Raw genomic sequence first — 230686 nt, 5'->3', positions numbered from 1 at the left:
CGCCCTTCGGCGTGCCGCTGGTGCCGGAGGTGTAGATCAGGTACGCGGCCTGTTCAGGGGGCAGCGGCAGGTTCAGCGCGGTGGCCGATTGGCTACGCCATTCGGCAGTCACCTTGACGCCGATGACCTCGCCACTGAAATCGGCAGGCGCAGGCCCATCGCTGATCAGCCAGCGAGCGCCGCTGTCGGCCAGCACGAACGCCTGACGCTCGGCCGGCCATTTCGGGTCCAGCGGCACGTAGGCGGCGCCGGTCTTGAGGATCGCCAGCACACCGACGACGAACTCCACCGAGCGTTCCAGCAGCAGGCCGACGCGGCTTTCCGCGCCCACACCGGAAGCGCGCAGGTGCTGGGCGAGTCGATTGGCGTCGGCGTCTGCAGCGGCGAAATCGATGCCATGATCCTCACCCTGCAATGCCAGCGTTTGAGGCTGTGCGCTGACACTGGCATTCCACAGCGTCAGCACGTTGGTGGCAGGGAATGACACGGACTCCGCGATCAGCCGCGACGGCACAGCAGACACTTTCAGGTCCACCAGTCGCGCGCTGGGGTCTGCCACCACTTGCGCGCAGAGGCGCACCAAGTCAGCCGCGAAACCGGCGATGCGCGGTTCGTCGAACAGGTCGCAGGCGTAGGTGAAAACGGCCTGAATACCGTCGGCACTGTCGGTGATGTCCAACCCCAGGTCGAAGTGCGCGGAGAAGTCATCCAACTGGTTGACGTCCATGCGCATGCTGCCCATTTCCAGGTTCTGCGGCAGCGGAAATTGCTGGGTGAACTTCACTTGGCACAGCGGGTTGTGGCTGAGGTTGCGGGACACGCCCAGCGCTTCCACCAGTTGTTCAAACGGCAGGTCCTGATGGGTCTGCGCGCCCAGCGCCGTGAGTTTCACCGCGTCGATCAACGTGCTGAAGGATTGCAGCGGCGAGACTTCGGTGCGCAGCACCAGCGTGTTGACGAACAGCCCGATCAGGCCCTCGGCTTCGATGCAGGTCCGCCCCGCCACCGGCACGCCAACGCACAGGTCGGTCTGGCTGCTGTAGCGCTGCAACAGGCTTTTGTAGGCCGCGAGCATGACCATGAACAGCGTCGCGCCGTGAGCGCTGGCAAGGTCGCGCAAGCCCTGGCTCAGCGCACTGTCAAACGCGAGGGCGTAACGGGCGCCACGGTGGCTTTGTTGCGCAGGACGTGGGCGGTCCGCTGGCAAGGTGAGCACCGGTTGGGTGTCCCCCAGACGTTCTCGCCAGTAGGCCAGTTGCCGCTCACCTTCGCCCCCGGCCAGACGCTGGCGTTGCCAGGCGGCGAAGTCGGCGTACTGAATCGGCAGCGGCCCCAGCGCTGGAATCTGCCCTGACGCATGGGCGCTGTAGAGCGCTGCGAAATCCTTCAGGATGACCTGCACCGACCAGCCGTCAGCGATGATGTGATGCAGCACCAGCACCAGTTGCTGCTGACCGGGGGCCAGCCGCACGTTGAGCACGCGCCACAACGGTCCGGTCTGCAAGTCCATGGGTTGTTCGACGGCGGCCTTGGCCAGTTCGCCCAAGGCTTCGAGGGGTTGTGCGTGCAGGCTCAGATCGTGCGGCTCGATGACCACCGGCTGGGCGCCGTGGATGCGCTGCACCAGCACTTCGTTGGCGTCGATGGCGAAGGTGGTGCGCAGGCTTTCATGGCGGGCGGCCAGGTCGTCGAAACTGCGTTGCAAGGCGACGTCGTCAATGGCGCCGCTCAGGCTCAGTTGACCGCACAGGTGATAGGCGCTGCTGTCCGGCTCCAATTGCGCGAGGAACCACAAACGTTGCTGGGCGAACGACTGCTCAGGCGCGGTATCGCGGGAGATGCGCGCCACGGCGGGCGCGCATTCGGCGCTGCGAGTCTGGCGGGCGACATGGGCGCTGAACGCGCCGAGGGTCGGGTGTTCGAACAGGTGCGCGGGCTCCAGCTTCAGGCCCAGCTCGCCGTTGAGGCGCGACAGCACCTGCACCACGCCCACTGAATCGCCGCCACGGGCGAAGAAATGGTCGGCCGCTTTCAGGTCATCCTTGCCCAGCACTTCCTGCCATGCGGTGACCACTTCGGGCAACAGCGAGACGTCATCGCGCTGCTCGCTCTCGGCGTCCAGCAGACGACCGTCCTGCCAGACCGCGAAGCTGTCGAGGCTGCCGTTCTGCCAGCCGACGCGGCAGGCGGAGCGTTGCAACTTGCCGCTGGTGGTGCGCGGCAAGGCGCCGGGTTCCAGCAGCACGATGACTTTCGGTGCCACGAGAAACAGCTCCGACACGGCATCGCGGACGGCGTCGCAGATCATCTGCGGCTTCATCAGGCGGCGCACGTTGCGGCTGATTTCCAGCGCCAGGCCGACGCCTTCCGCGCCCTGTTCATCGGTCACCGGGAATGCGGCGATACGCCCGCGACGCAGCAGCTCGACGGTTTTTTCCAGCGACTGTTCGATGTCCTGCGGATAAAGGTTCTGGCCGTTGAGGATGATCAGGTCTTTCAGCCGACCGGTGATGAACAGCTCGCCGCCACTGGCGATGCCAAGGTCGCCGCTGCGAAGCCAGCGCTGACCGTCTTCCTGCACAAAGGTCTGCGCGGTGGCCTCAGGGTTCTGCCAATAGCCTTCGGCGACGCTGGGGCCGCCGATCCAGATTTCACCGACCTGCCCTTCCGGCAAAACGGCCTGGCTGACCGGATCGACGATGCGCAGCCCATGGTTGCCGCGACACCAGCCGCAACCGGGCAACCGACTCGTGGCGTTCTGATTGGCGAACAGCGCTTCGTCGGCATCACCGGCGGCAAGCTGGCTGCCGTCGAATCGTTTGATGCCGAAGGGCACGGCACGGTGGGCGGCACTGACGAACAACGTCGCTTCGGCGAGGCCATAACTCGGGGTCAGGGCGCGGCGGTCGAAACCGGCGGCCGCGAAGTGCTTGCTGAAGGCGTCCAGCGTGGCGATGCGAATCGGTTCGGAGCCGGAAAACGCCAGGCTCCAGTTATCCAGCTTGAGGCCCTTCACCGCGCTCGGTTTGATCCGCTCGACGCACAAGCGATAGGCGAAATCCGGCCCGCCGGAGAAGGTGCCGTTGTATTCGCTCATCACTTCCAGCCAGCGCGCCGGACGCCCAAGGAAATAATTCGGCGACATCAGCGTCAGGGTGCCGCCGTAGTACAGCGGCAGCAGCAGCCCGCACATCAGGCCCATGTCGTGGTAGAGCGGCAGCCAGCTCACCCAGCTTTCGGTGGAGGCGTCGGTGACGAAGTGCCGGGCCATGGCGACTTCGTTGGCCATGAGGTTTTTGTGAGAGACCATCACGCCTTTTGGCGCGCTGGTGGACCCCGAGGTGTATTGCAAAAAGGCGAGCGACGAAGTGTCGATCAACGAGGGCTGGAACGTGCCTTGCCCACCGTCGATGTCTTCAATGGCGATGAAGCGTCCGCCCGCGGGCATGAACGGTTGCAACAGGTGTTGGAATTTATCCAGGTCTTCGCGACGGCCCAGCACCACGCCTGGCGCCGCGTCCTGAAGGATGCCGGTCAGCCGATCCAGGTGAGTCTGGCGGTTGTACTCGGGGGCGAACGCGGGCACGGCGATAACCTTGGCGTACAGACAGCCGAGAAAGGCCGCCGCGTAATCGGCACCAGTGGGCAGGATCAGCACGCAGCGTTCGCCGCCTTGCGCACCCAGCTGATGCTGCAACACATCGGCCACGGCCCGGGCCTGGCGGTCCAGCTCGGCGTAGGTGGTCAGCAGCGGGGCCTGATCTTCATGGACGATGTGTCGAAGGGCAATCCGGTCCGGCTGGCGCTGCGCATACAAGCCCACCAGTTCGGGAAAATGCGCGGCCTGATCTCGTATGGATGTCATGCTTTCACCTGTTTGTTTCGGCAAGGCTCAACCCACGGAAGGCCCGGTCAGGCCTCCCGCAACGTTGTGAAAAAGGATGAGGTGGCCGCGAACGGCCACCGTTTGGCGACGGGCGCTACATCAGCGCGCCAGCTTCAGCGCCACACGCTCGTGGGGGTGCGCCGGTCGGGCTGAGCAGGGCTGCTCGTAGTCGGCGAAGATCGACTCCACCACTTCCTGGGAACGCACGGCCAGCACCGACAGCAGCGTGTCGCTCAGGCCATGACTGTCTTCGCAGCAGCCTTGCAGGAAGATCCCTGCTTCGCTGCCCGCGCTCAGTGGCAGGCGATAATGGCGGTCAACGTTCGAGCCCTGGATGTACGCCTGCACACCGGCCAGCAACTCAAGGTGATAGTCGCGACGGTACCCGGTGGCCAGCACCACGACGTCGAAGGACTCGCTGTGCATCTGGTCATGGGGCGCGTCGCGCAGGAACAGGTCGATGCCTGCCGCGCTGACTTCGGCGTGGGCCACTTCGCGGTTGGTCAGCAAGCGATGACGCTGCTCGCCACGCACTTTCTGCTGGTACATGCGCTGAAAGATGGTCTCGATCAGGTCGGTGTCGACCACCGAATAATTGGTGTTGCGGAACTCGGTGAACAGCGCGTCGCGACGCTCTTCGCTGTGATTGAAGATCGTGTCGGTGAACGACGGGTTGAATATCTGGTTGACGAAGGGACTGTCATCGGAGGGCTTCAAGGCGCTGCCGCGAATCACCAGGCTGGCCTCGACATTGTCGAAGCGGCTGGCCAGATCCTCGAAGATTTCCGCTGCACTCTGACCGCCGCCGACCACGGCCACGCGCACCGGGCCAGGGCGGTTGGTCAGCAGCTTCTCGATGCCGCCACGATAGCTCGCCGAGTGCAAGATGCGCGGGTCGCTCAGGCCGTCGAACGCGGCCGGGGCTTGGGGAATGCCGCCGATGCCGAACACCAGATTGCGTGCGCGACGGCGGGAAACGCCACCGCCCGGCCCTCGGGACAGCACGTCCACGGCGACGAAGCGGCCGTCCAGAAAATGCGGCTCGACCGAGATCACTTCTTCGCCGTAATGGGCCTGTTCATTGAAGTGCGAGGCCGCCCAGCTCAGGTAATCGGTGTACTCCTCGCGGGTCGGAAAGAACGTCTTGAGGTTGATGAAATCCTGCAGCCGCCCCCGCTCCTTGAGGTAGTTGACGAAGGTGAAACGGCTGGCGGGGTTGCGCAGCGTCACCAGGTCTTTGAGGAAGGAAATCTGCATCGTCGAGCCGTCGATCAGCATGCCTTCGTGCCAGTTGAACGCGGGCTTCTTTTCGAGGAAACACACCTGGGGCGCCAGACCGCTGCGCAGTGCATGCTCCTGGGTGGCGATCGCCAAAGCCAGGTTCGACGGGCCGAAACCAATGCCGATGTAGTCGTAGACGAGTTCCATGCTTTCCTCTCGTAAGGCGCGATGTGCGATGAGATCCAGCCGCAGGCGGGCATTCCCACAAGCGACCGGGGGCAGTTCACGCACACCAGTGATGAATAGGACTGATTATCATTAAAGACGCCTGAGCCTTTCGGCTGTTTAGTCTTCGGGGGTGAAAAACTTACAAAGCCTTGACGGTTTTCAGCGAATACGCGCCGCCGATTTCTTCCACGGCGTCACGGCTGGCGTTGTCGCGGCGATCACCCTGCAATTCGCTGAGCTGGCCGGACTCCATCTTCACCAGACGGTCTGCCAGATCGAAATACTGATCGTCGTGGCTGATGGCAAACACGGTGATCCCGGCCTGCTTGAACATCGGCAACAACTCGCGGTAGAAGAAGCGGCGGAACAACGGGTCCTGGTCGGCGGCCCACTCGTCGAGCAAGAGAATGTCGCGCTTCTCCAGCACCGCCAGCAGCAGCGCCAGACGTTTGCGCTGCCCCTGGGAGAAGCGCGTGTCGAGCAGATGGCCGTCGCCGATCTGCACCTTGTGCTTCATGTGCAGGTGGTCGAGCCAGTGATCGATGTGCTCGACAGCGGCGTTTTCGCCGTCGGCACCGAGCAGTTGCGAGAACAGGTGAAAGTCGGTGAACACGCTGGCGAACAGGTGCCGGTAGGCGAGCCAGTCGTTCGCGCCGATGACTTGGCCGTCGATCAGAATCGCGCCTGCCGAGGGGCGATACAGGCCGCTGAGCAAGCGCGCCAGGCTGGATTTTCCGCTGCCGTTGCCGCCCATCAGGAACACCGTTTCGCCACGGCGCAATGTCAGGTTCACCGGCCCCACATCGAAGCCAGGCTCATCACCCTGCGCCGGATAGTGGTACTCGACGTCTCGCAGTTCGAGGGTCTGCCAGTGGCCGACGATATGGCTCGGCGCGACCTCAAAGCTGTCGTGGTGCTCGGCCAGCGCCAGGGATTCGACCTTGTCCAGCGCCACACGACCGGAGATTTGCGCCGGGATCGCGGCCACGGCGAGCACCAGCGGCGTGCGCATGAACAGCACGGTCAGCGCATAGGTCGCGGCCACTTCAGTCGGCGCCCAGCCCAGGCCGTTGGCCAGATAAAACGCCAGGCCGATGGTGCCGAGAACCATGATGTTTGCCCAGTTGCTGGCCAGGCCGTGGTAGCGGTCCGCGAGGGTGAAATGCTCGCGATAGCGCAAGGCGGCGACGTCGAAGGTTTCTTCGTACAGACGACGCGCGCGGTCGCGGTTCAGGGTCAGTTCCTTGCGCCCGTCAATCACGCCTTGGTAGCTCTGATAGAGCTTGTCTTCGGATTCACGCAACGCGCGAATGTGGGCGTTGAGTTTGCCCACCAGCAGCCAGCCGACGCCCAGGGTAAACGCCATCCAGCACAGCGTGGTGATGAACAGCGACGGCGACAGCCAGGCCAGGTAACTGAAGGCGGCAACGCTCAACACGGTGCCGTAGATCAGGTCCGGCAGTTGCACGAACGCCATGGTCACGGCACGAATGTCGCTGGACAGGCTGGCAAAGATTTTCGCTCCGCCGATGGCTTCGATGCGTTCGATGTTGGTGTCCAGCAGGCGCTTGACCATCACCCGACGCAGGCCGTAGACGAAGCGATGGCCGAGCGCGGTCAGCGACAGCGACGCCCCGGAGGCCAACGCCAAAAGCAGGACCAGCATCAGGCCGAACTGCCACAACGCGGTGCCCAGACCGTCGTGGGTGCTGATCATGCGCTGGTTGACGAAGGCGATCACGCCCACGCTCAACAGGCCGCTGCTGATGCTTAACAGCAACACCATCGCGAGTGGCCAACGGTATTGCTGGAAGACCAGACGAACTAATTTCATGGATGACTCCGGGCAGTGGAAGCAAAAACAAAGGGCGAAGCGTCAGCGGCTAAAGCTCGCCCAGCCGGGCGCGGCAATGGCTCAGGGTGTCGCGCAGCAGGAAGTTGACCATCGTCGGCGAGGTGCCGATCACCTTGGCCACATCGCGCTGGGTGTAGCCTTGAATCTGGCTGAGGTTGAAGACGATGCGCATGCGCTTGGGCAGTTCGTTAAGGGCGCCGACCAGTTGGTTCAGCGACTCGCGCCCCGCCAGCACACGCTCGGGCGAAACCTCGAAACGCGGCGGCTCGTCCAGCTCGGTTGCGGCGCCATGGTTGCGTTCAAGCCGCTGACGACGCAGGCGGTCGATGGCCAGGTTGCGCACCACGCGGAACATGTAGCGGGCAGGCTCGATGGAGGACAGGTCGCTTTCGAGCATTTTCACGAAGGCGTCCTGCACGACGTCTTCGGCGCGGGCGCGGCAACCGAGGAATTTGGCGGCCAGTCGCAACAACCCTTCGCGGTGGGTGTTGTAGGTGCCCATCAGCGCGTCGAGACGAGGATCGATCGGAACACAAGACCCGCCCACACAGGAGGAGCGAAGCCTTGTGGGCTGGCTCATTGCAGGTTGAAAACCCATCTTGTTCGACATCCCTGGTGACAAAGAGACGCGAAGGATAACGCAAACGATTCTCATTGCAACGTAAGAAATTTTACCGATTGGTGAAACTTTCGTTATAAGAACGTGGTCGTTTTGTTGTCTGACAAATGGCGGCGAAATGCTGGCAAACACTCCGTAACCCTCTGATTCAAAGGGTTTTAACAGGACGCAGCAGCTTGTTGATCACCGACGATCGGGTGCATGAGCGTGTTTCGTAGGGTCCAGTAAATGTGTCAATGGCGACACATTTACAGTGGACTTGCGACGTGTGTCGCAATAGCGACCGGACCGTCGATACATCACAGACTCTTCCTCCGCTGAACCTTTACCACCCCACGACGCTCACTAGTCCTGACACCGACCACAGGACGTTCCATGGGCCAATACGCCACGACGCCCCCTTCTGCCCTCCGCATCGAGCGCGAGCTGAGCCCGCGTGCCGTGCTGACCGGCGCTGTATTGGGCATCCTGCTGACGCCCTCCAACGTCTACGCCGGACTTAAAATCGGCTGGTCGTTCAACATGTCGATCATCGCGTTGCTGGTGGGTTTCGGGATCTGGCAAAGCCTCGCCCGTCGCAATCACCGGCAGCCGCCGTGGACCCTCCATGAGAGCAACATCAACCAGACGGTTGCCTCGGCCGCTGCCTCGATCATCTCGGGCGGACTGGTGGCGCCGATCCCCGCCTACACGCTGCTGACGGGCCAGCAACTGGACCCCGTGCCGATGATCGCGTGGGTGTTTTCCGTGAGTTTTCTCGGCATCTGGATCGCGTGGTATTTGCGCCCTACCCTGCTCAACGACAACGGCCTGAAGTTTCCCGAAGGCATGGCGACGCTGGAAACCCTGCAGCACATTTATCGCCACGGGCAAGAAGCGGTGATCCGCATCAAAGTGCTGTTCAGCGCGGCGTTACTGTCGGGGCTGGTGAAGTGGATCGACGGCTTCATTTGGGCAATTCCGCGCTGGGCGCCCACGGCGCAACTGGAACGGTTGACCTTCACCCTCGACCCTTCACTGCTGCTGATTGGCTTCGGCGGGATCATTGGCATCCGCGTCGGTGTGAGCCTGCTGATTGGCGCGTTGCTGGCGTGGGGCGGGTTGTCGCCATGGCTGATCGATCACGGCTGGGTGATGCTGGCGCCCGACGCCACAGGTCCGCAGTTTGCCAAGCTCGTCGAATGGCTGCTGTGGCCGGGGGTCAGCCTGATGGTGTGCTCGACGCTGACGGCGTTGGGCATCCGCCTTTTCATTGCCCCCAAGACGGACCAAAGCCCCAAAGAAAAACGCGCCCGTGCGCCCTTCTCTCCCGGCCCCGCCGTTGGCCTGGTGCTGTCGATTGCGCTGGTCGTCGGTCTGCAAGCCGCGCTGTTTGGCATCGACCTGTGGATGGCGTTATTGAGCATTCCGCTGGCGATCTGTCTGGCCGTCGTGGCCGCGCGGGTGGTCGGCGCCACGGGTATCGCGCCCATCGGCGCCATTGGCAAGCTGTCGCAATTGACGTTCGGGCTGATCGCGCCGGGCCAGGTGCCCATCAACCTGATGAGCGCCAACACGGCGGGCGGCGCGGCCGGGCAATCGACGGACTTGATGAACGACTTCAAGGTCGGCTTGGCCATCGGCGCGACCCCGAAAAAACAGGTCGTCGCCCAATGCATCGGCATCTTCATCGGCAGTGTGGTCGGCGTGCTGGTGTACCTCGCGCTGATTCCCGACCCCCAGCACATGCTGCTCACCGAGCAATGGCCCGCGCCTGCTGTCGCCACCTGGAAAGCCGTGGCCGAAACCCTGACCCATGGCCTGGGCTCGCTGACGCCGCAGATTCGCTGGGCGATTGTCGTCGGTGGGCTCTTCGGCGTGCTGCTGGGCGCGTTTGACACCCTGCTGCCTCAGCGCCTGGCGCGCTGGTTGCCCAGTTCGGCAGCTCTGGGCCTGGCGTTCGTCCTGCCAGCTTCGACGTCTCTTATGATGGGGCTGGGCGCGGTGCTGACCTGGGCCGTGAGCCGTCGCTGGCCGAGCCTCACCGAACGGTTTGCGATCACCGCGGCCGCCGGGTTGATCGCGGGCGAGAGCATGACCGGCGTCGGGGCGTCGTTCTGGGAGATGTTCAAAAACCTGTAGCACCCGGGCATGTATCGGACCTGACACACCCGCAAGCCGCGTTTCTAAGCCCCGGAGTATTGATTGTATCGATAGCGAACATCCACACGAACGCCGTTCATTTTTTGCGCGCAGATCGGGATCATGGCGGCATTGACCAAACTGAACAAGGATTTCACCCATGTCCATCAACATGTCCATTCTGCTGATGCTGATCGTTTCCTTCTCCATCGCGCTCGCGGGCGTCGGTCATTTCTGACCCTTCACGCGGTGCCCCTCCTGCACCCGTGATGCCCGCTGCCCGTCGTCCTGCCTGATCGGGTTGGACAAGTCGTCTATCCAACGCTACACCTCTTGGGTTGTCGAGCACTCGCCGATCCGCATTACCGCGCCCTGAACCCAGGCCTGCGCCGCTCGTGCGGGCGCGCCTCGGTCGCTGCTCAGAATGGTCAATCCGTCAATCGGATCGCTCCGTCAATCGGACAGCAAGGACTCTTCTCCATGGACAGCTTCATTCTGAGTACCCGCAGCAAAGCCAACGGTGCTTTCGGCACAGACGTGGGCCCAGGCACCTATTTGAAAGTGCCGCCCGATGCGGCCGAGCCGTCGCCCATCCACAGCATCAATTCGGCCAAGCAATGGATGACCGCGATTCTCGAACAGGCCGCCCCGGCAAAAGGCACGGCGCTGGACGTGGTGTTTTTCGTGCACGGCTACAACACCCCCTCAAAAGAAGCACTGACCCGACAACGGCTGATCGAACGCGAGCTGCGCGCCCGCAACTACCCGTGCATGGTGGTGGGGTTTGATTGGCCATCAGAAAGCAAAACCCTGCTGTACCTGGCGGATCGCGGCAAGGCGCAAGACTCCGCCGCGCTGCTGGTCAAGCGCGGCATCGTGCCGTTCATGACCTTCTCGCTGCCCGAGTGCCCGATCAACGTCCACGTGATGGCCCACTCCATGGGTGCGTTTGTGGTGCGCGAAGCCTTTCGGTCGGTGGACAAAATGCGTGATTCGGGGCTGGCCAACGACTGGCGCATCGGCCAGATGGTGCTGTTTGGCGCCGACATTTCTTCATCGTGCTTCGCGCTGGGCAACTCGGACATGATCCCGACGTTCAGCCATTGCGGGCGGCTGACGAACTATTTCAGCGGTTATGACGAAGCGCTGGCCGTTTCGAATGCCAAAAACATCGACACCAGTTCGCGGGTCGGCCGGGTCGGCATGCCCGAAGACACCCCCGCCGACGACAAGGCGCTGGACGTCGATTGCGGTCCCCGCTATCTCGCTGTGAAAAAACGCAAGTTCGAAGTGATCGACGGCCTGGTGTCACATTCGTGGTACTTGGAAGACGCGAACTGGTACGACGATCTGGCCTACACGCTTCAGGGCGGGATTGACCGCAACTTCATCCCGAGCCGGACGCTGCGGATGAAGAATGATTTTGTGTTGAATTGAGGCCGTGCAGCGTTGCCCTCCCTGTGGGAGTGAATTCATTCGCGAAGCGTGCGTAGAGGCGATACATCTCGACCGCCTGAACCCTTTTTCGCGAATACCTTCGCTCCCACAGAGGTGATCCGTGCCATCAAGGCCTGCGGGTTTTATTCATAAAACGCCGCCACCGTCTCCTTGCTGCCCACAAAGAAACTGTCGGCCACGATCCGCAACGGCTGCAGGTCGAGGTCACTGCGCCCGTCGGCAATCAATTGCGCGAAGTGCCGGTACATTGCGGGGTACTCGCCCTCTTCCGACACGGCCTGCGCCACGCCATCGAGGCTGACCTCAGCCCCGCCCGAATCCAGACGCAACACGCCGTCATCACTGTGCAACTCGATGCGCCACAGCTCATTCACGCTGTGGTCGAAATCGAACGCCGCCTTCACCGGCACGTGCCCGTCGCGGATATTCAACGACGCGGCGATGGGCGACTGACAGTTGCTCGGCACGCTCAGCGCGGCGGACTCGACGAACAGCGCACCCGGCAGTAGATCGGTGACGATGGACAGCGCATTGATCCCCGGATCGAAGACGCCCAGCCCGCCCGCCTGCCAGATCCACGCCTGACCGGGGTGCCATTTGCGTACCTGCTCTTTCCACTCGATGCGCACCTCGTTCAGCGTCGTGCCTGCAAGCCACGCCTTTGCAGTCGCCACGCCTGGCGCAAACCGTGAGTGCCAGGCGAACAAACCGCTCACCCCGGCCCGTTCGACGTGGTCGATCAACGCAAACGCCTCGCCCAACGTCGAGCACGGCGGCTTTTCCACCAGCACATGCTTGCCCGCTTTCAGCGCTTCGTCGACCAGCGCGAAACGCCCCTGGGGCGGCGTGCAAAAGGCAATCGCGTCCACCTGAACGTCGCTGTCTAGCAGTTCGGACAGCGACCCGAAGTTCTCGACACCCGGACAGTGCGGCCCCAACGTCGCCACCGCTACCAGTTCGAATTGCGGGTTGGCGCGGATCGCCGGCACGTGCTGGTCCTGTGCGATCTTGCCGTAACCCACCAGCCCTAAACGAATCGGATGCATCGATGACTCCTGTGATCGTGACGTGGTCATGTAAAGACGCGCTCCGCAGAACGCGCCTGAGAATTGAATGAATGAACGGCGCTTTGCTGGTATTCCCGAGGCGTGCAGCCGAACTCGCGGCGAAACACCGTGTGCAGGTATTGCGCGGATTTGAAGCCGCAGTGCTGGGCAATGTCGGCAATGGCCGAATCACTGTTCTGTAGCCGTGAAGCCGCCGCCGCGAGCTTGAACCCGAGAATCTCGTCGTGCACGGTGCAGCTGCGTTCCTTGCGGAAATGCGCTTCCAGTGACGACCGGGAGATACCGACATAGCCCGCGACCTGGGCCGTCTTGATGCCTTGGCAGGCGTACTGCCGGATGAAATGCAGCGCCTGCATCACATACGGATTGCCCAGCGGCTGATGAAGGCTCGATGCCTGGACGTTGATCGCCTCGGGCGGCACGAGAATCTGATGGGTTGTGGACGGCATGCCGTGGAGCATCTGGTGCAGCATGTGCGCCGCCATCCGCCCCATGCTTTGCGTGCCCTGAATCACCGAGCTCAACGGCACGCGGGTCAGGGTGCGGGTCAGTGGGTCGTTGTCGATGCCGATCAGCGCCACTTGCTCCGGCACCGCGATGCCTGCGGTCAGGCACGCCTGAAGCAACTGCCGGGCACGGGCGTCGCTCACGGCAATGATGCCGATGGGCTTGGGCAGGCGTTGCAGCCAGGCGATCTGCTGCTCCACCGCGCTGTCCCACAACGGCGCACTGGTGCTCAAGCCGCGATAGACCTCGCCGCGCAGGCCGTCGCGCTTGAGCAGGCTGCGAAAGGCGTTTTCCCGCTCCTGGGCCCAGCGATTGCTCTGCGCCTCGGGCAGGCTGAAGCAGGCGAATCGGGTCAGCCCCGCTTCGATCAGGTGCTCGTACGCCATTTTGATCAGGCCGACGTTGTCGGTGGCCACGTAAGGAATGTTTTTCGGGTAGGCGTCGGGGTCCGCGTAGGAGCCACCCACCGCCACCACCGGCAGCGTGCTGTGCGCCAGCGCTTCGCCAATCAGCGGGTCGTCGAAATCGGCAATGATCCCGTCACCTTGCCAGCGCTCGATGCCTTTCAAACGGCAGAGGAAATCCTCCTCAAGGAACAGGTCCCAGGACGCGCGCGTGCTGCTGAGGTAATCGCCAATGCCGGTGATGATGCCGCGATCATAGATTTTGCCGCCGTTGAACAACAGCGCGATACGGTGCACGGGCGGGACGGTTTTCATTGTTTTTCTCCCGGGCCTGCCAAACAGGTGGGCACAGACTAGGCCTGCCGAGAGGGAATCTCAATACTCAAAATCGAACACCGAGTTGGTGATTTTCGTAATCGGAAGGCCCAAGGCCGTTGCTAGTATCGGGGCAACGCCAAGAACAATAAGGAAATACTTCGATGCCCTGCTTCCCCGAAATCGACACCATTCGCTACGAAGGCCCGCACAGCGAATCCCCCCTTGCCTTTCGCCATTACGACGCCAACAAGCTGGTCCTCGGCAAGCCGATGCGCGAGCACCTGCGCATGGCGGCCTGTTACTGGCACACCTTCGTCTGGCCGGGAGCCGACATGTTCGGCGTCGGCACGTTCAAGCGCCCCTGGATCAAGACGGGGGATGCCATGGAGGTGGCGCGCTTCAAGGCCGACGCGGCGTTCGAGTTCTTCTCCAAGCTGGGCATCGACTACTACAGTTTCCACGACACCGATGTCGCCCCCGAAGGCGCGAGTCTCAAGGAATACACCCGCAACTTCGCCCAGATGGTCGATGAGCTCGAACGCCATCAGGCCCGTACCGGCCTGAAACTGCTGTGGGGCACCGCGAACTGCTTCAGCAATCCGCGCTTCGCCGCAGGCGCTGCGAGCAACCCGGACCCTGAGGTGTTCGCCTTCGCTGCCGCCCAGGTGTTCAACGCGATGAACGCCACGCAGCGCCTCAACGGTTCGAACTACGTGCTCTGGGGCGGTCGCGAAGGCTATGAAACCCTGCTCAACACCGACCTCAAGCGCGAGCGCGAACAGCTCGGACGTTTCATGGCCATGGTGGTCGAGCACAAGCACGCCATCGGCTTCAAGGGCGACTTGCTGATCGAGCCCAAACCCCAGGAGCCGACCAAGCACCAGTACGATTACGACAGCGCCACGGTCTTCGGTTTTCTGCAGCAGTTCGGCCTGGAAAAGGAGATCAAGGTCAACATCGAAGCCAACCACGCGACCCTCGCCGGGCACAGCTTCCACCACGAAATCGCCACGGCGGCGTCCCTCGGTATTTTCGGCAGCATCGACGCCAATCGTGGCGACCCCCAGAACGGCTGGGACACCGACCAGTTCCCCAACAGCGTCGAAGAGCTGACCCTCGCCACCTACGAGATCCTCAAGGCCGGCGGCTTCCAGAATGGCGGCTTCAATTTCGATTCGAAGGTGCGTCGCCAGAGCCTCGATGAAGTTGACCTGTTCTACGGCCATGTGGCCGCGATGGATGTGCTCGCCCTGTCCCTCGAACGTGCCGCCGCGATGGTGGAGAACGATGTCCTGCAGCAGTTCAAGACCCAACGTTATGCCGGGTGGGACCAGCCGTTCGGTCGCGCCGTGCAGACAGGCGAATTCAGCCTCGAATCCCTCGCCCGACATGCGCTGGAACATGACCTGAACCCCCAAGCCGTCAGCGGCCGACAGGAGATGCTCGAAGGCGTTGTGAACCGGTTTATCTACCGCTGACGGCATTCACCGGGAATTGAATCGGTGGGAGTTGCCGGCGAGTTCCAACCAAAACGTGGTGACAAACTCGCGACAATTCTCTGCATCACGTCGCCACTGAAGTCTCTACAGTTTCCTCCGCGACACGCTCATGAAGTGCCTCTAAACAACAATAAAAGGACGCACCACAATGAAGAACCTGAAACGCACCTTGCTCGCCTCTGCCCTCGCCTTGCTCAGTCTGCCGGTCATGGCGGATGCGGCTCATCCGAAAATCGGCTTTTCCATCGACGACCTGCGCCTCGAACGCTGGTCCCGGGACCGTGACTACTTCGTCGCGGCGGCCGAAAAAATGGACGCCAAGGTGTTCGTGCAATCGGCGGACGCCAACGAGCAGAAGCAGATTTCCCAGATCGAAAACCTGATCTCTCGTGGCGTCGACGTGATCGTCATCGTGCCGTTCAATGCCACCGTGCTGACCAATGCCGTGGCCGAAGCGAAGAAGGCGGGGATCAAGGTCGTGTCGTATGACCGGCTGATTCTCAACGCCGACATCGACGCCTACATCTCCTTCGATAACGAAAAAGTCGGCGAAATGCAGGCTTCAGGGGTTTTGAAGGCGCAGCCCAAAGGCAATTATTTCCTGCTCGGCGGCGCGCCCACCGACAACAACGCCAAAGTGCTGCGCGAAGGCCAGATGAAAGTGCTGCAACCGGCCATCGACAAGGGCGACATCAAGATTGTCGGCCAGCAGTGGGTCAAGGAATGGAACCCGACCGAAGCCCTGAGCATCGTCGAAAACGCCCTGACCAAGAACAGCAACAGGATCGACGGCATCGTCGCCTCCAACGACGCCACGGCCGGTGGCGCGATCCAGGCCCTGGCGGCGCAGAAACTCGCCGGCAAGGTGCCGATCTCAGGCCAGGACGCCGACCTGGCGGCCGTCAAACGGGTAATCGACGGCACCCAGACCATGACCGTGTACAAGCCGCTCAAACTCATCGCTTCGGAAGCCGCCAAGCTCTCCGTGCAACTGGCGCGCAACGAAAAACCGGCCTTCAGCTCGCAATATGACAACGGCACCAAAAAGGTCGACACCATCCTGCTGACGCCGACGCCATTGACCAAGGACAACATCGACGTGCTGGAGAAGGACGGGTTCTACACGAAGGATCAGATAGCGGGGAAATAACGGATCGCGTTGAACAGACCCGATCGGCTGCCGTGACGCGCAACCTGTGGGACCGAATTCATTCGGGAGGGGCCGGTACATTCGGCATGGATGTATCGCCTGATACGACGCTTCCCGAATGAATTCGGTCCCACAAGGTATTGCGCAAACCGGCAGCGTTGCACCCGCCTCTGGCTTTTGTGTGAGACCCCGCAATGTCCGACTACCTGCTGCAAATGAACGGCATCGTCAAAACCTTTGGCGGTGTCAAAGCCCTCAATGGCATCGACATCAAGGTGCGCCCCGGTGAATGCGTCGGCCTGTGTGGTGAAAACGGCGCGGGCAAATCGACGCTGATGAAAGTGCTGTCAGCGGTCTACCCCTACGGCACCTGGGAGGGGGAAATCGTCTGGGACGGCGAGCCCTTGGAAGCGCACTCCATCGCCGAAACCGAGGCCGCCGGGATCGTCATCATCCATCAGGAACTGACCCTCGTCCCCGACCTTTCGGTGGCGGAAAACATTTTCATGGGCCACGAGCTGACCCTGCCCGGCGGGCGCATGAACTATCCCGCCATGATCCACCGTGCCGAGGCACTGATGCGTGACCTCAAGGTGCCGGACATGAACGTCTCGCTGCCGGTGTCGCAATACGGCGGCGGGCATCAGCAACTGGTGGAAATCGCCAAGGCGCTGAACAAGCAGGCCCGCTTGCTGATCCTCGACGAGCCCTCTTCTGCCCTGACCCGCTCGGAAATCGAGGTGCTGCTGGACATCATTCGTGACCTCAAGGCCAAGGGCGTGGCCTGCGTCTATATCTCTCACAAGCTCGATGAGGTGGCGGCGGTCTGTGACACCATTTCGGTGATTCGCGACGGCAAACACATCGCGACCACGGCCATGGCCGACATGGACATCGCCAGGATCATCACTCAGATGGTTGGCCGCGAAATGAGCAACCTCTACCCCACCGAGCCCCACGACGTCGGCGAAGTGGTTTTCGAAGCACGCCATGTCACCTGTTACGACGTCGACAATCCGAAACGCAAACGCGTCGACAACGTCTCGTTCTCCCTTCGGCGTGGAGAAATCCTCGGCATCGCCGGGTTGGTGGGCGCGGGCAGGACCGAGCTCGTGTCAGCGTTGTTCGGTGCCTACCCCGGTCGCTACGAAGCAGAGGTCTGGCTGGAGGGCAAACCCGTCGACACCCGCACGCCGCTGAAATCCATTCGCGCCGGGCTGTGCATGGTCCCTGAAGACCGCAAACGCCAGGGCATCATTCCCGACCTGGGGGTCGGCCAGAACATCACCCTTGCCGTACTCGACAGTTTTTCGCGCCTGACCCGCATCGACGCCGAAGCCGAGCTGGGCAGCATCGACAAAGAAATCGCGCGCATGCACCTCAAGACCGCAAGCCCGTTCCTGTCGATCACCAGCCTCTCCGGTGGCAATCAGCAAAAGGCGGTGCTGGCGAAAATGCTGCTGACCCAGCCCCGCGTGCTGATCCTCGACGAGCCCACCCGGGGCGTCGATGTGGGTGCGAAATACGAGATCTACAAGCTGATGGGCGCCCTGGCCGCCCGTGGCGTTTCAATCATCATGGTGTCGTCGGAGCTGGCTGAAGTCCTGGGCGTGTCTGACCGCGTGCTGGTGATCGGCGAAGGCCAGTTGCGTGGCGACTTCATCAATCAGGGCCTGACCCAAGAGCAGGTGCTGGCGGCGGCCCTGCAACCCGCTGGCGCCAATCACAATAACGATCAGCCCCGTGATGCGAGGGAAACGCGTACATGAATCAGCTCAAACACCTGTTCACCCGCTACAAGATGCTCGCGCTGGTCATTGCCATCGCGGTGATCTGGCTGTTCTTCAGTTGGCAAACCGAAGGCGGCTTCATAACCCCGCGCAACCTCTCCAATCTGCTGCGGCAAATGTCCATCACCGGCATTCTTGCCTGCGGCATGGTGCTGGTGATCATCAGCGGGGAAATCGACCTCTCGGTCGGTTCGTTGCTGGGTTTGCTGGGGGGCGTTGCGGCGATTCTCGACGTGGTCTATCACGTGCCGCTGATCCTGAACCTGGGCGTCGTCGCATTGTGCGGCCTGGCCATCGGGCTGGCGAACGGCTGCATGACCGCTTACCTGCGCATCCCGTCCTTTATTGTCGGTCTGGGCGGCATGCTGGCGTTTCGCGGGATTTTGCTGGGGATCACAGGCGGGACCACCATTGCGCCGGTGTCCCCACAGCTGGTGTATGTCGGCCAAGGTTATCTGCCGCCGTTGGTGGGCGTCGTACTGGGCGTTTTGCTGTTTGCCCTGACGCTGTTCCTCACCTGGCGCCAGCGTCGCAACCGCGCGCTGCACGGCCTCGCAGCTCACGCGTTGGTGCGAGACATTCTGCGCGTACTCGCCATTGGCGCGGTCCTCGCCGGTTTCGTCTACACCCTCAACAGCTACGACGGTATTCCGGTCCCGGTCCTGCTGCTGTTGGTATTGCTCGGCGTGTTCAGCTACATCACCAGCCAGACCGTGTTCGGTCGCCGCATTTATTCCGTGGGCAGCAACATGGAAGCCACGCGCCTGTCCGGCATCAACGTGCAGGCGGTGAAGCTGTGGATCTTCGGCATCATGGGGGTGATGTGCGCGCTGGCCGGGCTGGTCAACACGGCGCGACTGGCCGCAGGCTCACCGTCGGCAGGCAACATGGGCGAACTGGACGCCATCGCCGCCTGCTTCATCGGCGGCACCTCCATGCGCGGCGGATCGGGCACGGTGTATGGCGCGCTGCTGGGGGCTCTGGTGATCACCAGCCTGGACAACGGCATGTCGATGCTCGACGTGGACAGCTACTGGCAGATGATCGTCAAGGGCAGCATTCTGGTACTGGCGGTGTGGGTCGATGTCAGCACGCGCACCGGGAGGCGCTAGCGGCGGGCGCGAATACCGGCTTCACGCATCGCTCAAGCACCTGAAAACTTGTAGGATGCGTGTCGCAAGACGCCTCACAGGCCCCCACTGATGTGCGCCTCGGACACCTCGGGCGCAGACCATTCCAGACAGGAAGTACGGAGCAAATGGCATGACACAGCCGTTCGTCATGATTGTGGCAAAACGCATCACCCTCACCCTGCTCGCCGCCGCGGCCTTGCAGGGGTGCGCATCCAACCCGACAGGCCGTCAGTGCCTCGACAACTTCCGCACCGATGGCAACATCCTCGTCGGCAAAAGCTTCAGCACCTACGCCTACCTGCCCGACACGCCTTACAAAAAGGCCTTCAAGAACGTCAATAACATCCTGACCACCGAAGGCTTTCAGATGAAAGTCTCTAACCCTGAAAGCGGCATCATCAATGTCTACCAGCAGGTCGGGGCCAGCAAGGTCGCGCCGCTGAATGCACTGGTGGAGAAGTCAGGCAGCGGCTCGAAAGTGACCATGACCTTTGTCACACAGGCAGGGCTGTACACCCCCGAGGATGAGGCGAAGAAGCATTTTTGCGATTATCTGGACCGGGCGGCGAAATAGCCCTCAGCGCAATGCCGGTCGGAAAAGTCGGTCCGATGATGGACAGGCCTGACCGGCATTCTCGGCGTGAGTGACTAGCGCCCTTCCAGCAACGCCCCGGCCTTGTCCAGCAAGCCCAGCGGGTCGTCGGTCTTGTGAATGTCCACTGACAACAGTTGACGGAATTTGCGCGCGCCGGGGAAGCCGGTGCCCAGGCCCAGCACGTGACGGGTGATGTGATGCATCGAGCCGCCGTCGCGCAAATGGGCTTCGACGTAAGGCCGTAGTTGCGCGAGCGCTTCCGCGCGGGTGATCGGCGGCGCGTCACCGCCAAACAGCTCGCGGTCCACTTCGGCCAGCAGGTAGGGGTTGTGATAAGCCTCGCGGCCCAGCATCACGCCGTCGAAGGTTTTGAGGTGTTCCCGGCAGTCTTCCAGGGTTTTGATGCCGCCGTTGAGAATGATCTCAAGGTCGGGGAAATCCTGTTTCAGCTGAGCCACCACGTCGTAGCGCAACGGCGGGATGTCGCGGTTTTCCTTGGGCGACAGGCCTTCGAGAATCGCGATGCGGGCGTGGACAGTAAAACTGGTGCACCCGGCGTCGCGCACAGTGCCCACGAACTCACAAAGTTGCTCGTAGCTGTCCCGCCCATTGATGCCGATGCGGTGCTTGACCGTCACTGGTATCGAGACCGCGTCGCGCATGGCCTTCACGCAATCTGCGACCCGTTGCGGATGGCCCATCAACACCGCACCGATCATGTTGTTCTGCACCCGGTCGCTCGGGCAACCGACGTTGAGGTTCACCTCGTCGTAACCGGCCGCCTGAGCCAGATGCGCACTGGCCGCGAGGTCCGCCGGGGTGCTGCCGCCCAATTGCAGGGCCAACGGATGCTCGCTCTGATCGTGGCGCAGGAAACGTTCGCTGTCGCCATGCAGCAGCGCGCCGGTGGTGACCATCTCGGTGTAGAGCAGCGCGTTTTTGGAGAGCAGACGCAGGAAGAACCGGCAATGGCGATCCGTCCAGTCCATCATCGGGGCCACGGAGAAACGGCGAGAAGGTTCGTCTGGCTGGGGGGCGGTGCGCGGGGCGGTCATTGGCAACATGTGAGCGATCAGGCGGGTCGGGCGTAATGGGCGCACAGTTTACCAGTTCGCGCGGGGGGAAGTGTCCGGGCAAGAAAAAACCCGCCGAAGCGGGTTGTTTTCAGGTCATGGCCATTCCAACATCCTGTCGGTAGCGCTCCGCGCAATGGCTGATCATCCGTGATCTCCGAAGCGGTTCCTTTGCTCCAGTTGATGGATCCAATGTAATCCTCGGCGTGTGGCTTTGGAAGGGCGTTTTCGCCGGATAGCGTGTAAGCCTTTCGCTATGGCATCAGGACGAAAAACGCCTGATGCCCCATTCCACTGAGGCCGGCGCAAGGAACGACTGCCGCCCTTCGTGCTCCAACCAGTCTGGATCGAGTCTCCGCCCTCCTCGTGAACCGATGAACATGAACCCTACAGACCCAAAAACGTTTGCGAGTACCCGGTTCGTGGCTGGTGTACAGGCCTGCTGTTTGCGCAAACGCGGGCCTCTAGATCAGCGTGTTTGTTGCGGTTTACGCCCTTGAGTGACCGGCGGCGCTCGGGTAATGTCATCAAACCCACAGGACAGAGCACGCTCATGACTTCCAAGCTGGAACAACTCAAAAAAATCACCACCGTCGTTGCCGATACCGGCGATTTCGCTGCGATTGAAAAGCTCAAGCCGGTGGACGCCACCACCAATCCCTCCCTGCTGCTGAAAGCTGGCTCGAGCGACAGTAACGCCGACCGCCTGAAAGAAGCGTTCAGCGGCAGCAACGATGACATCAATCTGGCCAGCGACCGTTTTGCCGTCGCCATTGGCCGTGAAATTCTTAAAGTCGTGCCGGGCCGCGTGTCGACCGAAGTCGATGCCCGAATCTCGTTCGACACTCAAGCCTGTATCGCACGTGCTGAACGTCTGGTGGGCTTGTATGAAGAATTTGGCATTGGCCGCGACCGCATTCTGATCAAGCTGGCCTCAACCTGGGAAGGTATCAAGGCTGCTGAGCAGCTGGAAAAGAAAGGCATTCAGTGCAACCTGACCCTGCTGTTCTCCTTCGCCCAGGCTCAAGCCTGCGCTGACGCCGGTGTGTTCCTGATTTCACCGTTCGTGGGCCGCATCTACGATTGGTACAAGAAGGCAGAAGGCAAGGACTACGTCGGTGCAGAAGACCCGGGCGTGAAGTCCGTGACCCGCATTTACAACTACTACAAAGCCAATGACTACAAGACCGTGGTCATGGGCGCCAGCTTCCGCAACCTGAGCCAGATCGAAGAACTGGCCGGCTGCGACCGCTTGACCATCAGCCCGGACCTGCTGCAAAAGCTGTCGGAAGACAACGGCACGCTGACGCAGAAGCTCAAGCCAGGCAACGGCGGCGAACCGCGTCAGACCCTGAACGAAAGCCAATTCCGCTGGGCGTCCAACGAAGACGCCATGGCCACCGAAAAACTGGCCGAAGGCATTCGTCAGTTCGCCCGTGACCAGGAAAAGCTGGAAGCACTGCTGCGCGCCAAGGCGTAAGGCACCGGCCACTCGTAAAAAAGGCGGCGCCCATTGGGTGCCGCCTTTTTTTGTGCCTGGGGTTTGGAATGGTTTTTTTAGCAGCAAGCCGGACTGCTCACCGCAGCCCCCCCTGTAGGAGCGAATTCATTCGCGAAAAATGGGTCAGGCGGTGGGGATGTGTTGGCTGCACCGGCCCTTCGCGAATGAATTCGCTCCTACAGGGAGATCGGATGCTTGGGTCGATGTAGGTGCAACCCTGTAGCAGCACGGCGACAGAGGTGAGGCCGCTCGTGCCTCAGCGGGGATTCGAAAACGTCTACTGATGCTCGAGCGCGTTCACCAGATCACGAAAGGCTTCGCGATTAGAGTCATTCAAACCCATCAGAATCTTATGCGCTTCCAGCACCTTGGCTTTCACCACGTCCTCGCACTGATCCTGCGACGGCAAGTCGCTCAGCGCTTCGGGACGGGGAATCGGACGACCGACGATGTTGAACACCTGATCGAAGCCCATTGACTGCAACAGGCGCGTGATGTCCTCGTGAGTGGTCACGACGGTGGGCAACAGGCCCGCTTTCTGACGGGACAGGATCGACAGCTTGGCCAACAGGCCGAGGGTCGTGCTGTCAATGCTGCGCGTTTCGGTCAGATCAATCACCACGGTCGAAAAATTCATCGAGGTGAAGATCCGCTCAATCGTCGCATCCAACGCCGAACAGAGGGTCAGGCGCACTTCTCCCACGAACTTCAGGACGAAGGTGCCATCTTGCTCGGCAAACTGGATTCTACCGGTACTCATTAAAGGTTCCTGCTCAACACTAACAAGGCGATATCATCCGGCATCTCCCCGAGCGTGGCCAATCCAAACTTACGACGCAGACCATCCAGGCTGCCGCCCGCCGACTTCACCAATTCAGGCAAGTTGGCCTCTTTCTCTTTGAGTGTATCACCTGGCAACAGGTCCAGAATGCCATCAGACAGCAGGGTCAGACTAAAGGACTCCGGCAGGTCCAGCACATGGTCCGAATACGTTGCTTCGTTGAACAACCCCACCGGCAGGCCGCGCCCTTCAAGGTAGCGGGTTTCTGTCGGCGTATACAGCACCGGCAACGGCAAATGTCCGCCGACGCTGTAAGTCAATTTACCGCTTTGCTCGTCGATCACGCCGCCCACCATCGTCACGTGCTTGCCCAGCTTGCAGCTGATCAGACCCCGGTTGATGTGGCCCAACACCTCGGAAGGCTTGAACTCGGGCAGCGTGCCGCCGCGCTTGGACTCGAACAACAGACGCGTGGTCATGAACTTCAACAACACGGTGATGAAAGCCGATGACGCACCATGGCCCGACACGTCGGCGAGATAGAACGCGACGCGGCGCTCATCGACGCGGAAATAATCGACGAAGTCACCGGACAGGTACAGCGACGGGATGATTTCGTGTTCGAATTCGAACGAGTCAATCGCCCACGGGTTGGTCGGCAGCATGTTCATCTGAACCTGGCGACCGGCATCCTGGTCTTCCTGTAGCAGATGCAGGCTGGCTTCGAGTTCGCGGTTGGCGGTCTCAAGCTTCTGACGGTAGAGCTGGTTTTCCTGAAGGAGGCGCGCGCGATCCAGTGCCCGCTTGACCGAGTGCTCAAGCACTGCAAGGTCTTCCAGCGGTTTAATCAGGTAGTCGGCCGCGCCAAGACGCAACGCTTCGACAGCATCGCTCATGACACCCGCGCCGGAGACCACGATCACCGGAGTGTCCGGCGACAGGCTGGTGACCTGACGAATCAGCTCCAGGCCTCCAACTTGAGGCATGCGCAGATCGCAGATCACGAGATCAGGCGTGTTTTTCTCGAAGGATTCCAGACCTTGCTTGCCATTGCTGGCCTGCAAGACGCTGAACCCACTGTCTTCCAAGTAGGCCGCGAGGCTCGCGCGCACCACTTCGTCGTCATCGATAATCAGCAGCGTGGCACTGGTTTTTTGCATGTGGGCAAACGGCGCCAGATCAGGTTGGCGTAAGCGGTCGGATTCTGTCAGGCCGCTTACTGGATTCGCTTCTAGCCTCTCTGTACGGTGGCAGCGGACTTTTGGTCAAACGCTTCAGTCGCCAGAGGTGCCCTTCAAGGCGCAGACGGTACTCCCATCCGCCGGGTGTTTCAAGCTCGCTCCAGCGGTCGGTCGGCGTCTTTACATCTCAAATCGCCCGGAGTTATAAGAACCCCTAAATCAGCAACAAAAATGAAGGATGCACCATGGGTCAGATTGATCGCGACTATGCAGAGAAACGAGACTACATCCGCATGCGTGTCGACGCGGACATCAGCCTGATCTACGCAGGCCAGATCATCCCCGCCGTGTGCGTGGATTTATCCAGCTCCGGCATGCAGATACAGGCGCCTCGGTCGTTCAAGGTCGGTGACCGGATCAGCGTCCGAATCGAGTCCGAACACGCCGCGCTCAAAGGCCTGGAAGCCGACACCGAGGTGGTCTGGATCGCCGACGTCGAAGGTGACGAGCAGAAATTGGGGCTGACCATTTTGACCATGAAGTGATATCAAAACGGAACCACTTCACAGATTCGGCAAAAAGAATTACGAAAAAATACGAAAAAAAAAAGGCGACTCGGAAGTCGCCTTTTTTGCATCTGCGCAACAGTCAGTCGCGATTAAAAATCGTCGACGACCTTGCCATCCTTGACCTTGAACTCGCGGTTTTGCAAGTAGGCGTTACGGATGAAGATGTATTTGTCGCCGTTGACCAGTTTTTCAGCCGACAGCAGGCTCGCACGGGTGTCCACCACGCTCACGCCAAACGCCGTGTTGCGGGTCGGCACGTGATCGATGTAGCGGTACGGCATGGTGTAGGTGTCAGGGTATTTGGCGAAGGCATCACGCACGGTGCTCGGACCGAAGAACGGCAGCATCACGAAAGGCCCGCTGCCCACACCCCAGTGACCCAGGGTCTGGCCGAAGTCTTCATCGTTGCGTTGCAGGCCCATCTTGGTGCCAACGTCGAAGAAGCCCAGCAGACCGAAGGTGGTGTTGATGATCAAGCGCGCTGTATCCACGCCTGCCGCGTGCGGTTTGGCCTGCAGCACATCGTTGGCGAAGTTGGTGACCTCGCCGACGTTCTTGAACATGTTATGGATGCCGTCTTCGAGAAACTGCGGTGTGATGAAGTCATAGCCTTGGGCGATGGGCTTCAGCGCGTAAGTGTCGACAGTGTCGTTGAAACGGAAGATCGCACGGTTGACGCCTTCCCACGGATCATCTTCAGCGGCCTGAGCGGCCATCGGCACCAGGGCCAGACTGGCCCAGAAACACGTTCGAGCCAGACGATTGATAAAGCCTGCACCGGTCACGGGCATAGCAAAGACTCCCAGTCAAAAGTGATGAAGCGGGCGCTACGCCCCCCAATCAAAGGCGAGAGTATAAAGCGTTCTGTGACTATTTACGTCGCCGAACACTGACGGAATGTGCTGTTCTTTAAACATCCGCTCACAATGTCACCCGTTGGTCATCGCACTGTCATGAAACTCCCTTAGCGTCTTGGGCATTTGAGAGGGAATTTCATGCTTGCCCCGGTCGCCGTCCCCGCCCCTTCGTTCACCGCCGTGCTCTTTGGTCTGAGCGGCTGCCTGGTCGATTTTGGCGCTCAGGTGCGGACCCTGCGCAGCCGCGATGGCCAGTCGTTCGACTCACACGACGCCACGCCCTTCTCCCACCCCACGCCCGGCGCGATGGTGGCTTTGCGAAACCTCAAGCAGCAAGCCATCCCGTGCGCGTGGATCGATGAATACCCCGCCGCGATCACCGAGCAGTTGGCGTCTCCACTCGCCGGTCTGGTGCACCCCACCCCAAGCCCGAACAACCACTGGCCTGCGCCGGACGCCTGCTGGCAGGCCCTGATGAGCCTGAATGTCGCCCAACTCGACGGCTGCGTGCTGGTCAGCGGCGACCCCCGCCTGCTCACGGCCGGGCTCAACGCGGGCTTATGGACCGTGGGCCTCGCGTCCTGTGGACCGTTGTGCGGGCTGTCACCGGCGCACTGGGACGCCTTGAGCGACCTGGAGCGTGAGCGCCTGCGAGGCCGCGCCACCCTGGAGCTGTACGCGACGGGCGCGCACTCGGTGATCGATCATCTGGCCGATCTGGAATCTTGCCTGGCGGACATCACGCTGCGCCGCATGAAGGCCGAAAAGCCCTGATTGATCAGGGTCATGCAGAAAGGCCCAGTGTGGATTAGTCTTAGCGACAAAGGACCTTTGCCGAGGCGCTGAGGTCCATGCAGAGACTATTCACAAAGGGAGCACCCTATGCCCGCCCGCGAACTGCAAGAACAACTCGATACCTTGCGCGAGCAACTGGAACAGAACCCGCCGCTGACCCAAGAAGAACGCGAAGACCTGCATGCACTGATGGCGCAGATCGAGGCCGAGATCGCCGTCGAAAACGCCACCCCCGACAACAATCTGGCCGATGGTGTGAACCTGGCAGTCGAACGCTTCGAAGTCGAACACCCCACCATCGCCGGCACGTTGCGCAACATTGTGCTGACGTTGGGGAATATCGGGATTTAAGTCGAATCGACTGATGCACGAACACCTGTAAGTGAATTCATTGGCGAAGGGGCGCTACGGCTGATACATCTTCATCGCCTGAACCCCTTTTCGCGAATGAATTCGCTCCCACAGGGACATTGGTCAGCGCCCCATCATCGGGCTATTGCCGCGCCAACCGCCCGTTCTCCAGCGTCAGCGTCTCAGTGCTGCGGTACGGGTTGATGTCCAGCCCGCCACGACGCACGTAACGCGCGGAGACCGTCAGCTTTTCCGGTTTTAGCAGTCGTTGCAGGTCCATGAAGATGCGTTCGACGCACTGCTCGTGGAAGTCCGAGTGCTGGCGGAAGCTGACGATGTAGGCCAGGAAGCTGGCGTGATCCAGCGCTGCACCGCGATAGGCCACGGCAACGCTGCCCCAGTCCGGCTGGCTGGTGACCGGGCAGTTGGATTTCAGCAGGTGGCTGTGCAGCGATTCTTCGACCAACCGCGACTCGTCGCAACGCAGCAATTCAGGCTGCGGGCGGTCGTAACTGTTGATGCTCACGTCCAGATCGTCGACGCAGACGCCCGGCACCGCCACGATGCCCTCGGCTTCGATGTCCTTCAGGGAACGGATGCGCACGCCCACCGGCTTGCCAGCGGCGGCCGACAGGTCTTTCTCCAGCACACTGACCAGCTCGGCCTGAGACGCGAACGGCGTCTGGTTCAGCGAGTTAAGGTACAGCTTGAAGGATTTGGATTCGATGATGTTCGCCGAATCGGCGGGAATGCTGAACTCGCCAATCGCCACCACCGGTTTGCCCGACGGCAGCAGCCACGACAGTTCGTAGCAATTCCAGAAATCGACACCCTGATACGGCAGCGTCTCGGCGGTCAGCCCCAGCTCGGCCCACTTGGCGGTGCGCGGAATGGGAAACAGCAGGGACGGCGTGTAGGTGGCGATGTATTCACTGGACTTGCCCAGGGGCGAGTGTTCGGCTGCGGGATGCATGGCGGGACCTGAAAACGTATAAAAAGAAGGCGGAAGTGAAATCCTGACCGTCGAGTTTATAGGTTTTGTCCCGCTTTTTCAGCGATTACTCGGCGATCGATACCTTGCCGACCATGCCCGCCTGATAGTGACCCGGCAGATTGCAGGCGAATTCCAGGTTGGTGGCCTTGGCGAACGTCCACGTCAACTCGGCGGTCTTGCCCGGCTCCACCAGCACGCTGTTGGCGTCGTCGTGCTTCATCGCACTGTGATCCATCCCGGCCATGTCATGCTTCATGCCGGTCGACGTCAACATGCCGCTGGCGACCATCTTGAGCATTTCCTGCTGATGGGCCGCGTGCATGGCGGCGTCTCCCAGATTGAACTCGTGCAGCAGTTGGCCCTTGTTCACCAGCACGAAGTGCACGGTCTCGCCCTCTTTGACGTCGAGGGCCTTGGGTTCGAAATACATGTCGCCCAGCGTCAGCTCGACAGTGCGGGTTGCCTGATCGGCCTTGGCCGGGTGACCAAAATCAAAATGCTCGCTAGGGGAAGCCTGAGACGAAAGGCTCACACCCAGCAATACGGCGGCAGCGACAAAACGAGCGAACATGGGAATCTCCAGTCAACGACAATCGATGACCTTAAGGTAGGCTCCTGCCACTGGCAATCAGCTGACCGCAAGATTACAACTTTGTAAGCTTGGCCCCTGCTCGCCCCGCTCACGTTATAAAGCGCGACGAATGAGCGTCACTGGAAGCGACCGATCACCCATGAAATTACTGATCATCGAAGATCAAGCGAAAACCGGCCACTACCTGCGCCAAGGCCTGTCCGAAGCCGGGTTCACCACGGAACTGGTCGCCGACGGCACCAGCGGTCAGCATCTGGCGTTGACCGGGGACTACGCGCTGCTGATTCTGGACGTCATGCTGCCGGGGCGGGATGGCTGGCAAATCCTGCAGGCCGTGCGCCGCGCGGGCCTCGACACGCCGGTACTGTTCCTGACCGCCCGCGACGCCGTCGAGGACCGGGTGCGCGGCCTGGAATTGGGCGCGGATGATTATCTGGTCAAGCCTTTCGCCTTCTCCGAACTGCTGGCCCGAGTGCGCAGCCTGTTGCGTCGGGGCGGCAGCGCCAGCCCGGAAACCCACCTGCAGCTGGCCGACCTGCGACTGGACCTCTTACGCCGTCGCGTCGAGCGCAATGGCCAACGCATCGACCTGACTGCCAAGGAGTTCGCCCTGCTAGAGCTGATGCTGCGACGCCAGGGCGAGGTGCTGCCCAAATCGCTGATCGCCTCCCAGGTCTGGGACATGAACTTCGACAGCGACACCAACGTGATCGAGGTCGCCGTCCGCCGCCTGCGCCTCAAAGTCGATGACGATTACCCGAACAAGCTCATCCACACCGTGCGCGGCATGGGTTACGTCCTCGAAGAGCGCAGCCTGTGATGTTCGGGCGGATTGCTCTGGGCAGCCGACTGGCCCTGCTGTTCGCCGCCTGCACGGCGGCGGTGTCGTTGACGGCGGGCGTCCTGTTCAACCAAGCCAGTGAAAGCCATTTCATGGAGCTGGATCAGCAACTGCTGGACAGCAAACTGCCAACCGTGCGCGATGCCCTGAAGGATGTAACCAGCGCGGAGCAACTGAACCAGCGCCGTCCGACGTTGATGAGGGAGCTGGCCCACTCGCCGGACCTGGCCTTGCAGGTTCGCGGCCCTGATGGCGCGCTGTGGTTCGACAGCCTTTCCCCTTCAATCCCGACACCTGCAGCCCATGAAGGTCTGCACACCCTGACCGACAACGGCACGGCTTACCGCGCTTACACCGTGCCCCTGCAACCCGATCAGCCAGGCACGCCGCAACTGACCCTGCTGCTGGACATCACCCATCACCAGCACTTTCTGGAACGCATGCAACACCTGATCTGGCTGACCGTCGGCCTGTCAGCACTGGCCACTGCCGTGCTGGGCGCCTGGGCGGCACGCAGCGGTTTGCGGCCCTTGCGTCGAATGAGTGAGGTCGCGGCCAGCGTTTCCGCCAGCTCGCTGACGACACGCCTGCCGCACGCCGAGATGCCCAGCGAGCTGGCCGAGCTGAGTCAGGCTTTCAACGCCATGTTGGGTCGTCTCGATGATGCGTTTCAGCGCCTGTCTGCGTTTTCCGCCGACATCGCCCATGAACTGCGCACGCCTCTGTCGAATCTGCTGACCCACACCCAGGTCACCCTCACCCGCCCCCGCGATGTGGCGGAGTACCGCGAAGCGTTGCTGGGCAATCTGGAGGAGCTGCAAGGGATGGCGCAGATGGTCAACGACATGCTGTTTCTCGCCAAGGCCGAGCATGGGTTATTGAACCCCAACCGAGAGCGTCTGGCGCTGGGTGAAGACGTCGATGCCTTGCTGGAGTTTTTCCTGCCCGTCGCCGAGGACGCGCACGTGGCGCTGAGCCGTGAGGGCGAGGCTGTTGTGGAAGGCGATCGCCACATGCTGCGCCGCGCCCTGTCCAACCTGCTGGACAATGCACTGCGCTTCACCCCTGTTCAGGGTCGGGTGTCAGTGAAACTGGAATCGTCCGTCCAGCGCGTGCGAATTGGCATTGAAAACACGGGCCCGACCATTCCGGCCGAGGTGCTGCCACGGCTCTTTGACCGGTTTTATCGAGCCGACCCGGCACGTCATGAGGGCAGCAGTGAACATGCGGGCCTGGGGCTGGCGATAACCCAGTCGATCATCAAGGCCCATGGCGGGACGATCCGCTGTGAATCGCGGGAAGGCGTGACGCGGTTTTTAGTTGAGTTGCCCATCTGAGTACTGTCACCAGCCCCAGACACACCACGGTGTAACCGGGTGAAAACAGATCTCCTGTGGGAGCGAATTCATTCGCGAGGGGGCCTCCCGACCGATACCTCTCTGTAGGCAGAAAGACTTTCGCGAATGAATCCGCTCCCACAGATTATGCGTACGCCCAAGCCAACGAGGCAGACCTATTCATACCGCAACGCATGGGCCGGCTGAATCTGCGAGGCGCGGTACGCCGGGTAGATGGTCGCCAAAAAGCTCAGGATCAGCCCCGCCGCACAGATCATCACCACGTCACTGCCTTCCAGTTGCGATGGCAGGTTGCTGATGAAGTACACGTCCGAGGTGAAAATGTGCTGGCCGGTGACGCGCTCGACCCAGCCCACCAACTGACTGACGTTGATGGCGGCGATCACGCCCAATACGCCGCCGATGATCGTGCCGATCACGCCGATCACCGAGCCTTGCACCATGAAGATGGTCATGATCTGACGAGGCGTCGCGCCGAGGGTGCGCAGGATTGCGATGTCGGCGCCCTTGTCGTTCACCACCATGATCAGCGTGGCGATGATGTTGAAGGCCGCGACGGCGACGATCATCAGCAACAGCAGACCGATCATGGTCTTTTCCATTTTCATCGCGCTGAACAGACTGCCCTGTGTGTGGGTCCAGTCATCGGCCTTGTAGTCCGCGCCCAAACTGCCCGCGATGGCGGTCGAAACCTGCGGCGCCGCGTACAGATCGGTCAGCGCCAGACGTACGCCCTGCACCTGATTCGGCTGCCAGCGCTGGATCGTCGCGGCATCGGCCACGTTGACCAGCGCCATGGAGCCGTCAAGCTCGGCGCCGACCTTGAACACGCCGACCACGGTCAGGCGTTGCAGGCGCGGGGTGATGCCGCCCGGATCGCTGCTGATTTCCGGGACGATCAGGGTGATTTTGTCGCCCACGTTCAGGCGGAAGCGCCGTGCCGTGATTTCACCGATGACCACGCCAAACTCGCCGGCTTTCAAATCCTGCAGGCGGCCCTGAACGATGTGCTGAGTGACGATGGACACTTGGGATTCCAGCGCGGGATCGACACCGTTGATCTCGATCGGCTGCATCGACCCCTTGTATGAGAGCATGCCGTCCATTTGCGTGAACGGCACAGCGGCCGTGACTTGCGGGTTCTTCAACGCGGCGTCGGCAGCGGCTTTCCAGTCGTCCAGCGGCTTGACCCCGTCGATGACCGCGTGGGGCACCATGCCGAGAATCCGCGAGCTCATTTCCTTCTGAAAGCCGTTCATCACGGACAGCACGACGATCATCGCCAGCACGCCCAGCGCCAGCCCGATCATCGAGGTCATCGAAATGAATGAGATGAAGTGGTTGCGCCGCTTGGCCCGCGTGTATCGCGTGCCGATGAAGATGGATAACGGTCTGAACATTCGTGGAGCACCGTAGCTAAATAGGAACACCCCGACGCCATGAAGCGGGCGTCGGGTTCAATGCATCACGCCTCGACGAGACGGCCTTCTTCCAGACGCCACACGCGGTCCATCTGGCGAGCCAGCGACAGGTCGTGGGTCACCACCAGAAACGCGGTGCGCGACGAGGTGCTGAGCTCCAGCATCAGGTCCTGAATGCCTTGGGCCGTGTGGGAATCGAGGTTGCCGGTCGGTTCGTCGAGCATCACCAGACCCGGCTGGTTGACCAGCGCCCGGGCAATGGCCACCCGCTGGCGTTCGCCACCGGACAGCTCGGACGGTTTGTGCGCCAGGCGGTGCTTGAGCCCTACCCGCTCCAGCAACGCGGTGGCGCGCTGACGGGCTTCCGGGATCGGGGTCTTGCCGATCAGGAGCGGCATGCAGACGTTCTCCAGCGCGGTGAACTCTGGCAGCAGATGGTGGAACTGGTACACGAAACCCAGCGCCCGGTTGCGCAACAGACCACGGGCCTTTTCGTTCAGCGCGGACAACTCTTCGCCGGCCAGCCATACGCTGCCCTCGGTCGGCGTGTCCAGACCGCCCAACAGGTTGAGCAAGGTACTTTTGCCGGAGCCGGAACTGCCGACAATCGCCACGCGTTCGCCAGGGTGCAACTCCAGCTGCAGGCCCGACAGCACGACCACGGACTCCGGGCCTTCCTCGTAGGATTTGCCCAGGTTGCGGCAACTCAGTACAGCTTTATCACTCATGCGCGACTCACTCATAACGTAGCGCCTCCGCCGGCTGGGTGCGCGCGGCACGCCAGGCGGGATACAAGGTGGCGAGGAAACTCAGGACCAAAGCCGCGCCGCATACCATCAGCACGTCACTGGTCATCAATTGCGAAGGCAGATAGTCGATGAAATAGACATCCGCGTTGAGAAACTTGTGCCCGATCAGGCCTTCCAGCGCCGAGATCGCGGCACTGACGTTCAGTGCAGCAAGAATGCCGACGGCCGCGCCAATCGCCGTGCCGACCACACCGATCACCGTGCCCTGCACCATGAAGATCGCCATGATCTGCCCCGGTGTCGCCCCCAGCGTGCGCAGGATCGCGATGTCGCCGCGCTTGTCGTTGACCACCATCACCAGCGTCGAAATGATGTTGAACGCCGCCACCGCCACGATCAGCAGCAAGAGCAGGCCGATGATGGATTTCTCCATGCCGATGGCCTGGTACAGGTTGCCGTGGGTGCGGGTCCAGTCGCGGGAGTAATACTGATGATCGCCGAGGCTCTGGGCGATGTCGTAAGCCGTGCGCGGCGCCTTGAACAGGTCGGTGAATTTCAGGCGCAGCCCCTGCACCTGATCAGGCTTCCAGCGGTGCAGACGGGCCAGGTCCTGAAGGTTGGTCACGCCGAGGTAGCCGTCGAGTTCGCCCGCGCCGACGTGGAAGATGCCGACCACGGTGAAGCGCTTCATCCGCGGGAACATCCCGGCGGGCGTGACCGTGACTTCAGGGGAAACGAAGGTGACCTTGTCGCCGATGCCGACGCCCAGCTTGGTCGCGGCCTTGTCGCCGATGACTACGCCGAAGCCGCCTGACACCAGGTCGTCAAGCCGACCCTGTTTCATGAAGCCATCGATAATCGAAACTTTGCGTTCCTGAACCGGGTCGATGGCATTGAGCAGGATTTTCTGCACATTGCCGTTGTTCGTCAGCAGACCCTGCATCTGGGTGAACGGCGCAATGGCTTCGACCTGAGGGTTCTGCTTGACCTTGGCCGCGAGGCTTTGCCAGTCGTTGATCGGGTCGCCGGATTCGATGGTCGCGTGGGGCACCATGCCGAGGACGCGGGTGCGCATCTCATGATCGAAACCGTTCATGACCGATAACACGACTATCATCACCACTACGCCGAGGGCGAGACCGATCATCGACGTCAGGGAAATGAAGGAGACAAAATGATTACGGCGTTTTGCACGGGTGTAACGCGTGCCGATAAATACAAAAAGAGGTCTGAACATGTAGGGGCTTGTTCGGAGGAATGGGAACGTCCTTGTGGCGGGCCTGGGCCTGCGGCTTTACACTCGAATCGCTGAGTCGCAAACGAGAGCAATCACTCTGACAACCGCCGCTACCATGGGTTCGCCATGTCGACATTAGATGAAGAAGAACGCCGCGAATACTACCGTATCGAGGACAGCGTCGCACTGGAAATTCAACGCATTCCAGCGTCCGGCTCGGTCGATGAGCTCGCTCATCGGGACACCTCGACCCTCTTCGATCTGCTGAGCGAGTTGCACGTCGCCGAGTTCGAATCGCAGCACCTGCTGCGCCAGCTCGACGACCGCGACCGTACCACCAACAGCTTCCTGCGGGCCATGAGCAAACGCATCGATTTGCTCGGTCAAGTGGTGGCTCAGACGGTTCTAGGCAAGCTCGGCGCTCCGCAAAAAGTGATCATGTCCGAGGGCGGCCTGCAATTTAACGCTCACCAGCCCTTCCCCGTCGGCAGCCTGTTGTCGGTCAAAATGGTGCTCATGCCCCAGGCGTCCGGGATGATGCTGCGGGCCAGGGTCACGCAATCCCAGTCCCTCACCCTTGGCGATTTCGAGATCGGCACCGAGTGGGTCGAGCTGAGCGATGCCCAGCGACAGCTCCTGGCCAGACACATCCTGCAACGACAAGCCGCGCAACGACGCCTGGCCCGAGAGCAAAACACCCCTGATCCATCCTGATTTTGAGCCTGTAGGCGCCTTCGTAATTCAAGGAGTATTTGTGACCCTTATCTATGGCCACCGCGGCGCTAAAGGCGAAGCACCGGAGAACACCCTCACCAGCTTTCAGGAATGCCTGAAGCACGGGGTCAAGCGTTGTGAACTGGACCTGCACCTGTCCCGTGACGGCGAACTGATGGTCATCCACGACCCGACCCTGAAGCGCACCACCGACCGGCGCGGCAAAGTGGTCGAGCATGATGCGAAGGACCTGGTGACCTACGACGCGCGCAAGGGCGGCCCGGGCTGGGTCAATCCGTGCCCGATTCCGCGCCTGGAAGAGCTGTTCGAGAAATGCGATTTCGACCACTGGCAACTGGAAGTCAAGAGCGCGTCACGCACCCGAGCGGCCACGACCGTATTGGCGATCCGCGAGATGGCGCAACGTCACGGTCTGCTGGACAGGGTCACCATTACGTCGAGTTCGCGGGAAGTGCTCAAGGCGGCGCTGGAGCTGACCCCGGACCTGTCGCGAGGGCTGGTGGCGGAATACGCGTGGCTCGACCCGTTGAAGGTCGCCACGAGTTATGGCTGCGAGATTCTGGCGCTGAACTGGACGCACTGCACGCCCGAGCGCCTGAAGAAAGCACAGACCCTGGGCCTGCATGTGTCCGTCTGGACCGTCAACGAGCCCGCGCTCATGCGCAGACTCGCCGACTTCGGCGTTGACAGCCTGATTACAGACTTTCCCGGTTTGGCCAGCGCCACCCTCGGGAATTACTGAAATCGGTCTCCCCGGCCGGCTCAGGCCACCGGCCGGAGCCGCTCAAAAAAGCCGGTTGAGGCCGTCGTACGCCGCGACCCGATAGGCTTCGGCCATGGTCGGGTAGTTGAACGTGGTATTGACGAAATACTTGAGGGTATTCGCCTCGCCGGGCTGGCTCATGATCGCCTGACCGATGTGCACGATCTCCGACGCCTGGTCGCCGAAGCAATGCACGCCGAGAATCTGCAAGGTTTCGCGGTGGAACAGGATCTTCAACATGCCCACCGGCTCGTTGGAGATCTGCGCGCGAGCCATGCTTTTGAAGAACGCCTTGCCCACTTCATACGGCACTTTGGCCTGGGTCAGGTCGTGTTCGTTCTGACCGATCGAGCTGATTTCCGGGATGGTGTAAATGCCGGTCGGCACGTCGTTGACGAAGCGCCAGGTGCCGTTGTCCACCGCCTTGCCCGACGCCGAACGCCCCTGGTCGTACGCCGCACTGGCCAGACTCGGCCAGCCAATCACGTCGCCAGCGCCAAAAATGTTCGGCTTGCTGGTGCGGTATTCCTCATCCACTTCGATCTGGCCACGGCCATTGGCCTTGATGCCGACGTTTTCCAGACCCAGTTTGTCGGTGTTGCCGGTCCGACCGTTGCACCACAGCAAGGCGTCGGCCTTCACTTTCTTGCCGGACTTGAGGTGCAGGATCACGCCGTTTTCGAGGCCTTCGACGCGCTCGTATTCTTCGTTGTGGCGCACCATCACGTTGTTGTTGCTGAAGTGATAGCTCAAGCCTTGGGAGATTTCGGCGTCGAGGAAACTCAGCAACTGGTCACGGTTGTCGATCAGCTCGACGTCCACGCCCAGACCGCTGAAGATCGACGCGTATTCGCAACCGATCACGCCAGCCCCGTAAATGATCAGCTTGCGCGGGGTGTGGCTGATGCTGAGGATGGTGTCGCTGTCGTAGATACGCTTGTGGGAAAAGTCGATATCCGCTGGGCGATAAGGCCGTGAGCCGGTGGCGATGATGATCTGGTTGGCGACCAACTTTTCCACGACGCCGGTGTCGCAGACCACGTCAACGGTGCGCTCGTCGGCAAAGCTGCCGGTGCCGAAGAACACGTCGACGCGGTTACGGGCGTAGTAGCCGGTGCGGGACGCGACCTGTTTGTTGATGACTTTTTCAGCGCTTTTCAGCACGTCCGGGAACGAAAACCAGCGCGGCTCGCCAATGGCCCGGAACATCGGGTTGGTGTTGAACTGGATGATCTGCTTGACCGAGTGACGCAACGCCTTGGACGGGATCGTGCCCAGGTGGGTGCAGTTGCCGCCGACCTGCCGACGGCTGTCGACCATGGCTACCTTGCGCCCAGCCTTGGCGGCGTTCATTGCCGCGCCTTCTCCAGCTGGGCCGGAACCCAGTACCACTACGTCGTAGTTGTAGACAGCCATGCGTACTCCTTAGAACGGGCCGAGGCGCCACTCTGGCGTCTCTGGCTAACCCATGCCGCGCCCGGCGGCATGAAGAATCGAAACTCGCGGCGCAGTCTAATCGTCCGGCGTCGCGGGGAACATTAACCCTTGGTCGCGTCGCAGGCCAATTTTGTCTGCGTTACGTGACACTCGTCACCCTCGTGAGGCGCGGAAAATGCCCAATGGGTGCGGATGATAAATGTGTTGGTGGGGGGAATCCCAATAAAAGCTGCATTTTTTGTGGGGTTGAGGCGTGGAGGGCGTTTTTTGCCGTACAACGACAGGGATTCGACGGCGCGACTCGGCATCAGGCAGGACGCGTTCTTCACTGTGGGAGCGAATTTATTCGCGAAAAATCTATCGGTCGCTGGAGATGCTCCGCCATGTCTGTGCGAATAGCGTAGGCCGTTTGCATACCCCGCCGCACCGCGCACCGCTAAAAATGTCATACCCTTACCTTACCCCCCTCGCCACAGAAGACACCCTCATGCGCTACCGCCTCATTCACTGGATGCTCCTGCTTGCCGCGTTCGCCAGCCCGATGGCCATGGCGTCTCAGGCGGACTTGCTCAAGCAGGCCAACTTCCCTGCCCGGCTCGACGGCCATTCCCCGGCGCTGGAGCGCAAGAACCAGGCGATACTCACCTACCTCTGGACCGACGTTTACGCCGCCGCCTTTTATGCCGAGCCTTCAATCAGCGCCAAACAGGCTGCCTTCACCCAGTCACCCCAGAAACTTGAGCTGTATTATTTTCGGGACATCGACCGCCAGGACGTGATCAAGGCCGCCAACGCGGCCCTCGAAAAACAACAGCCGCAAGACACCCTCGTTCGTTTGAAACCCGAACTCGACCGCCTGCACCAAAGCTTCCAGAACATCGTCAAAGGCGACCGTTACGACCTGACCTGGGACCGCACCGATGGCTTGAACCTGACGCGCAATGGCAAGGTGATCTTTGCCAGCCCCGACCCTGAGCTGGCAAAGGTGTATTTCGCGATCTGGCTGGCGCCGGACGGTCTGTCGACTGACCTGCGCGACGCCCTGCTTAAATAAGCTAGCCCGCGAGGCTCAGAAACAACCGCTGCGCGATCTCCTTGCCGATGGCGCTGCGGTACACGCGAATCACGTCCTTGCTCTCCTTCGCCGCCTTGACCTGCGCCTTGTACCCCACAAACCGCTGCTCCGGGCGTTTCAGGTGAGCAGCGGTGAACGCCTCGGCTGCCGCGTTTTCACTGGCGTAATGAAAATGCGCCCACCACAGCACCCGCTGATCCGCGTCACGAATCACGTATTCCTGCAGGAAATCGTTTCGTTTGGCGCCTGACATATTCTTGCGTCCCTCGAACCGGGCGATGTCCACCTCACGTTCCTGAGCCAACCAGGCGAGACGTCCCGCCGTCGGCGGTTGCGCCTTGATCATCGCGATGCGCAAGGTCCGTCCCTCCTCCACCAGCCGGGAGGCAGACGCCCGCAACGCGCTCACCTGAATCTGAGCCGCTTCGTCACCGGCCCCCGCGCTCGTGAGCTTTTCCGCGAGCGCCGTCAGCCGGTCGGCCTTGTGGGTCAGGATGTCCTGCATGTCCGCAGGCTCATCCGCTTTTTTCGACTGACGCCGGGCGTTGGCAATGTCTGCCTCGACGCGCTCCAACAACGAGGTCGCCTGACGTTTGAGTTCCGCCAGTGCCACCACAGGCACGGGCTTTTCAGGTTGAGCAGGCGCGACCGTATTAACCTCGACCCACTCCCCGTTCTCATGCAGGTGGTACGTCTCGATCACGGTGTTGCCCATGGATTGCGTGACATCGACCACCGCACCCGGCATGTCGGGTTCGCCTTCGCGCAACTGCCCCACCAACGTGCGGTGGGCGCGGGTCTTGAACACCCGTTTGCGCGGCTGCCGAACGCGTGGCGCGTAATCCACAGGACGCGCCACAGGCTCGGTGCTTTCACGGATCAGATCCGACAAGCGTTTTTCCGCCCGGTCGGCGATCCAGCCGAATTCGTCCAGAAACCGGGTGAATCGCACGGGTTCGAACGCTTCGGGCACGCTTTGCTGGGCGCACACAGCGATAAGGATGCCCCGATCGTATTCCCGCAACGAGCTCTCCAACACGTCGATCTGCTCGGCGAGGGTGTAATCGTTGGGTTTTTCCAGCTCGATCTGCGAACTGACGGCCGCGTGGAGGCGGTCGTCCGTGCGCAATGATTTAAGCTCCAGGCTGCCCTGTTTGGACAGAATCACATCCTTGCTGAAGCTCAGTTCCAACAGCGACCACAAACGCGTCGCCCGCCAGTCCAACTGGGTGAACACATTGCTGCGGACCAGATCCAGCACCTCGTCATGCCAGATCTTTTCGCCCACCTTGGGCACGTCCCGCAGTTGCTGCCACAGGCTTTCCCTGAGTCCGGACCACTGGGTCCCCCGCTCTTCGATCTGCAACATGTCTTCGAACAGCGCCACGTAGCCGTCCACGTTCTCTTGCGTCACCGCCGACAATGAAACCGCTTCAAGCCGGTCCATTTGGTTGCGCGCCAGCTTGACGAGGTTTTGCAGCAACACGCCCTCGTAAAACGCGATACGCCGGACCAGCGCCTGAAGGTCTTTGGCCACGGTCGTCTCGGGTGCTCGGTCGGCGGGTCGCAAGGAAGCCTGTAAGCGCTGGCGTTCCTCAACGATGGCTTTCAGTTCGTTCAGGTCGGTTTCGATCAGGTCGTACAAGGTGCCGGGCAGCTGCGCTTTCGCACCTCGACACGTTTTGTTCCAGCCGACGAACCGTCGAAACAGCACGACTTGGTGCTGATCCAGCACCGCTTCACGCTCCGTCACCGCCTTGAGCTTCGCCGCGTTTTCCAGGGCAACCTGTCGGGCGTTACGTTTCGGACCTCCGCCCCGCAGGCCGAGAGACAGATCAAGTGTCCACCGCCCGCCTGTACGCCGTAGCCTGGGACCCACGATCGCCGACGACCGAGGGTCGATCACTCGCACGTCTTCATCCTTGAATGCCACGCGATACACGCCACTGTCCAGCCGGGCGTGCCACTGTCCGTCGTGCAGATACAGGCCTTCGCTGTCCCGTTCCGCAGACGGCGCACCCAAGTCCGGCTCAGGCGTGACTTTCAGACGCTCCAAGTCTCGGGCCTGTGCCGGGGTCAGCCGATGCCGCACGCTGGACCAGGAAAAATCCAGCAAGGGTGTCAGGGCAGTCGCCTGCGACTCGCCGTCCACCGTCTCCGGCGCTTCGGTGGGCCCATGCCCTGCCCGCGTCGCCTCCCCCTCCGCGACTTCGGCTCGCGGCGTTCGCAGGCGGGGCACGAATCCTTCGTGCATAAGCATCATGGACACCGTCAGTAACAGCGCCGTCCACGCTTGCCGCTCCGGGTGACCGACCGCACGCTTGCGCGCCACCAGCACTTGATCCACGGCACTCATCAGCTGCACCAGCCACAACGCGTTGCCGACCGCGCCGGACAGAAAGGGCATCACCAGGTCCAGCCCGAGCCAGCCTGCCCGCTGAATCATGGCCCAGCGGCTTTCGGCATTGGAGACTGACTCACGATCCGCGAGCTCCACCAGCGCCCGGGCGTTCGCATTGAACAGCGCAACGAGCACGTCACCGTCCACGTTGGCGACAGCCAGTTGCGCCGGTGCGGGGTTCTCGATCGGTGCAAAATCGGAGCCCAGCCCGAAACGGACGATGTGAGGTTGATCGAAGCCGCCGTTGGCGTAGCGCTGTCGCCCATGATCGGTCATCCAGACGAGCGCGTCGCCTTGCAGTTCGCCTGTCGTAGCAATGGCTGCGCGCAGTTCCGGCCACGCGGCGAACTCCATCAGCGGCATCGGCGCCAAGGGTCGATACAACACGAACGGACCCACAGCGGTATCTGACGTACCGATCACGAACTGGTTGCAGACGTCATCCGCCACGGCGCCTGGCTGCGCCACCCACGCCAGCGGGCGCAACACCGTGTCGCTGCCAGCGTGTGCAGCAGAACGCTCAAACAGCGAACAGACCCGCCGATAGCCCGCGTCCGTCAGCCCACCTTCGCCACGGAGTTTCTGCTCCAGCGCCTTCAGCGGCAGTTGCACACGCAGTTGGTCGCCGAACAGCCGTTGCCGTCGCGACACCTCTACAGGGTTAGTCATCAAATACTGACGCACCAACGTCGGATACGCGCGGCCGATGTCAGCCCGCACCACCAACTGCTTGAGGTAGTCGATCGTCAGCCATCGCGGCAGCGGTCCGCCATCGCGCAACGACAATACGATCGTGCCGCTGGGAACACTGCACAGGTTGCCCAACGCAAAGTGGGCCACGCTCATGCGCTGATGTTCGATGCTGCCAATGGGAATGAACTGCCCCGCCGACGGGACGGGGACGGCCACCACCTTGTCGATGTGCACCGTGACGTCGTCCAGTGTCAGCCAAGTGACGTCCGGGTGATCGCCACGCATCAGGTCTTGCAGGGTCTTGCGCGCGTAATCGAGCAGCGGCGGCACGTCATCGTCCCAGCAGCGTCCCGCCGCTCGCGCGTTCACGACCGCCAAAGCCGCGAGTCGGCGGCTGAAATCGAGACGGTCGGCGGACGAGGCACGGCTCAACCAGTCGGGCACCTGCTCGAACCGTGACAGGTGCCGGGTAATCGCGGCGTCTTGTGCGTCGCTCAGCCACGGCAGGATGTCCGTGGTCTTGGCCACGTAGCGCTCGATCTCGTCGAAGTCATTCAGGCCAAGCGAGGGAATGGCCTGAAGATCGGCGAGTTGCGCATCAAGTATCGCCAGCGCCTGCTGTTCGAAAACGCTCGCGTCAGTGTTTTCCGGGCGCCGCTGAGCCAAGGCATTCGCCAAGCGGGTACAGGGCGTCGCGCCGTCTGCACCCGCACGATCCCAAAAAGCGATCAAGGACCCGGTGAAATCATCGAGCAGACCCAGAGAGACCGTGTCGACGAGGATGGCCAGCGCCTCCATGTCGCCGCTGGGGGCGGGGGCAAGTGACGCGGCCGGATCGACGACCAGCGCATCGGCCCCGCTCTTCCAGCGGGGTGTCTGGCCGCTGGCAAAAAACCGCTGCAAACAGGCCGTCAGCGTCGCAGTCCTCGCTTCTCCGTTTTCGGCCTGTCCGGTGACAACGGCCACGTCGGGGTCGAGGTGAACGTCAGGGAAGTAAGACGTCAGGGCAGCCCTCAGCGAATCGCGGGCCTGCTCAGACAGGGAGGGGCGTCGGGAAAACAGATCGATCAGGTCAAATTTGTCAGTCATTGTGCACTCAACTCGCAAGAATGGGCCGTGACCTGCGAGGTAAATAGCGGGCACGGCCGAACAGATCAGGCGAGTTAAAGGCACACGGGCCAACGAGGTGACATAAACAAATAGTGCGATGGCCCGCTCAGGGCACTGATGCGAGAAGGCCGATGCGAGGCTTCTGATTGCCATCCGCCACTTTTACACATATCGTTACAAATCTGTGCAGTGCGAGGCCAAGCTCGTACCGTGCGGCAGAGGACGTACAAATACAACGGATTCCCCCCAGCTAGACAGCCTAAGTGAGTAATTCCAAATGGCCTCGACCACAGGCAAAGGCAAAGCGATTTTTCGCGTTGTCAGCGGCAACTTCCTTGAAATGTTTGACTTTATGGTCTATGGCTTCTACGCCACAGCTATCGCCAAAACCTTCTTCCCGGCCGACAGCGAATTCGCATCCCTGATGCTGTCGCTGGCCACCTTCGGCGCAGGTTTTCTCATGCGCCCGCTGGGTGCCATCTTCCTCGGCGCCTATATCGACCATCATGGCCGTAAGAAAGGTCTGATCATCACCCTGGCCATGATGGCGATGGGTACGATCCTGATCGCTTGCGTACCGGGTTACGCCACGCTGGGCGTTGCCGCGCCGCTGCTGGTGTTGATCGGCCGTCTGCTGCAAGGCTTCTCTGCCGGTGTGGAACTGGGCGGTGTGTCGGTGTACCTGGCTGAGATCTCGACGCCGGGCCGCAAAGGCTTCTTCGTCAGCTGGCAGTCCGCAAGCCAGCAGGCAGCGGTGGTGTTCGCAGGGCTCTTGGGTGTTGGCCTCAACCACTGGCTGAGCCCGGAAGAAATGGGCCAATGGGGCTGGCGTGTGCCGTTCCTCGTGGGCTGTGCGATCGTTCCGGCGATCTTCATCATCCGTCGTTCGCTGGAAGAAACCCCTGAGTTCGAAGCCCGTGCACGCAAACACCGTCCAACCATGGGCGAAGTGATGAAGTCCATCGGCTCGAACTTCGGCATCGTCATCGCCGGCATGGCGCTGGTGGTCATGACCACCGTGTCGTTCTACCTGATCACCGCGTACACGCCGACCTTCGGCAAAAACGAACTGCACCTGTCCGACCTGGACAGCCTGTTGGTGACCGTCTGCGTGGGTATCTCGAACTTCATCTGGCTGCCGGTGATGGGCGCGGTGTCTGACAAGATCGGTCGCAAACCCCTGCTGCTGGCGGCGACCATTCTGGCCATCGTCACGGCGTACCCTGCCCTGTCCTGGCTGACCGCCAACCCGAGCTTCGGTAACCTGCTGATGGTCGAGTTGTGGTTGTCCTTCCTGTACGGCTCCTACAACGGCGCGATGGTGGTCTCCCTGACCGAAATCATGCCCGTCGAAGTGCGCACCACCGGTTTCTCCCTGGCCTACAGCCTGGCGACCGCAACCTTCGGTGGCTTCACTCCAGCGGCCTGTACCTACCTGATCCATGAGCTGAACAACAAGGCGGCTCCCGGCATCTGGTTGAGCGGCGCTGCCGTGCTGGGCCTGATCGCCACGCTGGTGCTGTTCCGCAAAGGCGGTCATGCGCACGTGGAAGCGGTCACGAGCTAAAGGCTGCAAGCTGCAAGTGGAAACGCAAACGCCCCGACTGGTTCGGGGCGTTTTTTTGGACGGTCGATTTTTCTGCAACGCCGACGACATCTGTTTTGACACCACTCCCCTGTGGGAGCGAATTCATTCGCGATGGACGCTACAGCCCACGCATCTCTGGCGTCTGACGCGCTTTTCGCGAATAAATTCGCTCCCACAGGGAAATCCGGCGAGTCTCGGAATTTGGCCGGACTCAAACCCCCCACACAAAAACGCCACGACCGGATGTTTCGGTCGTGGCGTTTTATGTTTGGCCTGCGGCTTGCAGCTCGCGACTCGTCGCTGCTCTATCAGCTTGCAGCTTTCAACTCGCCGCTCGCAGCTGCCTTACTTCGGGAAAGCAGGCGGGTTGACCCCGGCCATGTCTTCCATCACGCGAACCACTTGGCAGCTGTAACCGAACTCGTTGTCGTACCAGACGTAAAGCACGACGCGGTTGTCGTTGACGATGGTGGCTTCGGCGTCGACCACACCAGCGTGGCGCGAGCCGACGAAGTCGGTGGAGACCACTTCCTGCGAGGCCACGAAATCGATCTGCTTGTGCAGGTCCGAGTACAGCGCGGTGTGGCGCAGGTATTCGTTGACTTCTTCACGGGTCGTTTCAGTGCCCAGGTTCAGGTTCAGGATCGCCATCGACACGTTCGGCGTCGGAACACGGATCGCGTTGCCGGTCAGCTTGCCGGCCAGCTCAGGCAACGCCTTCGCGGCCGCGGTGGCAGCGCCGGTTTCGGTGATGACCATGTTCAACGCGGCGCTACGGCCTCGGCGATCGCCTTTGTGGAAGTTGTCGATCAGGTTCTGGTCGTTGGTGTACGAGTGCACCGTTTCAACGTGACCGTTGACGATACCGAACTTGTCGTTGATGGCCTTGAGGACCGGCACGATGGCGTTGGTGGTGCAGGACGCAGCCGAGATGATCTTGTCATCGGCGGTGATCTGCTGGTGGTTGATGCCGTGAACGATGTTCTTCAGCTTGCCTTTGCCCGGTGCGGTCAGCACGACGCGGTCGATGCCAGGGCATTGCAGATGCTGGCCCAGGCCGTCGGCATCACGCCATACGCCGGTGTTATCGACCAGCAGTGCGTCCTTGATACCGTACTGGGTGTAGTCCACCTCGGTCGGGCTCTTGGCGTAGATCACCTGAATCAGGTTGCCGTTGGCGCTGATGGTGTTGTTCGCTTCGTCGATGGTGATGGTGCCGTCGAACGGGCCGTGAACCGAATCACGGCGCAGTAGGCTGGCGCGCTTGACCAGATCGTTCTCGGCGCCTTTGCGCACGACGATGGCACGCAGACGCAGGCCGTCGCCGCCACCGGTTTTTTCGATCAGGATGCGTGCCAGCAGACGACCAATACGGCCGAAACCGTACAGCACGACGTCGGTGCCCTTACGGTCGCCGGAATTCTGTTGACCAACGATTTCAGCCATTTCTTCGCGGACGAACTGCTCGGCCGTGCGGCCGTTGGCTTCGGCCTTGTATTTGACGGCCAGCTTGCCCAGGTCCACCGAAGCGGCACCCAGTTTGAGCTCGCTCATCGCTTTGATGAGCGGGAAAGTTTCGTGTACGGACAACTCGGTCGCGTCGGCTTGACGATGACGCGCAAAGCGGTGTGCTTTGAGAATCGCAATCACTGAACGATTGATCAGGGTGCGGCCATAGATCGAACTCACCACATTATTATTGCGGTAGAGCTGACCGATAAGCGGGATCATCGCCTCGGCGAGCGCTTCACGATCGATCCATTCACCAAGACACTGGTCGGGCTTCTGAGTCACGGGAACCTTCCACATGTAGGGGCTGAAAAAAGGGACTACATTATGCCCAAGCCTTTGTTTATGAGCAATCCAGTCTTTTTCGATCGTGGAGCACTACATAATTCGGCGAGCACAAAACTGACAGCGGATTCCCGATTTAGTTACAATCCCCGGCTTTGCCGCAACGCCTGGAGCTTTATCTTCCGTGCCCGTTCTGCGCCTACCGATTCTTCCTGCTGCCGCAGGCAAACAACATTGGGGCAACCTGCCCGGTGCCGCTCAAAGCCTGGCCATCGCCGAGGCTGCAAGCGCCGCGAAACGCTTCACCCTGCTTTTGACCGCTGACAGCCAAAGTGCCGAGCGACTGGAACAGGAACTGAAGTTTTTCGCCCCCCATCTCCCGGTGCTGCATTTCCCTGACTGGGAAACCCTGCCCTACGATCTGTTCTCGCCCCATCAGGACATCATCTCCCAGCGCATCGCCAGCCTGTACCGGCTGCCGGAACTGGTGCATGGCGTGCTGGTGGTGCCGATCACCACGGCCCTGCACCGCCTGGCGCCGACCAAGTTCCTGCTGGGCAGCAGCCTGGTGCTGGACGTCGGCCAGAAGCTCGACGTCGAAGCCATGCGCACCCGGCTCGAAGCGACCGGTTACCGCTACGTCGACACCGTCTACGAGCACGGCGAGTTCACGGTGCGCGGCGCGCTGATCGACCTGTTCCCCATGGGCAGCAAACTGCCCTACCGGATCGACCTGTTCGACGATGAAATCGAAACCCTGCGCACCTTCGAGCCGGAAACCCAGCGTTCCATCGACAAGGTCGATTCGGTGCGTCTGCTGCCCGCCAAGGAATTCCCGCTGCAGAAAGAAGCGGTCACCCGTTTCAAGGCGCGTTTCCGCGAGCGCTTCGACGTCGATTTCCGCCGCAGCCCGATCTTTCAGGACCTGAACAGCGGCATCACCCCGGCAGGCATCGAGTACTACATCCCGCTGTTCTTCGAAGAAACTTCCACGCTGTTCGACTACCTGCCCCAGGACACGCAGGTGTTCTCGCTGCCGGGCATCGAAGCGGCGGCGGAAACCTTCTGGAAGGACGTGCGTAACCGCTATGAAGAGCGCCGCGTCGACCCCGACCGTCCGCTGCTGCCGCCCGCTGAATTGTTTTTGCCGGTCGAAGACTGTTTTGCCCGCCTCAAAAGCTGGCCCCGCGTGGTCGCCAGCCAGGACGACGTTGAAACAGGCATCGGTCGCGAACGCTTTCCGGCGCTGGCACTGCCGAATCTGGCCATCGAAGCCAAGGCCAGCCAGCCGCTTGCGGCACTCTCGACCTTCCTCGACGAATTCCCCGGCCGCGTGCTGTTCACTGCCGAGTCCGCCGGTCGTCGCGAGGTGCTGCTGGAGTTGCTGGAGCGCCTGAAACTGCGGCCGAAAAACCTCGACAGCTGGCAGGAGTTCGTCGACAGCAAAGAGCGGCTGGCGATCACCATCGCGCCGCTGGACGAGGGTCTGGTGCTTGAACAGCCAGCCTTGGCGCTGGTCGCCGAAAGCCCGCTGTTCGGTCAGCGGGTCATGCAACGCCGCCGTCGCGAAAAGCGCATGGACGGCCACTCCAGCGACGCGGTGATCAAAAACCTCGCTGAGCTGCGCGAAGGTGCGCCGGTGGTGCACATCGACCACGGCGTGGGCCGCTACCTTGGGCTGGCGACGCTGGAAGTGGAAAATCAGGTCGCCGAATTCCTGATGCTGGCCTACGCCGAGGACGCCAAGCTGTACGTCCCGGTGGCCAACCTGCACCTGATCGCCCGCTACACCGGCAGCGATGACGAACTCGCGCCGTTGCACCGCCTCGGTTCCGAGGCCTGGCAGAAAGCCAAGCGCAAAGCCGCCGAACAGGTGCGCGACGTCGCCGCCGAACTGCTCGACATCTATGCTCGCCGCGCCGCCCGCGAAGGTTACGCGTTTGCCGATCCGAAGCTGGATTACGAAACGTTCAGCGCCGGGTTCCCGTTCGAAGAGACCCCGGACCAGCAGACCACCATCGAAGCCGTGCGCCACGACATGCTCGCGCCGAAACCGATGGACCGGCTGGTCTGTGGCGACGTGGGCTTCGGCAAGACCGAAGTGGCCATGCGCGCGGCGTTCATCGCCGTGCACGGCGGCAAGCAAGTAGCGATTCTGGTGCCGACCACCCTGCTCGCCCAGCAGCACTACAACAGTTTCCGCGACCGCTTCGCCGACTGGCCGGTGACGGTCGAGGTGATGAGCCGCTTCAAATCTGCCAAGGAAATCAACGCCGCCGTGGCCGACCTGGCCGAGGGCAAGATCGACATCGTCATCGGCACCCACAAGCTGTTGCAGGATGACGTCAAGATCAAGAACCTGGGCCTGGTGATCATCGACGAAGAACACCGTTTCGGTGTGCGCCAGAAAGAACAGCTCAAGGCCCTGCGCAGCGAAGTCGACATTCTGACCCTGACCGCCACGCCGATCCCGCGCACCCTGAACATGGCCGTGGCCGGCATGCGCGACCTGTCGATCATCGCCACCCCGCCTGCCCGACGCCTGTCGGTACGGACTTTCGTCATGGAGCAGAACAAGCCCACGGTGAAAGAAGCGCTGTTGCGTGAACTGCTGCGCGGCGGTCAGGTGTACTACCTGCACAACGACGTGAAGACCATCGAGAAATGCGCCGCCGACCTCGCCGAACTGGTGCCGGAAGCGCGGATCGGCATCGGTCACGGGCAGATGCACGAACGCGATCTTGAACAGGTGATGAGCGACTTCTATCACAAGCGCTTCAACGTACTGATCGCCTCGACCATCATCGAAACCGGCATCGACGTGCCGAGCGCCAACACCATCATCATCGAACGGGCTGACAAGTTCGGTCTGGCCCAGTTGCACCAGTTGCGCGGTCGGGTCGGTCGCAGTCACCACCAGGCCTACGCTTACCTGTTGACGCCGCCGCGCAAGCAGATCACGCCGGACGCCGAGAAGCGTCTGGAAGCCATCGCCAACACCCAGGACCTCGGCGCGGGCTTTGTGCTCGCCACCAATGACCTGGAAATCCGTGGTGCGGGCGAGCTGCTGGGCGAAGGCCAGAGCGGGCAGATTCAGGCGGTCGGTTTCACCCTCTATATGGAAATGCTCGAACGCGCAGTGAAGTCGATCCGCAAGGGCGAGCAGCCGAACCTAGACCAGCCGCTGGGTGGCGGTCCGGAGGTCAACCTGCGGGTGCCGGGGCTGATTCCCGAGGATTACCTGCCGGACGTCCACGCGCGGCTTATTCTCTATAAGCGCATCGCCAACGCCGCCGACGAAGAAGGCCTGAAGGACCTGCAAGTGGAGATGATCGACCGCTTCGGCCTGCTGCCGGAGCCGACCAAAAACCTGGTGCGCATGACGTCGCTCAAGCTCAAGGCCGAGCAGTTGGGCATCAAGAAGGTCGACGCCGGCCCTCAGGGTGGACGAATCGAATTTGCCGCCGATACGCCGGTAGAACCCTTGACGCTGATCAAGCTGATTCAGGGCCAACCGAAACGCTACAAATTCGAAGGTGCCACGCTGTTCAAGTTCACGGTGCCGATGGAACGTCCCGAGGAGCGTTTCAATACGATCGAAGCGCTGTTCGAGCGCCTGACCCCGACATCTGCCTAAGGATTCACCATGCGTGTGCTTCGCTCGCTCACCCTGCTGCTGGTGCTGATCGCTCCGGCAGCTTTCGCCGATGGCATCTATCAGGTGGAGCTGATCCTGTTCCGCCAGAACGGCGAGCCTGCGGCCACCAATCAGGCGGCTCCGGAAGATTGGGCTGCGGGTGCGCAACCCTTGGGCGCCGACAACCAGACCTCCACCGGGCTGGACGCGTTGGCGAGCAAGCTTGAGTCCAGCGACACCTATAAAGTGCTGCTGCACCGCGCCTGGCAACAACCCCTGAGCGCGACGCCAAGCAAGGTGGCGATCAGCAGCGGCCAGGAACAGTTTGGCCATTACCCCATCGAGGGCACGGTGAGCCTTGGCCTGGCGCGCTTCACGGACATCGACGCCAACTTCTGGGTCAATCAGCTCGACGAGCATGGCGTGCTGGTCACCAGCGAACGCATGCGTCAGGCAACCCGGGTCAGGAACGGAGAACTGACCTACATGGATAACGGGAGTCTGGCCATGTTGATCAAGGTCACTCCTCTTCAAGCACCGCGTTGACGTAGGAAAAGACGTGTCATCCCTATTGGAAAAAGTCCTGGCCCTGCCATGGGAACCCCTGTTCAAAGCACAAAGCGTGGAGCGCGGGCTTGAGTATGCCCAGCAGAAACGTGTGGCCGTCGAACACCTCAGCGGCGACCTTGTGCGCACGGTTTGCCGGGGTTCGGGCCTGGAAATGTACACCCAGACCTTGATGTTCAAGGACCCTGAGCGCACGCGCACGTTCGTGATCGGCAAATGCACCTGCCCGGTCCGCACCAACTGCAAGCATTGTGCGGCAGCGCTGTTCTACCTGCAGGCGCCGGAAAACCAGCCGGACATACTCGCCGTCGTCAACCGCCAGTCCACCGAGCGTGCCACCGTCGTCCAACCGAAGCCCAACCTGCCTGAAAAGCTGGAAAAAAACATCAAGCCCAAGCCTCGGCTGATCCTCGCGAGCTTCGAATTCAGCGCCTACGAACCGCGCAACGGCAAGATGCAGCGGCACATCCAGCACCGCGCCGCGCTGGCCTTCCGTTATCGCGAACTGTACGCCTCGGGCACCCCAAGCCCTGGCCGTTCCAGCGATCTGCTCTGGCACCTGAAAACCGAAACCCTGCGCATCCGGCGGCATCTGGAGGTCGAAGCGCAGTTCCGCAGGCAGTTGCAGGACCTCGGCTTTCGCATCGCCACCCGCCAGAGCAAAGCCTTGCCGGACAGTGCCGGGGAAATGTTCGAACTGCCCACCGACAAGGCTTGGCTGAGCTTCATCCTCGAAGAACTGCCCAAGCTGCGGGACAAAGGCTGGCAGGTCGAAATGAACGACGATTTCGGGTTTGACGTCACGGCCGTGGACGACTGGTACGCGGTGGTCGACGACGAGCCGGAGCGCGACTGGTTCGACCTGGAACTGGGGATCATCGTCAACGGCGAACGTCTGAGCCTGCTGCCGATTCTGATCAACCTGCTGCGTACCCACCCGGAATTGATGACCGCGGCGGGCATCGCCAAACGTCGGGACGACGAGCAACTGCTGGTGCAGCTCAACCACTTCACCCAGCGCGGCGGCGTGCCGATTCAAGTGGCGCTGCCCTATGGCCGCCTGAAAACCGTGCTGGCGACCCTCGGCGATTTCTACTGGCGTGAAGACGGCAATAACGCCATCCGCCTGAGCACCGCCGACGCCGCCCGCCTCAAGCACCTCGACGACCTGCCGCTGGTGTGGCAAGGCGGCGACCGGCTGCGGGAGTTTTCCGAACGGCTGGTCAACATCAAGGACGCACCGGTCACTGCACCGGAAGGGCTGAACGCCACACTCCGGCCTTACCAGCTGGAAGGTCTGAGCTGGATGCAGGCCCTGCGCGAGCTGGAAGTTGGCGGTGTGCTGGCCGACGACATGGGCCTGGGCAAGACCCTGCAAACCTTGGCGCACTTGCTGATGGAGAAACAGGCCGGACGCCTGGATCGCCCGGCGCTGGTGGTGATGCCCACCAGCCTGATCCCCAACTGGGTAGACGAGGCAAAACACTTCACCCCGCAGCTCAACGTACTGGCGTTGTACGGCGCGAATCGGCATCAGGACTACGATCGCCTTGAGGATTACGACCTGATCCTCACCACCTACGCCCTGCTGCCCCGCGACGTCGAGTTGCTGAGTAAGCAACTCCTGCACGTGCTGGTGCTGGACGAAGCGCAGTACATCAAGAACCCCAACAGCAAGGCGGCGCAGGCCGCGCGTCAACTGAACGCCCGCCAGCGTCTGTGCCTGAGTGGCACGCCGCTGGAAAACCACTTGGGCGAGTTGTGGTCGTTGTTCCACTTCCTGATGCCCGGCTGGCTGGGGGATGCCAAACAGTTCGGCAGCAACTACCGCACGCCCATCGAAAAGCTCGGTGACGGCGCCCGGTTGCAGCACCTGAATGCGCGGATCAAGCCGTTTCTGTTGCGCCGTACCAAGGAGGAAGTCGCCACCGAGCTGCCGCCGAAAACCGAGATTGTGCACTGGGTCGAACTTAATGACGCCCAACGCGACGTGTACGAGACCATGCGGCTGGCGATGGACAAAAAGGTCCGTGATGAAATCACGCGCAAGGGCGCGGCGCGCAGTCAGATCATCATTCTCGAAGCCTTGCTCAAATTGCGGCAGGTCTGTTGCGACTTGCGTCTGGTCAAAACCGCGCCCCTCAGCGCCCGTCAATCCAGTTCGGCCAAGCTGGAAAGCCTGATGGACATGCTGGAAGAGCTCCTGGCGGAGAATCGCAAGATCCTGCTGTTCTCGCAGTTCACGTCGATGTTGGGGCTGATCGAAGCGGAATTGACCCAGCGCGGCATCGAATACGCCCTGCTGACCGGCCAGACCAAGGATCGCCGCACGCCGGTGCAGGAGTTCCAGAGCGGCAAGCGTTCGATCTTCCTCATCAGCCTCAAGGCCGGGGGCACGGGTTTGAACCTGACGGCGGCGGACACGGTGATTCACTACGACCCTTGGTGGAACCCAGCGGCGGAAAACCAGGCGACGGACCGGGCGTATCGCATCGGTCAGGAGAAGCCGGTGTTCGTCTACAAGATGATCGCCCGGGGCACCGTGGAAGAGAAAATCCAGCAGTTGCAGCACGAGAAATCAGCGCTGGCGGCGGGTGTGCTGGATGGCCGAATGTCGGGAGACTGGCGACTGCAGGACGACGACATCGAAGCGCTGTTCGCGCCATTGCCCCTGCCGCCGAAGCGGGTGAAGCGGTAACCCCGGAAAGTACGCCGCCGTCCTGCGGGAGCGAATTCATTCTGGGCGGCATTCCGACGAAGAATGGAACAGGCGATAGAAGGTGTCGACGATACGATCCCTTCGCGAATGAATTCGCTCCCACAGGTCAGCACAGGATTCCCGGCAACCGAACGGTTGCTACAGGGAACTGACTTCCGTCATAGGGCTGTGCGCCCACTGCACATAACACACCACCACTGGCATCTCATGTTGGGCGCAGAAGTCCAGCCAGCGCAGTTGGTTGTCCTGCAAGCGGTCGCCCGGCCCTTTCACCTCGATCATCCGGTAGCGGCGCTGTTCGGGGTAGAACTGGATCAGGTCGGGCATACCGGTGCGGTTGGCCTTGATGTCTTGCAGCAGACGCCGGAACCAGCGTTTGAGGTGGCTGGAAGGCAGACAATGCAGCGCTTGTTCCAACAGCTCCGGCGTGAGCGTGCCCCAGAACACGAACGGCGATTGCAGGCCGAATTTGTTCACGTAGGTGTCGCGGATGACCGTCAGATAACGCTCATCGTCCAGTTGCGACAGGCATTCCTCGAACAACGCCGCCCGCCGCTGATAAAAGTCGGGGCTGTACAGGTCGCTCGGCGCGCTGTGGAACGGGTGGAAGAACGCCCCCGGCAGCGGCGCGAAAATCGCCGGCCAGCACAGCAACCCGAACAGCGAATTGACCAGCGCATTCTCGACGTAGTGCACCTCGCTGCCCTCTTCGGCCAAGTGCTGCTGGATCAGCCGCTCGACACTGTGGTCGGGCAGCGGCGTCACACTCAGGTCCAGCCGCGTGACTGTCCGCGCCTTGCGTTTCACACCTCCGCCCTGCCCCAGCTTCCTTAATAGCCGTGGTTGAATCCGCAGCAGGTGCTGGGTTTCTTCGTCGTTTTCAGGCGTGGCCTGAGCCTCTTGCAACAGCGCCATGGCCTCGGCGTACTGCTCGCCACGTTCCAGCACCCGAACCCTGCGCACCCGTGCGCCGGGGTAGCTGGACTGGGCATAAACGCTCAGCGCCAGCGGCCATGCCTGTTGGCGCTCGGCTTGCTGGCCAATCTGGAACAGCAGCTTGGCCCGGCGCATCGACAGCCACGGATTGAGGGTCTGGATCGCCAAGGCCTGAGTCGCCAGCTCTTCCAGTTGCTCCGCTTCGTCCAGCGCCTGCCGACAGCTGTGCAGGTTCAGGCAGGTGTCGATGTCTTCGCGCTGACTGATGCCTCGCGATTCAAGGGAAAACTCGACCTTTTCGTAACGATAAATGCCCAAGTCCGCGAGCACGAATTCGGACCATTCCTGATAAAGATTGCCGAAGTACAACAAGCGCAACCGGTCGCACAGCGGCATGACCTGCAAGGCAAAAATCACTTCATCGACGCCTGAAAACCAGTGATCCAGCGGCTGAATGTGTTCGAAATCCGGCAGCAGACGCGCCAGCAGATCGGCTTTTTTCTCGGTGGCTTTGACGCCATGAGCCTTGAAGCACTGACTCAGTTCGTCCTTGCGCAACAGGGCGAACAGCGCTGGAAGGTCGAGGTGTGGCTGATCGTCAACCCAGCCACACGCCAGCAACGGCGCAACGGCCTGGCGGGCGTCACCGATTTCCGCGTAGGTCAGCTTGCTGGCGCGAAACAGCACGCCCTTGCGCATGACCATCCGCACCAACAAGGCCTGCGCAGGCTGTGGCAGTTGGGCGAAGTCGTCGATGAACGTGCGTTCTTCCTCGTTCAGCAGGTCGTCGTAACGCTGGCCGATCCAGCCCAGCACCTGGCGAAAGTTCTCCAGGTAATAGAACGGATTGTCGAGGGGGGAATTGCTCACGGCGCGGTCACGTTACGGCTGGCGGAAAGGCGTCAGGATACTGGTTATCCGTACAGATTCCAGCCCCCACTGATGAGGATTTTGCGTTGGACTGATCAACGGCAACCGAGCGAGGGGCTACAATCGGGCCACTGTTTTTGCGAGGGGCCTGTGATGCCTTCCCTTTCCACACCGCGCATCTATCTGGCCGGTTTCGATGTCTTTCGCGCCGATGCCATTGAACACGGGCGCTACCTCAAAACGCTGTGCGAGGCCCACGGGCTGGAAGGCCTGTACCCGTTCGACAATGAGGTCGAACAGGGCCTGTCGCCCCACGACACCGCCAGACGGATCTGCCACGCCAACATCGACATGATCAAACGCTGCGACGCCGTGCTGGCGAATCTCAACCCTTTCCGGGGAATCGAGCCGGACTCCGGAACGGCATTCGAAGTGGGCATGGCCGTGGCGCTGGGCAAGCCGGTCTGGACCTACTTCGAAGACACGCGGCCCCTGCGCGAACAGATTGAGCACGATGCCGACGGTTCCGATGCGCAGGGGTATCAGGTGGAGGATTTTCAGCTGCCGAAGAACCTGATGCTGGCGTGTACGTGGGTGGGGTTCAGCGGGACGGTGGAAGCGGCCGTTGAGGCATTGGCCGGGCATTTGAAACAATCACCCGGCAACGCGATATAGCTGTCGGCGCGGTGTTACCCCAACGTCGAAGACCCGATGTCCAGCTTGTCCGCATCCTCGAACTCATCCAGCCGCAAATCCCCCAGGTCCAGATCGCCTTCCGGGTCGCTGTCTTCGTCCGCGTCGGCGTCGTTGAGGGGCGATTGATCGCCGCCAAAATGCTGGTCTTCGTGGTTCATGAAATACGGAATCCGGGTGTATTCGTGTGGCTGTGCCTGCATGCTTCTAGCCTCCAGATGGCTGTTCACTGTTGTTGCTGTCTGTTTCAAGGCTACTCCCGAACGCCTCGGGATTACACCCAACTGAAAAACGAGCCCCCGTCGTCGCGCAGCATTTGCACCATCGCGTGGGCCGCGGGCGAGAGGTAGCCCTCGCGGCGCAGAATGACGCAGATAGTCCGCGTCATGGTCGTAGCTTCCAGCGGCACCTCCCGCAGATATTGCATGTTCTTGCCATATTCGAGGGTTTCCCGGGCGATGAAGCTCAACAGGCTCGTCTGGGCGATCAGCCTCGGCAACAGCGAAATGGAATTGGCCTCGATCTGCACCACGGGCAGCGGGAGGTGGTGACGGGTGAACGCTTCATCGACCCAGATCCGCGACGACACTCCCAACGGCGGCAACACCCAGCGGTAGTTGCACAGGTCGCTCATCTGGTAGGGGGCGTTGAAGATCGGGTGATTGCGGCTGGCGATGACCACCGCTTCGTCGGTGAGGATCGGGTAGGCGGTGAATTCGTCTTCGATGCCGCGTTGGGAACAGATGATCATGTCCAGATGCCCTGAGCGCAGTTGCTCGCGCAGCATGTCGTCCTGACCGATGACCAGCTTCAGGGTGATGTCCGGCGCCCGTTTGAGCAGCGCATTGGTCAGCTCGGGCAACAGGTATTCCGCCATCGTCGCCGCACAGCCCAGTCGGATTTCCCCGACCGCGCCACTGGCAAAGTCCCGCACCTCGCGCTGGGTCTGGGCGATGCTTTGCTGCAACATCTTGCCCCGTGCCTGCAGCAGCTCGCCCACCGGGGTCAACTTGATCCGGCGCCCGTCGCGCTGAAACAGCTTGGTGCCAAACGACTCTTCCAGGCGTTGAATGCTTTTGGTCAATGCCGGCTGGCTGCGATTGAGCTTTTCAGCGGCCCGACCGAGGTGACCGAGTTCGGCGATGGTTTCGAAATAGGTGAGGTCCCGCAGGTCCATATATCAACCAAAGTTATCGATTCATGATTATTAGAAAATAGACTTGATCAATTGAAGTGTCGATAATTTTGCGCATTGGACAGAACTCCATCAGGAAACCGCCCATGCTTTGGAGATCCTCGTTGTCGCGCCCCACCCCGTTTTCCCTCGACACCCTGCACCCGCTTTTGCAATGGCTGCTGCTCATCGTTCTCGCCGGCAGCGCCGGTCAACTGTTCCGCTACTTCCACGTTCCTGCTGCGCTGTTTCTCGGCCCAATGCTGGTGGCGATCGGCTTTGGCGTGTCCGGTGCGTCGATCCGGATCAACAAACACGTGTTCCGTCTCGGCCAAGGCTCGGTGGGGGTACTGGTGGCGCACTCGATGACCATGGGTGTGTTGCTCACGGCCATGCATTCCTGGCACGTGATGGTGTTCGCCACCGTGCTGACCATCGCGCTGAGCGCCGTGGTGGGCATCGGGCTGGCACGCTGGGGCGGGATTCAGGGCAGCACGGCGGCATGGGGCACTTCGCCGGGGGCGGCGTCGGCGATGGTCGCGATGTCCGAAGACTACGGCGCCGACTCGCGGGTCGTGGCGACCATGCAATATGTGCGGGTGGTGTGTGTGGTGATGGTCGGCGCACTGGTGAGCCGGGTGATTGGCGCCGATGTCGGTGGCACCGATGCGCACAGCACCAACGCGATGCTGCAAGGGGTGAACCTCCTGAGCCTGGGCCTGACCGTGCTGACCATCGTGGTCGGCGTGACCCTCGGCGCCAAAGTACCGGCTGGTGCACTGCTGGTCCCGCTCTTGTTGGGTGGCGCGCTGCAATTGAGCGGGATTTTGCAGATCACCATGCCGACCTGGCTGCTGGCGATTGCCTATGGCGCCATCGGCAGCTACATCGGCCTGCGGTTTGACCGGGTGACGATCAACTACGTCTGGCGTCGCCTCCCCGCGATGATCCTCGGGGCGCTGCTGTTGATCCTGCTGTGCGCCCTCTCGGCCTGGGTGATCGCCGAAATGATGGGCAAGGACTTTCTCTCGGTGTACCTCGCTACCAGCCCCGGCGGCCTCGACGCCATGGCGATCATCGCCATCGACACCCACTCGGACGTCGGCTTCGTGCTGGCCATGCAGACCCTGCGCCTGTTCGGCGTAATCGTCACCGGCGCCTACATCGCGCGGCAAGTGATTCGCGTGACCCAACGGTTGGCGTGAGGGATCGCAGCGTGCTGCGCACCGCACCGCTGTCCACTTGCAGCTTGCAGCTCACCACTCACCGCTGCTTTTCACCGCTGCTGTTCACTGTCAAACACTTCCCCGCGCCGGATGATCGTGGCCTTCGCCAATAATGCCCCCGGCGCGAGCACAGCGTTGGCGCCGAGGCGGGAGCGGTCGCCGATCAGCGCGCCGAATTTGTCGCAGCCCGTGGCACGCAGACGGCCGTCGACGCGCACGCGAACTTCCTTGTCGTCGCGCTCGTTGCGGTAATTGCAGACGATGCTGCCCGCCTCCAGATTCACCCCCGCGCCCAGCACCGAATCCCCCACAAAATTGAAGTGCGCGAGCTTGGTGCCATCGAAGACGAACGAGGTTTTCAGCTCCGCGCCTGGACCGAAGATGCAGCGCTCACCCACCCAGCAACCACCCCGCAGGTACGCGCCGCTGGCCACGAAGCACTCAGGCCCAATGATCAATGGCCCTTTGAGCACCGCCCCCTCCTCGACCACCACCGTTTTGTGAACGGCAATGTCGCCACGGATTTCGTAGTCGTCGCCCAGCGTCACCAACAGTTCGCGAATGATTTCAGGGGCACGGCTGACCAGTTCCCACGGCGTGAGCGAGGCCCAGCGCGACAGGGCTGAGGTGTCCAGCGATTCGATAAAGTCGCCGATGCGGATCATTGCAAACGCTCCAGCGCCGTCGCGAGGCTTTGCGCCAGCGGCAAGACGGGCAACAACGTCGCCTGGTACGCGTGATACAGGTCAGGCTTGCCCGGCCAGATATCAGCGCTCGGCTGATTTTGCGGATTCAGCTCATGGCGCCAGCTGCCGTGTTCGCGGTCGATGAACAGGGTTTCGTTGAATTCCCAGAAGGTCCGATACCAGGTTTCGTATTGCTGCTCGCCGGTGCGCTGAAGCAAGGCGGCCGACGCGGCGGCGGCTTCGGCGTGGGTCCAGTGCAGACGATGACGCACCACCGGGCGATTATCCCAGTCCAGCGTATACACGATGCCCGGCGCGCCATCGATGTCCCAGCCAAAGCGGCACGCGTTTTCGAACAGCAGACGTGCGTCCTCCAGCAGCCAGGCCGGGGAGTCCAGTTTCGCCGCCTGACGCGCCGCTTCCAGGTGGAGCACCAGCCGCGCCCATTCGAAGGCATGGCCCGGCGTCGTGCCATAGGGGCGGAAGCCGTCGTCCGGCTTGTCGGCGTTGTACTCCGGCACCGGCTGCCATTGCAGGGTGAAATGCTCGATGACTTGATGATGATTGGCGGCGGCGTGCTGATGAATCACCCGCTCGACAATGCTCAGCGCCCGGTCCAGCCAGCGCGCATCGCCGGTGACATCGGCCAGGGCCAGAAACGCCTCCGTGCTGTGCATGTTGCTGTTGGCGCCGCGGTAGGCTTCTTCGTCGCTCCAGTCCCGGGCGAAGGACTCGCGCATGGCGCCTTCTTCTTCGCTCCAGAAGTGCTGGCTGATGACCTGAATCGCCTGATCGAGCAAAGCCTTGGCGCCGGGGCGCTGGGCAACGACCGCAGAAGAAGCGGCCAGCGCAACGAAAGCATGCAGATAGGCAGCTTTACCCGTGCTGCCGCCTTTATCGAGGGGCTTGTCGAACCAGCCGCCATGCTCGGCATCCCGCAGCGGTCCCGCCAGCGCCGCAACGCCGTGGTCGACCAGCTCGGCGCAACCAGGAATGCCATTGATGTGAGCGAGGGCAAAGCTATGGGTCATGCGGGCGGTGTTCATGGTTTCCGCGACGGCGTCGGCGGGCAACCGTCCCTGCTCGTCCAGATTGCCGAAGCCCTGAGGCAGCCTGGCCGCCTTGGCGAACGCCAACAGGCGATTGCCCTCCTGTGCCAACCACGCCTTGTGTCCAGGGGCGCGCAACCAACTGCTGAAACCGCGATTCACATCATCCATTGCCTTGTCACCTATCTGCTCGGCAGGTTCAGCCCGCCAGGAATTATTAGTCGGGGAGAATCATGCAAGCCAACGCCGGGTCAGGCAAGTGAATGAGGTGAATCCTTTAAGCAGCGCTTGCCAGAGGGAGCGCTGACATGCGCCAAACCGCAGAGGCGACATCAGCAACACGATCACACGCGAAACCGCGTCACCACTTGGTTCAACTCCCCCGCCAGGCGCGACAGCTCGGTGCTCGACGCGCTGATCTGGTTGGCACCGGAGGACGACTGTTGCGACAGGTCGCGGATGTTGACGATGTTGCGGTCCACTTCCCGCGCCACTTGCGCCTGTTCTTCGGCGGCGCTGGCGATGACCAGGTTGCGTTCGGAAATCTGGTTGATCGACGAGGTGATGCGGGTCAGCGACTCCCCCGCGCCTTGCGCCAGTTCCAGCGTTTCCGTCGCCCGCGTGCGGCTGACCAACATGGACGCCAGCGCGTCGCTGGAGCCGCTGCGCATGGTCGAGACCATCTTGTCGATTTCCAGCGTCGATTGTTGGGTGCGATGGGCCAGTGCGCGCACCTCATCGGCGACTACCGCAAAGCCGCGTCCCGACTCCCCGGCGCGTGCGGCCTCGATGGCGGCGTTCAGCGCCAGCAGATTGGTTTGCTCAGCGATGGAGCGAATCACGTCCAGCACCTTGCCGATGTCCTGGGACTGATCGGCCAGGGTCTGCACCAGTACCGAGGTGTGTTGCACGTTGCTGGAGAGGTTCTGGATCGAGGTCACGGTTTCAATCACCCGCGCTTGCCCGTCTTGCGCCGCGTCGTTGGATTCGCTGGACGCCTGGGACGTGGACACCGCGTTGCGCGCCACTTCTTCCACGGCAGAGGTCATTTCGTTGACCGCCGTCGCGGCCTGTTCGATTTCCGCGTTCTGTCGATTGAGCCCGCGATGGCTGTCTTCGGTGACCGTATTGAGTGCGGTGGCGGCCGAGGCCAATTGGCTGGCAGAACTGGCGATCAGGCTCAAGGTGCCGCGCAGATTGGTTTGCATCAGACGCAGCGCGGTCAGCAGACGCGTGACCTCATCCTTGCCTTCGACGCGAATGTCGTGGGTCAGATCGCCTTTGGCGACGAATTCCGCTGCCGTGACCGCTTCTTCCAGCGGCTGGATGATGCTGCGGGTCAGCCACAGGGCCAGGATGACGGTCGCCAGCGCCGCGATCAGCACGAACACCAACACCACATTGCGCGAGGCGCGGTACTGAGACTCTGCAGCCTTGCCTTCCTGTTCGACCTGCTGCGAATAGAAGTCCGTCAGGTCGCCGAGCTGCGCGCCCGAATTATCGACGGCGGTTTTCATGTCCACCAGCAGCAACGTGTTCATGGCTTTCGTATCGCCACTTTCCGCCAACACGAACGACTGGCTCAGGCCACGCTGGTAATCGGCCAGCGTACTGCGGAATTTGTCGTACAACACTTTCTCTTCAGGGGTGTCGATGAACGTGTCGAGGGTCCCCAGTTTGTCAGTCAGCACCTTGACCCGTGCGTCCATCTGGCCCTTATACGTGCCGACGCTCTTGGGGTCGGTGTCCAGCGCCATGCGCAGCGAAATCGTGCGGATGCGCAACATGGCTTCGCGAATCTCGCTGACCAGCCGCATGCTCGGCATCCAGTTGCTCTCGACCGCCACCTCGCTCTGACGGATGGTGGACATCTGGCTTAATGCAAACCAGCCCAGCAACGCGACGAGCAGGGAAATCAGGGTAAAACCGAGGCCCGCACGTCGGGCGATGGTGAGGTTGCGTAGGTTCATGACCGTAGGCTCATTATTGTGGGGGGCAGTGATCGCAGTTGTCGTACGACCTCTGCTTATCGACGTGTAGCGGGGCTTCTTTAGCGAACACTTCATGAAACATCCGATCGAACGTTCGGGAAATCTTGGGCCAGTGCGAGGTCTAGACCTATGAGTCGACCCGAGTGAGAACGGAGGCCCATCATGCATCTGGAAGGTTCCTGCCATTGCGGCGCGGTGGAGTTCAGCCTGAACAGCGCCCACCCCTACCCCTATCAACGCTGCTATTGCTCGATCTGCCGCAAGACTCAAGGCGGAGGCGGCTATGCCATCAATCTCGGTGGCGACGCCAAAAGCCTGAAGGTCAAAGGCAAAAGCAGCATCGCCATCTACCACGCAAAAATGCGCGACGATGAACACAAACACGTGCACACCAGCAGCGCCGAGCGGCATTTCTGTAAGCAGTGCGGCAGTGCATTATGGCTGTTCAGCCCGGAATGGCCGGAGCTGATTCACCCGTTCGCCTCCGCCATCGACACGCCCCTGCCCACCCCGCCCGAGCACACGCACCTGCTGCTCGACTCCAAGGCGTCGTGGGTCGAAGTCCAGGCCGGGCCGAAGGATCAGCAGTTCGAACAGTATCCGGAAGAGTCGATTGCCGACTGGCATCAACGCCTGGGTTTAGAGCGGTGAGTGACGAGCTGCAAGCGGCAAGCTAAAAGCAGCGCTCAAGATGCTCACGATTGCGTTTTTGCTTGCAGCTTGTAGCTTGCTGCTCGTAGCTGGCACCTTGCCACTCGAAGCTTGCAGCTGAAAAATCGGTGAACCTCTATCGAGCCCGCCGACTCCCAACAGAAAGCCTGGGAGGAATTGAACATGGCAATGCATCGAGTCGCGAGCCTGGCCGATCTTCGTCGAGATCGCGGGATTCAGGTTGAAGCAGGCGAGAAAACAGTCGTACTGGTGCGCCATGGCGATGAGTTTCGCGCTTATCAGGCGGAGTGCCCCCACGCGGGCGCCCCGCTGGCCGACGGTGCGGTGTGCAACGGCCATTTGATCTGTCCGTGGCACAAAGCGGAATTTGCGATTTCTGACGGGCATCTGTGCGAACCGCCTGCGCTGGACGCCCTGACCCGCTACCCGCTGCAAGTGATCGACGATCAGATTCACGTCGACGATCAGGCGCTATCTGTCGAGCACGACACCCGCCCCGACGACGACCGCTGCTTTGTCATCATCGGCGCCGGTGCCGCCGGAACGGCCGCCGCGTGTGCGCTGCGGGAAAAAGGCTTCAATGGCCGCTTGTTGCTGGTGGACCGGGAGGTCGCGCCGGGTTACGACCGGACGGCGCTGAGCAAATTCGTACTCGCGGCCGACATGCGCCCCGACGAAACCCCGCCCCTTCGCGACGACACGTTTTACGATGAAAACCACATCGAGCGTATCGAAGGCGAGGTCATGAAGCTGGACGTCGTCAACAAGCGTCTGATCCTGTCAGACGGCCGCCGCTTTGCCTACGACGCCGTACTGATTACCACCGGCGGCGAACCTCGCGCCCTGCCGTTGATTGGCGCGGACCTGCCGCAAGTCCTGACCCTGCGTTCCCGTGACGATGCAAAGAAAATCCTCGCCGCTGCCAAGCCGGGCAAACAGGCACTGATCGTCGGCGACAGCTTCATCGGCCTGGAAGCCGCGTCTGCGCTGCGCAAGCACGGGGTTAACGTGACCGTGCTCGCCCACCATGAAGTGCCGTTCGCCGATCAATTGGGCGAGCGAATCGGCAAGGCGTTGCGCGCCCTTCATGAACAAAACGGTGTGCTGTTCCGCACCCATGTGGACATCAGCCGCTTTGAAGGCGAAGGCCATGGCGGCAAAAAACGTCTGGAAACTGCCGTGCTGAACAGCGGTGAGCGGCTGCCGGTTGACCTCGCACTGATCGGCATTGGCGTCTCTCCATCCACGCAATTTGTCGACGGCCTGCAACTGGAAGAAGATGGTTCGCTGAGCGTGGACTCAGGCATGAAAGCAGGCAAGGACGTGTGGGCGGCGGGCGACATCGCCACCTTCCCGATCAATGGCCGGCCGCTGCGGATCGAACACTGGCGGTTGGCGCAACAGCAGGCGCGGATCGCCGCAAGCAACATGCTGGGCGCTGAAAAACATTACAGCGACGTGCCGTATTTCTGGACCTTCCATTTCGGTAAGCGGCTGGACTATCTGGGTCACGCGGACGAGTGGGACGACATCGTTTACCTCGGCGAACCGGAGACCTTCGAGTTTCTGGCGCTGATCTGCAAGCAAGGGGCCGTTGCTGCCGTGGTCGGTTGCAAGCGCGAACGGGAAGTCGCCCTGCTGGCCGAACGCATGAAACAGCCCTTGTTCAAGGACGAGGCGCTGATGCTGATCAAGCAAATGAGCGAAGGTGCGTGACAACACGCACGACGATCGACTCGAAGGAGACATAGCCATGACGAAAGCCTCAGACCGGGAAGACCTGAAACACGCGCCGGAGAACGCCGGCAAGGTCGGAGAGCAGCACAAACAGGCGAACCAGCAAGGTGAGCAGCCTCGTCATCCTGAGCATCCGAAAGGCCAGGATCAGGACACAGACCGTAACCGCAACAAGCCCTGAGTGCTGACTGAGGTGCGTTGAAGCCTGAGGTCGCGACGATAGGTGGCGCCTGACCCGGACCTGACTGTGGGAGTGAATTTATTCACGAAGCGATATAACAGCCGATCTTTCTCTGTCGCCTGATCCATCGTTCGCGAATGAATTCGCTCCTACAGAAGATCTTCACCGGGCTATCTGGCTGACTTACCCGCGGCTCGCGGCCTGCTGTCGGTTGCATCGCCGACTGTGGCGACGCTTCGCCGGGGTCTCCGACGCTTTTTCGACTTTCATCCACCACGCCTCGCCTCGGCTCGGGTAATCGATGTAGAACGGCTGGCCCATTTCCGGTGTGGTGATCGAAATACTACGATCCCAGGCCAGTGCCAGAATCCGGTCGAACGGTTCGTGCCAGGCATGCATCGCCAGGTCGAACGTACCGTTGTGGATCGGCAACAGCCATTTGCCGCGCACATCGATGTGGGCTTGCAGGGTTTCTTCCGGCTGCATGTGCACGTCTGGCCAGTCGACGTTGTAGGCGCCGGTTTCCATGAGCGTCAGGTCGAACGGGCCGTACTCCTCGCCGATCAGCTTGAAGCCCGCGTGGTAGCCGGTGTCACCGCTGAAGAAAATCCGTTGCTCGCCATCGAGCATCACCCACGAACACCACAGCGTCTGGTTGCCGTCGCGCAGGCTGCGCCCGGAGAAATGCTGGGCGGGCGTGGCGACGAAGCGAATGCCGTGAATCTCCGTCGATTGCCACCAGTTCAGTTGCTGGACCTTCTCGGCCGGCACGCCCCATTCGATCAGCGTGTCGCCCACGCCCAGCGGCGCGATGAAGTGCTCAGCCTTGTCCTTGAGCACCTGGATGCTCATGTGGTCGAGGTGATCGTAGTGGTTGTGCGACAGAATCACCGCCTTCAGTGGCGGCAGGTCTTCGAGGCTGATCGGCGGCTGGTGGAAGCGCTGAGGACCCGCCCACTGAATCGGCGACGCACGCTCGGCGAACACCGGGTCGGTCAGGAAATATTGGTTGCGCAGCTTGAGCAGCACCGTCGAATGGCCCAGGCGGTACACCGTGTTGTTCGGCGCGGCCAACAATTGCTGACGGGACAGCGGCTGAACCGGAATCTCACCCACCGGGCGGGTGTGGCGAGGCTTGTTGACCATGGCGTTCCAGAAAATGCGCAGCGTCTTCAGGAACCCGGAGCGCTGCATCGGCTTCTGGTTGCAGTAGCGGCCCTCCTCGCGAGAAAGAACGGGCAACGGGGAAGCGTTATCGAGGTTTTTTTCGATCGAGGCCATGAGGTGCTGACTCCATGAAACGGGTGGAGGTTTCTGCAACGGCGGACGCGTTGCAGAATGTTGCATACGACGGAAAGAAGTAAGCGAGAAGTTGTAACAGGCTTTTACACTACACAGTGTAGTTTCAAGCTTGCACGAATGGCAAAGAGAAGTAAACTGCTCGGTGTAATTTTCTCGCTGGCGATCATTCCCAGCCTCACCTTTCCAGAAGCGATGCCATGACTGCGCCCCAACGACTGACTGACCGAAAACGTGAATCCATCGTGCAGGCAGCGATTGCCGAATTTCGCGACAACGGTTTCGAGGTCACCAGCATGGACCGCATCGCCGCTCGGGCTGAGGTGTCCAAGCGCACTGTCTACAACCATTTCCCGAGCAAGGAAGAGTTATTCTCGGAAATGCTCCATCGCTTATGGGCACGGGCCACGGCACAGCCTGAAGCCATTTATCGGCCTGGCGTGGCCTTGCGCGATCAACTGCGCGACTTGCTCGACGCCAAGATGAAAACCCTGGCCGACAGCAATTTCCTCGACCTCGCACGGGTCGCCATCAGTGCCACCATCCACTCCCCCGAACGCGCCCAGGCGTGGGTCAACCGCCTCAACGAACGCGAAGAGACGTTCACTGTCTGGGTGCGAGGCGCCCAGCAGGACGGCCGTTTGAAAGCCGTCGAGCCAGGGTTCGCTGCGTCGCAGATTCACGCGTTGCTCAAGGCGTTCGCGTTCTGGCCGCAGGTCACCCTCAACGAACCGATCCTGACGCCCGAAAAACAGGCGTCCGTGGTGGAGTCGGCGCTGGACCTCTTCCTCTGTTGGTACGAAATACCGTTGCAGGCCCCAACCGTTTAGCGGTTGGCCGCCACGCGCTCTACGATCTGCCGACGCGCTTCCAGCCCAGCGGCCGCACGCTGCTGGGCGAGGGCAAGGATGTGAGCGGGCGCGGTGTCCGGACGACCTGAATCGAACGGCTGCGCGGGTGCGTATTCGATTTGCAGCTGAACGGCCTGCGCGGTGTCTGCATCGAAGAGTTCGCTGATCAGGGTCAGGGCGAAATCGATCCCCGCCGTTACGCCGCCACCGGTCATCAGGTTGCCATCCCGAACGACACGTTCATGAACCGGAATCGCCCCGAATTTCTCCAAGAGGCTGTGAGACGCCCAGTGCGTGGTCGCGCGCTTGCCTTCCAGCAACCCTGCCGCGCCCAGCACCAATGCACCGGTGCAGACCGAGGTCACGTATTGCGAGTTTTTTGCCTGGTGCTGGATGAACGCGAGGGACTCGGCATCATCCAGCAACGCGTCGATGCCCACGCCGCCAGGCACGCAGATGACGTCAAGGTCCGGGCAGCTTTCATAGGTTTGGGTCGGAATCAGGCTGAGACCGGTGCTCGACAGCAAGGGATCGAGGTTTTTCCAGACCAGGTGCACCGTGACGCCCGGCAGGCTGGCGAACACGTCATAAGGACCGGTGAGGTCGAGTTGTTGAACCTTGGGAAAGACCAGCAGGCCGATGTGCAGGGTCATGAGGGTGGCTCCTGATTGAGTGAAGTGGACGAATTCACTGTAGCGAGATAGGCTCTGGCGGATACGCCATTCAGCCCACATTTTCCGCCAACCCTGTAGTTGAGTCCGGCCATGACCCACGCCCTCAGAGCCATCCATATTCTGGCCTTCCCCAATGTGCAGTTGCTTGATGTGACCGGGCCGTTGCAGGTCTTCGCGTCGGCCAACGAACACGCAGTGGAACAAGGCTTCGAAACCCCGTACGCCCCTGCCGTCATCGCCAGACAAGAAGGCAGCGTCGTGTCTTGGGCGGGCCTGGGTCTGCACACGCAACCCCTGCCCGAAACGCCCTCTGACACCTTGATCATTGCGGGTGGTCGCGGGGTTCACACCGCGTTGAAGGATCAGACGCTGGTGCAATGGGCGCGTGATCAGGCGGCAGGTGCGCGGCGGGTAGCGTCGGTCTGCACTGGCGCCTTTTTGCTGGCGGAAGCGGGGTTGCTGGACGGGCATCGCGTGGTGACCCATTGGGACAGTTGCGACCAACTGGCTCAGCGCTACCCGGCCTTGCAGGTCGACCCCGACCCGATCTTCATCAACGAAGACGCGCTGTGGACCTCGGCAGGCGTGACGGCGGGCATCGACCTGGCACTGGCGATGGTCGAAGCCGATCTTGGACGCCCGGTGGCACTGGCCGTGGCGCGGGACCTGGTGGTGTTCCTCAAACGGCCAGGGGGACAATCGCAGTTCAGCACCGCGCTGTCGATGCAGCACGCCACGCGCAGTCAGGACAGCCGCTTTGGCGATTTGCACGCCTGGATGCTCGACAACCTCGCGAGCGACCTTTCCGTCGCCACCCTCGCCGCCCAAGTGGGCATGAGTGAACGCAGCTTCGTCCGCCATTACCGCGCCCACACCGGCAACACCCCGGCCCGCGCCATCGAACAGCTGCGGGTCGAAGCGGCGCGCCGGTTGTTGGGAGACAGCGCCTTGCCGATCAAACGCATCGCCGACCGTTGCGGTTTCGGCACCGAAGAAACCCTGCGCCGCAGCTTCATGCGCGCGGTGGCGGTCACGCCGCAGGCGTATCGGGAGCGGTTTAGTGCGGGGTGAATGTCGCCAATCCCAAGGACGAGCGTAATCCTCCTGTAGGAGCGAATTCATTCGCGAGGCAATGGTGCATCCGAAGAAGACGTGTTGGATGCACCACCGATCGCGAATGAATTCGCTCCTACAGAAAATTGACCATGCGACGTCGAAAAGAAATTAATTTTCATAAATTGATATTTTTATCAGTTTTCGTGTAGTTTAATTTTCATCACGAACTCAGAGATAAAAATAATGCCTGCCTGTGATCGTCGTTTTTCGACCCCTGCTGCACCCCGCTCCCCTTTTGCGACACCCACTGCCGAGACTGTTTTCATCGCTGAACCCCGTTCGGACTGACCTCCGCCGTGCTTCCGCCTGACTGACCCTTTTCTCTGCAAGGAACCGTTGCATGCCTCCGTCTACCGGCCTGTCCCTGTTGATCTACGCCGCGATCGCGATCATTGCCCTGATCGTGCTGATCGCCCGTTTTCGTCTCAATCCGTTCGTCGTCATCACCTTGGTGTCGGTGGGCCTGGCGCTGGTCGCCGGGATGCCCGCCACATCGGTGGTCGCCTCCTATGAGGGCGGGGTCGGCAAGACCTTGGGCCACATCGCATTGGTGGTGGCGCTGGGCACCATGCTTGGCAAGATGATGGCCGAGTCCGGGGGCGCCGAGCGGGTGGCGCGGACGCTGATCGACCGCTTTGGCGAGCGCAATGCCCATTGGGCCATGGTCTGCATCGCCTTTCTGGTGGGGCTGCCGCTGTTCTTCGAAGTGGGCTTTGTGCTGTTGGTGCCGATTGCCTTCACCGTGGCGCGCCGGGTCGGGGTGTCGATTCTGATGGTCGGCCTGCCGATGGTCGCGGGCCTCTCGGTGGTCCATGCACTGGTGCCGCCTCACCCCGCCGCGATGCTGGCGGTCCAGGCCTATCAGGCGTCGGTGGGCCAGACCCTGTTCTACGCGATCCTGGTCGGCATCCCGACGGCAATCATTGCCGGGCCGGTGTACGCAAAATTCATCGCACCGCGCATTCACCTGCCGGACGAAAACCCGCTGGCCAAACAGTTCCTCGACCGCGAACCGCGCAAACAATTGCCCGGTTTCGCGATCACCATGGCGACCATTCTGCTGCCGGTACTGCTGATGTTGCTGGGGGGCTGGGCCAACCTGCTGTCGACGCCGGGCAGCGCCTTCAACAGCTTTCTCTTGTTCGTCGGCAACTCGGTGATCGCCCTGCTGCTGGCGACCTTGCTGAGTTTCTGGACCTTGGGGATTGCTCAGGGCTTCGGCCGTGATTCGATCCTCAAGTTCACTCAGGAATGTCTGGCGCCGACGGCGAGCATTACACTGTTGGTCGGCGCCGGTGGCGGCCTGAACCGGATTCTGGTGGACAGCGGCGTGACCAACGAAATCGTCGGGCTGGCCCAGGATTTTCACCTCTCGCCGCTGCTCATGGGCTGGCTGTTCGCCGCATTGATGCGCATCGCGACCGGCTCGGCCACCGTGGCCATGACCACCGCGTCGGGCATCGTCGCGCCGGTGGCCATGGGCCTGGGTTATCCGCACCCGGAGTTGCTGGTGCTGGCGACGGGCGCGGGCTCGGTGATCTTTTCCCACGTCAACGACGGCGGGTTCTGGCTGATCAAGGAGTATTTCAACATGACCGTGGCACAGACCTTCAAGACCTGGACGGTACTGGAAACGCTGATTTCGGTGATCGCGTTCCTCCTCACCCTCGGCTTGGCACAGGTGCTCTGAGTGGACATTCTTTACCAAATTCGCGCCCGGCAGGATTCGTTCAGCGCCGGTGAAGGCCGCATTGCCAGGCTGATTCTGAGCGATGTCGCTTTCTCGGCCAGCGCCAGCCTCGACGAGTTGGCCGCCCGTGCCGAAGTCAGCAGCGCCACGCTGTCGCGCTTCGCCCGCTCGGTGGGCTGCAAGGACCTGCGCGATCTGCGCTTGCAACTGGCCCAGGCCAGCGGCGTCGGCAGCCGTTTTCTCAAGCCGGAACAGGCGCCCGAGCAGTCGGCGTTTTTCAGCCAGATCGTCGGCGACATCGAATCGACCCTGCGCCAGCACCTCGCCGGATTCGACGACGCGCGCTTCAAGGCTGCCGTCGCCCTGCTCACCCCCGCGCGCATGATTCACAGCTTCGGCATGGGCGGTTGTTCGAGCCTGTGCAGCGAGGAATTGCAGACCCGTCTCGTCCGTCTTGGCTACCCCATCGCCGCGTGCCGCGACCCGGTGATGATGCGCCTGATCGCCGCCACCCTGGGTCCCGACCACAGCCTCATCGTCTGCTCCTTGAGTGGGCTGACCCCGGAGCTATTGGACGCCGTGACCCTGGCCCGCAGCTACGGCGCGAAGATTCTGGCAATCACCCTCCCCAGCTCGCCACTGGCGCCGTTGGCAGACGTGCTGCTGCCGCTGCAAATCGCCGAAACCAATTTCATCTACAAACCCACGGCGGCGCGCTACGGCATGCTGCTGACCCTCGACGTGCTCGCCACCGAGCTGGCGCTGATCGCCCCTGACGAGAATCAGGAACGCCTGCGCCGCATCAAGCTGGCCCTCGATGATTACCGCGGCGGCGACGACGGCCTGCCGCTTGGAGACTGACCCATGCTTTACGACCTGATCATTCGCGACGCGCTGGTGATCGACGGCAGCGACACGCCGGGCTACCGCGCCGATGTGGCGGTGCATGACGGGCGCATTCAGCGCATCGGAGATTTGAGCGGCGTCTCGGCCCGAGAAAACATCGACGCGGCCGGTCGGGTGCTGGCGCCAGGCTTCATCGATGTGCACACCCACGACGACACGGTGGTGATTCGTCAGCCAGACATGTTGCCGAAAATCACCCAGGGCGTGACCACGGTGATCGTCGGCAACTGCGGGATCAGCGCCTCGCCCGTGACGCTGGCGGGCGACCCTCCTGACCCGATGAACCTGCTGGGCCCGGCGAAGGCATTTGCCTATCCGCGCTTTCGCGATTACCGCGATGCCGTGAACAAGGCCCGTCCGGCGGTCAATGTCGCTGCGCTGATCGGCCATACCGCGCTGCGCAGCAATCATCTGGACGACCTGTTCCGCACCGCCCGCCCGGCAGAAATCCGTGCCATGCGCGAGCAGTTGCGTCAGAGCCTGGAAGACGGCGCGCTGGGGATGTCCACCGGCCTGGCTTACGCCACCGCGTATTCGGCGGAAACCGATGAAGTGAAGCAACTGGCGGAAGAGCTGACGGCGTTTGGCGCGGTTTACACCACCCATCTGCGCAGCGAGTTCGAGTCGGTGCTGGAGGCGATGGACGAGGCATTCGACATTGGCCGCCACACCAAATCGCCGGTGGTGATTTCGCACCTGAAATGCGCAGGCGCGGGGAATTGGGGGCGCAGTCCTCAGTTGTTGGCGTCGCTGGAAAACGCCGCGCTGACCCACCCGGTCGGCTGCGATTGCTACCCCTACGCCGCGAGTTCATCGACGCTGGACTTGAAGCAAGTGACCGACGCGTTTCGTATCACCATCACTTGGTCTACACCGCATTCGGATCAGAGTGGACGCGATTTGAAAGACATCGCGGCCGACTGGGGCCTGTCGCTGCTCGATGCCGCCCGTCAGCTGCAACCGGCGGGCGCGGTGTATTACGGGATGGACGAGAACGATGTGCAGAACATCCTGAAACATCCCCTTTCCATGATCGGCTCCGACGGCCTGCCGGAAGACCCGTTCCCGCACCCGCGTCTCTGGGGCGCGTTTCCACGGGTGTTGGGGCATTTCAGTCGCGACCTTGGGGTGTTCCCGCTCCACCGGGCGCTCCACAAGATGACCGGACTGACCGCCACCCGCTTCGGGCTGCATGAGCGTGGGTTCGTGCGCGAAGGCTATTGGGCGGACCTGGTGCTGTTCAACCCCAAAACGGTGCGAGACGTCGCGGACTTCAAGGAGCCGAAACGCGCCGCAGAGGGCATTGACGGCGTGTGGGTGAATGGACGATTGAGCTATGCCGAGGGCAAACCGCAGGGTGAGCGGCAAGGCCGGTTTTTGCCCCGGAGCGGGTCGCTGGTGGCAGGCTTTACCCAAACCTGAGACTCACTGCGCCGGTCACGGCCTTTCGCGAATACATTCGCTCCCACAGAAGAATGCGGTCAACCTGTGGGAGCGAATTCATTCGCGAAGGCGTTGGGTCATCCGGCGACTATTTTCGACCTATCCAAGAATGAGACCTCGGCACTCACCAAACCCGATACTCACCTCGCCATCCTTGCGGCAGCGGCCCTTGAGGATCACTTCATCCCCTGCTTCCAGAAACTTCCGCGTCTCGCCGCTGGGCAACTCGACCGCGTGCTTGCCGCCTTCGGTCATCTCAAGCAGGCTGCCGAACTGCCCCGTCTTTGGCCCCGACAGCGTGCCGGTGCCGAACAGGTCGCCCGGCTGCAACTGACAACCGTTGACGCTGTGGTGGGTGACCATTTGGGCGAAGGTCCAGTACATGTTCAGGGTGTTGCTCACCGCCAGACGATGAGGCGGCAAACTCTGTGCCTTCATCTGCGCAGTCAGCAGGAGCACTTCCAGTTCCATATCGAGCGCGCCCTGCTGCTGGTCCTGTTCATCGAACAGGTAATCCAGCGGCTTGGGGTCATCTTCCGGCCGCTTGGGCTGCGCGGTGCGGAACGGTGCCAAGGCCTCGGCCGTCACCACCCACGGGGAGATCGTGGTGCTGAAGCTCTTGGAAAGAAACGGCCCGAGTGGCTGGTATTCCCAGGCTTGCAAGTCCCGAGCGGACCAGTCGTTGAGCAGGCAGAAACCGGCAATGTGATCACCGGCGTCGGCAATGCCAATCGGCTCACCGGCCTCATTGCCCGGCCCCATCCACACGCCCAGCTCCAGTTCGTAGTCCAGGCGTTTGCTCGGCCCGAAGGTCGGCACTTCTGCGCCCGGCGCAAGGGTCTGGCCGTTAGGGCGTTTGACCGGCGTGCCCGACACACGGAGCGTCGAGGCGCGACCATGGTAGGCAATCGGCACGTACTTGTAGTTCGGTAGCAGCGGGTTGTCCGGACGGAACAGCTTGCCGACGTTCATCGCGTGATGAATGCCGACATAGAAATCGGTGTAATCCCCGACCTGTGCAGGCACGTGCAACTGGCAGTCGCTCATCGGCACCAGCAACGCCTCACCCAGCGCCTGCAAGCGTTCCCGGTGCGGGCAGTTTTCATCCAGCAGTTCCAGCAGTTCGCGACGTAGCGCCTGACGCGGCGCAGCCCCCAGTGCAAAAAAGGCATTTAATTGACCGCGACTGGCGGCTTCGGCGGCTTCCCGCGAGCCCTCACCGAACACGCCCGCATCAAGGGCGGTGCGCAAGTCCAGGATACGGTCGCCGATGGCCACGCCACCGCGCCGGTTGCCGTCCGCACGACTGAACACGCCAAACGGCAGGTTCTGCAATGGGAAATCAGGGTGGTCGTTGGCAGAGGTCACCCAACTACGCGAAAGATGGGAAGTGCTCATCGTTGGCCGTCCGTATCGAAAGGTTTGAAGGTTCTGGCGATGCCGCTCCAGCAGGCATCGTAGTCGCTTTGCAATTGCGGGCACTCCAGCGCGTGGTGGCTGGGGCGCAAAGGTTTGCCGGTCTCGAACATGAAGGCCATGGTCTGCTCGATCTTGTGCGGTTTGAGGTCGGCGGCCATGGCTTTTTCAGCGGTGGCGTTGTCCGGACCGTGGGCGCTCATGCAGTTGTGCAGCGACACACCGCCGGGCATGAAGCCTTCGGCTTTGGCGTCGTAGGCGCCGTCGATCAGGCCCATGAATTCGTTCATCAGGTTGCGATGGAACCACGGCGGCCGGAAGGTGTTCTCCGCCACCATCCAGCGTGGCGGGAAGATCACGAAATCGACGTTGGCCTGCCCGTGGGTCGGACTGGGCGAGGTCAGTACCGTGAAGATCGACGGGTCCGGGTGGTCGTAGCTGACGGTGCCGATGGTATTGAACAGCCGCAGGTCGTACTTGTACGGCACATTGTTGCCATGCCACGCCACCACGTCGAACGGCGTGTGCTCAAGGGTGGTTTCCCACAGTTCGCCGAGGAACTTCTGCACCAGCACGGTGGGTTGCGCACTGTTTTCAAAATGCGCGACAGGCGCCAGGAAATCCCGAGGGTTCGCCAGGCCATTGCTGCCAATCGGCCCCAGGTCCGGCAAACGCAGCGGGCTGCCGTGGTTCTCGCACAGGTAGCCCCTCGCCTGCCCGTCGAGCAAGTGCACACTGAATTTCAGCCCGCGCGGGATGACGGCGATTTCCTGCGGCGCGATGTCCAGCAGCCCCAGCTCGGTGATCAGGCGCAAACGGCCCAGTTGCGGAACGATCAGCCACTCGCCGTCAGCGTTGAAGAACGCCCGCTCCATGGACTGATTGGCGGTGTAGATGTAAACGCTGACGCCTTCGGCGTGGTCCGCCGCCGAGGTGCTGGCCAACGCAACCAGGCCGTCGATGAAATCGGTCGACGCGATGGGCATGTCGAAGGCGTTCCAGCGCAGGCGATTCGGGGTGATCGGGCCTTGCTGCCCGCCACCGGTGATCTGCCGTTCAAGACGCTCAAAACGCGGGTGCGCGGCGGACGGCGCAATGCGGTACAGCCAAGTGCGACGGGCCTCGGCGCGGGAAACGGTGAAGGCCGTGCCCGAGAATTGCTCGGCGTAGAGCCCGAGAGGATGGCGCTGCGGGGAATTCTGGCCCACCGGCAATCCGCCAGGCACCGCCTCGCTGCTGAATTGATTGCCGAATCCGGACTGGTAGCTCAACGCCTCGAATGCAGGTGGGGTGAACATCTCGACCTCATATTTTTATTTTACGTAACCAGATTACGCATAACGTAATTTGAGTTTGCGGAACGGTCAAGCTATAAGACAGCACTTTCAGACCGGCGCCTTGACCCATGACAGACGATTCCGCATCCCCTGCAATCCCGCGCCAACAGAAGGTGCAGTCCGCCGAAGTGGGCGTTGGCATTCTCAAGGCACTCGCCGAACTGGCTCCCGCCACGTCGCTGTCGAAGCTCGCGGAACACGTCGCCATGCCCGCCAGCAAGGTCCATCGCTATTTACAGGCCCTGGTGGACAGTGGGTTCGCCGAGCAGGACCCGGTCACCAACCATTACCGCCTCGGACGCTCTGCGTTGCAGGTGGGGCTGGCGGCGCTAAGCCAGCTGGACGTGCTGAAAACCAGCGCCTCGGCGTTGATCGAATTGCGCGACGAGCTCAACGAGACCTGCTTTCTGGCGGTGTGGGGCAACAAGGGGCCGACCGTGGTGTACGTCGAGCAATCCTTGGGCGCGGTGACGCTGGTGACCCAGATCGGCTCGGTGCTGCCCCTGCTCAGTTCGTCCACGGGGTTGGTGTTCGATGCGTTTCTCTCGACTGCCGAAACCGCTGCCCTGCGTGAAGCCGAATCGGCCAGCCTCAACGCGAAGCAGCTCAAGGAGATCGACCGCCACCTCAAGGAAATCCGCAGCACCGGCGTGCACCAGATCCACGGGCTGTTGATGGAAGGGGTCAATGCGGTGTCGTCCCCCGTGTTCAGCATGGGGAACAAACTGGCGGGCGTGATCACGGTGGTGGGCTCGGCGTCGGTGTTCACGGATCAACGCCAGACGGCGGCTGCGGGGAAATTGCGGCAGACGGCGCAGATCATCAGCGAGCGGATGGGCGGGGAAATGCCGAAAGGCTAAGCCCCCGGGATTCACGCCGGACACAGATCCTGTGGGAGCGAATTCATTCGCGAAGCGGTGTTCCTGACGACACATTTTCAGGGTCCGCACGGGCTATTCGCGAATGAATTCGCTCCCACAGTAAAACCCCGTCAGGCCTGGATTTTGCGGGCTTCCCGAACACCTGTGGGAGCGAATTTATTCGCGAAGCGGCATTCCAGACGACACATCTTTAGCGTCTGCACGGGCTATTCGCGAATGAATTCGCTCCCACAGTTGATGCCGCGTCTGGCACTGAATGTTGCGGCGCCTCCGACAGTTGAAATGGCATCAACAATCAATTTCAACCGCTGACTCTCAATCCGCCGTCAGCACCCCACGGCGCAGTTGATCGCGCTCGATGGATTCGAACAGCGCCTTGAAGTTGCCCTCGCCGAAGCCGTCATCACCCTTGCGCTGGATGAATTCAAAGAACACCGGCCCCATCAGGGTTTCCGAGAAGATTTGCAACAAAAGACGCTGATTGCCACCTTCCGACGTGCCGTCGAGCAAAATCCCACGTGCCTTCAACTCATGTTCCGGCTCGCCATGACCCGGCAGGCGCCCTTCTAGCATTTCGTAATACGTCTCCGGTGGCGCGGTCATGAAGCGCATGCCCAAGGCTTTCAAGCGGTCCCAGGTGTCGATCAGGTCTTCGGTGAAGAACGCGACGTGCTGAATCCCTTCGCCGTTGAACTGCATCAGGAACTCTTCGATCTGCCCCGCGCCCTTCGACGACTCCTCGTTGAGGGGGATGCGGATCATGCCGTCGGGCGCCGTCATCGCTTTCGAAGTCAGGCCGGTGTATTCGCCCTTGATGTCGAAGTAACGGATTTCACGGAAGTTGAACAGCTTTTCATAGAAGTTCGCCCAGTACGCCATTCGGCCGCGATAGACGTTGTGCGTCAGGTGATCGATGAATTGCAGCCCTGCCCCTTCAGGGTGACGCTCGACACCTTCGATAAACACGAAGTCGATGTCGTAGATCGACGTGCCCTCGCCAAAACGGTCGATCAGGTACAGCGGCGCACCGCCAATCCCTTTGATCGCGGGCAGGCGCAGCTCCATCGGCCCGGTGCCGATTTCAATCGGTTGAGCGCCGAGTTCCAGTGCGCGTTTGTAGGCCTGTTGCGAATCCTTCACCCGGAACGCCATGCCGCACACGGAAGGACCGTGCTCGGCAGCGAAGTAGGACGCTTCGCTATGAGGCTCGTTGTTGAGGATGATGTTGATCGCGCCCTGGCGGTAAAGCGCCACGTTCTTGGAACGGTGGTTGGCGACTTTGGTGAAGCCCATCATCTGGAACACGGGTTCGAGGGTGTTGGGGGTTGGCGAGGCGAATTCAATGAATTCGAAGCCCATCAGGCCCATCGGGTTTTCGTAGAGATCAGTCACGGTCTTGCTCCTGCTAAAAAGTGAAATGCACGGCGGCGAGGATCACTGTTCAGCGGGTGGCGCGCAGGGAATGCCCCGAACGCTGCGGGCGAGGAAGTCGCCGAAGATCAATTGCAGACCGAAGATTTTCATGTAGGAAAGGTTACTCCGGCTTATCGGATTGCGCATCAGGATGCGCTGTTTGGAAGGCGGGGTGAGGCAGCGCCAGCGCTTCGACCCGGCAAATACGCGGGAACGCCGCCAGATCGACGTTGAACCGGCGCGCGGCATACAGCTGCGGCAGCAAATAGACATCAGCCAGACCGACGGCCCCGAAGCAGAACCCCTCGTCGCCGATCAGCGCCTCGACGGCCTTGAAGCCTTCAGTGATCCAGTGGCCGATCCAGGCGTTCACATCGCCTTCGTCATGGCCCAGGCCACGCAGACGATTCAGGACGGCAACGTTGTGCAGCGGATGAATGTCGCAACCGATCAGCGCCGCGACTTCACGATGTCGGGCACGCTGGAATAAATCGTCAGGCAACAGTGACGGTTGCGGGTAGCGCTCTTGAAGGTATTCGATGATGGCGGGCGACTGAATGATCACCTCGCCCTCTTCCAGACGCAGCGCCGGCACGCGGCCCTGAGGATTGACCGCCAGATAATCAGCCTTGCGATGCTCGCCGCCGTCGCGGATCAGATTGACGGGAATGGCGTTGACCTCAAGCCCTTTCAACGCCAGCGCAATGCGCACGCGGTAGCTGGAGGTCGAGCGGTAGTAGGTGTAGAGATCCACGGGCAGGCCCTGCTTTTTTGTTATTTTCGTAAACGGTTTACGCTGTGCGTAAGTTGCGACATATCCCCGTGAGAGTCAAGGTCAGGCCCACCCCTCCAACCGCAACGTCGCTCTTACCAACCGCTGCTCCTCGTTTTCAATCTCCCGCAGGTTCTCGCAAATGCTCTGAATGTGCGCGACGGCGGCCTTGCGCGCCTGCTCCGGCAGCCTTCCTGTCACCGCGTTGTAAAGCCTGGCGTGATGCCGGTCGATCTGGCGTTTCTGCTCATGCCGGTGATACAGGTTGTTGACCGAGGCAAACACGGTATTGAGCAGCAAATCCGTCAGCGAACGGAGGGTCTGCACCAGCACCGGGTTGTGGGAAGCTTCGCAGATGGCCAGGTGAAACGCGTGATCGAGCCGAGCGTGTTCGGGCGCAGGCAGTTCGTGATCGTGAGCGGCAACAAGGGCATCGTAGGCGCGGGTGATGAGGACAAAATCGGCGTCCGTCCCTCGCAGCGCCGCCAGCCGTGCGGACTCCCCTTCCAGCAGGCTGCGCACTTCGAAGAGGTCGTACAGGGTGCGCGGTTGCGAGGCGAACAGGTGCATCATTGGGGAAGCCGCGGTGACGCCCAGGCCGCCCATTTGCGCAACGAACGAGCCTTGGCCGTGGCGGGTGTCGATGATGCCCCGGGCACGCAAGAGTTTGAGCCCTTCGCGTAGCGCCGTGCGGGACACGCCGAGTTTTTCAGTCAGACGACGTTCGGAGGGCAGCAATTGCCCGACCTTGAGCACACCGTCGACGATCAGCCGCTCGATGCGTTCGCTGACCACGTCGGCGACCTGTTGCGGACGTTCTGGTTTGAGGGTGTCCATGGTTTATGACGCCTTGCAAGAGGGTGAATACCGCGCATCTCCCGGCCTTCGACGCTCGCCGACAGTGGTATGACCAGCACTCATTGAGAGAGGCTTAAAACATGCGACGCTTAACAACCCATTGATTTGATGATGTTTTGTTCAATCACATTGTGCAAACGCCAAAAAAAACTGGTTCGACCAGTGCGTTCAGACATGGACAGTAAATCCCGCGCAGCCAATGATGCAAGTCAGCCCTAGAACGTTCCCACCGTGAACGGGCCTTAATCAATAAGAACAAAACAGGGTTGCGAACCCCACCATGAATATTCTGTACGACGAACGCGTCGACGGCGCGCTGCCTGCCATCGACAAGGCCCAGCTGCTACAGGCCCTGCAGACCCGCCTCCCGGATCTGGACATCCTCCACCGCGAGGAAGAACTGCGCCCCTACGAATGCGACGGCCTCTCCGCCTACCGCACCACGCCGATGCTGGTGGTGTTGCCCGAGCGGGTCGAGCAGGTGCAGACGCTGCTCAAGGTCTGCCACGAACGCGGCGTACCGGTGGTGGCACGCGGGGCGGGCACCGGACTGTCCGGCGGCGCGCTGCCGCTGGAAAAAGGCGTGCTGCTGGTGATGGCACGCTTCAACAAGATTCTGCACATCGACCCCGCCGGACGTTTCGCCCGCGTGCAACCCGGCGTGCGCAACCTGGCGATTTCCCAGGCCGCAGCGCCGTATGACCTTTATTACGCCCCCGACCCGTCCTCGCAAATTGCCTGCTCCATTGGCGGCAATGTCGCGGAAAACGCCGGTGGCGTGCACTGCCTCAAATACGGCCTGACCGTGCACAACCTGCTCAAGGTCGACATCCTGACGGTCGAGGGCGAGCGCATGGTATTGGGCTCCGATGCGCTGGACACCCCCGGTTTCGACCTGCTGGCGCTGTTCACTGGTTCCGAAGGCATGCTTGGCATCATCACCGAGGTCACGGTCAAACTCCTGCCCAAGCCGCAAGTGGCGCGGGTGCTGCTGGCAGCCTTCGATTCGGTGGAAAAAGCCGGGCGCGCCGTGGGCGACATCATTGCCGAGGGCATCATTCCTGGCGGGCTGGAAATGATGGACAATCTGGCGATTCGCGCCGCTGAAGACTTCATTCACGCCGGTTACCCGGTGGACGCCGAAGCGATTCTGCTGTGCGAACTCGACGGCGTTGAGGCCGATGTGCACGCCGATTGCGATCGCGTGCGGGCCGTACTGGAAAAGGCCGGGGCCACGGAGGTGCGTCAGGCCAAAGACGAGGCTGAGCGCGTGCGCTTCTGGGCCGGTCGCAAGAACGCCTTCCCTGCCGTGGGTCGGTTGTCGCCGGATTACTACTGCATGGACGGCACCATCCCGCGTCGGGAATTGCCGGGCGTGTTGAAGGGCATTTCCGCGCTGTCCGAGGAATACGGACTGCGCGTGGCCAACGTTTTCCACGCGGGCGACGGCAACATGCACCCGTTGATTCTGTTCGATGCCAACCAACCCGGCGAACTGGACCGTGCCGAAGCCTTGGGCGGCAAGATCCTCGAACTGTGCGTGAAGGTCGGCGGCAGCATCACCGGCGAACACGGCGTGGGTCGCGAGAAAATCAATCAGATGTGTGCGCAGTTCAACAGCGACGAACTGACCCTGTTTCATTCGGTAAAAGCGGCATTCGACCCCGGCGGCATGCTCAACCCCGGCAAGAACATTCCGACCCTGCATCGCTGTGCGGAATTCGGCTCGATGCATGTGCACATGGGCAAGCTGCCCTTCCCTGAACTGGAGCGTTTCTGATGGGTGCCGAACGTCAATTGAACCTCAGCGCGTCGGACCGCGACGCCAGCGACGTGCTGCTGGAACAGGTCAATCAGGCCATTCAAGTGGGGCTGCCGCTGCGCATTCAGGGCGCCAACAGCAAAGCGTTTCTCGGTCGCGAAGTGGCGGGTGAAGTGCTCGACACTCGCATGCATCGTGGGATTGTGACGTACGACCCGACTGAACTCGTGATCACCGCCCGCGCCGGAACCCCGCTCAGTGAGTTGAATGCCGCGCTTGAGGCGGCGGGCCAGATGCTGCCGTGTGAGCCACCGACCTACAGCGACGGTGGCGTGACCGACGCGACGGTAGGCGGGATGATTGCAGCCGGGCTGTCGGGGCCGCGTCGGCCCTGGTCCGGTTCGGTGCGGGATTTCGTTCTCGGGACTCGCGTCATCACTGGCCTGGGCAAGCATCTGAAATTCGGCGGCGAAGTGATGAAAAACGTCGCAGGTTATGACCTGTCGCGCCTGATGGCGGGCAGTTTCGGCTGCCTCGGCGTGATCACCGAGGTCTCGCTGAAAGTCCTGCCCAGGCCTCGGCTGTGCACCAGCCTCGCGCTGGAAATGGACAGCGTTCACGCCCTCGCCCGCCTGGCAGAATGGGGCCAGCAACCGCTGCCGATCAGCGCGGCGAGCCATGACGGGCGCGTGCTGCGATTGCGTCTGGAAGGTGGCGAAGGCTCGGTGGCCGCCGCTCACGATCGTCTCGGTGGCGAGTCCATCGACCCGATTTACTGGAGCGCACTGAACGAACATCGGCTGGATTTCTTCACCGACGGCCGCCCGCTGTGGCGCCTGTCGTTGCCGACCAACACCGGGGTGCTGGACCTGCCGGGGGATCAACTGATCGACTGGGGCGGCGCGCAACGCTGGCTGAAAACCGACGCGCCGGGCAGCGATATTCGCGCCCTCGTCAGCGCGGTCGGCGGCCATGCGATCTGTTACAGCCATGGTCTGGACGACAGCCCGTTTCAGCCATTGGCGGAGCCACTCTTGCGCTATCACCGCCAGCTCAAGGCGCAACTCGATCCGCACGGAATCTTCAATCCGGGCCGAATGTACGCGGAGATCTGACCATGCAGACCACCCTGAGCGAACACGCGAAAAACCTGCCCCGCGCCGTAGAAGCGGAAAGCATTCTGCGCAGTTGCGTGCATTGCGGTTTCTGCAACGCCACGTGCCCGACCTATCAATTGCTGGGCGACGAGCTGGACGGCCCGCGCGGCCGGATCTACCTGATCAAGCAGGTGCTGGAAGGCAAGGAAGTCACCGAGAAAACCCAGCTGCACCTCGACCGCTGCCTGTCCTGCCGCAACTGCGAAACCACCTGCCCCTCCGGGGTGAATTACCACAACCTGCTGGACATTGGCCGGGCGGTGGTCGATGCCGCCGTGCCGCGGCCGATGAGTCAGCGCGTGATGCGGGAAAGCCTGCGTGCCGTGGTGCCGAACGCCGGGCTGTTCAAATCCTTGACCCAGATGGGCAACGCGTTTCGGCCACTGCTGCCCGGCGCGTTGAAGGACAAGCTTCCGGGCCAGATTCGTCCGGCCAAGGCGCGTCCCACCCAGCAGCACGCCCGTCAGGTGTTGATCCTCGAAGGCTGCGTGCAGCCAGGCCTGTCGCCCAACACCAATGCGGCGACAGCGCGGGTGCTGGATCGACTGGGCATCAGCGTCAAATCCATCGCTCAGGCCGGATGCTGCGGCGCGGTGGATTATCACTTGAACGCGCAGGCGCAAGGCCTGGAACGCGCCCGTCGCAACATCGACGCGTGGTGGCCGAGCGTGCAGGCCGGGGCCGAAGCCATCGTGCAAACGGCCAGCGGCTGCGGGGCGTTCGTCAAGGATTACGGGCACATGCTGCGGGACGACCCCGCCTATGCCGACAAGGCGGCGAAGATCAGCGCGCTGACCAAGGACCTGGTGGAAGTGATGCGCGCCGAGCCGCTGGAAAAACTCGGCGCCTGCACCAGTGCCAAGCTGGCGTTCCACTGCCCTTGCACGCTGCAACACGCGCAGAAATTGGGGGGCGCGGTGGAGTCGGTCCTGACGCGGCTGGGCTTCAACCTGACCGCCGTGCCTGACAGTCACCTATGCTGTGGCTCGGCGGGCACCTATTCGATCACCCAGCCGGTGCTCTCGAAGCAACTGCGCGACAACAAAATGAACGCGCTGGAAAGCGGCAACCCGGAGGTCATCGCGACCGCCAACATCGGTTGTCAGACCCATTTGGCCAGTGCCGGGCGCACCCCGGTCAAACACTGGATCGAACTTATCGAAGACGCCTTGCATCCCAGTTGATCACGGGCCGTCTTGCACACTGACCACACCCCTAAGGAGCGCTGCATGAAAACCAAAGCCGTATTGACCCAGACCGAAGTCACCCAGATCCTCGCTGCTGCCCGTGCCGAGGCGCAGGCCAATGGATGGGCGGTGTCGATTGCCGTGACCGATGACGGCGGCCACCTGCTGGGCTTCGAACGCCTGGACGGCTGCGCGCCGATCGGCGGCTACATCGCCATCGAAAAAGCCCGCACCTCGGCGCTGGGTCGTCGCGAATCCAAGGGCTATGAAGAAATGGTCAACGGCGGGCGCACCGCGTTCGTGACGGCGCCTTTGCTGACGTCGCTGGAAGGTGGCGTGCCGGTGATTGTCGGTGGCGAGACCATCGGCGCGGTGGGCGTGTCAGGGGTAAAGGCCGATCAGGACGCGCAGGTGGCCAAGGCTGGCGTGGCGGCCGTGAACGCAGGTTAAGTAGCTGCCACGCTTTTGATTTTGCCCGGAGGGCGTAGGAGCTGGCTTGCCTGCGATCTGCCAGGAACTGGCAGTAAAACCGGTGTATGCGGTGTGCCTGGCACAACCGAGTTCGCAGGATTTGCTGCCGCTTCGCGCCAGATCGTAGGCAAGCCAACTCCCACGGTCTTCGGCCAGAATCACGTCCGTCGGGCAGAGACAAAACTGCGTAGTTTCATTCAGTATTTTTTAACGAGGACCCCGAGATGACCGAATTCGTCAACAGCCACAACCTCAAGGTGGCCGCCAATCTGAAACGCTTTGTCGACGAGGACGTGCTTCCCGGAACCGGGTTGAGCCCGGAGGTGTTCTGGGCCGATTTCGATTCGCTGGTCCACGACCTGGCGCCGATCAACCGCGAGCTGCTGGCCGAGCGTGATCGCTTGCAGACCCAGCTCGACAAGTGGCACAAATCCAACCCGGGCCCCGTCACCGACATGCCCGCGTACATCGCCTTTCTCGATTCCATTGGCTACCTGCAACCGGTGCCCGATACCGTCCAGGCGACCACCAGCAAGGTCGATATCGAAGTCAGCGAACAAGCCGGTCCGCAACTGGTAGTACCTGCGGCCAACGCGCGCTACGCCCTTAACGCCGCCAACGCCCGCTGGGGTTCGCTGTACGACGCGCTGTACGGCACCGACGCCATTTCCAGCGCCAATGGCGCCGAGATCAAGGCCGGTTACAACCCGTTGCGGGGCGCCAAGGTGATCGCGTTCGCCCGCGCGCTGCTCGACGAGGCCGCCCCGCTCGCCTCCGGTTCCCACGTCGACGCCAAAGCCTACGCCGTGGACAGCGGCGCGCTGATTGTGACCCTCACCGACGGCAGCCAGTCGCCGCTCGCTCAGCCTGAAAAATACGTTGGTTATCAGGGTGATCTCGCACAGCCCACGGCGATTCTGCTGAAGAACCACGGCCTGCACATCGAAATCCAGCTCGACCCCACCAGCCCTATCGGCAGCTCCGATCCGGCAGGCATCAAAGACCTGCTGCTGGAAGCCGCGCTGTCGACCATCATCGATTGCGAAGACTCGGTGGCCGCCGTCGATGCCGACGACAAGCTGGTGATCTACCGCAACTGGCTGGGCCTGATGAAAGGCGACCTGACCGAGGAACTGGTCAAGGGCGGCAAGACGATCATTCGCCGCCTGAACCCTGACCGCGAATACGTGGGCGCGGACGGCGGTCGGCTGACCTTGCACGGTCGCTCGCTGCTGTTCATTCGCAACGTCGGCCACCTGATGACCAACCCCGCGATCCTGTACGACGGCAACAAGGAAATTCCCGAAGGCATTCTCGACGGCGTGATCACCAGCCTGATCGCCCTGCACGACCTCCACGACCGCACCAACTCGCGGACCGGCAGTGTGTACATCGTCAAACCGAAGATGCACGGCCCGGCGGAAGTGGCGTTCGCCGATCAGTTGTTCGGTCGCATCGAAGACGTGCTGAAGGTCCCGCGCAACACCCTGAAAATGGGGATCATGGACGAGGAACGGCGCACCAGCGTCAACCTCAAGGCCTGCATCAACGCGGCCTCGGCGCGGGTCGCGTTCATCAACACCGGTTTTCTGGACCGCACCGGCGATGAGATGCACACCTCGATGGAAGCCGGGCCGATGCTGCGCAAGGGCGACATGAAAGCCACCCCGTGGATCAAGGCCTACGAGCGCAACAACGTGCTGGTCGGACTGGCCTGCGGTTTGCGCGGTCGGGCGCAGATCGGCAAGGGCATGTGGGCGATGCCGGACCTGATGGCCGACATGCTGGAACAGAAAATCGGCCATCCGCAAGCTGGTGCGACGACTGCGTGGGTGCCTTCGCCGACGGCGGCGACGCTGCATGCGCTGCATTATCACAAGATCGATGTGAAGGCCGTGCAGCAGACGCTGGAGAACATCGATCTGGACAGCGAGAGCGAACAGATCCTCCTGGACTTGCTGAGCATCCCGGTCGCTGCCGATCGGAAATGGACACCCGAGCAGATTCAGCAAGAAGTCGAAAACAACGCCCAAGGCCTGCTAGGCTACGTGGTGCGTTGGGTCGAGCAAGGGGTGGGCTGTTCGAAGGTGCCGGACATTCACAACGTCGGCCTGATGGAAGACCGCGCCACGTTGCGCATTTCCAGCCAGCACATTGCCAACTGGCTGCGCCATGGCGTGATTCATGAGCATGAGGCGATGGAAACCCTCAAGCGCATGGCCAAGGTCGTGGACAAACAGAACGCCGGGGACCGGGCCTATAAACCGATGACCGAGAATTTCGAAAAATCAGTCGCGTTCCAGGCGGCGTGCGCACTGGTGTTCAAAGGCTGCGCGCAACCGAGCGGGTACACCGAACCGCTGTTGCACGAATTCCGATTGGCGTTCAAGAAGGAAGAGTGATTCTCAACGGCTGAAACGCGGTTCTACTGTAGGACGAATTTATTCGTGAAAGGCCAGTACATTCGATGCACATGTGTCGTCTGCAACGCCGTTTCGCGAATGAATTCGCTTCTCCAGATCGTTCAGTGACCGGCTGCGATCAGGTACTTTCCCGCACCACCAGCTCAAATCCCAGGTCCACCTGTTCCTCCTGCACATTGCCGTCCAGCAACCCGAGCAGCAATTGCGCGGCGCGCTGGCCGACCTGTTCGCGGGGGGTGCGGATCGAGGTCAGGCGCGGGACCATGTGCGCCGAACCCGGCAAATCGTTGAAGCCGATCAGCGACACTTGCTCAGGAATTTTAATGCCCCGACGCAGCGCTTCCAGCGTCGCGCCCTGAGCCAAATCGTCGTTACAGAAGAAAATCCCGTCAACGTCCGGGTGCGCCTCCATCAACTGCGCGAACATCTCCCCGCCCAACCCGATCGATGACGGCATCGGCGTGGAAAACTGCAACGCCTCGTCATACAGCCCTTCCGCTTCCAGCGCCCCGCGAAACCCGGTGCCACGCTGGATCACTCGCGGGTCCAGTTGCGCCGACACATAAGCCAGCCGCCGACGCCCGCGACTCAACAGATGCCGCGCCGCTTCGGCCCCCGCCTGCTGCTGCGAAAACCCCACGCAGGGCTCGCCACGCTCAGGGTCGAGTTCCATCATGTGCACGCACGGCACGCCGCTGGTGGCCAACAAAGTCTGCGCCGCCTGGCTGCGGTCAAAACCGGTCAGCAAAATGCCTCTTGGGCGATTCGCCAAATGACTGCGCAGCAGGTTCTCTTCTTCGACCGGCGAGTAGTGATAGTTGCCGATCACCACCTCAAGCCCGCGAGGGCGCAATACGGTCTGAATCGCTTCGAGAGTTTCGATGAACAGCTGGTTGGACAGCGACGGCACCAGCACCACCACCGACTGACTCTGCGAGGACGCCAGAGCCCGGGCGGCAGGGTTGGCGACATAGCCTAGACTCAGCGCAGCCGCCCGCACCTTCTCCACCAGTTCTGGCGCGACCGTGGCCACGCCGCGCAGGGCTCGGGACGCCGTAATGGGCGAGACAGCGGCCAGTTTTGCGACTTCATTCAAGGTAGGACGACCGGTGGAGCGGGAACCAATGCGTGTCATGCGTTGCCAACTGATTGGAAGTGAAAGCGAAGGGGTTGCGATTGTGTCGGATGGGCTCTAAGGTAGCGCTATCTCACGGAGGCCCGCAACTTCTTCGACCCATGCGTCGAATGGAGCCTATGCATCTCATGGATAAGCGAGATACCCATAACAATGACTACACCCGGAAACAGTCTTGCCGGACTTGCACACCATCCGACAAAGACAGCGCTGTCTTCGGGAAGAGGTTTTTATGACGACTGCTCCACACGCTATCTCCGCCCTCGTGATCATGGGCGTTTCAGGCTGCGGCAAAAGTGCCGTGGGTGCTGAAATCGCCAAACACAGCGGTGGCCGCCTCATCGAAGGCGACGCCTTTCACCCCAAAGCGAACATCGAGAAGATGAGCGCTGGCCATCCCCTCAATGACGAAGACCGCGCAGGCTGGCTCACACGTCTGGGTGAAGAAGTCGCCGCCGCGCTGCGCAACGGCGAAAAGCCGATTCTCACCTGCTCCTCCCTCAAGCTGATTTACCGAGACCGCCTGCGCGCTGCCGTGCCGGGCCTGGGCTTCGTGTTTCTTGAGCTGACCAAAGAACTCGCCACCGAGCGTTGCGCCCACCGTCCGGGCCATTTCATGCCTGCCAGTCTGGTGGACAGCCAGTTCGCTACTCTCGAACCGCCGTACGGTGAAGACCGCACGTTGGTGGTGGACGCGACGAAATCGATCGAAACCATTGGCGTGGAAGCCGCCGACTGGTGGAAAGCCTCGCAAACCCCATCTGCCAACGCTCTCACCGGCTCCTGATTCAGGATCAGGCGTGAGCGACAAAGATAGCGCTGTCTTTTCAAGTACACACGGCAGTGAACAACAGCGTTGAGCAGTAGCTCCAAAAAAACAAAATACAACGGAGAGACACCCCATGTTCGGTATGACTCAAGAGACGTATCTACTCGTCGATGCGTTGGTGACCATCATTGGCCTCGTGCTATTGATCACCAAGTTTAAAGTCCACCCTTTTATTGCACTGACCATTGCAGCCGGTTTCCTCGGTCTGACCTCCGGGATGCCGGTCGACAAAGTCATGAAATCGTTCCAGGACGGTTTTGGCGGCGTGCTGGGCTTCGTCGGTATCATCCTCGGCCTGGGCACCATGCTCGGCAAGCTGATGGCCGATTCCGGCGGTGCCGACCAGATCGCCCAGACGCTGATCCGCCGCTTCGGCAAGGATCGCGTGCATTGGGCCATGATGTTTTCGGCGTTCCTCGTCGGCATCCCGCTGTTCTTCGAAATCGGTTTCGTGCTGTTGATCCCGTTGGTGTTCATCGTTGCCCGTCGCAGCGGCGTGTCCATCGTCAAGATCGGCATCCCGCTGCTGGCCGGTCTGTCCGCCGTTCACGGCCTGGTGCCCCCGCACCCGGGTCCGTTGCTAGCCATCGGCATCTTCAACGCTGACATCGGCAAGACCATTTTCTACGGCCTGATCGTGGCGTTCCCGACGGCAATCATTGCCGGTCCGATTTTCGGCAAGTGGATCGCCAACCGCATCCCCGGCAACCCCAACAAGGAGCTGATGGACCAGATCGCCAAGGAATCCACCAGCGAGAATCTGCCAAGCTTCGGCATTACGCTGGTGACCATTCTGCTGCCCGTGTTCCTGATGCTGCTGAAGACCTTCGCGGACGTGGCGCTGCCGAACGGCCACATCTTCCGCATCTGGATGGACTTCATCGGTCACCCGATCGCCGCCCTGCTCTTCGCCCTGCTGCTGGCGTTCTACACCTTCGGTTCGGCCCGTGGCTTCAGCCGCGAGCAGATCATCAAGCTGCTGGACCAGAGCCTCGCCCCGGTCGCGGCCATCGTGCTGATCGTCGGTGCGGGCGGTGGCTTCAAGCAAATGCTGGTGGACAGCGGCGTCGGCAACCTGATCGGTCACATGGCCGTTCAGGCGCAGATCTCGCCGATCCTGCTGGCGTGGCTGGTAGCCGCGGTGATTCGTGTGGCCACCGGTTCCGCGACCGTGGCGACCATCACCGGTGCCGGTATCGTTGCGCCGGTCGTGGCGCTGGTGCCAGGCGTCAACCGTGAGCTGCTGGTGCTGGCCACCGGCGCGGGCTCGCTGATCCTGTCCCACGTGAACGACGCCGGTTTCTGGCTGGTGAAGCAGTACTTCAACATGACCGTGGTCGAGACCCTGAAAACCTGGACCGTGATGGAAACCATCCTGTCCGTGGTCGGCATCATCCTGATCATGCTGTTGTCGTTGGTGGTCTGATCCGCTGATCCGCTGACCGCTGCACACGCTTCGCAACACCCCATGCCCACCCTCGCGGTGGGCATGTCAGTTCTGAATCCCTCCCGATGCTTGAGCGCCCTCCATAGGCCGTCCTATACGTGCTATTCCCCCAAATGGTGGACATAACACTATTTCTTTCCTCGCGTTCTCACTTTGCCGTCACACAATTCGGAAGTCTCCTACACTGCTCTAGGAGATCGCGCACAGGCAATTCCGCGAAAAATTTCATCGCCGCCCGGCACGAGTTCTTTGCAATAAATGCGAAAGGAGTGTGCAATAGGCGCCGCTCCGGATTTGGCTATGGAAGTCATAGCCAATCTGTAGGGGACTTACTGCACCAAAGCAGGCAAAAATTCGTGTGCCAGTTGGCCTCAGGGAAACCCCGCCAATGACAAGAAGATGAACCTGGGGAATTAAAAACGTACCAACGGCGTCATACTGATGAACGCATTTGGATGCACTCGGCAATAACCACCACCCAAAGGCTAACGCCAGCCTCCTGGTAGAGGCGCTTCAAGAGGCCATCAAGGAAAAGATTATGTTGATACTCACCCGCAAAGTCGGCGAAAGCATAAACATTGGTGACGAAATCACTGTCACCATTCTGGGCGTTCAGGGCCTTCAGGTCAGACTCGGCATCAACGCGCCGAAGAACGTTTCAGTGCACCGTGAAGAAATCTACAAACGTATCCAAGCCGAGATCGCGCCAAACCAAGAGCCACAACAGTAAGCCAACCCGGTTCATCTTCTTAAGTACGTCGTCTGCCACTGCCCGGTGACAGACAAAAAAGAAACGGCGCATGCCCCGGCGCCGTTTTTTTTCGCGTAAGTTTTGGATCCATGAGACGTTCACGCTCAAGACGCGAAGCTCAGACTAAAACGGCGACCACTCCAGAGAGTGCCCGCCGTATTGATCACCGGAACCCAAGCCAATCAGTGAAGTGACGTGACCTGCTGGACGATCTTGTCCTTGGCCAGCAAACGTTTTTCCTTGAGTTTCTTTAGCTGGTCGTCCGAGACATCCCCCGCAGACCCCGCCTCTGCCTTGACGATATCGGCATCCAGCGTTTCATAGTCATCCACCAACTGATTGAGCTTGGCATCTTTGCTCCGATGCTTGCCCAGTTCGTCCCGGGTGATGTTCAAATCGGCGTACAAATCGTGCTTGACGGGCATGGTGCGCTGCTCCTCTGACTGCGGATGTTGAAGTATTGAGGGTAGCTCACGGCAAAGGTTCGACGTTTTTTGCCGAGCCGCCGGACCGCTCGCCATGTCGCATTTCGACATGCACAATCCTGTACAAGCCGCTAGGGTATGAACCGAAACCTTCCATAACAACATCAAGGATCGACCCATGACGCTGCCTTTCGCCCGCTCCTTTCTCGCCAGTACCCTCGCGCTGAGCCTCGCCTTTCTGGCCGTTCCCGCTGCCCTCGCAGAACCCCATAAACAAGTGCAAGCCGATGCCGAGCAGTACAAGGACGAAGCGCTGAAACTGCTGGAACGTCTCGTCAATATCGACACGGGCTCCGGCTATGAGCCCGGTCTGACGCAGGTACGGGAAATCACTGTCGAGGAACTGAAAAAACTCGGCGCCACCATCGAGACCATTCCCAATACCGCGCCTGACAAAAGCAGCCATGTAGTCGCCACCCTCAAAGGCACCGGCAAGGCGAAAATCCTGCTGATGGCGCACATGGACACTGTGTTCAAGGAAGGCTCGGCCGCCGCCCGCCCTTTCCACATCAAAGACGGCCGCGCGTATGGGCCGGGGGTGATGGACGACAAGGGCGGGATCGTCGCCGGACTTTATGCGCTGAAGATTCTGAAGAACCTGGACTTCAAGGACTACGCGCAGATCACCTTCCTGCTCGACGCCAGTGAGGAAACAGGCTCCAAGGGCGCGACCGAGCTGATCCAGAAAGTGGCGAAGCAGCACGATGTGACGCTGAACCTTGAACCGGGTCGTCCTGCCGATGGTTTGGTGGTGTGGCGCAAAGGCAGCGCGACGGCGGTGGTCGAAGTGAAAGGCAAGGCCTCCCATGCCGGGGTCGCGCCGGAATTGGGCCGTAATGCGGCGATGGAGGCTGCGCACCAGATCCTGCAACTGGGTCAGTTGGGCGACGCCGAGAAGAAAACCACCATCAACTTCACCGTGCTCAATGCCGGGGATCGGGTGAACGTGATCCCGGATCAGGCAACGGCCAAGGCGGACGTACGCGCAGCGGTGCCGGAGGAATTCGACCGCATCGAAAAAGACCTGGCGCGGGTCTCGGCCAACAAGCTGATTCCGGAAACCGAAGTGACCACCCACCTGGACCGTGGCCTGCCACCGATGCCGCAGACCGCGGAGTCGGACAGACTGGTGGACATGGCGCAAGGCATTTACGGCGAAATCGGCCGCAAATTGACCATCGAAGGCAGCGGCGGCGCGGCGGACGCCAGCCTGTCGGCAGGGGTTGGCGTGCCGACGCTGGACGGCTTCGGCATCGTCGGCGGCAATATCCACACGCCGGAGGAATACGCCGAAGTGGACAGCGTCTCGCCACGGATCTACCTGCTGACGCGGATGATCATGGAACTGGCGAAGGCGAAGTGACTGATCGCCACGCTGGATACGCATGACCAAGGGTGAGAGCGGACCGTTCGTGAACAGGCGCAGACGATGGATATGCGTCGGATGTGCCGCCGTCTCGCGAATGAATGTGCTCCCACCGTAGAGACCGTGCGCGCCTCAACGCGCGCGGTGAGGCACGGACACGCTCAGGCGGTCCACAGAGTGCCGGTCAACCCTGTTCACGCACTCGACGGGCTTCGTAGGACTTGAGGTTCAGGTAGACGACATCAAGGGGCGAAAGGCCGTCCTGTTTCCGGCTACCCCGCCGGGCAACCATGTCACCAATCAGATGCTCGACTTCGATGGTCGCGCCCCGCTCCACATCTCGCAGCATCGACGCCGTCATTTTGGAGCCTTGCGCGGTCAGCATGGTCTGGAAACGTTGGCGGACTTCCTCCCGAACGCCGTGACTGGCTTGCGCGGCGACGGCTGCGCATTCTGCAAGGAGCTCAAGAACAAACGACTCCCCTCCGCTGGCGATCACATCCCCGATGCTTGCGCGCAGCGATCCCGTCACGCCGGCGAGCGTGGCAATGAAACACCACTTTTCCCACATTTCCTGAACGATCTGCTCACTCAGCGTGGCGACGAATCCTGCATCGGAGAGGGCTTCTTCCACCTTGAGAATTCTCGGCGTCCGCGCACCCTCCAACTCGCCGAAGGTGATCTGATGAAGCTCGTTCAAGTGCAGAATCTTGCCCGACGCGTCGCGGTCCACCGAGATGAACGCCAGACCGCCGAGCACGTTGTCCGGGCTGAAGCGCTTGCTCAGTCGATCCAGATGAGACATGCCGTTGAGCATCGGCAGAATCAGCGTGTCAGGCCCCACCGCAGCCGCGAAAGACTCCATGGCCGCATCGAGGTCGTAGGCCTTGCAACTGAGCAGGATCAGGTCGAACGTCGTGTTCAACATGGACGTCATGACATGAGGGGGCGATGGGTAATCGATATCACCCGCCGGACTGCGAACAATCAGACCGTTCTGGTCCAGCTCTTCTGCTCGTCCCTGTCGTACCAGAAAGGTCACGTCACGCCCGGCTTCCAGCAACCGGCCACCGAAGTAGCCCCCAATCGCACCTGCACCCACGATCAAAATACGCATGTTCTGTCGATTCCTCGTCGAGACGGTCAGAGTGTTCGGACACTCCAGAATAGATGCCCGGAACAGATGATGGCGCCGACTCTACCCAAAAGTTTCATGATGACCAACATATTGCAGGCAAAAAAAATCCCGGCCCGCGCAGGCGGTCCGGGATGTCGATGCAGCAAGGCCGGGTCAGGATTGAGCGTTGGCCAAGACTGGCCAGAGGAACGGATGGCGCTGCTCTTCGCGGCTGACGACCTGTTTGCGGCTGAGGCTGACCGGTTGCAGCACAGGCTGCTGCAAGCGCTGAATGACAGCGTCGATGACGGCTCCGCTGGCATCGTGGTGGAACTGCCAGACGCCATAAATGCGCCCGTCAAATGAGGCTTCGCTGCCCAGTCGAGGGTCTACGCCCAGCCCTGCACCCAAGCCGAACAAGTGAAGACCGTAGAGCCGCTGTCCATGGCTGTCGAGCGGGCAACCCGACGGGTCGGAATCCACGCCGCCTTTGACGGCCATCAGGTTGATAGCACCACCGCCCGCGTAACTCAGCGCAGGCAGCAAGGGCTGATAACCGGTGCACTGGACCACCACGTCGGACTCCAGCAACGCCTGGCGCGCACCTTCGTATTGGCCTTGCGGACCGTTCTGAGTTTGCAGCAGTTGCACCCGCACGCCCGTCTTGCCGATGTGCCCGTTGGCCAGCGCCTCGCGTCCGACGTCCAGCGCTCGATAGCGCAAGCCGCCCGAACGATTGACGCGACCGGACACCGGGCACACGTCTCTCAGCGGGTCGAAGGCATAACCGGCATCGGTTGCCGCCTGCGCGGTCTCGTAGAACAGCCGGATGGGAGAACGGTGCACCAGCGTCACTTCGGCCAGGCCTGCGAACTCCAGCGCGTCCGCCAGATTTTCCAGCACTGAAAACGCGCTGTGCGAACCGCCGACTACGCTTATCCGGCCCTTGCCCGCCAAGGTGGGCGCAAAATAATCCCGCAGTTGCACGCCATTCATGCGCAACAGCAGATCAGCGCTCAGCACCCGCGATGACGGCGGAACGGCGAGGCCTTGATCCGCGAGGCTGTCAAGCAAATGCTGGGGGTCTTGACGCCCACCGAGGTTCAGCACGACAGCGCGGCAGCGAATACGCCGGGAACGCCCCTCGGACTCGACCCACACCTGATACTCGTCGTCGTGGCTCACCACTTCGGTGATCGTCGTACTGGTCCACAGCTTGACGCCGTAATGTTCGACGATGAAATTCAGCACCAGGGTCGAGGCTTCCGCCAGCAGTTCGGCGACATCTGCCAGTTGCGGGGCGCTCTGCGCCTGTCGGCGGATACGCCAGTAGGCAGGCGAATGCTCAAGCGGCTCGAATACGTCACGCAGCGCAGGATCGCGAAGACAGTCGAGGAACACGTCACCCACGGAGTTCGCGGTAATCCGGTAATCCCCAAGGCGACCCGTACCCGGTGTGGGGCTCGCGTCGACAATGATCAGGCCTTCCTTGGCAAGCTCCGGCATTGCACCGCTTTTCAATGCATTGAAAAGCAATCCCATGCCTGCAGGCCCGGCACCCCCTACAACACAACCGCAAACGGTTTCCAGATGATCTCCATACATAATCTTGACTCCGAACTTAGTCGATGCTTTGAGTGCAGCCCGAAGACTGAACCCTGAAGGACAGGCACAACCCGCTGCCCGCGCTGACGTGACTTCCATTTATGTCAAACTGGATACTGACAACTAATAAGTTGATAACAAACTCGGGGTGCGACTACTGTCACAAGTGGCCGTGTGCGCCAATGCTTGAAACAAACGTATCTCACCCGGCCCGGGCAGTACTCCGTGGTACTTTTAGGCGTTTACAGACACTTACTCAAATGTCGGATACCACTGATCGGCACACCATAAATGGCATGTTTGTCAATGAGTTGAAAAAACGAGCGATGAATTTTCAGAGACGCTACCGCCCTGTCGCCGGACGTCCTTGGTGCAGCATCTGAGGTGCCAAGTTCAATAGGTAGTTGGCTATCCAGAGGCCCGTTACTATCAAAACTGTAAAGCGATAGTTTCAAAAAACCTGAGAAGTGTCAAATTTTCGAGAAAATGAAGAAATCGGTGTTTACACGTTTCAACATGCTGATTTAAATAGGTTTTATATTTTGACGACAAAATACTGGCAACCCACGGCGGACCCATCGATTTTTAAAATAGAAAAACAGTATGTTGCTCCTCAATGCCAGAGGCTGTGCTTTAAAAGTTGGACGCTTATTTCCCACTAAACAGTCGACTTTCTGCCGCCAATAACAAGTAATGATGCGGCCGATGCAAAAGACACGCATTAAATGATCAGCAGCCAATGCCAGGCAATTTAATGACGCCGGTTTTACTGAGGTGTGACATCGCGCTCAACCCCGACGCCAAATTTGACAGCCGATGAATGGCGCCCTTTCCAGTCAAAAAAACAGAACTATTTCAAGCAGATCCTGCTCCATTGTCAGGCTTACGCTCACTTTTGAATGGATATAGAGGTCGCCGCCATGAATGCTGAGAAAAACCTTCGGTCCAGCATTGCCGAAATCGATTACTCACGGGACACCTTGTTCGGCCCGATCCCCATGCAGGCGACGTGCAGAGTCCGATTGGCGACGATCGAACACGACGGCCACACCTTGCGCGAGCTGACCATCATCGGCGACGTTCCGGACTACCTGTCCAAATCAGCGATCATTCGGGTCGCGATGGACGGCCGGATAGAGGCAGGTCCTGTGCGTGACCATTACGCGACGCAAGACAGCGGTGAGGCGCAATTCAGGCTGCTGTTCGAGAATGAGCATCGGCGACGCACGCACTGAGGGCGTCAGCCTGAGATCGGAGGCGAGATTCTTTTGGACGATCAATGTCGAGGGCGTTGGGCCGAGGCACGCACGCCGGTCTCAGCGTGTAATTCGTCAGTGCGCTGCATCAAGGCGCGGGTCAGCGCCCCACCCTCTTGAGACGTATCGTTTTCCACCGGCGAATATCCGCCGGCTCCTGCGCCCGAACCGGGCTCGTCTTGCCGGCCATAGCGCAAGCCATCGAGCTTGGGCGCGGCGTCGAGAATCGGGTCGGGCGGCAACAGGCGCTGACGCTCAAGCTCCGTCATCGGAGGTTGAAACGAGGCATTTCTGGCTTCCAGGCGTTGCAGCATGATCAGAATCGCCGCCACACACACCAGCACAATGCCCAGCAACGCACCAACGCCTATCATCACCTTGCGTCGGCGAAGCATCTTTGTGAAGGATTCACCCTCTGCAAACGCTTGGGTGGTTCCGGGCCGAGACTCCGCCATGCATTCCCCTTGGCCTCAATTCAGATCGTGATCGGCATGCCGCCGCCGATGGCGACCTAAGATAAAAGGTAAATCAACGCTTTGCCACTGGCTTTTGCAATGCCACTCCTCGGCGGGCGCGGCACGTCGCACCACCAGCGGTCATGGCTGAGGCAGGGCCAAAGATTCAACACGATAAACGCTCATATTTTCTCTTCATTCGAATGCGCCAGCGTGAATATAACGTTCATTTGCGCACGTATGAAAACATCCCGTTATTGATGCCGAAGACATAGATAGAAAGTAGTAAAGATTGGAGAAGCTTTACGTCGAACGCCGAGCAACCCTGAACAGCAAAACGCCCAAGACTATGAACTCGTCATGGGCGTCCTATCAATAAAAACCGGAGATCGTTCAACTGGCCAAGGCGTGCCTTTGCAGGTGTTGCGTATTGATCAAGTCGGCCCGCAATTCAGAAATCAGCTCGCAGAGCGCACGACTCGTATCCAGCTTGTCCAGCTTGATACCGCTGGCCAGCAGCTCAACCCGCTCTGTGAGGGGGTCAATGACTTCAACGGTCATGGTGTCGTCCAGGACGGTGCAATTGCAACGCTTGGGCAGAAACGCACTTTCTATGATGCTACGCAATTCAAGATTCGAGAGGGTGCATGCAATCATTGGCGATATCCTCCAGAGGCGCTCCCTGTTACCACATGAACAGTGGTCCGCCTAACTAACGGTCGAAAGTCTGCCGAGGCTTACTTCCTCCAATTCGTCATTTAAACCTCAGGGTTTTTGGCGAACAACCCAGTTATACGCCTCGCCCAAAAGTGAAGCAACCGGCCGAAAAAGTGCACGCTATTGGGGAACTGCATAGGGCGGAAAAAGAAAAAACGTTTCACCCGTGCGAACAAGCGGAATACTGACGAGGTTTACATCGAACACGCGCGGCGTGCGATCGAAGTGAGTGCTGTCATGGTGGATTTTTGGACCGGCCATTCGTCGGTCGCCCGAAAGCGTACCGACGAATGACGCTGATCGCGATCACGCGTGAGGCAGGCGCAGATGAATCAGCGCCACGCGATTGCCGCGCTTGTCCAACCGTTCTTCGATGGCGAATGGCTTGAAACCGAGCTTGGGGTAAAACAGCAGGCCAGGCACGTTATGGTTGAAACAGGACGCAGTCAGCTCTTTGGCTTCGTGTTTGCCGAACGCCAGCTCCATCATGCAGCCGATCATGTAGCGGCCCACGCCCTTCGAGCGAGCGTGAGGCGCGATGATGACGTTGCCCATGGAGCAGCGGCCACGAAAATCGTATTTGGAGAAATTGGCAAACCCGACCACCTCGCCGTTGAGCTCGATGACGGTGTTGTCCGAACGCTGCTCGATGGCGTCGCTCAGTTGTGCAGGGGTCAGCGGAAACACCGCCTTGGGAAACATGTAGAAGAGCTCGTCGACACTCTGGGGCATGTCACAGATAGCCGGGATGTCTTTTTCTTCCAGGGGGCGATGTATGAACATGACGGTTAACCTCTTGAAGAAACAGGAGCTGAGCGGAAACTATAGGCCAAACACTGGCATCAAGACATCACCGAAAGGTCGTAAGCGCACATATAGATGTCATTCCGATGATGCCGACCCGCGCAAGCCTGACTCCATAGGACACTTTTTCCGGAAAAATGTGCCCGAGTGTTTCGATGAATTGCCCGAACACGCGAACAACCCGCTGCAACCCCCTGATCCGACTGAACTTATTGCAACCGGGCAGAACGCCCGCGCTGTACCGCCCTTTCATGCAATTTGCATGAACGTCGGATACTTAAACATTTTCAAACCATTGATAAATAAGGAATTATTCATACAAGGCCGACTGGCACAACCGCTGCAATGATCCCCAGCGAAGTACCACATTATTCGCATGGAGCAGCACAACATGAACGTCACGCCTGATTCTTATCCTGCCGCCGTAGAAGAACCCTCCTCCGTCTCAGGTGTGTCCTGGGGCGCCATCCTTGCCGGTGCCGCTGGCGCCGCTGCGTTATCACTGATTCTCGTCTTGCTGGGCTCGGGCCTGGGCTTCTCGGCCATGTCGCCGTGGGCCAACGAAGGCGCCAGCGCCAAGACCCTCGGTATTTCCACCGTGGTCTGGCTGGCCTTCACCCAGATCGTCGCCTCGGGCCTCGGCGGCTACATCGCGGGCCGTTTGCGCGTGAAGTGGTCGAACATGCACGGCGACGAAGTGTATTTCCGCGACACCGCTCATGGTTTCCTGTCTTGGGCCATTGCGACCCTGGTGGCGGCGGTATTGATTGTCGGTTCCGTCAGCGGTCTGGTCGGCAGCGGTGTAAAGGCTGGTGCCAGCGCGGTAGCCGGTGTGGCCGGTACTGCAGCGGTTGCAGCGGGTAACACCAGCAGCGACCAGTACGGCTACTTTGTCGACAGCCTGTTCCGTGATGACCGCCCTGCCGCCGTCAGCGACGACGCAGCCCGTGGCGTCGTGGTGCGCATCTTCACTAAGACCCTGGCCAACGACGGCCAGCTGGCACCCGAAGACCGTACCTACCTCGCGCAACTGGTCGCTCAGCGCACCAACCTGAGCCAGGCCGATGCCCAGGCTCGCGTTGACCAAGTGTACGGTCAGGCCAAACAGGCCGTTGCCGATGCCAAGCTGAAAACCCAGCAGGCTGCTGAAACCGCTGCGAAAGTCGCGGCTGCCAGCGCCCTGTGGACCTTCGTCGCGCTGCTGTGCGGTGCCTTCGTTGCGAGCCTCGCCGCGATCTGGGGTGGCCGTCGTCGTGACGCCGTGACCTACGTTGAAACCCGTGCCTATACCAACACTGCCAACATTCGCTGATCAAGGAGATCCATCATGCGCTCATTACTTCTGTGGTTCCTGGGTGTGCCTATTCCGGTGATCATTCTGATCGCACTGTTCATGCACTGACACTGATGCACTGACAGAGTCGTAGACAATCCGCGCGGCGCCCTTCGCAACACAGGGCCTGCGCGGATTTTTTTCGTCTGGCGAAAAGCGATCCCGTGTCAGTTGCCGGACATCTGCGCCTTCATGTAATCCACCAGCGTTCGCTGCACACTGGTCAACAACCGGTTGCCACTCACCAGCGCCAGCTCGCTCGGTGGCACGGGCGCAAACCCCTCCTCCACGCTCAACAGCCGATGATCGTCGAGCATGGCCGACGATGGCAGCAGGCTGATGCCTAAGCCCGCCGACACGGCCGCCTGAATACCCACCAGACTCTGACTGGCGAACGCCACTCGCCAACGCCGCCCGGACGACTCCAGCGCGTGCACGATGCGGTTGCGGTAGATGCAGCCCTGCGGATAGACCACCAACGGCACCGGGTCCTCGATGACCTGCACACCACGCCCCGCCACCCAATTCACCTGCTCCGGCCAACTCGCCAATGCGGGCTCCTGTTTCGGCGAGCGATCACGCTTGACCAGCGCCAGATCGATGTCCCTGCTCTCCAGCCGGGCGTGCAGATCGACGCTCAGGCCGTTGACGGTGTCGAGACGAACGCGCGGAAAAGCCCGCGCGAAGCCGGACAGCAACGTCATCAGCCGTTGCACGTCAAAATCCTCCGGCACCCCAAGCTTGACCACCCCGGAGTCGTCGCCGCCGCACAGCACGCTATGGGCTTCGAGCGCCAGCGACACCAGACGCCGCGCATAGCCAATCAGGCGCTCGCCGTCTTCGGTGAGTTCGATGTGCTTACTGGCGCGCTGGCGCAGCAGCAACGGCCGCCCCAGATGCTCTTCGAGTTTGCGAATCTGCTGGCTGACCGTGGACTGCGTGCGATTGACCCGCTCGCCTGCTTTGGTGAAGCCGCCGGAATCGACCACTGAGACAAAGGTGCGCAGCAATTCGAGGTCGAACATGGCAGGCCTCTAACATTTGATTAGCGAATTAATCTGACAATTTAATTTAATTTTACGATGAGCACCATGGCTTTTAAGGTGGACGTACACACCCGTTCACGGAGCCGACCATGATCCTTTCCACTTACACTCGCCCGCGCTGGATCACCTTCGACTGCTACGGCACGTTGATTCAATGGGACGAAGGCTTGCTGAGCTACGTCCGCGAACTGCTGGAACGCAAAGGCAGCGCGACGCTGGACACCGACGCGTTTATCACGATTTATGACCGTCACGAACACCGTCTGGAGCAGCCCCCACCGCACCAATCGTTCGCCGACATCTCGCGGCAGTCGATGGCGCTCACGCTGGATGAGCTGGGCCTGCCGTGTGAGCCCGAAGACGCCGAGGGGCTGATCCGTCGCATCGGCCAGATGCCGCCGTTCCCGGAAGTGCTGGCCGCGCTGAAATGGCTGAAGGATCAGGGCTTTCAGCTGTGCATTGTCTCCAACACCGACGACGACATCATCGCGGGCAACGTTGCGCAACTGGACGGCCACATCGACCGGGTTATCACCGCACAACAGGCGCAGGCCTATAAACCGAACCATCAGTTGTTCCTGCACGCGCATCAGCAATTGGGCGTCGGCATCGACGAGGTGTTGCACATCTGCGCCAGCCCTCACCTGGACCTCGAAGCGGCCAAGAGCATGGGCTTTCGTTGCGTGTGGATCGACCGCGGGACGAAACGCAAACCGTTGACGGACTACACTCCAGACGCGACGCTGCCGGACCTGTCCCGTGTGCCGGACTATCTGCGCGGCAAGGGCTGGGCCAACGAATAAGGAGACGAGGCATGGCGCACGACTTGCGTATCAGTCAGTTCAACGAACAGCACTACCACGACCTCGATGCCCCTGCCGTCAAGGCAGCCCGCGTCGATCTGGCCGCAAGCCTGCGCATGGCGGCGCGTCTGGGGTTGAGCGAGGGCATTTGCAATCATTTCTCGGCGTTGGTGCCGGGGCATCCGGAGCTGTTTCTGGTCAACGCGTATGGCCTGTCATTCGAGGAGATCACGGCGTCGAATCTGTTGATCTGCGACTTCGACGGCAACGTGGTCATGGGCGACGGCAAACCCGAAGCGACGGCGTTCTACATCCACGCCCGCCTGCACCTGCACAAGCCCCGTGCGATGGCGGCCTTTCACACGCACATGCCCAACGCGACGGCGCTGGCAATGCTTGAAGGCGAACCGTTGGCGTGGGCCGGGCAGACCGCGCTGAAGTTCTACGGGCGAGTGGCGGTGGACGAGGATTACAACGGTCTGGCGCTGGACAACCGGGAAGGCGACCGGATCGCAGCGTCGATGGGCCAGGCCGACATCGTGTTTCTGAAGAATCACGGGGTGATGGTCACCGCGCCGAGCATCGCCCAGGCGTGGGACGACCTGTACTACCTGGAACGCGCGGCGGAGGTGCAGCTCAAGGCGATGAGCAGCGGGCGACCGCTCAAGCCGATCGAGCCCGAAGTGTTGCTGCGCACGGCCCGGCAGATGAGCGAGGAAGACCCCGAAAGCGCGCGGGCGCATCTGGAGAGCGTGAAGCGCGTACTGGCGCGGCATGAGCCGGATTTTTCGGATTGAGCGACGAAAAAGGCCCCCGAAGATTCAAGGAATCGACGAGGGCCAAGGCACTGCGCTCACAGTTCGGTTACAGGGTCAGCACGTCGTTACGGCATCCCCAGCCAGTTCGGCAACGCCAGCGAAATGAACGGCACGTACGTCACCAGAATCAGGAACAACAACAGGATAGACAACCACGGCAAGGCTGCGCGGATCGTTTGTCCCAAAGTCAGGCCCGTCACCGCCGAGGTCACGAACAGGTTCAGACCCACCGGTGGATGCACCAGACCGATCTCCATGTTCACCACCATCACGATGCCGAGGTGAATCGGATCGATCCCAAGCTTCGTGGCGATCGGGAAGAAGATCGGCGCCAGGATCAGCACGATCGCCGAAGGCTCCATGAAGCTCCCGGCCACCAACAACACCACGTTGACCATGATCAGGAAACCAATCGGCGTCAGCCCTTCGGAGATCACCCAGTTGGTGATCTGCTGCGGGATCTGCTCGGTGGTCAGCACGTGGGCGAACAGCATCGCGTTGGCGATGATGAACATCAGCATGATCGACAACCGACCTGACTCCAGCAGCACTTTCGGGCAATCGCTGATGCGCATGTCCTTGTAGACGAACAGCGCGATGAAGGCTGAGTACACCGCCGCCACGGCCGCGGCTTCGGTCGGGGTGAACATGCCGCTGTAGATCCCGCCGAGGATGATCACCAGCAACAACAGCCCCCAGAACGCCCGGCGTGCCGTGGCCAGCCACTGACGGAACGACACGCGCGGTTGCGCAGGCAGTTTCTTGACCCGGGCGACGATGTAAATCACCACCATCAGGATCACGCCCAGCAGAATCCCCGGCACGACACCGGCGATGAACAGTTTGCCCACCGAGGTTTCGGTCGCCGCCGAGTACACCACCATCACGATGGACGGCGGAATCAGAATCCCCAGCGTACCGGCGTTACAGATGATCCCGGCGCCAAACTCCTTCGGATAGCCCGAGCGCACCATCCCCGCCACGGCAATCGACCCCACCGCTGCCACCGTCGCGGGCGAAGAGCCCGACAGCGCGGCGAACAGCATGCACGCCAGCACCGCCGCAATCGCCAGACCGCCGCGAATGTGGCCGACGCAGGCGTTGGCGAAGTCGATCAGACGTTGCGCCACACCGCCGGTGGTCATGAACGCGCCGGACAGCAGGAAGAACGGAATCGCCAGAAAGGTGTAGCTGTCGGACGTCTCGAACAGCTTGATCGCCAACGAGCTCAATGAGTCCGGGCTGAACAGCAGGATCGAGGTGGCACCGGCGAGCCCCAGGGAGATCGCGATCGGCACGCCCAGGAACATGAACACGAACAGCAACAGGAACAAACAGATAACCGTCATCAGTGTTGCTCCTCGTTAGGGTTGGCCAGTTTGCTGGCTTCTGCCGCTTCATCGGCCAGGCCCAGGCCGGTCTGACGATGGGTCCAGATGCGGTAGAGGATTTCCAGATACCGGGCGATCACGAGCGCGAAGCCGATGGGCACGATGACCGTGATGTAGGCGACCTTGACGCCGTAGCGGTCGAGGTCTTCGGCCCCGATGCCCGCCACGAACAGCGCCGACACCCATTTGTAGCTGGCAATGAGGAACAGGCCGGCATAGGCCAGGCAGCAGGCGCACGCGAGCATCGCAAGAAGGCGCTGCACCGGTTTGCTGGTTTTTTTCACCAGCGCGTCGACGCCCAGGTGACCCGCCGTGCGCACGCCGTAGGACACGCCGAAGAAGATCAGCCAGCCGAACAGGGCTTTGGTCAGCGCCACGCTCCAGGTCATTTCCTGGGCATACCCCATGGTGTGGTCGCCAAGGAACGAGAAGAAATCGCTGGTGACGGTCCATTTGTCACTCAGCGTGTAAAACAAGGTGTAGATGTTGTTGAGCGCCACGTAGACGAACGTCACGAGCGTCATGGCAGCCAGCAGAAAGGCAATCATGCCCTCCTCCAGATGCTCCCAGAGTCGCGTCAGCGATTGCATAAGAAATCTCCGCACATAGAGAGAGCGGCCACCCCCCTCTTCAAAGAAGCGGGTGGCCACGCAGGTCTCGGGGACCTGTATCGATCAAACCGTCATGCGGGCGATCAAGGCGCCTTGTTCGAGTCGTCAGCGGCCTTGATCAGGTCCGGACCTATTTCTTCGGCGAACTTGTCCCAGACCGGCTTCATGACTTCGCGCCATTTGGCCCGCTGTTCAGGGGTCAGGGTCACGATTTCGCTGGTCTTGGAATCGATGATTTTCTGCTTGGCGGTCTGGTTCAGGGCTTCAGCCTGTTTGTTCACCTCGACGGTGACCTGATCCATGATCTTCTGCAGCTCGTCACGCACGTCAGGCTGCAGGCCGTTCCAGAACTTGGAGTTGGTGATGACCATGTAGTCGATCAGGCCGTGGTTGGACTCGGTGAAGAACGGCTGCACCTCGTTCACCTTCTGGCTTTCATAGTTCGACCAGGTGTTCTCGGTGCCGTTGACGGTACCGGTCTGCAGGCCCTGGTAGACCTCGGCGAAACTCATCTTGCGCGGGTTTGCTTTGAGCGCGACGAACTGCGCTTCCAGCACGCTCGACGCCTGAACGCGGAATTTCAGGCCACGAGCGTCTTTCGGCTCAACCATCTTCTTGTTCGCCGACAGCTGCTTCAGGCCGTTGTGCCAATAGGCCAGGCCGTGAATGCCTTTGTCGTCCATGGAGGTCAGCAGCGCCTTGCCCTGCGGGCCTTGCTGGAACCGATCGACAGCGGCCAGGTCGTTGAACAGGAACGGCAGGTCGTAGATTTGGGTTTTCTTGGTGTATTGCTCGAACTTGGCGAGGGACGGCGCCAGCATCTGCACGTCACCAAGCAACAGCGCTTCCATTTCCTTGCCGTCGCCGAACAGCGACGAGTTCGGGTAGACCTCGACCTTGACCTTGTCTTTCAAGGCGGGATCGGCCGCTACCATTTTCTGGAACATCAAGGCGCCCTGGCCTTTCGGGGTGTTTTCCGCCACCACGTGAGCGAACTTGATGACGACGGGGTCAGCGTGGGCCATACCGGCCACGGACACTGCAGCGGCGCAGAACAGCGCCTTGGTCAGCTTCAACATCGATATCACCTTTTTATTTTTGTAGGAGCTTTATAGTTTTTGGAGCAGTCGGTGGATCATGAGCGTTGTGCCATCTAACGATGCCCAACCCTGCGTGTTTCGAGAATCAGCTTTTATGTAAGCCAGCGTTCGGTGGAGCTGAACGCCAACCTGTTACGGTGATTCATCCCCAAGCGCTAGCCAGACGCCGCGCAGCTAGAAAGTTAGCAGGCTAATGAAAAAGTGCCACTATTCGGCGCGGCTGAATGCAGGACACTCTGCGAGAACTATGTGAGGCGCCAGAGGTTACGACGGCAGCGAAGGCGGTGTGCTTGGCAGACTCGCCCCCCTGTGGGAGCGAATTCATTCGCGAGCGGCCAGCACATCCGACATATCTCTGTTGCCTGGAACATTTTCGCGAATGAATTCGCTCCTACAGAGGTCTTGCGTGTCAGCCAGCGGCCAACGCCAACAACCGTTGCGCCCGTTGCAGCACCGGCGCATCGACCATCTGCCCGTCCAGCTGAAACGCCCCTGCCCCACCCGCCGCTGTGCTGGCTTCCACCACGCGCCCGGCCCAGGCCAGGTCATCGGCACTGGGCGCGAGGGCGGCGTGGATCACCGGCACTTGTTTGGGGTGAATGCACAGGGCGCCGCCATAGCCCATGTCATAGGCGTGACGAATCACACGGTGCAGACCGTCGGGGTCGCCGATGGCGGGGTGCACGCCGTCCAGCGGAGGCAGCAGATCAGCACCTCGGGAATGCAATTGCACCGACATGCGCGCCTGATCGAGAAACAGCTGGGCGGCCTCGGTGCCGGTGTTGAGATTCAGGTCTAGCGCCAGGTCCAGCCCGCCGAACGAGAGGCGCTCGACCCCCGGCGCACGGGCGATTTCCGCGAGGGCCAACAGCCCCTTGGCGCTTTCGATGATCGGCAGCACCGGCTTGCCTATAGCGTGAACAGCGGCCACGTGGGCGGCGCTTTCCACCTTCGGCAACAGCACGCCAGCGACGCCAGCGTGCTGTTTGCAGAACGTCAGGTCCGCACTGTGTTCGGCATGATCCGGCGCATTGACCCGGACCCAGACTGCCGCTTCTGGATTAACCCGAAGAAACGCGCCGAGGTTGTCCCGGGCCTCACGCTTGAGCGGCTCTTCCACGGCGTCTTCGAAATCGACGATCACCGCGTCGGCCCCGGCGGCCAACGCCTTGGCGAAGCGCTCGGGTCGGCTGCCGGGCACGAACAGCGCGGAGCGGATGATGGATGGGGGCATGGTCTATATCCTTGTGAAATGTGTTCTGTGAGAGCGAATTCATTCGCGAGACGTCGTTGAGACCGATGGAAATGCGTCGGATGTACCGGCCAATCGCGAATGAATTCGCTCCCACAGTGAAACCGGGTCCGCCATAAAATCGCGGCCAGACGGCGACCTAAACCACCCCGGCCTTCGCCATCCGCGCTTGGTCGTCGGCGCTGAAACCCAGCTCGCCCAGAATGCTCGCCGTGTGCTGCCCCAGCCCCGGCACGCCGTCCATGCGCGGGGTGAAGGCGCCGTTGCGACCCGGTGGCAGCAACGAGGGCAACGGGCCGGACGGGCTGTCCACTTCGCGCCAGCTGTCGCGGGCCTTGAGTTGCGGGTGATCCCACACGCCTTGCATGTCGTTGACTCGGGCGTTGGCGATCTGCGCGTCTTCAAGCCGCGCGACCACTTCATCCACACTCAGCGTGGCAAAGCCTTCGACGATGATCTGCCGCAGCACCTCGCGGTTTTCCGAACGCTTGAAGTTGGCCGAGAAACGCTCGTCGGTGGCCAGCGCCTTGTCCAGCAGCACCTTCTCGCAGAACAGCGCCCACTCCCGCTCGTTTTGCAGCCCGAGCATGATCGTGCCACCGCCCCCGGTCGGGAACGGGCCATACGGGTAGATCGTCGAGTGCGATGCTCCGGCCCGAGGCGGTTGCGGCGCGCCGTTGTAGGCGTAGTACATCGGGTAGCCCATCCACTCCACCAGGCTTTCCAGCATGCTGACGTCGATGCGGCTGCCTTCGCCCGTCTTGTCCCGCAGCATCAGTGCCGAGAGGATGCCGGTGTAGGCGTACATGCCCGCAGCGATGTCGGCGATGGAGCAACCGGCCTTGGCCATGTCGTTTTCACCGGGGCCGCCGGTCACCGACAGGAAGCCACCTTCGCTCTGGATCAGCAGGTCGTAGGCCTTCTTCTTTTCATACGGGCCGCCTTCGCCGTAGCCGGAAATGTCGCAGACGATCAGGCGGGGAAAGCGTTCGTGCAACGCCTCGAACGACAGGCCCATGCGTGCGGCGGCGCCGGGCGCAAGGTTCTGCACCAGCACATCGGCCTGGCCCAGCAGCGATTCGAGAATGTCGCCCGCCTCGCCCTGTTTCAGGTCGAGGGTCAGGCTTTCCTTGGAGCGGTTGGTCCAGACGAAGTGCGAGGCCAGGCCGTCGACGCGCTGGTCATAGCCACGGGCAAAGTCGCCGACGCCAGGGCGCTCGACCTTGATCACGCGGGCACCGAGATCAGCGAGCTGGCGCGTGCAGAACGGCGCCGCGATGGCGTGCTCCAGGCTGACGACGGTGATGCCGTCCAGAGGACGGGGGTTGTTTTGAGTCATGTTTTCCACCTCTCACGCATCCCTGTAGGAGTGAGCTTGCTCGCGATTGCGATCTGCCTGTGCCGAATACTCAAACTGACACACCGCTATCGCGAGCAAGCTCACTCCTACAGGTTCGGCGCATGCCTTAAATCAGATCGCTCAACGACTGCGCATCGCGCAGCTGCCAGACCCGCTCGATCAACGCCTTGCCCTGCTCCACCGAGCGGGCGCCGGAGAACGCCAGCAGACGCTGCACCTTGTCTTCCAGCTCAGGCCGCGACAGGGTGTTGCCCGGGTCGCCCTTCGGTTCGTCGATGGCGGCGGTCAGGGTGCGGCCGTCGGTGGTGGTGACGATCACGCGCCCCAGCCAGCGTGCCGGGTAAGCGCCGTCGACTTCAGGGTCCAGCTCCATCGTCACCTTCTCGCGGAAGGCCGCGACGTCGGCATCCACCAGCGCCAGATCGCGGAATTCGATCAACTGCGCGCTTCCATGCACGGCAATCAGCCCCAACACCGCGCCCATGGAAAACTTCGCCTGGTGCACGGTCTGCGGCACATCGACCCGGCCCAGCACGTCAATCGCGCCTTGGTGAACCCGGGTCACGACCTTGGCGATCTGGTCATGGCGCAGGCCTTCGCGCTGCATCAGGTGCAACAGCGCATCGGCGGCCGGATGGGTATGGCGGCAAGAGGCGTGGAACTTGAACGAAGTCTCGACCAGCGCCCAACGGGAGCCCAGACGATCCGACAACTTCGACGGATCGCTGTCCGTGGACATCCCCGCCGCCATGCCTTGATCACCTTCCAGAATATTGCGCGCGCCGGTCAGGCCGTCTTCGGTCAGGTATGCCGACAGCACACCGTCAGCCGCTGCCTTGGCGGTGTGCAGCTGTTTCGAATCCGCCGCGTCACGCAGGAATTCCCACAGGCCCGCCGCTTGTGTGCCTGCGGTGCCGAGCAGGTTGATGAACTGCTCCTGATTGAAGTTCAGCAGCTTGCCCACCGCCACGGCGGCGGCGAGGGTGCCGACAGTGGCCGTGGTGTGGAAGATGCGGTAGTGCGAACGGCCCATGAACTCGCCGATGCGAATCCCCGCCTCGTAACCCGCCACCGACGCCAGCAGCAGGTCTTGCCCGGATTTGTCCAGGTCCTGCGCCACCGCCAACACCGCCGAAAACACCACGGTCGCCGGGTGCAATACCGAGCTGTTGTGCAGGTCATCCTGTTCGACCAGGTGCGACGCCGCGCCATTGACCAGCGCCGCGAAATACGCCGACGTACCGCGACCGTTCACCAGAATTTTCGCCTTGCCGCTCGCCGGGCCGACCCGTTCGGCGTAACGCTCGAAAACGGGAATCGGGCGGGCGCCTTTGCTGGCCAGCGCCGAACCGATCCAGTCGAGGAACAGGTCTTCGGTGCGATCCAGCACGTGGCCAGGGATCTGCTCGTATTTCAGCTCGGCGAGGAAGCCCGCCAGTACCTGAGTGTGGCTTGCCTGGGTATGACTCATCTCGGTGTCCTCAGAAGCTGCGTGGCAGTTCGAGCAGGTGCTCGGCAACGTAGGAAAGAATCAGGTTGGTTGAGATCGGCGCGACCTGGTACAGACGGGTCTCGCGGAATTTGCGTTCGACGTCGTATTCGTTGGCGAAACCGAAGCCGCCGTGGGTTTGCAGGCAGGCGTTGGCCGCTTCCCACGACGCCTTGGCCGCAAGGTACTTGGCCATGTTCGCCGCTGCGCCCGCGTTCTTGCCGCTGTCGTATTCTTCGCAAGCGCGCCAGCGCATCAGGTCGGCGGCTTCGATTTCGATGTGGGCTTCGGCAATCGGGAATTGCACGCCCTGGTTCTGTCCGATCGGGCGGCCAAACACTACGCGGTCGCGGGCATAGGCGGCGGACTTTTCGGTGAACCAGCGGCCGTCGCCAATGCACTCGGCGGCGATCAGGGTGCGCTCGGCGTTGAGGCCGTCGAGGATGTATTTGAAGCCCTTGCCCTCTTCGCCGATCAGGCTGTCAGCGGGCAGTTCGAGGTTGTCGAAGAACAGCTCGTTGGTTTCGTGATTGACCATGTTGGCAATCGGCTGGACGGTCAGGCCGTTGCCGATGGCTTCGCGCAGGTCGACGAGGAAGATCGACATGCCTTCGGATTTCTTTTTCACCTCGGCCAGCGGCGTGGTGCGGGCGAGCAGGATCATCAGGTCCGAATGCTGAATGCGCGAGATCCAGACCTTCTGGCCGTTGATCACGTATTTGTCGCCCTGCTTCACGGCGGTGGTCTTGATCTTGGTGGTGTCGGTGCCGGTGGTCGGCTCGGTCACGCCCATCGATTGCAGGCGCAGTTCGCCGCTGGCAAGTTTTGGCAGGTAGTAGCTTTTCTGCGCGTCGCTGCCGTGACGCAGCAGGGTGAACATGTTGTACATCTGGCCATGCACGGTGCCGGAGTTGCCGCCGCAGGCGTTCACTTCTTCGAGAATCACCGAGGCTTCCGCCAGACCGAGGCCCGAACCGCCGTATTCGGTCGGGATCATCGCCGACAGCCAGCCCGCGTCGGTCAACGCCTTGACGAAGGCTTCCGGGAAGCCCTTCTCCTCGTCGATCTTGCGCCAGTATTCAGCCGGGAACTCGGCGCACAGGGCGCGCACACCTTCACGGATGGCATTGAGGTCTTCGTTATCGTATGGACTCATGGTCTGTGCTCACATCTGGCGGCGGCGCGACGGCCCGCTCTATAAAGGAAGAGATTCAATCGAAGGCGGCTCAGTCAAACACCACTTCGGCGCTCTGGGCCACGCCCGATTCGTTACCGGCCCACAGCTGCGCCTTGCCCGGCTCACTGATGCGGCCACCCACGCGGAACGGCGTCGGCACGTTCAGCGGGCGCACACCGCGATAAGCGAAATGGCGCACGCGCGCCTCGGGGTTGGCGCGGATGAACGCCCGCAGGTTGAAGGTGGCGATCATCGGACCGTGCACCACCAGCCCCGGATAGCCCTCGGTTTCGGTGACGTACGGGTAGTCGTAATGGATGCGGTGGCCGTTGAAGGTCACAGCGGAATAGCGGAACAAGAGGGTCGGCGTCGGCTCGATGGTCTCGCTCCAGTGGCCCTGCTCCGGCGCTTCACCGCTGTTGAGCTTCGGCGGATTGGGCTCGCGGTAAACGATGTCCTGCTCTTCGCGCACGCACAGTTCGCCGTTTTGCGAATAGTCATGACGCAGGGTGACGAACAGCAGCGAGCCGGTGCGGCCATGCTTTTCTTCGATGTGCAGGATGGTCGAGAGACGATGGGCATCGGCGCCGACGGTCAGCGGCCGGATGAACTCGACCCGGCCACCGGCCCACATGCGGTTGCGATTGTCAGCGGGAGGCAGAAACCCGCCGCGAGCGGGATGGCCGTCTGCGCCGAGTTGCGATTCGAACACCGGGTCCTGAAAGAAACACCATTGCCACAGCGGCGGCAACGCGTCGCCATCGGCAGGCACCGGCTCACCGAACGTGGCGGCGATGCGCTTGATCAGGTTGTGGCTCAGGTGATCCCGAGCCTCTTCGGTCCGACCGATCCAGGCGCTGAAATCCACCGGCGACTCTGACGCACTCATGTGAGAGAACCCTCTGCAATTTGTTGTTATGAGCGGATCATGAGAGCCTATCGGCATTCTGTGAATTTGCATTTGCGTATACCGGCGTTCATCTATGCTGAACGCCTTCACTTGTCCGGACATCCCCATGCACTTCGACCTGGCTGACCTGCGCCTCTTCATCCACATTGGCGAATCCCCAAGCCTGACCCAGGGCGCCCGCCGCGCCTTCCTCTCCCCAGCCGCCGCCAGCGCCCGGATCAAGGCACTGGAAAGCCAGCTCGACACGCGCCTGCTGTACCGCGACAGCCGTGGCGTCGAACTGACCCCCGCCGGTCAGCGCCTGCTCAAACACGCACGCCTGATCATGAGTCAGGTCGATTACCTGAAAAGCGAATTCACCACCTACGGCACCGATTCCGCCGGGCACATCCGCATCTTCGCCAACACCACGGCGGTGACCGAATTTCTGCCCGAAGTTCTGGCAGGCTTTCTCGCCCAGCGTCCCGGCGTGACGGTGGACCTGCAAGAGCGTTTGTCGCGGGACATCGTGCGCGGCGTGCTGGACGGCAGCTCGGACATGGGCATCATTGCCGGGCCTGTGGAAGCAGCCGGATTGCAGGTGATCCACTTCAGCACCGACCGCCTCGTCCTGACCGTTCCGGAAGGTCACGAACTGGCGACGCAGAAAACAGTCACGTTGAAGCAAACCCTGGCGTTTCAGCACATAGGCCTGCACGAAGGCAGCACGTTGTTGAGTTTTCTGCGCGATCACGTGGAGCGACTGGGGTTGAACCTGTCATTGCGGATTCAGGTGTCGAGCTTCGAAGCGATCTGCCGGATGGTCGAAGCGGGGGTCGGGATCGGCGTCATTCCCGAGTCCGCCGCGTTGCGGCATAGCCGGACAATGAAGCTGGTCACTGTTCAACTGGACGAGCCGTGGGCGGTGCGCGAGCGCAGCATTCTCGTGAGGGAACTGGACGCCCTGCCAGGGGTGGTCAGGGCGTTGATTGCGGTGTTGATGCCGGGTGGGCAGACTGCCGTCTAATCGCGATTCACCCGTCGACCCAGACACGATCTGCAGGAATACGATCTGTGGGAGCCGGCTTGCTGGCGAATGCGTCAGTTCTGAGAACATCGGAGTGAATGCCACACCGCTTTCGCCAGCAAGCCGGCTCCTACAGGGGTCGTGTACACGCGAACCGTCTATCGGCGGACGTCCAGCATTTTCAGCCACTTCCCCGGCGGATACCCAAACGTCTTCACGAAATGTCGGGTCATGTGGCTCTGATCGGCAAACCCCGCCATCAACGATGCATCGCTCAACGACACGCCGCACGAAATCGAATGGCGCACGAGATCGAGGCGTCTCAGGGTCAAATAGCGGTGGGGGCTGGTGCCGAACAGCGCGCGAAAATCCCGGGACAGGCGCCAGCGGTCGGTGTCGCTGGCCTGTTCCAGCGCTTCCAGGCTTACGCCCTGTTCAAGGCTGGCCATCAGCAGTTCGCGGGCACGCTCGGCGGCGGCGTAGTCGCTGGATTGCCGCCCTCTTCTCACGCCTGCAGCGTCTTGCAAGGCGACGGTCAAATCAAACACTGCGTCGTCCAGTTCCAGCGGTTCGAACGGGTTGTGCAGGTCTTTCAACAATGTCTGGCTCGCCCTGAACAACCGAGGGTCACGGGACACCCCGCCCTTGATGAAGGGCAGCGGCTTGCCGCCCAACACCTGCTGGATCATCGCCGGTTCCAGGTAAAACATCCGGTAGCGAAAACCGTCTTCGGTGCCTGCGTGGCCGTCGTGGGGTTCATCGGGGTGCAGCACGATGGTCTGCCCCGGCAGGTTATTCACCTTGTCCTTGCCGTACTGAAAACTCTGCACCCCCGACAGCGTATGGCCAATGGCGTAGGTGTCGTGGCGGTGCATCTCGAAACCGTGGCCGTGGAAATACGCTTCGATGCGCTCCAGGTTCGGCAACGGCTGGGCGCGCACGACCCAATCCCGCTCGGAATGCGCGAGGTGGGCTTCTCCGTTTGAATACTTGTCCATGGCGCGGCTCGTGATCGACAACTGACACAGGCGAACACAGATACCACTTGGCGAGGTGCTTGGGAATGGCAGGCAGCCCGACTGTCGATGAAGGGCGAGATATGCGACTATTCCCGACTTTCCTACACCAGTCTTTCTCAAAAAGAGCCGCGCATCGGTAACGCAGCCTCGCCAATGATCTGCAAAAGCGCCCCTCTCATTGCCTTCAAACGGACGTGCCTTTCATGAATTTCCTGCGCCGCGTACTCCTCGATCGTCAACTCAAACAGGGGCTGGCCCAGAACAAATGCCGTCTGGACAGTGGCATCCGGGGCCTGCGGCGGGACATGGAGCTGACGCTGGAACACGGCGTGAAATTGCATCAGGTAAAAATCAACGCGGAGCGCCTGAGCATCGGCGCCTACACCGACATCGTCAGCGGCACCGAGCTGCAAAATGTCGCGAGCATTGGCCGCTATTGCTCCATCGCCCGCGACGTGACCATCGGCCAGAACCGCAAATCCCACCCGCTGGAATGGCTCAGCACCCACAGCGCGCTGGGCGGGTTGCGTCAGCAGCAGGCGGGTATGGCACATCACGAAGAGGTCAAACAGACCGTGATCGGCCACGACGTGTGGATCGGCATGGACGTGTTGATTCTGGAAGGCATCACCATCGGCACCGGCGCAGTGATCGGCGCGCAATCCTTGATCACCAAGGACGTACCACCGTACGCCATCGTCGTCGGCTCCCCGGCCAAAGTGCAGCGTTATCGCTTCGAGCCGCACATCATCGAAGGGTTGCTGGCGAGCCAGTGGTGGAACCTGACGCCGCACCAACTGGCCGAACTGCCCATCGAAGACCCGGAAAAACTGCTGGAAGCATTGAAGGGTTTTGCGGTGCCGGACAGCCATCCCGGCAAGGTCGTGGTGCGCAACAAACCGTTCTCGGTGAGCCACCAGGCGGCTCAGTGATTCAGCCATGTTGAGATCGATCTGTGGGAGCGAATTCATTCGCGAGACATCGGCACTGACGATACATCTCCGTCGCCTGAAACACCTATTCGCGAATAAATTCGCTCCCACTGATGCCCCGTGGCGCTGCGAAAACTGAGGCGTGGCATGGGTTCCCTTGTACTGGTTTAAACCGCATACACCCCTTCACCCTCACCCCGCCTGTTTAGCTGGCGCTGCGGAATCGTTGGACGCATGCACCGGCGGCGCTTGTTCGTTAAGCAGCGTCTGAATCGCCTGACCATAGGCCTGCCGCCCGAGGTTCATGCTGTTGTTGTGATTGCCGCCCGGCACCATCAGCAGGTTCTTCGGCTCCTGTGCCGCCTGAAACAACTGCTCGCTGAAACGCGGCGAGACGAACTGATCCGCCGCGCCGTGCACGATCAGCAGGGGCATGTGGATCTCGGCGATTTTGTCGATGGAATCGAATTTCTGCGACACCAGCCAGCGCACCGGCAATGACGTGCGGGTGCTCGCGACAGACGCCGCGACGTCCGCGAGGTTGGTGAAGGTGGACTCGATGATGAGCCCCCGCGCCTGAATCGGTTCGTCGCCCTTCTGCGCATCGCGCCCCAGCTCCGAGGCCAGGTCCACGGCCACCGCACCACCGAGAGAGTGCCCATAGATCAGGCGTTTGCGGGGGTCGGGTTGCAGCTGTTTCAACCGCGCCCACGCGATGCGTGCGTCTTCATACACTGAGGCTTCGGACGGCAGTTGCCCTTTGCTTTCGCCGAAGCCTCGATAGTCGATGGCCAACACCGAAAAGCCCAGCGCGTGCAGTTGCTCGATGCGGAAAAATTGCCCGGTGAGGTTCCAGCGCGAGCCGTGGAGATAAAGGATCGCAGGCGCGTCTTTTTTCTCCGCCAGCCACCACCACGCGTGAATGTTCTGCGACACGCCGAACGACGGCGCCTTGAGTTCCAGCTCCTGCACATCGGCAGGAATGCCGTGATACCAGCTGGCGGTGCCGGGTTCGATCATGAACACCAGCTCCCGCTCCTTGTGCTGCAACGCCGCGCAGCCGACCGGCAGGCCGACGACAATCAACAGCATGCACAGCCAGAAGAACCAGCGAGCCTTGAAATGCGCCAGGGAGAATTGCGGCATGAGCGATGGATTCCGGAGATCGAGTGAGACCTCCGGCAGTTTGCCATTCATTGCGGCAAAGGGTCAGTGCCTTCTGCCGAAAGGGGTGGGCAGAAAACGCCCATTCGGTCACCGGCATTCCCCTGTGGGAGCCTTGGGAGCCTACGGTGGGAGCGAATTCATTCTGGGCGGCATTCCGCCGAGACGCCGTGCATCCGCTAGAGAGGTATCGCATCGAACATCGCATCGCGAATGAATTCGCTCCCACAGGCATTCGCTCCCACAGGCATAGGTGTTTGACTAAACGATCAGTAACCCGAACCCGACGCAGGCGCGCCGCTGACAATCGCAATGCCGGAACTGGTGCCCAGCCGCGTCGCGCCCGCTTCGATCATCGCCACCGCTGTCGCATAATCCCGCACGCCACCGGAGGCTTTGACGCCCACGCCTGCACCGACCACCTTGCGCATCAGGGCCACGTCTTCCAGCGTCGCCCCGCTGCGGCTGAAGCCGGTGGAGGTTTTGACGAACGCCACGTCCAGCTCTCGGCAGATCTCGCACGCGGCGGTCTTTTGCGCGTCGTCCAGCAGGCAGGTTTCCAGAATCACTTTCAACGGCACCGCGCCGCAGGCATTTTTAACCGCTGCGATGTCATCCCGCACGACATCCAGCAAGCCGTCCTTCAGCGCGCCGACGTTCAGCACCATGTCGATTTCGCCCGCACCGGCAGCAATCGCCTGCTTCGCTTCGAACGCCTTGGTGTCGCTCAAACCAGCGCCCAGCGGAAAGCCGACCACGGCGCAGACCTTGACCTTCTGCCCGGTCAGCAACGACGCCGCGTACGGCACCTGTCCAGAGTTGACGCACACCGAATAGAATCCATGTTCCTGCGCTTCACGGCACAAGGTGGCGATCTGCGCGCGGGAAGCATCGGCGGCCAGCAAGGTGTGGTCGATATACTGCGCGAGCGCGGCGGGTTCGATCTTCATTGACTCTTCCTTCAGAAGCAGTGGTTAGCGGTAAGCTTAAAGCGGCAAGCGAGGAGTGTTTGCCTGCTCGTCACAATGTTTGAAATATAACAGACTATGTTACTTTTATATCACGATAATCGACAGCCGGAACCACCGTGGACAACAAGAAATCCGACCGTATCAAACTGATTCAGCAAGCCCTGCAGGACCAAAAGGCCATTCACTTGCGTGAAATGGCCGCGCTGCTGGACGTCTCGGAGATGACCCTGCGTCGCGACCTGGGCCGTCATCCGGAGAAATTCCACCTGCTGGGCGGGCACATCACGCTGGCGTTCGATCCATCGGAAGCCAGCGATTACAAAGTCACCGAGCAAGGCACACGCCACGTCGAGGAAAAGCGCCGCATCGGCAAACTGGCCGCCGCATTCATCAAACCGGGCGACACGGTGTTTTTCGATTGCGGGACGACGATTCCCTTCGTCATCGACTTCATCCCCGAAGAGCTGGAGTTCACCGCCGTGTGCAACTCCCTCAACGTACTGCTCAAACTGCAACAAAAACCCAACTGCCACATCGTCCTGTGCGGCGGCAGTTTCCACCGCAAGAACCAGGTCTTCGAGCACCACAGCGAAGCCAGCATCCTCGACGGCATTCGCCTGACCTGGGCGTTCGTTTCGGCTGCCGGGGTCAGCGACGAGTTCGGCGTGACCTGCTTCAACTTCAATGAGGTTGAAGTCAAGCAGAAGGTCTTGCGCCAGGCGCGGCATTGCATGCTGCTGGCCGACCACTCCAAATTCGACGCCGTGCGCACCGCGCATTTCGCCACGCTGGAGCATTTCCAGGTGGTGGTCAGCGACAAGAAACTGCCCAAGCTGTATCGCGATCTGATTCAGGGATATGGGGCGCAACTGGTGGTGTGATCAGTCCTCGAGATTGATCCAACTGCCGCACTTCCCCAGCCGCCAGATATCCCGTCGTCACGCTGAACGACGCCCTCTCTCCCGCCCCCAATTCCCGCACATTGCCCTTGGCCTTTTCCGCCAGATACCCCTCCGGCTCGCACGTCGCAGGCAGCACGAACGCGGCCACCTGCTGATCGGCGTTGTGCAAAATCCAGCGCGCCGCACGGCCGAACTGCGCCGGTTGATAGCGGGTGTAGAACGCCGGACCGTCCGGGTGCTTGAGCAGGAAATGCGCGTCGCCCTTTGCGTCCGTCTGCACGCCATCGAAGAAACACACAATCTCCGGGTCGTAGAGCTCAGGCGTGTTCAACGTGTTCAAGCGCGAGGGTTCGTCGGTCAGTTCGGCCATGTACGAAGTCCACGCCGGGGTCGGCTTCACATGAGCGGGCACGCTGCTGCGCACCCGCGTGCGCTCGACACCCAGCGGCTCGACGAACTGCCCGTCCGCCACATACGCGTAGTTCATGTGCGCCATGTACATCAGCTCCATCGCCTTGCCGGCGAGGTTCTGCACGTCCATGCCGATGTCGAACAGCGCCGAGCCCGGACGCAAGGTCACGCTGGGCCGGGCGCGGTAGTGATCGCCGAAGCCCATCACGTATTCGTACTCCCCGCCGAGGCGCAAAAAGGCGCCCGCCGCATCCGTGCCCACTTCCAGCCAGGCGCGGTCCATCGGCGCGCAGGGCATTTCGCCGTGCAGCGGATGGTCGTCCTGTGGCGTCGGGCAGCCGTTGCGCAACATGCCACTGTGAAACATGAAGCAGCCATAAGTGCCGATCACCGTCGGGCTCGGGCGTGGCTGGTCGAACATGTTGCGCATGGTCAGATCACAGCCGTCGAACACCGCCGACCAGATCATCTGCCCCTGATACGGCAGCACCACGACGCGGCCTCGGCTGTTCTCCAGCGCCAGCGCCTTCACGCCGCTGGGGTAGGTCCAGGCCAGCACGCGGAAGTCGGCGGACTCCAGCAGGGTCTTCTCATCCCCTGTAAACAGCTCGGGAAACAGCGCGACAGTCGTGTTCATGAGGCGGTCACCGCACCGACCGGCGCCGTTTCGCTGCTCGGGTCACGCAGGCATTTGATGGCGTACGCGACGATGACCACGAAGCACAGCAGCGGCACGCTGTAGGCGATCTGCATGTTGCCGTGCGTCGCGTCGGACAGCAGGCCCTGGAAGATCGGCATCACACCGCCGCCGACGATGCTCATCACCAGCAGCGAACCGCCGACACCGGTGTCTTCGCCCAGGCCATCAATGGTCAGGCCGTAAATGGTCGGCCAGCAGGGGCCGAGGAAAATGCTCACGCCCACCGCCGCGTACACGGCGCTGATGTTCGGCACCAGAATGGTGTAGGCCAGCAGGACGATGGTCAACACGCCGTAGATCGCGAGGACTTTGGCCGGGTGCAGTTTGCGCATCAGCAGGTTGGCGATCATCTTGCCGACGAAGTACGCCGCAAAGGTGGTCAGCAGGAACCACGAGGCGCTGCGCTCGTTCATCCCGCCCATCTGCATGGCCAGGCGAATGGTGAAGCTCCACACGCCCACTTGCGCGCCAACGTAAAGAAACTGCGCGACCACGCCAAACGTGAAACGCGGGTTGCGCCACAGGCGGGACAGGCTCTGGCCGATGCTGCTCTTTTTAACGTTCTCTTTGACGTTGCCCTTGCACGCCGGGAATTTGGTGAAAGCGATGAGCACGAACATCAGGATCAGCACCGCGATCATCCATTTGTACGGCAGCAACGTGGACTGGATCATTTGCAGCTGCTGAATCGCCGCGTCGGACGCGCTCATCTGGGTCAGTTGTTCGCGGGTGGCGTCGGTGTCCTTGAACATCACGAAACTGCCGACGTACACCCCGGCCATGGCGCCGAACGGGTGGAAGGTCTGGGAGATATTCAGGCGACGGGTGCCGGTTTCGCGAGGGCCCATCAGCGTGGAGTAGGTGTTACAGGCCGTCTCCAGGAACGACAGGCCCGCCGCGATGACAAACAGCGCCAGCAGGAACATGCCGTAAGTGGCCATCGAGGCGGCCGGGAAGAACAGCGAGCAGCCCACCATGTACAGCAACAGGCCGATCAGGATGGTGGTCTTGTAGCTGAAATGCCGGACGACCATCGCCGCCGGAATCGCCACGAAGAAGTAGCCCAGGTAGAACGCCGACTGCACGAAAGCGGTCTGGAAATCACTGAGCAGAAAGGCCTTCTTGAAGTGCGCGATCAGCACGTCGTTCATGCTCGCCGCTGCGGCCCAGAGCGCGAAGCAGCAGCACAGCAGGATAAAGGCGAACCAGGGCGTGCGGTTCAGGTAGAACCCGTCCGGTGATTGTTGGAGCGCGGGCTTTGTCATTGTTGTTCTCCGTGAAGTGCGGGATGCCGCGCCGGGCCGTCAGCGTGACCGGCCAAAGCGCGGCGGCTCATGAGTGACTTACTGCGAATGTTGTGAAGAGCAGGTGTCGAGAAAACGCCCGAACGTGGCAGCGTCCGGGTAAGAACTCTGGGTGCCGAGGCCCGTGACCGAGCAGGCGGAATACGCCACCGCCTGGGTCATCGCCCGGCGCATGTCGCCGTCTTCGCTCCAGTGCCGGGCGAAGCAGCCGATGAAGGCATCGCCTGCGCCAGTGGTGTCGCGGGCGTCGACTTTCAGGCCCTCGACACGGAACTCGCCCTCCTCGCCCACGTACAGCGCGCCCTGTTCGCCGAGGGTCACGATCACGTGGCGAATGCCGTCCTGCACCAGCTTCAAGGCAGCGGAGCGGGCGGATTCGAGGGAGTCGACGACCTGCCCGGTGATCAGGGCCAGTTCGCTTTCGTTGGGGATGAAAAAGTCGAGTTTCAGCAGGTGTTCACGACTCAGACCCTTGACCGCAGGCGCCGGGTTGAGCAGTACAGGAATGCCGTTGGCCTTGGCGAAATCGATGGCGTGGTAGACCGTTTCCAGTTCGATTTCCAGCTGCAGGACGATCAGCGTGCAGTCGCGCAAAGCAGCTTGAGCGGCGTCGATGTCAGCGGGTTTGAGGTGCGCATTGGCGCCTTTGACGATGAGGATGCTGTTGTGGGAATCGCTCTGCACGAAGATCGGCGCGACGCCACTGGAGACGCCGGGCACCCGCTGCACGAACTGGGTGTCGATACCGTGGCGCTGGAAATTGGCGAGGGTGTTGTCGGCGAACATGTCGTCGCCGACCTTGGTCAGCATCAGCACCTCAGCGCCGAGCTTGGCGGCCGCGACGGCTTGATTGGCACCCTTGCCGCCGCACCCCATGGCGAAATTCGGGGCTTCCAGGGTTTCGCCCTGAGCCGGCATCCGGTCGATGTAGGTGATCAAATCCACCATGTTGCTGCCGATGACCGCGATCTTGTTCATGTGTGTCATTACCTTGTGTACGCGCAGGGATCGCAAAACCGAACCGCCGACGCGATATTATTTTTGTTATTTAAATAACATTTTTTGTGACTATTCAACCTCTATTTTGTGGGGCTTTCACCGACCACACGCAAAAACGGGCCAGGCATCGCTGCCTGACCCGTTGAAAGCCCGGATTTAGAGAGGTTGAGGCTGCTGATGGATTCAGACAGCCGGTGGTCGCAATCGTTTGCGATTGGATGATTCAGAGGAGTTTGCACGGGTGCTGCTATGACGGCCCCCTATAACCTGTGGGCTGAAGCAGGGATTGGCAGTGCATCTCCCTTCAGGCAATACAGCAAAACGATATTCACCAACCACATCGCCATCGCTGCCACACACATGCATCGATATCGACTCGCCGACGAGTTGGAGCTTCTGTCATAGCCATTGCCAGCCCTCGTTGCAACAGACTGCAAGGTATCGGCTACGGGGGCTGGACGATGTCACGTGACGATCAGAACAGATAGGTCTCAGAAAGCTGAATCGTTCTTGGCGGACTTGGCATCAGCGTGTAGTCAAACGTCGCAGCAGTACCTCCGGTGTAGTACCTGCGGTCGAACACGTTGAAGACGTTCATTTGAGTCGTCCATGCGCCGACCTTGTAGGAGGCCATCGCATCAGTTCGAACGTAACTGGAGAGCTTGAAGGTGTTAGGCAGCGTTGCTTCGCGTGAGCCCACATAATAAACACCGCCACCAATCTGCAAGCCTTCCACTGACTTCATTCGGTAGGCCGTCCACAGGCTGGCACTGTGGCGAGGTGCATTGCTCAAGACATCCCCCGTTGGGTAGTTGCTATCGCTGCGCACCTTCGCGACGGTGTAGGTGTAACTCGCAGCAGTCTTCCATTGAGGAGTGATGTTGCCCGTGATATCCAGCTCTACGCCCTGACTTCGCTGTTTTCCCGTCAGCACTTGGAGCAACGGATCATCCGGATCCGTGGTCAAGATATGGTTACGATCGAGACTGAACACCGCCAGATTGGCGTCGAGACGGTCTTTTATCAGCTCGTGCTTGAGACCCACCTCAAACTGCTCCACAACCTCAGCTTCATAGGTGACGTTACTGCCGCTGTGACCGACATTCGGTGAATGGCTGAGGCTCCAATCCGCGAAGTACGACGTGCTGTCAGTGGCCTGCCAAACGATGCCCAAACGCGGAGACAGCGTCGATTGCTGTCCCTGGGCTGAGTCACCACCTGACTCCTTGGCGCGGTTGACGAATCGGTCGGCACGTAACGCGGCCTGGAGTTTGATGGTCGGTGTCAGCTCGATAAGGTCTTGTACATACGCACCGTAATCCTTCCCTTGCGATTCGTGGCCATCCAGCGAACCGGCGGGTGTCAAACCTGAAAGGTAATCCGGATTGCTCAGATCCAACGTCATCGTGGAGATCTGTGAGCCAGCGCTTGAGATCTTCTGGACGCTGTAGTCGGTACCGATCAGCAATTGGTGTTTGATGTCGCCTGTAAAAACCTCCCCCACCAGCTCCGCACGCGTCCCGAACTGTCGAGAAGACTCATCCGCATCGCTGTAAACGGAGTAGTCGAGCAGATTACCCACAGTCGCGGTGCTGTTAGGGAATGACTGGGTCGAACGCTGCCGTGCATAAGCATATTGGCCTGCCAGCCGCAGCTTCCAGTTGTCGGATAGTGAGTGCTCGAACAGCAGGGTTTCAGAGAGGGTATCGTTCTTCCCGTAGTCGCCATCAATGCCCGCGTACGCCCTCCTGCTGAGTCCGTAATATCGGGTTTTGGACAATTCGCGATAGTTGGCCACTGCAGGAACGCCGAAGTCGAATCCGTCTCTGTTGAGGTGGTTGTACTCACCCAGCAGCGTCAAGGACGTGCCGTCGTGATTGTCCCAGGTGATCGCGGGCGCGAAGGACCATGAGTGGTCGCGGGTGTCGTCCCGGAAAGTCGAATCATGTTCGGCGGACGCATTGAGACGCACGCTCAGGTCTTCGTTCAGCACGCGGTTCACATCTAGGGTGGATCGCGCCAGGTCGTGGCTACCTGCAGTGCCGCTCACCTCACCAAAATCATTCCACTCCGGCTTTTTCGAGACGGTGTTGAGGTAGCCACCAATCGCACCGATCCCCCCGTACAACGCACCCGCGGGGCCTTTGAATATTTCGACTTGATCGATGTTCTGCACGTCGCGGAATGCGTAATAGCCGTAGTTACGAAAGCCATCGCGCAGGCCGTTGCTTTCACTAAAGCCTCGGATGTTGAAGAAGGTGGCGCCGTTCCCGCCGTAGTTCGCCTCGGCATGCACGCCGCTGACTGTTTCAGCCACTTGGTCGATGCGGGTGACGCCCCGGTCCTTCAGCAGCTCATTGGGCACGACCTGAATGGAGGCCGGATACTCCTTGAGAGGGGTATCGGTTCGGGTGGTGTTGGTTGACGTTGGAGTGACGTAGCCCGAAATGGACGTATCAGACACGGTGGTACTTGGGAGATCGACCGTCCGGGATGCCAAGGCCGAGTTCGGCGCCGCTGGAGCATGGGGGGGCGTGGTTTGTTCTTCTCTCGCCTGGGTGAGCGGAGTCAGCTCGGACCCGTTTTCTACGTGGGCATTTGAAGCCAAGGCAAGCCCTGGCGCGCAGATTGCCGTCAGGTAAAAGGCACAAGGAAGCGGGCGCAGAGGCCTGCGAATGGGGGTACGGTTCATGATCAATTTCTTTCGAGTAGGCAGCAACGAATGGCGCTGGTCCCTTAGGCCAGCACTTCAGGATCTCGGCAGTTTCCCTACGCACCATGCACAGAAGCGCACTCGGCTCTGTTCAAGGCCAAGCGTTCAAACGTGATGGGGCTAAAGAGAACAGGCTGCACTCAAGGTGCGCGGGGCTGTAGGCTCAGTAATAACGCTGCGGGATGGGTGTGTAGCGTCAGGCGACGCGCAATTGGCCGCATAGGCCGGCGCCGAAGTAGCCACCCTAACACCGCGAACAGAATAAGGCCCAGCGGCAGTGACGCGGCAAAAAAGCAGTCGCTGAAGGGAGAGTCCATGCCTGGCATTGGCGGCATGTCCTGATTGGCAGCTGGCTTGTCCATGTGGTGATGGGAGTGATCCATCCCCATGGCGTGCCCGGTCACCATTGCCTGGCTTGAGGGGGACGGCACACTCGGCGCAAACATCTTCTGCAACATCTGCCCGTGCCCGATGCTGCATGCCATGCCGTTAAGCAGCACGAGGATCAGCAAGGCTGGAGCTAGATATCTGAGATAAGAGCGGGTCCCGTCCATGGCGGCGAAAGGTATCACTGCCTCGGGTTCAAGGCCAATGAGAAAACTACGTATTCAGTGAGCTGAAATGCCGCGAGCCGATCACGACATCTCAGCGCAATGACTCTCTAGTTTCCGAGCTGCCGCTCTTTCCAGTTCCCGGGATACACCACGTAACCGAACAACGCATGACCTGCGTAGGTCACCTCGGTGCCATCCGGAATCCAGAGCACCTGACCCGGCTCGACTGAGTACGCCACCCCGTTTGCGGACAGCTCGAAACGGCCCTCAATCACAAAGATGACTTCGTCGTACAAAAGTGTCCACGACACCTCTGCGCCCTCCCACCGTGCGAAGCCAACCCCCATGTTCGGTGAGACCTCGTTAGTGAGAGCCCGTGCGACGCTGGCACCTCCCGGTGGGCCACCGCGATGACTAAACGTCAGGTCACGGTGGTCGACCAGAACGACCGGGCCTTTGCCGGTACAACGTTGGCTCGTCACAACTCACTCCTGCTGTTCCAGGCGGCCCAGCGAATGCGCGTCCGCACCCCCAACCCCAGAAACGGCTCCGGAGGGTTCAGCGACGGCATTCCGGTAACGGCCTGAATGTCCTGGAGCTGCTGGGAGTCGGCACCCAGCACCTTGTCTGCCAGCAATCGGCCAGACACGGTTCCCCATGCGGCACCCACGCCGTTGTCGCAGGCGGTGACGTGAACCCCCTCGTTCACTTTGCCGAAAAAGTTCGTGAAGTTCCGAGAGATCGCGTAGGTGCCTCCCCACGTATGGGTGAACGGGACACGCGACAATGTCGGGTAACGGTCAAGGAACGCCTTGCGGTGGTCTTCACGAATCTTGTCCCGCGTGCCCCCGCTCACGCTGCGCCCGTACCGAGGCACATGTTTGTACGTGTTGCGGATGATCAACCGCCGGTCTTGAGTCATGCGCACCGTGGTACCTGCATGATCGGCGGGCGTCAGGCCCCAGTCCGGCTGGATACCCACAGAGGCCATTTCCTCATCGGTCAACGGTCGCGTCCAGCTGGCAAATGTCATGACGGGCAACAACCGGTTACGCAGGTACCCAAACTCTTGGGTGAAAATGCTCGTGCTCAACAGAACGCTCGGCGTCCGAATCGCCCCGTTATCACCGTTCAGAACCCACAGACCGGAAGCGTCACGCTCAAGCCCTCTGATCGGTGACTCCTCAAGCACCTCGACGTTTGCCGGAAGCGAATATCTAAGGCCACGAACCAAGGCGGCAGGCTGCATGAGATAGCAGCCAGGTGTGAAGATCGCTCGACTGTAGTGCTCGGTCCCCAGTACTGAAGCAAGCTCTCGGCGTTCCACCACGTTGTAGGTTTCGCCCAGGTTGTCGAGCAAACCCTGGAAGTGATCAAGGTAAGCCAAGCCCCGGTCACCTACCGCGCCTTGATACTTCCCGGCATGGGACCACTGGCACTGAATCCCGTGCTGATTGATCAAAGACTCAAGCTGGGCGATTGCAGAGCGATTAAGGCCGAGCAGCCGTTGTTTATGCTGGGGGTCCGGATGTTCCAGCGCGAATTTATGAGGCAGGTCGATCACGAAACCGGAGTTGCGCCCAGACGCGCCATAGCCCACACGCTGAGCATCCACCAACAGGATCCGTGCGTCAGGCAGATGTTCGGCTAACCGCCGTGCCGCGCTGAGCCCTGCGAAGCCTGCACCGATGACAACATGATCTGCGGATTGTTGGCCCTGGAGGCGATGGCTCGCAGCCGGTGGAGGCAAGGCTTCGTACCAACCGCAGGTGCTGTCGTCGTGCGGCAGTTTGACAATACTGTTCATTTGTCGGCCCTCAAGCCACGCTCTGTTGTGTGTCTTGGCAACGTTGCAGCCAAGTGGATCGGTGACCCTGCGCCTGACGCCCCAGGAGGACGAACCCTCGTACGGCCCCCGCCTCATCGTGAAACGCCGCACTCAACCCATCCTCGGTTGCATCACAGCGCCATTGGCCCGCAGTCCCCGGAGATGGAATCAGCAGGCTGAGCGGCGCAGCGGGCGTTTTCACCATGACGGGCATCAAGGGGTAGCTCACGGTTGTCGGGGTGCCTGTGATTGTCTTCACGAGCGCCTGGATACCTTGATTGATCGGAGCGAGGTACGGCAGCAACTGCCCGTTGACTTCAATGCAATCGCCCAACGCATACACGCCCGGCTGGGACGTTTGCAGGTAGGCGTCGGTCAGGATGCCTCTGTCGCATTTGATTCCTGCCGCACGAGCGAGCTCCAGATTCGGGCGCAGGCCGATAGCTGACAACACGATATCCGTTTCAAGGTTTTCGCCATTCGCGAGGGTCAGCTCGAAACCGGATGCACGGGGCGCGACACGTTGCAGTGTCGTACCCAAGTGCCACCGAACACCCAGGTTGGACAGAGCATCCTGAAGCTGGACGCCGACTGGCCTGGGCAGCAAGCGCTCCATTGGCCAGGCGCCCAATCCGATCACCTGAACTTCATATCCGCTGGCGGCCAGGTCGTTGGCGAACTCACAACCGATAAGCCCGTCTCCCAGAATGGCGACCCGCTTCACCCCGGCAAGACGCGCCCGAAACCCATGGTAGTCATGCAGGTTGTTGACGCTGATCAGGGCCTCACTCGCGCCTTCGACTGGCACCCTCACCGGCGACGCGCCACTGGCCAGAATGAGTTGCCCGTAAACCATTTCACCCAGGTTGGTGAACAGTCGGCGGGAGTCGGTATCGATGCGCTCAACACGACAGTGCGGGTAGACACGTATGCCTAGCCGCTCTTCGATGGCTATCGGACTCTCCGTGGCCAGCGATGAGGGCTCCCGCCCTTGCGCAAGGGCGATAGAGAGTGCCGGCTTAGAGTAATTGTGCCCGTCCTCTTGAGTCAGAACCCTGATCTCGATGGCTGGATCGGCTTTGCGAAGTGCCTGAGCCAAGCCATAACCGGCGTAGCCGCTGCCAATGATGACGACGGGTTGCGCAGGTGGGACGGGTGTTTCCGGCGTTTTGAGGAGTGTCGTTTGAGCGACCGCTATGACCACCTCGCTGATTTCGATCATTTCAAAATCAGCTTTCCCGACTTTGCATTCAGGGCACAGCCAATCATCCGGGATGTCCTCCCAACGCGTACCGGGGGCGATCCCATCGTCCGGCCAGCCCAGTGCTTCGTCGTAGATCCATCCACACACGATGCAGAGCCACTTTTTCAGTGCGACGCTCATCACTCCCCCTTGATGCGAATAGCGAGGTTCTTGGTGCGCACGTAGCTGTACAACGCTTCTTGCCCTTTTTCGCGTCCGTAACCGGAAAGCCCAACCCCCCCAAAAGGCGTCTCGATCCCGCCGGCGTACCACTCGTTCACGAAGACCTGGCCAGCACGCAGACGCCGGGAACAACGCAAGGCTCGGTTGAGATCCTGAGTGAAGACGCCTGCCACCAGTCCAAACTCTGTGCCGTTGGCAATGGCGATGGCTTCTTCTTCCGTGTCAAAAGCAATGGCTGCCAGCACTGGGCCGAACACCTCAATTTGAGCGATGCTCATCTCGGGAGTAACGTCCCGAAAAACGGTGGGCGCCATGAAGTTCCCTGCCATGCCTGACAGGCGCTCGCCTCCAGTGGCGACCACTGCGCCCTCCTCCTGAGCCGAGTGGCAAAGCACGTCGATCCCGGTGAGCTGCCCCGCAGAGATCACGGGAGTGATGACGGGGTTCTCTTCCCCGGCACCGATGCTGAAGCCGTCCACCATTTCAACGATCGAATTCACGATTTCATCGTAGATCGAGCGATGGATGAGGACTCGCGACAAGGCAGAGCAGACCTGCCCGGCGTTGAAGAAAATGCCATCGCGAACGCTGGTCAGGAGTTGCTCGCGGTCAGCATCCGGGAATACCAAAGCCGCTGACTTGCCCCCCAACTCCATCACGCACGGCACGGCGTTCTCGGCGGCCGATCGCAGGATGGTTTGGCCTGTGGGTACCGATCCCGTGAACACGATCTGATCGACTTTGTTACTGGACGCCATATACGCCCCGACTTCTCGACCACGTCCACACAGGAGATTCACAGCCCCTGGCGGCGTGCCCGCACGTTCGATGGCTTCTACCAGCACGCACAACCCGAGGGGCGAAAGCTCTGGGGATTTGACGATTACGGCGTTGCCGGCGGCGAGTGCCGGAGCCAGCGAGCGCGCACAAATCGAGACAGGAAAATTCCACGGCACGATCTGCAGCGAGACACCCATTGGGTCGTACAGAGTGAAGTCCATGTACCCGTTGCCCAACGGGATCGACGTGCCTTCGATCTTGTCGGCCATGCCCGCGTAATATTCGAAATAGCGGGCCGCTTCATCGAACTCGCCTTTTGCATCGCGCAGCGTCTTGCCATTTTCCGCGCACAAGATACGAGCACCCTCATCGGCGATGGCGCGGATTTCTTCCGCAATCCTGAGCAACCACGCCACGCGATGCGCCGGACGCGCATGGGTGAGTTCGCCGCTGTCGGCACAGCGGCGAGCAGCATTTAGGGCTCGCTCGGCATCGGCCTCGCTGGCTTGGGCGATGGTCGCAACGGGCTGGTTGGTCGCAGGTGCAAGGATGGTCAATCGTTGCTCGCTGTCGACCCATTGCCCATCAATGTAATTAAGCCAGTGTCTGGAATTCATCATGTTCTCCTGGCTCAACCTTGCTTGGCGGTATCGAGCAATTGCCGAGCCGTCCACTTGTGAAAGTAATGGGTTGGAAGATCCATTTCAGGGGAGAAAGCGCCGCCGTTGTAACCTGGCGAGCTGCGCCCCATCTGCATGCCTTCAACCGAAGCAATGTCTTCAGCAAACACCACACGCCACGAGTCCATGACCGCCTTGCGGGCAGCTTCGTATTTCGCATCGAGCGCTTGATCGCCGACGTAGAACAGGCGCAGATGCTCAACGGTTTTTCCTGGCTCGATAGGTTCCAGCATCATGGCGAACGCGTGGTCGGCCTGGATGCCCAGCAGGACGTTGGGGAAGAACGCGACGTACTCGGCGTTGCGCATGCGATCCGCAGGCCACGACGGGAATGTCGGAAGATGGGTGCCCGCAACATCGGACAGGTTGTAGGCATAGCTGCCTTGTCCGGCGAACTGATCAAACATGATGTTGTAATGGTCTTCGAGGCGAGAATACGTGTTCAGGCTCGGATGTACCCACGGCAGATGGTACGCCTCACAGTAGTTCTCCACTGCCAGTTTCCAGTTGCACTTGACCTCGATGGCCATGGCGCCGCTGTTCGATTCGCGGCGCATCAGCCCCATCCCGTCAGCACCCAGGAATTGAGCCCAGCGTTCTGTCAGCGGTGCCAGGGACTCCTGCAAATCCGGTGCATCACCCGACAGGTTGACGAAGACCATGTCCATCCAGATTTCGCTGCGCAGTGCCTTCAGGCCGTGCTTCTCGCAAGCGAAGCGGTCATCTTTGTGCTGGTTAATACCCCCCACATGCGGGGTGCCTCGCAGAGCGCCGTTCAGGTCGTACGTCCAGGAGTGGTACGGGCATCGGATAACGCCCTGCACTTCGCCTGCAGCCTGCACCAACTTGACCCCGCGGTGACTGCACACGTTGTGGAAGACCTGAACTGTCCCTTCGCGGTTACGCATCATGAGCAAAGGCAGGCCCATGAAATCAACCGGCTTCACGTAGGCGTTCCTCGGCAGGTCGGATGCAAAGCCTATGCATGCCCAGTTGCGGCCCAGCACATGGTCACGATCAAGCTCGAAGTAACGTTGATCGGTATAGAAAGGGTTGGTCAAACCATGAGCTTGCTCGATAGGAGAAAGCACGGTTTCCAGACTTTGCACGGGGATGAGATTCGCGGTGCCCATTATTGTTATCTCCAAAATCGCTTGTTCGAGGCCGTCAGGGTCAGGCCTTGGCCCGGCGAATTCTTCCGATTTCACGCCCCGCGTCACAAACGATTTTTTCAACGCTATTAATGAGAAATTATCATTAATTATTTTTTGTCTTATCTGCCCTCTCTCGCATGCGTAAATCTCATAAGTCGATGAGTTTAAATAGTTTGTTGAGCGCTTCGGCCTCGCGCAAATTGGCGGCGCTATCAATCCCAGTCGCGTATCGGCGTCATACGATGGCGTACTAAAACAAAAAGGGGAGAATCCCAATGCGTGCCAAAAGTGGCCTGTTCAAAGGCCTCAATCCAACCGTAACGATCGTTTCCGTGGCTATTGTTCTTGCGTTCGTCGTGCTGTGCGCGACGCTTGGAGATCAGGCCGCTCACGCTTTCAAAATTGCATCGGATGCAATCCTCGACAACTTCAAATGGTTTTATCTTGCGTTAGTAAGCGGCCTGTTGGGCGCATTGATCCTCATCGCTGTCAGCCGCTACGGCACGCTCAAGCTCGGGCGTGAAGGAGACAAACCCGAATTCAGCTTCCCTGCCTGGATCTCGATGCTCTTCAGTGCAGGGATGGGGATCGGCCTGATCTTCTGGTCCGTGGCCGAACCCGTGCTGCACTACTCGTCAAACCCGTTTAGCAAAGGGCTGACGGATGAGTCCGCCACCACTGCCATGCGCCTGACGCTGTTCCATTGGGGCCTGCATCCGTGGGCTATCTTCACGACCATTGGGCTCGGGCTTGCTTATTTCGCCTACTGCAAAGGCCTGCCACTGGCGCTTCGCTCGGTTCTCTACCCACTGATCGGTCAGCGAATCTACGGGCCGATTGGACACGCAGTGGACATCATGGGTGTCTGCATCACGGCGTTTGGCGTGTCTCAATCGCTGGGGTTGGGCGTGGTACAAATCAACACCGGCCTCAATCAGGTGTTTCAAATTCCCGTCAGCATGGGCCTGCAACTGGGCATCATCGCGCTGGTGAGCCTCATCGCCGCAGTGTCTCTCGTGGCGGGTGTTTCACGAGGGATGAAGCGTTTGTCGATCTTGAACATGTGGATGTCGTTCGGTTTGATGCTGGTGGTTCTGGCACTGGGCCCAACCCGCTATGTCATGAATTTCCTGTTCGAATCTACTGGCGACTATCTCCAGCATTTGGTCGGCTTGAGCTTCTGGACGGATACACAGGCTAACTCGTCCTGGCAAAAAAGCTGGACGGCCTTCTACTGGCCGTGGTGGATGACCTGGGGCCCGTTCGTAGGACTGTTCATCGCGCGCATTTCCCGCGGCCGCACAATCCGGGAACTGATCATTGGCGCGCTGCTGGTACCAACACTGGTCACCATCCTGTGGATGTCAGTGTTCGGTGGTTCTGCGCTGAAGGATGAGCAGAACGCCCGTATCGCCAGCGCTCAGCAGGTCAGCTCGCAGGACAACGCAACCGCACCGTTTCAAGGCGGTGTCATTCTGCAAGCCACGCAGAAAGAAACAACGTCAGCCATGTTCACGCTGCTTGAGCGCCTTGACGGGCCGACGATAGGCGGAATGTTGTGTGTGCTGGTTTGCCTTCTTTTGGCGGTGCACTTTGTGACGACCGCGGATGCGGGCACTCAAGTGCTGTGTATGCTCAATTCGGTGGGCAGCATCAACCCGCCTAACTGGATACGCGTGCTCTGGTGTTTCCTTGAAGGGGCGATTGCTGGCGGTCTTTTGTTAGCTGGGGGACTGGCGGCTATTCAATTGGCGAGCATCGTGATCGGGCTTCCCATCGCCCTCTTCCTGCTCGTGACGGCCTACAGCCTGTTGCGTAGCTTACGAGAGGATACGGTCTGGCCGGTCCAGACCCTGATGATGCGACCCGCGATCAACGACGTATCGCTTCGACCTGAAACCGGACAGCTGTTGACTCAACCCACCCACCGGGAAATGGCGTGAGCTCCAGGTTTCCCCTTTCGAGTGATCGAGACCAGGCTGACCTGTCCAGCCTGGTCTGGCAGCCGCTGATCATAGGGGACATGCCGCTGCCAGGATTGGAATATGCCGAGTTGGCGAACGCTCACACCTGGCATGGATACTGGATGAAGATGGCACCCGGAAGCCAGTCGCCACCCCATCGCCACAGAGGCGAGGAGCTGATTGTCATCTGGGAGGGGGAGGTTCAGGACAGCGATGGGAGTTGCTTCAAGGCAGGCTCAAGCCTGGTCTATGCGTCGGACTCGGAGCACCACCTCCACTCCCCTTCGGGGTGCGTGATGCTCGTCATCGAATCCGCTGCGGCTGAGCTACTGTCCTAGCTGACAGCAGCGAGTTGAGAATCGCTGATCTGGGTAAGCAGCCACTGCCTGAAACGGTTGACGCTCTGGCGATTGGCCGAGCGTCCAGCCGGTTCCAACAGACAGAAACGAGCATCGGTACGCAGCACCATGTCAACGGGGCGCACCAGTGTGCCGTTCGACAAATGATCATCCACGAGATTAGACCAGGCCAGCGCCACGCCCTGGCCGGCCAACGCCGACTGGATCAGCATGGAGTAACTGTTGATGTTGATCCGGTTGCGAGGTTCAGTCGCCTTTAGGCCACTCTTGTGAAACCACTCGTGCCATCCAATCCAGTCACTCTGAGGATCCTCCAGCCACAACCAAGTGGCTTCTCCAAGCTGCTGCGGATTGGCCAATTGGGGATGACGAGCCAGGTAAGCAGGACTGCAGACAGGAAAGATCTCTTCAGCAAACAACGGGGTAACCTTGGCATTGCTGGGCTGAGAGCGGCAGTAATAGAGGGCCAGATCACAGTCAAGCCGGGAAAACTCATGCATGGCGTCGGTCGCAATGATGCGCAAGTCGATTTCGTCGTTCAGGTTCTTGAAAACAGACACTCTCGGCAGCAACCAGAGTGACGCCATGGCGGTACTGGTGACAACGGTGACCTGTTCGGTCCCCTGCCAGTGACGAACACCTGCGGTCGCATGTGCAACCTTTTGAAGCGACTCGCGCACGACCTCACAATAGTCTCGCCCTGTCGTCGTCAGCACGATCTCCCGGGTCGTCCGGCTAAAAAGCGGCTTACCGAGATACTCCTCAAGCAGGCGAATCTGGCGGCTTACCGCTCCCTGGGTGACATTCAGTTCACGGGCAGCAAGGGTGAAGCTCAGGTGCCGCGCGGAGGCCTCAAACGCGACAAGGCTATTGAGAGGGGGCAACGGGTGCAGTTTCATCAGGCTTTTCACGTGTGGTTATTGTTGTACGAAGGGGTCGACGCGGGGGGCAGCGCCTGAATGTGCTGCGCAGCATAAGAAGTGTCGAGATGGTACCCCTTGGCAGGTTAAACACTCAATGAATAAGTCATCTCCAAAAAACAAAAAGAGTCGGCAAGCCCTGACAGCTAGACGGACCCACCCACCGTTATCTCTGACGCATGTATTTCATCGATCATAACGGCGGCCAGGAGTCGTGAACGTTTTGTGATCTTTGCCCCCATCGGAACCTCTGCCAATGCGTTTGTGATCTGCTCGAGCAAGGGAGATGCCCCAAACCTGCGGGCCGAAACGGGCAGGTAACCCATGAGTAGCGTATGCACATAGACAGCATTGAACATGGTCTTTTCACTGACGCGCAGCCCATGAGACAGCCAAGCAGGGATCCATATCGCTGACTTTGCTTCCACACATAACGACTCCAGGTTCAAATCAACGTTCAGCTCACCTGACAGGACATAAATGAGCCGGCCGTGGTAATGCCGGGTTTTTGCGAAACGTTTAGGGTCATCGCAATAGTACTGATGCCCAAACGCCGGTAAATGCCCAGCAGCGGACATATCTTCCATGCGATTCCACAACGGGCTACTCGGCACGCCTGGGGACTGGCCGTTATTACTGACAAGCCTCAAGGCCTGATACTTTTCGCTCATAGTGTATTTCTTCGTTTATTAACCGCGCAGGGTTATCGACCGAGGCATGACGGATTACCGATTCGGATCATCAGCTAATTGGGTTAAACCCGGGCATCGCTAATCCGCCAAAATATCCTGCAAACGTGCCCAGATAACGCTTCGGCAGTTCCGTGTCTGAGTCAGATTTGCAGCATGGCCTGCGGGGCAAAATGTCAGGTCAAAAGTCGAAGAAGACGGTTTCGTCTGCGCCCTGCACCCGGATGTCGAAACGATAGGCAACGTTGCCCTCCACCATGCAACGTTGGGCCACCAGCGTTTGCCTGCGAGCAGGTTGCTCAATCAGGTTCAGTACGGGGTCAACCGCATTGCTTTGATCTTCATCGTTGAAATAGAGGCGTGTCTGTAAATGAATGTTGATGCCACGGGCGAAGAGCGACACGTTGACGTGGGGCGCCATCGGGACGCCCGCAGCGTTGCGTACCACGCCTGGTTTGACGGTCTTGATCACCCATTCGCCCTCGTCAGCCGTGGCACTGCGGCCAAAGCTGTTAAAGGACTTATCGAGGTCGTAGTCGGTGTCGTATTCCCCGTCGGCATTGGCCTGCCAGAACTCCAGAAACGAATCGCGAATCAGGTGGCCGTTGCCGTCATAGACGTGTCCAAGCAGCAGGATGTGTTCACCGGGGGCGCCGGGTTTGGCCATTTCATTCCAGATTTCCTGCTCTCGGGCCGGGTTACCTGCGGCTTCCAGCGCGAGGCCAATGTGCACGTAAGGACCAGCGGTCTGGGACGGAGTTTCCGGCAGAAGTTGAACGGGCATGACAGCCTTCCTCAAGCGTTTTCGAAGTGAGTCTTGCGCTGACCGCGCAGGACGATATCAAAGCGGTAAGCCAGGCAATCCATTGGATTGGCCATGCTCAGGTCGAATCGAGCGATCAGGCTCTGCACGGCGTCCGGGTCAGCGATGGACTTGACGACCGGGCACATCGGGATCAGCGGGTCGCCCTCGAAATACATCTGGGTGATCAGCTTGGCGGAGATCGACGGACCGCTGATGGAAAAATGAATATGCGCAGGGCGCCAGTCATTAGGGCCGTTTCGCCAGGGATACGGGCCGGGCTTGATGGTCCGGAAGATGTAATTGCCGTCTCGGTCAGTGAGGCAGCGACCAACGCCGCCGAAGTTCGGGTCCAGTGGCGCAAAATAGGTGTCTTTGTAGTGGCGGTAGCGTCCGCCCGCATTGGCCTGCCACATCTCCACCAAGGTATGTGCAACGGGCTTGCCATACTGATCAGTGACCCGCCCGGCAAGGATGATGCGCTCGCCGATGGGGAGGCCACCGTTGTTGAAATTCAGTAGCAGATCACTGTCGTGACGACCCATTTGCAGGTGGGAAAAGTCCGGACCGGTGGTTTCAGATACCGATTGAGGGATGCCGACCAACGCCTGGCGCGGCGAACGCAGGATCGAGGTCTTATAGTTGGGGTTCAGCGCTTTAGGGTGCCAATTACGATCGCGAATGGCGAAACGACTGTTGGATGCGTCAGACATGCCAGTCTCCTGCTGTCATTATTGGAGGTCGCGCCTGTTTCATGCATCAGCAGGCGATGATTCAGTTTCCTCCGCCCTCCCCCCTGCTAAAACTGAAATTAACGACGATATTCATAACCAAATGATTATGAAACCGCGCCGTCATAACGATCGCTTATTCAATGGGACCAGGACGTTCCTTTAAATTGAAAACAGCCACACTCTTTATCTGCGCACAGTGACGAAGTTATAAGTGGGAGGAACAGCTTGAACGGGGGCCAATCGAAACCTTTCGAATACCCGCGGACTAGATACCGGTGAGCCGACCGTTATTGATTTCGTCGATCAACACCGCAGCGAGCAGCTTATTTTGTTTGGTCACGCTGGAGCCCAGCGGCGTATTGGAAAGTGTGTGCGCGACCTGCTCCAATAAACGAGACGCCCCGAAACGCCAACACCTCGGAGGCAGATGAGACACAAGCAACACATGAACGTACACCGTGTAAAACTTCGTTCCAGCGCTGACGCTTAGTTCATGCCGAACCAAAGGCGGTATCCAAAACGCGGATTTCGATCTCACACGGATGACCTCTGCGGCCAGTTCTGCATGCAACTCACCGGAAACCACATAAATCAGTCGGCCGTGGTAGTGCCGGACCGCGCCAAAGCGTTTTTGCTGATCACAGTAGCCTTGATGGCCGAAGGCAGGCAGATCGCCCGACGCTGACACCTGTTCCAGCTCATCCCAAACCCGAGAGGGGCTGGACGCTATAGAAACACCGACTTGTTTGAAATGATCAGCGACGAGCCGAAGCGTTTTGTGAGGTTTGTGCATGATGGCGTCAGATCACTCATGACTTCGACAGGGATGAATGGGGCAATCTCTTGCAGGAAGGCGAACGCCAGCGTTCCACACTGGAACAGATCATCAGCCAAGGCCCACCAAGGCTGGCATCGCAAAACCGCCAACATCTACAGCGAATGTGCTCAATGAGCAGATGCCCACACCGCCTTCGATTCAGGGGCGCTAGCCAGGACACAAGCGCTTATCCAAGAAACAGTTCCAACCCTATACGGCTGCCTGATCGTACTCGGCTCACGCCGTGTCGCAGCGTCATGTGGCAAACACCGCTCCGTCCCTTCACTGGCCTCTGGGATGCCGCAATCAGGGCAGCGTCCCCTTTGTTGAGAGGAATCACCATCGGCCTCGAATGCATGCGAGGGCGTTGGTCTGCGATCACGAACTCACCTCCAACAAAATCTCGGTCTGGTTCAGAAAGCAGGACCACCATTTGGATGGGAAAGGCTTCACCCCGCGCAGCGTCATGTCCGAGCGCCTGCATTTGATCGGCGAATAAATACGTTAATCGCGCGTGCAACGCCGGGGGGTCGCAAACACTCTTCACACTGGCGCTCGATGAGAACAGGCGTGAATGGCCAACATCGGATTTCCAGCGGTGTGCAATCGGGGTTAAAGCTGAACGCAGCGCTCGCCCCCAGCTTTCCAAAGGTTCAGGAAGCGGGCCAGTCAGACATTGCTCGCAAGGGCTCAGCGCGCGCAGTTGCTCCTCGCTCCCCCTCTTGGCGCCCCCCTGAAAGGCTGATAAAAGCTGGTCAATTTCCGGCTCGGCCATAACGCCCGGAAGTGTCGCCCACCCTCGACGGTCCAGCTCTTCGTAAACGTCGTTGATATCCCGCTTTGCCCTTGTGGAGCTGGCCTGCCGGGACGTAGTGAAATCCGGAACTTCGAACAGGAACGACGCAGAACCTGTTGTGATCAGACAGTTATTCAAGACTGCGCCTCAAAGGACACCAGCAGCACAGCGCACCCGGCAACTCAACCTTGGCTCTCACACTGGTAACATTCATTGCCGCTTGGAAACACGCTGTCCTTAACGTCTTGTGAATACCGTTTTACCGCCGCTTCGATGTGTTCCCGTATAGCACCGTAGCGACGAACAAACCTCGGTACTCTTTCGAATAAGCCAAGCATGTCGTCGACGACCAGGATTTGCCCATCACAGGAGGAGGACGCGCCGATGCCAATCGTGGGGATTGATAACGTCCGCGTCACCTCCTCGGCAACGTCTTCAAAAACGCCTTCAACGACTACCGCGAAAGCACCGGCATTGGCTATCTCCTCTGCCTCTTTCACAATTCGCGCTCGCTCAACTGCTGAGCGCCCTTTGGTCTTGAAGCCCCCATCAAGGTTGACAGACTGCGGCGTCAGGCCGACATGCCCCATGACCGGGATGCCCCTGCCAGTCAGAAATTCCACGGTACGGGCACAACCGGGATTGGACTCCAGCTTGACCGCCTGACAACCGGTCTCCTGCATGATGCGAACAGCGGTGTCATAAGCCTGCTCGGTGTTCCGCTCGTAGCTTCCGAACGGCAAATCGACGACCACCAAAGCCCGCGACGCCCCCCTCATCACGGCTTGGCCATGCATGATCATCATCTCCACGGAGACACCCAACGTGCTGGGCAACCCATGAATGACCATCCCGACCGAATCACCCACCAACAGCAAATCAACCATGGGGTCGAGTAATTCAGCGATCGGTGCTGTGTAAGCGGTCAGGCAGACAATCTTTTCCTGACCTTTGCGCCGGACGATATCGGGCACCGTTATTCTTTTAAACTCTCGTTGGGCGGACATATAAGGTCGAGCATCCTGGAAGTGGGAGCGTCGCTACAAGGCAAGCGACGGTGTGCGTCGGGGCTACCCGCGCCTATGACGTGGGCCTGATGTGTGGCGCGGGCTTTTGGCTGACGTACACCCGAAATCAAACCCTTCTGGAGCGTTTCGGTTTTCGCCAACAGGTGGCAGGAGTATGGCGATCCAGCCTCGGCGAGACTCTCGGAATCAAGTCAAATACTTGTCCGATCCCGCCACGTCCCACGAGGTAGCGGCTCCCGGCTCTGATCGGCCGTGCTGTCCAGACATTCACTTCGTTCGCGCTGCAACAAAAAGCGCAGCGCCGGATTTACACTGCAAATGGATGGCACGATACTGACAGGAAGATCCTGAATAGTGCGATCGCGCCATGTCCATATTTCCGCTGCCCGTCTTCGGCGATGCTCCCGTGCAAGGGGTCGAACGCGAATACCCCCCAGGATTCGAAGCCGAACACAGGCACGATCATCACGCGCAGGTCATGTATGCCGTCAACGGTTCCATGACCGTCGAGACGCCCCAAGGCATCTGGGTATTGCCGCCGCACCGCGCGCTCTGGATTCCGGCAGGCATCTCACACACGTTCAAACACTCCCGCCCGATCTCTTTAAGGGCTGTCTATGTTCGAGAGGACACTCCTGGGATACCCGACTGGAAACGGTGTTCCGTTTTAAACATCTCAAACCTGGTCCGCGAGTTGATACTGGCGTGCGCTCAATTACCGGCATCGTACGAAGGCGACACCCGAGAGTTTAGATTGGGCACTGTGTTGCTTGATCATTTGGCGCTTCTCGAACAGGAAGCGTTTTTTCTTCCTGAGCCTGTCGACAAGCGAGCGGTCAAGGCCGCTAATCTGATCAAGAAAAACCCGAACGACACGAGACCTCTGAAAGATATCGCCCGTCACGTCGGCGCCAGCCCGCGAACCTTGGAGCGACTGTTTTCAACTGAAACGGGCATGGGTTTTGGTGCGTGGCGCTTGCGGCTGCGCTTGATGGTAGCGCTGGAAAATCTGGCGGCCGGTGAGTCCGTAACCAGTACAGCCGCAGCGATCGGGTATGAAAGCTCCAGCAGTTTCATTGCGGTATTTCGATCGGTGTTTGGCTGTAGCCCTACAAAATATTTCGCCAGGACCTGAAACACAAAAAGACCCCGAACGGGGTCTTTCTGGATCGAACACTGACCTCACATGAGCGGGATGCTGTAGCTCACCATCAGACGTGTTTCATCCTTGTCAGCGCTGTCGTTACCCCGGAACACCGCCCCTCTCCACATCAGGCCAAGCCCCTTGAACGTCCCCGAAGGCACGACGTAATCGATCCTCATATCTCGTTCCCACTCTTTGTTACTTTGAGTGGGCGTATCGATATGCCGACCGCTGATGTAGGTCACACTCGACTTCAGCCCCGTCAGACCAATCGCCGAAAAATCATAGGCGTACGTGCCGACCGTCGCCTCCTCCCCAGCATTGACAAACTTCAGCGACTGAGAGTTGGTAATCAAATACACAGAACGACCTTGCCCCTGGTTGATATGGGGAAAGTCACTTTCGCCAGTGGTTTTCTGATACCCGAGGCTCAACGAATGGCCTTGAAGGCTATAGGTAAACAGACCACTCCATAGTTTGTTGTCAACTTTTCCGACGTTGACCCCATTACCGTAGTAGCCCGCGCTGACGTAACCCTCGTTTCGTCCCGACTGGCTGCCATTCTTTCCGTCAGACGTACTGTAGAAATACCGGAGATCGGTCTTGAGCGTCCCCACGGGAAGCTGCCAGTTATGGATCAGCCCCAAAAAGTGCTGCTGATAAAAATCTTCCAGGCTGCCGTAGTAGTACTGGAGCTGTAGGTTTTTAGTGGGGTTGTAGTCGACGCCGGTGTAATAAAACTGGTTACTGAATTTTCCTTTTACAGGGTCGTTGGCACCCGCAATCGACATGCCTTGACCGTTTGTGGAGTTCCGGTCCAGCACTTGTTCGATGCGCCCCGCCATGAAGTTGAATTTATCCAGTTCCTTCGAGTCGACCTGCCAGCCGCGGAAGGTCTCGGGCAGCAATCGCCCATCCTCGTAAACCAGGACGGGAATTTTCGGTGTTAACGTGCCGACCTTCAGTTGGGTCTGCGAAATGCGAAACTTGGCGGTAGCTCCCGGTTTGCTGAAGTCGTTAGCGGCCTTACCGTCGTCCAAGGGAAATACACTACCGGGCGTATTACTTTCACCCGCTTTACCCGCACGCCCAGACGCATCAAGCCGAACCCCATACAGCATTTGCAGATCAAGCCCCACGCCGACCAACCCCTCAGTAAAGCCGGACTGGTAGTTGAGCATAAACGCTTGCCCCCACTCTTGGTCTGTAGGCGCCTTCTGATTCCGGGTGTCCTGATTAAAGTAAAAATTTCGAAGATCAAGGCTCGCTTTACTGTCCTCGATAAAACCCGATGCATAGCTGTGTTGAATACAGCCGAGTGTGACCACCAACGCCACCCGCGATGAATTTTTCATATGTGCTCCAGAAAGGCGAACACCTTCGCCCAAGGCATTGGCAAATAATTTTTATAGGGAGGACTGTGCGGTTCGTAAAAAACGAATACCTGTTCGTCAACGCAGACGAGTCCGAACTAAAGATAACGAGTTCGGCACACTTCAAACAGTAAACGGACTGATATTATCTATGACAAAAACCGCAACAATTTGCTGTCTAGAGACCGGGGTGGGCATGGAAACCTGGCCGACGCTCAGGAGACCTTGAGGAGGAGACGCTTACGCAACGGGCGTGCCTTCAGCACTATATTGCTGACAGCAATAATCTTTCCGCACTTTTCTAAATGACGTGCGATGTCCGGTTGAAAATCGGGCCCCTCATCCGCTCGCCGTGGTATGGATTTCGACTCCAGTGCCAGAACCGCCAACAAGCTAAGCTCATCAGGGCTGATGAACGGGGAGGAAGATTGGAGTAATTCGAAACGGGGGCGATCCTGTCGAATTTGCTGAATGAGCCGAATAAAACTCTCCGCAAGCTCGGCATTCAAACCCAGCTTGAAAAAGTTCGCCGCTGCAACGTTGAGCCCTTCGGTGGCATCGCAGACTGCGCGCATCCCTTTCAGCAGACATTGCTCCGCAGGGGAGCAATGCCGGGCACAATGCAAAATGCGAGACATCGTCGTCTCCCTCTAATAGCGGTCTCAGTTAATGAACTTCGTCGGTATCACTTCCGGCAACAAGGCCACTCGCTCGAGCAGTGGGGTGAACATCGCTCGCACTGCTCCCACGGCCGCCTCCTCGTCTCCATAAATGATTGCCTCGATGATCTTCGCGTGTGCAGCAAGGCTCGGCTCAAATAACGCATGAGCTGCATATATAGAAAGATACGGCCGGTGGAATGCTGCATTCAGCGATCTGTACACGGACCATAACACGTCATTGTGAGAAGCCGCGGCCACGGCTTCATGCACCGCCTGGTCACGATCCGAGAAACAGGCGAGATCATCGCTTTCGCTGTACTCACCTCGTCTCGCCAAAGCGAACCACAAGTCCCGGATATCGCTCATCGTTCGCCGACGAGCAGCCAGACGTGCTGTCTGGACCTCTAGAAGAAAATGCACTTCAAGGTAATCGCGAAGTGTAGATCTTATTGTTATACCTTCATCGGACATCATCTCGGCAACCCTCCGGGTGCACGCAGTGTTTTTTGCCACCGTGGCATGCGATTCATGCCAATGAGTGGCTCCATGGCGTCACAAGCGTCTCGGATGAAGGACGAACCTTCGGTGCTCGTTGCTTGGAAGGAGAACCCACATAAATGAAGCCCAGCAACTGGTCAGACGCTTCTTTCAACCCCAAGGCGTTGCGCACATCAGGGTCATAGGCATTGGGTCCCGTCGCCCAATAAGCGCCATAGCCGAAAAGATGCAGCGCGTTAAGCAGATTCATCGCCGCAGCGCCTACCGAGAGGATCTGCTCCACCTCGGGCACTCGCTCATCATCATAAATCCGTGCCCCCACTGCGATGATCATCGGTGCAGCGACAGCCTGACGCCGCGAACGGTCACCATTGTCGTCATCGCCACGCTTGACCGCTGCCGCTGCGAAAATATCGCCCAGCGCCGACAGCGCCTCTCCCTGAATCGTGAAAAAACGCCAAGGCTTGAGGTTGCTGTGGTCCGGCGCGCGCATCGTCGCCTCAAATACCTGATGCAACTCGTCTTCTGTGGGGACAGGTCCCACAAGAGGCCAGTACGATCGGCGACTCAAGAGTTGGGTCAGGAGTTCTGTTTTGGCCAGGTTATATTGGAAAACGCTCATAGGGTGACTCCCGAAACTTGAGTATCCATAGGCATCAGGATGGCAAACACGTCAGGCCATCTCTTGCCGATAGTATGTAGACTCATTCTCAAGAACACTCTCTGGATTGGGTCAAAAACTATTCCAATCCCGCCACCTTCCCCGGGTCTCGTCTGGGTTGACGATGACGGTACAGGTCAGGCCCGCAGCGAGTATCAAACCCTCGGGAACGTCATCCAGATGAATGCGCACGGGCACACGTTGCGCGAGGCGGACCCAGTTGAACGTGGGGTTCACATCCGCGATCAGTTCGCGGCTCTGTGGGTTATCCCGATCAAATATTCCACGCGCGATACCTTCCACATGCCCCTTGATGATCTCTCCGCTCATAAGCTGCATATCGGTAGGGTCTCCCACCCGAATGTAGGGAAGTTTGGTTTCCTCAAAAAAACCGTAAACCCAAAAGGAGTTCATATCGACGACAGCCATCTTGGCCTCCCCGATTTTTGCGTAGTCACCCCGATGCACATTCAGGTTGGTCACATACCCGTCGACGGCGGCCACCACCTTGGTGCGGCTCAAATTGAGTTGCGCGGCGTCCAACTCGGCCAGGGCCTGTCGATATTCCGCCTCTGCCGCACTCGCAATACTCCCCGCGTCCTCGCGGTTTTCGCTCGATATCACCAGATTGTCCATGTCAGCGCGGCGCTTGGCGTTGAGCTTGCGCATCTCCCATGTCGCCTTGCGCGATGACACCAATGCCTGAGCCTGCCTGACCGTCATCTGGTAATGCTCAGTGTCGATTTGCATCAACAAATCGCCCTTGTGAACGAGTTGGTTGTCTCGCACCGGAACATCCACGACCACACCAGACACATCGGCCGCGACGCTGATGACGTCCGCCCGGACACGCCCGTCGCGTGTCCATGGAGAGTCCATATAGTGAACCCACACCACGCGCCCAAAACAGAACGCTAACGCAACGACGATGAGCGTTGCGATCAGACTAACGATTTTTTTCATGCGAAAATCTCAACGATAAATGCCGAGCGCCAAAGCGCCGAAAATGCAGGTAAATACACACACCCGCATGAGCGCGGGATGCCAAAACAATCTGTACACGTTGCTTCGGGCAACCATTGCTCCCAGCGCCCATGCAATCGCCACCGCGATGAAAAAGGTCAGCGTCAAGGTCGGGACGTAGACGCCACCGATAGCCAGTTCATGAAACATAATGGTCTCCTTGCGATGGGTGAGCTGGAAGATGGATCGAAAGCGGAGTGTTCGGCGCAAGCAATGAGGTCCGGATAAAGTGCAGATAGCTTTCAACTCTGCGCAGGGGCGACGTTTGGAAATGTGAAGCGAAGGGTTCGGTGGTTTCTTGAACGCAGTTGATCGAGCGCTCCACTGCCGCCAGGCACCGCCGTAGATTTCCGGCACCTGGTTTGACGAAAAGCCTCATCAGAGCGCGGCTCATCAGGCGCAATGACTGGCGCCATGGCTCGGATTCCCGATAGCAGGGAAAATCGGGAAGCTTTGCCTCTTCGCGACGCAATTCGATGATTGCGTGCCCTACATCGAGTACAACCAACGTCCATCTCAACAGCGACCGCTGCACATCGGGATGGCCCGTGGCGAAACCGTTCGCCTGATGCATCAAATCCCGGGTGCCACTATCGAATCCAGACGCCAACGCCTGCAACGGTGCACGTATTGCAAACACGACCTGGCGCCTCAGGTCCCGCTCAAGCCGCCGCCATAGCCATGGACTGTTAGGTGGCAGAATGACCGCCCCCGCAACGGCGCAAACCAGCATTCCAAACACCATGGCCAAATAGTCGTTGATAAGGCCGTAGGGGTTATAAATCGTGAGGTTCGCCGGCACGGAGTTGGTCCCGAAGAACACCAGCATCCCTAGCCCGTAACCGGCCCATTGTGGACGAGCCAGCAGATAAGTACCGAGCATGATGACCGGCGCAATGACCAGGCAGAGCAATGGGAAGCCATCAATGAGCGGGTACACGAAAAACACTTCGAACACGCCGATCGCAGCCGTCGCCGCTGTCCCGCATGCAATCTGAAATGACATGCGCTTGGGGTTGGTGGAGAACGCCGAAAGCCCCACCGTTAACGCGGAGACCAGCGTCATCGCCGCACCACTTGGCCACGTGGTGACGATCCACAACCAACTGAGCACCAGCAGAACGCAGGCTGAACGCAATCCTGCGGCGATAGACGCCCACCAGTTCGTCTGCGCGACGAAGGGCTCGCTCCAATCTTCGCGAGCGTGCGAATGATCAGCCAGGGAAGCATGCGTCAGGGCGTATTCGCGCAATTCCTCGACAAAGCGATACAGCAATTCGTAGGCGGTATTGAAATCCAGCAACTCGTCTCTGGAGGGTTTGCCACGTTCAAAAATCGATCGTTTGATCCGGATCGCAGCAGGGAGCCTTTCCTTGAAAGTTTCGAGCTGGGCGGCCAGACGGTTGGCGTCGTCTTCTAAAAGAGACCGGCCAGCATAGGGCTCGATCAACGCGGCCAGCGCGACCCATTCAGCATTCGTACCCGAGGCATGAGCGCCCGCCCCCACATCCCCTCTTCGTTCCAACAGCTGATGCAGGGCGTTGAAGCGTGTGGTAACGGCCATGAACTCACTGTTCAACCTGTTCAAACGCCCGGAGCGACGACGCATTTCGGGATCTTCGAACGTGGTGATACTGCGCAGCACCTCAAGCCCGACCGCTTCTGAGAAGAAGCGCAGATTGACACGCTCGAACTCATCGTTTTTCCCGGTTTTGCGCAGACCGGTGACCGCGAAATCAGCAAAGCTACCAAAGCGTACGTTGACTGACTTGAGCAGCGCCGAGCTTGTGGTGAGCGGAAAAACCGTCGCACTGATCAAGGAGGCACAGCCAATGCCGAGTGAAATTTCCAGTACTCGCCATACTGCGGCCATAAATACCCTGTTGGGATGATCCACCACCGGCAAGGCGATCATCACTGCGGTGTAACCAGCCAGGACGAAGCCATACGCCCGGAAGTTTCGTTGTCTTGCCGCTCCCGTCGAACACACGAATACCCAAAGTGCCAACCCCCCCAAAAACAGCTCGTTGTTTTGAGGAAAGACAGCCATGAGCAGTACGCTGAATGCCGACCCGGCCAACGTACCGATGAACCGATAAATGCTTTTGGCGAGCACGTGACCGCTCAGGGGTTGCATCACGATAAACACGGTGGTGATCGCCGTGGCCGGCTGTGGCAATTCGAAGCGCATCGAGAGCCATAGGGTGAGGCAGGAGGCAATCAATGCCTTGAAAAGGTAAATCCAGGTAACGGCATCCGTCTGCGCCCAATCCTTGAGCGCATGCTTCAATGAAGAGCCAATGCCGGTGCGGGCAGCCCCGCCTGTGCGGATCATTCTTGCCCCATGAGACGATTCACCGCCTTCATCACGACGGGTGGCTCGGAAGGCAGCAGCCGGTCTTTGCCTACATCATCCGTCTGAGCGGAAACGTCCCCCCCCAGCGCCACCATCAGTCCAGCGTAAGTAGCGAGATGCGCAGCCTGGTTGCGCTGTTGTATACGCCGCTCATGAAGGAGGCGAGTTTGAGCGTTCAATACCTCGAGGTAACCTGTCAGCCCTCGTTGATAGGCGGTCATTGCGATGTCGAAAGACCGTTGAGCTGAAACCAGCCCCTCCTCGATAAACACCTTCTGCCTGTCCACTGAGTGGCTTCGTATGAGTTGCTCGCTGATCTGGCGTAGGGCCTGAATCAGTGTCTGGTTGTAGCCGGCCACGGCGACGTCGTATTCCGCAGACGCTTGACCCAGTTCCGATCGCAAACGCCCACCGTCAAAAATCGGCAAGGACAGGGCCGGGCCTACACTGTAGTTACGCTTGCTGTTCGCCAGGAACGAGAGCACGTCACCGCCGCTGGCGATGTAGCCCAAGCTGCCCACAAGGTCGATGTTAGGGTAGAAATTGGCATGGGCGACGTCGATGCCTCTTGCCTGCGCGGCCACATTCCAGCGACTCGCAACGACGTCGGGTCGTCGTCCTACCAGATCGGCCGTCAGTGCAGACGGCACGACCAAGCGTTGATCCAACGAAAGGTGTGGCCGCACTAGGTCCGCCGCCGCACCCGGCCCGCGGCCACTCAGCGCAGCCAGCTGGTTCGTGCTCAAAGCGATGGCCTCATCCAAGGCTTCGATTTGCCGCTTGGTCTCGGCGATAGGCGTCTCGGTCTGAGACACCTCCAAATACGTCCCCAGACCTCCCTTTAGCCGCTGTTCGGCCAGCTGTTGCATCTGCATTTGCTGGCTGAGCGTTGCCTGCATCACGTCGCGTTCGGCGTAGTGCAACGAAAACTCAACGTAGACCCGGACGATCGCGCCCTGCAGATCCAGCCGAACCATACGCTCCTGCGCGGCGCTCATATGGGCCAAATCAAGAAACCTGGCAGCGGCATTCTCGTGTCTGTTCCAGAGATCCAGCGGGTAGCTCAAAACCAGGGAGGCCGTGTTATCCCAGGTTTGCGTACCCGACAGCCCGCCAGGTCCATAGAAAGGGTCGTCAGGCCAATTGCGGCGTCTGATCGCCCCTTCACCGGTGATTTGCAGGGACTCTTTCGACTCCGCCAAGCCTGCGATGGCTTTTGCTTCGCGCAGTCGACCCGCGGCCATCGCAACATCCGGGTTGGACCCGACGGCTGCCCTGATCCAGCGGTCAAGCTGTGGATCGCCATAGGCCAGCCACCATTGGGATCGGGGCCACCCTGCCTCTTTCACAGCCCGAGCAATGTCTTGGCCGCCAGCCACCTTTTCGTTGCTGATTAGCTGCTCGCGCGGCCCTATTCCGCCTGTCGAGACACATCCATGTAACAGAATAAGAACACACAGTAAGCCGTGGAATTTTCGTTTCTGAGGGATAAAACGTAACACTGTGAAAACTCCCGGCTTCATTGCGACTGAGGACGCGGCACCCTAAACACCCGTCGGCATTCTGTTAAGTCGTTGAGTCCGTGAATATTTGTTACCTAACGCGTGATAATTAATGTCATTGTCGGGCATTGTTACTTTGTGTCACACTTCAGCCTGACCATCGTGGAGGAAGGTGATGGACATTTTACAAAATATGCGCGTTTTCAGATGCGTTGCTGAAGCAGGCAGTTTTACGGGCGCCGCCACGCGGCTCGATACCACCACGACCAGTATATCGAGGGCCATTTCGCACCTTGAGACTCATTTAAGAGCTCGACTGTTCAATCGCACCACACGACACACTTCGCTTACCGATTCCGGAAAGCGATATCTGCTCAGGTGTGAACAAATACTGCGATCGGTTGACGAGGCCGAGCGTGAAATTGGCGATGCGCACAGTCGACCGACTGGCCAGCTAAATGTCCACTCCATGACGGGAATTGGACAGCACTACATCATTGATGCCATTGCCAAATATCGGAAACACTATCCGGACGTCTCATTCAATCTGAGCATGAATAATCGAATCCCTAACCTCGTGACCGAGGGCTATGATGTTTCGATCATGCTCGCTATTGATTTGCCGGACTCTAGCCACGTTTCGCAGAAACTGGGCACTACTTACAGCATTGTCTGCGCATCCCCTTCATATGTGAAAACATTCGGCGCCCCTCAGACCCCTGTCGATTTATTGCATCATGCGTGTCTTCGACTTGTGAGTGCTGTTATTCCGTTAGAGCAGTGGGCATTCGAGGGGCCCGACGGGCATGAAGACGTGACGATCACCACCTCACCGTTCATTGTCGATTCCGTAGATGCCATGAAAGCCGCGATCAGCAACGACATGGGTGTTGGAATCCTGCCAATTCACGCTGCAATCAAGGGGTTACGCAACGGGAGCCTCGTTCGTGTCCTGCCGAAATATCGTTTGGAGGAGCTAGGCCTATACGCCATTTATCCTTCCCGACAATACCTGGATGCGAAAATAAAAACATGGGTTGAATACCTGCGTGGCTCGCTGCCCGAAGTGCTGGCGGATCATAAGGCCGTTTTAAAAATAAGAGATCTTGTCACGCTGGACTGAACGCTTCATCACACCTCCCCCGCTCCTGACGTATTAACGTCTTGTCGCTACTTTTTGAATGGATGCAGGAATAGCCCGACACTTAATCGCGTCAGGGGCTGAGCGTTGATCGTGACCGAATATGAAATACTCTATCGTTGAGATGGAGATTTTACACAGTGGAGAAAGGGATATTCTACAGATGGCTCGCACAGCAACGCTGATGTGACGCTGATCGCTTAATAGCCCGTCCGACACGCCTAACTCTTGGATCAGTTAGAGATGCCCGGACCCTTCACAGGTCATTTTCATGAGAACCGCCTTTTTACTTGCTCTCCTTCCCATCGCAACTCTTGCACTGGCTGACACTTCCAGCCATTCCAGCACCACAACTTCTGTGGAACAGAGCGCCTCTCCCCTAGAGGAGGATTACAACTACTCGACGCATTTAGACATTGCAAAAGTTAGAGATGTTGACGACGTGTCTGCGATCTGCGGTATTGCGCCCGTCAAAATGACTTACGATGACAGCCAAGGAAAAACGCATATTCTGCGGTATATGATGATGGGCGGTGGTTGCAATAGCGGTAATTGACAGCCGTGCGCTTTACATGGGAGGTGCCCTGCACCCCCCATGGAATATTACCCCTGTATCAGCTTAGTGCTTTTAACCATCTTGTTGCTTCTCTTCTTGCGACAGCGTCGGCTTCAATGACCTGCTCTAGTGTGCGCACTGGAACTTCCGCCACGTGCTGTAAAGTACAGTCCACAATATCCGCGATTTGCGTGAACGCCACGTGCCCAGACAAAAATGCCTGAACGGCGACTTCGTTAGCTGCGTTCAGTATTGCAGGTGCGGAGCCACCGGCGGTCGCAGCCTCGCGTGCCAGCCTCAAGCAGGGAAATCGTTCCTCGTCGGGTGATTCAAAATCAAGTCGAGCCACCTTCAGCAGGTCCAACGTCGCCACTCCGGACTCTATACGCTGAGGCCAGGCAAGCGCGTGACTGATGGGAACGCGCATGTCAGGGTTTCCGAGATGAGCCAGCATTGAGCCGTCCACATAGTCAACGAGCGAATGCACAACGCTTTGAGGATGAATGACCACTTCCACCTTGCTGGGAGCAGCGTTGAATAGCCAGCAGGCCTCAATCAGCTCCAGCCCTTTGTTCATGAGCGTCGCAGAATCAACCGAGATCTTTCTGCCCATCGACCAGGTCGGGTGCGCACAGGCTTGCTCAACAGTGACCTCGCGCAACAATTGAGCGGGCGTGTTGCGCAAGGGTCCGCCTGAGGCGGTCAGGATGATCCGCCGCACCCCCACTGCCGACAGACCGTCATGAGGTCGGAACGGAAGGCACTGAAAAATCGCGTTGTGCTCACTGTCGATCGGCATGATCGTCGCACCGCTCTCACGCACTAATTGCATGAACAATGCGCCCGACATGACGAGCGCTTCTTTATTTGCCAACAGTATTTTCTTGCCGGCGCGGACGGCGGACAACGTCGAGGAGAGACCGGCGCTGCCTACGATTGCAGCAACCACAGTGTCTACGTCTTGATGGCTCGCAACGAAATCGAGGCTGTCGGCACCCGCCAACACCATAGTATCCAGGCCTGCCTCGACGAGCCGACGCTGAAAGCTCTCCTGATCCTCGGCCCGGGGAATGACCACATACTGGGGACGGTGGCGTACACAGAGTTTTTCAAGTGCTGCCAGACGGCTGTATCCGCTCAGCGCAAAGACTTCGTATTTCCCTGGATGAAGACCGATGACATCGAGCGTGCTGGCGCCTACCGACCCCGTCGCACCCAGTACGCAAACCCTTTGTGGCCTGCTTTGCAGCGCATGCGCAGACAGTCGCCCCATGTCCAGCATCGACTTCGAACCCTGCGTCTCCGGGGCTTGCACGCTGCCACCTGCCTCTCTGGGGAGTGCGCCACGATCAAGGCTGTTGATGTCGTGATCATTAGATATACCCGGCATACACACCGACCCGCTTCGCTTGTCTTTCGTTGACGTGGTCCACGGCATCGGGCGCGTGGAAATTCGCGTCATTAGGGACGTATTTCCAAAAAATCGTCATTGGAAAACAGTCAAAAGATATCGGCATCGCGCCAATTTTATGAATTGACCGTCTCAGGCGCGCCTCAGTATTGGGCCCGGCCTGTCGATGCGTTTTCGGTAGTACAGTGATTCAAGCTTTTTTTGGTTCTTTTTTCTAAACCTTTAAGTGGTCAATTTAGTGGGAAACGGAGACCCACTGAAATGACCTTCAAAACCAAAATGCATCACTTTAATGTGCGAACGATCCTTGCCGTGGCGATCACCGGGGCGATACTCGCCAGCGGTTCCGCCATGGCTGCTACGCAACCTGCTGCGAGTTCTGCTAACGCGACATCCCTGGCCCTGAGCGCGTCCCAACGCGTAATGGCCCCTAAAGAAGCTGGCAACCTGCTCTCATCCAATGCCATCGGCAATCTTGATCCCGCGCTGGCAGCCGTGGCGGGGCGCGCTGATCAGATGACCTATCGATCCTTCTCGCTCAAAGGCGATCCTATCGTCGTCAGCGGCGCGCTGTTTACGCCTAAGGGCAAAGCACCAAAGGGTGGCTGGCCCGTGGTGTCTTGGGGCCACGGATCATCAGGGACCAATGATCAATGCGCCCCTTCGATGGTGCAAAACAAAGACGGCAAAATCGATCTTTATGGTTACGGAGGATTTATCGCCGAACTGCTTAAGGCCGGGTACGCCGTCGTTGCAACCGATTACGAAGGTTTGGGTACGCCCGGGGAGCACCCTTACATCATCGCCGACAGTGAAGCGCGCGGCATGATCGATGCGGTACGTGCAGGTCTTCACGCCGAGCCTGCACTCTCTAAATCGTGGTTTTCGGTAGGCCACTCTCAAGGCGGTCAAGCCGCCATCGCGGCCGGGGAATTGTCCGGCAGTTGGGGCCGAGGCCTCGACTTCCGCGGGACCGTCGGCTTGGCTCCGGTCACAAATATCGGCGCGGCCTACTACTACGGCTCGCCCGGCCCCGTTGACCGAGGCTTTTACCTACTGGCGTTGCAAGGCCTGAAAACCCAGCATCCTGAGTTGAAATACGAGGACTACCTGGGGAGCCAGGCATTGAAGATGCTTCCTGAGACCCAGAAGGAATGCACGTTCAAGATATGGCAAGACTTCTCGGCGAACCTCGGTGACAAGCTGAACGACTTCCAGTTCACCCCTCAGAGTCCAGAAGCCGCGCTGGCCTTGCAGCCTCTGTTGGACGCCCAGAGCGTCCCGCGCGGGCACACCCCTGGGCCAATGTTGTTGCTGCAAGGCGATCATGACCCTTCGATCAAAGCGGCAGTCACCACCCAAGCCGTGCGCAATGCCAGGGCCGCGGGTACTCAGGCAGAGTTTCGACTCTACCCTGGCAAAGACCACTACTCAGTGCTCGCCCCGGCCAGCGCCGGCGGATCGTCTACCGATGTCATCAAGTGGCTGGATAGCCACAAGTCGACGCACTGAAGTCAGCGCTCCAGGCATAACAACCACATCACCGTTGCCTGGAGCATCTGCCCACCGGCACCCACGCAGGTGGGCGCTTTCGAACGTCGGATGTCCATGTGCCGCCGCTGAAAAACCGAACTCACCGATAGAAGGAACGTCATGATGGATAACCGTAGTGGACCGTACGCAGCACTGTTACTGCGCTTGATTCTGGGCACCATGTTTCTTGCCCACGGCTTGACCAAGCTACTGGTACTGACCCCCGCCGGAACCGCTGACTTGTTTCAAAGGGTGGGTTTTCCAGGGTTTCTCGCGTATCCAATCATTGCCTTTGAGATTGGCGCGGGGGTGATGCTCGTCTTGGGTATCTACGCGCGCTGGATCGCTGCAATCGCGTTCATACAGCTGCTCGTAGCCTCCACGGTTCATTTCGGCAACGGCTGGAGTTTTTCGAATCCGAAAGGCGGCTGGGAATACCCGGTGTTTCTGGCACTGACCGCCTTGGCACTGGCCCTTCTGGGTGACGGCATTTACGTACTGAAACGATCCGGTACGCCATGAATCTGCTGACAGGCTCCGCCACGTGACCGTTCCCGTACCGGCACTCGCGGCTCCGGGTGTCCACGTCATCACTCATGCATCGTTGCGTCGCTGCAGGCCTGCGCGTGCAAAGGCTTCTGATAATGCCTGATAAATCCCGCTCCAGACGTTGGTTTCTGATTCACAGCTGGATGGCATTGCCGATCTGGTTCTTCGTGCTGTTTGTCTGCGTCACTGGGACGCTGGCTGTCGTCAGCGAGGAGATCGTCTGGCTAACGCACCCGGAAGCCCGCGCCACCAAGCCGTCGGACGCTGCTGTGCTGATGAGCTACGACCAGATGATCGAAAAAATGAAGCAAGCATCTCCCGGGCTGATCGTGCAGTCCATCCGCCCGCACAACGAAACCCATTTCGCGACCACGATGCAGGTGTCCTACTCCGACGGGCGCTTGGCGGAAGTCTATGTGAATCCCTATACGGGCTTGATTCAGGGGGAAAGCGCAGCTTTCAACTTCAAAAAATTCACTCGAGCGCTGCACGGCTGGTTACTGGTCCCGTTCAGCAACGGTTACAGCTGGGGCTGGTACGTTGTCTCATTCTTGGGTGTTCTCTTGACGGGCTCGGTCGTCACAGGCGTTGTCGTTTACAAACGCTTCTGGCGAGGCTTTTTCAAAGCGCCGCGACTGGCGCATGGCGCACGGGTGTTTTGGGGGGACTTTCATCGGCTTGCCGGGCTGTGGTCGATGGGATTCGTTGCGCTGATTGCAGTCACCGCGACCTGGTTTCTGGTGCAGGCGGTACTGAGTGACCATCACATTGAATTTCCCGACCCGCCAGCATCTCAGCTGATGACGGATAACGACATCCCTAAAACGCCCGCCGGTTCTTATCCCCAACCGCTCAACCCGGATCAGGCGATTCATCTCGTCAGCAAACGCATTCCAGGCTTTCAACCCGGCTATATCAATCTGCCTCGTCATGCGTACGACTACCTCGACATTGGCGGTCAGGGAAAGGTCCCGTTCATCTACCAATCTGTATCGATGAACCCTTATACCGGCGCAATCGCCATCTCCAGGCTCATGCGTGACCGCCCAACCCTTGAAGTCCTGGTCAAGATGATGCGACCCCTTCATACCGGCGACTTCGGTGGGCTGTGGATCAAACTGATTTGGTGTTTCTTTGGCATCCTTCTGTCGCTGATGGTACTCAGCGGCCTGCTGATCTGGAGCAAACGTACCGTTAAAGCCACAGCCAGCCTGCTCAACCGCAGCGCCCGTCGCCGCCGTTCTATCGCGCCCCCCGTATTGGACGAAACCCGATGACCCACTCTGTTCCGAGCAACGCGCCAGGCCGTCCGACTTCGACGCTGCGCCAAGCATGGCGCACGTACCGCGTTCACCTGAACGTTCTGTTGATACTGATTCCTGTGGCGTTCATCCCGACGTACTTTTCGGACTTCGCGAACCGCGTCGACGGTGGCCCGGACGGATACACCCTCGGGGAGATCGACACAGGCCCTTGCTCACTGTTGCTGACCGAACACGCCTCCGGCGGACAGGTGAGACGCTTCACAGCGGCATTGAGTGAACGATGCCGCAATGACGTCAAGGCCACCTACCTTCATGTCGGCAAATCCAGCGACCCGCGTACCCTTACAGACATTTTTTCTGGAACGCCCAACCGGATGAGCGCAACGGTCACGCTCACGTCCCCGCGCAAGGTTGGCGAAGAACTGTGGGTCACGATGCTGGGATGGGACGGGAGCGTACATCAGGCGCGTGCTCACATGGATCAAGCGAGCGGCGACAGAATGGCGTCTTCGAGCATCCGGAGGGACGGCGCAACGTCGCTCGAATGATCCCTATGGACAACTGGTTGCACGGACAAAGGTGACAGTTTGACGCGCTGCTTTACCCACTCATTAACGACTGATCATACGTGGTGACAGTGACATGAAGATCTCTTACCCATTACCGCCTCTAAGCCCCACGACATTGCAGACTCCCGTGGTAACACCTGGCCCGCCTGGGACCGACGCAACGACAAGCGCACAGGTCAACAGCAATAGCGCCAGCCCAGCGTTCACGGTCAAGATTTCCAGCGACGCGAAGCGAGAAGCAGGGGATGACAAATACGCCGACATCGACAAAGCCTCGCTGCCGGAAGATGTCAAAGAAGCGCTGAAAAACATCCGCAAGTTGCAGGAGCGCATGGCGGAAAAACAGCGCGAGATTCAACAGATCATGCAAGATGACTCGTTGTCCGAAGAGACTAAAAAGTCTCGCCGGCAAGCCGCCATTGCCGAGTTGCAGATCATGGAATCTGCGATGTCCGACGCCCAGAACGCACTCAACACGCGCATGAGCTCACACAACCTCGATGCCAAAGACCGGGCCTTGGCGAAGGGCCTTGTAGGCATGAAGTAAACCAAAGATGGGGTGATCTACGGTAGCGCTCATCGGCGCCGCGCCCCATCTGACGCGCCGATCGCGGGCCTTCGGCCTCTGAGGGAGAGGAGTCACCGTGCGGTGACTCCCAAGGCCCATTCAGCGCAAGGTGTATCCGCCGTCCACCACGATCTCTTGACCGTAAATGCTTCGCGAGCCGGCGGACAACAGCCACAGGATCACATCAGCAACCGCATGCGGCTCAAGAAACTTCCCATCAAGTAGCCGACTGTTCACGGCACTGGCGACTTCCGACAGCTCGACATTGCCAAGCCCCAGGGAACCCCAGATAGGCGTCGCGGTAGGGCCGGGAGAAACGATATTCACGCGAATATCGCTGGCGGCGAGTTCGACCGCCAGGGTCCGTGCGTGACTGATCAACGCTGTCTTGGACGCGATGTATCCGGCAAGTCCGGGGAACGCCAATCGCGACAGAAACGTGCCGATGAATACAACGCTCGCAGGCTTCGTCAGTTGCTCTTTCAAGGCCGCCACCGTGTTCAAGGCAGCGGCGCCATTGACCTCCCACAATCGATTGAACGCGGCAGTATCGGTCCCTTGAGCCAGCATCGCGATGCCGGCGTTCGGGACGATGAAGTCCACAGGCCCGAGTTCCCGAGCCATTCCTGCCAGCCGCTCCAGGTCACTGGCCTGGGTGACATCCCCTTTTAGCCGGTGTAAGCGGGTTGAATATTTCTCCTGCAGAAGCTCAAGTCCGCCGACGCGACGCGCCATGGCAATGACGGTCGTACCTGCGTCCAATAGACGCTCCGTGACCGCCAACCCGATCCCGGAACTTGCGCCTGTGACCACAGCCAATCGTTTATCGAACTCACTCATGTCGTTTTCCTTTTTGTGTTAGCCCTGAAACTGAGCAACGCATTACAGATACCGTGCCATAACTAATAATTGTTATTTATCAGAGAGTTATGAACAGTTAGAGTCATTATGACTTGCTAGAAAAATGTCCTAAAGACAACGCTCTATGTCTTTTTGACCATGAGCGATCACCCGCTCGCAGGTCATGAATACCTATTCGCCTGAGGGGAAGTTCGTGGGATGAGGCGGCTTATAGATAAAGGCGATGCGTCAGGTCGTAAGGACGCCGGACGAGGCTAGTGGAAGCGCTCGATGGATTAAATGACCAATTTCAGCTTTTACGTCGATCCAATGCCAAGGCGAATAACAGCGTTACATTGTTGAGTTCTGCCGGGGGCTTAAAGAGGCATATGAATTTGGGCATGGTTGAATCGCAAAATGTCATTACTCGACATTCGTCTAAACGTTTTTAATAAAGAGGTCTGCAGGGTCGGACTGAGGATTGTACGGCCCCTCGAAACGATTGACCCGCTAATCCCATGACACCTCACAAGGTTGGTGCGTTCTGCGGAGCGCCAGGTGAGTCAGATGACCGAACATAATAATAAGGCCCTCATGAGCGGTTCATCGGTATCGATCTGCGCCCGCGCCTTCCTCTCGAACAGCTACGCCTCTATAAGCCTGCCAACGCTTTCCAGTGCTTGGCACCGGGCCCCCCTTGCTTTGATTCATCAAAGGGGCGCGCTCACTGCACCGACTTAAACCGTTCATGACGTGCGGGATGCGCACTGGCCGGGCCCTCAGGTTGCGCTTGGCATCCCTCAGCCCTCCCCCTTGCATCGCCTTTCTGAATCCTGCGGAGTTCATCATGCGAACGCTACGAAATATCCCTATTACCCGTCGACTCTGGTTGATTCTCGTTGTGTCTCTGGTGATGTTGGTTGCATTGGCAACGCTGATGCTGGTCAGGAGTTATAACAATCTCTACACCGAAAGAGTGCAGCAAATCCGCAACGCCGTTGAGAACACCCAAGGGGTATTCAGATACTTTCATGACCTGGAGCAAGCCTCCAAGCTGAGCCGTGAGCAAGCACAGGAACAGGCGAAGCAAGCCGTTCGCGGCTTGCGGTATGCGGGCCAGGAATATTTTTTCATTCAGACCCTGGACCGGATCATGTTAATGAATCCGGTCAATACCCAACTGGAAGGACAGGACCTGACTGGATTGAAAGACAGCGATGGCTTTCCATTCAACGTTGAAATGTCGCGGGTCATCAAAGAGCACGGTTCCGGAACCGTTGGCTACAGATGGAAGAAACAGGGATTTGAAGAGCCGGTGGAAAAAGTCTCTTATGTCGAGCTTTTCGAACCGTGGGGTTGGGTGTTGGGCACCGGTGTTTACATGGATGACATCAAAGCGCAGTTTCGTGCGGAGTTGATGATGACGGTTGCGATCTGTGTGCTGATCGCTTTGTTGTTGACGGCCACGATCAGCTTTATCGTGCGAAGTATTTCTCTCCCCCTTCGGCGAACTGTCCAAGCCATGGCGAACATCGCCAGCGGTGAAAGCGACCTGAGGGCCCAGCTTGAAGTAGGCGGCAATGACGAGCTGACAGGATTGGCCATTTCTTTCAATGGGTTTGTGGCCAAGCTGCGCGGGGTCATTGCGCAAATGTTGGAGTCTGCGCAAATCCTGGCCCACTCGGCGCGTTCGTTGAAAGAAAGCTCCAGTGCGGCACGCCAGCAATTTGGTCAGCAATCACAGCAGATGGAACAGGTTGCAACGGCAGTCCACGAGGTGGCCTATAGCGTCCAGGACGTCGCGAAAAACGCAGAACAAGCTTCAAGCGAAGTGCGCAGTGCGGAGCAGCAGGCTGACCACGGCCTGGTCAGCATCGGTCACAGCCTCAGCCGGGTCGAAGAGCTGTCCACGATCATTGTGCAAGCCGTGGCGGACATCCAGACACTGGCTGAAGGCAGCACCCAAATCGGGAGCGTATTGGAAGTGATTCGTACGATCGCGGAACAGACCAATCTGTTGGCACTTAATGCGGCGATCGAAGCCGCACGCGCAGGAGAACAGGGTCGAGGCTTCGCAGTCGTGGCGGATGAGGTGCGTTTACTGGCCCAACGAACACAGCAGTCGACGTCGGAAATCCAGACCATGATCGAGTCGCTGCAGGCCAAGTCGAGCGCCGCCGTGAATGTCATCAATCAAAGCAGTGAGGTCGCCCGATTGACGGTGGAGCAATCCCGCGCGGCGGGTGCGAGCCTGGACCGGATAGCGGGGGCGCTGCGTAATCTCAGTGGGCTGAACGTCTCGATCGCCAGTGCAACATTGCAGCAGGCGAATGTGGTCGAGGAGATCAATCAGAACATTTCCCAGACCGCCAGCCTGGCGCGTGACACTGCACAGACAGCCGAAGCGGCTAACGTCGCCAGTCACCATCTCGATCAGGTCTCCAGCCAACTGAGCCAGTTGCTTGAGCAGTTTCGCGTCTAGGCACCCATGAGTGTTCGGATTGGATGCGAGGAGATTATCGGTCCGAACACTCGGGGATACCTCAGGACAACAGCCATGCAAAAAATCAGTGGCGCAAAGACCGGACCGAGGCAACTCAGAAGATATTAATGGGATAGTCCACGATCACCCGGTATTCATCCGCGTTGTGATCGACCGCTTTATACCCGTCACCGCCGCGGTTAGTCGCCCAGCGCAGACGCACTGACAGATTTTTCGCGGCACCCCCTTTCACGGTGTATTTGATGTCTGCGTCACGCTCCCAATGCTTGGCATCTCGGCCATCGGGGTTGTAGTAGCTGTAGCCGGAATCGACAGCGGTGGTTGCCTTGGTCAGATCCATCGTGCCGCGAATGTAGGAAATCGATGAGGTAAGTCCTGAAAGCCCCCAGCCAGCGAAGTCATAGATGTATTGCAGTTTCCAGGATTTTTCGCCGGGGGCGTTGAAGTCCGACCACTGCTGCGAGTTGTCCAGGTAAATGCTGTCGCCGTCCAGAATGTAGTCGAAGGGGGTATTGCCATTGACCTTTTGCATCGAGGCGATCAGCGTCTGGTTTTCTAATGTCATGCCTAAATGCACGCTGAAGGTGTTGTTGTTGATACTGCCGTAGAGGGCCTTGCCGCTGTCCAGTGTGTGATAGTAGTGAAAGCCGGGATTCAGGCTCAGTTGCTCGCTCACCTGCCAGACGTAATCCAGGTCGTAGTAGTACTGGCTCCAGATGTCTTTGAGTTGCGAAGCGTAAAGGCTCGTCGTCATCCCCGGAACACCGTTGTACGAGGCGCCCATCCAGCTCATATGCTGGCTGTTTTGACCGTCGGGCAACGTACCGTAATAGGTGCCCAGGCGACTGTTCCCACTCTGATTGAACAGTTTGTTGAAGCTCACTTGACCCGCGTCCAGGGTGAGATGGTCGATGCTGTTGTTGGTCACGCTGACCCCGCGAAAGGTCATCGGCAGCATCCGCGTAGCCCCACCGGCAATCACTGGGTTATTGAGCAACATGTCACCCGCCATCAGCACGGTGTCGAACGCTTTCATCTTGACTGCGCCACCCGCCGACGAGAAGGAGTCCGGCGCTTTGCCGTAGAGATTATCTTTGGCAGGATTGGGGGCTGTGGTCGGCAGAATGGATGAACCACCGCTCCCACCGCCACCGTCCAGTTTCACCCCCAGGGTGGCGATAGCGTCCACGCCAAAACCCACGGGTCCCTGGGTAAACCCTGACTGGAACACGCCAATGAATCCTTGGGCCCACTCTTTACTGTCCTGTTTGCCATTGTGTCGATCGTGATTGAAATAATAGTTTTTCAAGTCAACGGTCAGTGAGGCACCCTCAACGAATCCAGCCTCCGCAGCTTGATCGTCACCGGCATAAGCCGTCACGGACGCTGTGGCGGACATCGCCACGAACAGCTTACGAAGCGGGTAGTGAACTTTCACAATGAACATCCTCTTTGATTCGACTGGCGACGCTAGGGTGCCGTCGCCGTATTGTTATTATTTATGCACTTCACGCCGCATCTACAGCGGCTTTAATTTGAAAGGTGGGGTCTTTAGGTGACGGTAGTCTGCGACATTCGCGCCAAGCGCGAACGTGCGCTGATACCGTCTACAGGGCAATAGCAAAACGGCGCTATTTTTGTTCTCGACTGGCGACGTTATCGTCAAGGGTTTGCGCATGGTCGTGGCGATCGGCGTCGAGTTGAGCATTGCGTGCGACAAATGCTTGTGACTCTTCGGCGCGAACACTGACGGACGCCATCACTGTAAGTGCAATAACAGCACCGGTGACACTGAGCAGTTTAAACATATTGATCTGAACCTTCTTGCAGTAGCAAGTCTGATAACGGTGCGCAACTTTAAAAAGAAAGCACGCCCGCCATCAAACGGTAATGAGGTGAATGATCCTTGCGAAATTTGATATTGACACGCGAATCGACTTGAACTAAGGGCGAGAACTATAACCGTGACATCTGTCGTCAGGCCTTCGGCTCGCGACCTGCGAGTCTTGCTGTTTAAGCGTTAGCGGATGACACGCTTCACTAATTCAGCCGTGGTGTTCACACCGTACTTTTTCAATAGATTACAGCGGTGAATGTCCACCGTGCGGGGACTGATAGCCAGGCGCCTGGCAGCCTCCTTGCTCGTCAACCCGTCAACCATGAGGGCTGCAACGTCTCTTTCGCGCGCGGTGAGAATGACCCGCTGGTCCCGGTGGTTTTGTTCACCGTCAGGGACGTCCGTGAATACCCAGGTCGCCAATTCGTACGGGGCATGGGCGTTGAAGCCGTAGCCTCTCACCGTTGCCCAGAAATGCGTGCCGTCCAGGCGACGCATTAGCCGGTTCTCTTGAAAATTGATGTGCCTCGACAACAGTGGACCAAAATGTTGAGCCGCCACTTCGAAGTCCTTGCGTTCCGGGTAGAGCACTTCAAAGGACGCGCCAATGACCTGTTCGGAAGTTGCGCGAAACATCTCCAATGCACAGGCATTACACCGTGTGATCTTTCGATGGCTGGCAATGATTACAGCGATGGGAAGGTGATGCAGGAGCAGGTCTGAATGGGACGCCAATGTTTCAACTTCCATCTTATTCTCCTGACGTGATGCATGAAGGGTCCGGGGACATTATCAATCACCTAGGTGATTGGAAAACATGGAACACCCCTGCAGTGGGGCCTATGATCGCACCAGAAATATTATTGCGACAAGTGCCTGGCTCAGAAAGAGCGAGCTGAATTCCCCTGCCCTTCCAAAATAACGGAGCGAATGTATGAGTGCACAGGCTTTACACAATGACAGCATCATCATTGATGGGTTAATCATTGCGAAATGGAACAGAGCGCTGTTCGAGGACATGCGCAAAGGTGGGGTAACGGCCGCGAACTGTACCGTGTCAGTCTGGGAAGGGTTTAAAGCAACCGTCGACTGCATTGCCGCCAACCAGAAACTTATGCGGGACAATAGCGACTTGGTGTTGCCGGTACGCACCACCGCCGACATCCTCGAAGCCAAGGCCACTGGAAAGACAGGCATTTTCTTTGGTTTTCAAAATACCTATGCCTTTGAAGATCAATTGGGTTACGTGGATATCTTCAAGCAACTGGGCGTCGGTATCGTACAGATGTGCTACAACACGCAAAATCTCGTGGGTACCGGATGTTATGAGCGCGATGGCGGCCTTTCGGGTTTTGGGCATGAGGTCGTTGCCGAAATGAACCGCGTTGGCATCATGTGCGACCTGTCTCACGTGGGCCCGAAGACCAGCGAAGAGGTGATTCTGGCTTCGAAAAAGCCGGTCTGTTATTCCCATTGTTTGCCTACGGGCCTCAAGCAGCATCCGCGCAACAAGTCAGACGAAGAACTCAGGTTCATTGCTGACCATGGTGGTTTTGTCGGGGTGACCCATTTCGCGCCCTTCATGGCGAAAGGTATCGACTCCACGGTGGATGATTATGCCGAAGCCATCGAGTACACCATGAACATCGTGGGTGAAGATGCCATCGGCATCGGTACTGATTTCACGCAGGGGCACGGTCATGAGTTTTTCGAATACTTGACTCACGACAAGGGCTACGCGCGGCGCCTGACAAACTTTGGCAAAGTCATCAACCCACTGGGGTTGCGCACGATAGGCGAGTTCCCGAATCTGACGGAGACGTTGCTCAAGCGTGGGCATTCCGAACGCGTGGTCGGCAAGATCATGGGGGGTAACTGGCTCAATGTCCTCAAGGACGTTTGGGGGGAGTGATCCGCCTGACCGCCACGTTCGTAGCGCCCTTGCCGATCGCGCTCTGGCCTCGGATGCGTGGCAGTCGCTCCCCTTGAACAACTAGCTTTCGACTGCGTCTGCCTTCTCATACGTGGGGGTGGAGTTTTCCAGTGATAACTCCACTGTCACCCGACATGCATACACCACAACATCGGACAGTGCCCTCCCTCCTCCCCGAATGCCGCCCGGGAAGACGAAGTGAGCGAAGGTTTTGTAAAGCCTGCGCCTGACTTTGGCTCGACGTAAAAACGGAAATTGGCCGTTTAACCCCCCTACCCCTTCCGCTAGCCTCGTCGGTCGTCAATGTCACGGCTTGAGCAAGTGACGTTATATCCGCCAACGCACCACCCGCTTGAATTCCACATCATGGGAATGCCGCAGGGTAATGGAGACAGCCTAGATGAACGCCATGGCAGAAGAAGATCCAGCACTGAACGCCACCTTGAACCTTCTGGACAGTACCTACCGGCAGTGGACAGGTGAGCATCTTCCGTGTCCGCTGATTGATCCCCACTCTCGCGCAGCGTGGATCCACCGAGAAGCGCCCTATAGCCTGGTGTTTCACAACAATGATGACGACCCGGTTTTCACATACGGCAATGAGTGTGCACTGCGTTGCTTCAAATACAGCCGAGAGATTTTTTGCGGCATGCCGTCCAGGTTCAGCGCATCGAGCGTTGATCGGGAGGCTCGCCAAGCGCTTCTGAACATCGTCGAAACCAAGGGCGTCGCCTCGGGATACACGGGCTATCGCGTAGACCGGTATGGCCACGCTTTCATGATTTACGACGGCATCGTCTGGGAGGTGAGGGACGAAACAGGCACACGTCTCGGGCAAGCGGCGCTGTTCTGGCCGCATCCGGACACTGTCGCAAGAATCATCCAAATTGACCCTAGATAGATAACCTCCTCATGAAAACTTCCGCACGACTGGTCAGGGCCTCTCTCGCGCTGTGCCTGACCGCCCCCATCACTGCCTGTCTGGCAGACACCGCCATCGGAACGCAATGTGCCAAACCGTCAGAATCGAGCGACACATCGGTGTTGCCGTGTTACGTCAAGCACATCGCCAGCCAACCTTTGATCTACCAGAAAAAAGGCAGCACGGAACTGCCTGGCGTCAGCCTGAACAGCTTTCAACTTACCTCCCAGGAGTGGTCCCCCGGCGACATCGTCTCTCCGGCGCAATGGTCACACGACGTTGATCTGTACATCCCGGACCACGCAATTCGTCGCAAAGCGCTGCTGATCGTCAGCAACGGAACCAACCACGTGTCTGGCAACCAGCAACCGTTTCCTGCCAATGATTTCAGCCAGGAACAACTCGCAGAGATCGCACGAAGCACTCACACCATCGTTGTTGCGGTCAGCAACATCCCTAACCAATTCTTGACACTGGGCACGAACCCGCCCTCGCGAGAGGATGTCAGCGCGGCACAAAGCTGGCGCCTGTTCATGGTAAATCCTCAGCAACGTGCCACGTTGCCTCTGCAGGTACCGATGGTGGCGGCGGTCTCGCGCACCATGGACCTGGCACAAGCTGAACTCAAATCCTGGGCGGTCGATCAGTTCATCCTTTCAGGCGCCTCAAAACGTGGCTGGACAGCCTGGCTCACTTCAATCGCTGACCGCCGGGTGGTCGCGATCGCCCCGCTCGTGACCGACTTGTTCGATACCAAAGCCACCTTCAAACACATTTACCGAAGCTACGGCGGAAACTGGCCTATCGCGTTCGCGCCCTACTATGCGGAGGGGATTACCGAAAAGATCGACACGGATGCGTTCGCCAGTCTCATGCAGATCCAGGACCCTTCTCAATACGCCAATACCCGCTATCGAAGCAGGCTTTCCATCCCCAAGTATTTGATAAACGCCAGCGGTGACGACTTCTTCGTGCCAGACAACGCACGCCGTTATTACCACCGTCTTCCTGGCGAAAAAGCGCTCCGGCTGGTGCCCAACTCCGATCACGCAGGCATTCGGAATGTCAGCACACCGGCGTTGATCAGCCTGCTCAACCGCCTGCAGAGAAACGCCACACTCCCCGACCTTGACGCACGACTGGTTTCCAAAGGTCATGAACAGTTCATACAGGTGCAGCTCTCTGAACAGCCGAGCCAACTCAAGTTGTGGAGCGCAGAGAATTCATCGGCACGGGACTTTCGCTATGCGTGTGGTGTTCGATACAGCGCAGAGGTGGTGGAGGCGCCTGCCGATGGCAAAATATTGTCTGTGAAAATCCCGGAAGAGTCTGGCGGATGGCGGGCGTCCTTCATCGAAGCGACCTACAAGGACGGCTTTATCGCCACGACACCTGCGTTCATCACACCACAGGGGAAATTTCCCGAGCAGGCGCCGCCGTCCAGCGGCGGCGCCTGTCAGACATTGCCGGGAAGATAGCCCCGGTACGCCCATCCCGGATGGGCATTTTTGGACGAAGCCGGAGATCTCGGCTGACAGGGGCGGACGCGGCAAGCGGACGGCCCCTGGATGCTTCCCGCGCTCAGTCCCTGAACTCAGCCAGTTGAAGTTCCAGCGAGCTCGCCTGGTGGCGCAACTGATGAGACTGTGCGAGCAATGTGCGGATGGCAGCGTCATTCTGCTCCGACACACGACTGATCCCCTGCACTGCCATCGACAGTTGCTCCCCCGTCGCCGCCTGACTTTGGGTCTGGCGCGCGACCTCGCTGATGCGCAGCAGCATGTTCTGAATGTGCTGACCGACCTGCTCCACCCCTTCGGCCGAGGCGTTCAACTGCGCCACGCCGTCGCTGACGGCATGCCTCACTTCGCTGACATTCGCGACCGTGTTTTTCACGTCTTCGCCAATCGCACCGATCATGACACCGATCTCGCGGGTTGAACCGCTCGTGCGCTCCGCCAGTTGCCGGACCTCGTCGGCCACCACCGCAAACCCCCTGCCATGCTCTCCGGCACGGGCGGCCTCAATGGCGGCATTCAACGCCAACAGATTCGTCTGATCCGCAATGCTTCGAATGACGGCGATGATGCCCGCAATATCCTGCGAACGCCTTTCCAGCCCCTCGACAGTCTGCGCGACGGTGTCCATGGTGTGATCGATGTGCGTGATGCCTGCAACGGTGAGTGCCATTTCAGCTGACATCTTCGACGTGAGGGTTTCGGTATCACGTGCCACGCTTTCCATATCCTCCGCTTGATGGGAGACCTCGCTGACCGACTGTGCAAGTGCAGCGACGCCCTGTCCCATTTCTTCCGTGGCGGTGTGTTGTACGGTAGCGCGCTCCGCGACGGACGTGGTGGTGGTATTCAACAGATCAGAGGTCTGAAGGAGCACCGTGCTGCCTTCTCGAATCGCGCTGACGAGCACGCCGAGACGACTGATGAACTGATTGAATGCGGTGGCCAGGCGTCCGGTTTCATCCTGACTGCTCGCCTGGAAACGCAACCCCAGGTGACCTTGCCACCCCTGTATGCCTACCGTCAGTGTCGACAGAGGGCGAATCTGCCAACGCAAGACGATCCACAGCGCAAGCGCAAGTATCAGCAGGCCGCCGAGACCGACGAACATTGCCGTCACCAGGAAATGGTGAATGCCGGCCATCGCGACTTCGATCGGGTACGCCACCATCAGGGACCAATGATTGGGTGATTTGCCGATCCGCACAGGCTCCAGGACGTACTCCCACCCATCACGCTGGAATGCGTAATGCTGGCCGGCCTTGATGGCTTCTCGCGCAGCTTCCGGGATGTTCTCTACCTGCTTGCCCCAGCGGGCTGAGTCAGGATGACTGGCGTACAACCCGTCGGTTGAAATCAACGCCCCGTAGCCGTTGAAGAGATCGATCTTCGCCAATTGTTGAGTGATGCCCGACAGGGGAATGTCCACACCTGCGGCACCGATGGCTTTCCCGTTTTCGACCAACGGGATCATGATGGACACCATCATCAGTTGCTGACCGCTGTTGGTGCTGTACGCGTACGGGTCGGTTGCCCATGCTTCGCGTGTGCGCAGCGGCCGGTAGTAATACTGATTATCAGGTCCTTCTGGCACATAGTTGACCAGCGGCTCCGAGCCTACGCGGCCACTGGACCGGTTCCAGTACACGACATATCGGCCCGTGGAATCATGACCCGGGTGATTGACGAACTCCGCATCCTTGCCATCAAAGGCGTCCGGCTCCCAGTAATGCCCCAAACCCAATAACTGCGGATTGGATTCGAATATCTGGTGCGTCACTTCGTCCGCAGCCTGCCGGCTTACTTGAGCCCGATGCATTGCCAGCGCGGCACTGGCCACTGACTCGGCAACCGTCCAGCCCACCCCGAATTGCGTTTCGACCTGAGCGACGTTGGTCTTGACGGTGGCGTCGACCCGCTCGGCATTTTCCTTGAGGGAGGTGCCATACGACAGATAGGCAATCGAGCCTATCAACAGAACAAGCACCCCCAGAGTGCCGGTTAATGCCGTCCAGAACAGCTTGAAAAGCAGGGTGCGTTGAGACATATCAGCTCTCGAAACAAGGTTGAGGTTTACGCCGTCGGATTTGAGGTTTTCATCGACTGACGCTGACGGGAGTCATGGGAGGGAATGCATGGGATAGCGCGTCAATGTCCATCGCCCTCGCTTCGCAACAGCGGGGTCAGGCGACGTGGCTTTCTTTGGGTTTGGAAACGGTCGCAGCTCGCCTCTGCACGGCATCTATACCGTGGTTCGCGGGAGGTGTTCTCGATTCAGGGGAGGCGTACAAAAGAGCTGGCTCTCAAAGCGCCGAACCCGACGGTTCGAGGCGATAGCGGGACCCGGAAAGCAGCACGACATTCACGCCTGAATCTTTCACCAACATGCGCAGCGCGACCGACACGGCATAGGTGCCAGACAGCCCCTGCGTCGTTTTCCCGCGAGTCATCTCGGGATCAAAGGCGAGGCACACGCCAGCCTGCTCTCCAAAACGGAGCACCGCCGCACCGAGATCGCCTTGCGGAACATCGAAACGGATCATCGCGGTGTGCGCTGCATCGTGCCCGGGAGGGTGAGTCAACTCAGGTGAGCAAGAATCCAAAAGCATCGAAGCCCCCAACACCGCGCAAACAAACAGCCCCGCTCGCTGAAACATAAAACCGCCGCCCTTCGTTAAATGTGACGTCAGTGGCGTCACAGCCACTGCTACGGACGACGCGAACTGTTAAAAACCGGGCGAAGCCTATAGATTTTTATCACGCATAAACATCTCCAATTTTTACGAAAATGAGTAGACCAACACCGGTCTATCGATAATGAACGTGGCCACCTGGACCGTAACTTTTTTCACGGATTGGATATTCAATCGCCCCCGCGGTTGACTTAGCATCGATAACGAAATGTATTTAACCCTACGAGGTGTTCCGTGAAAAAATCAAGGATTGCAATGCTCATGATATTGTCGAGTGTCAGTGTTTACAGCCATGCGGAAGGCGGTGGCGATATGGTATTCGAGCGAATGGAGTTGTTGAGAAATGCAGCGATGGAGGCAAAACAAAAAGCGCAGTCCGATGCGGCAACCCCGACGATCAGCGATAAGGCACCCGACAAGACAGAGAATTCCCACAAGGATAAATGCTAACTAAGCAACAACCGTAAAACATCTTGACAAACACTATGTCACGACAACCGGTGACACGGGATGCTGTTGAGATAATCAAGAGCATGCATCAACGACGCCCTCTATCCACTGCCCGTGGCTGTCTCAACGCCTGAAAACGGATGACTGTCCCTAAACAGGAGAATATTGCTGTACCACGCCAATGCTTCTCGTGCGTGAGGTAGTCTGACGCTCGTTCCAGTCTATTCATGAGAGGCACACAGTGGAATTACATGTCGTCATTCAGGGGCGAAAGAAGCTGTCTGAGCAACTTTATGAGCAACTTAAGAACGCGATAGAAAACGGGCGCCTGGCGCCGGGGTCTCAGCTCCCGCCCAGTCGCCTACTTGCTCAGCAACTCAATATCTCCCGAAAGACGGTCTCAGACACGTACACCCAGCTGACCTATGAAAGTTATGTGACCGGCGTCGTCGGGAAGGGGACGTTTGTCAGCGCGTCGCCCTGCAAGCGCCCCAACCCACTCATCGCAACCCAGCTTGCGAGCGCCACGATCATCGAGCGCTGGGAACGCATCCCGGCGCCTCCCTCGGACCATTCTCTGGTAGGCACCCCCGACATCAATTTTGTGGGCGGCGCGACGCATATCGGTGCATTCCCCCAAGATGAATGGCGACGTTGTGTCAATTACGCGCTACGGCGAATTCAAACGACAGCCGGTTCCTACAACCGACCTGAAGGCATCCCGCCCTTACGCCATGCGATCGCGCAATACATCGCATTTTCTCGGGGTTTGACGTGTCTGCTCAGCGACATTGTTGTCTGCAACGGCACTCAACAGGCATTGGACCTGATTGCCCGCGTCGTTCTTGAGCCCGGCATCGTCGTGGCCGTCGAAGACCCCGGCTACCCCCCTGCGCGTCGTCTTTTCGCCTCCCATGGGGCCAAGGTAGTGGGCGTACCTGTAGACGATGAAGGCATCAGAGCTGACCTGATCCCGGACGGCACTCAGCTGATCTACGTAACCCCCGCACATCAGTTTCCACTGGGCATGCCAATGAGCATGGCGCGCAGACGAGCATTAATTGAGCGCGCCCGCGAACTGGGTGCGTTGATCATCGAAGATGACTATGACAGCGAGTTCCGATACGAAGGGCGCCCGACCGACTCGCTGAAGACGATGGACGAATACGGTCTCGTTGCATTTGTCGGCACTTTCTCCAAGACGATGCTGCCCGAATTGCGCATCGGCTACGCCGTCCTGCCACCTTCGATCATTGGCGCGGTCATTAAAGCGAAACTCATTTCAGACTGGCACACGTCCACGATCCCCCAATGGGCGCTCACGCGATTCATTGCCGACGGCGGCCTGCTGAAACATGTAAGGCGATGCCACGCGATCTACGCCAACCGCCGACAGCGCATTCTGAACCGGCTGGAAAACGATCTTGCTCCTTGGCTCGATGTTATTCCCACGACAGCAGGGTTACATATCGCCGCGCGATTCAAAACCGACGTGGATGTGAACTATTTGATTGAGCGTGCCTTTCAGTCCGGCATCGGGTTGTATTCAATCGAACGCTATTATTACCAGACCGAACCCCAGCCGGGCTTATTACTGGGATTTGGTGCTATTGAAACGATGGATATCGACCCCGCCTTCGATCGCTTACAGGAGCTCCTGCAAACGCCCTTTCATCAGAGTCAAGACAAACTGCGCGAAAACCCTTCATTACCGACCTATAAATCGTGACCGTCAACCTCCATCAAACATAGGCATTGGACCCGTGTGTTTTGTGGCGATTGGAAGTGGTATCGGACGTCTATACGCGTAATCTGAACACGTCGTCGCAACGCGTCGAGCGTTAAAAGACAACACTCACGAGCACTCGGAGAATTCTCATGCGAATTGCCGCCATTAATACGGTGACCGTCAAGACAAAACCTGGCCAGACAGCCCATGTTCTTAGTGTGTTATCAGAAATGACTGAACAATTTCACGCTCAGTCAGGCTGCCTGTCTTACGGGGCTGTTGAAAGTAAAAGCCAACCAGCGTTATTGGTGGTGACGGGGCACTGGAGTTGCCCGGACTGCATGAACGGCCACTTTCTTAATCCTGCGCTACAAACATTTTCAACGCTGCTTGAATCCAACATCGTGTACAGCCTGAGTTTTCATCACACCGTGCTTGAACCCAATAACAAAGAGCCTCGTTCATCGTGACATGAACAGAGGCTCTTGGTTTCTGTAAGGCCAGCGCTGAAGCGTCAGGCGATCAAACGTTATGCCAGGCGCAAACCGGTCATCCCACACATGATCGCTGTCGCGACCATCGAACTGATGCCTGCCCCTGCCCACCAGACTCGGTTGGCTTTCGATTCAGCCACGTCATGCGCCAAGAGCACCACCCGCAGACCTGATACAAGATGGGTCAATACGAAAAACACGCCCAACGCGTAATGGGGCAATAAGCGAATATTCCACGGATCGTGAATCAGACCGGTCGGCAGGCCTGCCGCAAATGCCCATTCTGTCGGGATGCCCAGATAAGTTCGCGCAAAAATGAACACCGAGTTCATATGCCCGAGAATGAACACCGACATGAACACGCCGGAAGCGATCTGATAAATACGGTAGGGATCGCCCGAACTATCGCTCCATGTCCACGCCAATCGCAGCCCGGAACCGATCTGGAACAGCATCACCGCCACCAACAGAGGTTCGATGAACGTGGAGCGGTACACGGTGCGCCCGACATCCATGACCGCCGCGTGCGCATCGGGTCCTACGAGCCCGAACAAATGATTGGTGACGTGAAACATGACATAGAGTGCAGCGACAGTACCGGCAATGCCGTGGGCAACCCTTAGCTGCGGCGAGGGCTTCGTCTGAGCAGCGGAAGCGGACGCTTTCAAGGTCATCACCCGATACCCGATGAGCAGCCAGATCGGCGTCCACATCCATGTATCAGGGATCTTGCTTCCGAGCATGTAAGTCACGACCCCGAAGAAGACATAAGCCGTCGGTGCTGTCATGGCCAGCAAAGCGAATCGGCGGGCTCTGGCATCCGACTCACCTTCCAGGGCGCGACCTGCCATGGCCAGACAGGTCAGCGGCACTGCAAATGCCGCGATGAGCATCAACGTGGCAATGCCAGTATTTGGGGCGGAAAGCGAACCCTTGACGCCCTCCCCGTTCTCCATCGTGACAGCCCAATGAAAAACGTCCAGCAACCAGGGGTACAGCGCTGCGCTGATGGCGCAAATGCCGATCGTGCCTTTGGCTTTTATGGATAAGCCATCGGCGACTGCGGCGCTGGCCACGCTCAGCCGTGATGTGTTGAACATATAGGTTTTCCTGTGACTGAAGCCTGTACACGCGTCAGTGATGCCCGTTTTTGGCGGGCACTCTGATGGATCGTTATTGGACAGACAGCGCATGGGACAAACGAAGTTCGGGAACCCAGCCCAGCACTCGTCGGGCTTTCTCGCTGGTCACTTCGGCGTTTTCCTCGGCGACGTTGAACACGCCCCGGACGTTCAGCCGCAATGCCAACAACGCCGCGTAGGCCGCAGCTACCACATGAAGCGGGCTGGCCCCCGAAGGCTGGTCCGTGCCGGTGCCCGGTCCGTACAAATGGCCATAGCGCAGTACGGCGCCATGAATCTGCGGTGTGTGCAGCACTTGCTGTTCAAGGGCGACGATGCCGCCGACACTCACCTGTCGCAAGCCTTCGGCGTTGATGTCCAGTTCGGCGTCTTCTTCGTAGGGTTTCGTGGCTGGCGCATAGGCCCAAGCGATGCTTTGGGCGACGATACTCTCGCATCCAGACTCAAGCATGGCCGCGATCAGATTGCCTGTACCTTCAGTTCGCACTCTGGCGTTTCGGGCAATGGCCGCTGCCATCTGAGCAGGGTCGAGCCCGCGAGGAAGATCGGTGAGTTGATGCACGACTGCCGAGGGCTTGATCTGAATCAGCGCGTCACACAGCTTCTCACGGTCGAACACGTCCACCACGACCGGCTCGGCACCGAGAGCGCGAAGGTAGTCCGCTCGATCTTCGCGCCGAGTGCTGCCAAACACCGTATAACCGTCGTCCACGAGCAGCTTGACCAAGGTACTTCCAATCACACCGGTAGCGCCTGCCAAAAAAATATTTTTACTCATTGAGGAGTGCCTCCAGGTTTGAAAATAGGGGAGTCTCGCTGAACTGGCGCCGGGCATCCGCGATCGAGGCCGAGACGTACTGAGGGCCTGCAGCCATGGCCTGCAGATGGATAAAATGCACATCCAGCAAGCCGACACAGCCAAGGACATGACGCAGGTAAGCGGTAATGAATTCGGGCTGGCTGGCGGCCGGCCCGCGATGCACGCCACCGGACGAGATGACGACGTACACGGGTCTGTCCTGTAGCAACCCCACTTTTCCGCTGGGGCCGGCCGTAAACGTACGGCGCGCGCGCACCACGTTGTCGACCCACAGCTTCAACGCCGCCGGCAGCGTGAAATTGTGAATGGGCGTCGTAATGACCAACGCGTCACATTGCTCCAGTTGGGTGATCAGACGCTCGGATTCGGCGAGGGCAGGGTCATCGTTGCTGGCCCCGCTGATAATGGCTTGGGCATAGGCATCGCTGATCGGTGACACCGGGTTGGCGACCAGATCCAGTGTCGAAACGGAAAGTTCCGGGGTAGCGCGACGCAGCCCCTCAATCATTTCCTTGGCCAGTTGGTCGCCGGGAGACTTCACGCCCTTCGGGCTGCAACTGATGACAAGTAAGTTGTTCATTCAGTCATCCTCTTGGCACATTGAGTGGCTCGACGAAATGCATGCCTCGCGCCAGCAGCCCTTCGCGGAAATAGAAGCGCTGAGCCAACGCCATGTGCAGGCCCGTATCCAGAACAAAATGCGCACACCCGCGCGCTTTCGCTTGTTCTCTGGCAGCGTCCAGTAACTGCGCGCCAAGCCCCATCTGCCGAATTGAAGCGTCCACAACGAGATCATCGACGTAGATGAATCGACCGTAGAGCAAGTTCTCCATTTCGCGATAGCCCACGAGGCCTATGACCGTTTCGCCCTGCACCCCGCCAAGCAGCTCATACCCTGCGGTGAACTGACGCTGCACCTGTTCGATGAACGATTGGGGGGAGACCAGATGGGGCCGCAATTGCTTCATGACATCGAAGCAAGTCTCTAGCTCTTCTGGCGTGGAGAATTTTCTCAAATCCACTTGTGATTCCATGATCGGCCTCTTCTAGCGTGTGTGGTTACACTTTAGAAGGCTGATGACTTACTCTACAGGGCCAAAAAAATACAAAGCAGCTAGGACATGGCGAAATTTGACTCCAAGCTTGAAGCACACGCCGAGGTGCCTGTTTACCGCCAGATCTATCTCAGGTTTCGCCATTCCATAGAGGATGGGCGCTTGCTGCCGGGTGAACGAGTCCCTTCTGTACGTGCGCTGGCAGCCGAGCTGAACCTGGCCCGCGGGACCGTTGAATCTGCCTATCAGTTACTCGTAGGGGAAGGCTATCTTCAGACACGGGGGCCGGCAGGAACCGTCGTGTCGACGCTGTTGAAACCCGCCTCTCTGGCAGACCCTGTCGAAACCACGCGCCTGCAACGCGATCCCCTCATGCATTCGGGCGCCCTCCCACAGCCTTTGCAATTGGGGCTGCCGGCGATGGATGTCTTCCCTCGCAAGCTGTGGAATCGGCTGGTGGGCAAAGAGTTGCGTGCCAGCGGGATTCACAGCCTGATTTATCCTGACACTCAAGGGCATCATGCTCTGCGAACGGCCGTAGCGGGGTATCTGGGCATTTCCCGTGGCGTGAGGTGCACACCGGATCAACTATTCATATGTGCCGGGTATGGTGCGGCACTCGACCTGATTTTTCGAAGCTTGCTCACTAAAGGCGACGGCTGCTGGTTTGAAGATCCGGGCTATCTGATGGCTCGACACTTCCTGCAAAAAGCAGGCGCTGAACTGACGCCAATACCCGTCGATGACGAGGGGTTGAACGTCGACGCGGGCATCAGGCTGGCTGCCAATGCGCGTTTTGCCGTGGTCACACCCAGTCATCAAAGCCCCCTTGGGGTCTCATTGTCACTGCCAAGGCGCCAGGCTTTGCTTGAATGGGCCACTCGACAGAACAGCTGGATCATCGAGGACGACTACGACAGCGAGTACCGCTATCAAGGCCATCCGTTACCCGCGCTGAAGAGTATCGACAAGCACGACAGGGTTTTGTACACCGGCACCTTCAGCAAGGTATTGGCACCCGGTCTACGGCTTTCTTATCTGGTAGTGCCCGAAGCGCTGATTGCCCGTTTCACCCGAGTTGCCGACGTCATGCAGAACCATAGCCCGTACCTGTTTCAGGCCACGACGGCGGCCTTCATCCGGGACGGACATTTTGCAAGGCACCTGAAAAAAATGCGCAGTCTGTATGCGCTTCGGCGAACGCTGTTGATGACAGCTCTCGAACGCAGGCTCGCTGGCCGGATCAAAATCGACTCTCGACCTGGCGGCATGCATTTGCTGCTTCGGCTTGGCGATGATCTCGATGACCAGACGATTGCGATGAGCGCCAGAGAGTTGGGACTACCCGTCCAGCCCCTCTCAAGCGCCTATCAAGGCGCAGCGCCTGAGAAGGGATTATTGGTCGGCTTTACCAATGTGTCCTCGCCGGAACTGGCAGCGCAATGGGTGGATCGCCTGGCGATGGCGTTTCCACCGCAAGAAGATCAGGGCTGAGCGCGCCTGTTTGCCCGATGCCTGTCTCACAGAGGGCATCCCTTCCCTCCTCCCGCCTCAAGCGCCTGCACTCACGTTCAGAAAAGACTGATCGGGTACTCGAAGGTCAGCCGGATCTCATCGACATCACCACCCCGGTCAGAACTGCGGTACGTCGCGTTCCGCGCCCGCAAGCTCAGGTTTTTTGCGGGCCCGGACTGTACGACGTATTTAACGTCGATGTTACGCTCCCAGGCTTTCCCGTCGCTGGTCAGTGGCGTGTTGAAGTCATAGCCTTTGATGTACCTGACCATGAAGGTCAGACCAGCAATGCCGTATGGCGCCATGTTCAGGTCATAACGCGCCTGCCAGGACTTTTCATCTTCGTAGAGAAAGTCGGAGTACTGGACAGAGTTAGAGGTGTACATCGCGCTCAGCCCATCGATTCCGTAGGTATAGTCGCCTCGCCCCGAGACGGTCTGACGGGCGAGCATGAACCGGTGCGCACCCAGGGTGTACGCCGCCGACAGGCTCCACAACCGGTTGTCCAGGTCCCCGGCACGCTCCTCCCCCATGCTTTTAGTGTCATACATGTTGAAGTCCAGATTGAACGCCTGGGTGCTACTCAGCGGGACGGTGTAAGTGGCACTGCCATAGTATTTACGCCAGTAGTTATCAATGGTCTGACGGTAGAAACTGCCGGTCAGTTGGTCATTGAATTTATACACCCCACCGACGTAATTCAGATCGGTCAGCCTCGCACTATCCGGGCTACTGTCATTGCGTTTGTTGAGCGCGGTAAAATGCCCGGCATTCAAGGTCAGATCCTTGAACTCCTTGCTGGTCATGGACAGACCTGTCGCGCTTTCGGGCAAGAGGCGCGCATCGTTCGTGGACAGGATGGGCAGGCTGACCATTTGATCGCCGTACTTCAAAATCGTGTTCGACATTTGAATCTTGAGCGCGCCGCCCATCTTGGAATAATCGGCCTTGGGGCCGCTTCTGTCCGCCTCCAGCAAGCCGGTGCCGCCGCCGGTGCGACCTGCGCCCGAATCCAGCATGATACCCAGTTTGCCCAAGGCGTCGACACCAAAGCCGACAGTGCCCTGGGTGAAACCGGATTGATAGTTCGCCATGAACCCTTGGCCCCACTCCTCCCCCTTGTTCTGCGGCGCATTGGCCTGGCGAAAATCGCGGTTCATGTACACATTTCGAATAAGCAGCGAGGCTTTTGAATCTTCCACGAATCCATTGGATTCGGACTGTTGACTCGCCACTGCGGGTTCAGCGATGGCGGCAATCATCATGTAAGCGATGGTATTTATTTTTGTTATACGCATGGTGGCTCCGTAAAAGCCCGATGGGCTTCGAACAGGCAAAGGGATTATCAATTCACGGGCACGGCGCTACGATCAGGCTGCTATTGCAGGACAGCCTGTTTCATCATCGCGCAGGGCTCTTTTGGGCGTCAGGATCGACGCCGTTTGATCAATGGTTGACGTGACTGCACCCACTCCGCAGAGGGTGCAGCACGGCACGTCATGAGTCGGTCAGACGACCCTGACCCCAACGAGTGCGGACATGATCGTCAGGGACACCAGGACGCTGAAGGCCGCCCCGACCCACCACAATGCATTGACCGTGCTTCGGTTGGCGCCGTGCGCCAGCATGACGACACGCAGCCCGGAAACCAGGTGAGCCAGGACGAAGAATCCGCCAAGCGTGTAGTGAGGGAAGAGGCGAACGGCCCACGGGTCAGGCAACATTTTTCCGCCGCCGGTGGCGAAGACATAATCCGTGGGAATGTCGAGGATGGTACGGGCCATGATGAAAACGGAGTTCATGTGGCACAGCGCGAACATTGCGATGCACACCCCGGAGGCCACCTGAAACATCCGGTACTTGTCTTCTGCGCGCTCGCTCCATGTCCAGGCGAGCTTCAAACCGGTGATGATCTGAAAGAACATGGCGAGGATCAGCAAGGGTTCAATGGCCAGGGCCCGATAAACCTTCCGACCGATATCCGCGACAGCCTCGTGAACCTCCCCACCCCAAAGGCCTGCAAGGTGGTTGCCCAGGTGAAACAGCACGAACAGCGTCACCACAGCCCCGCTGATGCCATGTGCAACCCGCAAAACAGCGGTCGAACCTTGGCGCAAAGGCAGATCCCCCGCCGGGGTTCTTGCCGCAAACAGCGCCGATAGCAACCAGACAGGTGTCCATATCCACACATCGTTCACATCGATTTTGAACATGTGCAGGACGACCCCAAGCAGGACGTACGCCGATGGAGTGCCGATGACGAACAGTGCGTACCGTCTGGCACGCATATCGGCCAAACTGGGCGTGCTGTTGCGTGAGGAGAGGGTCGCCAGGGTCAGCGCCAACAGGGGAACAGCCAAGGCCGCCGCGAGGAAGACGACCGAGAAAAACGCTGACCGTGAAGTGGCGCCTCCTGCCACGGGGGAAGTGAACGCCCAGTTGAACGCCTTGAGGATCCAGGGATACAACAAGGCGCCTATTGCAGGCACCCAAAGCACCCGGCTGGTGTTGAAACTGACAGGCGTCGCGGTGTTGCGCGTGTGTACATCGACTTCGGAATGAATGGCCATTTCGGCTTCTCCGTAGAGCATCTGCTCTTATTGTTATTGGCAGTAATGTCAGCCAGGACAACGCAACACTCGCGAGTTGCTATCGCCGCTGGCTCATCGATCATCTAAAGGGTCAGACAGGGCTGAGGCAACGCCAGCGCGACGCCGCTGCCCTGGCCCGAACCGTCCAGTGATGAAGGGGTGCAACCCCGGATGATCGTGTGTAGATGTTTCGGCTACCCTGAACCTCTGACATGCCGGCCTCCTGTTTTCTAATTATTGTGTTGTGCTCCCCCCAACGTCAGGACTGACGCAAGGGGTAGTTCAGTTTCCGAGAGAGCCAACGTTCCCAAAAGTGAAAAAAGCGCCGCAATCAGTAACCTGAAGGTTATGGCTGCATGCTTTCACAATAGGCCCGACTCACCTCCCGCAACGCCTCTACGCATCCCTGCGCCATAGGGGACAGAGGCATCGTTGGATTGCTGCATATGCCCACCGACCCTCCTGGTTCCCGTATCCCCAAATGCAACTCCGCCAACTCTCCTGATCGCAGGTCCTGCCTCACCGCGTCGTAAGGCGCGATCCAGACCGCATCGCTGCAGGACACGTAGCGCCGACTGATCGTCAGCGAGAGTGTTTCCAACCGCTGTTTCGGGGACTGAATGCCGTGCTGGACGAACAAGCTATCGGCAAATTTTCGGATGGTCGTTCCCGCCAACGGCAGAACGACCGGGAAATGCTCCAGCGTCGAAAGATCTGCATCCGGTGCCAGCAACGGATGGCCCGGACGTACCACCAACGTCATCGATTCGTTGTAGAGGTGCTCAAAGCTCAACCCCTGAATCTGCGGGCTGTCGGTCATTCTGCCGACAACCAGATCAATCTCTCCCCCGCGCAAGCGCGAGAGCAGATAAGCGCTGGGACCGGTGACCACGTTGATCACAAGCGTGGGATGCGCCTCGTGAAGCCGACAGACCAGCTCCGGCATCAGCAGGCTCTCGACGGTCGACAACGCCCCCAAACGCACCTCGGGAGCACCATGCACGCCGGTACGCAGACTGCTGACCCCTTCGCGCAACGTTTGCACGCAAGGGGCTGCGTAACGCAGAAACGCCTGGCCAGCGTCCGTGAGCGCCGCACCCGACTTGCTGCGCGTGAACAGGCTGGCACAGAGCAGACTTTCCAACTCCTTCAAGGTCTTCGATAGCGCTGGCTGGCTGATAGCGAGCTTCTGCGAAGCCCTGGCCAACGTGCCCTGACGCGCGACCTCTAGAAAACACACCAGATGACGAAACTTTATACGGGTGTCGATATTCACCTTGTGTCTCCGCTTTCAAACACATTGAGGTGGGACAACGGGGGCGCGTTCAGGCCTTTGGGACCACCCATTCTGGGTGGGCTGTAGACCTGCATCTGGAATGGCAGACATCTTGATTCCTCCGGTCACGCATCAGCATTTATTGTTATTTGCGAAACTCGTCATCGTGTATTGGCCGCTACGTTCCCGTCGTGATCCAATAACTGAAAAAACGCGTGTACCAGTACGGATGAGCTCAGGAATTTTTCGTGGAACTCCCGAGCTGACCGCTTTAATGATTAATCAATGAATCGTGACCTCCTTTGGTTGTGGACTCAGGACTGAAGGCAACTGGCCACGCTCCAGGAGTACAACCAGCTCATGCCATTGTAAAAATCGTTTTGGCCTTTGCCTTTCCAGAGATTGTTGCGCACAAGGCGCTCCACTCCCTTGGCGTGATAGATCCGACCCATTTCCCGGGTTGACCACACCACGCGCGCCGTTCGAGGGATGCGCACGGACTCATAAAGGCGGAACGCGGCTGACAGATCACCTGCGTTTGCCTTCACCGCCTCGCCTAGCGTTACCGCATCTTCCAGTGCCATACAGGCACCCTGCGCCAGGTACTGACTCATGGGATGGGCGGCATCGCCCAGCAGCGTCGCGTTTCCTGCACCCCACGCCTCCACCGGCTCGCGGTCGGCAGTTGCCCAGCGACGCCAGGAGCTGGGGGTATGAAGCATCTGATGCGGGATTTCGTGAACGCCTTCGAAGTAGGACAGCACCTCTTCCTTGCTTCCGTCCCGAACGCCCCACTCCTCTTCTTCACGGCTGTGAAACGTCACCACCAGGTTGTATTGCTCACCGCCGCGCAGGGGGTAATGCACGAGGTGGCAGCGAGGGCCGGCCCACAGCACGGGCGCATTGATGCGCAATTCCTCGGGCATGCTCGCGCGCTCAACCACGGCGCGGTAAACCACATGCCCGGTCACACGAGGTTTGTCACCCAGCAGGTGAGTCCTGACCACCGACTTCACGCCGTCGCAACCGATCACCGCGTCGGCTTCGTAGCGCTGCTCGTTACTGTCGATCAACACCGTTTTGGACCCTTGCAAGTCCATGCTGACGACCCGCGTCGAAGTGTGGAAACTGATCAGTGGGTCTTTCTCCACCGCCTCCAGAATGGAGCGATGAATGTCAGCCCGATGAATGACACCGTAGGGGTTGCCGAAACGCTTCTGAAACGCCTCACCCACGTCGATGCGGATTACTTCCTTGGCATCCACGGCGTCCATCATGATGATGTGGTCAGTGAACACCGAACGACGTCTTGCAGCCTCGCCCACACCCAGAGCGTCGAGCGCGGCGTAAGCGTTTGGGCCCAGCTGAATGCCGGCACCGATTTCGGCGATTTCATCGGCCTGCTCCAGCAGTTGCACCTGAATCCCCTGGCGGGTGAGCGCCAGTGCGGCCGCCAGACCACCGATACCGCCGCCGACGACAATGACTTTTTGTTTTGCTTGAGGACTGTTCATGAGAATGTCTCCCTCGACTTCTTGATTCATACGATGTAATCGGGCTGACGATCCGGCGCGGCCCGCTGAAAAGGCTCTTGAGCCAGGCAGTGCCGATACGTGAGCATGACCCGCTCAAAGCGCTCCAGATCGCACCCCATACGCAGGGCATTGGCGACCTGAGGCACGAGGCAACAATCCGCCAGGGTCGGGCTCTCACCGAAGCAGAACGGGCCGTGGCCATAGCGCTGTAACAACTGCTCGAAAGCCGCCAGCCCCACCTCTACCCAGTGCTTGTACCAAGTGTTTTTCTGCTCATCCGTTACGCCCAGCTCGCGCTTCAGGTAACCGAGCACCCGCAAGTTGTTAATGGGGTGAATGTCACAACTGATCGCCAGCGACGCTTCCATCACACGGGCGCGAGCCAGTGGATCCGCGGGAATCAGACGAAGCCCGTCGCGCGTGTCGTCCAGATACTCGATGATCGCCAGGGACTGGCTGAGCGTCGTCCCGTCGCTATCGATCAGCAGCGGAACGCTTGCGGCAGGGTTGAGCGCGAGATAGTCCGCACTCGACTGCTCCCCGCTGCGCAGGTTGATGCCGTGATGCTCGAAGCCAATGTTCTTCAACGCCAGAGCGATGCGCACTCGATACGAGGTCGAACTGTTAAAAAAACCGTAAAGCCGCATGGTGAATTCTCTCGTGATCAAACCGGTGGCGTAGCGGGCAACGCTGCGGATGGCGGTGTTGCCCCGCGGTAATACCTGCCCATGAAGAACATTGCCCCCGCCGCCAGCAGTGCAGGCAGCGTCAACAAGGAAAAAATGCCGTTGAAATTCAGCCCCAGGCCGAGCAGCGCGCCGCCACCCAGTGTCCCGGTCACTGAGCCGATACGGCCGACACCGTGCGACCACGCCACACCCGTGGCCCGACTGGCCGTGGGGTAGAACCCGGACGCCAGGGCGTTCGCGCCGACCTGAGTGCCGCTGATGCAGGCGCCCATCCCCGCCACGCCGACGATCAGTAGCGTGAAGTCGTGATAGAACTGACCGATGAACCAGAGAAATCCGGCGCCGATGACATAGGCAAGCGTCAGCACACGCCAAGGGTCAAAACGATCCATCGCGCCGCCAAGGAAAATGGCGCCAACCGTCCCTCCGACCTGAAACATCGCGCTCACCAGCGCCGCCTGACTCAAGGACAGCCCCGTGTCCTTGATGAGCATGGGCAGCCAGTTGGTCATCATGTAGATGATCAGCAGGCTCATGAAGAAGGCTGTCCATAACAGAAACGTTCCGCGGCTGAGCTCACCCCGCAAGATGATGCGTACGGGCGAGTGCTCCTTGGTCTTGGTGTCATTGACCAGGAACTTGCCGTTCCACGCATCGGGAAGGTCGCCGATTCGACGCAAGATGCGCTCGACGCGCTCACGATGATCCTTGCGCCGAAGCACCAGGAAACCTGCCGACTCCGGCAATAACAGCGCAAGCAGAGGCAGCACCAGTACAGGCAGTACCCCGCCGATCAACAGCACGCTACGCCAGCCATAAAGCGGGACCATGTGCGCAGCGACAATCCCTCCCAACGCCGAACCGAGGGTGAAGCCACAGAACATGCTGGTCACCATCAGTGAGCGACGGCGGGTTGGGCAGTATTCGGACGTCAGCGTGATGGCATTAGGCATGGCGCCGCCGAGGCCAAGGCCGGTGAGGAAGCGCAGAATCGTCAGGGTCTCGACGTTCTGTGAGAACGCCGCCGCGACGCTCCAGCCGCCAAAGCACAGCACCGATCCCAGCAGCACGGTCTTGCGTCCAAAACGGTCCGCCAGCGGGCCAGCGGCGAACGCGCCGAACATCAGGCCGAGCAGCGCAGCACCCAGGACAGGGTTGAGCTGCCCCGGCGTCAGCGCCCACTCCTCTCGAAGTGCTGGAGCGATGAATCCGGCCGCGGCAGTGTCAAGTCCATCCAGCGCAGTGACGAGAAAACACAACAGGCAAATCAGCCATTGGAATCGCGTCACGGGTTGCGCATCGATAAACTTTTGTACATCCACACTGTTGTTATTATCAGTGGAAGCCATGGTGGTTCTCCAAGCTCCAAGGGTTGAGAAAGCACGTGTTCAAGTGTGCTTTCAGATGACGCGGACGCTGATTTCACCCAACTGCTGTACGCCGCCGATCATCAGTTCGCCTGCCACCACCGGACCGACCCCTTCAGGGGTGCCTGTCATGATGAGGTCACCCGGCTGCAGCTCGAAAAAGCGAGACAGGTAGGCGATTGTTTCCGCAACGGACCAGATCAGCTTGTCGATGCTGCTGCGCTGCTTGTCCACACCGTTGACCTGCAACCAGATGGCCGCATCAGAGGCCACATCGAATTCAGCCGCTGGCGTGAGCGGCCCGATCGGCGCCGACTGGTCGAACGACTTGCCGATCTCCCACGGCCGACCCATTTCACGCATCTTCATCTGCAGGTCTCGACGTGTCATGTCCAGGCCAACGGCATAGCCCCAGACGTGCTCGACGGCGGTCTCCAGCGGGATGTCACGACCGCCCTTACCAATGGCCGCGACCAGCTCGATCTCATAGTGATAATTGCCGGTTTCACTCGGGTACGGGATTTCCAGCGTCTGGCCGCTTTTGGCTGGCACCACGGAGTCGGCCGGCTTGCAGAAGAAAAACGGTGGCTCGCGATCCGGGTCGAAACCCATCTCCCGTGCATGGGCCGCATAGTTGCGGCCTACGCAGTAAACCCGGCGAACGGGAAAGGTGTCTGACGTGCCATTGATGGCGAGTGCAGTCACTGCCTGGGGTGCGACGACGTAAGTCATGGGGTGCTCCAATCTTCAAGGATTAACGGGATTCGCGAAGGATGCCCAAGGCCTGCTGCACTGGACGATCCGAAAAACTGAACAGGACGCACTCTTCATGATTCTCAAAGCGCAGAGCGGCCCAGCTCGGCACCACAAATGTGTCGCGAGGTTCGTAGTCGAAACGCTGATCGGCAATCCAGACCGTGCCCCGCCCTTCGACCACTGAGTAAACGGTTGCGTCGGTGCTGCGGCTGGTCTTGCCGCTGAACTGGCGAGGCAGAACCTGCATGAAGGTGGCGATGGTGGGCATAGGCCAACCGCCTGTCGCCGGATTGACGTAACGCAGCTTGACGCCGTCGCACTCGTCAATTTCTTCATGACGCAGGAGCGTCTCCAGCGCCTCGCGCGTCCGGGCGTAGGGGTAGCTGAAAATGGGAGAGGTGTGAGACGTTGCCTGATGGCGGACCGGCAGTAGGTTCATACCGTATCGCGCCAGGCTATTGCCTTCTGGACGACTGATGGGCTGCACCGGCTTTTCGTAGTTCTCTGCGAAACCGGCGTCGAAGAAACGCACGATCGGGATATCAAGACCGTCGAGCCAGATGACCGGCTCCCCGCCTTCAAGCTGTGGCGGATTCCCGTGGTCATGCCATGTCCAGGACGGCGTGATGATGAAGTCCCCAGGCTCCATCGTTGCCCGCTCGCCATCCACTGCTGTGTAGGCACCTCGGCCTTCGATGACGAAACGCAAGGCAGACTGACTGTGGCGATGGCTCGGAGCGACTTCTCCTGGAAGGATCATCTGCAAGCCGGCGTACAGACTGGAGGTAATCGAAGCAGTGCCACGCAGCGCAGGATTCTCCAGAACCAGTACACGGCGCACCGCTTCCTCGGCAGAGATCAAATCCCCCGACTCGGTCAGAAAAGGACGGAGCGTCTTGTAGCTCCACAGAGCAGGCTGACAGGCACCTGCAGGCTGACGCGGAACCAGGTTGTGCAGTTGTTCCCAGAGCGGCATCAAATTGTGCTTGTCGATGCGCTGATAAAACGCAGCGCGTTCGTCACTGATGGTGTTGTTCATGAGGGGACCTTTTTCAGCTGGCCATTTGTTGTAGGGCGATTATTGGCCCATCTCACATATCCGAATAATGGTATTTAGCGATAAACCCATATATATTTTTGTATAGTTAACCCCGCCAAGCATTACCCGACCCGAGGCACCCATGGCCACCGACTGGATTCGCCGCCTGCGCATGCAGCACCTTCAATTACTCATAAGCCTCGAAGAAACCGGCAGCGTGACTGAGGCAGCCCGGGCAACTTTCAGCACCCAGCCCGCCCTTTCCAAATGGTTGAAAGAGCTGGAGGAGGACGTAGGAGCGCCCCTCTTCGAGCGCCATGCGCGCGGCCTGACCCCAACGGCCCAAGGTTTGATGCTGCTAGGCCACGCCCGGCGGGTCTTGAGCGAAATGGATCGCGCACAGCTGAATCTAAAAGCCATGCAGGACGGCAGCTCCTACAGAGTGGTCATAGGCACCTCTCCGGCATCAGCCCCGAACCTGGTCCCTGCCGCGATCATGCAGTTTCTGCAGCGCCATCCAGGGGCGCAGGTTGAACTGCAGGAAGGGACCATGAACGAATTGCTCGAACGCCTGGAACTGGGCCAGCTTGACCTCGTGGTCGGACGCCTCGATGCCTACTCCCCTCGCCCCTCGCTGCAAAGCGAACAACTGTATGACGAGGCCATGCGCGTGATCTGTCGCCCTGGCCACCCCCTGACCTACAACGACAATCTGAGTTGGGATGATCTGCGCAGCTATGACTGGATCGTCTGGGCCAAGAGCACCCCGATTCGGACCAAACTCGATATGGCGCTAACCCGCGCGGGGCAACGCCCGCTTCCGTATCGGATCGAGTCGACATCCCTCATCGGTAATCTCTGGTTACTGCATTACAGCGACATGCTGTCGATTGCATCCGACCGTGTGGCGGATCACTTCACCCAACGCAGACTGGTGGTCCCGTTGAAATTCGAGCTCAATGCCGTAGGGTCGCTCGGGATGTGCTGGCGCGATGAGCCTCACCCGGACCCCAGCCTTCCCCACCTGCTGGAAAGCATCCGAGCGGCAGCGGCGAGTCAGAGCCTGACCAAGGTCATCGGTCCGCAAGGCTGATTTCAGAGCGCTGGCACTGTCGCACAAGACTCGCAGTTTTCGCACCGCGCAGAAAATCTGCCACGCAGAATTCAATCGCAAGGAGCGGAGTGTCCATATCGCGTGCGAACCCTAATCTGATCCCATCGTCGGATCAGATCAGGAACACCTGCCATGAACACTTCGCTGCTGTCTTCGATCAACCTTATCTTCCGCTCCCCTCGCGAGCGCCCTGCCGGTGCCATTCGCTACACCATCGGCCGGACCATTTTTGGCCCGGTGCTGGTGGGCCACAGTGGCTACGGCATTTGCGCGATATTCCTGGACGACACCGATGCTGGCCTGCTGAACCAGCTGAGTGCGGCTTTTCCTCAACGAGAACACGTCCAGGCGGGTGAGGTCTTGAGATCGGAACTCGAACAGGTCATCTCGCTGGTCGATACGGGAAAGACCTCGAAAGTCCTGAATCTGGATGTCGGGGGCACGGTCTTTCAGCAAAAAGTCTGGACCGCCCTGCAGCACATTCCAGCGGGGCAAACCCGCAGCTACAGCGACGTCGCCTGTGAAGTGGGCAATCCTGACGCCATCCGCGCGGTGGCCGGCGCGTGTGCCGCGAACGTGCTGGCCGTCGCGATCCCTTGCCATCGGGTCGTTCGAAGTGACGGGGCTATTTCGGGGTATCGCTGGGGGGTTGAGCGTAAGCGGACACTCCTGGAAAAGGAGTCCAACCGATGACGCGGACCCGGACTCTGCTTGCCCCCTCCCAGGGGCTGGATTGGCCGAGCCTGCAGCGGTCATTGGATGATTCGGGCTACGCGGTCGTCCCTTCGATCATGACCGCCGATCAATGCCAGGCGTTGGCTGGACTGTACAGCGACCCGACGCTTTTTCGCACTCGGGTGGTCATGGCGCGGCACGGGTTTGGAAGCGGTGAATACCAATATTTCGACTATCCGCTGCCGCCATTGATCAACGCGTTAAGGCATGCCCTCTATCCCCATCTGGCAACCATTGCCAATGGCTGGTGCGAACGCCTCGGCGATGCCTTGCGCTACCCCATGACGTTGACGTCTTTCCTTGAACGATGCCACCAGGCCGGTCAGACGCGAGCGACGCCGCTGTTGCTTCAATACCAGTCCGGCGATTACAACTGCCTGCATCAAGACGTTTATGGAGAGCACCTTTTCCCTCTGCAGGTCGCCATCTTGCTGTCGGTGCCAGGGGTCGATTTCCAGGGCGGAGAGTTCGTCGTGACGGAGTACTCATCCAGCTCGCAGCGCGCCGAAGTGGTACCCCTTCAGCAGGGCGACGCGGTCATTTTCGCGGTCCGGACACGGCCCGTGACCGGACGGCGGGGTCAATCGAAAAAGGCCCTCATGCGCCATGGCGTCAGCCGCATACAGGCTGGGCTGAGGCATACCGTAGGCATTATTTTTCATGACGCCAAGTGAACGGCCACCTGCGACATGCGAACCCTTTTCTGAGACCTGAAAACGTTATGAACACATTCGCCACCGCCACCGAACATCTCGATTGGCACAACATCACGACGCAACTTGACCAGGAAGGTTTTGCGGTGCTGCCCGGCTTTCTGAAGCCCGACATCCTCGGCGCGCTTGCCGACGTACGCAAAAGCTCATCGAATCAGGTGCAAATCGATTTGAGCGAACAGCAATCAGGACGAGGCTCGGCCTACCGTTGGAAAGATGAGCTTCCCGCCGCATTACGCAGCCTCAGAGAAGCGTTTTACGCGCCGCTGGCCCTGATCGCCAACCGCTGGTGCGAGACCCTGGCCCAGCCGTATCGCTATCCGGAAACGCTGCAGCAGTTTCAAATGCAGTGCTTCGAAGCAGGGCAACGGAGCGAACTGACGGAGCTGACCTGCTTGCGCACAGAAGACTATCTGGGCCTGCAGCAGGATGCAGACGGAGAACGGGTTTTCCCGCTTCAGTTGGTCGGTCTCCTGAGCTCCTGCAGAGAAGGGTTCACAGGCGGCGAGCTCGTGCTCACCGAACAGCGTCCCCGCATGCAATCGCGCCCCATGGTCGTCCCGCTGCAACAGGGCGACCTGGCGATCATCACGACGGCGCAACGCCCTTTCAAGGGCAGCAAAGGCTACTACCGCGTGAACATGAAACATGCCATCAGCCGCGTAAGAAGCGGCGAGCGCATCGGCATTTCAATCAGCTTTCACTTCGCTCCCTGAGTGTCCCTCTATGGCGCCCGACCATGGCTGGATGTTGATAGGCACGGACGGCAAACCGTTCCTCAGCGCACAGCGTGGCACGTTCGGCGGTCACCGACGCACCGGGCTCTACGGCAAACTCGATTGCCGTGCTGGCCTGCGAGCCATCGCCCGAGGAGGCTATGCGAAGCATCGTGTGTTCTTTCTCGACGAGCCGTCTGCGATAGCAGCGGGCTACCGTCCTTGTGCAGTCTGCATGCCCCACGAATACCGCGAATGGAAAAACGGCAACTGGCCGCCAACTCCACGCCATCAGGAATCAAGATGAACAATCAATTTGCGTTGGGATTTGACGACGGCGTCGCGTCCGACACGGCATCGGGAGCGAGCTTCGAAACACTGGATTGGCGCGCCGTCGAAGCCTCGCTGGGTCAAGAGGGCTTTGCGGTATTGCCCACATTGCTGAACCGAGAGACCTGCCACGCGCTGGCAGCCCTCTACAACGAGCCCCAACGTTTTCGAAGCCGTATTGTCATGGAGCGTTATGGCTTCGGGCGCGGGGAGTATCAATATTTCTCCTACCCACTTCCAGCGACCGTCGCTGATCTGCGCAGCCACCTCTACGGGCAGTTGGCGCCCATTGCCAATCGTTGGCATGACGCACTGAGAATGGAGGAGCGTTTCCCAGTGGCTCACAGCGAATTCGCTGAAATCTGTCATGAAGCCGGCCAACGCAGGCCTACACCGCTGTTGCTGAGCTACCGGACAAATGACTACTGCTGTCTGCATCAGGACCTGTACGGCGAGCATGTATTCCCCTTCCAGGTGATCTTCCTTCTCGATGAGCCGGGACTGGACTTCACGGGCGGCGAACTCATCCTCACTGAGAGCGATCCGAAAAAGCCTGGCCGCGCAGAGGTGGTCAATCTGCACCAGGGCCAGGCCGTGATTGTCGCGGTGAACAGTCGCCCTGCCCGTTCCTCGCGCGGGTTTTATCGCATCAGTATGCGGCATGGGGTGAGCCGGATTCACAGTGGCGTCCGTCGAACACTGGGCATCATTTTCCACGACGCCCAATGACTGCTCAGCCCCGGAAACGGAGCTCAATTCTCAGAAAATGCCGTAGACCATGCCGCAAGCCTCAACGCCCGAAGCCACTTCCACGGGTGGTACAGATCGTTGGCGCGTTCCTGGTGCTTTTTTTTGAAAACGCTTCATTTCATCGTACTCGGCCCGACTACGAGGACGTGATGTGGAACTCAAAACAAATGGCGCACTGATGATCCTGTTCCTGGGCGCGCTGGCAGCCACTGCTCCGCTGTCAATCGACATCGGTTTACCGGGGTTCGCCGCCACCGCTGTGGCACTGGGCGTTCCCGTCAGCCTGATGCCCCAGACACTCAGCGTATTTCTTGTCGGATTCTCGGTGGGCCCGCTGATATTCGGGCCTATGGCCGACCGATTTGGCCGTCGCCCCATTCTCGTCGCCGGCTTGATGATCTTCGTTGTCGGCGGATTGGGTGCGACGCTTTCCACGGACTTCGCCTTCATGCTGGGCAGCCGACTGATTCAGGGAGTGGGCGCCGGGACCGCCGCAACCCTGCCGTTCGCCATCGCTCGAGATATCTATAAAGGGGACGAGGCGCGGGTACGGATGTCGGCCATCACGCTGGTGCTGGGGCTGGGCCCCATCATTGCCCCGATTCTGGGCACCGTCGCGCTGAGCCTGAGTGGCTGGCGCTGCGCCTATGCCTTGCTCGCCGCGAGCGGCATCCTGAGTGCGGCGGTTGCCTTTTTCTGTTTCAGGGAAAGCGCGCCGACGGCCACGCAACAGATGACCTGGACGAGCGTGATGAGCAATTACCGATCGGTGGTGATCAACCCTACGTTCCTTCGAAACACGCTGGTGAACGCCTGCAGCTTTGGCGTCATGTTCGCCTACATCGCCGGATCACCTGAAGTCTTGACCGTGGATTTCGGAATGAGCAGCGGTCAATACAGCCTCTCGTTCGCACTGACCGCAGGCGCCCTCATGTGCGGCTCGCTGCTGAACGGCAAACTCGCGCTTCGGGGCTGGCCCTCGGCGCCCATCGCGAATTTCGCCAATGCCCTGATTGCCTTGGCGAGCCTCATACTGACCGCCATCACCCTCAGTGGAGAACTGAACGCCGTCATGTTCGTCATGGCGGTGGCGTTGGTGCTTCTGGGCGTCGGACTGTTGAGTCCCAACGTGATCCACGACGCCCTGCAACCCATGGGGAAAATGGCCGGCGTTGCAACCGCCGTCTTGCGGGGAATTCAGATGGTGCTGGCCGGTTGCGCAAGCGCGCTGGTCGGCACGTTGCAAATGGGCAACAGCGCATTGTCCACTGCCTGCGTCATGGCAGCGTTTGCGATAGCCTCCCTGGCCATCCAGCGGCTGGGGGTTCGCAAAAGCGGGGTAGCCGTTTCTTGAGCCACGGCTCCCTGTCTCTCAGGCGAATTCGTCGATCACCCGCCTCAATCGATCACAGTATTCGCCCAGCCGATCATCCGCCGCCGAGGCCACTCCCAAGAGTAATCCCGGACGCGAAACCGAGGCGTCGCTGTACCACGGTGTCAGGGGGGCCGGCGTCAAACCGAAGCGCCTGGCCTCCATCGCCACGCGAATATCCTGGGCACCTTCGGGCAGGTCGATGAGCATGGCCAATCCAGCCGCCCGGGCAGGCAGCCCCCAAGGTTTCAATTGAGCGAACAAGGCGTCACGTCGTGTCGCATACACGCGCTTCATGCGCCGCAAGTGCCGCATGTAGTGCCCCTCTTTCATGAATTCTGCGATGGCATTCTGGACCGCCGGCCCCGGCGCCGGAGCAAGGCACGTGGCGGCATCCACAAACGCGGATACCAGCGCCACAGGCACCACGATGAACCCCAAACGCAGTGTCGGACTCAGGGTCTTGCTGAATGAGCCGATGTGCAGCACGCGACCTTCACGGTCAAGCGAACTCAGCGCGGGGGCGGCTCGCCCGGTGAGCTGGAGTTCTCCCAGGTAATCATCTTCGATGATCCACGCGCCCGATTGCGCGGCCCACTCCAGCAACAACAAGCGCCGAGTCAGCGACAGCGTCGGGCCAAGCGGCGCCTGCTGACCCGGCGTCACAATGGCCAGGGCGGCATCGGGGGCCTGAGCGATGGCGTGTTGGATGTTCAAGCCATCGCCGTCAACGGGCACGGGTATCGGTCGCACTTGCGACGTCTGCAGGGAAAGTCGGGTCAGGGGAAATCCGGGGTCTTCCATCCACGCGGTTTTCCCCTCAAGGCGCAATACCCGCAAGGCCAACCCCAGCGCGCCGGTGAAGCCCGAGGTGATGATGATTTGCGAAGGCAGGCATTCGATCGAGCGTGAAATGGCGAGATGCGCGGCAATTTCACGTCGCAATTCACCCTCCCCCCGGGGATCGGGATACCCCCGCGCCGTCACAACTTCCGCGCGCACGGCATGGGCCCGGATTCTCGCAAACTGCTTCATGGGGAAGCAATCCAGGGCAGGTATGCCCATCTGAAATATACCGGGGCCTGAGGAGAAGTTTCTGTACATCTCAGGCAATGAGCTTGCCTGACCGACCGGCTCAGCGGCAGCCTTTGCGCTTCTGGGACGTGGCGCGATACGCGTCCCGCTGGTGCGCGACGATACGATGAGTTGTGCGTCCAGCAAACGCTCATAAGCGACGCGAACGGTGCCTCGGGCAACGCCCAACTGCGACGCCAGATCACGCCACGACGGTAGCCTGGCCCCAGGCACGAGAATGCCCGAGTCGATGGCGTTCGCGATGCCACTGCGTATTTGCTCGGCCAACGGGACCTTGATGTTTCGGTCAAGGCTTAGGTTCAGAAGAGTGTTCATGCCGCATGGTACAAAAAAAACTAAAGGAACTGGACCTTTTTGTTGCTCCTGCCTGGATGACACCTGCGGACGCATTTTAGCCTCCTCAGCGTTTGCCGCTGCACTGGAGGAGGAGCGCAAGGCAATGGCATTAACGGCTTTTCCCGTCGACGGTCAATTGCCAACACGCATCCGTGGTACAGAGGAAAAATCCATTTCAGGTTCTTATGTTTGAACTCCGTGAGGCCTATCGTGCCTTCAAAAGGAGGCGACCATGACGATCAATCACAAGACCTGGGCATTGGCGGCGCTGCTGTCACTGGCGGGTACTGTCAGTGCCCATGACGCTCAGAAAGCGGGGGACCAGGTGGTTCCCAACTTCGCACAGGCGATCCCCAACATTCCGGGCAAATCCCTGATTGCCGTTGAGGTGAACTACCCGCCCGGCGGCCAATCGCTACCCCACCATCATGCCCATTCGGCGTTTATCTATGCCTACGTCGTCTCCGGAAGCATCCGCAGCCAGGTCGAAGGGCACCCCGCGCGCATTTACAAGGCTGGCGAAAGTTTTGCGGAAGAGCCTGGCGCCCACCACCTGATGGGAGGGAATGCCAGGACGACCGAACCTGCCAAGCTCCTGGCCGTATTCGTCGTCGACAGCGACGATAAAAATCTGACCACTCCTGACAAATAGGAACCGTGACATGACTCAACGTATCGATTACATCAATGCGGCACCCGACGGCTACAAGGCACTGGGTGGCGTTTATGGCTACATCGCCAAATGTGGCCTGAGCGGCGTGCTGGTCGAGCTCGTCTTCTTGCGCATCTCACAAATCAACGGCTGCGCCTACTGCCTGGACCTGCACACTCGTGACCTTTCCAGCAAAGGCGTTGCGCCTGAAAAACTCGCATTGGTTCAAGTCTGGCGAGAAGCCGGCAAGGTGTTCGACGAGCAGGAACAGGCCGCTCTCGCATGGGCGGAAACCGTCACGCGCGTCGCCGAAACCGCGATTCCGGATGAAGAGTTCACAGCGGTGTCTGCCGTGTTCAGTGAAAAACAGATCGTCGACCTGACAATTGCCATCGGCCTGATGAACACCTTTAACAGGATCGCGATCGGCTTTCGCCGCCCTCCGGAAGCCGCATTGAAATAAACACGTCAGCGGCTTGAAGCTCAGGCCTCCAGGCCTGAATGAAGCGCGCGGGGGCTTGCTGTGTCGTACCGAACACGGTGTCGGTAAAGCGGCCCCTTCTTGTCTTCCCCAGAAGGAAATCGTTGAGACATTTATGAAATGGCCCGACCCTTTGCAGTCCCGGTTGAGCGAAGCCTTGCCTGACGGGTACACCCTGGTGCAACTCTCTCGTTTGGACGTCCCGAAACTGGTTGAGAAGCTTCCGGAGTGGTATCCCAATATCAGCCACGGTGACGGCGCCCGGTTCACCAGGCCCAAATTTTATTTCGAGTCGGTATCGCTGAAACACGAGAGCTCTCGCGACACGATCATTTATGTAGGCCTCAAGGGCGTTGAGTTGGTCTCGATGGTCTGCCTGGAACGGGACTACGACACAAAGTCGCTGTATGGTCGCCTGGGCGTTGTAGCCCCTGAGCACAGGCGTTCAGGGCTGGGCGTGGTCGTCACGGATTTGATCGAAGCCTCGGCTCGCTTGCAGGGCCTGGCAAACATCTACACCTACGCAACGCTGCACAACAACACCGTCCAGAAACTGCTGGAAAAGGCAGGATATTCACCCGTCGGCATCGTCCCGGGACGAGACAGGGAATGCATCCCCGACAGGAACGAGGTCGTACGCGTCCCCGAAGTGCTCTACGTCAAAGCCCTGGCCCACCGCGAGCGCAGTCTGGAAGCTCACCCTGCCAACATGACACCGGCAGTGAAGCGCATCTGGCAGACAATCAAAAATGGCGATGTGTTGCGAACCTCTGTCGATTAGCCGCCCGCAAGAACGCTGTACCAGCGGGCGTCGACCCCATCGCTGACGCCCTGAATCCGCACTCAATTGGCGATCGCAATCGCTACCGGCATTGTCATTCGGAAGGACTCCGCTATGTCGCTCTATACGTTGTATCTGGCCACCGTCATCAATATCAACAAAGAACTGCCGGTCAAGGCAGGCCTGACGCTTGAAGAGTGTCGAGCCGCCGCCCTGCAGGCGCTTGGCGCAGAAAGCAACTACGCGAAGTGCCGCCCGACGCAACCCGAAAAACCTGTTGTGTTCGTCAAGCTGCCCAGCGGACTGATTGTGGAAGTGGAGCGCAAAAACGGCGGTTACCAACTTCCGCCAGGGCACACAGCAACTGACCAGGCATTCGTGACCACCGTGCTTGGCAAGGTGTCGAGCAGTGTCCACAGCGCACCTCATGGGCCCGCACGAATGACAACGGGCCCTACGACAACGCCCCATATTGCCACCGACTAAGGGCTTTCGATCCGCGCAAGCGAGAAGATCCGCTCGCGAATCACGGAGGCGGCACCAATGGCCGCCCCATCGGCACCCAGACGCGTCACCTCTAGCAATGGGACGTTGAAGCCGTGCAAGAGGTGCCGGGCGAGCAGGCCCTCGACCCGCGACCTGATGCGCGGGAAAAGGACACTCAACGGTCCGCCGAACACGATTTTTTCAGGGTTGAGCAGGTAAACGAGATTGGCCAATCCTGTTGCAAGGACGTCAGCCCACTGGTCCAGAACCCGTTCCAGCGATGGGGACGAATAGGCGCCCTCATCGGCAAGCGCCATCAACCCGTCCTCCAGGGAACAATCAGACGGAAGAAAGGCGCTGAACCGCTCATGCCCTGCCAGACGCTCGAAGGACTGATCATCGCTCGCTGAAAGGCTTGCCCCCATCACCAGGTGTCCAAGCTCCCCTGCATAACCATGGCTGCCAGCAAATATCTGACCGCGCTGCACGATGGCGCCCCCCAACCCTTCAGTGAGCAGAATCAACACCATGTTTTGCGCGTCACGTTCCTGCAACGAACAGAGTTCGGCATTGGCAAACGCGTTCGCGTCATTGCAGATTGTCACCGGCCAAGGCAGATGAGGATGAGCGGACAACGTCGCTTGCAACGGGACATCGCGCCAATGAAGAAACGGCGCGACGACGACCCGCCCCTGCTGATCAACCAGGCCGGGGATGGAAACGCAGACGCCCAGAATACGCTGAGGGCTGAGCCCCGAAGCCGCCAACAGACGCCAGGGTATCAGGGCAATTTCTTCTACCGCCCTGCCCACTTCCCGAAGATCGTGGCCGACGGGAATGGAGATCTTTTGCACGACGCGCATACTCAAATCGACCAGGACAGCGGTCAGTGCATGACTCGAAATGTCGATCCCCACCGAATAGGCACCTTGAGGATTGAGTGCCAACCCCGCTCCCGGACGCCCGGATCGCCCTGCACTCGAACGATCGATCGTCTCCAGGACGAGCCCCTTTTCCAGGAGTTCTTTCACTGTATTGCCGATGGTCGCGCGCGTCAGATCAAGCCTGCGCGCCATGTCCGCACGACTGAGCAGATCGCCCTTTTTGAGCAGTCGCAGACAGCGAACGGTGTTGATATGCCTGAGCAAACCGGACGTCGTTCCCGAATTGACGATGGGGTCGAACACCTCACGTGGGGGTGCGTTGGCCGAGGGACTGTTCCCGACGATGGGGAGCGGCATTGCGTCTGGCCCTGCGGCTTCACTCAACACATTTCTCGCCGCCTTTCGCGAGCGATACAAGTAGCTCTTGAGTGTCGCGACCGATAAAGGCAACCCATGCTCACTGAGCGCTTTGGCCACGTCAGCGATACGTGCCCCCGCCGAGAGCCTCTGCTCGATCTCTGGCAGCAGTGCACGCAACCTGCCCGCCTTGGTTCCGTCCACCACTGCTTCGATCGCAGCGTGGAGCGATCTGTGCTTACCCATTCCGGTCGGTCTCCAACGATCATTAATGCAGTCTTTTTGCATCCCAATCGCCACTTGAATGCCCGCTTTTTTATTTATATCTGCAGGCATTCAGGCCATTGACGCTCATTTCAGTTTGTTTAGATTAAATACAAACAGCAGGCATGTCAGCCTCGCCGTCAATGATCAGGAGCATCGCCATGAGCCGTAGCCTTGAACGCTATCGCTTCGCGCATCAAAACGCTGACACTGGCGAACGACAGGTTGGCGAAGATGAAGGTCATACGTACCCCCCTGAGCCTTCAAACATTCTCGTGATCGACATGGGCGGGACGCACATCAAGTTCGGCTGTGTTCGCGAAGGGAGGGTGCAGCGTTTCCAGCACCAAGTGCCGACACGATGCGTCAGAAACAGCGACCCGGTCGAATCCCTCGCGGTATTGACCCGACAGTTCATCGCCGAATCAGGCCTGACTCCAGACATCGTGGTCAGCACCGTTCCAGGTTTTTTAGGCGCCGATGGCGACCGGCTACTCAACGTGGCCAACATTCCAGAAATGAACGGTGTACACCTGAGAAGCGAGCTCTCTGCTCTGTTGCAGATCCCCGTCATCCTGGAACGTGACGCCAACCTTGCGCTGATTGGCGAATCCGTGGCCGGCGCCGCCATGGGTACCAGCAACGCGCTGGCGATTTTCTTTGGAACCGGCATAGGCGCGTCCCTGCTCATGGATGGCAAACCGTATCGGGGGAGCGGCTGGGCACTGGAGATCGGTCACGTACCTGTCTTCGGAGAGAAAATCGAGGCCCTCTCCCCTCTCAAGCATCCGTCCATCGAGGACTACGCGTCCGGCCGAGCACTGCAAGCTATCGCGCAACGGTATCGGGTGCCTGTCGAGGCGCTTTTCGAAACGGACTCCGAGCCGACGCAACTGACCCTAGCCCTGGACAATTTTATCCGTCATCAGGCCCTTGTCGTCAGCGCAGCCATGGCAACGCTCTCGCCCGAAACGGTCATCCTGGGGGGCGGGGTGCTAAGCATCGCAGGCTACCCCAAGGACCGCCTCAAGCAGCTCATCGCGGCCAATGCCCCTTGCACCAAGACCGGTGCCGCTCTGGATTTACGCTGGGCCGTACTGGGCTGGTCGAGTGTCCTGCATGCGGCGCCCGCGATCGTCCGGGCGCATCGACACCTGCCACACACCCGTTGATCAGACCCTTCGTGGCACCTACTGAAAAGGAAGAACCCATGCTCAAAAACATCGACCCAATCCTTGGCCCGCAGTTGCTCTCCATTCTTCGTTCAATGGGCCATGGCGAAGAGATCGCCATTGTCGACCGAAATTATCCGGCACTCAGCGCTGGACCCACGCTCGTTCGCCACGACGGCTCGGATGGTCCACGCACGCTGGACGCGGTGCTGTCGGTGTTGCCGCTGGATGACAGCGCGGACGCTGTGACGCGCATGGAGGTGCACGATGAACCTCATCACATCCTTCCGGTGATGGCCGACCTGATCGACGTCGCTGGCCGCCATGCGCCCGGCAGAGAGGTGGCGTCGTTGCAACCCTCGCCGTTCAAGACGCGCGCCTCCAATGCAGTGGCAATCATCGTCACCGGTGAGGAACGGGTTTACGGGAACATTTTGCTTCGCAAAGGAACCCTCGCGCCTGAGTAAGAACCGTCACTCTCGACAACCCGATTCTCGACTTCGGAGGAACAACGCTATGAACAGTGACACCACCCCCCCGTTTTCGCTGAAAGGCCAAACGGCCCTGATCACCGGCGCGACACGGGGCATCGGCTACGCCTGTGCCAAGGCCCTGGGTGACGCGGGAGCAAGGGTCGCCCTCGGCTGTAGAGACCTGGTGGCTGGCAAGCGCGCAGCGGAGCTGCTTCAAAACGCGGGCATCGCTGCCATCGCTGTGCACATGGACATGCTCTCGACAGCGTCCATCACCCAGGCAATATCAGCGGTGGACACGGAGCTCGGCCCCTTGTCGATTCTCGTCAATAACGCAGGCCTGAGCCATCCCGCAGCAGCGATTGACGTCAGCGCTGTCGACTACGACGCGATGTTCGACCTCAACGTCAAAGGCGCTTTTTTTGCTGCGCAGGCCGCGGCTCGAAGCATGGCGACGCGGGGGCACGGGAGCATCGTCAATATCGCCTCACAAGCGGGGTTGGTCGCACTCCACGGCGAACCGATCTATTGCATGACCAAGGCCGCGATGATCCACATGACGCAATGCCTGGCCGTCGAGTGGGCCGATCTGGGCATCCGCGTAAACGCCGTAGCCCCGACGTTCGTTCGCACCGACAGCACCCGAAGCTGGCTGGAGGACGATGCGTCGCTCAAATCGCTGCTCGCGCGCATCCCGCTCAACAAAATCGGTGAGCCGGAAAACGTCGCAGAACCTGTCGTTTTTCTGGCCTCGCCAGCCGCCCAGATGATCACCGGCGCAACGCTGAAAATCGACGGCGGATGGACAGCGGTGTAACCGCTCCTTTTTTCTCAACACCTGTTTATTTTGGATGGACCATGAACGTAAAAGATGACCGTCGCCTCAAGGTCGGCGTGCTCGGCTGCGGCCCGATCGCCCAGTTCGCTCATTTCGATTCCTGCGTCAAAGCGCGCAACGCCGAGCTCCATGCCATCTGCGATGTGGCGAGTGATCTGGTCAATCGCATGGGCGCGACCTACGGCCCCACCCGAACATTCCTCGATTATGATCGGATGCTGGCCGACCCTGAACTGGACGCTGTGATCATCGCCACCTCCGATGCGTTCCATGTCGAGGCCTCACGCCGTGCGCTGGCGGCAGGCAAGCACGTGCTCTGTGAAAAGCCGCTGGGTGTAAGTGTCGAAGAAGTAGAGGATCTGGCGGCCAAGGTGCGCGACTCCGGGAAAATCCTGCAAGTCGGTCATATGAAGCGTTTCGACATCGGCCTGGAACGCGCCAGAGACTTCGTGCGCGACGAGATGGGACAGATACTGGCGCTCAAGGCGTGGTACTGCGATTCAACCCACCGCTATACCGTCACTGACGCCGTGCAGCCGATGCCGATCTTCAGCAAAGAAGCCCTCAAGCCCGCCGGTAATCCCAAGGCGGATCTGCGGCAGTACTACATGCTCGCCCACGGCAGTCACTTGTTCGACACCGCCCGTTTCTTGTGTGGCGACATTGTTCAAGTCAGCGCACGCCTGACCGAAAAGTTCGGCGCCTATTCCTGGTTCATCGATGTCGAATTCGCCAATGGCGCTGCGGGACATCTGGACCTGACCGTCGCGGTGCGCATGGACTGGCATGAAGGCCTGCAACTGTACGGCGAACACGGCAGCGTCATCGCCAAGACCTATAACCCGTGGTACTTCAAATCGTCCGAAGTGGACATCTTCTCGGAGCGCGACGCGACCTGGCACCGCCCGTTGGCAGCCGATGGCCATTTCTATCGCCGACAACTGGAAGGCTTCGCCGACACGCTCCTCGATGGGGCTCCGATGCGAGGCGCCGATATCGACGACGGCATTGCGTCCGTTCGGGCGATGATTGCCACCGCTCGATCGGTGGCCAGCGGCAAGCCCGTCAGACTGGCCGATGTCGAGGGCAAACTGTGATGACGCCGGGCGTTTTTGCACGCACCTATTCGGCTAAATACCCAGGCAGCTTGTTTTCGAAAATTCGCGCAGATGGCTTCGGTGCCACGCAATTCAATCTGTCGTGCGCGGGCTTGGCGTCCTTGCCAAGAGAGCTTCCTGATGGCATTGCTGCAAGCATCGCGCAGGGCGCGCGCGAAGCAGGTATCTCGATCTGCGCCCTGTCAGGCACCTACAACATGGCGCATCCTGACCCGGTGTACCGGCGCAGCTTGCGCCTGGGGTTCGCAAATGTCATGCGGGCAGCCCGGGAAATGGGGGTGCCATTGGTGACGCTCTGCACAGGTTCGCGGGAGCTGTCGGACATGTGGCGCGCCCATCCGGACAACGCTTCAAGGCAGGCCTGGTACGACCTGCGTGATGAGTTGGCTTTCGCATTGGCGCTGGCCGACGAATTCGACCTGACGCTCGGGATCGAACCTGAACCCGGCAACGTCATTTGTGATGCCGTTGCCGCTCGAAAGGTCCTTGATGAAGTGAGGTCCTCTCGTCTGGGCATCGTGCTGGATGCTGCGAATCTTTTGCCGCCATCTGCGCAATCCCGACAGCAGGAGATCGTCGCACACGCCACCGATTCGCTGGGCGAGCATCTTCTTCTGGTTCACGCCAAGGATATCGACAGCCACGGAATCGTGGTCCCCGCCGGCAAGGGCGCGGTGGACCTGCCGCAATTCGTCGCCCGCGTGCGTGCCACCGGCTATGACGGGCCACTGGTCGGCCATAATTTCGAAGAGGTGGATGCCCCTGGAGTCGCGGACTATCTGCAACGCATCATCCGGAGGGAAGCCCATGAGCCTGCATGATTTCCAGACAGCCGATGGCTGTCGACTCGCCTATACCGATCAGGGATCCGGGCTGACCGTATTGTGGCAACACGGCCTTGGGGCCGATCACAACCAGCCGGCCGAAGTGTTCCCGAGCACCGAAGGCATCCGACGCATCACGCTTGAGTGCCGTGGCCATGGTGCTTCTGAATTGGGGGACACCCACGCGCTCAGCATCGCTCAATTCGCCAATGATGCGCTTGCCCTGCTCGATCATCTCGAAATCGAGCGAGCGGTGTTCGGGGGGATATCGCTCGGCGCCGCTGTGGCTCTGCGCCTCGCCGTGACGCATCCTCAAAGGGCAGCGGCGCTCATCCTGGCACGTCCGGCGTGGATCGCGGAAAACGCCCCCCACGGAATGAAAATCTATCGGGAGGTGGCTCGGCTGCTGCACCAGCTCGGGCCGCAGCAGGGAGCGCTCCGATTCGAAGCGTCCCCCCTTCTGCATGAGATAGCGCACATCTCGCCCGACAACGCTGCCTCCCTGCGGAGCTTTTTCAATCGCGATCCAATCAGCACAGTCCCTCTGCTCAATCTCATTCCTGACGATGGACCCGGCGTTTCCATCTCCGCTCTACAGGCGCTAACGTGCCCCACTCAGATCATTGCGAATCGGCAGGACTTCATTCATTCCATGGATACCGCCGAAACACTCGCAGGCCTGATCAGCCAGTCCCGGTTGAGCGTGATCGCATCGAAGACGCTGAGTCGTGAACAGTATCTCCAAGGGTTTCGAGAGGTCCTGAATGATTTTCTGACCACAACGCTCTTCGCTGGCTAATATTCACACGCCCTCCGAACGGTGATCCATAACGTTACGGACATGGATAGCACCTGTTTATTCATTACCCACTTCAAAACCGCAGGAGGACACTACAGCGCAGGCTTTTTGTCACTTGAAACAGGACGGCTATACACAGCTTCGGGCCTTGCAAAGTGACTCCAGCCTTGCCGCTGCTCACAAAAATAAAGGTAAACCCCATGAACGCAACGCCTCCCTTGAGCGCCTCTCCCCCTCTCGACATTCAGGCGCTCATCGATAACAACCCAGTCTCACTCTATCAATGGCGCATCGTGGCTCTGTGCTTCTTGATCGTGTTTCTGGATGGACTGGATACCGCGGCGATGGGGTTCATCGCCCCCGCACTGAGCCAGGATTGGGGTATCGATCGGGCAAGCCTGGGCCCGGTGATGAGTGCCGCGCTGATCGGAATGGTCTTCGGCGCATTGACGTCCGGCCCTCTGGCAGACCGTATCGGTCGTCGTTGGGTGCTGATCATTGCGGTCACCCTGTTCGGCGTGTTCAGCCTGTTGTCGGCTTACAGCAGCAATGTCCAACAGCTGTTGATCCTGAGATTGCTGACGGGTATCGGGCTCGGCGCAGCGATGCCGAACGCCACTACCCTGTTGTCCGAGTACACTCCGGCGCGTCTCAAATCCCTTCTGGTCACCTGCATGTTCTGTGGCTTCAACCTCGGGATGGCCTGCGGCGGCTTTATCTCCGCCAAACTCATTCCCCTGCTCGGATGGCACAGCTTGCTGGTACTCGGCGGAGCCCTGCCACTCGCACTGGCCGCGCTACTGCTGGGATGGCTGCCTGAGTCAGCCCGCTTTCTGGTCGTGCGCAGGCGGCCTATCGAGATCATCCGCCGAACCGTGAAGCCTATTGCGCCAGCGCAGGTGGAACTCGCCAGCGGTTTCACCACACCCGAACAGAGCGCGCTCAAGACCCGAAGCGGATTCAAGGTCGTGTTTGGCGGTGTGTACAGCACGGGCACGTTGCTGCTTTGGCTCACCTATTTCATGGGACTGGTGATCGTCTATCTGCTGACAAGCTGGCTGCCCACGTTGATGCGCGACAGCGGAATGAGCGTCGAGCAGTCGGCTTACATAGGGGCTATTTTTCAATTCGGCGGTGTCTTGAGTGCTGTGGCCGTTGGCTGGGCAATGGACCGTTTCCGGCCGCATTGGGTGATCGGCGGCGCGTATCTTCTCGCCGGCATTTTCACCTGGATGGTCGGCCAGAGCCTGAATCACGTTTCACTGCTCGCGATACTGGTCCTGCTGGCGGGCATGTGCATCAATGGCGCCCAGTCTGCCATGCCGTCCCTGGCGGCACGCTTCTATCCCACACAAGGCCGTGCGACGGGGGTTTCGTGGATGTTGGGAATCGGCCGCTTCGGGGCGATTCTGGGCGCTTGGGCCGGGGCGACTTTGCTCGGCCTGGGATGGAATTTCGAGCAGGTGCTGACCGCACTCGTAGTCCCCGCCACCATCGCCGCTGTCGCAGTCCTGGTGAAGGGGCTCGTCAGTCATGCGGATGCCACCTGAGTCGCGGGCTGAAATCGATTGGGCCTAGACTCGAACAGCCACGAACGCAGTACTGCACCAGGCAGGTACAAAAAAGCGCGCTTCACGTCCAGTACGCGTTGCGCGCTTTGTGCTTATGCGGACTGGTTCACCTGTTGCTAGCGCTTACCCTATCAACATTCAAAGCCAGGCAGCCTGAGCGCTCTCCTCACAAGCACACCTAGGAGGCTGTAGATCCGTAGTCGGTTGAAAGTGAGGTTGGAGTTGATGACCAGATCAAGTCATCTGAATAACAGTCTGCAAAATGGTGCTCTCTGTCGAGATGGTCTTGGCATTTGCTTGGTAGTTACTTTGCGCCTTGATCAGCTCTACCAGTTCCGCCGTCAGGTCAACATTGGACTCCTCAAGCGCGGAACCGGTAATGCTGCCTAGCGTCCCGGACTGAGGTGTACCGGTGACAGGAATCCCCGAAGCATAGGTTTCCCGCCACATGGTCCCACCTGCGGGAGCCAATCCCTGAACGTTTGCAAAGGTTGATAAAGACACCTGCCCAATGACTCTTGACTCACCATTGGTGTAAGTGGCGAACATAGTCCCTGTGGCATCAACGTTCATGGCGCTGATCTGGCCTGTGTAATTACCATCCTGATGCTGCGCAATAGGCCCTGCAACGGCGTTGGTTTGCGTAGTAGCGAGCATGTCCAATTTCATACCACCCGTTACTGAAGATGCCCCGTTGGCAGACCAAGTGGTGGTTGTCCCGACCGTCTTGCTCTGACCGGGGACCCAGTTCTTGATCGTAAACGTACCGTCCGTGTTGACCGCGATGTTGGCGGTAGAGGTCGGCGCCGGACTCGTGATCAATGTGCCAGAGGCATCGAATGTAAACTGAGTTTCGTCGGGCACCGGCGGTGTTGCCGCAGGATCAGCGATACTGCGCCCGTCGATCAAACTATACATAGTCCAAGCATTGTCGCCATTTTTGCGGAAGTATTGATTGAGCTGATGCTCATTACCTTGGCTATCGTAAATTTTCGTATTGATAAGCGTGGTGTAGGTACTTGTATCCTTAGGGTCGAACGCCGCACCGGTCACAATGGGCTTGCTCGAATCCAGATTCGATTGAAGAGTGATAGCACTGGTGGCTTTGGGGGGCATATTTGACATATCAACGCGAAGGTTCGACAGCACCCCGGTTTTCACGTTGCCGTTAGCATCAACGCCGTACCCCTGCAGGTTGTTGCCGTTGGTATCGATGATGTTGCCCGCTGTATCGGTGTGAAAATTGCCGGCCCGGGTATACAGCTTTTCACCGTTGTTACTGACCATAAAGAAGCCATTGCCGTTGATTGCCAGATCGAGGTCACGACCTGTGCCTGTGTTTAAGGCCCCCTGAGTGAAGTTCTGACTGATCGCAGAAGTAGTAACACCAGTGCCTATATTTGTGCCGCCCGATGTACCCCGGATCGACTGCGCATATTGGTCGGCAAATTCTGCACGGGAGGATTTGAATCCTACCGTCGCGACGTTAGCAATGTTGTTACCGGTTACTTGCAAACTTTTATTGGCGGCAGACAGCCCGCTCAGGCCTACATTGAAAGACATTTCTCACCTCGGCTCAGCCGTATAGACTACAAAGTTATCTTCTGAATTTTGGAGAGGCCAACGTTTGTGCCGTCAGCCAGGTTCAACGTCATTGGCGAACTTGCCGTCCCCATCGCCACGCTGGTGATCTTGTCAGGAAGAAAGGTTTTCAACGTCGTACTTTTCCCTTCAATACTGCCCGTCGCGACGAAGCTGTATTTTCCGGAATCCAGGGTATTACCAGCCTCGTCTTTGCCATCCCAGGTAAAGCTGGTTTCACCCGCTTTTTTCTCGCCCAGGTTTAATGTGCGCACTAAAGTTCCCTTGGCGTCATATACCTTGACGGCAGTCAACGTACTAAGAGCTGGCAAATTGATCGCTCCGGCTACACCCTTCCCGCTGTCGGAGTACGTCGAGCCACTGTCCACAATGACTGTTCGACCCACCAACGACGCCGCTTGAAGCGCTTGCGAACTTTGGTACATCCCCCCGATGGCATCTACCGATGTGCTCAGATTCTGCATGTTCTCCAGGCTGCTGAACTGCGCCAGTTGTGCAACGAACTGAGTATTATCCTGAGGATCGAGCGGGTTCTGATTCTGCATTTGGGTAACCAGAAGTTTTAGAAAAGCATCCTTTCCGAGCGAACTGGCCCCGGTGGTCGCATCTCCTGTTTTCCCGGAAGTTGGTTTCTGTAACGAATTGATATAGTCAGCCGAGGTCGTGTTATTTACAGATGTCGTCATAGTCGAGATCTCTGTGGGCAATAAGGTTGATTACGTGTCGCAGGCTCTTCTGCCACCACACGCGTAACGGACGTAAAGCGTAAAAAAAACGCCAGCCGTTGATGACCGTCCATTGTTAAAGCACAGCACACTTCCGTTTATCCACATCGCTAAAACCCGACGACGCCAGCACGATGATTTTGGACGCAAGACAGGGCTATAAAATATATATAAATCGCAAGTGAACCTGGCAGCGCTTGACGAATCCTGACGAAAACTTACCCCCTGCGCTGCCGCACCGCGCCTTCAAAGAAGGCCATCGGCACATTAACAGCACCTACACGGTGGACTTTCCCTAACGGGCAAAAAAGTACCAGTTTTAAATTAAATCTCTGTACCACGCTGACGGCTCCGCCAGGCGGGGCTTTTTTACCCTGGATCCTGTCGAGCCTGAATTGGACTTGAGAAAATGCAGTCCAATTTCAAATCCCCTATCACCAGGTTTCTTCCCAGCACTCCGCCACTAAAGCGGCGCCCCTCCAGAAAAAGGTGAAAATCACCCTCTCCATTTAAACGCTGGAAACAGCCTGCCATACCAATTCAGGCAGTAATAAATAGACCATTGCCACACCCGTTAAATAATCCGCTGCAAAGTTTATAAAAATAAGAAATCACGGAACCAATATATCGATACAACCACGCATTAGGACCCGAGCGATTAAAAGCACATTATTGCCCCACCAGCCCGTACAGGCTGCAAGGACAGCTGAACTTTACTTTCGGGCCGACGCTTTCAGTGCGTCAATGAAACACCCTGGGTGATACCAGACCTGAACATCCGCCTCGGCGCCGCATACACAATGGGCTTTAAACGATCAGGAGCTTTTATGAAAGTCGTAATAACCACTAACGTCCCAAATGTCAGTATCAGCGAAATCGCAAAAAATGAATCCGTTAAAGGCGCCGACCTGCGCGACGGAATGGACCCCAAGAACCTCGCAGCTGCCGACATTGCACAGAGTCTGATCAAGGATGGACACTTGGACCAGGATTCGCCGTTGGGCCAAATGGTTGGCAAGCAAATGGACAAGAAACATCCGTTCAGCTCAATGGAGGCATCGGTCAACCCAGGGCAGGTCAAATCGGCGCTGGATCAGGTCATCAAGGATAAATTAGGCAATTTCGACATCGTGCCCGTGCATGGCAAGCCTGCAAGCGAAGCCGACTACCAATCTGTAATGCTTAGCGGCCTGGGCAAGGCCGCTTTGGATAATCTGCTCACCAAGCAGGGTGAAGGAACGGCATTTTCCTCAAAGGACATGCCGCTTTTGAGCAAAGTGGCCACGTTCATGGATCAAAACCCTGGCAAATTTCCGGCGCCGGACTCAGGTTCTTGGAAGAACGAGCTCAAGGAAGATAACTATCTGGACGCCAAAGAAACGGGCGCATTCCGTGGTGCGGTGGATATGCTCGGCAGCGAATTGCAGAACAGACCGGTCAACGCCGACGCTGCCAAGGCCGGCCTACAGGACGCCGTGCTCAATATTGCGTCTTTGGTCAGAAGCACTCAGCAACCAAGCCTGTCCGAAGCCGCCCAGAACGTGTCCGAAACGGTCCTCAACGCTGCCTCCAGGAAAAACGGGACCGACGCGTTGCATAACATTGTGGGTGAGATCAACAACATCGCCCCCGCATTGGCCGCGCAACTCTCAGGCCAAAAACTCGCAAACGCCTCGCAGAACATGGCTTCCCTCGCTAAAGCGCCGGACGGTGAACCCACGGAAAGTCCGCTGAAGAAGCTGAGAGATATACTGAGTGGGGCGCTGCAGCAGGGACCCAAGTCCGGGCAAGCAGGTACGAGCGGCCTCGCTCAAAACGCCGGTCCATCCAACCCACCGGTTTTGCAGCACGCATTAAATAACAGCCTGACCGCTGCGGCCGCTTCGATCGTTGCCGCGTTGGTAAACGGAGGGACCGGCATTTCCTGAACCCTTCCCGGTTACGCACCTGATGCCAGAGCCGCTCTTGAACACCACCGACTCACCTGACTGCGCAACGCTATGGCACGCAAAAGGGGGCAAACGGTTATGGAAAGAAGCGGCTCTGCGCACTGCACTCGGCGACGTTCATTTAATCCGTTCCGCCGCCAACGATGTTCTTCCAACGAACACTTGGCTGTCGGCAGCGGTGGTTATTTCACCCACAGTTCTACGACGTGAGCACCGTACTGGGACTTCCACTGTTTAAGAACTCGGTGATTACCCCCTTTTGATTGGACAATTTGTTGGTTATAAGGATTTTGATAGACCTTCATCACCCGAGCACGCCGCTTTCCTTTAGTCTGGGTATCGATACCGTCGCTTTTATCCTGCAGGTTGAACATCGCTACAAGATCCCGCACATCCTTGCCGTATTCGAACAGCAACGCCTTGAGTTTCGTTTCGAATTCCAGTTCCTTTTGAAACTCAACATCCGTTCTTAACATTTCCAGGGTTTCAAGTTGAGCGGCGAGTGACTGTTCGAGCAGACGGAACTCTGTGAGTTTTGACATGTGTACTCCTATCAATATCGAAAGTTGTCCGGCAATAAATACCGGGAACGCGGTTCGGTCGTCAGTAGACGTCCCGGCAATAGCGACCCTGTTCCGTCAGTGTCTGTAAACAGTGCTCCCCCAGCAGGGCCTTCAGCGTATCGTCGACTCCCTGGGCCATGCCCTCAAGGCTCCCACACACATAGATGGCTGCGCCTTCGCTGAGCCACCGGTGGAGTTCATCTTTCGCGTAGCGAAGACGGTCCTGCACGTAGATCGTTTCTGCTTGATCCCGGGAAAACGCCAGGTCCATGCGGGCAATATCCCCACGCGCCAACCAGTGCTTAAGCTCGGCAGAACAATGAAAATCGTGCTGTTCGTTACGCTCGCCGTACAGCAGCCAGTTGCGCAGTTCACCTTTGGCAATTCGTGCCTTGAGTAGCGCCCTCAGTCCGGCGAGCCCGGTTCCGTTGCCAATGAAAATCACGGGCAACGGTTGGCTTGGCTGATGAAAATGCCGATTACGGCGCACGCGCAACCTGACCTCTCCCCCCATCGCCACCTGCTCGGTCAACCATCCTGAACACAACCCCAGACTTCCATCAGGATGCAACGTCTGACGCACCATCAATTGCAGGCACCCGTCCTCAGGCACAGAGGCAATGGAGTATTCGCGCACGGTTAACGGCAACAGCGAGTCGATGAGTGATTGCCCACCCAGGCTCGCGGCGGGTGTAGGACTGGAGGGCAACCCGTACCCCATCAGGGCATCAGAAAGCGGTGTGACCTTCTCGCCGACCGTCACTTGAGTGCCTGGGTCGATCCCGACGACGGAAAGAAAGTCGCTCACGACGGCTTGCGAATTTCGCGGATGAACTTCGACTAGGTCACCTGCTTCCCAGCGTGTTCCGGTCGTCGACGTCAAGTCCAGGAGAAACACCTTGGAACCGACGCTACCGACGTTCAGGCATTCCCGTCGGCTCAGTGTCCAGCGCTCATCCTCGGGCATGTCCCAAAACGTGAGTGTTGTGGTGCCCGTCAGTGCTTCCAACTGCTGCTGCCAACTGCGTAGCGCGACGGGGTCTCCTTTATCCACTTCAATCATCGGACAAAGAGCATTGGCTCCGTTGGCGGCAAGCCAGTCATTTAGGCGTCGTGCGAACCCGCAGAAATTCAGGTACTGCCGATCTCCCAATCCCAATACGGCGTAATCGAGCCGTTGCAACGTGACCTGCCGGCGCAGAAACTTCCTCTCGAAAGCACGAGCGCTGTCCGGCGCTTCCCCGTCACCAAATGTGCTGGCGATAAACAAAGCCTTGCGCATTCGAACAAGATCCTGCTCGGTCATCTTCGCCAGGCGTTTGACCTGCACGGTCAAACCGGCCGACTCCAGGTGCGCAGCCGTCTGCCATGCGAGTTGCTCGGCATGCCCGCTTTGGCTGGCAAACCCGATCAGCCACGCGGGGCTCTGATTATCGCGATCATCTCCGGCCTCGGACACCTCGCCCCGCACAGCCCGAACATCGCGTTTTTTGCGACGTCGATCCAGATAGAGCAACCAGCCTGTAATGAAAAACAGCGGCATCAGCAGGCCAGCGACCGTGATGATCACTCGGCCCATCCAGCCAAAATAACTGCCCGTATGCACCGAATAATTACTGATCAATAACTGAGAACCCAATCCCTTGTCGGCGTAGCGCGACGCCGCCAGCACTTCACCGCTACGGGGGTCGAGGACGAGTTGGTTCAACGCACGGGGATGAGGAGAGTCCTTTAGCAAATAAAAAACGAGTACAGGCGTTCCGACCGTGCTGGGCAAGCGAAGGTTGTAGGCCTTGAGCTCTGGCCCGGCCGCATGTTTGATGGATTCCCAGATGGCACCGTAGTCCACAGTGGCAGGGGCTCGCGAGGCTGGGGTCGATGCGTTGGCAGCATTAACTGCAGGCTTTGGCGCAGGCGCTTTACGCGGTTGCTCCATCGCCTGTGGCGGGTCACCGATGAGCCAGGTTAGCCCCTGATTGAACCAGGCATAGGAGAAATTAAGCCCTGTCACCGCCTGCGACAAATAGACGACGAGGCACCACGTGGCAATGACGGAATGCACACTCCAATTGAAACTGCGTCCCACTTTTTTCCAGTCCGGCACCAGCCATACGCGCCAGTTCCACACCTGACGTGGCCAACGCAGGTACAGCCCGGAGAGACAGAAAAACACGAGAATCATCGCGCACGCTGCCGTCACCTGCTTGCCGTACCCCCCTGCACCCAGATAGCGGTGTACATCCAGAACAAACCGGAAAAAATCCTGGCCAACGGTATCGGGTTTAAGCTCGCCAGTGTACGGGTCGAAATTGTTCAAGACGGCTTGCGACTGGCCCGCAGCAGCCAGGCTCCAGACCTGAGCCGCCTTGTGACCACCCACCTCGATTTGCAGCGTCGAAACAACGGCACGGGTTTGCCTTTCAAGTTGCTGCACCAGCTCGGCCAGTGGCATCGGTTGCTCACGCGGCTGCACGGTAAGCCGATGAGCATTTAGCGTGTCCAGTATTTCTTCCTGATAGGAATACAGCGCCCCCGTGGTCCCCATGATGGCCAACACCAGTCCCGCTGTTATTCCAAAGAACCAGTGCAGTTGAAACAGGACCTTCTTCAGCACCCTTGAACCCCTTGGAGTATTTAGCGGCAGCTCAGACTGAGACCACGCTGATGCCTACCCAACAGCGCCGGCGAGGATGCTCACAAGGACGACCTTTCTGATCGTGATCGTGAAGGTGTCACTTGTGGTTTTTAACGCTTGAAGGCGGCGCGCAACCACCGGAAAAAATCTCGCAAGCCGACCTAAAATGCACCGCGAACGTATCGAGAAAAAGCACCAATAAACGACTAAACGCCTGTACCACGCGTAAACATTTCATTCGCCGAATTACGCGCTATTTCTATGACTCAAGGCATGGAACCTTGCCTGCCAATTGCCCACTCAGCCGTCACAGAACCCTGCCCGCCCAAGGGGGTTGGCAGTTTGTTACCTCATCGACAGGTCTAGACCATGACGGCAATCAACTCGCTTATCCGCACGACGCCACTGGAACTTTCCACTCCCCAGCACGCCTCCACCTCAAGTGGCCAGCCAGGCCAGGAGCGCTCAGTAGGAAGTGGCAACTCGACGGTTTCATTCGCCTCTCAGCCCCAAAACTCACACGTTGATTTTGGCGCTCGTAGCCCTGCTCTTCAGCCACAGAACAACGTCAACAGCGGTATCGGAAATCAGGGTGATCCGCTGGCTCAACTGGTCACTCTGATTCAGGAAATGCTTCAGCGACTGCAGGCACTCATGCAAGGCGGCCCGGTTTCAGCCGATACATCTACGGGTCATACGGCTCCCCGCAGCAATCCGGCGACGAACGCAGGCCACGACTCAGTGAGTAACCAGCCATCCGGTGCCAGTCCGACACAGGCCAGCAAGGGAGGTGGAGGCAGCCCGGCAAGCGGAAATTTCTCCGAACACTCACTCGGTAATCAACTGAGTGTGCAGAAATCACCGGAAGATCGCATCGGCATGGCCAAGGACCCGGAGCGAGGCGACGTCATCAAGGTCGATTTCAATAAGGGCCATTACACCGAACACTCGACCAGCCCCCGAGCAGAAATCAAGGACGGCACCAAGCTCCAGGAAGGGCAGCCCTACAGTTTCAAATTTGGCATGAAGCGTGAAGCGAACAACGACGGCACCTTCTTTCAGGTGCTGGACCACAACAATGCCAAGCCCAGCCCACGCGCCTGGTTAGCCACCAAAGACGGGCAATATCAACTGCATCTCAAGACCAGCGAGGACAGCAATGCCCCCTCGAAAGTGTTCAACATTGGCAAACCTGGAGACGCCGCAAAAGACGTCGGCAAATGGGCCGACTTTCAGATTGATTTCAAGCGTGGGATTGGGGATGGCGAAATTTCGGTGACGAAAAATGGCGAGAGTGTCTTCGACAAAAAAGGCATCTCGACCATGTTCGATACTCACAGCAGTGACTCATACGCCAAGTTCGGTCAGTATCGCAATGAGGGCGATCACAACCCGGCGACCAGTCTGTTTTCGGGTTTCAGTGTAGCCAAAGGCTAGAGCCCATCAGCCCCTGTGCAGCTGTACACCGAGGTATGGGAGTGTGCTGCACCGTGGGACTTCAGCCATTCCGGTGTGTCAGCATGATTGAGTTGTCAGGTTCTGCTGACGCTTCGCAACAGATCGTAGGCAAGGTGGAGCGCCACCCCGCCGCTCCACCTTGCCTCCGGGCAGAATCAAAAGCCGGAAACGGCTTACATCAGCGTGTACAACAACACGATGTTCACCACCAACATCGCTAACGCCGTTGGTATCTGCGCCTTGATCACGGCGTATTTGTCGGGCAACTCCAGCAATGCCGCCGGGATGAGGTTGTAGTTGGCGGCCATGGGCGTCATCAGCGTGCCGCAGTAGCCGGAGAACATGCCGATGGCCGCCATCACCGCAGGGTTGGCGCCGTACATGCCCACCAGCACCGGCACCCCGATGCCGCCGGTCATCACCGGAAACGCTGCGAAGCCGTTGCCCATGACGATCGTGAACAGCGCCATGCCCAACACGTAAACCATCACCGCCACCAGGCGGAAATCCAGGTTGATGTAGGCCGTCGCCAGGTGCGCCACCGCCTTGCCAACCCCCGCGTCGTTGAACACCAGCCCCAGCATCGCTAGCATTTGCGGCAACACCAGCGCCCAGCCTAACGCTTCAGTCAGGCGTCGAGATTCGCGCATGGCCTGCACCGGCGTGTCGCGGGTCAGCCGGCACGCCAAGGCCAACGCCACCAGACTGCCGATCCCTAGCGAAACAAAGGTGCTGTTGGCCGGGTCGAGCAAGTACACATCGCCAAACTTGACGTTTTTCAGCACGACGGCGCCGATCACCGTCACCAGCGGAATCGCCAGCGCCGGAATGAACAGCTTGTTCTTCAGGCGCCCTGCACTCTCCCGCCGCGCCTTGTCCGGCAGGTTATCGTGCTGACCGAAGCCGACGCCGCCGAAACCCGCGATGAGCGCCATCACCACCACGCCTACGCCAACCCACACGGGCGGCAAACGGTCGCCGATCAGAAACGCAATCGCGAACAGCCCCCAGAACAGCCCGGTGGTCCAGCGCTTGGGGTTACTGTGGTCGGTGACGGTCATGAACGCGGTGATCGCCAGAATCACACCGGCCAGCCAGTACAGGTATTGAATGGACAGGATCATGGCGTCACCTCCTGAGCGACCGGGGATGTCTGCGGCAATACCTTGAGTTCGCGACTGAGGCGCTGATCGAAACGGTGCAGGCGAATGGCGTGAATCACGAAGGCACAGATCGCCGTCGGAATACCCCAGACCGCGATGTGCATCGGATCGACGTCGATCCCCGAGCCTTGGAGAAAGGTGTGCATCAGGGCGATGGCGCCAAAGGCGACGAAAATGTCCTCGCCGAAAAACAGCCCGACGTTATCGGTGGCTGCGCACAGCGCCAGCAGCTTGATGCGCAAGGCCTCGGGCAACTTGCCGAAGCGTGATTCAGCGGCGCCTTCGGCCATGGGCGCGAGCAGCGGACGAACCATTTGCGGATGCCCGCCGAGGCTGGTCAGGCCCAGTGCCGCCGTGGTTTCACGCACGAACAGGTAAGCGATCAGCAGGCGTCCGGCGGTGGCGCGGGTGAAGCGCGCGATCCAGTTCTGGGCGTGTAATCGCAGGCCGTGGCGCTCCAGCAGACCAATGACGGCCAAGGGCAGCAGGATGATCAGCGGCAAGGTGCGGGTCTTGATGAAGCCGGTGCCGATAGTCGCCAGCACGGTTTCCAGCGGCATGCTCGCCGCCAGGCCCGTGGCCAGCGCCGCGAGGGCGACCACCAGCATCGGGTTGAAACGCAGGACGAAGCCCAGAACGATGACCAGCACGCCCAGCAGCGGCCAGAGGTTGATAGCGGTTTGCATGATGGGAATCTCGATGTTGTGACTCTGAAGAACAGCCGACGCGAACCTGTAGCAGCCCGGCTTGTGGTGCTGCTACAGCGGCGTGCCGGTACAAGGGCGTGCGACTCACCACAGGGGCAGCGTGTAACTCACGATCAGCCGGTTTTCGTCCAGGTCATTGCCGAAGTTCGAACGCACGGTCGCGTTGCGCCATTTCACGCCCAGGTTCTTCAACGCACCGCTCTGGATCACGTAGCCGATGTCCATGTTGCGCTCCCACTCCTTGCCCTCGCCCCCTGCCGCACGTTCGACGTTGTCGCCGGACACGTAACGGGTCATGAACGTCAGGCCCGGCAGCCCCAGCGCTGCGAAGTCATAGTCATAACGCGCCTGCCACGAGCGCTCCTTGGCGTTGGCGAAATCGCCGATCTGGATGAAGTTGACCAGGTAAGGATCGCTGCCCGTGATGTAGGGAAACGGATCGCTCCCGGTCATCCGCTGGTAGCCGAGGCCAAACGCCTGAGCGCCGACCTTGTAGGTGAACATCGAACCCAAGGCCTTGTTGTCGAGGTCGCGAAAGTTGCCGTCCTCGCGGCTGCTGGCGTAGCGGAGGTCGGACTTCAAACTCTGTCCCACGCCCAACGGCAGCACGTGCACCAACCCGCCGTAATACTGCTGATAAACGTTTTCCAGCTGGCCGTAATGGGCACTCAGCGCCAGTTGCGGGGTGACCTGATACTCGCCGCCGCCGAAGTTGAAATCGTTGCTGGTCCCGCCGATGCGGTTGGCGCTCATCTCGGTGAAGTCCGTGGAGCTGTTGGCCTTGATGCGGTCGATGTGGCCGCCGGTGAAGGTGAAGTTGTTCAGGTCCTTCGAGGTCAACAGCCCGCCGCGAAAGGTCTGGGGCAACAGGCGGGTGTCGTTGGAATTGATCACCGGGTCCTTGAAGAACAGCGAGCCGACTTTCAGCTCCGTCTTCGACACCTTCATTTTTGCGGTCAGGCCGAGCTTGGCGTAGTCCTCTTGCGAGCCGCCGGACGACAGGTCAGCGGGCAGCAACCCGGTGCCCGACGTGCCGTCGCCCGAATCCAGCTTCAACCCCACCATGCCCAGCGCATCGAGGCCGAAGCCGACGGTGCCAGGGGTGTAGCCCGATTGAAGACGCAGCAGGAATCCCTGCGCCCATTCCTCGGCCTTGTCCCGAGCGCCTGTCTGTCGAAAATCGCGGTTGAAGTAAAAGTTGCGGGCTTCGAGCTCGCCTTTGCTGTCGCCGAAAAAATCGGCCTGTGCGGTCAATCCACAAGTCAGCGTCGCGCCGCCAACGAGCAACGCGCAGACGTATTTTTGGTTGTTATGCGTCATTGAAGCCTCTTCCCATGAGCGCGCAGCGGTAACGACCGACTGCTGGCAGAGCGCAGCGGATGAATGAGGTCGGGCATTGAAACACCCCGACCCTGAAGGCTGGACGCGTGGGTCGGGGCGATATCAATCAACCCGGGCGTCGTACCTTTCTCGTGTCGGCGGCCATCTTTCGGCAGGCTGGCGCGTGGCGTCCAACGGGAAAAAACCGCTATGCCTCATAAAAATTTCTGTTGGGGCGGTGGCATGTAACCTGCTGACCGTAGGAGGCACCTGTCGCAGATGACGAAGGTAAAAGCCGCCTTCGACTGCCCGCGCCGCCGCTCAATCGCTCAAGGAAATCGCTCGGTGAATCTCAAGTTTCTGGAAACCTTCGTCTGGGTCGCACGGCTGAAAAGCTTTCGCCTGACCGCCGAAAAACTCTTCAGCACCCAAGCCTCCATTTCCAGCCGGATCGCGGCGCTGGAGGACGAAATGGGCGTGCGATTGTTCGTGCGGGACTCGAAGGGCGTGTCGCTGACGTCCGAAGGATTGCGCGTGCTGGAATACGCCGAGCACATCATGGACACCCTGCAAAACATGAAGGCGGCGATCAAGGACCCCAGCCAGGTGCGGGGCCGAATCCGCATCGGCGCAATGGATACGGTGATACACACCTGGCTCAGTCCGTTGGTAACACGCCTGATGAAGTGTTACCCGAATCTGGAAATCGAGCTGACCGCCGAGACGGCGAGCAACCTGTGTTCGCAGTTGGAAAAGGGTTACCAGGACATCATTTTCCAGACCGACATCCTGCGTTTCGACAGCGTGCGCAACGCGATGCTGGCGCGCTATCCGCTGCACTGGGTGGTGCCGACCGGCTCGCCGCTGGACCGGCCGGACGTGACGCTGGAAGAGATCGCGCAGGAGCGGATCGTCACGTTTTCGCGCAACTCGCGGCCCCACCAGGACATCCTCAACATGCTGCACACGGCGAACATCATCACCCCGCGCATCAACTGCGTGAACTCGGCCTCGGCCATCACCCGACTGGTGCGCGATGGGTTCGGTATTGGTGCATTGCCGGTCACCCTGGTGCGCGGGGAACTGGCGCAGGGCGTGTTGACCCAGATCGAAAACGTGCCCCTGCCACCAGTGATGGACATCGTTGCAAGCTGGCGCACGGGTGCCGGGATGGAACTGGTAGAGGACATCGTCGGGCTGACGCGGGAGGTGGTGAATGAATACGCGCAGGAAATGCCGGAGGGGTTTGTGTTGGAGGCGGGTGAGGATTGAAGGTTGTTGCTGCCTGCTGCCTGCTGTCTGATATCCATCCCTGTAGGAGTGAGCTTGCTCGCGATGAACGGTGCAACATCCCAATGTGTATCGATGCCACATCCCTCATCGCGAGCAAGCTCACTCCTACAAAGGACTGCGCTTCAGCACAGAATCGGGGGCGTGAAGAAGATCTTCCGCCACACGAAGACTCACAAACGAATCTGGATCACCGGTGACTGATTCGCCTCAATTATAACGTCAAAAACGGCATCACCTCAGCCATCAGCGCTTCCGGAATTTCTTCCGCCAGGTAATGCCCACCCGGCAACGCTTTGCCCCGCACGTCGGTCGCGACCTGTTGCCATTCTTTCAGAGGGTCGAAGCATTTGCCCACGGTACCTTCCGCACCCCACAGCACCTGCAGCGGCAATTGCAGATGATGGCCTGCGTCGAGATCGGCGCGGTCGTGCTCCAGGTCGATGGTGGCACTGGCGCGGTAATCCTCACAAACCCCACGTGCGGTGCCTGGTAGCTTGGCGCAGCGCAGGTATTCGGCGAACGCTTCGTCGGTGAACGGCGTCAACCCGGCGCTGCGGCTGCCCATGACACTGCGCAGGTATTGCTCGGGATCGGCTTCCAGCAATGTTTCCGGCAGCGGCGCCGGGCGGATCAGGAAGAACCAGTGCCAGTACGCCCGGGCGAAGGCTTCGTTGGTCTGGCTGTACATCGCCAACGTCGGGGCGATGTCGAGCAAGGTCATGCGAGTGACGGCATCGGAATGATCCAGCGCCAGTCGATGCGCCACGCGAGCGCCCCGGTCGTGGGCCAGAATCGAGAACGTCGGCAGCCCGAGTTCGCGCATCAACGCCACCATGTCGCGGCCCATCTCCCGTTTGGAGTAGCTGGAATGGTCCTCCGTCGCGAGGGGTTTGCCGCTGTCGCCGTAACCGCGCAAATCGGCCGCGACCACGGTGAAACGCTGACTCAGCCGCTCGACGATTTTGTGCCAAATGACATGGGTTTGCGGGTGCCCGTGCAACAACAGCAACCCCGGCCCATTGCCACCGATGCGGTAGGCGATCTGCACACCATTGACCTGGCGCTGGTCTTTCTGGAATCCGGCGAACATGAATGACTCCTTGTGATTATTCCTGCTCATCCTAGATCGCTGAGCGGCCGGGGCAAGCCGCAAAACGTGGCAGCGGCGTTCATGAAGCGTGTTGCCAGCAAGGAGACCAATCGTCCGGGAATGGCGCGATTGGTCTCCTGATATCCCACCCCATTGGCTATTCGGCCCCGGCCTGTCTGGGCGTAACGTAGCACCACGTTCAACGACATTTCTTACCTTTCCAACGGAGCACACGCACATGAACAAGCGCATCGCCTGGGGTCAAAAATCGCCGGAAGCCTACAAAGCCATGTCCGCGCTGGAAAACGCCGTGGTCAATTCGGGCCTTGAACATTCCCTGCTGGAACTGATCCGCCTGCGCGCTTCGCAGATCAACGGCTGCGCTTACTGCGTCAACCTGCACGCCAACGACGCCCGCAAGGCTGGCGAAACCGAAGCCCGCCTGCAAACCGTGACCGTCTGGGCCGAAACCAACTTCTTCACCGAAAAAGAAAAGGCCGTTCTGGCCTGGACCGAAAGCCTGACCCAACTGTCGATCCACCACGCGCCGCAGCATCAGTACGAAGCGCTGCTAGAGCATTACAGCGAAAAAGAAGTCGCCAACATCACCTTGGCCATCGCCACCATCAACGCGTGGAACCGGTTTGGGGTGGGCTTTGCCATGACGCCCTAGTCGCAGCTACGAGCTTTGAGCTGCAAGAGGGGCAGCGACGAGTTGTGAGCTGCAAGCTGCAAGAGGGCGGCGCGACGGCGATCATGGCTTCTGGTTTGAATCTCGTCGCTGCGACTTGAAGCAGCGACAAGCTTTAAGCCGCGAGCTGCAAGAAGTCGACGCAACGCCCGCTTGTAGCTTGTAGCTTGTAGCTTGTAGCTCGAAGCTCGAAGCTCGAAGCTGAAAGCCGCTACACCCGAAGGTAGCGACCACTGATTGCAACGCCTAACAGCATCACCGCGATGATGAGGAACGCCACGCCGAGGCTGCTGAGGTGGGCGACGAAACCGATGCCTGCCGGGCCCATCAGAATGCCGATGTAACCCAGGGTCGTGATGGCCGGAACCGCGACGTTTTCCGGCATGGTCTTCTGCCGCCCCACCGCGCTGTAGAACACCGGCACGATGTTGGAACAGCCGATGCCCACCAGCGCGTAGCCGCACAACGCGGCCTGCCAATAGGGGAGCAACGTCGCCACGGCCATGCCGACCGCCGCGCACAGCCCGCCGAACAGGATGATCTTGTGCACGCCCAAGCGGCGCACGACGGGGTCGCCGCACAATCGGCCGATGGCCATGGCCAGGGCGAACACTGCGTAGCCGAACCCGGCGTAGGACGGTTCGACGCCCCGCTGGGCGCTGAGGAACACCGCGCTCCAGTCGAGCATCGCGCCTTCGGTGAGGAACACGGTGAAGCACATCAGGCCGATGAACAGCACGACGCCATGGGGAATCGCGAACGCCGGACCGCCCGCTTCGCTGCCGTAACCGAGCATGTTTGGGCCTGCTTTATAGAGTGCGAGGCCAATGAACACCGCGACCAACGTCATCGTCAGCCACGGCCAGACGCCCACGCTCAACAGCGCAGAAACGCCTGCCGCGCCGAGAATCCCCCCACAACTGAACAGGCCGTGAAAGCCCGACATCATGGTCTTGCCGCTGGCCCGTTCGACGATGATTGCCTGAATGTTGGTGACGCACCCCAAGGCGCCCATGCTGGCGCCGTAGACGAACAGCGTCGCCACCATCAGCGGCACACTCGTGAGGGTCGCGAGCAAGGGAAGGCACAAGCAGGCGAGGCTGCCGACCACGACGATGATGCGCCGACAGCCATAACGCACGGTCATAGCGCCAGCCAGTGGCATGGAAAGAATCGAGCCGATGCCCAGGCACAACAGCAGCAGGCCGAGGCTCGCGTCGTCCAGACCCAGGCGGCTCTTGGCGTAAGGCACCAGCGGCGCCCACGCGGAAATGCTGAACCCGGTGATGAAAAACGCCACCCGGGTGGAAAACTGTTCCAGCCGCCCAGGCACGACCGGTGCCGCGGTGCCGATGGAGGTCATTCGCCGCTCCCTTTGCAAACATGTCGGCCCGTCATGAGCCAACCAAACGAAAGCCTAACAAAGCACGGGCGAATGCCGAAGAAGGAATGTCGAGGGGTGATGCCTCAGGAATGCCTCAGGCAGGCCAATCGAATACGGAATGCCGATCCTGCCCTCCCTGCAAACGTTCTGCCGGGCGCAAAAACTGTGGGAGCGAATTCATTCGCGAGAGGGAGTCCATCCGACACCTCTCTCTCGGATGAAAAACCGCTTCGCGAATAAATTCGCTTCCACAGATCATTACCGCGTACTCGTTACGCCTTCCAAGGCGACTGACGAATGATGTTGACGAAATTCAATGGTTTGAACTTCGGATCTTCGTCCACCAGCACATCGGCGTTCACGGTGCCGAAGGTCGTGTCTGGCTTATGGCGGAAGCCGTCGGCGAAGGCGCACAGGATGCACTCCTTGAATTCTTCGCCACGCGGGTGGGCATGGGTCACGACTTCGCGCTGCTGGTCGCTGAACTGGTCGTAATTGATGCCCAGCACGTCCATTTCAACACCGGCCGTCACCAGCGCAACGTTCGGCCGCAGGTGCTCGGGAACGCCCGGCGTGGTGTGCAGCGCGATGGACAACCAGACCTGTTCCAGATCGCCTTCCGACAACCCGAACGGCTTGGCGAACGCACGGGCTGCGTTGGCACTGTCCACTTCAAAACGCAGGTCCGGGCTGCTGTGTTTTTTCACCAGGCCCAGGTCATGGAACATCGCGCCGACGTACAGCTGCTCGGCGTCGTATTTGAGGCCTTTGCGCTCACCGGTCAACGCGCCCCACAGAAACACCCGACGGCTGTGGTTGAACAGCAGGTCGTCTTCTTCATCACGGATGTATTCGGTGGTGGCGCGGGCCAGGGCGCTGTCAGGGATTTTGATACCGGCGATTTCTTGGGTCATGGGGGTTGTCCTCAGTCAGCGGCGCCGGTGTGGCGCGTTGAGGACAATTCTCCGGGACAGTCATTTTTGCCTCAACGAGCGCACGGTCTCGTTCTCTGCCAAACGTGCATCGTTTACTGCCAGCGGACCTTGGGTTTACCAGAATGCGAGCGAACGGCGGTCGGGGGTTCGGCTAGACTGTGCGCCGCTTCCTGCAAGCGGGCCATCAGAGCCTGGCACGGGTTGCGCGTCCAAACCCTGTCCTTTTGAACCGAACCAAGGAGCCCCTGTGTACAAGGGTGTTGCGTTATCGGTCATGGCCTCCTGCCTCTTCGCGGTCATGTACTACTACACCTCATTGCTGAAACCTTTGAGTGGAGAAGAAATATTCGGTTGGCGCATGCTGCTGACCCTGCCCTGCGTCACGGTGTTCATGCTGTCCAGCGGCGACTGGAAACTGGTGCGCGCCATGACGAACCGCATACGCCAGACGCCAGCATTGCTGGGCGCGATGATGCTGTCCGCCGCGCTGATGGGCGTGCAACTGTGGCTGTTTCTGTGGGCGCCGCTGCATGGGCGCAGTCTGGAGGTGTCGCTGGGGTATTTCCTGCTGCCGCTGACGATGATTCTCACGGGCCGCGTGGTCTATGGCGAGCGGCTGTCCTACTTCCAGAAAATCGCCGCCGCGTGCGCGATGGTCGGCGTCGGCAACGAGCTGATCCGCTTGGGGAGTTTTTCTTGGGAGACGCTGCTGGTGTGTGGCGGCTACCCGATCTACTTCGTGCTGCGGCGCAAGCTCAAGACCGACAACCTCGGCGGGCTGTGGTGGGACATGCTGCTGATCCTGCCGGTGGCGGTGCTGTTCATCTGCCAGGGCAATCCGGGGGTGGTCGAGGAATTTCCGCGCTTCTATGTGCTGATCCCGATCCTCGGGGCGATCAGTGCCTCGGCGCTGGTCAGCTATTTGCTTGCCAGCCGCCTGTTGGCGTTCAGCGTGTTCGGGCTGTTGAGCTACGTGGAACCGGTGTTGCTGGTGGGCGTGGCGCTGCTGCTGGGTGAAAGCATCGGCCGGGATGAATGGATGACCTACCTGCCGATCTGGCTCGGGGTGATGGTGCTGATGGGCGAAGGCGCCAAGCATGTGCTGGTGCAGCGGCGGCGGAATTGCGTCTGATTGCTGCCGTTGCGCTTGTGCCGGAGGCGTAGGGATTGGACTGAATTCAGAACGTGGGGCGTGCCTGAGTTGCTTCTGCCGAAGGCGTAGGAGCTGGCTTGCCTGCGATCTGCCGCGAAGCGGCAGCAGGACCGATGAATGCGGTGTGCCTGACACAACCAAGGTGTCGGGGTTTGCTGTTGCTGCGCAACAGATCGCAGGCAAGCCAGCTCCCACGGCCTTCGGCCAGAATCAAAAGCGTCAGCGCATCATCGCCCAAACCGCGCCAGTTGCATCTCCTGCAACCGGCTCAACGTCCGGCGAAAGGCGAAGGCCAGGTAACCCTCGGTGTACAGCGATTCCATTGGCAGCGCCGCCTCGACGTACAGCGGCACTTTGCGGTCGTAGCATTCGTCGACCAGCGCAATGAACCGGCGCACACCGTCATCGTAAGGCGACAGTTGGGGCAGTTCGCGGTCCCCCGCCACCACTTGCTCAACGCCATCCTCGGTGCCCCGGGCAATCCGCCCTTCCCGCTGCGGCGCGCTCAACGCGGGCACTTCACTCACCAGCACGGCGGTGTAGCGATCGCACAATTCGATGAAGTCCATCGCCGCCAAGGGCTGTTCGCACAGGTCTTTGTAACGGCACCAGACCACGGTCTTGCTGCTGCGCACCACGGCCAGATGCCGACGCCCCAACGGCACCGGCCGGATCGACACCAACTCGCCGTTGCTCAGGGTGTCGAAGACCTCGACCAACGCGCTCGGCCCCGATTCGTGGGTCACCCAGTACCGCTGCTGCGCCTGACCGGGGTGCAGGCGATGGTCTTCGCCGCCGTCCACCGACACCACTGTCATGAACTGATTGATCGCCGTGATCGCCGGCACGAACCGTTCGCGGTTGTGCCCGGTAGCGTACAGCTGTTCGGGCAACTGGTTGGAGGTGCAGACCAGCACCACGCCTTCGTCGAACATCGCCCGCAGCAACCCGCCGAGGATCACCGCATCGCCGATGTCATTGACGAAGAGTTCGTCGAAGCACAGCACCCGCACGTCCTGCCGCAGTTCGCGGGCCAGCACATTGAGGGGATGAGGCACGCCGGTCAGCTGGAACAGCCGCTGATGGACCCAACGCATGAAGTGATGAAAATGCTGGCGTCGGGCGGGCACGGTCAGGCCGTCGAAAAACCGGTCCATGAGCCAGGTCTTGCCGCGCCCCACCGGCCCCCACAGGTACACGCCCTTGAGCGCGTCGCGAGGGCCACTGTCACGCAGCGCCTGCCAGCACGCCTGCAATTGCTGCGCAGCCTGGCGCTGGGCCTCGTCCGGCTGAAAATCCTGTGTGTCGACCGCCTGCTGCCAGGCATCCAGTGGGGAAAGCGCACTCATCGAAACCGGTCACCGCGGGCTGGAGGATGGATCGTGGCGCTTGGAGTACGACGCCCCCAACAGGTAGAAACAGCCACCCGCCACGATGAAGCCCGCCAGCATATAGAACATGAACGCCGGTGGCTGCGCCGCCAAGGCAAAACCACACAGCACCGGGCCGAGCGCGCCGCCAAGGTTGGACAGGTTCTGCGCGCCGTAATACATCCCGCGCAAATGCGTCGGGGCGATGCGGTCGATGAACATGTATTCCGCCGGGAAGACGATGATCTCGCCAAGGGTGAACACGGCCACGGCCAGCGACCAGTGCAACACGGTGCTCGACATCGCGAAACCCACCACCCCCATCAGGAACAGGCTGAAACCGGCTGTCAGCCACTGATTCAGATGCTGATGGCTGATGTGTTTGCCGACGAAGTACTGCAAGCAAATCACCACCGCCGCGTTGACTGCCACCACCGAGCTGATGACGCTGTAAGTGAATTCCGGGGTGCTTGTGGTCACCAGGTACTGCGAGATGTAGGCCGTGAACTGACCGAACACCACCGCGCTGAGTACGCCGCCCACGGTGAAGCAGACCAGCCGATAATCCTTGAGCAGAATCTGCCCCACGGCGAGGAACGAGATGGGCGCGTTGGCAGGGTCCGCCGAACTGAGCTTGCGGTCACCGTACATCGCGTACACCACAAAAAAGCCCAACCCCAACGCTGCCGACATCAGGAACGGCAGCTTCATGTTCCAGTGCGCCAGCCCCGCGCCAATGAACGGGCCGACCGCGTAGCCGATGTTGATCAGCGTGTAGCGCACCGAAAACACCTTGCTCTGCTCCGCCACCGGCAGCAGCTTGCCGAACGCGGCCTTGACCACGATGTCGATCACCGAATAGGCGAAATTGAACGACACCAGAAACAGAAAGAACAGCCACAACCGGCCCGTCAGGCACATGCCGATGAAACCGACAAAGAAGAACCCGGTGAAACACAGGATCAGCTTGTAGCTCGACAGTTTGTCGGTGAGGTAGCCGCCATACAGGCTCAGCAGCGAGCCGACGATCAGCGCGCTGCCGACGATCATGCCGATGTCGCTGATGCCAAGGGTGAAGTTGGAGGACAGATAAATCACCAGATACGGCAAGGTGATCGCCCTGCCCAGCGTCAGAAACAGCGACGACGACAGCAGGAGATTGACGGAGGCAGGGTAATGTCTGAGCGCGGCGAGCATTGGGGTGCTGTCCTTGGCAATGAGCGGTGTTCATTCAGGCCAAACATCGTTACACAATCCGGGTTGACTGGACACTGAGATAAATTCATTTGCCTCATGCACATGCCTGTTTCTGCCGAAGGCGTGGGAGTTGGCTTGCCTACGATCTGGCGCGAAGCGGCAGCAAACCCCGGCGACTCAATTAACCTGACACACCCAAGGTGGCTGATTTTACTGCCGCTTTGCGACAGATCGCAGGCAAGCCAGCTCCTACGGCCTCCGGCCAGAATCAAAAACAGTCAGACTCGCCGCGATCCCGCCTCTGCCGAAGCCCTCTATCATCGACCTCGCGCCTCACATTCCGTAACATCCCCACCCTTTGCGCCTTCTCTTTCAGGTAACCCATGAAACCCGCTCGCCTGCGCGCCGACGTTCTTGCCGGCCTCACCACTTCGTTTGCCCTCGTTCCTGAGTGCATCGCCTTCGCCCTCGTCGCGCACCTCAACCCGCTGATGGGCCTGTATGGCGCGTTCATCATTTGCACCTTGACCGCGCTGTTCGGCGGTCGGCCGGGGATGGTGTCGGGCGCGGCGGGCTCGATGGCGGTGGTGATTGTCGCGCTGGTGGTGCAACACGGCGTGCAATACCTGCTGGCGACGGTGTTGCTGGGCGGGCTGGTGATGATCGCGTTCGGCCTGCTGCGGCTCGGCAAACTGGTGCGGATGGTGCCGTATCCGGTGATGCTCGGCTTCGTCAACGGCCTGGCCATCGTCATCGCCATGGCGCAGCTGGAGCACTTCAAGAGCGGCGAAAACTGGCTCAGCGGCACGCCGTTGTACCTGATGCTCGGCCTCGTCGCGCTGACCATGGCGGTCGTCTACCTGCTGCCGCGCCTGACCCGTTCGGTGCCCCCCGCCCTCGTCGCGATCCTCGGCGTCGGCTTGCTGGTTTACTTCTTCCACCTGCCAACCCGCACCCTCGGCGACATGGCGCACATTGCGGGCGGCCTGCCGAGCGTGGCTTTGCCGGACGTGCCGTGGAACCTCGAAACCCTGGGCATCATCGCCCCGTACGCGATTCTCATGGCGCTGGTCGGCCTGCTGGAAACCCTGCTGACCCTCAACCTCACCGACGAAATCACCGAAAGCCGCGGCTACCCGGACCGCGAGTGCGTGGCGTTGGGCGTGGCGAACATTGCCTCGGGGGTGTGCGGCGGCATGGGCGGTTGCGCGATGATCGGCCAGACCGTGATCAACCTCAGTTCCGGCGGTCGCGGGCGTCTGTCGGGCATCGTCGCCGGGGTGATGATTCTGATGTTCGTGCTGTTTCTGTCGCCGCTCATCGAGCGCATCCCGCTGGCGGCGCTGGTGGGCGTGATGTTCGTGGTGTCGCAGCAGACTTTCGCTTGGGCCTCGTTGCGGGTGCTGCGCAAGGTGCCGCTGAACGACGTGCTGGCGATCATCGCCGTGACCATCGTCACGGTGCTCACCGACCTGGCCACCGCCGTGCTGTTCGGCATCCTCATCGCGGCACTGAACTTCGCCTGGCAACAGGCCCGCGAGCTGTACGCTGACAGCCACACCGAAGCCGACGGCAGCAAGCTGTACCAATTGCACGGCACGCTGTTCTTCGCCTCGACCACGACCTTTCTCAATCAATTTGACCCGGCACAAGACCCGGCCATCGCCACGCTGGATTGCCGCCACCTGCGTTTCGTCGACTACTCGGCGATTGCCGCGCTGATGACCCTCCGCGAACGCTACGAGAAAGCCGGCAAGCACCTGCGAGTGGTGCACTTGTCGGAGCGCTGCAAGAAGCTGCTCAAGCGTGCCGGTGTGCAGCACGCCTGAGGCCGTTTACAGAGGCGTTTGCCAGGCGAAGCGGTAGGCCTTGTCGGGGAGCGCCGCCTGGCACTGGCCGTTGTCGGCATCGGCCCCGACCAGAAACCATTCGGCGCGGGACGTATCGCCCACGCTGCGGGCCTTCTGCGGGTCGTAGCAGCGCGACATATCTTGCGCAGGCACCAGCGCGAAAGCCTTCGGATGGATGCGCAGCCACATCACCGAATGCTCCAGCGGTTGCGTGTCCTTGAAGCCGAAATGCACCAGTGGCTGCTGGGCGAAGACCCAATGCCCTTCCCGCCAATCCACCAGCACCAGATCAGCGTTCTGCGTCGCCATGGCCACCTCGCGCATCATGCTTTCGTGAGGATTGATGCCTTCGAGGCGAGGCTCGACAAAGCCGCGCACGCACCACGCGCACAACCACAGCACGGTCAGCGAAACGAACACTGTTCGGCCTTTGGGCCGATTGCTGAACCAGCGGCGCAGCATCCACGGGATCAACGGCGCGCTGACCAGCACCAGCGCGGGCACCGCCGGGAAAATGTACAGCTTGCGCTTGCCGGTGCTAATGCTGAAAAACACCAGCACCAACACCACCCAGCCCAGCAACACCAGCACCCGGCCGTCGTGCCGCAGCAGCTGCTTGCGCCACGCGGGCACCAGCCACGGCAGCATGAACAGGATCGGAATCCAGTATTTGGGGATGACCTGGACGAAGAAGTACCAGAACGGCTCGCGATGATCCCAGGCGTTGGCGTAACGACTTGCCGTTTGCCTGAAGAGAATTTCCTGCGCGTAGGCGACGCTGTCGGTGCTGCCTTGCGCGACGATCACCAGCAACGGCAGCAGCCACACAGCGATGGCCGCCAGAGCGACCAGCAACCCCAGCCACCATTTTTTCGTGCTGCCGGAGGGCATTGCGACCACCCCGCTCCAGCCTTTGCGCGCCGCGTAGGCATAAGGAATCAACATCAACGCAGGCAGAAATCCCACCCCCTTGCTGATGATCCCAAACCCCATTGCAGCACAGGCGAGGTAATACCAGCGCCAGTCCGGCCCGAGCAGCAGGTGACGACACAGTCCATAAATGCCGAGCACCGTCCACAAGGCGAGAAAGCCATCGATCTGCCCGGTCTGCAGAATGCTGTAGCTCTGATAGGTGCAGAGAAACAGCAGCGCCGAAATCACCCCGACACGTCGCCTCCACAAGCGCCGCCCCAAGTCATACAGGCAACCGGTGGTCACCGCTCCCGCGATCAGCGCAGGCAGATACAACGCGACTTTCGGCAAATGGGTGAGCTGCACGAACAGCGCCACCGTCCACATGAACAGCGGCGGTTTGTCGGCATAAATTTCCCCAGCTCGGTGGGGAATGAACCAGGCGCCGTTCTGCAGCATCTCCAGCGCCACGCCGAGAAAACGCTCTTCATCGACGTTCAGCGGCTGGCGCCAGCCGAGTCCTGCGCCCAACAGCAACACCGACAATACGACAAAAAACCACAACGCCAGGCGAGGGTTCGCCAATCGAATCCGCACGGCTCAATCCTTCTGTTCGACGACGCCGTCTGACTGTTCTTTGAATTTGGCGATCAGTTGCAAGTTGCGCAGGTACACGATGAAACCGAAGGACTGACCGACGATGAACACCGGGTCCTGTCGGTAGATCGCGTAGGCCAAAAGTAGCGCGCTGCCGATGATGCTCAGGTACCAGAAGCCCACCGGAATCACGCTGCGCTTCTTGTATTCGCTGTACAGCCACTGCAGGACGAAACGCCCGGTAAACGCCAGCTGGCCGATGAAACCCACCGCCAGCCACAACGATTCTCTGCCCATGTCAGACCTCGCTTTCCCGTGCGTTCACGTCCAGTCGGGTGCGGCGGATCAGCCACCACACGCCGAACAAATCAAGGATGCCCACCAGCGCGCGGTCCAGGTTGCCGTAGTTGGACACCCCGGCCCCACGCTCGCGGTGATTGACCGGGTGCACCAGCATCCGGCCGTTGTGGCGGCGGATCAGTGCCGGAATGAAGCGGTGCATGTGGTCGAAATACGGCAGGCGCAGAAACGCCTCGCGCTCGATCAGTTTGATACCGCAGCCGGTGTCCGGGGTCTGGTCCTTGAGCAGGCTGCTGCGCAGTTTGTTGGCGAAACGCGACGCCCAACGCTTGCTTGCGGTGTCCTGCCGATTGACCCGATGCCCGGCCACCAGCTTCACGCCGTCCGGCTTGCCCTCGGAGCCGCGCACCAGCGCGAGCATGCCGGGCAAGTCCGCCGGGTCGTTCTGTCCGTCGCCATCCAGCGTCGCCAGCCAAAGTCCGCGTGCCGCTTCGGCGGCGTGATACACCGAGGTGCTCTGCCCCAGGGAGCGGGTGTGGCTGAGCACACGCAGCTGGCTGTACCCGCCGTCTTGCAGGCTGCGTAACTGGGCCGCGGTGGCGTCGGTGCTGCCATCGTCCACGACGATCACTTCGAATGCTTCGTCCGCAAACGCGGCGCGCACTTCTTCGAGCAGGGGAATGAGGTTGCCTGCTTCGTTCTTGGCAGGAATCAGAACCGACACATAAGGGGTTGCGTGCATGACATTCCTTGCAAAAGACAAAAGAGAGAGCGGTTAAACCCGGTAATAACTGCAGTACCAATCGACGAACGACGGCACACCGGTGGCAACCGTGACCTGCGGCCGGAAACCGACCCGCTCTTCCAGCTCGCGGGTGTCAGCCCAGGTATTGAGCACGTCTCCCGACTGCAACGGCAGAAAGTGCTTGATGGCTCGCGTGTTCAGCGCGTCTTCGAGGCATTCGACGAAATCCAGCAGCTTCACCGGAGAGCCGAAGCCGATGTTGTAGACCTTGTTCGGCGCACCGTTTGCGGCCTCGGGCGGCAACGGGATCAGGCGCACCAGGGCTTCGACGATGTCGTCGATGTAGGTGAAATCCCGGGACATGGCACCGTCGTTGTAGACCTCGATGGGACGGCCCTTGAGGATCGCGTCAGTGAACTTGAACAGCGCCATGTCCGGCCTTCCCCACGGGCCGTACACGGTAAAAAAGCGCAGGCCGGTGGTAGGAATGCCATAGAGGTGTGCGTAGGAATGCGCCATCAGCTCGTTGGCGCGTTTGGTCGCGGCATAGAAGGAAATCGGCTGGTCCACCGCGTCGCCGGTGGCATAAGGCAGCTTCTGGTTGAGCCCATAGACCGAGCTGCTAGAGGCATAAATCAGATGGGCCGGCGTGTGAGCCCGGCAGGCTTCCAACACGTTGAGAAACCCCACTAGATTGCTTTGCGCGTAGGTGTCGGGGCTGTCGATGGAGTAACGCACGCCCGCTTGGGCGGCCAAGTGAATGACCCGGTCGAAACGCTGCTCGGCGAACACGTCCAGCAGACCTTGCTTGTCCGTCAAGTCCAGCTTCTGAAACTGGAAGTTGCCGTGCGGGGCCAACTGCGCGAGCCGCGCCTTTTTCAGCTCGACGCTGTAATAGCTGTTGAGGTTGTCGATCCCCACGACCTGATGACCGTCACGGCACAGACGCTTTGCCGTGTGATAGCCGATGAAACCTGCGGCCCCGGTGATCAGTATTTTCATGCGCTCACGTCCATGGCTCTGCGGGAATGACATGTTTTTTCAGTTGCAGAGGCTTATATCAATCGCGAATGACCGTTTTGTGTGTGGCAGATGACGGAACGACGACGGCCTGAGCAGGCCGGTGCACATGCGCGTCAGCCAAATGGCAGCGGCGAGCGCTTAGTGCACGCTTCTCGCGCAAGGCGCATGGGCACCGCATTATTTTTGTTCCAAAAATACTCATTTTTTGTACACAACTTATCTTTGAAATCCTTTTGAAACAAAACGTCAGACGGATCACGACCTGTGAATCAGAGGGTTACGGACGTGTATGGTCTTCATAATCTGACCACTCGATCAGTTTCATGGCCCATTTATTGCTCCGCCCGACCCACCAGCACTGTTCCATCGTGGTTGTGCGCGCGTATTTGCGGAGTTTTCCATGCCTGTCTGGCGAAAGAGTATTCAGTGGCAATTGACCCTGAGCATGGGGGCCGCGCTGGTGATCAGCAGCCTGATCGTGATTGGCATCTACGCCTTTGCCCTGAACAAACTGACTGATCGTTATCTGCTGCAACAAGCCATGCCTGCCAGCGTCGATGCTATCCGCAACGACCTCGAACGGCTGTTGGCGGCGCCTCTTACGGCGGCCAGCGACATCGGCGACAACACGCTGGTCTCGGACTGGCTCGGCAATGGCGAAGATCCTGCGCAACAGGCGGCCTTCATCCGCTACCTGGCGAAGATCAAGGAACAGCACAACGCGCTGACCACCTTCATCGTCGCCAAGGACAGCGGCCACTACATCACCAACAAAGGCGCTGACCGCACCCTGCAACGCGGCCCGGCGGACAACGACTGGTTCTACGGTTTCCTCGACAGCAACAAGCGTCGCTCGCTGGACATCGATATCGACGCCACGACCAAGGTGCCGACGCTGTTCATTAACCAGCGCATCGAGCACAACGGCACCGTGGTCGGCGTGGCGGGCCTGGGTTTCAGCATGAGCGCGCTGTCGCAAATGGTCCGTGATTTCCACTTCGGCAAAGAGGGTCAGGTGTACCTGGTCAGCCCCGATGGCAAGATCAAGGTGCACCCGAACGCTGATTTCAACGATCGCGAATCGCTGACGCAACTGGTGGGCGATGCGGCTTCCCGCACCCTGCTCAGCCAGAGCGGCAAGGGTCAGGCGCTGGAGTTCGAGCGCGGCGGCGAGCCTTACGTGGCGGTCGCCAAACCTGTGGATTCACTCGGCTGGACGCTGGTGAGCGAAGTGCCGCTGGCCGAAGTCTATGGCCCGGCGAAAGAGGCGCTGACGACGATTTCAGCGATCAGCCTCGCGGTGGTGCTGTGCTTCCTCGGTTTTGTCGCCTGGATTGCGCGGGGCATCGTCCGGCCGATTCAGCAAGTGACGAACGCGCTGGTGGACATCGGCGGCGGCCAGGGTGACCTGACCCGCCGTCTGGATGACAGCCGCGCCAACGAACTGGGCGATCTGGCCCGGGGCTTCAACCGTTTCATCGAAAGCCTGCGCCTGCTGATCGGCGACGTGCTGCAGACCACCGAGCAGGTGCGGCACAGCGTGGTGGACGTGGCGCGGGTGGTGGACAGCACCTCGACCCGCGCGCTCAAGCAGCAACAGATGACGGACATGGTCGCCACCGCCGTTCACGAAATGGGCCTGACCGTGCAAGAAATCGCCCGCAATGCCGGTGCCGCTGCCGATGTTTCGCGTAATACCCATCAGGAAGCGGTGTCGGCCAAACGCGTGGTCGGCGAATCCATCAACCACATTCAAAGCATGTCCGATGGCGTCGGCACGGCAGCGGGTGCGGTGGAAAACCTCGCGACGCAGATCTCGACGATCGATCAGGTGCTGAGCGTGATTCGCAGCATTTCCGAACAGACCAACCTGCTGGCCCTGAACGCGGCCATCGAAGCGGCTCGCGCGGGGGAAATGGGCCGTGGTTTTGCCGTGGTTGCCGATGAAGTCCGGACGCTGGCCGGTCGCACCCAGAGCGCGACCACGGAAATTCAGCAGATGATGGGCGAGCTGAAAACCGGCGCCGATCAGGCCGTGACGTCGATGCGCGCCGGTCAGGCCGCCACGGGCACCGGCGTTGAAGCCAGTCGCCGCACCGGTCATTCGCTGGACGCCATCGCCGGGCACGTCGAAGAACTCACCGACCGCAACCATCAGGTCGCGGCGGCCACGGAAGAACAAAGCACCGTGACCGAAGAGATCAACCGCAACGTGCAGGGCATCGCCGACCTGGCGCAATCCACCGTCAGCGACGTGAAGACCTGCCGCGAGGACTGCCAGAAGTTGTCGCAGAAGGCCGAACACCTCGCCGCGCAGATGGCGCGGTTCAGGCTATAGAGGAGTCACACACCTTTCATGGCCGGAACACTCAACCTGTAGGAGCGAATTCATTCGCGAAAAATCACCCAGGCGGCCCAGAAGTGTCAGATGCACCGCCGCCTCGCGAATGAATTCGCTCCTACAGAGGTTCGCTGTATACATGTACCCCTGTGGTAGCACGGCTAGCTGACGGTGACGTCCGAAAAATCGCCAGCAAAGTCGTGTGGCTAGAGGAGCCCCCGCAGAATACCCTCGGTCGCCACCACCTGCGCATACTCCCCGTGCAGGTTCCCTAATGAAATGGCATGAATGTCCTCGGCACTGCGCGCCTTGCCAAAAAAATCCGAGCCATCGAACGTGTAACAGGCGTCATGGGGCACGATCACCTCAAACCCCAGATTGCCTCCCGTGCGGGCCGTGGACTCCACCGAGTTGTTGGTCACCACGCCGACAATCACCACCTGATTGATCCCGTCCGCCCGCAACCAGCCTTCCAGCGCCGAATGGCAGAACGCGTCCGGCACCTGCTTATGCAGCTCCCCTTCCCCGTCCCAAGGCAAAAACTCAGGCTGGAATTCGACTCCAGACTGCTGGGGCCAGAACACCGAATCCGGTGAACGGGAAAAATGCCGGACATGAATCACCGTGCGCCCGCTGTCGCGCCACGCGGCGAGCAACGCCAGCATCCGTTGCTCGGCCTCCGGGTTGTTGCGCCGTCCCAGCTTTGGATGGTTGATGCCCTGTTGCATGTCGATGATGACCAACGCGGCCTTGCGGGAAATATCCATCGTGCCCTCTTAATCAAATGGCGCTGAAATGCCGCGCCCACTGCTGTTCGGCAAACTGCTCGATGATGAAATCGACAAAGGCCCGGGTCTT

General features: G+C 59.8%; 205 protein-coding genes and 8 pseudogenes (2 of these 213 cut by a window edge). 96 read left to right on the top strand and 117 right to left on the bottom strand.

The features are described from left to right. The 4 genes from GVN17_RS10430 to GVN17_RS10415 all read right to left on the bottom strand — a co-directional run. Nucleotides 1-3865, bottom strand: the beginning of a protein-coding gene (locus tag GVN17_RS10430) for a non-ribosomal peptide synthetase (protein WP_218576143.1). Its footprint begins 5867 nt before the window's first position; 3865 of the gene's 9732 nt are visible here — the first part of the coding sequence; it begins with the start codon at nt 3863-3865; its stop codon lies beyond the left edge, outside the window. Between the two features lie 120 nt (nt 3866-3985). Then, nucleotides 3986-5314, bottom strand: coding sequence for a lysine N(6)-hydroxylase/L-ornithine N(5)-oxygenase family protein (locus GVN17_RS10425; protein ID WP_166595166.1), 1329 nt, complete (start codon nt 5312-5314; stop codon nt 3986-3988). Between the two features lie 160 nt (nt 5315-5474). After that, nucleotides 5475-7169 carry a multidrug ABC transporter permease/ATP-binding protein gene (locus GVN17_RS10420; protein ID WP_166595165.1) on the bottom strand — a complete coding sequence of 565 codons (1695 nt, stop codon included), beginning with the start codon at nt 7167-7169 and terminating at the stop codon, nt 5475-5477. A 49-nt stretch (nt 7170-7218) separates the two neighbouring features. After that, nucleotides 7219-7692, bottom strand: a complete 474-nt coding sequence (locus GVN17_RS10415) for a sigma-70 family RNA polymerase sigma factor (protein ID WP_166595164.1) — start codon at nt 7690-7692, stop codon at nt 7219-7221. A gap of 492 nt (nt 7693-8184) precedes the next feature. On the opposite strand from GVN17_RS10415, the gene GVN17_RS10410 reads away from it, so the two are divergent. Both GVN17_RS10410 and GVN17_RS10405 read left to right on the top strand, forming a co-directional pair. Next, entirely contained in the window at nt 8185-9930 is a 1746-nt protein-coding gene (locus tag GVN17_RS10410) for an OPT family oligopeptide transporter (RefSeq protein ID WP_166595163.1), read from the top strand. Between the two features lie 480 nt (nt 9931-10410). Further along, nucleotides 10411-11367 (top strand): alpha/beta hydrolase, encoded by a 957-nt coding sequence (locus GVN17_RS10405; RefSeq protein ID WP_256665168.1) that lies wholly within the window; start codon nt 10411-10413, stop codon nt 11365-11367. 143 nt (nt 11368-11510) lie between these two features. Here GVN17_RS10405 and GVN17_RS10400 read toward each other — a convergent pair whose 3' ends face one another. Then, nucleotides 11511-12434: a Gfo/Idh/MocA family protein gene (locus tag GVN17_RS10400; protein ID WP_166595162.1), complete on the bottom strand. Its 924-nt coding sequence runs from the start codon at nt 12432-12434 to the stop codon at nt 11511-11513. Nucleotides 12435-12460: 26 nt separating this feature from the next. Continuing rightward, nucleotides 12461-13681 (bottom strand): DNA-binding transcriptional regulator, encoded by a 1221-nt coding sequence (locus tag GVN17_RS10395; RefSeq protein ID WP_166595161.1) that lies wholly within the window; start codon nt 13679-13681, stop codon nt 12461-12463. 164 nt (nt 13682-13845) lie between these two features. Here GVN17_RS10395 and xylA point away from each other — a divergent pair, with 164 nt between their 5' ends. The 5 genes from xylA to GVN17_RS10370 all read left to right on the top strand — a co-directional run bounded on the left by xylA (nt 13846) and on the right by GVN17_RS10370 (nt 19830). Continuing rightward, nucleotides 13846-15162, top strand: a complete 1317-nt coding sequence (xylA, locus tag GVN17_RS10390; protein ID WP_166595160.1) for a xylose isomerase — start codon at nt 13846-13848, stop codon at nt 15160-15162. Nucleotides 15163-15331: 169 nt separating this feature from the next. Continuing rightward, entirely contained in the window at nt 15332-16333 is a 1002-nt protein-coding gene (gene xylF, locus GVN17_RS10385) for a D-xylose ABC transporter substrate-binding protein (protein WP_166595159.1), read from the top strand. A 194-nt stretch (nt 16334-16527) separates the two neighbouring features. Beyond that, nucleotides 16528-18102: a D-xylose ABC transporter ATP-binding protein gene (gene xylG / locus GVN17_RS10380; protein ID WP_166595158.1), complete on the top strand. Its 1575-nt coding sequence runs from the start codon at nt 16528-16530 to the stop codon at nt 18100-18102. Next, nucleotides 18099-19235 carry a sugar ABC transporter permease gene (locus GVN17_RS10375; protein WP_166595157.1) on the top strand — a complete coding sequence of 379 codons (1137 nt, stop codon included), beginning with the start codon at nt 18099-18101 and terminating at the stop codon, nt 19233-19235. The genes xylG and GVN17_RS10375 overlap by 4 nt, the downstream gene beginning before the upstream one ends. Nucleotides 19236-19386: 151 nt before the next feature. Continuing rightward, complete coding sequence (locus tag GVN17_RS10370; RefSeq protein ID WP_166595156.1) at nt 19387-19830, top strand: hypothetical protein; 444 nt, start codon at nt 19387-19389, stop codon at nt 19828-19830. A 74-nt stretch (nt 19831-19904) separates the two neighbouring features. Here the strand turns inward: GVN17_RS10370 and dusA are convergent, their stop codons facing one another. After that, entirely contained in the window at nt 19905-20906 is a 1002-nt protein-coding gene (gene dusA, locus GVN17_RS10365) for a tRNA dihydrouridine(20/20a) synthase DusA (protein WP_166595184.1), read from the bottom strand. Between the two features lie 571 nt (nt 20907-21477). Here dusA and tal point away from each other — a divergent pair. Then, on the top strand, nt 21478-22404 hold the full coding sequence (gene tal, locus GVN17_RS10360) for a transaldolase (RefSeq protein ID WP_166595155.1): 927 nt from the start codon (nt 21478-21480) through the stop codon (nt 22402-22404). Nucleotides 22405-22702: 298 nt separating this feature from the next. On the opposite strand, the gene rssC is transcribed toward tal, so the two are convergent. After that, entirely contained in the window at nt 22703-23185 is a 483-nt protein-coding gene (gene rssC, locus GVN17_RS10355; protein WP_037009276.1) for an anti-sigma factor antagonist RssC, read from the bottom strand. Further along, nucleotides 23185-24366 (bottom strand): two-component system response regulator RssB, encoded by a 1182-nt coding sequence (gene rssB / locus GVN17_RS10350; protein ID WP_166595154.1) that lies wholly within the window; start codon nt 24364-24366, stop codon nt 23185-23187. The genes rssC and rssB overlap by 1 nt, the downstream gene beginning before the upstream one ends. 266 nt (nt 24367-24632) lie before the next feature. Between rssB and GVN17_RS10345 the strand changes: the two genes are divergently transcribed. Beyond that, on the top strand, nt 24633-24932 hold the full coding sequence (locus GVN17_RS10345) for a PilZ domain-containing protein (RefSeq protein ID WP_166595153.1): 300 nt from the start codon (nt 24633-24635) through the stop codon (nt 24930-24932). Between the two features lie 113 nt (nt 24933-25045). On the opposite strand, the gene GVN17_RS10340 is transcribed toward GVN17_RS10345, so the two are convergent. Next, nucleotides 25046-25747 (bottom strand): VacJ family lipoprotein, encoded by a 702-nt coding sequence (locus GVN17_RS10340; RefSeq protein ID WP_166595152.1) that lies wholly within the window; start codon nt 25745-25747, stop codon nt 25046-25048. Nucleotides 25748-25951: 204 nt separating this feature from the next. On the opposite strand from GVN17_RS10340, the gene GVN17_RS10335 reads away from it, so the two are divergent. Together GVN17_RS10335 and GVN17_RS10330 are read left to right on the top strand one after the other, a co-directional pair. After that, nucleotides 25952-26587, top strand: coding sequence for an HAD family phosphatase (locus tag GVN17_RS10335; protein ID WP_166595151.1), 636 nt, complete (start codon nt 25952-25954; stop codon nt 26585-26587). A gap of 108 nt (nt 26588-26695) precedes the next feature. Beyond that, nucleotides 26696-26959 (top strand): DUF4404 family protein, encoded by a 264-nt coding sequence (locus GVN17_RS10330; protein WP_166595150.1) that lies wholly within the window; start codon nt 26696-26698, stop codon nt 26957-26959. A gap of 142 nt (nt 26960-27101) precedes the next feature. Here the strand turns inward: GVN17_RS10330 and queF are convergent, their stop codons facing one another. Beyond that, a complete protein-coding gene (gene queF / locus GVN17_RS10325) occupies nt 27102-27932 on the bottom strand; it encodes an NADPH-dependent 7-cyano-7-deazaguanine reductase QueF (RefSeq protein ID WP_166595149.1) in 831 nt (276 codons plus the stop codon). An 85-nt stretch (nt 27933-28017) separates the two neighbouring features. Further along, on the bottom strand, nt 28018-28524 hold the full coding sequence (locus GVN17_RS10320) for a plastocyanin/azurin family copper-binding protein (RefSeq protein WP_166595148.1): 507 nt from the start codon (nt 28522-28524) through the stop codon (nt 28018-28020). 160 nt (nt 28525-28684) lie between these two features. On the opposite strand from GVN17_RS10320, the gene GVN17_RS10315 reads away from it, so the two are divergent. Further along, on the top strand, nt 28685-29365 hold the full coding sequence (locus GVN17_RS10315; RefSeq protein ID WP_166595147.1) for a heavy metal response regulator transcription factor: 681 nt from the start codon (nt 28685-28687) through the stop codon (nt 29363-29365). Further along, nucleotides 29365-30723, top strand: coding sequence for a heavy metal sensor histidine kinase (locus GVN17_RS10310; protein WP_166595146.1), 1359 nt, complete (start codon nt 29365-29367; stop codon nt 30721-30723). The genes GVN17_RS10315 and GVN17_RS10310 overlap by 1 nt, the downstream gene beginning before the upstream one ends. Nucleotides 30724-30899: 176 nt before the next feature. Here GVN17_RS10310 and GVN17_RS10305 read toward each other — a convergent pair whose 3' ends face one another. From GVN17_RS10305 to GVN17_RS10295, 3 genes are all read right to left on the bottom strand, one after another. Beyond that, nucleotides 30900-32144, bottom strand: coding sequence for a lipoprotein-releasing ABC transporter permease subunit (locus tag GVN17_RS10305; protein WP_166595145.1), 1245 nt, complete (start codon nt 32142-32144; stop codon nt 30900-30902). Nucleotides 32145-32209: 65 nt separating this feature from the next. Then, nucleotides 32210-32893 (bottom strand): lipoprotein-releasing ABC transporter ATP-binding protein LolD, encoded by a 684-nt coding sequence (lolD, locus tag GVN17_RS10300; protein ID WP_166595144.1) that lies wholly within the window; start codon nt 32891-32893, stop codon nt 32210-32212. A gap of 7 nt (nt 32894-32900) precedes the next feature. Then, nucleotides 32901-34151, bottom strand: a complete 1251-nt coding sequence (locus tag GVN17_RS10295) for a lipoprotein-releasing ABC transporter permease subunit (RefSeq protein WP_166595143.1) — start codon at nt 34149-34151, stop codon at nt 32901-32903. Between the two features lie 126 nt (nt 34152-34277). Between GVN17_RS10295 and GVN17_RS10290 the strand changes: the two genes are divergently transcribed. Beyond that, nucleotides 34278-34865 carry a PilZ domain-containing protein gene (locus GVN17_RS10290; protein WP_166595142.1) on the top strand — a complete coding sequence of 196 codons (588 nt, stop codon included), beginning with the start codon at nt 34278-34280 and terminating at the stop codon, nt 34863-34865. A gap of 40 nt (nt 34866-34905) precedes the next feature. Next, the gene (locus GVN17_RS10285; protein ID WP_166595141.1) at nt 34906-35628 is read left to right on the top strand and encodes a glycerophosphodiester phosphodiesterase; all 723 of its coding nucleotides are present in this window, start codon (nt 34906-34908) and stop codon (nt 35626-35628) included. Between the two features lie 42 nt (nt 35629-35670). On the opposite strand, the gene sthA is transcribed toward GVN17_RS10285, so the two are convergent. Further along, nucleotides 35671-37065: a Si-specific NAD(P)(+) transhydrogenase gene (gene sthA / locus GVN17_RS10280; protein WP_166595140.1), complete on the bottom strand. Its 1395-nt coding sequence runs from the start codon at nt 37063-37065 to the stop codon at nt 35671-35673. 508 nt (nt 37066-37573) lie between these two features. Between sthA and GVN17_RS10275 the strand changes: the two genes are divergently transcribed. After that, nucleotides 37574-38140 (top strand): chalcone isomerase family protein, encoded by a 567-nt coding sequence (locus tag GVN17_RS10275; protein ID WP_166595139.1) that lies wholly within the window; start codon nt 37574-37576, stop codon nt 38138-38140. A gap of 1 nt (nt 38141) precedes the next feature. Here GVN17_RS10275 and GVN17_RS10270 read toward each other — a convergent pair whose 3' ends face one another. Further along, entirely contained in the window at nt 38142-42344 is a 4203-nt protein-coding gene (locus tag GVN17_RS10270; RefSeq protein ID WP_166595138.1) for a dermonecrotic toxin domain-containing protein, read from the bottom strand. Nucleotides 42345-42642: 298 nt separating this feature from the next. Between GVN17_RS10270 and GVN17_RS10265 the strand changes: the two genes are divergently transcribed. Beyond that, a complete protein-coding gene (locus GVN17_RS10265) occupies nt 42643-43932 on the top strand; it encodes an MFS transporter (protein WP_166595137.1) in 1290 nt (429 codons plus the stop codon). A gap of 366 nt (nt 43933-44298) precedes the next feature. Here the strand turns inward: GVN17_RS10265 and GVN17_RS10260 are convergent, their stop codons facing one another. Next, entirely contained in the window at nt 44299-45762 is a 1464-nt protein-coding gene (locus tag GVN17_RS10260; protein WP_166595136.1) for a glyceraldehyde-3-phosphate dehydrogenase, read from the bottom strand. A gap of 169 nt (nt 45763-45931) precedes the next feature. Between GVN17_RS10260 and mfd the strand changes: the two genes are divergently transcribed. The 4 genes and pseudogenes from mfd to GVN17_RS10245 all read left to right on the top strand — a co-directional run. After that, nucleotides 45932-49384, top strand: a complete 3453-nt coding sequence (gene mfd, locus GVN17_RS10255; RefSeq protein ID WP_166595135.1) for a transcription-repair coupling factor — start codon at nt 45932-45934, stop codon at nt 49382-49384. Nucleotides 49385-49393: 9 nt separating this feature from the next. Then, on the top strand, nt 49394-49930 hold the full coding sequence (locus GVN17_RS10250) for a CsiV family protein (RefSeq protein ID WP_166595134.1): 537 nt from the start codon (nt 49394-49396) through the stop codon (nt 49928-49930). 175 nt (nt 49931-50105) lie between these two features. Beyond that, nucleotides 50106-50474 (top strand): annotated as a pseudogene (locus tag GVN17_RS29955) (helicase); the annotation flags it as partial. Between the two features lie 33 nt (nt 50475-50507). Then, nucleotides 50508-52649: pseudogene (locus tag GVN17_RS10245) on the top strand (DEAD/DEAH box helicase); the annotation flags it as partial. Nucleotides 52650-52808: 159 nt separating this feature from the next. Here GVN17_RS10245 and GVN17_RS10240 read toward each other — a convergent pair. Then, nucleotides 52809-54476 (bottom strand): VRR-NUC domain-containing protein, encoded by a 1668-nt coding sequence (locus tag GVN17_RS10240; RefSeq protein WP_166595132.1) that lies wholly within the window; start codon nt 54474-54476, stop codon nt 52809-52811. Nucleotides 54477-54629: 153 nt separating this feature from the next. On the opposite strand from GVN17_RS10240, the gene GVN17_RS10235 reads away from it, so the two are divergent. After that, entirely contained in the window at nt 54630-55151 is a 522-nt protein-coding gene (locus GVN17_RS10235; RefSeq protein WP_166595131.1) for a nucleoside 2-deoxyribosyltransferase, read from the top strand. A 14-nt stretch (nt 55152-55165) separates the two neighbouring features. Here GVN17_RS10235 and GVN17_RS10230 read toward each other — a convergent pair whose 3' ends face one another. After that, the gene (locus tag GVN17_RS10230) at nt 55166-55372 is read right to left on the bottom strand and encodes a hypothetical protein (protein ID WP_166595130.1); all 207 of its coding nucleotides are present in this window, start codon (nt 55370-55372) and stop codon (nt 55166-55168) included. Between the two features lie 71 nt (nt 55373-55443). Beyond that, the gene (locus GVN17_RS10225) at nt 55444-56346 is read right to left on the bottom strand and encodes a LysR family transcriptional regulator (protein WP_166595129.1); all 903 of its coding nucleotides are present in this window, start codon (nt 56344-56346) and stop codon (nt 55444-55446) included. Nucleotides 56347-56468: 122 nt separating this feature from the next. Here GVN17_RS10225 and GVN17_RS10220 point away from each other — a divergent pair, with 122 nt between their 5' ends. Next, nucleotides 56469-57548 (top strand): AbrB family transcriptional regulator, encoded by a 1080-nt coding sequence (locus tag GVN17_RS10220; protein WP_166595183.1) that lies wholly within the window; start codon nt 56469-56471, stop codon nt 57546-57548. A gap of 71 nt (nt 57549-57619) precedes the next feature. Here GVN17_RS10220 and GVN17_RS10215 read toward each other — a convergent pair whose 3' ends face one another. From GVN17_RS10215 to GVN17_RS29945, 4 genes and pseudogenes are all read right to left on the bottom strand, one after another. Continuing rightward, nucleotides 57620-58234 (bottom strand): LpxA family transferase, encoded by a 615-nt coding sequence (locus GVN17_RS10215; protein WP_166595128.1) that lies wholly within the window; start codon nt 58232-58234, stop codon nt 57620-57622. Then, nucleotides 58231-59475: an AGE family epimerase/isomerase gene (locus GVN17_RS10210; protein ID WP_166595127.1), complete on the bottom strand. Its 1245-nt coding sequence runs from the start codon at nt 59473-59475 to the stop codon at nt 58231-58233. Before GVN17_RS10210 ends, GVN17_RS10215 begins: the two co-directional genes overlap by 4 nt. Nucleotides 59476-59648: 173 nt before the next feature. Further along, a complete protein-coding gene (locus GVN17_RS29950; RefSeq protein WP_371928529.1) occupies nt 59649-60512 on the bottom strand; it encodes a methyl-accepting chemotaxis protein in 864 nt (287 codons plus the stop codon). Beyond that, a pseudogene (locus tag GVN17_RS29945) lies at nt 60507-61274 on the bottom strand (MCP four helix bundle domain-containing protein); the annotation flags it as partial. The gene GVN17_RS29950 and the pseudogene GVN17_RS29945, both read right to left, overlap by 6 nt. A 183-nt stretch (nt 61275-61457) precedes the next feature. Here GVN17_RS29945 and GVN17_RS10200 point away from each other — a divergent pair. The 3 genes from GVN17_RS10200 to GVN17_RS10190 all read left to right on the top strand — a co-directional run bounded on the left by GVN17_RS10200 (nt 61458) and on the right by GVN17_RS10190 (nt 63885). Continuing rightward, entirely contained in the window at nt 61458-61946 is a 489-nt protein-coding gene (locus GVN17_RS10200) for a GFA family protein (RefSeq protein ID WP_166595125.1), read from the top strand. 183 nt (nt 61947-62129) lie between these two features. Continuing rightward, nucleotides 62130-63683 carry an FAD-dependent oxidoreductase gene (locus GVN17_RS10195; RefSeq protein WP_166595124.1) on the top strand — a complete coding sequence of 518 codons (1554 nt, stop codon included), beginning with the start codon at nt 62130-62132 and terminating at the stop codon, nt 63681-63683. A 37-nt stretch (nt 63684-63720) separates the two neighbouring features. Beyond that, nucleotides 63721-63885: a hypothetical protein gene (locus GVN17_RS10190; RefSeq protein WP_166595123.1), complete on the top strand. Its 165-nt coding sequence runs from the start codon at nt 63721-63723 to the stop codon at nt 63883-63885. A gap of 183 nt (nt 63886-64068) precedes the next feature. Here GVN17_RS10190 and GVN17_RS10185 read toward each other — a convergent pair whose 3' ends face one another. Further along, nucleotides 64069-65166: an MBL fold metallo-hydrolase gene (locus GVN17_RS10185; RefSeq protein ID WP_166595122.1), complete on the bottom strand. Its 1098-nt coding sequence runs from the start codon at nt 65164-65166 to the stop codon at nt 64069-64071. A 218-nt stretch (nt 65167-65384) separates the two neighbouring features. Between GVN17_RS10185 and GVN17_RS10180 the strand changes: the two genes are divergently transcribed. Beyond that, complete coding sequence (locus tag GVN17_RS10180; RefSeq protein WP_166595121.1) at nt 65385-66014, top strand: TetR/AcrR family transcriptional regulator; 630 nt, start codon at nt 65385-65387, stop codon at nt 66012-66014. Here GVN17_RS10180 and GVN17_RS10175 read toward each other — a convergent pair. Then, a complete protein-coding gene (locus tag GVN17_RS10175) occupies nt 66011-66688 on the bottom strand; it encodes a DJ-1/PfpI family protein (protein ID WP_166595120.1) in 678 nt (225 codons plus the stop codon). The two genes, GVN17_RS10180 and GVN17_RS10175, sit on opposite strands and share 4 nt — an antisense overlap. A gap of 111 nt (nt 66689-66799) precedes the next feature. Here GVN17_RS10175 and GVN17_RS10170 point away from each other — a divergent pair, with 111 nt between their 5' ends. The 4 genes from GVN17_RS10170 (at nt 66800) to GVN17_RS10155 (ending at nt 71843) form a co-directional block, all read left to right on the top strand. Beyond that, nucleotides 66800-67780, top strand: coding sequence for a GlxA family transcriptional regulator (locus tag GVN17_RS10170; RefSeq protein WP_166595119.1), 981 nt, complete (start codon nt 66800-66802; stop codon nt 67778-67780). A gap of 385 nt (nt 67781-68165) precedes the next feature. Beyond that, nucleotides 68166-69515 carry a gluconate:H+ symporter gene (locus GVN17_RS10165; RefSeq protein ID WP_166595118.1) on the top strand — a complete coding sequence of 450 codons (1350 nt, stop codon included), beginning with the start codon at nt 68166-68168 and terminating at the stop codon, nt 69513-69515. Beyond that, nucleotides 69516-70376, top strand: a complete 861-nt coding sequence (locus GVN17_RS10160; protein ID WP_166595117.1) for a MurR/RpiR family transcriptional regulator — start codon at nt 69516-69518, stop codon at nt 70374-70376. A 3-nt stretch (nt 70377-70379) separates the two neighbouring features. Beyond that, a complete protein-coding gene (locus GVN17_RS10155; protein WP_166595116.1) occupies nt 70380-71843 on the top strand; it encodes an amidohydrolase family protein in 1464 nt (487 codons plus the stop codon). A gap of 120 nt (nt 71844-71963) precedes the next feature. Here GVN17_RS10155 and fahA read toward each other — a convergent pair whose 3' ends face one another. Together fahA and hmgA are read right to left on the bottom strand one after the other, a co-directional pair. After that, a complete protein-coding gene (fahA, locus tag GVN17_RS10150) occupies nt 71964-73262 on the bottom strand; it encodes a fumarylacetoacetase (RefSeq protein WP_166595115.1) in 1299 nt (432 codons plus the stop codon). Next, nucleotides 73259-74578 carry a homogentisate 1,2-dioxygenase gene (gene hmgA / locus GVN17_RS10145; RefSeq protein WP_166595114.1) on the bottom strand — a complete coding sequence of 440 codons (1320 nt, stop codon included), beginning with the start codon at nt 74576-74578 and terminating at the stop codon, nt 73259-73261. The genes fahA and hmgA overlap by 4 nt, the downstream gene beginning before the upstream one ends. A gap of 107 nt (nt 74579-74685) precedes the next feature. Between hmgA and GVN17_RS10140 the strand changes: the two genes are divergently transcribed. Beyond that, nucleotides 74686-75477 (top strand): IclR family transcriptional regulator, encoded by a 792-nt coding sequence (locus tag GVN17_RS10140; protein ID WP_166595113.1) that lies wholly within the window; start codon nt 74686-74688, stop codon nt 75475-75477. A 336-nt stretch (nt 75478-75813) separates the two neighbouring features. Here the strand turns inward: GVN17_RS10140 and hppD are convergent, their stop codons facing one another. The 3 genes from hppD to glcC form a co-directional block, all read right to left on the bottom strand. Next, nucleotides 75814-76890, bottom strand: coding sequence for a 4-hydroxyphenylpyruvate dioxygenase (gene hppD, locus GVN17_RS10135; RefSeq protein WP_166595112.1), 1077 nt, complete (start codon nt 76888-76890; stop codon nt 75814-75816). Between the two features lie 142 nt (nt 76891-77032). Further along, the gene (maiA, locus tag GVN17_RS10130) at nt 77033-77665 is read right to left on the bottom strand and encodes a maleylacetoacetate isomerase (RefSeq protein WP_166595111.1); all 633 of its coding nucleotides are present in this window, start codon (nt 77663-77665) and stop codon (nt 77033-77035) included. A gap of 81 nt (nt 77666-77746) precedes the next feature. Beyond that, nucleotides 77747-78520, bottom strand: coding sequence for a transcriptional regulator GlcC (glcC, locus tag GVN17_RS10125; protein ID WP_166595110.1), 774 nt, complete (start codon nt 78518-78520; stop codon nt 77747-77749). A gap of 301 nt (nt 78521-78821) precedes the next feature. Between glcC and glcD the strand changes: the two genes are divergently transcribed. From glcD to GVN17_RS10100, 5 genes are all read left to right on the top strand, one after another. Beyond that, the gene (gene glcD, locus GVN17_RS10120) at nt 78822-80321 is read left to right on the top strand and encodes a glycolate oxidase subunit GlcD (protein WP_166595109.1); all 1500 of its coding nucleotides are present in this window, start codon (nt 78822-78824) and stop codon (nt 80319-80321) included. Beyond that, entirely contained in the window at nt 80321-81418 is a 1098-nt protein-coding gene (gene glcE, locus GVN17_RS10115) for a glycolate oxidase subunit GlcE (protein WP_166595108.1), read from the top strand. Before glcD ends, glcE begins: the two co-directional genes overlap by 1 nt. Nucleotides 81419-81420: 2 nt before the next feature. After that, the gene (glcF, locus tag GVN17_RS10110; protein ID WP_166595107.1) at nt 81421-82644 is read left to right on the top strand and encodes a glycolate oxidase subunit GlcF; all 1224 of its coding nucleotides are present in this window, start codon (nt 81421-81423) and stop codon (nt 82642-82644) included. Between the two features lie 45 nt (nt 82645-82689). Then, a complete protein-coding gene (locus tag GVN17_RS10105; RefSeq protein ID WP_166595106.1) occupies nt 82690-83097 on the top strand; it encodes a heme-binding protein in 408 nt (135 codons plus the stop codon). A gap of 245 nt (nt 83098-83342) precedes the next feature. Further along, nucleotides 83343-85520, top strand: a complete 2178-nt coding sequence (locus GVN17_RS10100) for a malate synthase G (protein WP_166595105.1) — start codon at nt 83343-83345, stop codon at nt 85518-85520. Between the two features lie 139 nt (nt 85521-85659). Here GVN17_RS10100 and GVN17_RS10095 read toward each other — a convergent pair whose 3' ends face one another. After that, a complete protein-coding gene (locus tag GVN17_RS10095) occupies nt 85660-86676 on the bottom strand; it encodes a LacI family DNA-binding transcriptional regulator (RefSeq protein WP_166595104.1) in 1017 nt (338 codons plus the stop codon). 271 nt (nt 86677-86947) lie between these two features. Here GVN17_RS10095 and GVN17_RS10090 point away from each other — a divergent pair, with 271 nt between their 5' ends. The 3 genes from GVN17_RS10090 to csrA all read left to right on the top strand — a co-directional run bounded on the left by GVN17_RS10090 (nt 86948) and on the right by csrA (nt 89682). Further along, on the top strand, nt 86948-87463 hold the full coding sequence (locus GVN17_RS10090; RefSeq protein ID WP_166595182.1) for a gluconokinase: 516 nt from the start codon (nt 86948-86950) through the stop codon (nt 87461-87463). A 115-nt stretch (nt 87464-87578) separates the two neighbouring features. Continuing rightward, nucleotides 87579-88931: a GntP family permease gene (locus tag GVN17_RS10085; RefSeq protein ID WP_166595103.1), complete on the top strand. Its 1353-nt coding sequence runs from the start codon at nt 87579-87581 to the stop codon at nt 88929-88931. Nucleotides 88932-89490: 559 nt separating this feature from the next. Beyond that, the gene (gene csrA / locus GVN17_RS10080; RefSeq protein WP_166595181.1) at nt 89491-89682 is read left to right on the top strand and encodes a carbon storage regulator CsrA; all 192 of its coding nucleotides are present in this window, start codon (nt 89491-89493) and stop codon (nt 89680-89682) included. A gap of 203 nt (nt 89683-89885) precedes the next feature. Here csrA and GVN17_RS10075 read toward each other — a convergent pair whose 3' ends face one another. Further along, the gene (locus GVN17_RS10075; RefSeq protein ID WP_166595102.1) at nt 89886-90128 is read right to left on the bottom strand and encodes a DUF465 domain-containing protein; all 243 of its coding nucleotides are present in this window, start codon (nt 90126-90128) and stop codon (nt 89886-89888) included. Nucleotides 90129-90306: 178 nt separating this feature from the next. On the opposite strand from GVN17_RS10075, the gene GVN17_RS10070 reads away from it, so the two are divergent. Continuing rightward, the gene (locus GVN17_RS10070) at nt 90307-91551 is read left to right on the top strand and encodes a M20/M25/M40 family metallo-hydrolase (protein ID WP_166595101.1); all 1245 of its coding nucleotides are present in this window, start codon (nt 90307-90309) and stop codon (nt 91549-91551) included. 187 nt (nt 91552-91738) lie between these two features. Here GVN17_RS10070 and GVN17_RS10065 read toward each other — a convergent pair whose 3' ends face one another. Together GVN17_RS10065 and GVN17_RS10060 are read right to left on the bottom strand one after the other, a co-directional pair. Further along, nucleotides 91739-92671, bottom strand: coding sequence for a ketopantoate reductase family protein (locus tag GVN17_RS10065; protein ID WP_166595100.1), 933 nt, complete (start codon nt 92669-92671; stop codon nt 91739-91741). A 174-nt stretch (nt 92672-92845) separates the two neighbouring features. Continuing rightward, nucleotides 92846-94276, bottom strand: a complete 1431-nt coding sequence (locus GVN17_RS10060; RefSeq protein WP_166595099.1) for a pyridine nucleotide-disulfide oxidoreductase — start codon at nt 94274-94276, stop codon at nt 92846-92848. A gap of 920 nt (nt 94277-95196) precedes the next feature. Here GVN17_RS10060 and GVN17_RS10055 point away from each other — a divergent pair. Then, nucleotides 95197-95511, top strand: a complete 315-nt coding sequence (locus GVN17_RS10055; RefSeq protein ID WP_166595098.1) for a hypothetical protein — start codon at nt 95197-95199, stop codon at nt 95509-95511. A gap of 41 nt (nt 95512-95552) precedes the next feature. On the opposite strand, the gene GVN17_RS10050 is transcribed toward GVN17_RS10055, so the two are convergent. The 3 genes from GVN17_RS10050 to GVN17_RS10040 all read right to left on the bottom strand — a co-directional run bounded on the left by GVN17_RS10050 (nt 95553) and on the right by GVN17_RS10040 (nt 97487). Continuing rightward, nucleotides 95553-95987, bottom strand: a complete 435-nt coding sequence (locus GVN17_RS10050; protein ID WP_166595097.1) for a hypothetical protein — start codon at nt 95985-95987, stop codon at nt 95553-95555. A gap of 393 nt (nt 95988-96380) precedes the next feature. Continuing rightward, the gene (locus GVN17_RS10045) at nt 96381-96644 is read right to left on the bottom strand and encodes a DUF1652 domain-containing protein (RefSeq protein WP_166595096.1); all 264 of its coding nucleotides are present in this window, start codon (nt 96642-96644) and stop codon (nt 96381-96383) included. A 366-nt stretch (nt 96645-97010) separates the two neighbouring features. Continuing rightward, nucleotides 97011-97487, bottom strand: a complete 477-nt coding sequence (locus GVN17_RS10040) for a GNAT family N-acetyltransferase (RefSeq protein ID WP_166595095.1) — start codon at nt 97485-97487, stop codon at nt 97011-97013. Here GVN17_RS10040 and GVN17_RS10035 point away from each other — a divergent pair. Beyond that, nucleotides 97480-97857: a hypothetical protein gene (locus GVN17_RS10035; protein WP_166595094.1), complete on the top strand. Its 378-nt coding sequence runs from the start codon at nt 97480-97482 to the stop codon at nt 97855-97857. The genes GVN17_RS10040 and GVN17_RS10035 overlap by 8 nt on opposite strands. 42 nt (nt 97858-97899) lie before the next feature. Further along, on the top strand, nt 97900-98820 hold the full coding sequence (locus GVN17_RS10030; protein WP_166595093.1) for a hypothetical protein: 921 nt from the start codon (nt 97900-97902) through the stop codon (nt 98818-98820). 188 nt (nt 98821-99008) lie between these two features. Here the strand turns inward: GVN17_RS10030 and GVN17_RS10025 are convergent, their stop codons facing one another. Then, nucleotides 99009-99866, bottom strand: a complete 858-nt coding sequence (locus tag GVN17_RS10025; RefSeq protein WP_166595092.1) for a LysR substrate-binding domain-containing protein — start codon at nt 99864-99866, stop codon at nt 99009-99011. Between the two features lie 110 nt (nt 99867-99976). Here GVN17_RS10025 and GVN17_RS10020 point away from each other — a divergent pair, with 110 nt between their 5' ends. Further along, the gene (locus GVN17_RS10020) at nt 99977-100690 is read left to right on the top strand and encodes a haloacid dehalogenase type II (protein WP_166595091.1); all 714 of its coding nucleotides are present in this window, start codon (nt 99977-99979) and stop codon (nt 100688-100690) included. Nucleotides 100691-100701: 11 nt separating this feature from the next. Beyond that, entirely contained in the window at nt 100702-101487 is a 786-nt protein-coding gene (locus GVN17_RS10015) for an aldolase (protein WP_166595090.1), read from the top strand. 86 nt (nt 101488-101573) lie between these two features. On the opposite strand, the gene dctM is transcribed toward GVN17_RS10015, so the two are convergent. The 8 genes from dctM to GVN17_RS09975 all read right to left on the bottom strand — a co-directional run bounded on the left by dctM (nt 101574) and on the right by GVN17_RS09975 (nt 110777). Further along, nucleotides 101574-102857 (bottom strand): C4-dicarboxylate TRAP transporter large permease protein DctM, encoded by a 1284-nt coding sequence (dctM, locus tag GVN17_RS10010; protein WP_166595089.1) that lies wholly within the window; start codon nt 102855-102857, stop codon nt 101574-101576. Further along, a complete protein-coding gene (locus tag GVN17_RS10005; protein WP_166595088.1) occupies nt 102857-103489 on the bottom strand; it encodes a TRAP transporter small permease in 633 nt (210 codons plus the stop codon). The genes dctM and GVN17_RS10005 overlap by 1 nt, the downstream gene beginning before the upstream one ends. Nucleotides 103490-103593: 104 nt before the next feature. Next, on the bottom strand, nt 103594-104589 hold the full coding sequence (locus GVN17_RS10000; RefSeq protein WP_166595087.1) for a TRAP transporter substrate-binding protein: 996 nt from the start codon (nt 104587-104589) through the stop codon (nt 103594-103596). Nucleotides 104590-105019: 430 nt separating this feature from the next. Beyond that, nucleotides 105020-105844, bottom strand: coding sequence for a CoA ester lyase (locus GVN17_RS09995; protein WP_166595086.1), 825 nt, complete (start codon nt 105842-105844; stop codon nt 105020-105022). Between the two features lie 157 nt (nt 105845-106001). Next, nucleotides 106002-107201, bottom strand: a complete 1200-nt coding sequence (locus GVN17_RS09990; protein ID WP_166595085.1) for a CaiB/BaiF CoA-transferase family protein — start codon at nt 107199-107201, stop codon at nt 106002-106004. 127 nt (nt 107202-107328) lie between these two features. Further along, nucleotides 107329-108693: an MmgE/PrpD family protein gene (locus tag GVN17_RS09985; RefSeq protein ID WP_166595084.1), complete on the bottom strand. Its 1365-nt coding sequence runs from the start codon at nt 108691-108693 to the stop codon at nt 107329-107331. 10 nt (nt 108694-108703) lie between these two features. Then, nucleotides 108704-109867 carry an acyl-CoA dehydrogenase family protein gene (locus tag GVN17_RS09980; RefSeq protein WP_166595083.1) on the bottom strand — a complete coding sequence of 388 codons (1164 nt, stop codon included), beginning with the start codon at nt 109865-109867 and terminating at the stop codon, nt 108704-108706. A gap of 70 nt (nt 109868-109937) precedes the next feature. Then, entirely contained in the window at nt 109938-110777 is an 840-nt protein-coding gene (locus GVN17_RS09975) for a MaoC family dehydratase N-terminal domain-containing protein (RefSeq protein WP_166595082.1), read from the bottom strand. A 127-nt stretch (nt 110778-110904) separates the two neighbouring features. On the opposite strand from GVN17_RS09975, the gene GVN17_RS09970 reads away from it, so the two are divergent. Then, nucleotides 110905-111804, top strand: coding sequence for a LysR family transcriptional regulator (locus GVN17_RS09970; protein ID WP_166595081.1), 900 nt, complete (start codon nt 110905-110907; stop codon nt 111802-111804). Nucleotides 111805-111962: 158 nt separating this feature from the next. On the opposite strand, the gene GVN17_RS09965 is transcribed toward GVN17_RS09970, so the two are convergent. Further along, the gene (locus tag GVN17_RS09965; protein ID WP_166595080.1) at nt 111963-112802 is read right to left on the bottom strand and encodes an AraC family transcriptional regulator; all 840 of its coding nucleotides are present in this window, start codon (nt 112800-112802) and stop codon (nt 111963-111965) included. A gap of 224 nt (nt 112803-113026) precedes the next feature. On the opposite strand from GVN17_RS09965, the gene GVN17_RS09960 reads away from it, so the two are divergent. After that, on the top strand, nt 113027-113755 hold the full coding sequence (locus tag GVN17_RS09960; RefSeq protein ID WP_166595079.1) for a CatB-related O-acetyltransferase: 729 nt from the start codon (nt 113027-113029) through the stop codon (nt 113753-113755). Nucleotides 113756-113947: 192 nt separating this feature from the next. Here the strand turns inward: GVN17_RS09960 and GVN17_RS09955 are convergent, their stop codons facing one another. Beyond that, complete coding sequence (locus GVN17_RS09955; RefSeq protein ID WP_166595078.1) at nt 113948-114901, bottom strand: alpha/beta hydrolase; 954 nt, start codon at nt 114899-114901, stop codon at nt 113948-113950. 287 nt (nt 114902-115188) lie between these two features. Further along, the gene (gene deoC / locus GVN17_RS09950) at nt 115189-115869 is read right to left on the bottom strand and encodes a deoxyribose-phosphate aldolase (protein ID WP_166595077.1); all 681 of its coding nucleotides are present in this window, start codon (nt 115867-115869) and stop codon (nt 115189-115191) included. Between the two features lie 137 nt (nt 115870-116006). Between deoC and deoR the strand changes: the two genes are divergently transcribed. Then, nucleotides 116007-116771 (top strand): DNA-binding transcriptional repressor DeoR, encoded by a 765-nt coding sequence (gene deoR, locus GVN17_RS09945; protein ID WP_166595076.1) that lies wholly within the window; start codon nt 116007-116009, stop codon nt 116769-116771. On the opposite strand, the gene GVN17_RS09940 is transcribed toward deoR, so the two are convergent. The 10 genes and pseudogenes from GVN17_RS09940 to GVN17_RS09900 all read right to left on the bottom strand — a co-directional run bounded on the left by GVN17_RS09940 (nt 116701) and on the right by GVN17_RS09900 (nt 129320). Then, nucleotides 116701-117840, bottom strand: a complete 1140-nt coding sequence (locus GVN17_RS09940) for an aldose 1-epimerase family protein (protein WP_166595075.1) — start codon at nt 117838-117840, stop codon at nt 116701-116703. The two genes, deoR and GVN17_RS09940, sit on opposite strands and share 71 nt — an antisense overlap. Beyond that, nucleotides 117837-119168, bottom strand: a complete 1332-nt coding sequence (gene fucP, locus GVN17_RS09935; RefSeq protein WP_166595074.1) for an L-fucose:H+ symporter permease — start codon at nt 119166-119168, stop codon at nt 117837-117839. The genes GVN17_RS09940 and fucP overlap by 4 nt, the downstream gene beginning before the upstream one ends. Before the next feature lie 78 nt (nt 119169-119246). Further along, nucleotides 119247-120185: a ribokinase gene (rbsK, locus tag GVN17_RS09930; RefSeq protein WP_166595073.1), complete on the bottom strand. Its 939-nt coding sequence runs from the start codon at nt 120183-120185 to the stop codon at nt 119247-119249. Nucleotides 120186-120681: 496 nt separating this feature from the next. Beyond that, nucleotides 120682-122898, bottom strand: coding sequence for a TonB-dependent siderophore receptor (locus tag GVN17_RS09925; protein ID WP_166595072.1), 2217 nt, complete (start codon nt 122896-122898; stop codon nt 120682-120684). A gap of 682 nt (nt 122899-123580) precedes the next feature. Continuing rightward, nucleotides 123581-123955, bottom strand: a complete 375-nt coding sequence (locus GVN17_RS09920; RefSeq protein WP_166595071.1) for an ethanolamine utilization protein EutQ — start codon at nt 123953-123955, stop codon at nt 123581-123583. Beyond that, on the bottom strand, nt 123952-125280 hold the full coding sequence (locus tag GVN17_RS09915) for an FAD-binding oxidoreductase (protein WP_166595070.1): 1329 nt from the start codon (nt 125278-125280) through the stop codon (nt 123952-123954). The genes GVN17_RS09920 and GVN17_RS09915 overlap by 4 nt, the downstream gene beginning before the upstream one ends. A gap of 10 nt (nt 125281-125290) precedes the next feature. Continuing rightward, nucleotides 125291-126523 carry an FAD-dependent oxidoreductase gene (locus GVN17_RS09910; protein WP_371928528.1) on the bottom strand — a complete coding sequence of 411 codons (1233 nt, stop codon included), beginning with the start codon at nt 126521-126523 and terminating at the stop codon, nt 125291-125293. Further along, a pseudogene (locus GVN17_RS29940) lies at nt 126512-126673 on the bottom strand (rubredoxin); the annotation flags it as partial. The pseudogene GVN17_RS29940 and the gene GVN17_RS09910, both read right to left, overlap by 12 nt. Nucleotides 126674-126684: 11 nt before the next feature. Then, on the bottom strand, nt 126685-128127 hold the full coding sequence (locus GVN17_RS09905) for an aldehyde dehydrogenase family protein (RefSeq protein ID WP_371928527.1): 1443 nt from the start codon (nt 128125-128127) through the stop codon (nt 126685-126687). A gap of 11 nt (nt 128128-128138) precedes the next feature. Further along, the gene (locus GVN17_RS09900) at nt 128139-129320 is read right to left on the bottom strand and encodes an aromatic ring-hydroxylating dioxygenase subunit alpha (protein WP_178115714.1); all 1182 of its coding nucleotides are present in this window, start codon (nt 129318-129320) and stop codon (nt 128139-128141) included. Nucleotides 129321-129616: 296 nt separating this feature from the next. Between GVN17_RS09900 and GVN17_RS09895 the strand changes: the two genes are divergently transcribed. Both GVN17_RS09895 and GVN17_RS29935 read left to right on the top strand, forming a co-directional pair. Next, nucleotides 129617-131284, top strand: a complete 1668-nt coding sequence (locus GVN17_RS09895) for a BCCT family transporter (RefSeq protein ID WP_166595068.1) — start codon at nt 129617-129619, stop codon at nt 131282-131284. Nucleotides 131285-131364: 80 nt separating this feature from the next. Beyond that, nucleotides 131365-131643, top strand: coding sequence for a cupin domain-containing protein (locus tag GVN17_RS29935; RefSeq protein ID WP_371928526.1), 279 nt, complete (start codon nt 131365-131367; stop codon nt 131641-131643). Here GVN17_RS29935 and GVN17_RS09885 read toward each other — a convergent pair. The 7 genes from GVN17_RS09885 to panB form a co-directional block, all read right to left on the bottom strand. Next, a complete protein-coding gene (locus tag GVN17_RS09885) occupies nt 131640-132563 on the bottom strand; it encodes a LysR substrate-binding domain-containing protein (protein ID WP_166595066.1) in 924 nt (307 codons plus the stop codon). The two genes, GVN17_RS29935 and GVN17_RS09885, sit on opposite strands and share 4 nt — an antisense overlap. A gap of 167 nt (nt 132564-132730) precedes the next feature. Then, nucleotides 132731-133255, bottom strand: a complete 525-nt coding sequence (locus tag GVN17_RS09880) for a cupin domain-containing protein (protein ID WP_166595065.1) — start codon at nt 133253-133255, stop codon at nt 132731-132733. Between the two features lie 199 nt (nt 133256-133454). Further along, nucleotides 133455-134057 carry a protocatechuate 3,4-dioxygenase subunit alpha gene (gene pcaG, locus GVN17_RS09875; protein WP_166595064.1) on the bottom strand — a complete coding sequence of 201 codons (603 nt, stop codon included), beginning with the start codon at nt 134055-134057 and terminating at the stop codon, nt 133455-133457. Nucleotides 134058-134068: 11 nt separating this feature from the next. Further along, on the bottom strand, nt 134069-134788 hold the full coding sequence (gene pcaH, locus GVN17_RS09870; RefSeq protein WP_166595063.1) for a protocatechuate 3,4-dioxygenase subunit beta: 720 nt from the start codon (nt 134786-134788) through the stop codon (nt 134069-134071). A 286-nt stretch (nt 134789-135074) separates the two neighbouring features. Continuing rightward, a complete protein-coding gene (locus GVN17_RS09865) occupies nt 135075-135602 on the bottom strand; it encodes a hypothetical protein (protein ID WP_166595062.1) in 528 nt (175 codons plus the stop codon). 211 nt (nt 135603-135813) lie between these two features. Continuing rightward, entirely contained in the window at nt 135814-136560 is a 747-nt protein-coding gene (locus GVN17_RS09860) for a 2OG-Fe(II) oxygenase (RefSeq protein WP_256665166.1), read from the bottom strand. 44 nt (nt 136561-136604) lie between these two features. After that, nucleotides 136605-137429 carry a 3-methyl-2-oxobutanoate hydroxymethyltransferase gene (panB, locus tag GVN17_RS09855; RefSeq protein WP_166595061.1) on the bottom strand — a complete coding sequence of 275 codons (825 nt, stop codon included), beginning with the start codon at nt 137427-137429 and terminating at the stop codon, nt 136605-136607. 388 nt (nt 137430-137817) lie between these two features. Between panB and GVN17_RS09850 the strand changes: the two genes are divergently transcribed. Beyond that, nucleotides 137818-138585: a helix-turn-helix transcriptional regulator gene (locus GVN17_RS09850; RefSeq protein WP_166595060.1), complete on the top strand. Its 768-nt coding sequence runs from the start codon at nt 137818-137820 to the stop codon at nt 138583-138585. A gap of 47 nt (nt 138586-138632) precedes the next feature. Here GVN17_RS09850 and GVN17_RS09845 read toward each other — a convergent pair whose 3' ends face one another. The 8 genes from GVN17_RS09845 to GVN17_RS09810 all read right to left on the bottom strand — a co-directional run bounded on the left by GVN17_RS09845 (nt 138633) and on the right by GVN17_RS09810 (nt 146669). Continuing rightward, nucleotides 138633-139949 (bottom strand): OprD family porin, encoded by a 1317-nt coding sequence (locus GVN17_RS09845; RefSeq protein WP_166595059.1) that lies wholly within the window; start codon nt 139947-139949, stop codon nt 138633-138635. Nucleotides 139950-140182: 233 nt separating this feature from the next. Continuing rightward, on the bottom strand, nt 140183-140605 hold the full coding sequence (locus GVN17_RS09840; protein ID WP_166595058.1) for a hypothetical protein: 423 nt from the start codon (nt 140603-140605) through the stop codon (nt 140183-140185). 24 nt (nt 140606-140629) lie between these two features. Then, nucleotides 140630-141103 (bottom strand): FadR/GntR family transcriptional regulator, encoded by a 474-nt coding sequence (locus GVN17_RS09835; protein ID WP_166595057.1) that lies wholly within the window; start codon nt 141101-141103, stop codon nt 140630-140632. A 52-nt stretch (nt 141104-141155) separates the two neighbouring features. Continuing rightward, nucleotides 141156-141749, bottom strand: a complete 594-nt coding sequence (locus tag GVN17_RS09830) for a nitroreductase (protein ID WP_166595056.1) — start codon at nt 141747-141749, stop codon at nt 141156-141158. Between the two features lie 111 nt (nt 141750-141860). Continuing rightward, nucleotides 141861-142751: an HlyD family secretion protein gene (locus tag GVN17_RS09825; protein ID WP_166595055.1), complete on the bottom strand. Its 891-nt coding sequence runs from the start codon at nt 142749-142751 to the stop codon at nt 141861-141863. Between the two features lie 9 nt (nt 142752-142760). Then, entirely contained in the window at nt 142761-142961 is a 201-nt protein-coding gene (locus GVN17_RS09820) for a DUF1656 domain-containing protein (RefSeq protein WP_166595054.1), read from the bottom strand. Further along, nucleotides 142951-145146: an FUSC family protein gene (locus tag GVN17_RS09815; RefSeq protein ID WP_166595053.1), complete on the bottom strand. Its 2196-nt coding sequence runs from the start codon at nt 145144-145146 to the stop codon at nt 142951-142953. Before GVN17_RS09815 ends, GVN17_RS09820 begins: the two co-directional genes overlap by 11 nt. Then, nucleotides 145143-146669 carry an efflux transporter outer membrane subunit gene (locus GVN17_RS09810; RefSeq protein ID WP_371928520.1) on the bottom strand — a complete coding sequence of 509 codons (1527 nt, stop codon included), beginning with the start codon at nt 146667-146669 and terminating at the stop codon, nt 145143-145145. Before GVN17_RS09810 ends, GVN17_RS09815 begins: the two co-directional genes overlap by 4 nt. A gap of 175 nt (nt 146670-146844) precedes the next feature. Here GVN17_RS09810 and GVN17_RS09805 point away from each other — a divergent pair, with 175 nt between their 5' ends. Both GVN17_RS09805 and GVN17_RS09800 read left to right on the top strand, forming a co-directional pair. Next, nucleotides 146845-147792 (top strand): LysR family transcriptional regulator, encoded by a 948-nt coding sequence (locus tag GVN17_RS09805; protein WP_166595051.1) that lies wholly within the window; start codon nt 146845-146847, stop codon nt 147790-147792. Between the two features lie 289 nt (nt 147793-148081). Beyond that, on the top strand, nt 148082-148366 hold the full coding sequence (locus tag GVN17_RS09800) for a DUF2790 domain-containing protein (protein WP_166595050.1): 285 nt from the start codon (nt 148082-148084) through the stop codon (nt 148364-148366). 58 nt (nt 148367-148424) lie between these two features. Here the strand turns inward: GVN17_RS09800 and ispC are convergent, their stop codons facing one another. After that, nucleotides 148425-149639 (bottom strand): 1-deoxy-D-xylulose-5-phosphate reductoisomerase, encoded by a 1215-nt coding sequence (gene ispC / locus GVN17_RS09795; RefSeq protein ID WP_166595177.1) that lies wholly within the window; start codon nt 149637-149639, stop codon nt 148425-148427. A 399-nt stretch (nt 149640-150038) separates the two neighbouring features. Here ispC and GVN17_RS09790 point away from each other — a divergent pair, with 399 nt between their 5' ends. After that, complete coding sequence (locus GVN17_RS09790; protein ID WP_166595049.1) at nt 150039-151289, top strand: S9 family peptidase; 1251 nt, start codon at nt 150039-150041, stop codon at nt 151287-151289. 2 nt (nt 151290-151291) lie between these two features. Here the strand turns inward: GVN17_RS09790 and GVN17_RS09785 are convergent, their stop codons facing one another. Beyond that, the gene (locus tag GVN17_RS09785; RefSeq protein WP_166595048.1) at nt 151292-151432 is read right to left on the bottom strand and encodes a hypothetical protein; all 141 of its coding nucleotides are present in this window, start codon (nt 151430-151432) and stop codon (nt 151292-151294) included. Here GVN17_RS09785 and GVN17_RS09780 point away from each other — a divergent pair. From GVN17_RS09780 to GVN17_RS09765, 4 genes are all read left to right on the top strand, one after another. After that, nucleotides 151431-151832, top strand: coding sequence for a DoxX family protein (locus GVN17_RS09780; protein WP_166595047.1), 402 nt, complete (start codon nt 151431-151433; stop codon nt 151830-151832). The two genes, GVN17_RS09785 and GVN17_RS09780, sit on opposite strands and share 2 nt — an antisense overlap. A gap of 122 nt (nt 151833-151954) precedes the next feature. Beyond that, nucleotides 151955-153136, top strand: coding sequence for a PepSY domain-containing protein (locus GVN17_RS09775; protein ID WP_166595046.1), 1182 nt, complete (start codon nt 151955-151957; stop codon nt 153134-153136). Continuing rightward, entirely contained in the window at nt 153133-153672 is a 540-nt protein-coding gene (locus GVN17_RS09770; protein WP_166595045.1) for a thiamine pyrophosphate-binding protein, read from the top strand. The genes GVN17_RS09775 and GVN17_RS09770 overlap by 4 nt, the downstream gene beginning before the upstream one ends. 94 nt (nt 153673-153766) lie before the next feature. Continuing rightward, complete coding sequence (locus GVN17_RS09765) at nt 153767-154240, top strand: hypothetical protein (protein WP_166595044.1); 474 nt, start codon at nt 153767-153769, stop codon at nt 154238-154240. Between the two features lie 120 nt (nt 154241-154360). Here the strand turns inward: GVN17_RS09765 and GVN17_RS09760 are convergent, their stop codons facing one another. Continuing rightward, nucleotides 154361-155101 (bottom strand): SDR family NAD(P)-dependent oxidoreductase, encoded by a 741-nt coding sequence (locus GVN17_RS09760; protein WP_166595043.1) that lies wholly within the window; start codon nt 155099-155101, stop codon nt 154361-154363. Nucleotides 155102-155849: 748 nt separating this feature from the next. Here GVN17_RS09760 and GVN17_RS29930 point away from each other — a divergent pair. Further along, nucleotides 155850-156725 (top strand): annotated as a pseudogene (locus GVN17_RS29930) (cache domain-containing protein); the annotation flags it as partial. A 27-nt stretch (nt 156726-156752) separates the two neighbouring features. Continuing rightward, nucleotides 156753-157583, top strand: a complete 831-nt coding sequence (locus GVN17_RS29925; RefSeq protein ID WP_371928525.1) for a methyl-accepting chemotaxis protein — start codon at nt 156753-156755, stop codon at nt 157581-157583. 115 nt (nt 157584-157698) lie between these two features. Here GVN17_RS29925 and GVN17_RS09750 read toward each other — a convergent pair whose 3' ends face one another. The 3 genes from GVN17_RS09750 to GVN17_RS09740 all read right to left on the bottom strand — a co-directional run bounded on the left by GVN17_RS09750 (nt 157699) and on the right by GVN17_RS09740 (nt 160191). Then, entirely contained in the window at nt 157699-159042 is a 1344-nt protein-coding gene (locus tag GVN17_RS09750; RefSeq protein WP_371928519.1) for an OprD family porin, read from the bottom strand. Nucleotides 159043-159235: 193 nt separating this feature from the next. Further along, on the bottom strand, nt 159236-159412 hold the full coding sequence (locus GVN17_RS09745; protein WP_166595040.1) for a hypothetical protein: 177 nt from the start codon (nt 159410-159412) through the stop codon (nt 159236-159238). A gap of 212 nt (nt 159413-159624) precedes the next feature. Continuing rightward, nucleotides 159625-160191, bottom strand: coding sequence for a LuxR C-terminal-related transcriptional regulator (locus tag GVN17_RS09740; RefSeq protein WP_166595039.1), 567 nt, complete (start codon nt 160189-160191; stop codon nt 159625-159627). A gap of 184 nt (nt 160192-160375) precedes the next feature. Between GVN17_RS09740 and GVN17_RS09735 the strand changes: the two genes are divergently transcribed. The 3 genes from GVN17_RS09735 (at nt 160376) to GVN17_RS09725 (ending at nt 163774) form a co-directional block, all read left to right on the top strand. Then, nucleotides 160376-161353: a dipeptidase gene (locus GVN17_RS09735; protein WP_166595038.1), complete on the top strand. Its 978-nt coding sequence runs from the start codon at nt 160376-160378 to the stop codon at nt 161351-161353. A 421-nt stretch (nt 161354-161774) separates the two neighbouring features. Further along, nucleotides 161775-162275 (top strand): MEKHLA domain-containing protein, encoded by a 501-nt coding sequence (locus tag GVN17_RS09730; RefSeq protein WP_256665165.1) that lies wholly within the window; start codon nt 161775-161777, stop codon nt 162273-162275. 11 nt (nt 162276-162286) lie between these two features. Next, on the top strand, nt 162287-163774 hold the full coding sequence (locus GVN17_RS09725; protein WP_166595037.1) for a PhoPQ-activated pathogenicity-related family protein: 1488 nt from the start codon (nt 162287-162289) through the stop codon (nt 163772-163774). Nucleotides 163775-163877: 103 nt separating this feature from the next. On the opposite strand, the pseudogene GVN17_RS29920 reads toward GVN17_RS09725, so the two are convergent. The 3 genes and pseudogenes from GVN17_RS29920 to GVN17_RS09715 form a co-directional block, all read right to left on the bottom strand. Next, nucleotides 163878-164408 (bottom strand): annotated as a pseudogene (locus tag GVN17_RS29920) (methyl-accepting chemotaxis protein); the annotation flags it as partial. An 819-nt stretch (nt 164409-165227) separates the two neighbouring features. Beyond that, nucleotides 165228-165632, bottom strand: a pseudogene (locus GVN17_RS29915) (cache domain-containing protein); the annotation flags it as partial. A 484-nt stretch (nt 165633-166116) separates the two neighbouring features. Beyond that, nucleotides 166117-166356: an STN domain-containing protein gene (locus GVN17_RS09715; RefSeq protein WP_166595035.1), complete on the bottom strand. Its 240-nt coding sequence runs from the start codon at nt 166354-166356 to the stop codon at nt 166117-166119. Between the two features lie 405 nt (nt 166357-166761). Here GVN17_RS09715 and GVN17_RS09710 point away from each other — a divergent pair, with 405 nt between their 5' ends. The 3 genes from GVN17_RS09710 to GVN17_RS09700 all read left to right on the top strand — a co-directional run bounded on the left by GVN17_RS09710 (nt 166762) and on the right by GVN17_RS09700 (nt 169155). Beyond that, on the top strand, nt 166762-166956 hold the full coding sequence (locus GVN17_RS09710) for a co-regulatory protein PtrA N-terminal domain-containing protein (protein ID WP_166595034.1): 195 nt from the start codon (nt 166762-166764) through the stop codon (nt 166954-166956). 241 nt (nt 166957-167197) lie between these two features. Further along, nucleotides 167198-168685, top strand: a complete 1488-nt coding sequence (locus GVN17_RS09705) for a PLP-dependent aminotransferase family protein (protein ID WP_166595033.1) — start codon at nt 167198-167200, stop codon at nt 168683-168685. Between the two features lie 149 nt (nt 168686-168834). Next, complete coding sequence (locus GVN17_RS09700) at nt 168835-169155, top strand: antibiotic biosynthesis monooxygenase family protein (protein WP_166595032.1); 321 nt, start codon at nt 168835-168837, stop codon at nt 169153-169155. A 59-nt stretch (nt 169156-169214) separates the two neighbouring features. Here the strand turns inward: GVN17_RS09700 and GVN17_RS09695 are convergent, their stop codons facing one another. Genes GVN17_RS09695 through GVN17_RS09680 form a run of 4 tightly spaced genes read right to left on the bottom strand, consistent with a single transcriptional unit; the run spans nt 169215 to nt 172175 of the window. After that, the gene (locus tag GVN17_RS09695) at nt 169215-170372 is read right to left on the bottom strand and encodes a hypothetical protein (protein WP_256665163.1); all 1158 of its coding nucleotides are present in this window, start codon (nt 170370-170372) and stop codon (nt 169215-169217) included. Further along, entirely contained in the window at nt 170353-171099 is a 747-nt protein-coding gene (locus GVN17_RS09690) for an NAD(P)-dependent oxidoreductase (protein ID WP_166595031.1), read from the bottom strand. The genes GVN17_RS09695 and GVN17_RS09690 overlap by 20 nt, the downstream gene beginning before the upstream one ends. Continuing rightward, nucleotides 171092-171721, bottom strand: a complete 630-nt coding sequence (locus GVN17_RS09685; RefSeq protein ID WP_166595030.1) for an FMN-dependent NADH-azoreductase — start codon at nt 171719-171721, stop codon at nt 171092-171094. The genes GVN17_RS09690 and GVN17_RS09685 overlap by 8 nt, the downstream gene beginning before the upstream one ends. Nucleotides 171722-171725: 4 nt before the next feature. Further along, the gene (locus GVN17_RS09680; protein WP_166595029.1) at nt 171726-172175 is read right to left on the bottom strand and encodes a GNAT family N-acetyltransferase; all 450 of its coding nucleotides are present in this window, start codon (nt 172173-172175) and stop codon (nt 171726-171728) included. Between the two features lie 87 nt (nt 172176-172262). Here GVN17_RS09680 and GVN17_RS09675 point away from each other — a divergent pair, with 87 nt between their 5' ends. Further along, entirely contained in the window at nt 172263-173690 is a 1428-nt protein-coding gene (locus GVN17_RS09675) for a PLP-dependent aminotransferase family protein (RefSeq protein WP_166595028.1), read from the top strand. A gap of 77 nt (nt 173691-173767) precedes the next feature. Here GVN17_RS09675 and GVN17_RS09670 read toward each other — a convergent pair whose 3' ends face one another. Next, a complete protein-coding gene (locus GVN17_RS09670; RefSeq protein ID WP_166595027.1) occupies nt 173768-175009 on the bottom strand; it encodes an OprD family porin in 1242 nt (413 codons plus the stop codon). 210 nt (nt 175010-175219) lie between these two features. Beyond that, a complete protein-coding gene (locus tag GVN17_RS09665) occupies nt 175220-175924 on the bottom strand; it encodes a hypothetical protein (RefSeq protein WP_166595026.1) in 705 nt (234 codons plus the stop codon). A 43-nt stretch (nt 175925-175967) separates the two neighbouring features. Between GVN17_RS09665 and GVN17_RS09660 the strand changes: the two genes are divergently transcribed. Next, entirely contained in the window at nt 175968-176273 is a 306-nt protein-coding gene (locus GVN17_RS09660) for a hypothetical protein (RefSeq protein WP_166595025.1), read from the top strand. A gap of 375 nt (nt 176274-176648) precedes the next feature. On the opposite strand, the gene pcaQ is transcribed toward GVN17_RS09660, so the two are convergent. The 6 genes from pcaQ to gtdA all read right to left on the bottom strand — a co-directional run bounded on the left by pcaQ (nt 176649) and on the right by gtdA (nt 182964). Continuing rightward, entirely contained in the window at nt 176649-177578 is a 930-nt protein-coding gene (gene pcaQ / locus GVN17_RS09655; RefSeq protein ID WP_166595024.1) for a pca operon transcription factor PcaQ, read from the bottom strand. A gap of 314 nt (nt 177579-177892) precedes the next feature. After that, nucleotides 177893-179092 carry a 3-hydroxybenzoate 6-monooxygenase gene (locus GVN17_RS09650; protein WP_166595023.1) on the bottom strand — a complete coding sequence of 400 codons (1200 nt, stop codon included), beginning with the start codon at nt 179090-179092 and terminating at the stop codon, nt 177893-177895. Nucleotides 179093-179118: 26 nt separating this feature from the next. Further along, the gene (maiA, locus tag GVN17_RS09645; RefSeq protein WP_166595022.1) at nt 179119-179760 is read right to left on the bottom strand and encodes a maleylacetoacetate isomerase; all 642 of its coding nucleotides are present in this window, start codon (nt 179758-179760) and stop codon (nt 179119-179121) included. A gap of 17 nt (nt 179761-179777) precedes the next feature. Next, a complete protein-coding gene (locus GVN17_RS09640) occupies nt 179778-181151 on the bottom strand; it encodes an MFS transporter (protein WP_166595021.1) in 1374 nt (457 codons plus the stop codon). Nucleotides 181152-181202: 51 nt separating this feature from the next. Beyond that, nucleotides 181203-181901 carry a fumarylacetoacetate hydrolase family protein gene (locus tag GVN17_RS09635; protein WP_166595020.1) on the bottom strand — a complete coding sequence of 233 codons (699 nt, stop codon included), beginning with the start codon at nt 181899-181901 and terminating at the stop codon, nt 181203-181205. Nucleotides 181902-181923: 22 nt separating this feature from the next. Beyond that, the gene (gtdA, locus tag GVN17_RS09630; RefSeq protein ID WP_166595019.1) at nt 181924-182964 is read right to left on the bottom strand and encodes a gentisate 1,2-dioxygenase; all 1041 of its coding nucleotides are present in this window, start codon (nt 182962-182964) and stop codon (nt 181924-181926) included. 142 nt (nt 182965-183106) lie between these two features. On the opposite strand from gtdA, the gene GVN17_RS09625 reads away from it, so the two are divergent. The 7 genes from GVN17_RS09625 to GVN17_RS09595 all read left to right on the top strand — a co-directional run bounded on the left by GVN17_RS09625 (nt 183107) and on the right by GVN17_RS09595 (nt 188676). Further along, complete coding sequence (locus GVN17_RS09625; protein WP_166595018.1) at nt 183107-184057, top strand: LysR family transcriptional regulator; 951 nt, start codon at nt 183107-183109, stop codon at nt 184055-184057. Nucleotides 184058-184210: 153 nt separating this feature from the next. Beyond that, nucleotides 184211-184771, top strand: a complete 561-nt coding sequence (locus tag GVN17_RS09620; RefSeq protein WP_166595017.1) for a methylated-DNA--[protein]-cysteine S-methyltransferase — start codon at nt 184211-184213, stop codon at nt 184769-184771. Further along, complete coding sequence (locus GVN17_RS09615; RefSeq protein WP_166595016.1) at nt 184768-185487, top strand: 2OG-Fe(II) oxygenase; 720 nt, start codon at nt 184768-184770, stop codon at nt 185485-185487. Before GVN17_RS09620 ends, GVN17_RS09615 begins: the two co-directional genes overlap by 4 nt. 47 nt (nt 185488-185534) lie before the next feature. Further along, nucleotides 185535-186242, top strand: a complete 708-nt coding sequence (locus GVN17_RS09610; protein WP_166595015.1) for a 2OG-Fe(II) oxygenase — start codon at nt 185535-185537, stop codon at nt 186240-186242. Nucleotides 186243-186252: 10 nt separating this feature from the next. Further along, entirely contained in the window at nt 186253-186549 is a 297-nt protein-coding gene (locus tag GVN17_RS09605) for an Ada metal-binding domain-containing protein (protein WP_166595014.1), read from the top strand. Then, a complete protein-coding gene (locus tag GVN17_RS09600; RefSeq protein ID WP_256665162.1) occupies nt 186498-187301 on the top strand; it encodes a 2OG-Fe(II) oxygenase in 804 nt (267 codons plus the stop codon). Before GVN17_RS09605 ends, GVN17_RS09600 begins: the two co-directional genes overlap by 52 nt. A 172-nt stretch (nt 187302-187473) precedes the next feature. Next, on the top strand, nt 187474-188676 hold the full coding sequence (locus tag GVN17_RS09595) for a multidrug effflux MFS transporter (RefSeq protein ID WP_166595013.1): 1203 nt from the start codon (nt 187474-187476) through the stop codon (nt 188674-188676). Between the two features lie 18 nt (nt 188677-188694). Here the strand turns inward: GVN17_RS09595 and GVN17_RS09590 are convergent, their stop codons facing one another. Then, entirely contained in the window at nt 188695-190104 is a 1410-nt protein-coding gene (locus GVN17_RS09590) for a PLP-dependent aminotransferase family protein (RefSeq protein ID WP_166595012.1), read from the bottom strand. Between GVN17_RS09590 and GVN17_RS09585 the strand changes: the two genes are divergently transcribed. The 5 genes from GVN17_RS09585 (at nt 190103) to GVN17_RS09565 (ending at nt 192525) form a co-directional block, all read left to right on the top strand. After that, nucleotides 190103-190318: a hypothetical protein gene (locus tag GVN17_RS09585; protein WP_166595011.1), complete on the top strand. Its 216-nt coding sequence runs from the start codon at nt 190103-190105 to the stop codon at nt 190316-190318. The two genes, GVN17_RS09590 and GVN17_RS09585, sit on opposite strands and share 2 nt — an antisense overlap. A gap of 39 nt (nt 190319-190357) precedes the next feature. Further along, on the top strand, nt 190358-190777 hold the full coding sequence (locus GVN17_RS09580; RefSeq protein ID WP_166595010.1) for a cupin domain-containing protein: 420 nt from the start codon (nt 190358-190360) through the stop codon (nt 190775-190777). 10 nt (nt 190778-190787) lie between these two features. Next, the gene (locus tag GVN17_RS09575) at nt 190788-191240 is read left to right on the top strand and encodes a carboxymuconolactone decarboxylase family protein (protein ID WP_166595009.1); all 453 of its coding nucleotides are present in this window, start codon (nt 190788-190790) and stop codon (nt 191238-191240) included. 133 nt (nt 191241-191373) lie between these two features. Beyond that, the gene (locus GVN17_RS09570) at nt 191374-192039 is read left to right on the top strand and encodes a GNAT family N-acetyltransferase (protein WP_166595008.1); all 666 of its coding nucleotides are present in this window, start codon (nt 191374-191376) and stop codon (nt 192037-192039) included. A 114-nt stretch (nt 192040-192153) separates the two neighbouring features. Next, the gene (locus GVN17_RS09565) at nt 192154-192525 is read left to right on the top strand and encodes a hypothetical protein (protein ID WP_166595007.1); all 372 of its coding nucleotides are present in this window, start codon (nt 192154-192156) and stop codon (nt 192523-192525) included. Here the strand turns inward: GVN17_RS09565 and GVN17_RS09560 are convergent. Continuing rightward, complete coding sequence (locus GVN17_RS09560; protein WP_166595006.1) at nt 192522-194102, bottom strand: ROK family transcriptional regulator; 1581 nt, start codon at nt 194100-194102, stop codon at nt 192522-192524. The genes GVN17_RS09565 and GVN17_RS09560 overlap by 4 nt on opposite strands. Before the next feature lie 89 nt (nt 194103-194191). On the opposite strand from GVN17_RS09560, the gene GVN17_RS09555 reads away from it, so the two are divergent. The 7 genes from GVN17_RS09555 (at nt 194192) to GVN17_RS09525 (ending at nt 200804) form a co-directional block, all read left to right on the top strand. Next, a complete protein-coding gene (locus tag GVN17_RS09555; protein ID WP_166595005.1) occupies nt 194192-195202 on the top strand; it encodes an ROK family protein in 1011 nt (336 codons plus the stop codon). 38 nt (nt 195203-195240) lie between these two features. Further along, nucleotides 195241-195669, top strand: a complete 429-nt coding sequence (locus tag GVN17_RS09550) for an RbsD/FucU family protein (protein ID WP_166595004.1) — start codon at nt 195241-195243, stop codon at nt 195667-195669. A 49-nt stretch (nt 195670-195718) separates the two neighbouring features. Then, complete coding sequence (locus tag GVN17_RS09545) at nt 195719-196492, top strand: SDR family NAD(P)-dependent oxidoreductase (protein ID WP_166595003.1); 774 nt, start codon at nt 195719-195721, stop codon at nt 196490-196492. A 41-nt stretch (nt 196493-196533) separates the two neighbouring features. Next, entirely contained in the window at nt 196534-197610 is a 1077-nt protein-coding gene (locus GVN17_RS09540) for a Gfo/Idh/MocA family protein (protein ID WP_166595002.1), read from the top strand. Next, entirely contained in the window at nt 197610-198452 is an 843-nt protein-coding gene (locus GVN17_RS09535) for a sugar phosphate isomerase/epimerase (RefSeq protein ID WP_166595001.1), read from the top strand. Before GVN17_RS09540 ends, GVN17_RS09535 begins: the two co-directional genes overlap by 1 nt. Beyond that, entirely contained in the window at nt 198439-199254 is an 816-nt protein-coding gene (locus GVN17_RS09530; RefSeq protein ID WP_166595000.1) for an alpha/beta fold hydrolase, read from the top strand. The genes GVN17_RS09535 and GVN17_RS09530 overlap by 14 nt, the downstream gene beginning before the upstream one ends. 200 nt (nt 199255-199454) lie before the next feature. Next, nucleotides 199455-200804, top strand: coding sequence for an MFS transporter (locus GVN17_RS09525; RefSeq protein ID WP_166595173.1), 1350 nt, complete (start codon nt 199455-199457; stop codon nt 200802-200804). Between the two features lie 255 nt (nt 200805-201059). Here GVN17_RS09525 and flgE read toward each other — a convergent pair whose 3' ends face one another. Further along, a complete protein-coding gene (flgE, locus tag GVN17_RS09520) occupies nt 201060-202388 on the bottom strand; it encodes a flagellar hook protein FlgE (protein WP_166594999.1) in 1329 nt (442 codons plus the stop codon). Nucleotides 202389-202414: 26 nt separating this feature from the next. Continuing rightward, complete coding sequence (locus tag GVN17_RS09515; RefSeq protein WP_166594998.1) at nt 202415-203113, bottom strand: flagellar hook assembly protein FlgD; 699 nt, start codon at nt 203111-203113, stop codon at nt 202415-202417. An 866-nt stretch (nt 203114-203979) separates the two neighbouring features. Between GVN17_RS09515 and GVN17_RS09510 the strand changes: the two genes are divergently transcribed. Continuing rightward, nucleotides 203980-205080: a harpin HrpZ family protein gene (locus GVN17_RS09510; RefSeq protein ID WP_256665161.1), complete on the top strand. Its 1101-nt coding sequence runs from the start codon at nt 203980-203982 to the stop codon at nt 205078-205080. A 203-nt stretch (nt 205081-205283) separates the two neighbouring features. On the opposite strand, the gene GVN17_RS09505 is transcribed toward GVN17_RS09510, so the two are convergent. Next, on the bottom strand, nt 205284-205643 hold the full coding sequence (locus tag GVN17_RS09505) for a histone-like nucleoid-structuring protein, MvaT/MvaU family (protein WP_166594997.1): 360 nt from the start codon (nt 205641-205643) through the stop codon (nt 205284-205286). Nucleotides 205644-205704: 61 nt separating this feature from the next. After that, complete coding sequence (locus tag GVN17_RS09500) at nt 205705-208275, bottom strand: sulfite reductase flavoprotein subunit alpha (RefSeq protein ID WP_166595171.1); 2571 nt, start codon at nt 208273-208275, stop codon at nt 205705-205707. 393 nt (nt 208276-208668) lie between these two features. Here GVN17_RS09500 and GVN17_RS09495 point away from each other — a divergent pair, with 393 nt between their 5' ends. Continuing rightward, nucleotides 208669-209736 (top strand): heparin lyase I family protein, encoded by a 1068-nt coding sequence (locus GVN17_RS09495; protein ID WP_166594996.1) that lies wholly within the window; start codon nt 208669-208671, stop codon nt 209734-209736. A 194-nt stretch (nt 209737-209930) separates the two neighbouring features. Here GVN17_RS09495 and GVN17_RS09490 read toward each other — a convergent pair whose 3' ends face one another. The 3 genes from GVN17_RS09490 to GVN17_RS09480 form a co-directional block, all read right to left on the bottom strand. Beyond that, nucleotides 209931-210881, bottom strand: coding sequence for a DUF979 domain-containing protein (locus GVN17_RS09490; RefSeq protein WP_166594995.1), 951 nt, complete (start codon nt 210879-210881; stop codon nt 209931-209933). Then, nucleotides 210878-211606, bottom strand: coding sequence for a DUF969 domain-containing protein (locus GVN17_RS09485; protein ID WP_166594994.1), 729 nt, complete (start codon nt 211604-211606; stop codon nt 210878-210880). The genes GVN17_RS09490 and GVN17_RS09485 overlap by 4 nt, the downstream gene beginning before the upstream one ends. A gap of 105 nt (nt 211607-211711) precedes the next feature. Beyond that, nucleotides 211712-212947, bottom strand: coding sequence for an OprD family porin (locus GVN17_RS09480; protein ID WP_166594993.1), 1236 nt, complete (start codon nt 212945-212947; stop codon nt 211712-211714). A gap of 345 nt (nt 212948-213292) precedes the next feature. Here GVN17_RS09480 and GVN17_RS09475 point away from each other — a divergent pair, with 345 nt between their 5' ends. After that, complete coding sequence (locus GVN17_RS09475; RefSeq protein ID WP_166594992.1) at nt 213293-214219, top strand: LysR family transcriptional regulator; 927 nt, start codon at nt 213293-213295, stop codon at nt 214217-214219. Between the two features lie 232 nt (nt 214220-214451). On the opposite strand, the gene GVN17_RS09470 is transcribed toward GVN17_RS09475, so the two are convergent. Next, on the bottom strand, nt 214452-215330 hold the full coding sequence (locus tag GVN17_RS09470) for an alpha/beta fold hydrolase (RefSeq protein ID WP_166594991.1): 879 nt from the start codon (nt 215328-215330) through the stop codon (nt 214452-214454). A gap of 238 nt (nt 215331-215568) precedes the next feature. Here GVN17_RS09470 and GVN17_RS09465 point away from each other — a divergent pair, with 238 nt between their 5' ends. Then, nucleotides 215569-216003 carry a carboxymuconolactone decarboxylase family protein gene (locus GVN17_RS09465; RefSeq protein ID WP_166594990.1) on the top strand — a complete coding sequence of 145 codons (435 nt, stop codon included), beginning with the start codon at nt 215569-215571 and terminating at the stop codon, nt 216001-216003. 229 nt (nt 216004-216232) lie between these two features. On the opposite strand, the gene GVN17_RS09460 is transcribed toward GVN17_RS09465, so the two are convergent. Beyond that, complete coding sequence (locus GVN17_RS09460) at nt 216233-217384, bottom strand: MFS transporter (RefSeq protein ID WP_166594989.1); 1152 nt, start codon at nt 217382-217384, stop codon at nt 216233-216235. Nucleotides 217385-217677: 293 nt separating this feature from the next. Further along, nucleotides 217678-218319: an HD domain-containing protein gene (locus GVN17_RS09455; RefSeq protein WP_166594988.1), complete on the bottom strand. Its 642-nt coding sequence runs from the start codon at nt 218317-218319 to the stop codon at nt 217678-217680. A gap of 268 nt (nt 218320-218587) precedes the next feature. On the opposite strand from GVN17_RS09455, the gene rarD reads away from it, so the two are divergent. Further along, nucleotides 218588-219472 (top strand): EamA family transporter RarD, encoded by an 885-nt coding sequence (gene rarD / locus GVN17_RS09450; protein ID WP_166594987.1) that lies wholly within the window; start codon nt 218588-218590, stop codon nt 219470-219472. Between the two features lie 248 nt (nt 219473-219720). Here the strand turns inward: rarD and zapE are convergent, their stop codons facing one another. Together zapE and GVN17_RS09440 are read right to left on the bottom strand one after the other, a co-directional pair. Next, on the bottom strand, nt 219721-220842 hold the full coding sequence (gene zapE / locus GVN17_RS09445) for a cell division protein ZapE (RefSeq protein WP_166594986.1): 1122 nt from the start codon (nt 220840-220842) through the stop codon (nt 219721-219723). Between the two features lie 9 nt (nt 220843-220851). Then, nucleotides 220852-222060, bottom strand: a complete 1209-nt coding sequence (locus tag GVN17_RS09440; RefSeq protein ID WP_166594985.1) for an MFS transporter — start codon at nt 222058-222060, stop codon at nt 220852-220854. 383 nt (nt 222061-222443) lie between these two features. Here GVN17_RS09440 and GVN17_RS09435 point away from each other — a divergent pair, with 383 nt between their 5' ends. Further along, nucleotides 222444-223889, top strand: a complete 1446-nt coding sequence (locus GVN17_RS09435) for a SulP family inorganic anion transporter (RefSeq protein ID WP_166594984.1) — start codon at nt 222444-222446, stop codon at nt 223887-223889. A 6-nt stretch (nt 223890-223895) separates the two neighbouring features. Here GVN17_RS09435 and GVN17_RS09430 read toward each other — a convergent pair whose 3' ends face one another. From GVN17_RS09430 to GVN17_RS09415, 4 genes are read right to left on the bottom strand one after another with little or no spacing between them, the layout of a single operon-like run. Beyond that, complete coding sequence (locus GVN17_RS09430; protein ID WP_166594983.1) at nt 223896-225419, bottom strand: glycosyltransferase family 39 protein; 1524 nt, start codon at nt 225417-225419, stop codon at nt 223896-223898. 3 nt (nt 225420-225422) lie between these two features. After that, nucleotides 225423-225716, bottom strand: a complete 294-nt coding sequence (locus tag GVN17_RS09425; protein WP_166594982.1) for a lipid-A-disaccharide synthase N-terminal domain-containing protein — start codon at nt 225714-225716, stop codon at nt 225423-225425. Nucleotide 225717: 1 nt separating this feature from the next. Next, nucleotides 225718-226461: a glycosyltransferase family 2 protein gene (locus GVN17_RS09420; RefSeq protein ID WP_166594981.1), complete on the bottom strand. Its 744-nt coding sequence runs from the start codon at nt 226459-226461 to the stop codon at nt 225718-225720. Between the two features lie 33 nt (nt 226462-226494). Continuing rightward, on the bottom strand, nt 226495-227466 hold the full coding sequence (locus GVN17_RS09415) for an NAD-dependent epimerase (protein WP_166594980.1): 972 nt from the start codon (nt 227464-227466) through the stop codon (nt 226495-226497). A 421-nt stretch (nt 227467-227887) separates the two neighbouring features. Here GVN17_RS09415 and GVN17_RS29910 point away from each other — a divergent pair. Continuing rightward, a pseudogene (locus tag GVN17_RS29910) lies at nt 227888-228967 on the top strand (cache domain-containing protein); the annotation flags it as partial. A 120-nt stretch (nt 228968-229087) separates the two neighbouring features. Then, nucleotides 229088-229825, top strand: a complete 738-nt coding sequence (locus GVN17_RS29905; protein ID WP_371928524.1) for a methyl-accepting chemotaxis protein — start codon at nt 229088-229090, stop codon at nt 229823-229825. 209 nt (nt 229826-230034) lie between these two features. On the opposite strand, the gene GVN17_RS09405 is transcribed toward GVN17_RS29905, so the two are convergent. Further along, a complete protein-coding gene (locus tag GVN17_RS09405; protein WP_166594978.1) occupies nt 230035-230595 on the bottom strand; it encodes a cysteine hydrolase family protein in 561 nt (186 codons plus the stop codon). Nucleotides 230596-230608: 13 nt separating this feature from the next. Further along, nucleotides 230609-230686: the end of a LysR family transcriptional regulator gene (locus tag GVN17_RS09400; RefSeq protein ID WP_166595170.1), read on the bottom strand. Its footprint extends 846 nt past the window's final position; the window shows 78 of its 924 coding nt (coding positions 847-924); the start codon falls outside the window, past its right edge; the stop codon is at nt 230609-230611.

This window comes from Pseudomonas sp. SLFW (assembly GCF_009905615.1).
In the GTDB taxonomy this organism is placed as follows: domain Bacteria; phylum Pseudomonadota; class Gammaproteobacteria; order Pseudomonadales; family Pseudomonadaceae; genus Aquipseudomonas; species Aquipseudomonas bambusae.
Note: the sequence above shows the minus strand (reverse complement) of the source record. Positions and strands in the feature narration are given on the sequence as shown.

What these genes read in the sequence shown, in the direction of transcription:
- GVN17_RS10425 (WP_166595166.1), bottom strand. Translation starts at nt 5,314, where the DNA reads ATGGAACTCGTCTACGACTACATCGGCATTGGTTTCGGCCCGTCGAAC.
- GVN17_RS10420 (WP_166595165.1), bottom strand. Translation starts at nt 7,169, where the DNA reads ATGAAATTAGTTCGTCTGGTCTTCCAGCAATACCGTTGGCCACTCGCG.
- GVN17_RS10415 (WP_166595164.1), bottom strand. Translation starts at nt 7,692, where the DNA reads ATGGGCACCTACAACACCCACCGCGAAGGGTTGTTGCGACTGGCCGCC.
- GVN17_RS10410 (WP_166595163.1), top strand. Translation starts at nt 8,185, where the DNA reads ATGGGCCAATACGCCACGACGCCCCCTTCTGCCCTCCGCATCGAGCGC.
- GVN17_RS10405 (WP_256665168.1), top strand. Translation starts at nt 10,411, where the DNA reads ATGGACAGCTTCATTCTGAGTACCCGCAGCAAAGCCAACGGTGCTTTC.
- GVN17_RS10400 (WP_166595162.1), bottom strand. Translation starts at nt 12,434, where the DNA reads ATGCATCCGATTCGTTTAGGGCTGGTGGGTTACGGCAAGATCGCACAG.
- GVN17_RS10395 (WP_166595161.1), bottom strand. Translation starts at nt 13,681, where the DNA reads ATGAAAACCGTCCCGCCCGTGCACCGTATCGCGCTGTTGTTCAACGGC.
- xylA (WP_166595160.1), top strand. Translation starts at nt 13,846, where the DNA reads ATGCCCTGCTTCCCCGAAATCGACACCATTCGCTACGAAGGCCCGCAC.
- xylF (WP_166595159.1), top strand. Translation starts at nt 15,332, where the DNA reads ATGAAGAACCTGAAACGCACCTTGCTCGCCTCTGCCCTCGCCTTGCTC.
- xylG (WP_166595158.1), top strand. Translation starts at nt 16,528, where the DNA reads ATGTCCGACTACCTGCTGCAAATGAACGGCATCGTCAAAACCTTTGGC.
- GVN17_RS10375 (WP_166595157.1), top strand. Translation starts at nt 18,099, where the DNA reads ATGAATCAGCTCAAACACCTGTTCACCCGCTACAAGATGCTCGCGCTG.
- GVN17_RS10370 (WP_166595156.1), top strand. Translation starts at nt 19,387, where the DNA reads ATGACACAGCCGTTCGTCATGATTGTGGCAAAACGCATCACCCTCACC.
- dusA (WP_166595184.1), bottom strand. Translation starts at nt 20,906, where the DNA reads ATGACCGCCCCGCGCACCGCCCCCCAGCCAGACGAACCTTCTCGCCGT.
- tal (WP_166595155.1), top strand. Translation starts at nt 21,478, where the DNA reads ATGACTTCCAAGCTGGAACAACTCAAAAAAATCACCACCGTCGTTGCC.
- rssC (WP_037009276.1), bottom strand. Translation starts at nt 23,185, where the DNA reads ATGAGTACCGGTAGAATCCAGTTTGCCGAGCAAGATGGCACCTTCGTC.
- rssB (WP_166595154.1), bottom strand. Translation starts at nt 24,366, where the DNA reads ATGCAAAAAACCAGTGCCACGCTGCTGATTATCGATGACGACGAAGTG.
- GVN17_RS10345 (WP_166595153.1), top strand. Translation starts at nt 24,633, where the DNA reads ATGGGTCAGATTGATCGCGACTATGCAGAGAAACGAGACTACATCCGC.
- GVN17_RS10340 (WP_166595152.1), bottom strand. Translation starts at nt 25,747, where the DNA reads ATGCCCGTGACCGGTGCAGGCTTTATCAATCGTCTGGCTCGAACGTGT.
- GVN17_RS10335 (WP_166595151.1), top strand. Translation starts at nt 25,952, where the DNA reads ATGCTTGCCCCGGTCGCCGTCCCCGCCCCTTCGTTCACCGCCGTGCTC.
- GVN17_RS10330 (WP_166595150.1), top strand. Translation starts at nt 26,696, where the DNA reads ATGCCCGCCCGCGAACTGCAAGAACAACTCGATACCTTGCGCGAGCAA.
- queF (WP_166595149.1), bottom strand. Translation starts at nt 27,932, where the DNA reads ATGCATCCCGCAGCCGAACACTCGCCCCTGGGCAAGTCCAGTGAATAC.
- GVN17_RS10320 (WP_166595148.1), bottom strand. Translation starts at nt 28,524, where the DNA reads ATGTTCGCTCGTTTTGTCGCTGCCGCCGTATTGCTGGGTGTGAGCCTT.
- GVN17_RS10315 (WP_166595147.1), top strand. Translation starts at nt 28,685, where the DNA reads ATGAAATTACTGATCATCGAAGATCAAGCGAAAACCGGCCACTACCTG.
- GVN17_RS10310 (WP_166595146.1), top strand. Translation starts at nt 29,365, where the DNA reads ATGTTCGGGCGGATTGCTCTGGGCAGCCGACTGGCCCTGCTGTTCGCC.
- GVN17_RS10305 (WP_166595145.1), bottom strand. Translation starts at nt 32,144, where the DNA reads ATGTTCAGACCGTTATCCATCTTCATCGGCACGCGATACACGCGGGCC.
- lolD (WP_166595144.1), bottom strand. Translation starts at nt 32,893, where the DNA reads ATGAGTGATAAAGCTGTACTGAGTTGCCGCAACCTGGGCAAATCCTAC.
- GVN17_RS10295 (WP_166595143.1), bottom strand. Translation starts at nt 34,151, where the DNA reads ATGTTCAGACCTCTTTTTGTATTTATCGGCACGCGTTACACCCGTGCA.
- GVN17_RS10290 (WP_166595142.1), top strand. Translation starts at nt 34,278, where the DNA reads ATGTCGACATTAGATGAAGAAGAACGCCGCGAATACTACCGTATCGAG.
- sthA (WP_166595140.1), bottom strand. Translation starts at nt 37,065, where the DNA reads ATGGCTGTCTACAACTACGACGTAGTGGTACTGGGTTCCGGCCCAGCT.
- GVN17_RS10275 (WP_166595139.1), top strand. Translation starts at nt 37,574, where the DNA reads ATGCGCTACCGCCTCATTCACTGGATGCTCCTGCTTGCCGCGTTCGCC.
- GVN17_RS10270 (WP_166595138.1), bottom strand. Translation starts at nt 42,344, where the DNA reads ATGACTGACAAATTTGACCTGATCGATCTGTTTTCCCGACGCCCCTCC.
- GVN17_RS10265 (WP_166595137.1), top strand. Translation starts at nt 42,643, where the DNA reads ATGGCCTCGACCACAGGCAAAGGCAAAGCGATTTTTCGCGTTGTCAGC.
- GVN17_RS10260 (WP_166595136.1), bottom strand. Translation starts at nt 45,762, where the DNA reads ATGTGGAAGGTTCCCGTGACTCAGAAGCCCGACCAGTGTCTTGGTGAA.
- GVN17_RS10250 (WP_166595134.1), top strand. Translation starts at nt 49,394, where the DNA reads ATGCGTGTGCTTCGCTCGCTCACCCTGCTGCTGGTGCTGATCGCTCCG.
- GVN17_RS10235 (WP_166595131.1), top strand. Translation starts at nt 54,630, where the DNA reads ATGCCTTCCCTTTCCACACCGCGCATCTATCTGGCCGGTTTCGATGTC.
- GVN17_RS10230 (WP_166595130.1), bottom strand. Translation starts at nt 55,372, where the DNA reads ATGCAGGCACAGCCACACGAATACACCCGGATTCCGTATTTCATGAAC.
- GVN17_RS10225 (WP_166595129.1), bottom strand. Translation starts at nt 56,346, where the DNA reads ATGGACCTGCGGGACCTCACCTATTTCGAAACCATCGCCGAACTCGGT.
- GVN17_RS10215 (WP_166595128.1), bottom strand. Translation starts at nt 58,234, where the DNA reads ATGATCCGCATCGGCGACTTTATCGAATCGCTGGACACCTCAGCCCTG.
- GVN17_RS10210 (WP_166595127.1), bottom strand. Translation starts at nt 59,475, where the DNA reads ATGGATGATGTGAATCGCGGTTTCAGCAGTTGGTTGCGCGCCCCTGGA.
- GVN17_RS29950 (WP_371928529.1), bottom strand. Translation starts at nt 60,512, where the DNA reads ATGCAAACCAATCTGCGCGGCACCTTGAGCCTGATCGCCAGTTCTGCC.
- GVN17_RS10200 (WP_166595125.1), top strand. Translation starts at nt 61,458, where the DNA reads ATGCATCTGGAAGGTTCCTGCCATTGCGGCGCGGTGGAGTTCAGCCTG.
- GVN17_RS10195 (WP_166595124.1), top strand. Translation starts at nt 62,130, where the DNA reads ATGGCAATGCATCGAGTCGCGAGCCTGGCCGATCTTCGTCGAGATCGC.
- GVN17_RS10190 (WP_166595123.1), top strand. Translation starts at nt 63,721, where the DNA reads ATGACGAAAGCCTCAGACCGGGAAGACCTGAAACACGCGCCGGAGAAC.
- GVN17_RS10185 (WP_166595122.1), bottom strand. Translation starts at nt 65,166, where the DNA reads ATGGCCTCGATCGAAAAAAACCTCGATAACGCTTCCCCGTTGCCCGTT.
- GVN17_RS10180 (WP_166595121.1), top strand. Translation starts at nt 65,385, where the DNA reads ATGACTGCGCCCCAACGACTGACTGACCGAAAACGTGAATCCATCGTG.
- GVN17_RS10175 (WP_166595120.1), bottom strand. Translation starts at nt 66,688, where the DNA reads ATGACCCTGCACATCGGCCTGCTGGTCTTTCCCAAGGTTCAACAACTC.
- GVN17_RS10170 (WP_166595119.1), top strand. Translation starts at nt 66,800, where the DNA reads ATGACCCACGCCCTCAGAGCCATCCATATTCTGGCCTTCCCCAATGTG.
- GVN17_RS10165 (WP_166595118.1), top strand. Translation starts at nt 68,166, where the DNA reads ATGCCTCCGTCTACCGGCCTGTCCCTGTTGATCTACGCCGCGATCGCG.
- GVN17_RS10155 (WP_166595116.1), top strand. Translation starts at nt 70,380, where the DNA reads ATGCTTTACGACCTGATCATTCGCGACGCGCTGGTGATCGACGGCAGC.
- fahA (WP_166595115.1), bottom strand. Translation starts at nt 73,262, where the DNA reads ATGAGCACTTCCCATCTTTCGCGTAGTTGGGTGACCTCTGCCAACGAC.
- hmgA (WP_166595114.1), bottom strand. Translation starts at nt 74,578, where the DNA reads ATGTTCACCCCACCTGCATTCGAGGCGTTGAGCTACCAGTCCGGATTC.
- GVN17_RS10140 (WP_166595113.1), top strand. Translation starts at nt 74,686, where the DNA reads ATGACAGACGATTCCGCATCCCCTGCAATCCCGCGCCAACAGAAGGTG.
- glcC (WP_166595110.1), bottom strand. Translation starts at nt 78,520, where the DNA reads ATGGACACCCTCAAACCAGAACGTCCGCAACAGGTCGCCGACGTGGTC.
- glcD (WP_166595109.1), top strand. Translation starts at nt 78,822, where the DNA reads ATGAATATTCTGTACGACGAACGCGTCGACGGCGCGCTGCCTGCCATC.
- glcE (WP_166595108.1), top strand. Translation starts at nt 80,321, where the DNA reads ATGGGTGCCGAACGTCAATTGAACCTCAGCGCGTCGGACCGCGACGCC.
- glcF (WP_166595107.1), top strand. Translation starts at nt 81,421, where the DNA reads ATGCAGACCACCCTGAGCGAACACGCGAAAAACCTGCCCCGCGCCGTA.
- GVN17_RS10105 (WP_166595106.1), top strand. Translation starts at nt 82,690, where the DNA reads ATGAAAACCAAAGCCGTATTGACCCAGACCGAAGTCACCCAGATCCTC.
- GVN17_RS10100 (WP_166595105.1), top strand. Translation starts at nt 83,343, where the DNA reads ATGACCGAATTCGTCAACAGCCACAACCTCAAGGTGGCCGCCAATCTG.
- GVN17_RS10095 (WP_166595104.1), bottom strand. Translation starts at nt 86,676, where the DNA reads ATGACACGCATTGGTTCCCGCTCCACCGGTCGTCCTACCTTGAATGAA.
- GVN17_RS10090 (WP_166595182.1), top strand. Translation starts at nt 86,948, where the DNA reads ATGGGCGTTTCAGGCTGCGGCAAAAGTGCCGTGGGTGCTGAAATCGCC.
- GVN17_RS10085 (WP_166595103.1), top strand. Translation starts at nt 87,579, where the DNA reads ATGTTCGGTATGACTCAAGAGACGTATCTACTCGTCGATGCGTTGGTG.
- csrA (WP_166595181.1), top strand. Translation starts at nt 89,491, where the DNA reads ATGTTGATACTCACCCGCAAAGTCGGCGAAAGCATAAACATTGGTGAC.
- GVN17_RS10075 (WP_166595102.1), bottom strand. Translation starts at nt 90,128, where the DNA reads ATGCCCGTCAAGCACGATTTGTACGCCGATTTGAACATCACCCGGGAC.
- GVN17_RS10070 (WP_166595101.1), top strand. Translation starts at nt 90,307, where the DNA reads ATGACGCTGCCTTTCGCCCGCTCCTTTCTCGCCAGTACCCTCGCGCTG.
- GVN17_RS10065 (WP_166595100.1), bottom strand. Translation starts at nt 92,671, where the DNA reads ATGCGTATTTTGATCGTGGGTGCAGGTGCGATTGGGGGCTACTTCGGT.
- GVN17_RS10060 (WP_166595099.1), bottom strand. Translation starts at nt 94,276, where the DNA reads ATGTATGGAGATCATCTGGAAACCGTTTGCGGTTGTGTTGTAGGGGGT.
- GVN17_RS10055 (WP_166595098.1), top strand. Translation starts at nt 95,197, where the DNA reads ATGAATGCTGAGAAAAACCTTCGGTCCAGCATTGCCGAAATCGATTAC.
- GVN17_RS10050 (WP_166595097.1), bottom strand. Translation starts at nt 95,987, where the DNA reads ATGGCGGAGTCTCGGCCCGGAACCACCCAAGCGTTTGCAGAGGGTGAA.
- GVN17_RS10045 (WP_166595096.1), bottom strand. Translation starts at nt 96,644, where the DNA reads ATGATTGCATGCACCCTCTCGAATCTTGAATTGCGTAGCATCATAGAA.
- GVN17_RS10035 (WP_166595094.1), top strand. Translation starts at nt 97,480, where the DNA reads ATGAACATGACGGTTAACCTCTTGAAGAAACAGGAGCTGAGCGGAAAC.
- GVN17_RS10040 (WP_166595095.1), bottom strand. Translation starts at nt 97,487, where the DNA reads ATGTTCATACATCGCCCCCTGGAAGAAAAAGACATCCCGGCTATCTGT.
- GVN17_RS10030 (WP_166595093.1), top strand. Translation starts at nt 97,900, where the DNA reads ATGAACGTCACGCCTGATTCTTATCCTGCCGCCGTAGAAGAACCCTCC.
- GVN17_RS10025 (WP_166595092.1), bottom strand. Translation starts at nt 99,866, where the DNA reads ATGTTCGACCTCGAATTGCTGCGCACCTTTGTCTCAGTGGTCGATTCC.
- GVN17_RS10020 (WP_166595091.1), top strand. Translation starts at nt 99,977, where the DNA reads ATGATCCTTTCCACTTACACTCGCCCGCGCTGGATCACCTTCGACTGC.
- GVN17_RS10015 (WP_166595090.1), top strand. Translation starts at nt 100,702, where the DNA reads ATGGCGCACGACTTGCGTATCAGTCAGTTCAACGAACAGCACTACCAC.
- dctM (WP_166595089.1), bottom strand. Translation starts at nt 102,857, where the DNA reads ATGACGGTTATCTGTTTGTTCCTGTTGCTGTTCGTGTTCATGTTCCTG.
- GVN17_RS10005 (WP_166595088.1), bottom strand. Translation starts at nt 103,489, where the DNA reads ATGCAATCGCTGACGCGACTCTGGGAGCATCTGGAGGAGGGCATGATT.
- GVN17_RS10000 (WP_166595087.1), bottom strand. Translation starts at nt 104,589, where the DNA reads ATGTTGAAGCTGACCAAGGCGCTGTTCTGCGCCGCTGCAGTGTCCGTG.
- GVN17_RS09995 (WP_166595086.1), bottom strand. Translation starts at nt 105,844, where the DNA reads ATGCCCCCATCCATCATCCGCTCCGCGCTGTTCGTGCCCGGCAGCCGA.
- GVN17_RS09990 (WP_166595085.1), bottom strand. Translation starts at nt 107,201, where the DNA reads ATGACTCAAAACAACCCCCGTCCTCTGGACGGCATCACCGTCGTCAGC.
- GVN17_RS09985 (WP_166595084.1), bottom strand. Translation starts at nt 108,693, where the DNA reads ATGAGTCATACCCAGGCAAGCCACACTCAGGTACTGGCGGGCTTCCTC.
- GVN17_RS09980 (WP_166595083.1), bottom strand. Translation starts at nt 109,867, where the DNA reads ATGAGTCCATACGATAACGAAGACCTCAATGCCATCCGTGAAGGTGTG.
- GVN17_RS09975 (WP_166595082.1), bottom strand. Translation starts at nt 110,777, where the DNA reads ATGAGTGCGTCAGAGTCGCCGGTGGATTTCAGCGCCTGGATCGGTCGG.
- GVN17_RS09970 (WP_166595081.1), top strand. Translation starts at nt 110,905, where the DNA reads ATGCACTTCGACCTGGCTGACCTGCGCCTCTTCATCCACATTGGCGAA.
- GVN17_RS09965 (WP_166595080.1), bottom strand. Translation starts at nt 112,802, where the DNA reads ATGGACAAGTATTCAAACGGAGAAGCCCACCTCGCGCATTCCGAGCGG.
- GVN17_RS09960 (WP_166595079.1), top strand. Translation starts at nt 113,027, where the DNA reads ATGAATTTCCTGCGCCGCGTACTCCTCGATCGTCAACTCAAACAGGGG.
- GVN17_RS09955 (WP_166595078.1), bottom strand. Translation starts at nt 114,901, where the DNA reads ATGCCGCAATTCTCCCTGGCGCATTTCAAGGCTCGCTGGTTCTTCTGG.
- deoC (WP_166595077.1), bottom strand. Translation starts at nt 115,869, where the DNA reads ATGAAGATCGAACCCGCCGCGCTCGCGCAGTATATCGACCACACCTTG.
- GVN17_RS09940 (WP_166595075.1), bottom strand. Translation starts at nt 117,840, where the DNA reads ATGAACACGACTGTCGCGCTGTTTCCCGAGCTGTTTACAGGGGATGAG.
- fucP (WP_166595074.1), bottom strand. Translation starts at nt 119,168, where the DNA reads ATGACAAAGCCCGCGCTCCAACAATCACCGGACGGGTTCTACCTGAAC.
- rbsK (WP_166595073.1), bottom strand. Translation starts at nt 120,185, where the DNA reads ATGAACAAGATCGCGGTCATCGGCAGCAACATGGTGGATTTGATCACC.
- GVN17_RS09925 (WP_166595072.1), bottom strand. Translation starts at nt 122,898, where the DNA reads ATGAACCGTACCCCCATTCGCAGGCCTCTGCGCCCGCTTCCTTGTGCC.
- GVN17_RS09915 (WP_166595070.1), bottom strand. Translation starts at nt 125,280, where the DNA reads ATGAACAGTATTGTCAAACTGCCGCACGACGACAGCACCTGCGGTTGG.
- GVN17_RS09910 (WP_371928528.1), bottom strand. Translation starts at nt 126,523, where the DNA reads ATGATCGAAATCAGCGAGGTGGTCATAGCGGTCGCTCAAACGACACTC.
- GVN17_RS09905 (WP_371928527.1), bottom strand. Translation starts at nt 128,127, where the DNA reads ATGATGAATTCCAGACACTGGCTTAATTACATTGATGGGCAATGGGTC.
- GVN17_RS09900 (WP_178115714.1), bottom strand. Translation starts at nt 129,320, where the DNA reads ATGGGCACCGCGAATCTCATCCCCGTGCAAAGTCTGGAAACCGTGCTT.
- GVN17_RS09895 (WP_166595068.1), top strand. Translation starts at nt 129,617, where the DNA reads ATGCGTGCCAAAAGTGGCCTGTTCAAAGGCCTCAATCCAACCGTAACG.
- GVN17_RS29935 (WP_371928526.1), top strand. Translation starts at nt 131,365, where the DNA reads ATGCCGCTGCCAGGATTGGAATATGCCGAGTTGGCGAACGCTCACACC.
- GVN17_RS09885 (WP_166595066.1), bottom strand. Translation starts at nt 132,563, where the DNA reads ATGAAACTGCACCCGTTGCCCCCTCTCAATAGCCTTGTCGCGTTTGAG.
- GVN17_RS09880 (WP_166595065.1), bottom strand. Translation starts at nt 133,255, where the DNA reads ATGAGCGAAAAGTATCAGGCCTTGAGGCTTGTCAGTAATAACGGCCAG.
- pcaG (WP_166595064.1), bottom strand. Translation starts at nt 134,057, where the DNA reads ATGCCCGTTCAACTTCTGCCGGAAACTCCGTCCCAGACCGCTGGTCCT.
- pcaH (WP_166595063.1), bottom strand. Translation starts at nt 134,788, where the DNA reads ATGTCTGACGCATCCAACAGTCGTTTCGCCATTCGCGATCGTAATTGG.
- GVN17_RS09865 (WP_166595062.1), bottom strand. Translation starts at nt 135,602, where the DNA reads ATGCACAAACCTCACAAAACGCTTCGGCTCGTCGCTGATCATTTCAAA.
- panB (WP_166595061.1), bottom strand. Translation starts at nt 137,429, where the DNA reads ATGTCCGCCCAACGAGAGTTTAAAAGAATAACGGTGCCCGATATCGTC.
- GVN17_RS09850 (WP_166595060.1), top strand. Translation starts at nt 137,818, where the DNA reads ATGTCCATATTTCCGCTGCCCGTCTTCGGCGATGCTCCCGTGCAAGGG.
- GVN17_RS09845 (WP_166595059.1), bottom strand. Translation starts at nt 139,949, where the DNA reads ATGAAAAATTCATCGCGGGTGGCGTTGGTGGTCACACTCGGCTGTATT.
- GVN17_RS09840 (WP_166595058.1), bottom strand. Translation starts at nt 140,605, where the DNA reads ATGTCTCGCATTTTGCATTGTGCCCGGCATTGCTCCCCTGCGGAGCAA.
- GVN17_RS09835 (WP_166595057.1), bottom strand. Translation starts at nt 141,103, where the DNA reads ATGATGTCCGATGAAGGTATAACAATAAGATCTACACTTCGCGATTAC.
- GVN17_RS09830 (WP_166595056.1), bottom strand. Translation starts at nt 141,749, where the DNA reads ATGAGCGTTTTCCAATATAACCTGGCCAAAACAGAACTCCTGACCCAA.
- GVN17_RS09825 (WP_166595055.1), bottom strand. Translation starts at nt 142,751, where the DNA reads ATGAAAAAAATCGTTAGTCTGATCGCAACGCTCATCGTCGTTGCGTTA.
- GVN17_RS09820 (WP_166595054.1), bottom strand. Translation starts at nt 142,961, where the DNA reads ATGTTTCATGAACTGGCTATCGGTGGCGTCTACGTCCCGACCTTGACG.
- GVN17_RS09815 (WP_166595053.1), bottom strand. Translation starts at nt 145,146, where the DNA reads ATGATCCGCACAGGCGGGGCTGCCCGCACCGGCATTGGCTCTTCATTG.
- GVN17_RS09805 (WP_166595051.1), top strand. Translation starts at nt 146,845, where the DNA reads ATGGACATTTTACAAAATATGCGCGTTTTCAGATGCGTTGCTGAAGCA.
- GVN17_RS09800 (WP_166595050.1), top strand. Translation starts at nt 148,082, where the DNA reads ATGAGAACCGCCTTTTTACTTGCTCTCCTTCCCATCGCAACTCTTGCA.
- ispC (WP_166595177.1), bottom strand. Translation starts at nt 149,639, where the DNA reads ATGGGGCGACTGTCTGCGCATGCGCTGCAAAGCAGGCCACAAAGGGTT.
- GVN17_RS09790 (WP_166595049.1), top strand. Translation starts at nt 150,039, where the DNA reads ATGACCTTCAAAACCAAAATGCATCACTTTAATGTGCGAACGATCCTT.
- GVN17_RS09780 (WP_166595047.1), top strand. Translation starts at nt 151,431, where the DNA reads ATGATGGATAACCGTAGTGGACCGTACGCAGCACTGTTACTGCGCTTG.
- GVN17_RS09785 (WP_166595048.1), bottom strand. Translation starts at nt 151,432, where the DNA reads ATGACGTTCCTTCTATCGGTGAGTTCGGTTTTTCAGCGGCGGCACATG.
- GVN17_RS09775 (WP_166595046.1), top strand. Translation starts at nt 151,955, where the DNA reads ATGCCTGATAAATCCCGCTCCAGACGTTGGTTTCTGATTCACAGCTGG.
- GVN17_RS09770 (WP_166595045.1), top strand. Translation starts at nt 153,133, where the DNA reads ATGACCCACTCTGTTCCGAGCAACGCGCCAGGCCGTCCGACTTCGACG.
- GVN17_RS09765 (WP_166595044.1), top strand. Translation starts at nt 153,767, where the DNA reads ATGAAGATCTCTTACCCATTACCGCCTCTAAGCCCCACGACATTGCAG.
- GVN17_RS09760 (WP_166595043.1), bottom strand. Translation starts at nt 155,101, where the DNA reads ATGAGTGAGTTCGATAAACGATTGGCTGTGGTCACAGGCGCAAGTTCC.
- GVN17_RS29925 (WP_371928525.1), top strand. Translation starts at nt 156,753, where the DNA reads ATGTTGGAGTCTGCGCAAATCCTGGCCCACTCGGCGCGTTCGTTGAAA.
- GVN17_RS09745 (WP_166595040.1), bottom strand. Translation starts at nt 159,412, where the DNA reads ATGTTTAAACTGCTCAGTGTCACCGGTGCTGTTATTGCACTTACAGTG.
- GVN17_RS09740 (WP_166595039.1), bottom strand. Translation starts at nt 160,191, where the DNA reads ATGGAAGTTGAAACATTGGCGTCCCATTCAGACCTGCTCCTGCATCAC.
- GVN17_RS09735 (WP_166595038.1), top strand. Translation starts at nt 160,376, where the DNA reads ATGAGTGCACAGGCTTTACACAATGACAGCATCATCATTGATGGGTTA.
- GVN17_RS09730 (WP_256665165.1), top strand. Translation starts at nt 161,775, where the DNA reads ATGAACGCCATGGCAGAAGAAGATCCAGCACTGAACGCCACCTTGAAC.
- GVN17_RS09725 (WP_166595037.1), top strand. Translation starts at nt 162,287, where the DNA reads ATGAAAACTTCCGCACGACTGGTCAGGGCCTCTCTCGCGCTGTGCCTG.
- GVN17_RS09715 (WP_166595035.1), bottom strand. Translation starts at nt 166,356, where the DNA reads ATGATCCGTTTCGATGTTCCGCAAGGCGATCTCGGTGCGGCGGTGCTC.
- GVN17_RS09710 (WP_166595034.1), top strand. Translation starts at nt 166,762, where the DNA reads ATGCTCATGATATTGTCGAGTGTCAGTGTTTACAGCCATGCGGAAGGC.
- GVN17_RS09700 (WP_166595032.1), top strand. Translation starts at nt 168,835, where the DNA reads ATGCGAATTGCCGCCATTAATACGGTGACCGTCAAGACAAAACCTGGC.
- GVN17_RS09695 (WP_256665163.1), bottom strand. Translation starts at nt 170,372, where the DNA reads ATGCGCTGTCTGTCCAATAACGATCCATCAGAGTGCCCGCCAAAAACG.
- GVN17_RS09690 (WP_166595031.1), bottom strand. Translation starts at nt 171,099, where the DNA reads ATGAGTAAAAATATTTTTTTGGCAGGCGCTACCGGTGTGATTGGAAGT.
- GVN17_RS09685 (WP_166595030.1), bottom strand. Translation starts at nt 171,721, where the DNA reads ATGAACAACTTACTTGTCATCAGTTGCAGCCCGAAGGGCGTGAAGTCT.
- GVN17_RS09680 (WP_166595029.1), bottom strand. Translation starts at nt 172,175, where the DNA reads ATGGAATCACAAGTGGATTTGAGAAAATTCTCCACGCCAGAAGAGCTA.
- GVN17_RS09675 (WP_166595028.1), top strand. Translation starts at nt 172,263, where the DNA reads ATGGCGAAATTTGACTCCAAGCTTGAAGCACACGCCGAGGTGCCTGTT.
- GVN17_RS09670 (WP_166595027.1), bottom strand. Translation starts at nt 175,009, where the DNA reads ATGCGTATAACAAAAATAAATACCATCGCTTACATGATGATTGCCGCC.
- GVN17_RS09665 (WP_166595026.1), bottom strand. Translation starts at nt 175,924, where the DNA reads ATGTTCAAAATCGATGTGAACGATGTGTGGATATGGACACCTGTCTGG.
- GVN17_RS09660 (WP_166595025.1), top strand. Translation starts at nt 175,968, where the DNA reads ATGACGAACAGTGCGTACCGTCTGGCACGCATATCGGCCAAACTGGGC.
- GVN17_RS09650 (WP_166595023.1), bottom strand. Translation starts at nt 179,092, where the DNA reads ATGAACAGTCCTCAAGCAAAACAAAAAGTCATTGTCGTCGGCGGCGGT.
- maiA (WP_166595022.1), bottom strand. Translation starts at nt 179,760, where the DNA reads ATGCGGCTTTACGGTTTTTTTAACAGTTCGACCTCGTATCGAGTGCGC.
- GVN17_RS09640 (WP_166595021.1), bottom strand. Translation starts at nt 181,151, where the DNA reads ATGGCTTCCACTGATAATAACAACAGTGTGGATGTACAAAAGTTTATC.
- GVN17_RS09635 (WP_166595020.1), bottom strand. Translation starts at nt 181,901, where the DNA reads ATGACTTACGTCGTCGCACCCCAGGCAGTGACTGCACTCGCCATCAAT.
- gtdA (WP_166595019.1), bottom strand. Translation starts at nt 182,964, where the DNA reads ATGAACAACACCATCAGTGACGAACGCGCTGCGTTTTATCAGCGCATC.
- GVN17_RS09625 (WP_166595018.1), top strand. Translation starts at nt 183,107, where the DNA reads ATGGCCACCGACTGGATTCGCCGCCTGCGCATGCAGCACCTTCAATTA.
- GVN17_RS09620 (WP_166595017.1), top strand. Translation starts at nt 184,211, where the DNA reads ATGAACACTTCGCTGCTGTCTTCGATCAACCTTATCTTCCGCTCCCCT.
- GVN17_RS09615 (WP_166595016.1), top strand. Translation starts at nt 184,768, where the DNA reads ATGACGCGGACCCGGACTCTGCTTGCCCCCTCCCAGGGGCTGGATTGG.
- GVN17_RS09610 (WP_166595015.1), top strand. Translation starts at nt 185,535, where the DNA reads ATGAACACATTCGCCACCGCCACCGAACATCTCGATTGGCACAACATC.
- GVN17_RS09605 (WP_166595014.1), top strand. Translation starts at nt 186,253, where the DNA reads ATGGCGCCCGACCATGGCTGGATGTTGATAGGCACGGACGGCAAACCG.
- GVN17_RS09600 (WP_256665162.1), top strand. Translation starts at nt 186,498, where the DNA reads ATGGAAAAACGGCAACTGGCCGCCAACTCCACGCCATCAGGAATCAAG.
- GVN17_RS09585 (WP_166595011.1), top strand. Translation starts at nt 190,103, where the DNA reads ATGCCGCATGGTACAAAAAAAACTAAAGGAACTGGACCTTTTTGTTGC.
- GVN17_RS09590 (WP_166595012.1), bottom strand. Translation starts at nt 190,104, where the DNA reads ATGAACACTCTTCTGAACCTAAGCCTTGACCGAAACATCAAGGTCCCG.
- GVN17_RS09580 (WP_166595010.1), top strand. Translation starts at nt 190,358, where the DNA reads ATGACGATCAATCACAAGACCTGGGCATTGGCGGCGCTGCTGTCACTG.
- GVN17_RS09575 (WP_166595009.1), top strand. Translation starts at nt 190,788, where the DNA reads ATGACTCAACGTATCGATTACATCAATGCGGCACCCGACGGCTACAAG.
- GVN17_RS09570 (WP_166595008.1), top strand. Translation starts at nt 191,374, where the DNA reads ATGAAATGGCCCGACCCTTTGCAGTCCCGGTTGAGCGAAGCCTTGCCT.
- GVN17_RS09565 (WP_166595007.1), top strand. Translation starts at nt 192,154, where the DNA reads ATGTCGCTCTATACGTTGTATCTGGCCACCGTCATCAATATCAACAAA.
- GVN17_RS09560 (WP_166595006.1), bottom strand. Translation starts at nt 194,102, where the DNA reads ATGCCTGCAGATATAAATAAAAAAGCGGGCATTCAAGTGGCGATTGGG.
- GVN17_RS09555 (WP_166595005.1), top strand. Translation starts at nt 194,192, where the DNA reads ATGAGCCGTAGCCTTGAACGCTATCGCTTCGCGCATCAAAACGCTGAC.
- GVN17_RS09550 (WP_166595004.1), top strand. Translation starts at nt 195,241, where the DNA reads ATGCTCAAAAACATCGACCCAATCCTTGGCCCGCAGTTGCTCTCCATT.
- GVN17_RS09545 (WP_166595003.1), top strand. Translation starts at nt 195,719, where the DNA reads ATGAACAGTGACACCACCCCCCCGTTTTCGCTGAAAGGCCAAACGGCC.
- GVN17_RS09540 (WP_166595002.1), top strand. Translation starts at nt 196,534, where the DNA reads ATGAACGTAAAAGATGACCGTCGCCTCAAGGTCGGCGTGCTCGGCTGC.
- GVN17_RS09535 (WP_166595001.1), top strand. Translation starts at nt 197,610, where the DNA reads ATGACGCCGGGCGTTTTTGCACGCACCTATTCGGCTAAATACCCAGGC.
- GVN17_RS09530 (WP_166595000.1), top strand. Translation starts at nt 198,439, where the DNA reads ATGAGCCTGCATGATTTCCAGACAGCCGATGGCTGTCGACTCGCCTAT.
- GVN17_RS09525 (WP_166595173.1), top strand. Translation starts at nt 199,455, where the DNA reads ATGAACGCAACGCCTCCCTTGAGCGCCTCTCCCCCTCTCGACATTCAG.
- flgE (WP_166594999.1), bottom strand. Translation starts at nt 202,388, where the DNA reads ATGTCTTTCAATGTAGGCCTGAGCGGGCTGTCTGCCGCCAATAAAAGT.
- GVN17_RS09515 (WP_166594998.1), bottom strand. Translation starts at nt 203,113, where the DNA reads ATGACGACATCTGTAAATAACACGACCTCGGCTGACTATATCAATTCG.
- GVN17_RS09510 (WP_256665161.1), top strand. Translation starts at nt 203,980, where the DNA reads ATGAAAGTCGTAATAACCACTAACGTCCCAAATGTCAGTATCAGCGAA.
- GVN17_RS09505 (WP_166594997.1), bottom strand. Translation starts at nt 205,643, where the DNA reads ATGTCAAAACTCACAGAGTTCCGTCTGCTCGAACAGTCACTCGCCGCT.
- GVN17_RS09495 (WP_166594996.1), top strand. Translation starts at nt 208,669, where the DNA reads ATGACGGCAATCAACTCGCTTATCCGCACGACGCCACTGGAACTTTCC.
- GVN17_RS09490 (WP_166594995.1), bottom strand. Translation starts at nt 210,881, where the DNA reads ATGATCCTGTCCATTCAATACCTGTACTGGCTGGCCGGTGTGATTCTG.
- GVN17_RS09485 (WP_166594994.1), bottom strand. Translation starts at nt 211,606, where the DNA reads ATGCAAACCGCTATCAACCTCTGGCCGCTGCTGGGCGTGCTGGTCATC.
- GVN17_RS09480 (WP_166594993.1), bottom strand. Translation starts at nt 212,947, where the DNA reads ATGACGCATAACAACCAAAAATACGTCTGCGCGTTGCTCGTTGGCGGC.
- GVN17_RS09470 (WP_166594991.1), bottom strand. Translation starts at nt 215,330, where the DNA reads ATGTTCGCCGGATTCCAGAAAGACCAGCGCCAGGTCAATGGTGTGCAG.
- GVN17_RS09465 (WP_166594990.1), top strand. Translation starts at nt 215,569, where the DNA reads ATGAACAAGCGCATCGCCTGGGGTCAAAAATCGCCGGAAGCCTACAAA.
- GVN17_RS09460 (WP_166594989.1), bottom strand. Translation starts at nt 217,384, where the DNA reads ATGACCTCCATCGGCACCGCGGCACCGGTCGTGCCTGGGCGGCTGGAA.
- GVN17_RS09455 (WP_166594988.1), bottom strand. Translation starts at nt 218,319, where the DNA reads ATGACCCAAGAAATCGCCGGTATCAAAATCCCTGACAGCGCCCTGGCC.
- zapE (WP_166594986.1), bottom strand. Translation starts at nt 220,842, where the DNA reads ATGAGTGCGCTTTCCCCACTGGATGCCTGGCAGCAGGCGGTCGACACA.
- GVN17_RS09440 (WP_166594985.1), bottom strand. Translation starts at nt 222,060, where the DNA reads ATGCTCGCCGCGCTCAGACATTACCCTGCCTCCGTCAATCTCCTGCTG.
- GVN17_RS09435 (WP_166594984.1), top strand. Translation starts at nt 222,444, where the DNA reads ATGAAACCCGCTCGCCTGCGCGCCGACGTTCTTGCCGGCCTCACCACT.
- GVN17_RS09425 (WP_166594982.1), bottom strand. Translation starts at nt 225,716, where the DNA reads ATGGGCAGAGAATCGTTGTGGCTGGCGGTGGGTTTCATCGGCCAGCTG.
- GVN17_RS09420 (WP_166594981.1), bottom strand. Translation starts at nt 226,461, where the DNA reads ATGCACGCAACCCCTTATGTGTCGGTTCTGATTCCTGCCAAGAACGAA.
- GVN17_RS09415 (WP_166594980.1), bottom strand. Translation starts at nt 227,466, where the DNA reads ATGAAAATACTGATCACCGGGGCCGCAGGTTTCATCGGCTATCACACG.
- GVN17_RS29905 (WP_371928524.1), top strand. Translation starts at nt 229,088, where the DNA reads ATGACGGACATGGTCGCCACCGCCGTTCACGAAATGGGCCTGACCGTG.
- GVN17_RS09405 (WP_166594978.1), bottom strand. Translation starts at nt 230,595, where the DNA reads ATGGATATTTCCCGCAAGGCCGCGTTGGTCATCATCGACATGCAACAG.